Origin of the sequence: Paenibacillus sp. CFBP 13594, assembly GCF_014842675.1 — a bacterium.
GTDB lineage: Bacteria > Bacillota > Bacilli > Paenibacillales > Paenibacillaceae > Paenibacillus > Paenibacillus amylolyticus_B.
Map to the genome: position 1 here is coordinate 221,948 of NZ_JACYVQ010000005.1, position 230,686 is coordinate 452,633.

Annotated in this window: 214 protein-coding genes, 4 tRNA genes and 1 other annotated feature (2 of these 219 cut by a window edge); of the genes, 42 read left to right on the plus strand and 176 right to left on the minus strand. The window is 45.8% G+C overall.

Going from position 1 to position 230,686, the window contains the following annotated elements; genetic code table 11:
* From IFU39_RS17615 to IFU39_RS17625, 3 genes are all read right to left on the minus strand, one after another.
* Positions 1 to 1,077 carry the 5' portion of an MFS transporter gene (locus IFU39_RS17615; RefSeq protein ID WP_192134038.1) on the minus strand. The gene continues 159 nt to the left of window position 1, outside the view, so only the first 1,077 of its 1,236 coding nucleotides appear in the window; it begins with the start codon at positions 1,075 to 1,077; its stop codon lies beyond the left edge, outside the window.
* Between the two features lie 81 nt (positions 1,078 to 1,158).
* Positions 1,159 to 1,767, minus strand: coding sequence for a TetR/AcrR family transcriptional regulator (locus IFU39_RS17620; RefSeq protein WP_192134040.1), 609 nt, complete (start codon positions 1,765 to 1,767; stop codon positions 1,159 to 1,161).
* A 137-nt stretch (positions 1,768 to 1,904) separates the two neighbouring features.
* On the minus strand, positions 1,905 to 2,705 hold the full coding sequence (locus IFU39_RS17625) for a lipid II flippase Amj family protein (RefSeq protein WP_036614460.1): 801 nt from the start codon (positions 2,703 to 2,705) through the stop codon (positions 1,905 to 1,907).
* A 390-nt stretch (positions 2,706 to 3,095) separates the two neighbouring features.
* On the opposite strand from IFU39_RS17625, the gene IFU39_RS17630 reads away from it, so the two are divergent.
* A complete protein-coding gene (locus tag IFU39_RS17630; protein WP_192134042.1) occupies positions 3,096 to 3,566 on the plus strand; it encodes a DUF2188 domain-containing protein in 471 nt (156 codons plus the stop codon).
* Between the two features lie 122 nt (positions 3,567 to 3,688).
* Here IFU39_RS17630 and IFU39_RS17635 read toward each other — a convergent pair whose 3' ends face one another.
* Entirely contained in the window at positions 3,689 to 4,423 is a 735-nt protein-coding gene (locus tag IFU39_RS17635) for a YitT family protein (protein ID WP_192134044.1), read from the minus strand.
* 286 nt (positions 4,424 to 4,709) lie between these two features.
* A complete protein-coding gene (locus tag IFU39_RS17640) occupies positions 4,710 to 4,859 on the minus strand; it encodes a hypothetical protein (RefSeq protein WP_192134046.1) in 150 nt (49 codons plus the stop codon).
* Positions 4,860 to 5,366: 507 nt separating this feature from the next.
* On the opposite strand from IFU39_RS17640, the gene IFU39_RS17645 reads away from it, so the two are divergent.
* Positions 5,367 to 6,404: a nucleotide-binding protein gene (locus IFU39_RS17645; protein ID WP_083677397.1), complete on the plus strand. Its 1,038-nt coding sequence runs from the start codon at positions 5,367 to 5,369 to the stop codon at positions 6,402 to 6,404.
* Positions 6,401 to 6,634, plus strand: a complete 234-nt coding sequence (locus IFU39_RS17650) for a hypothetical protein (protein ID WP_017687536.1) — start codon at positions 6,401 to 6,403, stop codon at positions 6,632 to 6,634. The genes IFU39_RS17645 and IFU39_RS17650 overlap by 4 nt, the downstream gene beginning before the upstream one ends.
* A 549-nt stretch (positions 6,635 to 7,183) precedes the next feature.
* Here the strand turns inward: IFU39_RS17650 and IFU39_RS17655 are convergent.
* Positions 7,184 to 10,750 (minus strand): S-layer homology domain-containing protein, encoded by a 3,567-nt coding sequence (locus tag IFU39_RS17655; RefSeq protein WP_192134048.1) that lies wholly within the window; start codon positions 10,748 to 10,750, stop codon positions 7,184 to 7,186.
* A 452-nt stretch (positions 10,751 to 11,202) separates the two neighbouring features.
* Here IFU39_RS17655 and IFU39_RS17660 point away from each other — a divergent pair, with 452 nt between their 5' ends.
* Together IFU39_RS17660 and cysK are read left to right on the plus strand one after the other, a co-directional pair.
* Positions 11,203 to 11,592, plus strand: coding sequence for a hypothetical protein (locus tag IFU39_RS17660; RefSeq protein ID WP_192134050.1), 390 nt, complete (start codon positions 11,203 to 11,205; stop codon positions 11,590 to 11,592).
* Positions 11,593 to 11,725: 133 nt separating this feature from the next.
* Entirely contained in the window at positions 11,726 to 12,682 is a 957-nt protein-coding gene (cysK, locus tag IFU39_RS17665) for a cysteine synthase A (protein WP_192134052.1), read from the plus strand.
* Between the two features lie 491 nt (positions 12,683 to 13,173).
* On the opposite strand, the gene IFU39_RS17670 is transcribed toward cysK, so the two are convergent.
* On the minus strand, positions 13,174 to 15,138 hold the full coding sequence (locus IFU39_RS17670) for an ATP-dependent DNA helicase (RefSeq protein ID WP_244661020.1): 1,965 nt from the start codon (positions 15,136 to 15,138) through the stop codon (positions 13,174 to 13,176).
* 205 nt (positions 15,139 to 15,343) lie between these two features.
* Between IFU39_RS17670 and IFU39_RS17675 the strand changes: the two genes are divergently transcribed.
* Together IFU39_RS17675 and IFU39_RS17680 are read left to right on the plus strand one after the other, a co-directional pair.
* Complete coding sequence (locus IFU39_RS17675; protein WP_192134056.1) at positions 15,344 to 16,936, plus strand: catalase; 1,593 nt, start codon at positions 15,344 to 15,346, stop codon at positions 16,934 to 16,936.
* Between the two features lie 553 nt (positions 16,937 to 17,489).
* Positions 17,490 to 18,866 carry a right-handed parallel beta-helix repeat-containing protein gene (locus IFU39_RS17680; RefSeq protein WP_192134058.1) on the plus strand — a complete coding sequence of 459 codons (1,377 nt, stop codon included), beginning with the start codon at positions 17,490 to 17,492 and terminating at the stop codon, positions 18,864 to 18,866.
* A 135-nt stretch (positions 18,867 to 19,001) separates the two neighbouring features.
* Here the strand turns inward: IFU39_RS17680 and IFU39_RS17685 are convergent, their stop codons facing one another.
* From IFU39_RS17685 to IFU39_RS17700, 4 genes are all read right to left on the minus strand, one after another.
* A complete protein-coding gene (locus IFU39_RS17685) occupies positions 19,002 to 19,283 on the minus strand; it encodes a DUF6809 family protein (protein WP_192134060.1) in 282 nt (93 codons plus the stop codon).
* A gap of 268 nt (positions 19,284 to 19,551) precedes the next feature.
* On the minus strand, positions 19,552 to 20,268 hold the full coding sequence (locus IFU39_RS17690; RefSeq protein WP_192134062.1) for a hypothetical protein: 717 nt from the start codon (positions 20,266 to 20,268) through the stop codon (positions 19,552 to 19,554).
* 17 nt (positions 20,269 to 20,285) lie between these two features.
* The gene (locus IFU39_RS17695) at positions 20,286 to 20,711 is read right to left on the minus strand and encodes a hypothetical protein (RefSeq protein ID WP_192134064.1); all 426 of its coding nucleotides are present in this window, start codon (positions 20,709 to 20,711) and stop codon (positions 20,286 to 20,288) included.
* The gene (locus IFU39_RS17700; protein WP_076333288.1) at positions 20,695 to 21,738 is read right to left on the minus strand and encodes a ParA family protein; all 1,044 of its coding nucleotides are present in this window, start codon (positions 21,736 to 21,738) and stop codon (positions 20,695 to 20,697) included. Before IFU39_RS17700 ends, IFU39_RS17695 begins: the two co-directional genes overlap by 17 nt.
* A 253-nt stretch (positions 21,739 to 21,991) precedes the next feature.
* Between IFU39_RS17700 and IFU39_RS17705 the strand changes: the two genes are divergently transcribed.
* Positions 21,992 to 22,585, plus strand: coding sequence for a hypothetical protein (locus IFU39_RS17705; protein WP_076333289.1), 594 nt, complete (start codon positions 21,992 to 21,994; stop codon positions 22,583 to 22,585).
* A gap of 894 nt (positions 22,586 to 23,479) precedes the next feature.
* Positions 23,480 to 23,998 (plus strand): GNAT family N-acetyltransferase, encoded by a 519-nt coding sequence (locus IFU39_RS17710; protein ID WP_192134066.1) that lies wholly within the window; start codon positions 23,480 to 23,482, stop codon positions 23,996 to 23,998.
* A gap of 333 nt (positions 23,999 to 24,331) precedes the next feature.
* Here IFU39_RS17710 and IFU39_RS17715 read toward each other — a convergent pair whose 3' ends face one another.
* The 3 genes from IFU39_RS17715 to IFU39_RS17725 all read right to left on the minus strand — a co-directional run bounded on the left by IFU39_RS17715 (position 24,332) and on the right by IFU39_RS17725 (position 26,868).
* A complete protein-coding gene (locus tag IFU39_RS17715) occupies positions 24,332 to 24,817 on the minus strand; it encodes a hypothetical protein (protein ID WP_192134068.1) in 486 nt (161 codons plus the stop codon).
* 331 nt (positions 24,818 to 25,148) lie between these two features.
* The gene (gene cdiI / locus IFU39_RS17720) at positions 25,149 to 25,523 is read right to left on the minus strand and encodes a ribonuclease toxin immunity protein CdiI (protein ID WP_164783154.1); all 375 of its coding nucleotides are present in this window, start codon (positions 25,521 to 25,523) and stop codon (positions 25,149 to 25,151) included.
* A 22-nt stretch (positions 25,524 to 25,545) separates the two neighbouring features.
* Positions 25,546 to 26,868, minus strand: coding sequence for a WXG100 family type VII secretion target (locus tag IFU39_RS17725; protein ID WP_192134070.1), 1,323 nt, complete (start codon positions 26,866 to 26,868; stop codon positions 25,546 to 25,548).
* A 644-nt stretch (positions 26,869 to 27,512) separates the two neighbouring features.
* Between IFU39_RS17725 and IFU39_RS17730 the strand changes: the two genes are divergently transcribed.
* Positions 27,513 to 28,076, plus strand: a complete 564-nt coding sequence (locus IFU39_RS17730; RefSeq protein ID WP_036614488.1) for a DUF4879 domain-containing protein — start codon at positions 27,513 to 27,515, stop codon at positions 28,074 to 28,076.
* A gap of 203 nt (positions 28,077 to 28,279) precedes the next feature.
* Here the strand turns inward: IFU39_RS17730 and yaaA are convergent, their stop codons facing one another.
* From yaaA to IFU39_RS17775, 9 genes are all read right to left on the minus strand, one after another.
* Positions 28,280 to 29,032 (minus strand): peroxide stress protein YaaA, encoded by a 753-nt coding sequence (yaaA, locus tag IFU39_RS17735; protein WP_192134072.1) that lies wholly within the window; start codon positions 29,030 to 29,032, stop codon positions 28,280 to 28,282.
* Positions 29,033 to 29,245: 213 nt separating this feature from the next.
* Positions 29,246 to 30,124: a prohibitin family protein gene (locus tag IFU39_RS17740; RefSeq protein WP_081746030.1), complete on the minus strand. Its 879-nt coding sequence runs from the start codon at positions 30,122 to 30,124 to the stop codon at positions 29,246 to 29,248.
* Entirely contained in the window at positions 30,102 to 30,260 is a 159-nt protein-coding gene (locus tag IFU39_RS17745) for a hypothetical protein (RefSeq protein WP_165789856.1), read from the minus strand. The genes IFU39_RS17740 and IFU39_RS17745 overlap by 23 nt, the downstream gene beginning before the upstream one ends.
* 395 nt (positions 30,261 to 30,655) lie before the next feature.
* Entirely contained in the window at positions 30,656 to 31,096 is a 441-nt protein-coding gene (locus IFU39_RS17750; protein ID WP_192134073.1) for a hypothetical protein, read from the minus strand.
* A gap of 54 nt (positions 31,097 to 31,150) precedes the next feature.
* Complete coding sequence (locus IFU39_RS17755) at positions 31,151 to 31,552, minus strand: DUF4279 domain-containing protein (protein WP_244661021.1); 402 nt, start codon at positions 31,550 to 31,552, stop codon at positions 31,151 to 31,153.
* Between the two features lie 217 nt (positions 31,553 to 31,769).
* Positions 31,770 to 32,225, minus strand: a complete 456-nt coding sequence (locus tag IFU39_RS17760; protein ID WP_192134075.1) for a hypothetical protein — start codon at positions 32,223 to 32,225, stop codon at positions 31,770 to 31,772.
* 235 nt (positions 32,226 to 32,460) lie between these two features.
* Positions 32,461 to 32,742: a DUF3139 domain-containing protein gene (locus IFU39_RS17765; RefSeq protein ID WP_192134077.1), complete on the minus strand. Its 282-nt coding sequence runs from the start codon at positions 32,740 to 32,742 to the stop codon at positions 32,461 to 32,463.
* Between the two features lie 63 nt (positions 32,743 to 32,805).
* A complete protein-coding gene (locus IFU39_RS17770; protein ID WP_127545522.1) occupies positions 32,806 to 33,165 on the minus strand; it encodes a hypothetical protein in 360 nt (119 codons plus the stop codon).
* A gap of 256 nt (positions 33,166 to 33,421) precedes the next feature.
* Positions 33,422 to 34,096: a hypothetical protein gene (locus tag IFU39_RS17775; RefSeq protein ID WP_192134079.1), complete on the minus strand. Its 675-nt coding sequence runs from the start codon at positions 34,094 to 34,096 to the stop codon at positions 33,422 to 33,424.
* A gap of 399 nt (positions 34,097 to 34,495) precedes the next feature.
* Between IFU39_RS17775 and IFU39_RS17780 the strand changes: the two genes are divergently transcribed.
* The 4 genes from IFU39_RS17780 (at position 34,496) to IFU39_RS17795 (ending at position 38,216) form a co-directional block, all read left to right on the plus strand.
* Entirely contained in the window at positions 34,496 to 35,266 is a 771-nt protein-coding gene (locus tag IFU39_RS17780) for a hypothetical protein (RefSeq protein WP_076328009.1), read from the plus strand.
* Positions 35,267 to 35,589: 323 nt separating this feature from the next.
* Positions 35,590 to 36,525: a LytTR family transcriptional regulator DNA-binding domain-containing protein gene (locus tag IFU39_RS17785; protein WP_192134081.1), complete on the plus strand. Its 936-nt coding sequence runs from the start codon at positions 35,590 to 35,592 to the stop codon at positions 36,523 to 36,525.
* A gap of 138 nt (positions 36,526 to 36,663) precedes the next feature.
* Positions 36,664 to 37,509, plus strand: coding sequence for an ABC transporter ATP-binding protein (locus tag IFU39_RS17790; protein WP_192134083.1), 846 nt, complete (start codon positions 36,664 to 36,666; stop codon positions 37,507 to 37,509).
* Entirely contained in the window at positions 37,506 to 38,216 is a 711-nt protein-coding gene (locus IFU39_RS17795; RefSeq protein WP_192134085.1) for an ABC transporter permease, read from the plus strand. The genes IFU39_RS17790 and IFU39_RS17795 overlap by 4 nt, the downstream gene beginning before the upstream one ends.
* A gap of 121 nt (positions 38,217 to 38,337) precedes the next feature.
* Here IFU39_RS17795 and IFU39_RS17800 read toward each other — a convergent pair whose 3' ends face one another.
* From IFU39_RS17800 to IFU39_RS17825, 6 genes are all read right to left on the minus strand, one after another.
* Positions 38,338 to 39,225 carry a cell wall hydrolase gene (locus tag IFU39_RS17800; protein ID WP_235431594.1) on the minus strand — a complete coding sequence of 296 codons (888 nt, stop codon included), beginning with the start codon at positions 39,223 to 39,225 and terminating at the stop codon, positions 38,338 to 38,340.
* Positions 39,226 to 39,503: 278 nt separating this feature from the next.
* A complete protein-coding gene (locus IFU39_RS17805; RefSeq protein ID WP_124116114.1) occupies positions 39,504 to 40,721 on the minus strand; it encodes an MFS transporter in 1,218 nt (405 codons plus the stop codon).
* A gap of 113 nt (positions 40,722 to 40,834) precedes the next feature.
* A complete protein-coding gene (locus IFU39_RS17810; protein WP_192134087.1) occupies positions 40,835 to 41,650 on the minus strand; it encodes a carbohydrate ABC transporter permease in 816 nt (271 codons plus the stop codon).
* Between the two features lie 143 nt (positions 41,651 to 41,793).
* Positions 41,794 to 42,666: a carbohydrate ABC transporter permease gene (locus IFU39_RS17815; protein ID WP_192134089.1), complete on the minus strand. Its 873-nt coding sequence runs from the start codon at positions 42,664 to 42,666 to the stop codon at positions 41,794 to 41,796.
* Between the two features lie 3 nt (positions 42,667 to 42,669).
* Positions 42,670 to 43,944 carry an ABC transporter substrate-binding protein gene (locus IFU39_RS17820; protein WP_192134091.1) on the minus strand — a complete coding sequence of 425 codons (1,275 nt, stop codon included), beginning with the start codon at positions 43,942 to 43,944 and terminating at the stop codon, positions 42,670 to 42,672.
* 216 nt (positions 43,945 to 44,160) lie between these two features.
* The gene (locus IFU39_RS17825) at positions 44,161 to 45,345 is read right to left on the minus strand and encodes an LLM class flavin-dependent oxidoreductase (RefSeq protein ID WP_105600004.1); all 1,185 of its coding nucleotides are present in this window, start codon (positions 45,343 to 45,345) and stop codon (positions 44,161 to 44,163) included.
* 464 nt (positions 45,346 to 45,809) lie between these two features.
* Here IFU39_RS17825 and IFU39_RS17830 point away from each other — a divergent pair, with 464 nt between their 5' ends.
* Complete coding sequence (locus IFU39_RS17830) at positions 45,810 to 46,682, plus strand: AraC family transcriptional regulator (RefSeq protein ID WP_105600006.1); 873 nt, start codon at positions 45,810 to 45,812, stop codon at positions 46,680 to 46,682.
* A 257-nt stretch (positions 46,683 to 46,939) separates the two neighbouring features.
* On the opposite strand, the gene IFU39_RS17835 is transcribed toward IFU39_RS17830, so the two are convergent.
* From IFU39_RS17835 to IFU39_RS17860, 6 genes are all read right to left on the minus strand, one after another.
* On the minus strand, positions 46,940 to 47,863 hold the full coding sequence (locus IFU39_RS17835) for a hypothetical protein (RefSeq protein ID WP_105599596.1): 924 nt from the start codon (positions 47,861 to 47,863) through the stop codon (positions 46,940 to 46,942).
* A gap of 8 nt (positions 47,864 to 47,871) precedes the next feature.
* Positions 47,872 to 49,239: a nucleotide sugar dehydrogenase gene (locus IFU39_RS17840; protein WP_091018247.1), complete on the minus strand. Its 1,368-nt coding sequence runs from the start codon at positions 49,237 to 49,239 to the stop codon at positions 47,872 to 47,874.
* Positions 49,240 to 49,392: 153 nt separating this feature from the next.
* Positions 49,393 to 50,196, minus strand: coding sequence for a response regulator transcription factor (locus IFU39_RS17845; protein ID WP_105599597.1), 804 nt, complete (start codon positions 50,194 to 50,196; stop codon positions 49,393 to 49,395).
* 289 nt (positions 50,197 to 50,485) lie between these two features.
* Entirely contained in the window at positions 50,486 to 51,886 is a 1,401-nt protein-coding gene (locus tag IFU39_RS17850; RefSeq protein ID WP_179198584.1) for a glycosyltransferase family 2 protein, read from the minus strand.
* Positions 51,887 to 51,908: 22 nt separating this feature from the next.
* Complete coding sequence (locus IFU39_RS17855; RefSeq protein WP_091018251.1) at positions 51,909 to 53,117, minus strand: HEAT repeat domain-containing protein; 1,209 nt, start codon at positions 53,115 to 53,117, stop codon at positions 51,909 to 51,911.
* A 26-nt stretch (positions 53,118 to 53,143) separates the two neighbouring features.
* Entirely contained in the window at positions 53,144 to 55,372 is a 2,229-nt protein-coding gene (locus IFU39_RS17860; RefSeq protein WP_105599599.1) for a hypothetical protein, read from the minus strand.
* A gap of 857 nt (positions 55,373 to 56,229) precedes the next feature.
* Here IFU39_RS17860 and IFU39_RS17865 point away from each other — a divergent pair.
* Together IFU39_RS17865 and IFU39_RS17870 are read left to right on the plus strand one after the other, a co-directional pair.
* Positions 56,230 to 57,474 (plus strand): DNA polymerase IV, encoded by a 1,245-nt coding sequence (locus IFU39_RS17865; protein ID WP_192134093.1) that lies wholly within the window; start codon positions 56,230 to 56,232, stop codon positions 57,472 to 57,474.
* Positions 57,471 to 57,752 carry a YolD-like family protein gene (locus tag IFU39_RS17870; protein WP_192134096.1) on the plus strand — a complete coding sequence of 94 codons (282 nt, stop codon included), beginning with the start codon at positions 57,471 to 57,473 and terminating at the stop codon, positions 57,750 to 57,752. The genes IFU39_RS17865 and IFU39_RS17870 overlap by 4 nt, the downstream gene beginning before the upstream one ends.
* Before the next feature lie 275 nt (positions 57,753 to 58,027).
* Here the strand turns inward: IFU39_RS17870 and glsA are convergent, their stop codons facing one another.
* The 10 genes from glsA to IFU39_RS17920 all read right to left on the minus strand — a co-directional run bounded on the left by glsA (position 58,028) and on the right by IFU39_RS17920 (position 70,193).
* Positions 58,028 to 58,969: a glutaminase A gene (gene glsA / locus IFU39_RS17875; RefSeq protein WP_091018260.1), complete on the minus strand. Its 942-nt coding sequence runs from the start codon at positions 58,967 to 58,969 to the stop codon at positions 58,028 to 58,030.
* Positions 58,970 to 59,113: 144 nt separating this feature from the next.
* Complete coding sequence (locus tag IFU39_RS17880; RefSeq protein ID WP_091018262.1) at positions 59,114 to 59,596, minus strand: GNAT family N-acetyltransferase; 483 nt, start codon at positions 59,594 to 59,596, stop codon at positions 59,114 to 59,116.
* Positions 59,597 to 59,854: 258 nt separating this feature from the next.
* A complete protein-coding gene (locus IFU39_RS17885; protein ID WP_091018296.1) occupies positions 59,855 to 61,090 on the minus strand; it encodes an L-lactate MFS transporter in 1,236 nt (411 codons plus the stop codon).
* Between the two features lie 180 nt (positions 61,091 to 61,270).
* The gene (locus IFU39_RS17890; RefSeq protein WP_091018264.1) at positions 61,271 to 62,071 is read right to left on the minus strand and encodes a LytR/AlgR family response regulator transcription factor; all 801 of its coding nucleotides are present in this window, start codon (positions 62,069 to 62,071) and stop codon (positions 61,271 to 61,273) included.
* A gap of 10 nt (positions 62,072 to 62,081) precedes the next feature.
* The gene (locus IFU39_RS17895) at positions 62,082 to 63,734 is read right to left on the minus strand and encodes a sensor histidine kinase (RefSeq protein ID WP_192134237.1); all 1,653 of its coding nucleotides are present in this window, start codon (positions 63,732 to 63,734) and stop codon (positions 62,082 to 62,084) included.
* Between the two features lie 1,012 nt (positions 63,735 to 64,746).
* Positions 64,747 to 65,034 (minus strand): stage VI sporulation protein F, encoded by a 288-nt coding sequence (locus IFU39_RS17900; RefSeq protein ID WP_036614589.1) that lies wholly within the window; start codon positions 65,032 to 65,034, stop codon positions 64,747 to 64,749.
* 115 nt (positions 65,035 to 65,149) lie between these two features.
* Positions 65,150 to 67,195, minus strand: a complete 2,046-nt coding sequence (gene recG, locus IFU39_RS17905; protein ID WP_105599606.1) for an ATP-dependent DNA helicase RecG — start codon at positions 67,193 to 67,195, stop codon at positions 65,150 to 65,152.
* Between the two features lie 10 nt (positions 67,196 to 67,205).
* Positions 67,206 to 68,069: a DegV family protein gene (locus IFU39_RS17910; RefSeq protein WP_091014328.1), complete on the minus strand. Its 864-nt coding sequence runs from the start codon at positions 68,067 to 68,069 to the stop codon at positions 67,206 to 67,208.
* Positions 68,070 to 68,145: 76 nt separating this feature from the next.
* The gene (locus IFU39_RS17915; RefSeq protein WP_105599607.1) at positions 68,146 to 69,957 is read right to left on the minus strand and encodes a DAK2 domain-containing protein; all 1,812 of its coding nucleotides are present in this window, start codon (positions 69,955 to 69,957) and stop codon (positions 68,146 to 68,148) included.
* A gap of 62 nt (positions 69,958 to 70,019) precedes the next feature.
* On the minus strand, positions 70,020 to 70,193 hold the full coding sequence (locus IFU39_RS17920) for a hypothetical protein (RefSeq protein WP_188310489.1): 174 nt from the start codon (positions 70,191 to 70,193) through the stop codon (positions 70,020 to 70,022).
* A 400-nt stretch (positions 70,194 to 70,593) separates the two neighbouring features.
* On the opposite strand from IFU39_RS17920, the gene rpmB reads away from it, so the two are divergent.
* Positions 70,594 to 70,782, plus strand: coding sequence for a 50S ribosomal protein L28 (rpmB, locus tag IFU39_RS17925; protein ID WP_017687459.1), 189 nt, complete (start codon positions 70,594 to 70,596; stop codon positions 70,780 to 70,782).
* A 194-nt stretch (positions 70,783 to 70,976) separates the two neighbouring features.
* On the opposite strand, the gene spoVM is transcribed toward rpmB, so the two are convergent.
* The 19 genes from spoVM to IFU39_RS18020 all read right to left on the minus strand — a co-directional run bounded on the left by spoVM (position 70,977) and on the right by IFU39_RS18020 (position 92,533).
* Complete coding sequence (spoVM, locus tag IFU39_RS17930; RefSeq protein ID WP_019424875.1) at positions 70,977 to 71,057, minus strand: stage V sporulation protein SpoVM; 81 nt, start codon at positions 71,055 to 71,057, stop codon at positions 70,977 to 70,979.
* A 167-nt stretch (positions 71,058 to 71,224) separates the two neighbouring features.
* Positions 71,225 to 71,476, minus strand: a complete 252-nt coding sequence (locus IFU39_RS17935) for a hypothetical protein (RefSeq protein ID WP_091014322.1) — start codon at positions 71,474 to 71,476, stop codon at positions 71,225 to 71,227.
* Between the two features lie 3 nt (positions 71,477 to 71,479).
* Positions 71,480 to 72,139: a ribulose-phosphate 3-epimerase gene (rpe, locus tag IFU39_RS17940; RefSeq protein ID WP_105599609.1), complete on the minus strand. Its 660-nt coding sequence runs from the start codon at positions 72,137 to 72,139 to the stop codon at positions 71,480 to 71,482.
* Position 72,140: 1 nt separating this feature from the next.
* Positions 72,141 to 73,049 carry a ribosome small subunit-dependent GTPase A gene (gene rsgA / locus IFU39_RS17945; protein ID WP_017687455.1) on the minus strand — a complete coding sequence of 303 codons (909 nt, stop codon included), beginning with the start codon at positions 73,047 to 73,049 and terminating at the stop codon, positions 72,141 to 72,143.
* A 61-nt stretch (positions 73,050 to 73,110) separates the two neighbouring features.
* Positions 73,111 to 75,321, minus strand: a complete 2,211-nt coding sequence (gene pknB, locus IFU39_RS17950; RefSeq protein WP_192134098.1) for a Stk1 family PASTA domain-containing Ser/Thr kinase — start codon at positions 75,319 to 75,321, stop codon at positions 73,111 to 73,113.
* Positions 75,318 to 76,094: a Stp1/IreP family PP2C-type Ser/Thr phosphatase gene (locus tag IFU39_RS17955; protein ID WP_192134100.1), complete on the minus strand. Its 777-nt coding sequence runs from the start codon at positions 76,092 to 76,094 to the stop codon at positions 75,318 to 75,320. The genes pknB and IFU39_RS17955 overlap by 4 nt, the downstream gene beginning before the upstream one ends.
* A 7-nt stretch (positions 76,095 to 76,101) precedes the next feature.
* On the minus strand, positions 76,102 to 77,142 hold the full coding sequence (gene rlmN / locus IFU39_RS17960; RefSeq protein WP_036614609.1) for a 23S rRNA (adenine(2503)-C(2))-methyltransferase RlmN: 1,041 nt from the start codon (positions 77,140 to 77,142) through the stop codon (positions 76,102 to 76,104).
* A 252-nt stretch (positions 77,143 to 77,394) separates the two neighbouring features.
* Positions 77,395 to 78,873: a 16S rRNA (cytosine(967)-C(5))-methyltransferase RsmB gene (gene rsmB, locus IFU39_RS17965; protein WP_192134103.1), complete on the minus strand. Its 1,479-nt coding sequence runs from the start codon at positions 78,871 to 78,873 to the stop codon at positions 77,395 to 77,397.
* Complete coding sequence (fmt, locus tag IFU39_RS17970) at positions 78,870 to 79,823, minus strand: methionyl-tRNA formyltransferase (RefSeq protein WP_105599616.1); 954 nt, start codon at positions 79,821 to 79,823, stop codon at positions 78,870 to 78,872. Before fmt ends, rsmB begins: the two co-directional genes overlap by 4 nt.
* 12 nt (positions 79,824 to 79,835) lie before the next feature.
* Positions 79,836 to 80,324, minus strand: coding sequence for a peptide deformylase (gene def / locus IFU39_RS17975; protein WP_017687449.1), 489 nt, complete (start codon positions 80,322 to 80,324; stop codon positions 79,836 to 79,838).
* Between the two features lie 116 nt (positions 80,325 to 80,440).
* Entirely contained in the window at positions 80,441 to 82,990 is a 2,550-nt protein-coding gene (priA, locus tag IFU39_RS17980) for a primosomal protein N' (protein WP_105599619.1), read from the minus strand.
* Between the two features lie 3 nt (positions 82,991 to 82,993).
* Positions 82,994 to 84,229: a bifunctional phosphopantothenoylcysteine decarboxylase/phosphopantothenate--cysteine ligase CoaBC gene (coaBC, locus tag IFU39_RS17985; RefSeq protein WP_192134105.1), complete on the minus strand. Its 1,236-nt coding sequence runs from the start codon at positions 84,227 to 84,229 to the stop codon at positions 82,994 to 82,996.
* A gap of 138 nt (positions 84,230 to 84,367) precedes the next feature.
* Positions 84,368 to 84,580, minus strand: coding sequence for a DNA-directed RNA polymerase subunit omega (rpoZ, locus tag IFU39_RS17990; protein ID WP_036614619.1), 213 nt, complete (start codon positions 84,578 to 84,580; stop codon positions 84,368 to 84,370).
* A gap of 157 nt (positions 84,581 to 84,737) precedes the next feature.
* Positions 84,738 to 85,310: a guanylate kinase gene (gene gmk / locus IFU39_RS17995; protein WP_017687445.1), complete on the minus strand. Its 573-nt coding sequence runs from the start codon at positions 85,308 to 85,310 to the stop codon at positions 84,738 to 84,740.
* A 13-nt stretch (positions 85,311 to 85,323) separates the two neighbouring features.
* Positions 85,324 to 85,584: an extracellular matrix/biofilm regulator RemA gene (gene remA / locus IFU39_RS18000; protein WP_006209218.1), complete on the minus strand. Its 261-nt coding sequence runs from the start codon at positions 85,582 to 85,584 to the stop codon at positions 85,324 to 85,326.
* Positions 85,585 to 85,635: 51 nt separating this feature from the next.
* Positions 85,636 to 86,535 carry a YicC/YloC family endoribonuclease gene (locus tag IFU39_RS18005; protein ID WP_091014305.1) on the minus strand — a complete coding sequence of 300 codons (900 nt, stop codon included), beginning with the start codon at positions 86,533 to 86,535 and terminating at the stop codon, positions 85,636 to 85,638.
* Positions 86,536 to 86,554: 19 nt separating this feature from the next.
* The gene (locus IFU39_RS18010; protein ID WP_150364286.1) at positions 86,555 to 88,444 is read right to left on the minus strand and encodes a bifunctional homocysteine S-methyltransferase/methylenetetrahydrofolate reductase; all 1,890 of its coding nucleotides are present in this window, start codon (positions 88,442 to 88,444) and stop codon (positions 86,555 to 86,557) included.
* Positions 88,445 to 88,658: 214 nt separating this feature from the next.
* Positions 88,659 to 89,492, minus strand: coding sequence for a diaminopimelate epimerase (dapF, locus tag IFU39_RS18015; RefSeq protein ID WP_036614947.1), 834 nt, complete (start codon positions 89,490 to 89,492; stop codon positions 88,659 to 88,661).
* A gap of 182 nt (positions 89,493 to 89,674) precedes the next feature.
* The gene (locus IFU39_RS18020) at positions 89,675 to 92,533 is read right to left on the minus strand and encodes a calcium-translocating P-type ATPase, SERCA-type (protein WP_192134107.1); all 2,859 of its coding nucleotides are present in this window, start codon (positions 92,531 to 92,533) and stop codon (positions 89,675 to 89,677) included.
* Between the two features lie 357 nt (positions 92,534 to 92,890).
* Here IFU39_RS18020 and IFU39_RS18025 point away from each other — a divergent pair, with 357 nt between their 5' ends.
* The gene (locus IFU39_RS18025) at positions 92,891 to 94,663 is read left to right on the plus strand and encodes an Rqc2 family fibronectin-binding protein (protein ID WP_192134109.1); all 1,773 of its coding nucleotides are present in this window, start codon (positions 92,891 to 92,893) and stop codon (positions 94,661 to 94,663) included.
* A 383-nt stretch (positions 94,664 to 95,046) separates the two neighbouring features.
* Positions 95,047 to 95,493 (plus strand): GNAT family N-acetyltransferase, encoded by a 447-nt coding sequence (locus IFU39_RS18030; RefSeq protein ID WP_192134111.1) that lies wholly within the window; start codon positions 95,047 to 95,049, stop codon positions 95,491 to 95,493.
* 143 nt (positions 95,494 to 95,636) lie between these two features.
* Here IFU39_RS18030 and IFU39_RS18035 read toward each other — a convergent pair whose 3' ends face one another.
* The 8 genes from IFU39_RS18035 to IFU39_RS18070 form a co-directional block, all read right to left on the minus strand.
* Positions 95,637 to 96,506, minus strand: coding sequence for a PHP domain-containing protein (locus IFU39_RS18035; protein ID WP_192134113.1), 870 nt, complete (start codon positions 96,504 to 96,506; stop codon positions 95,637 to 95,639).
* 67 nt (positions 96,507 to 96,573) lie between these two features.
* Complete coding sequence (locus IFU39_RS18040) at positions 96,574 to 97,497, minus strand: selenium metabolism-associated LysR family transcriptional regulator (RefSeq protein ID WP_036614641.1); 924 nt, start codon at positions 97,495 to 97,497, stop codon at positions 96,574 to 96,576.
* A gap of 132 nt (positions 97,498 to 97,629) precedes the next feature.
* Positions 97,630 to 98,067 (minus strand): hypothetical protein, encoded by a 438-nt coding sequence (locus tag IFU39_RS18045; protein WP_017687436.1) that lies wholly within the window; start codon positions 98,065 to 98,067, stop codon positions 97,630 to 97,632.
* A 165-nt stretch (positions 98,068 to 98,232) separates the two neighbouring features.
* Positions 98,233 to 98,496, minus strand: a complete 264-nt coding sequence (locus tag IFU39_RS18050; protein ID WP_026080981.1) for a YlbG family protein — start codon at positions 98,494 to 98,496, stop codon at positions 98,233 to 98,235.
* 30 nt (positions 98,497 to 98,526) lie between these two features.
* On the minus strand, positions 98,527 to 98,964 hold the full coding sequence (locus tag IFU39_RS18055) for a YlbF family regulator (protein ID WP_036614642.1): 438 nt from the start codon (positions 98,962 to 98,964) through the stop codon (positions 98,527 to 98,529).
* 152 nt (positions 98,965 to 99,116) lie between these two features.
* On the minus strand, positions 99,117 to 100,835 hold the full coding sequence (locus IFU39_RS18060; protein WP_192134115.1) for a helicase-associated domain-containing protein: 1,719 nt from the start codon (positions 100,833 to 100,835) through the stop codon (positions 99,117 to 99,119).
* Positions 100,836 to 100,871: 36 nt separating this feature from the next.
* Positions 100,872 to 102,566, minus strand: a complete 1,695-nt coding sequence (locus IFU39_RS18065; RefSeq protein WP_192134117.1) for a DNA repair helicase XPB — start codon at positions 102,564 to 102,566, stop codon at positions 100,872 to 100,874.
* Between the two features lie 193 nt (positions 102,567 to 102,759).
* Positions 102,760 to 103,929, minus strand: coding sequence for a M20 family metallopeptidase (locus IFU39_RS18070; RefSeq protein ID WP_076318910.1), 1,170 nt, complete (start codon positions 103,927 to 103,929; stop codon positions 102,760 to 102,762).
* Between the two features lie 211 nt (positions 103,930 to 104,140).
* On the opposite strand from IFU39_RS18070, the gene IFU39_RS18075 reads away from it, so the two are divergent.
* Together IFU39_RS18075 and ftsW are read left to right on the plus strand one after the other, a co-directional pair.
* Positions 104,141 to 104,488, plus strand: coding sequence for a YugN family protein (locus tag IFU39_RS18075; protein ID WP_017687430.1), 348 nt, complete (start codon positions 104,141 to 104,143; stop codon positions 104,486 to 104,488).
* A 13-nt stretch (positions 104,489 to 104,501) separates the two neighbouring features.
* A complete protein-coding gene (ftsW, locus tag IFU39_RS18080) occupies positions 104,502 to 105,791 on the plus strand; it encodes a putative lipid II flippase FtsW (protein ID WP_192134118.1) in 1,290 nt (429 codons plus the stop codon).
* 129 nt (positions 105,792 to 105,920) lie between these two features.
* Here ftsW and IFU39_RS18085 read toward each other — a convergent pair whose 3' ends face one another.
* On the minus strand, positions 105,921 to 106,283 hold the full coding sequence (locus IFU39_RS18085; protein ID WP_017687428.1) for an Asp23/Gls24 family envelope stress response protein: 363 nt from the start codon (positions 106,281 to 106,283) through the stop codon (positions 105,921 to 105,923).
* A gap of 183 nt (positions 106,284 to 106,466) precedes the next feature.
* Here IFU39_RS18085 and cax point away from each other — a divergent pair, with 183 nt between their 5' ends.
* Positions 106,467 to 107,537, plus strand: coding sequence for a calcium/proton exchanger (gene cax, locus IFU39_RS18090; RefSeq protein WP_074095776.1), 1,071 nt, complete (start codon positions 106,467 to 106,469; stop codon positions 107,535 to 107,537).
* A 190-nt stretch (positions 107,538 to 107,727) separates the two neighbouring features.
* Here cax and IFU39_RS18095 read toward each other — a convergent pair whose 3' ends face one another.
* The 5 genes from IFU39_RS18095 to IFU39_RS18115 all read right to left on the minus strand — a co-directional run bounded on the left by IFU39_RS18095 (position 107,728) and on the right by IFU39_RS18115 (position 112,801).
* Complete coding sequence (locus IFU39_RS18095; protein ID WP_017687426.1) at positions 107,728 to 108,021, minus strand: YlaN family protein; 294 nt, start codon at positions 108,019 to 108,021, stop codon at positions 107,728 to 107,730.
* Between the two features lie 225 nt (positions 108,022 to 108,246).
* A complete protein-coding gene (locus IFU39_RS18100) occupies positions 108,247 to 108,492 on the minus strand; it encodes an HPr family phosphocarrier protein (protein WP_036614658.1) in 246 nt (81 codons plus the stop codon).
* Between the two features lie 96 nt (positions 108,493 to 108,588).
* Positions 108,589 to 109,704 (minus strand): aminopeptidase, encoded by a 1,116-nt coding sequence (locus tag IFU39_RS18105; protein WP_076328038.1) that lies wholly within the window; start codon positions 109,702 to 109,704, stop codon positions 108,589 to 108,591.
* 111 nt (positions 109,705 to 109,815) lie between these two features.
* Positions 109,816 to 110,706 carry a hypothetical protein gene (locus IFU39_RS18110; protein ID WP_206759571.1) on the minus strand — a complete coding sequence of 297 codons (891 nt, stop codon included), beginning with the start codon at positions 110,704 to 110,706 and terminating at the stop codon, positions 109,816 to 109,818.
* Between the two features lie 103 nt (positions 110,707 to 110,809).
* Complete coding sequence (locus IFU39_RS18115; protein WP_192134120.1) at positions 110,810 to 112,801, minus strand: sensor domain-containing diguanylate cyclase; 1,992 nt, start codon at positions 112,799 to 112,801, stop codon at positions 110,810 to 110,812.
* 465 nt (positions 112,802 to 113,266) lie between these two features.
* Between IFU39_RS18115 and rpsD the strand changes: the two genes are divergently transcribed.
* From rpsD to IFU39_RS18130, 3 genes are all read left to right on the plus strand, one after another.
* Positions 113,267 to 113,866, plus strand: coding sequence for a 30S ribosomal protein S4 (gene rpsD / locus IFU39_RS18120; protein ID WP_076211410.1), 600 nt, complete (start codon positions 113,267 to 113,269; stop codon positions 113,864 to 113,866).
* A 187-nt stretch (positions 113,867 to 114,053) separates the two neighbouring features.
* Positions 114,054 to 116,159 (plus strand): methyl-accepting chemotaxis protein, encoded by a 2,106-nt coding sequence (locus tag IFU39_RS18125; protein ID WP_091014268.1) that lies wholly within the window; start codon positions 114,054 to 114,056, stop codon positions 116,157 to 116,159.
* Between the two features lie 229 nt (positions 116,160 to 116,388).
* Entirely contained in the window at positions 116,389 to 119,484 is a 3,096-nt protein-coding gene (locus IFU39_RS18130; protein ID WP_192134121.1) for a transglycosylase domain-containing protein, read from the plus strand.
* A 239-nt stretch (positions 119,485 to 119,723) separates the two neighbouring features.
* Here the strand turns inward: IFU39_RS18130 and acsA are convergent, their stop codons facing one another.
* Positions 119,724 to 121,448: an acetate--CoA ligase gene (gene acsA, locus IFU39_RS18135; protein WP_192134122.1), complete on the minus strand. Its 1,725-nt coding sequence runs from the start codon at positions 121,446 to 121,448 to the stop codon at positions 119,724 to 119,726.
* A gap of 295 nt (positions 121,449 to 121,743) precedes the next feature.
* Between acsA and IFU39_RS18140 the strand changes: the two genes are divergently transcribed.
* A complete protein-coding gene (locus tag IFU39_RS18140) occupies positions 121,744 to 122,376 on the plus strand; it encodes a GNAT family N-acetyltransferase (protein ID WP_091014259.1) in 633 nt (210 codons plus the stop codon).
* A 110-nt stretch (positions 122,377 to 122,486) separates the two neighbouring features.
* On the opposite strand, the gene IFU39_RS18145 is transcribed toward IFU39_RS18140, so the two are convergent.
* The 4 genes from IFU39_RS18145 to IFU39_RS18160 form a co-directional block, all read right to left on the minus strand.
* Complete coding sequence (locus tag IFU39_RS18145; protein WP_091014256.1) at positions 122,487 to 123,182, minus strand: 5'-methylthioadenosine/adenosylhomocysteine nucleosidase; 696 nt, start codon at positions 123,180 to 123,182, stop codon at positions 122,487 to 122,489.
* A 119-nt stretch (positions 123,183 to 123,301) separates the two neighbouring features.
* Positions 123,302 to 124,315, minus strand: a complete 1,014-nt coding sequence (ccpA, locus tag IFU39_RS18150; RefSeq protein ID WP_036614690.1) for a catabolite control protein A — start codon at positions 124,313 to 124,315, stop codon at positions 123,302 to 123,304.
* A 92-nt stretch (positions 124,316 to 124,407) separates the two neighbouring features.
* A complete protein-coding gene (ytxJ, locus tag IFU39_RS18155; protein ID WP_192134123.1) occupies positions 124,408 to 124,755 on the minus strand; it encodes a bacillithiol system redox-active protein YtxJ in 348 nt (115 codons plus the stop codon).
* A 122-nt stretch (positions 124,756 to 124,877) separates the two neighbouring features.
* Positions 124,878 to 125,291: a hypothetical protein gene (locus IFU39_RS18160; RefSeq protein WP_091014249.1), complete on the minus strand. Its 414-nt coding sequence runs from the start codon at positions 125,289 to 125,291 to the stop codon at positions 124,878 to 124,880.
* A 276-nt stretch (positions 125,292 to 125,567) separates the two neighbouring features.
* Here IFU39_RS18160 and IFU39_RS18165 point away from each other — a divergent pair, with 276 nt between their 5' ends.
* On the plus strand, positions 125,568 to 126,092 hold the full coding sequence (locus tag IFU39_RS18165) for a type 1 glutamine amidotransferase domain-containing protein (protein WP_036674874.1): 525 nt from the start codon (positions 125,568 to 125,570) through the stop codon (positions 126,090 to 126,092).
* Positions 126,093 to 126,212: 120 nt separating this feature from the next.
* Here IFU39_RS18165 and ptsP read toward each other — a convergent pair whose 3' ends face one another.
* The 4 genes from ptsP to aroA form a co-directional block, all read right to left on the minus strand.
* Positions 126,213 to 127,973, minus strand: coding sequence for a phosphoenolpyruvate--protein phosphotransferase (gene ptsP / locus IFU39_RS18170; protein ID WP_091014243.1), 1,761 nt, complete (start codon positions 127,971 to 127,973; stop codon positions 126,213 to 126,215).
* Complete coding sequence (locus IFU39_RS18175; protein WP_036674872.1) at positions 127,970 to 129,850, minus strand: glucose PTS transporter subunit IIA; 1,881 nt, start codon at positions 129,848 to 129,850, stop codon at positions 127,970 to 127,972. The genes ptsP and IFU39_RS18175 overlap by 4 nt, the downstream gene beginning before the upstream one ends.
* Before the next feature lie 196 nt (positions 129,851 to 130,046).
* Positions 130,047 to 130,481, minus strand: coding sequence for a CoA-binding protein (locus IFU39_RS18180; protein WP_091014241.1), 435 nt, complete (start codon positions 130,479 to 130,481; stop codon positions 130,047 to 130,049).
* 58 nt (positions 130,482 to 130,539) lie between these two features.
* Complete coding sequence (aroA, locus tag IFU39_RS18185; RefSeq protein WP_192134124.1) at positions 130,540 to 131,835, minus strand: 3-phosphoshikimate 1-carboxyvinyltransferase; 1,296 nt, start codon at positions 131,833 to 131,835, stop codon at positions 130,540 to 130,542.
* A 106-nt stretch (positions 131,836 to 131,941) separates the two neighbouring features.
* On the opposite strand from aroA, the gene IFU39_RS18190 reads away from it, so the two are divergent.
* Positions 131,942 to 132,247 (plus strand): rhodanese-like domain-containing protein, encoded by a 306-nt coding sequence (locus IFU39_RS18190; RefSeq protein WP_017687407.1) that lies wholly within the window; start codon positions 131,942 to 131,944, stop codon positions 132,245 to 132,247.
* A 136-nt stretch (positions 132,248 to 132,383) separates the two neighbouring features.
* Here the strand turns inward: IFU39_RS18190 and IFU39_RS18195 are convergent, their stop codons facing one another.
* Together IFU39_RS18195 and gndA are read right to left on the minus strand one after the other, a co-directional pair.
* Complete coding sequence (locus tag IFU39_RS18195; protein ID WP_244661022.1) at positions 132,384 to 132,893, minus strand: shikimate kinase; 510 nt, start codon at positions 132,891 to 132,893, stop codon at positions 132,384 to 132,386.
* Positions 132,894 to 133,287: 394 nt separating this feature from the next.
* Positions 133,288 to 134,697 carry an NADP-dependent phosphogluconate dehydrogenase gene (gene gndA / locus IFU39_RS18200; RefSeq protein WP_124116071.1) on the minus strand — a complete coding sequence of 470 codons (1,410 nt, stop codon included), beginning with the start codon at positions 134,695 to 134,697 and terminating at the stop codon, positions 133,288 to 133,290.
* A 264-nt stretch (positions 134,698 to 134,961) separates the two neighbouring features.
* Here gndA and IFU39_RS18205 point away from each other — a divergent pair, with 264 nt between their 5' ends.
* Positions 134,962 to 135,567, plus strand: coding sequence for a suppressor of fused domain protein (locus tag IFU39_RS18205; RefSeq protein ID WP_091014233.1), 606 nt, complete (start codon positions 134,962 to 134,964; stop codon positions 135,565 to 135,567).
* A gap of 112 nt (positions 135,568 to 135,679) precedes the next feature.
* Here the strand turns inward: IFU39_RS18205 and IFU39_RS18210 are convergent, their stop codons facing one another.
* Together IFU39_RS18210 and IFU39_RS18215 are read right to left on the minus strand one after the other, a co-directional pair.
* Positions 135,680 to 136,279, minus strand: coding sequence for a hypothetical protein (locus IFU39_RS18210; protein ID WP_091014231.1), 600 nt, complete (start codon positions 136,277 to 136,279; stop codon positions 135,680 to 135,682).
* A gap of 253 nt (positions 136,280 to 136,532) precedes the next feature.
* Complete coding sequence (locus tag IFU39_RS18215) at positions 136,533 to 137,825, minus strand: MFS transporter (RefSeq protein ID WP_192134125.1); 1,293 nt, start codon at positions 137,823 to 137,825, stop codon at positions 136,533 to 136,535.
* Between the two features lie 177 nt (positions 137,826 to 138,002).
* Here IFU39_RS18215 and IFU39_RS18220 point away from each other — a divergent pair, with 177 nt between their 5' ends.
* Complete coding sequence (locus tag IFU39_RS18220) at positions 138,003 to 139,478, plus strand: aminotransferase class I/II-fold pyridoxal phosphate-dependent enzyme (RefSeq protein ID WP_047844430.1); 1,476 nt, start codon at positions 138,003 to 138,005, stop codon at positions 139,476 to 139,478.
* A gap of 206 nt (positions 139,479 to 139,684) precedes the next feature.
* Here the strand turns inward: IFU39_RS18220 and IFU39_RS18225 are convergent, their stop codons facing one another.
* The 7 genes from IFU39_RS18225 to IFU39_RS18255 form a co-directional block, all read right to left on the minus strand.
* Complete coding sequence (locus IFU39_RS18225; RefSeq protein WP_036614722.1) at positions 139,685 to 140,002, minus strand: DUF1292 domain-containing protein; 318 nt, start codon at positions 140,000 to 140,002, stop codon at positions 139,685 to 139,687.
* Between the two features lie 97 nt (positions 140,003 to 140,099).
* Complete coding sequence (locus IFU39_RS18230; RefSeq protein ID WP_192134126.1) at positions 140,100 to 140,654, minus strand: copper amine oxidase; 555 nt, start codon at positions 140,652 to 140,654, stop codon at positions 140,100 to 140,102.
* 199 nt (positions 140,655 to 140,853) lie between these two features.
* Complete coding sequence (locus IFU39_RS18235; protein ID WP_091014226.1) at positions 140,854 to 141,054, minus strand: hypothetical protein; 201 nt, start codon at positions 141,052 to 141,054, stop codon at positions 140,854 to 140,856.
* A gap of 106 nt (positions 141,055 to 141,160) precedes the next feature.
* The gene (locus IFU39_RS18240) at positions 141,161 to 141,901 is read right to left on the minus strand and encodes an SDR family oxidoreductase (protein ID WP_105599646.1); all 741 of its coding nucleotides are present in this window, start codon (positions 141,899 to 141,901) and stop codon (positions 141,161 to 141,163) included.
* 17 nt (positions 141,902 to 141,918) lie between these two features.
* On the minus strand, positions 141,919 to 142,521 hold the full coding sequence (locus IFU39_RS18245; protein WP_105600011.1) for a TetR/AcrR family transcriptional regulator: 603 nt from the start codon (positions 142,519 to 142,521) through the stop codon (positions 141,919 to 141,921).
* 524 nt (positions 142,522 to 143,045) lie between these two features.
* Entirely contained in the window at positions 143,046 to 143,612 is a 567-nt protein-coding gene (locus tag IFU39_RS18250; RefSeq protein WP_192134127.1) for a YdhK family protein, read from the minus strand.
* A 172-nt stretch (positions 143,613 to 143,784) separates the two neighbouring features.
* Entirely contained in the window at positions 143,785 to 144,204 is a 420-nt protein-coding gene (locus tag IFU39_RS18255) for an organic hydroperoxide resistance protein (RefSeq protein WP_017687397.1), read from the minus strand.
* A 255-nt stretch (positions 144,205 to 144,459) separates the two neighbouring features.
* On the opposite strand from IFU39_RS18255, the gene IFU39_RS18260 reads away from it, so the two are divergent.
* Positions 144,460 to 145,671 carry a chromate transporter gene (locus IFU39_RS18260; RefSeq protein WP_192134128.1) on the plus strand — a complete coding sequence of 404 codons (1,212 nt, stop codon included), beginning with the start codon at positions 144,460 to 144,462 and terminating at the stop codon, positions 145,669 to 145,671.
* 102 nt (positions 145,672 to 145,773) lie between these two features.
* Here the strand turns inward: IFU39_RS18260 and IFU39_RS18265 are convergent, their stop codons facing one another.
* From IFU39_RS18265 to IFU39_RS18290, 6 genes are all read right to left on the minus strand, one after another.
* On the minus strand, positions 145,774 to 146,181 hold the full coding sequence (locus tag IFU39_RS18265; RefSeq protein ID WP_192134129.1) for a GNAT family N-acetyltransferase: 408 nt from the start codon (positions 146,179 to 146,181) through the stop codon (positions 145,774 to 145,776).
* A gap of 31 nt (positions 146,182 to 146,212) precedes the next feature.
* Positions 146,213 to 146,899 carry a hypothetical protein gene (locus IFU39_RS18270; RefSeq protein WP_091028587.1) on the minus strand — a complete coding sequence of 229 codons (687 nt, stop codon included), beginning with the start codon at positions 146,897 to 146,899 and terminating at the stop codon, positions 146,213 to 146,215.
* Between the two features lie 2 nt (positions 146,900 to 146,901).
* On the minus strand, positions 146,902 to 147,900 hold the full coding sequence (locus IFU39_RS18275) for a hypothetical protein (protein WP_105599651.1): 999 nt from the start codon (positions 147,898 to 147,900) through the stop codon (positions 146,902 to 146,904).
* Entirely contained in the window at positions 147,887 to 148,159 is a 273-nt protein-coding gene (locus tag IFU39_RS18280; protein ID WP_192134130.1) for a hypothetical protein, read from the minus strand. The genes IFU39_RS18275 and IFU39_RS18280 overlap by 14 nt, the downstream gene beginning before the upstream one ends.
* A gap of 179 nt (positions 148,160 to 148,338) precedes the next feature.
* Positions 148,339 to 150,549: a M1 family metallopeptidase gene (locus IFU39_RS18285; protein ID WP_105599654.1), complete on the minus strand. Its 2,211-nt coding sequence runs from the start codon at positions 150,547 to 150,549 to the stop codon at positions 148,339 to 148,341.
* Positions 150,550 to 150,736: 187 nt separating this feature from the next.
* Positions 150,737 to 150,809: transfer RNA gene (locus tag IFU39_RS18290), tRNA-Val, on the minus strand.
* A gap of 640 nt (positions 150,810 to 151,449) precedes the next feature.
* Here IFU39_RS18290 and IFU39_RS18295 point away from each other — a divergent pair.
* Both IFU39_RS18295 and IFU39_RS18300 read left to right on the plus strand, forming a co-directional pair.
* Positions 151,450 to 151,893, plus strand: coding sequence for a GNAT family N-acetyltransferase (locus IFU39_RS18295; RefSeq protein WP_105600013.1), 444 nt, complete (start codon positions 151,450 to 151,452; stop codon positions 151,891 to 151,893).
* Between the two features lie 112 nt (positions 151,894 to 152,005).
* The gene (locus IFU39_RS18300; protein ID WP_017687389.1) at positions 152,006 to 152,242 is read left to right on the plus strand and encodes a DUF3892 domain-containing protein; all 237 of its coding nucleotides are present in this window, start codon (positions 152,006 to 152,008) and stop codon (positions 152,240 to 152,242) included.
* Positions 152,243 to 152,317: 75 nt separating this feature from the next.
* On the opposite strand, the gene IFU39_RS18305 is transcribed toward IFU39_RS18300, so the two are convergent.
* From IFU39_RS18305 to IFU39_RS18320, 4 genes are all read right to left on the minus strand, one after another.
* Positions 152,318 to 152,599, minus strand: a complete 282-nt coding sequence (locus IFU39_RS18305) for a hypothetical protein (protein WP_181155477.1) — start codon at positions 152,597 to 152,599, stop codon at positions 152,318 to 152,320.
* The gene (locus tag IFU39_RS18310) at positions 152,583 to 152,804 is read right to left on the minus strand and encodes a hypothetical protein (RefSeq protein ID WP_017687387.1); all 222 of its coding nucleotides are present in this window, start codon (positions 152,802 to 152,804) and stop codon (positions 152,583 to 152,585) included. The genes IFU39_RS18305 and IFU39_RS18310 overlap by 17 nt, the downstream gene beginning before the upstream one ends.
* Positions 152,805 to 152,997: 193 nt before the next feature.
* On the minus strand, positions 152,998 to 153,324 hold the full coding sequence (locus tag IFU39_RS18315) for a DUF3889 domain-containing protein (protein ID WP_105599657.1): 327 nt from the start codon (positions 153,322 to 153,324) through the stop codon (positions 152,998 to 153,000).
* 56 nt (positions 153,325 to 153,380) lie between these two features.
* Positions 153,381 to 153,689, minus strand: coding sequence for a hypothetical protein (locus IFU39_RS18320; RefSeq protein ID WP_105599658.1), 309 nt, complete (start codon positions 153,687 to 153,689; stop codon positions 153,381 to 153,383).
* A 256-nt stretch (positions 153,690 to 153,945) separates the two neighbouring features.
* Here IFU39_RS18320 and IFU39_RS18325 point away from each other — a divergent pair, with 256 nt between their 5' ends.
* Complete coding sequence (locus IFU39_RS18325; protein WP_091014199.1) at positions 153,946 to 154,848, plus strand: manganese catalase family protein; 903 nt, start codon at positions 153,946 to 153,948, stop codon at positions 154,846 to 154,848.
* 224 nt (positions 154,849 to 155,072) lie between these two features.
* Here IFU39_RS18325 and IFU39_RS18330 read toward each other — a convergent pair whose 3' ends face one another.
* The 9 genes from IFU39_RS18330 to IFU39_RS18370 form a co-directional block, all read right to left on the minus strand.
* Positions 155,073 to 155,366: a DUF6809 family protein gene (locus IFU39_RS18330; protein ID WP_105599660.1), complete on the minus strand. Its 294-nt coding sequence runs from the start codon at positions 155,364 to 155,366 to the stop codon at positions 155,073 to 155,075.
* A gap of 142 nt (positions 155,367 to 155,508) precedes the next feature.
* A complete protein-coding gene (locus IFU39_RS18335) occupies positions 155,509 to 155,688 on the minus strand; it encodes a ribbon-helix-helix domain-containing protein (RefSeq protein ID WP_017687382.1) in 180 nt (59 codons plus the stop codon).
* 297 nt (positions 155,689 to 155,985) lie between these two features.
* Entirely contained in the window at positions 155,986 to 157,071 is a 1,086-nt protein-coding gene (locus IFU39_RS18340; RefSeq protein ID WP_149846929.1) for a DUF3626 domain-containing protein, read from the minus strand.
* 180 nt (positions 157,072 to 157,251) lie between these two features.
* On the minus strand, positions 157,252 to 157,833 hold the full coding sequence (locus IFU39_RS18345) for a DUF3221 domain-containing protein (RefSeq protein ID WP_149846727.1): 582 nt from the start codon (positions 157,831 to 157,833) through the stop codon (positions 157,252 to 157,254).
* A gap of 66 nt (positions 157,834 to 157,899) precedes the next feature.
* On the minus strand, positions 157,900 to 158,229 hold the full coding sequence (locus IFU39_RS18350; protein WP_192134131.1) for a hypothetical protein: 330 nt from the start codon (positions 158,227 to 158,229) through the stop codon (positions 157,900 to 157,902).
* A gap of 231 nt (positions 158,230 to 158,460) precedes the next feature.
* Complete coding sequence (locus tag IFU39_RS18355) at positions 158,461 to 160,176, minus strand: ABC transporter ATP-binding protein (RefSeq protein ID WP_149846729.1); 1,716 nt, start codon at positions 160,174 to 160,176, stop codon at positions 158,461 to 158,463.
* Positions 160,177 to 160,220: 44 nt separating this feature from the next.
* Positions 160,221 to 161,252 (minus strand): FecCD family ABC transporter permease, encoded by a 1,032-nt coding sequence (locus IFU39_RS18360; RefSeq protein ID WP_074095819.1) that lies wholly within the window; start codon positions 161,250 to 161,252, stop codon positions 160,221 to 160,223.
* 2 nt (positions 161,253 to 161,254) lie between these two features.
* A complete protein-coding gene (locus IFU39_RS18365; RefSeq protein WP_192134133.1) occupies positions 161,255 to 162,310 on the minus strand; it encodes a FecCD family ABC transporter permease in 1,056 nt (351 codons plus the stop codon).
* 272 nt (positions 162,311 to 162,582) lie between these two features.
* The gene (locus IFU39_RS18370; RefSeq protein WP_149846730.1) at positions 162,583 to 163,320 is read right to left on the minus strand and encodes a glycerophosphodiester phosphodiesterase; all 738 of its coding nucleotides are present in this window, start codon (positions 163,318 to 163,320) and stop codon (positions 162,583 to 162,585) included.
* 231 nt (positions 163,321 to 163,551) lie between these two features.
* On the opposite strand from IFU39_RS18370, the gene IFU39_RS18375 reads away from it, so the two are divergent.
* The gene (locus tag IFU39_RS18375) at positions 163,552 to 163,818 is read left to right on the plus strand and encodes a hypothetical protein (protein ID WP_091014158.1); all 267 of its coding nucleotides are present in this window, start codon (positions 163,552 to 163,554) and stop codon (positions 163,816 to 163,818) included.
* A gap of 217 nt (positions 163,819 to 164,035) precedes the next feature.
* On the opposite strand, the gene IFU39_RS33260 is transcribed toward IFU39_RS18375, so the two are convergent.
* The 5 genes from IFU39_RS33260 to IFU39_RS18395 form a co-directional block, all read right to left on the minus strand.
* Positions 164,036 to 164,164, minus strand: coding sequence for a hypothetical protein (locus IFU39_RS33260; RefSeq protein ID WP_255319930.1), 129 nt, complete (start codon positions 164,162 to 164,164; stop codon positions 164,036 to 164,038).
* 120 nt (positions 164,165 to 164,284) lie between these two features.
* Entirely contained in the window at positions 164,285 to 164,869 is a 585-nt protein-coding gene (locus tag IFU39_RS18380) for an LOG family protein (protein ID WP_091014155.1), read from the minus strand.
* Positions 164,870 to 165,293: 424 nt separating this feature from the next.
* Entirely contained in the window at positions 165,294 to 165,713 is a 420-nt protein-coding gene (locus tag IFU39_RS18385; RefSeq protein WP_017687369.1) for a hypothetical protein, read from the minus strand.
* Positions 165,714 to 165,732: 19 nt separating this feature from the next.
* On the minus strand, positions 165,733 to 166,401 hold the full coding sequence (gene ung / locus IFU39_RS18390) for a uracil-DNA glycosylase (RefSeq protein WP_017687368.1): 669 nt from the start codon (positions 166,399 to 166,401) through the stop codon (positions 165,733 to 165,735).
* Between the two features lie 246 nt (positions 166,402 to 166,647).
* A complete protein-coding gene (locus IFU39_RS18395; RefSeq protein ID WP_192134136.1) occupies positions 166,648 to 167,862 on the minus strand; it encodes a MalY/PatB family protein in 1,215 nt (404 codons plus the stop codon).
* Positions 167,863 to 168,114: 252 nt separating this feature from the next.
* On the opposite strand from IFU39_RS18395, the gene IFU39_RS18400 reads away from it, so the two are divergent.
* Positions 168,115 to 168,822, plus strand: a complete 708-nt coding sequence (locus tag IFU39_RS18400) for a helix-turn-helix domain-containing protein (protein WP_017687366.1) — start codon at positions 168,115 to 168,117, stop codon at positions 168,820 to 168,822.
* A 157-nt stretch (positions 168,823 to 168,979) separates the two neighbouring features.
* Here IFU39_RS18400 and IFU39_RS18405 read toward each other — a convergent pair whose 3' ends face one another.
* From IFU39_RS18405 to IFU39_RS18415, 3 genes are all read right to left on the minus strand, one after another.
* Positions 168,980 to 171,901, minus strand: a complete 2,922-nt coding sequence (locus IFU39_RS18405; protein ID WP_192134138.1) for an insulinase family protein — start codon at positions 171,899 to 171,901, stop codon at positions 168,980 to 168,982.
* A 463-nt stretch (positions 171,902 to 172,364) separates the two neighbouring features.
* Positions 172,365 to 172,450: transfer RNA gene (locus IFU39_RS18410), tRNA-Leu, on the minus strand.
* 235 nt (positions 172,451 to 172,685) lie between these two features.
* Positions 172,686 to 173,135, minus strand: coding sequence for a general stress protein (locus IFU39_RS18415; protein WP_047843724.1), 450 nt, complete (start codon positions 173,133 to 173,135; stop codon positions 172,686 to 172,688).
* Between the two features lie 207 nt (positions 173,136 to 173,342).
* Here IFU39_RS18415 and IFU39_RS18420 point away from each other — a divergent pair, with 207 nt between their 5' ends.
* A complete protein-coding gene (locus IFU39_RS18420; RefSeq protein WP_017687353.1) occupies positions 173,343 to 173,567 on the plus strand; it encodes a hypothetical protein in 225 nt (74 codons plus the stop codon).
* Between the two features lie 199 nt (positions 173,568 to 173,766).
* On the opposite strand, the gene IFU39_RS18425 is transcribed toward IFU39_RS18420, so the two are convergent.
* Positions 173,767 to 174,249, minus strand: a complete 483-nt coding sequence (locus tag IFU39_RS18425) for a NucA/NucB deoxyribonuclease domain-containing protein (RefSeq protein WP_091014144.1) — start codon at positions 174,247 to 174,249, stop codon at positions 173,767 to 173,769.
* 108 nt (positions 174,250 to 174,357) lie between these two features.
* Positions 174,358 to 175,506, minus strand: a complete 1,149-nt coding sequence (locus tag IFU39_RS18430; RefSeq protein ID WP_179198433.1) for a sensor histidine kinase — start codon at positions 175,504 to 175,506, stop codon at positions 174,358 to 174,360.
* A 313-nt stretch (positions 175,507 to 175,819) separates the two neighbouring features.
* On the opposite strand from IFU39_RS18430, the gene IFU39_RS33430 reads away from it, so the two are divergent.
* Entirely contained in the window at positions 175,820 to 176,008 is a 189-nt protein-coding gene (locus IFU39_RS33430; RefSeq protein WP_053061624.1) for a DUF6199 family natural product biosynthesis protein, read from the plus strand.
* A gap of 140 nt (positions 176,009 to 176,148) precedes the next feature.
* Complete coding sequence (locus IFU39_RS18435; protein ID WP_192134140.1) at positions 176,149 to 177,372, plus strand: MFS transporter; 1,224 nt, start codon at positions 176,149 to 176,151, stop codon at positions 177,370 to 177,372.
* A 57-nt stretch (positions 177,373 to 177,429) separates the two neighbouring features.
* Here IFU39_RS18435 and IFU39_RS18440 read toward each other — a convergent pair whose 3' ends face one another.
* From IFU39_RS18440 to pyrR, 21 genes are all read right to left on the minus strand, one after another.
* Complete coding sequence (locus IFU39_RS18440; RefSeq protein WP_036614785.1) at positions 177,430 to 177,759, minus strand: DUF1904 family protein; 330 nt, start codon at positions 177,757 to 177,759, stop codon at positions 177,430 to 177,432.
* A gap of 159 nt (positions 177,760 to 177,918) precedes the next feature.
* Positions 177,919 to 178,041 (minus strand): sporulation protein YjcZ, encoded by a 123-nt coding sequence (locus tag IFU39_RS18445; protein WP_083679583.1) that lies wholly within the window; start codon positions 178,039 to 178,041, stop codon positions 177,919 to 177,921.
* Between the two features lie 116 nt (positions 178,042 to 178,157).
* Entirely contained in the window at positions 178,158 to 178,832 is a 675-nt protein-coding gene (locus IFU39_RS18450; protein ID WP_192134142.1) for a hypothetical protein, read from the minus strand.
* A 171-nt stretch (positions 178,833 to 179,003) separates the two neighbouring features.
* Positions 179,004 to 179,171: a hypothetical protein gene (locus IFU39_RS18455; RefSeq protein ID WP_192134144.1), complete on the minus strand. Its 168-nt coding sequence runs from the start codon at positions 179,169 to 179,171 to the stop codon at positions 179,004 to 179,006.
* Positions 179,172 to 179,309: 138 nt separating this feature from the next.
* Positions 179,310 to 180,866 carry a tetratricopeptide repeat protein gene (locus tag IFU39_RS18460; protein ID WP_192134146.1) on the minus strand — a complete coding sequence of 519 codons (1,557 nt, stop codon included), beginning with the start codon at positions 180,864 to 180,866 and terminating at the stop codon, positions 179,310 to 179,312.
* 239 nt (positions 180,867 to 181,105) lie between these two features.
* On the minus strand, positions 181,106 to 181,531 hold the full coding sequence (locus IFU39_RS18465) for a hypothetical protein (RefSeq protein ID WP_091014129.1): 426 nt from the start codon (positions 181,529 to 181,531) through the stop codon (positions 181,106 to 181,108).
* A 170-nt stretch (positions 181,532 to 181,701) separates the two neighbouring features.
* Positions 181,702 to 181,775 (minus strand) — tRNA-Ile (locus IFU39_RS18470).
* A gap of 56 nt (positions 181,776 to 181,831) precedes the next feature.
* Positions 181,832 to 181,905 (minus strand) — tRNA-Met (locus tag IFU39_RS18475).
* 71 nt (positions 181,906 to 181,976) lie between these two features.
* Positions 181,977 to 182,168 (minus strand): hypothetical protein, encoded by a 192-nt coding sequence (locus IFU39_RS18480; RefSeq protein ID WP_047843730.1) that lies wholly within the window; start codon positions 182,166 to 182,168, stop codon positions 181,977 to 181,979.
* Between the two features lie 108 nt (positions 182,169 to 182,276).
* Entirely contained in the window at positions 182,277 to 183,728 is a 1,452-nt protein-coding gene (locus IFU39_RS18485; RefSeq protein ID WP_091014127.1) for an ABC transporter substrate-binding protein, read from the minus strand.
* Positions 183,729 to 183,749: 21 nt separating this feature from the next.
* Positions 183,750 to 184,613 (minus strand): ATP-binding cassette domain-containing protein, encoded by an 864-nt coding sequence (locus tag IFU39_RS18490; protein WP_192134148.1) that lies wholly within the window; start codon positions 184,611 to 184,613, stop codon positions 183,750 to 183,752.
* A gap of 2 nt (positions 184,614 to 184,615) precedes the next feature.
* Positions 184,616 to 187,534 carry an ABC transporter permease gene (locus IFU39_RS18495; RefSeq protein WP_149846737.1) on the minus strand — a complete coding sequence of 973 codons (2,919 nt, stop codon included), beginning with the start codon at positions 187,532 to 187,534 and terminating at the stop codon, positions 184,616 to 184,618.
* On the minus strand, positions 187,534 to 188,643 hold the full coding sequence (locus tag IFU39_RS18500; RefSeq protein WP_192134151.1) for an efflux RND transporter periplasmic adaptor subunit: 1,110 nt from the start codon (positions 188,641 to 188,643) through the stop codon (positions 187,534 to 187,536). Before IFU39_RS18500 ends, IFU39_RS18495 begins: the two co-directional genes overlap by 1 nt.
* Positions 188,606 to 189,535: an ABC transporter ATP-binding protein gene (locus IFU39_RS18505; RefSeq protein WP_244661023.1), complete on the minus strand. Its 930-nt coding sequence runs from the start codon at positions 189,533 to 189,535 to the stop codon at positions 188,606 to 188,608. Before IFU39_RS18505 ends, IFU39_RS18500 begins: the two co-directional genes overlap by 38 nt.
* 290 nt (positions 189,536 to 189,825) lie before the next feature.
* The gene (gene pyrE, locus IFU39_RS18510; protein WP_192134155.1) at positions 189,826 to 190,467 is read right to left on the minus strand and encodes an orotate phosphoribosyltransferase; all 642 of its coding nucleotides are present in this window, start codon (positions 190,465 to 190,467) and stop codon (positions 189,826 to 189,828) included.
* Positions 190,464 to 191,204: an orotidine-5'-phosphate decarboxylase gene (pyrF, locus tag IFU39_RS18515; RefSeq protein WP_274599281.1), complete on the minus strand. Its 741-nt coding sequence runs from the start codon at positions 191,202 to 191,204 to the stop codon at positions 190,464 to 190,466. The genes pyrE and pyrF overlap by 4 nt, the downstream gene beginning before the upstream one ends.
* Before the next feature lie 102 nt (positions 191,205 to 191,306).
* Entirely contained in the window at positions 191,307 to 194,525 is a 3,219-nt protein-coding gene (gene carB / locus IFU39_RS18520; RefSeq protein WP_149846739.1) for a carbamoyl-phosphate synthase large subunit, read from the minus strand.
* A 1-nt stretch (position 194,526) separates the two neighbouring features.
* Entirely contained in the window at positions 194,527 to 195,669 is a 1,143-nt protein-coding gene (carA, locus tag IFU39_RS18525) for a glutamine-hydrolyzing carbamoyl-phosphate synthase small subunit (RefSeq protein ID WP_192134156.1), read from the minus strand.
* A 428-nt stretch (positions 195,670 to 196,097) separates the two neighbouring features.
* Complete coding sequence (locus IFU39_RS18530; RefSeq protein ID WP_192134157.1) at positions 196,098 to 197,402, minus strand: dihydroorotase; 1,305 nt, start codon at positions 197,400 to 197,402, stop codon at positions 196,098 to 196,100.
* Between the two features lie 126 nt (positions 197,403 to 197,528).
* Positions 197,529 to 198,440 carry an aspartate carbamoyltransferase catalytic subunit gene (locus tag IFU39_RS18535; protein ID WP_036614815.1) on the minus strand — a complete coding sequence of 304 codons (912 nt, stop codon included), beginning with the start codon at positions 198,438 to 198,440 and terminating at the stop codon, positions 197,529 to 197,531.
* Complete coding sequence (pyrR, locus tag IFU39_RS18540; protein WP_192134158.1) at positions 198,440 to 199,003, minus strand: bifunctional pyr operon transcriptional regulator/uracil phosphoribosyltransferase PyrR; 564 nt, start codon at positions 199,001 to 199,003, stop codon at positions 198,440 to 198,442. Before pyrR ends, IFU39_RS18535 begins: the two co-directional genes overlap by 1 nt.
* A 711-nt stretch (positions 199,004 to 199,714) precedes the next feature.
* Here pyrR and IFU39_RS18545 point away from each other — a divergent pair.
* Entirely contained in the window at positions 199,715 to 202,390 is a 2,676-nt protein-coding gene (locus tag IFU39_RS18545) for a YhgE/Pip domain-containing protein (RefSeq protein WP_192134159.1), read from the plus strand.
* Positions 202,391 to 202,486: 96 nt separating this feature from the next.
* Here the strand turns inward: IFU39_RS18545 and IFU39_RS18550 are convergent, their stop codons facing one another.
* From IFU39_RS18550 to lspA, 8 genes are all read right to left on the minus strand, one after another.
* Entirely contained in the window at positions 202,487 to 203,791 is a 1,305-nt protein-coding gene (locus IFU39_RS18550; RefSeq protein ID WP_192134160.1) for a DUF6080 domain-containing protein, read from the minus strand.
* 31 nt (positions 203,792 to 203,822) lie between these two features.
* Positions 203,823 to 204,140 (minus strand): EamA family transporter, encoded by a 318-nt coding sequence (locus tag IFU39_RS18555; RefSeq protein WP_149846931.1) that lies wholly within the window; start codon positions 204,138 to 204,140, stop codon positions 203,823 to 203,825.
* Positions 204,130 to 204,420 carry an EamA family transporter gene (locus IFU39_RS18560; RefSeq protein ID WP_197997836.1) on the minus strand — a complete coding sequence of 97 codons (291 nt, stop codon included), beginning with the start codon at positions 204,418 to 204,420 and terminating at the stop codon, positions 204,130 to 204,132. Before IFU39_RS18560 ends, IFU39_RS18555 begins: the two co-directional genes overlap by 11 nt.
* Positions 204,421 to 204,446: 26 nt before the next feature.
* Complete coding sequence (locus IFU39_RS18565; protein WP_082762814.1) at positions 204,447 to 205,079, minus strand: HAD family hydrolase; 633 nt, start codon at positions 205,077 to 205,079, stop codon at positions 204,447 to 204,449.
* Between the two features lie 18 nt (positions 205,080 to 205,097).
* Positions 205,098 to 205,988: a decaprenyl-phosphate phosphoribosyltransferase gene (locus IFU39_RS18570; RefSeq protein ID WP_192134240.1), complete on the minus strand. Its 891-nt coding sequence runs from the start codon at positions 205,986 to 205,988 to the stop codon at positions 205,098 to 205,100.
* A gap of 203 nt (positions 205,989 to 206,191) precedes the next feature.
* Entirely contained in the window at positions 206,192 to 207,445 is a 1,254-nt protein-coding gene (locus IFU39_RS18575; RefSeq protein WP_036674844.1) for an LL-diaminopimelate aminotransferase, read from the minus strand.
* Positions 207,446 to 207,555: 110 nt separating this feature from the next.
* Positions 207,556 to 208,518, minus strand: coding sequence for an RluA family pseudouridine synthase (locus IFU39_RS18580; protein WP_397376315.1), 963 nt, complete (start codon positions 208,516 to 208,518; stop codon positions 207,556 to 207,558).
* Positions 208,511 to 209,005, minus strand: coding sequence for a signal peptidase II (gene lspA, locus IFU39_RS18585; RefSeq protein WP_091028497.1), 495 nt, complete (start codon positions 209,003 to 209,005; stop codon positions 208,511 to 208,513). Before lspA ends, IFU39_RS18580 begins: the two co-directional genes overlap by 8 nt.
* 222 nt (positions 209,006 to 209,227) lie before the next feature.
* Here lspA and IFU39_RS18590 point away from each other — a divergent pair, with 222 nt between their 5' ends.
* A complete protein-coding gene (locus tag IFU39_RS18590; RefSeq protein ID WP_192134164.1) occupies positions 209,228 to 209,965 on the plus strand; it encodes a TraR/DksA C4-type zinc finger protein in 738 nt (245 codons plus the stop codon).
* 31 nt (positions 209,966 to 209,996) lie between these two features.
* Here IFU39_RS18590 and IFU39_RS18595 read toward each other — a convergent pair whose 3' ends face one another.
* The 20 genes from IFU39_RS18595 to murD form a co-directional block, all read right to left on the minus strand.
* Positions 209,997 to 210,356, minus strand: a complete 360-nt coding sequence (locus tag IFU39_RS18595) for a DUF5665 domain-containing protein (protein ID WP_192134166.1) — start codon at positions 210,354 to 210,356, stop codon at positions 209,997 to 209,999.
* Positions 210,357 to 210,521: 165 nt separating this feature from the next.
* Positions 210,522 to 213,620 carry an isoleucine--tRNA ligase gene (gene ileS, locus IFU39_RS18600; protein WP_192134168.1) on the minus strand — a complete coding sequence of 1,033 codons (3,099 nt, stop codon included), beginning with the start codon at positions 213,618 to 213,620 and terminating at the stop codon, positions 210,522 to 210,524.
* Between the two features lie 519 nt (positions 213,621 to 214,139).
* Positions 214,140 to 214,432, minus strand: a binding site (T-box leader).
* Between the two features lie 57 nt (positions 214,433 to 214,489).
* Positions 214,490 to 214,999 carry a DivIVA domain-containing protein gene (locus IFU39_RS18605; protein ID WP_017687316.1) on the minus strand — a complete coding sequence of 170 codons (510 nt, stop codon included), beginning with the start codon at positions 214,997 to 214,999 and terminating at the stop codon, positions 214,490 to 214,492.
* Between the two features lie 147 nt (positions 215,000 to 215,146).
* Entirely contained in the window at positions 215,147 to 215,929 is a 783-nt protein-coding gene (locus IFU39_RS18610) for a YlmH family RNA-binding protein (RefSeq protein WP_091014083.1), read from the minus strand.
* Positions 215,930 to 215,944: 15 nt separating this feature from the next.
* A complete protein-coding gene (locus tag IFU39_RS18615; RefSeq protein ID WP_036674839.1) occupies positions 215,945 to 216,214 on the minus strand; it encodes a YggT family protein in 270 nt (89 codons plus the stop codon).
* Between the two features lie 7 nt (positions 216,215 to 216,221).
* Positions 216,222 to 216,689, minus strand: a complete 468-nt coding sequence (locus tag IFU39_RS18620; RefSeq protein WP_017687313.1) for a cell division protein SepF — start codon at positions 216,687 to 216,689, stop codon at positions 216,222 to 216,224.
* Complete coding sequence (locus IFU39_RS18625; protein ID WP_017687312.1) at positions 216,680 to 217,381, minus strand: YggS family pyridoxal phosphate-dependent enzyme; 702 nt, start codon at positions 217,379 to 217,381, stop codon at positions 216,680 to 216,682. The genes IFU39_RS18620 and IFU39_RS18625 overlap by 10 nt, the downstream gene beginning before the upstream one ends.
* A gap of 6 nt (positions 217,382 to 217,387) precedes the next feature.
* Positions 217,388 to 218,287, minus strand: a complete 900-nt coding sequence (gene pgeF, locus IFU39_RS18630) for a peptidoglycan editing factor PgeF (protein WP_192134170.1) — start codon at positions 218,285 to 218,287, stop codon at positions 217,388 to 217,390.
* A 51-nt stretch (positions 218,288 to 218,338) separates the two neighbouring features.
* Complete coding sequence (locus IFU39_RS18635) at positions 218,339 to 218,731, minus strand: YlmC/YmxH family sporulation protein (RefSeq protein ID WP_017687310.1); 393 nt, start codon at positions 218,729 to 218,731, stop codon at positions 218,339 to 218,341.
* Between the two features lie 174 nt (positions 218,732 to 218,905).
* Positions 218,906 to 219,688: an RNA polymerase sporulation sigma factor SigG gene (sigG, locus tag IFU39_RS18640; RefSeq protein ID WP_017687309.1), complete on the minus strand. Its 783-nt coding sequence runs from the start codon at positions 219,686 to 219,688 to the stop codon at positions 218,906 to 218,908.
* Between the two features lie 111 nt (positions 219,689 to 219,799).
* The gene (gene sigE, locus IFU39_RS18645; RefSeq protein ID WP_017687308.1) at positions 219,800 to 220,522 is read right to left on the minus strand and encodes an RNA polymerase sporulation sigma factor SigE; all 723 of its coding nucleotides are present in this window, start codon (positions 220,520 to 220,522) and stop codon (positions 219,800 to 219,802) included.
* Between the two features lie 11 nt (positions 220,523 to 220,533).
* Positions 220,534 to 221,514, minus strand: coding sequence for a sigma-E processing peptidase SpoIIGA (spoIIGA, locus tag IFU39_RS18650; RefSeq protein ID WP_091014080.1), 981 nt, complete (start codon positions 221,512 to 221,514; stop codon positions 220,534 to 220,536).
* 261 nt (positions 221,515 to 221,775) lie between these two features.
* Complete coding sequence (gene ftsZ / locus IFU39_RS18655) at positions 221,776 to 222,891, minus strand: cell division protein FtsZ (protein ID WP_192134172.1); 1,116 nt, start codon at positions 222,889 to 222,891, stop codon at positions 221,776 to 221,778.
* A 150-nt stretch (positions 222,892 to 223,041) separates the two neighbouring features.
* The gene (gene ftsA / locus IFU39_RS18660) at positions 223,042 to 224,325 is read right to left on the minus strand and encodes a cell division protein FtsA (RefSeq protein WP_036614863.1); all 1,284 of its coding nucleotides are present in this window, start codon (positions 224,323 to 224,325) and stop codon (positions 223,042 to 223,044) included.
* Between the two features lie 293 nt (positions 224,326 to 224,618).
* Positions 224,619 to 225,386, minus strand: coding sequence for a cell division protein FtsQ/DivIB (locus tag IFU39_RS18665; protein ID WP_149846753.1), 768 nt, complete (start codon positions 225,384 to 225,386; stop codon positions 224,619 to 224,621).
* Positions 225,387 to 225,444: 58 nt separating this feature from the next.
* On the minus strand, positions 225,445 to 226,728 hold the full coding sequence (gene murA / locus IFU39_RS18670) for a UDP-N-acetylglucosamine 1-carboxyvinyltransferase (RefSeq protein WP_091014075.1): 1,284 nt from the start codon (positions 226,726 to 226,728) through the stop codon (positions 225,445 to 225,447).
* Positions 226,729 to 226,745: 17 nt separating this feature from the next.
* Entirely contained in the window at positions 226,746 to 227,651 is a 906-nt protein-coding gene (murB, locus tag IFU39_RS18675) for a UDP-N-acetylmuramate dehydrogenase (protein WP_091014073.1), read from the minus strand.
* 149 nt (positions 227,652 to 227,800) lie between these two features.
* Positions 227,801 to 228,910 (minus strand): undecaprenyldiphospho-muramoylpentapeptide beta-N-acetylglucosaminyltransferase, encoded by a 1,110-nt coding sequence (murG, locus tag IFU39_RS18680; protein ID WP_192134174.1) that lies wholly within the window; start codon positions 228,908 to 228,910, stop codon positions 227,801 to 227,803.
* A 7-nt stretch (positions 228,911 to 228,917) separates the two neighbouring features.
* Positions 228,918 to 230,015, minus strand: coding sequence for a stage V sporulation protein E (gene spoVE, locus IFU39_RS18685; RefSeq protein ID WP_074095851.1), 1,098 nt, complete (start codon positions 230,013 to 230,015; stop codon positions 228,918 to 228,920).
* Between the two features lie 48 nt (positions 230,016 to 230,063).
* A protein-coding gene (gene murD, locus IFU39_RS18690) for a UDP-N-acetylmuramoyl-L-alanine--D-glutamate ligase (protein ID WP_192134176.1) crosses the window boundary here: on the minus strand, positions 230,064 to 230,686 show its 3' end. The gene runs 799 nt beyond the window's last position; the window shows 623 of its 1,422 coding nt (coding positions 800-1,422); the start codon falls outside the window, past its right edge — the gene reads right to left on this strand; the stop codon is at positions 230,064 to 230,066.

Sequence of the window (230,686 nt, forward strand, 5' to 3'; positions counted from 1 at the left end):
TGCCATGGAAGATCCAAGAAGCATACTTCCTATGAATAAAGGTGTGATGGTGCCATTCACTCTCCCGATCAAATGCTCATCTATCCGAGTGACCAAGTATGTGGAGATGATGACGTTGATGAATGCCATACTGATTGAGCTTAAGAAGCTGATCAAAAGGGTCAGCCAGAACCAACTGGATAACACTTCCCCCATCGTGGCTACAGCCAGACACAGCACACCTACAAGCAGAGTTAAGGTCTGGTTCAGCTTAGCACTTACAGCAGCCGCAATACCTCCTCCAATCAATAAACCTATTCCGGACGCACCAGACAAAAACTGTAACGACGTTGCTTCAAGTCCCAGACGTTCAGTGATCAGAAATATTCCAAGTGGACTGATGAGACCCGCTGAAAGCCCTATACAGATGAATACCAGACTAAGCATTTTTAACGAGCGAGATCGAGCAACATATTGCCAGCCCTCTTTGATATCCGCTAATAATGAGGTATTTGTTTCCCGTTGAGTGGCGTCTTTAGGCAGCAATGTGAGTAGAAGCGCAGAGATGAGGAATAAAGTGAGTAATGCGTACATGGATGCCTGAATGCCCATTGCAGTGTATATAAACGTTCCGACGATTGGTCCGAGAATTAAAAACAACGATTGACCACTCTGTGTAATAGCAATTGCAGACTGCAAATGTTCTCCCTTTACATTTCGCCTCACAATCTTTAGAGAGGATGGTTGAGAAAACTGGCTAACGATAGAGGATACAAACGTGGCTACGTATAGAATCTGCCAATACCCAGAAGATAAAACGCCAATAATCATGACAATAGACAACGCACTCAGAATATCCCCCAGTATCATCGTACGTTTGGGATTCCAGCGATCAGCAAGTGCACCGCCTATGATGGAGAAAACAAAAATCGGGGCATATTCAAGTACGGTAATCAGCGAGACAGCTATTGGACTTCCTTGAGTTCGATCCATTACATAATAGAGGATTGCCATATTCCGGATCCATATCGCCAGATTTTGCAGCAGATCAGACCCTGTCACGATTAAAAAAGCTTTGTTTCTGAACAATGTGTTCATTTTCCATCTCCTCTTTTAAACCGACTGTCCGGTTTATTAATCTTTAAAAAGAAAAACTGACGTTACATCAGCTTTTCATGGTTAACGTTGTTGAATGCCTGCCAGCAGACCGGCCATGCCTTTGTGGTAAATACGACGAATATCCGTCAGGTCCTTCTCATAATAGAGTGTAGTCAATCCGCTAAACAGACCGTAGATAATGTGCATTACATCCTGTGGGTCATCCGGTTTTAACTCCCCATCTTCCATCCCTTTAGTAATAATGAACTCGTATGTCGCATACGGAATTCGGATCAGGGAAAGCATCTCATCAAGCATCTCCTGACTGACGACCTGACCCGAGACAAACTCGTTAATGGCGTGATTCAGCGGGTTAGCCAAATCATCCACGTAATGGTCAGCAAGTCCGTACAATTTGTCTATGGCAGTCTTATACCCGGATTCTTTGTCCAGCCAAGCATCCATCCAATCTTCATTGTTAAGCTTGATTAGATACATGAATAACTCTTCTTTGCTTTTGAAATGATAATAGATGCTGCCTTTACTCCGATTGTTAATCGTACATATGTCTTCCATGGAAGTTGCACTATATCCCTTTTGGGCAAACAGTTCCTTGGTATTACGTGCAATGTCTTTCTTTATCTGTGTAACATCTTTTCTTCGTTTAACTTCGATTGGAAAAACCTCCATAAATTAAACCGACTATTCGGTCTAATAGTATCACAGCACAAATACTCCGTCAATTCATTTTGCACAGGCACCCTCTCATTTGCTGTTTCAAAAGGATGTACAAGAGAGTGCCTGGCTACAATTCAGGAAAGAAGAAGTCACATCATACTTACAATCCAACCGATCCAATACGCAAATGGAATTAATAACAACTGTGCCAACAGTGTACCGAATAAACGGGATACGAGCATGCAACCATAAATCTGATTCATGCGATCCAAACGGATCTCGCCACGTAATGATTTGTCACTGAGCAGGGAAATCCGCGGATCAATCAGGATGGTTAACAAAATAGTCGCTATTCCGTTAATTAACCCGGTTGATTGGGATGCAGCTACAGCCTGCCCTGGGTAAAGGTACGCTGCGTATAAGCTGGACAGGACACCTGTGGTATAGATTGCGGTTACCGCTACATTAAGCAGCATTAACCGTCTTGGCATCCCATGTTGTACCAATCGTTTGGCCATCTTCCAGGATGGCGGGGTGATGTAATACGTTGCATTTCTAATCTTGCTTCGCTTCAGCATACCGCGAACCATCGCAGGGATGGAACCGGCTGCTTCAAAATGTACAACCATTCTTGATGAGAGCTTCACCATGGTTGGAAAACACAATATGGCTAATGCCGTTCCAATTGTTGCCGCACCCATTAACCAGTGCAGCTGCGCCGCAAAGTGTGGATTGGTTCCACGTGTTGCAGTATCCACTAGATTACCTACCATCGGACCCTGGGCCATATTCGAGGTTCGAGAAACCAACAACAAGATACCTGCCAATGAAATGGCCAACGCGATTCTGCGGGTGCGTAATCCACCGAGGCGGAGCGCGTATGACAAGCTGTCTGCGGCATGAATCAGCATGGTGAACAGCATAGGGATTGCCAGGCTAAGACTAAACATATGTATGTACTCCTTTATATTCCTGTTATTGAACTTATTTCTTTCATGGACAGCATTATACTCCTCTGGCTTGCAAAAGTATAGGAACGAGATCCTTCTATATAAGTTGAACTAAAGAATATTTACACTGGACACTCCGATGACAGAACAACCTTCCGATCGCTGTTATCCCCAGATTTTTTGATTCCTTTTAGAAAGGGGTAAATCCGGGGATAAAGGCGAACACTTCGTTTCTTCAGGTTTTTTCTGTCCTCTCCGTTTCGTGTAAATGTTTATTTCAATTTATATAGATCATCGGTAAATGCACTTACGACCTCGGCTGTTCATCGTTTATCCCTCCCCTCACAGGGTAATATACAACTAATCCATTACTGTATAGGAGGGGTTCATATGCCTTGGAACAAACAGGATTATCCGGTATCCATGAAGAACCTGGAACCACGTGTTAGACATAAAGCAATTGAGATTGCCAATGCTCTGCTCGATGACGGGTATGAGGAAGGACGCTCGATTGCCATAGCGACAGCTAAGGCGGAAGAATGGAATGAGAATCATCCCGCACCGGAAAGTTCAAAATCGGACTCCACAACTTCTTCCGATAATTCCAACCCTAAAAAGTCGTCTTCCACGGATCGTCGTCATTCCGAGCCCGTTTCTTCGTCCAAAAGTCATGATAACATCCATGTCGTGCCTACCGACTCCGGTTGGGCGATCAAGGAAGAAGGAAAGTCTACCTATCTGTCCACATTTGATACTAAAGCAGAAGCTGTAGATAAGGCCAAAGAACTGAGTAGCAAACAAAATATTCGAGCGATTATCCATAATCAGGATGGTCAGATTGCTTCTTCGATCAAACCCTGAATGAATCGGAAAACAACAAAATCCCTTTTGCTGCTGAAGAGCAGTCAAAAGGGATTTTGTATGAACTTTAACTATCAAGACCTGAATGTGCATACAGGTTATGGTTGTTCTGAAACGTATGGTTAATTGGATACCCCTCTAGCCACCGTAGTCCGTTGTGAAATAGCAGCAGCGTTAACTGCCTTGGCTGTAGCCGATGGCATCGGCAATTTCACAGCCGAAGTTGTAACCACGGTTCCGCGAGCCGGAACACTAACGACGTACGTGATGACTTTGCTGGCAATCCATACGGCCAGAATCGTATATAAAGTTTCTTTTACCGGAAGAAAGAAAAGCGACAATCCCAATACAAAAGCATCGCTGACAAAGAAAACTGTTCCCAGCTTCCATCCCTTCCAGCGGCTAACCAGCACGGCGAGAATATCGTCTCCACCTGTCGCTCCACCGAATCGAAGCACGATCCCAGCGCCTACCCCTGTCAAAATACCGGATAGAACTGCCGGAATCCACAGATTTCCGTTAAACGACAATACCAGTGTGGAGTATCGTTCAAAGCCGTCATAGAATAGGGAAAATGCACCGACGCCAAGCAATGCCTGAATCATGAATTTCCAGCCTTTGAGGAACCAAGCCAGGATCATGACCGGAATGTCCAATAACAACATACCGATAGCAGGTGATAAGCCTGTTGCGTATTTTCCGAGCAGGGCCAGACCAACAAATCCGCCCTCCGATAAATGATTCTGAAAGTTAATGTGATAATAAGCAAAAGCTAAAATAAATGTACCGAGTAGCATAATGACGAATTTGATCGCCTCTGTTTTAACGTGTTGTAAGGTTAACGATGTTCTCTTCATTCAGGTTCCCTCGCAGTTTGTAGGTTGGTTTTTTATACCGACCGTACCCTGCAAAAGGTAAGCCTGGAAGAAATCATCGTGTACGTCCTTCGAATATTCATTCCAATCCCCTCTTTCGCAGAGTCAGCCGTTTTTTTGAACCGGTTGGTGTACTCTACAAGGGGCGCTATGTGTATGAGAGATCGTAACGTTTCCAGATCGTCCTTGGGGAGATTGTCCTTCGGGAACTCATGGTATCCTGATCCTTTCTGTTCTGTTGTGGTTAGCTGTGTAAACTGAAAAATAACTACAATGCATAAGCTTGAACATTTAATTGTACACTTACACTTGGATTACAGTACCCTCTTTTGATCGCGGTTATCCCCGGATTTTTGGAATTCCATTTTCCCTCTGGGGAAAATCCGGTGATCGCTTGTGCTTCCGAAGCTGCTTTCATTCAAAAAGCTTTCAGGCGAACGCTTCGCTTCTACAGATGGGTTCTGCACTCTTCGTTCCTGTGTAAATTGTAAATCCAACTTACAGCAGTTGCAAGTTCATTCAGTTTAAACACCAAAGCTAACTTGCTTGTTCTTCTATTATATAACACCAACGTGACCGGGTCTAAACAGTAGACCCCTCAAAAACAGGCATAAAGCAGCCTTTGGACTGCTCCAGCAGTCATACGGCAACACCAGGATAAGCAATGCTTGCTAATGGTGCAACCTGCTCCTTTATTCTATGACCAAAGCTTCCAAAAATAACTGTCAGTCACCCAACTGTGACAAATTGGGGCCTTTTTTTATTTTCTTGCGCTTTTTAAAGGAATCATTTTCCTTTCACACATACACTATAGCAAACGTAATCGGCTTATTCTTTGTCCAGTTCAGACGTTTCCAGACTTACTCTGCTGTTTATGGTATAATATAACAATTGAATCCCACTACCGTTTAAGCGAGGCGGATTGATGAAAACGTTAAAGCCAAGAGTCTTTATTGGCTGCTCGCTGGAAGCGAAGCCGATTGCAGCCGCAGTACACGAAAACTTACGTTTTTCAGCCGAAGTTACCCCTTGGTATTCCGGGGTTTTTAATCCAAGCAGCTATACCATGGACGATCTGGAAGTAGAGGTCCGTACGACTGACTTTGCCATTTTTATTTTTCATCCGGATGATATATCCAAAATTCGCGGGAAGTACTACGCGTCGGTCCGGGATAATACAATGCTGGAAATGGGTCTGTTTATGGGTCGTCTGGGACGAAAACGTATTTTTTTCATTCTTCCTGAGGATATTACAGACATCAAGGACACAACCAAGGTCGAAGGATTGCGTATGCCCACAGATCTGCTGGGGTTAAATCCACTCGTATATGAAATCCGTTCTGACGGAAAGTGGGCACCAGCCGTGTCCGTGGCATGTTCCAAAATCGCAGACAGTATTGAGGAACAAGGACGCTGGAGTGATCCAGAATTGGAGAACATCATTGAGGAGCATAAACGCACTGAGGGAGAAGCAAGGTTACAACTGCTTAAGTTGCTGCGGTTCTTTAGGGAATTACTGCGTACCCGCAAAGCAGATGCCAAGATGCTGGAGCGAATGAGCGATGCCTTGCGTACTGCCTTTGTCTCTCATCCTCCATTCGCTGTACGTGGCACAGCCATATACCGTACAGATGACAGTGGTTACATTGAGCAATTATGTGGTAATGTTGGAGAACCGGGGAGAAAGTATGACTTGTCCGCTAACGACGACAAACAACCGGATGATCCCAAGCGCATTCTGGTGATTGATTCTTACCGGGAGAATAAAATCAAGATTAACCTGTATGATGATTACCTTGAGAAAGAGTATCTGCTATGCTATCCTGTAGCCAAGAGGTATGTAATCACCGTTCACATTATTGGACATATTGAAGCGGATGAGGCGGTATTTCAGCAGATTGACCTACAGAATCGTCAACTGTTCAACGCCATCAACGATTTGTTAGGAGGCGAACCGGAATGAAACCGGAAACGAAAAAAATAAGCAAGCGCTGGGGCAGCGAAAAAAAGGTACGCCTCAGTTCTGCGCCCGAATCATCACGACCGGTTCCGGAACCCAAGGAAGAAGATCGTTTCCACAAGCCGGCCGTACCGCTAACTACCATTGGGCCCTCCCTGAAGGGCAAGGAAAGACCTTATAAGGTCATCCTTGAAAAAGAGGCGTTCTACGAAAAGCCTCAATATCTTGCTTAATTTCTGAACACATCATCAAACCTGCCGCTGAATCGGCAGTATTCCATAGGCCCCGCCGCCCAAGGCAGGGGCTTTTTTGTTGCTCATTTTCGCTAAAATAAAGCTACTTCTACTCGTTGACCTGGTGCCATTGTGTTGCGGCAAGTCATTCTGAAATCCTTATTGTAATTCACTGCTTTAATTTATTGCTTGTAATCACTTCTGTAGCAGAATGCGGTGCAAGGCTTATTTGGTTTATGGCCTTAGGTTTCCTGCAAAACCCATAAATTATACCTTATTTTGGAGCAGGCTTGTCCTGTTTGTTGCTTTCAGCAAAATAAAGAAAGACGAGGAATGATCTTAATAGTTCACGTCTTTCCTGCTACTTGCTATTTCCAATTATAATATAAGAACATATGTTCTGTAAATAAAAAAAATATATTTTGATCTAAAATAATTTCAATAAAAGTTGAGTAGACTCTAATTTCATCCACAAAAAAACAGGCAACGCATAACCTCACGCTGCCTGTTTCATTAGTCATTAATTTCGTACATATAAGTTGGGGCTCTCTAAATCAGACCAGACTGTTGAAGCAATCTACGTATAATTGCAGCTGTTTCGGCACGCGTAATCGATTGATTCGGAGCAATGGTATCTTTTCCACGTCCAGATACCAGTCCGGTGGAGATGCTGGATGCTACTGCATCCTTCGCCCAACTTGCTACTTGCTCAGCGTCTGCGTAATCAGACCATTGCTGAACGTTCCCGGCAGACGTAGCTGTTTCCATTCCAGTCACTGTCATAGCGCGTGCAATGAGCGCCATCGCTTCCTGACGAGTAATCTGTGCCTGTGGACGGAATGTTCCATCTTCATATCCATCGATTAGGCCATAGCTAGCCGCCGTGGTCACAGCATCCGCGTACCATTCGTTTCCATTCACATCTTTGAAAGAGTTAACCCGTACTCCAGGTTTTAATCCTAATCCACGTACCAGAATGGCAGCGAACTCTGCACGTGTAACTCCACGGTTTGGTTCAAATGTGGTGTCCGTGATTCCCTCGATAACCATACGTGAACCCATATCATTCACTTCTGTCTTGGCCCAGTGTTGGGCTACATCAGTGAAGGTATGCGGGTGCCAGATAACGGCATACACACTGTTGGTCAAGCTGTTAATCTGTGCATGGTACATCCCATTGACCTGTGTAATTTTTGTGGGTACATGGCGCACAGTTCCTTCTGTATCCACTACAACACCTGTAGTGATCTGATTTGGATCAACGTTCGCTGGTAATACAATCGTACGCGATACATAACTATTGAACTTATCCACACTCACGGATTTGCCATTCAAGGTGGCTGTTACTTTGAAATCAACTGGTGATCCCAGAAGAGTATATCCTTTTTGCTGAGCTGCTGATTGTGCTGTCTGCATGACTGCTTCTGTCGGCTGTGAAATTTCAATTTGCAGTTTGATGTTCTCCAAGGAATTGTCAGAATTCACACCCAGTTGCTGCGCGAGCTTCTCAATATTAATCTGCTGTGCAGGTAACGTGTAAGAGGCCATATCCGTTTGAAGCACCAATACGGCTTGTTTGTCAGCCATGAGTTTGACTGTCTGGCCCGTCAGTTCACCAATAACCAGATCTCCTTGGCCATTACCTGTCACAGGGATCGTCACAATAGCGTTGTTCCCCTCGGTTTGAAGTTTCTGTGCAATGAGAGCTGCGTCCACTGTAAGGGTTACAACTTTTCGCCCGTTCACTTCAGTAGTGGCTAAGCTTCCAGCGTTCTCGGCTTTACCGTTCACGAGCACCTTAGCACCTGTGGATGGCGGAGTTACGACGGGATTAGTCACTGGTGTACTTACACTATTTCCACCAGAACTGGAACCACCTGAGTTTCCATTGCCACCCGATCCACCTGAACTATCACTATTGCGCTTGATGTTCAGCGTATATGTTTTCTTGCTTATTCCGTCCAATGCAGTTACTTCGATCGTAATTGTGTTCATACCACTGACTAATTGCACGACTGTACTGTTACCGCTGATACCATTAATTTTCACTGTGGCTCCCGTTTGATCGGGTTTAACGCTAATTTCAGTCGTGCTTACAGAACTGCTGACTGTCGCTTCATATATCTCTTCTTCCGGGCTGAATATCGGAGATAATATGATCGAAGGTAGAGCTATTTCACTCAATTTGGCATTGGTGATGTCAATTCGATTGATATTAAGTTTATAGTCGTTACTAGTGCCGTCCTCCGCCTGAACATTAATGTTTACAAGGTTTGAGCCGTATACTAGATCCGTAACTGTGTATGTGTATATACCATCTGTGACGGTTTCATCTGTAACACCTGTTACCTGTACGACTTGTCCTTCATTTGCTTTACCCAAGGACACGTTTAGACTTGTCACGTCAGATTCAACATCAACGCGATAATCGAGTTCATCTGCAGAAAAATCAGGTGTCAACTGACCCGAACTCACTACCAGGCTGGAAAGTGTTGCTGTCGATGATTTCCATTTCGCGTGTAGTGTAATATTTTGCGTAAGATTCGTCGTAAAATCAAAAACCTGCTGCAACTGGCTGTCCCGATACCAGCCAGAGAACGTGTAACCTGCTTTCTGCGGAGCATCAGGAACAACTGCTGGGCTGTTATAGCTCACCTTTTGAGCAGTTACCTCCGAACCACCATTAGATTCAAAACCAATATTCACATAAAGTGGTTGCCACTGTGCATATAACGTAACGTCACTATCGTTCATGGAGAATGTATCTGCTACGCTGTAGCTAGTTCCGCTACCATCTGCCGCTGTATTCCATCCCGTGAACTGATGATCTTCCCATACCAGTTCTCCAGTGTTGTCAAACACGGTTACTGTTGCATCTTTTTGATATTTGTTGTTGTCTACGGGAACACTTCCAGTAATTGCACCATTAGCATTATAGGTCACTGAATGATCTGTAGAGAGTGTCTTAATTGTCAATTTGTTACTTTTCGTAGCGTCTGCATATGCAACATATGGCATTCCGTTCGGGCCGAATGCGAGTGAAGATTCGTTTATCGAACCTGTGAAGTATGGCTCTCCTCCAACGACAGTCCACTGATCCCCGTCTAATTTCATCATTACACCTTGTTGCATCATCATGCCATTACTCGGTAGATTTTTAAAAGCGGTGTACGGAATACCTTGAGGATCAAAAGCAAGTGACATACTATTTAGCATTCCAGATGAGAATCCCTCATTCCCTACCACTTCCCACTGGCTGCCGTTAAGTTTCATTACAGTTGCTTTATTACTGTTGAAACCGTCTTGAAATGCAACATAAGGTACATTGTTCGGACCAAACGCTAGGGACGGATAAGATGCTGCATCTTTTGTGAATGCTGCATTCCCTACATTTTTCCATGAACCATCTGCAAACTTCATTACAGTTGCTTTTCTATTCGTTGAATCTGTGTAAGCAAGATGGAGAATTCCCGCAGCATCAAACACTATTGGAGATAATCCAGAAGCATTATTTGTTGTAAATCCGACTGAGCCCACAGTCTCCCACAGATTCGTATTCAATCTCTTAACCGTTATTTTATCGTTCACAGAACGATCCCGATATCCGACATATGGAACATCACCTGGGCCAAATGCAATGGAAACAAATACAGCTTCCGCAGCTGTGAAGCCAGAGTTCCCCACAATCTCCCATTGTTCTCCGTTAAATTTCATAACTGTTGCTTTACTTCCATTATTACCGTCCTGATAAGCTACGTATGGAGTATTATGAGAATCAAATGCGAGCGATGAGGTGTTATGTATCACCCCAGTAGAGAAACCGGCAGGCCCCACGTATTGCCATGATCCAGAAACGTATTTTAGAACCGTTGCTTTCCCGCCTTTGGTTCCATCCTTAAATACGGTGTACGGTGTACCTTCCCGATCAAAGACCAACGTAATATTCTCCGCCTGTGTTGATGTATTTCCGGTTCCACCCACATCTACCCATGTTCCACTCGCCGCATAGGCTCGTTCAACGCCCAACGCCCGAAACCCTGGATATCCTCCAAATATTAAAGCAACCACAATTAACATCGTTATCACTTTTTTAGGCTGCAGTAAGCGCTTATTCATCACTATCATCCTTCCGTTCGTCCTTTTTTAGTACGATACTCTGTTTCATCCAGTTCGATCCCCTTCTAAACAACCTACATATCTATTTGAGAGCTAATCTACTACTTTGGTCTTGTTTTCATCAGACGTACATTCCATTGGAATATGTATTCTTGAATATTAGAACTCCTTTCGATGTGGTTTCAAATTTTACAGATATTATAACGAGCTACTATAAACAAACTCTAAACACGGTGAGTAACGTCTCCTCCATGTTTTTCATTTCGATAATGTGAAATTGCCTATGTGCCTTATCTCATAAAGGTTTTCAAATGATTCAAACTGCCTTGAAGAGAGAATGTAAATATTTTCAGGTTGAAACCTGCATGGTTCAGGAATATGCTGACTATACTACAAACAGGAACATTTGTTCTTAATTAGAACGATATATTTATGGCTAAGGAAGTGACTATATGGCCTCCTCTTCCACTTCAGCCCCAACTCCTGCGGATGAAGATCATCGTCTGATCAAAGGGATGGTTGTGCGTACACTTTTGCTGGATGTACTAGAACGGGATATTCGAACGCTGGATACGCTGCTTCTGAAAATGCCCGAGGTCTATATCCTGTCGCTCACCCGCCTTCAGAATGAAGTACTTAAGGAGATGCTGGGACTGCGCAAACAGATGAGAACCCGTGGAGTAAAAGTTCTGGAGGAAACGCGGGGAAAGGATGGCATTGAAACCGTTTATATGTGCAGGGGATACACGCAACGGTTCTATATGCTCTGGACATTTGCACGCAATGAGGTCAAAAAAGAGCTGAGTCGCCATCTGCAGATGGATCCGACACAACAGGTTTGACAATTGAACGGGTTGACCACCGCTAGCTGTGTTCATTAAGATGGAATAGAGATATCCAACCATTCCAATAAGGCATGATATAGTTTCAACCGGATATACTCTCAACGTCTTATCAATCAAGGAGCTGTACTTCATGGATTTGAATACACATTCGATTAAACAAACACCCGCACATACAGGCATTGCCGCAGATGTAACCGAACTGATCGGCCAGACACCTGCCGTTAAACTGAACAGACTCACAGGCAGCGACTCCGCTGATGTATACGTGAAACTGGAATACTTCAACCCAAGTGGCAGCGTCAAAGACCGTGCCGCCTATAACCTGATCGTTCAGGCTGAACTTGCGGGACACTTGCTTCCCGGCGCAACCATTATCGAACCGACCAGCGGCAATACCGGGATTGGTCTTGCGATGAATGCCGCCGCCAAAGGATATAAAGCCATTCTGATTATGCCGGACAATATGTCCAAGGAGCGCATCAACATTCTGAAAGCCTATGGCGCAGATGTGGTGCTCACCCCTGCTGCAGAGCGGATGCCTGGTGCGATTCGCAAAGCGAAAGAACTTCAAGCAGACATTCCGGGAAGTTTCATTCCGCAGCAGTTCGAAAATCAGGCAAACCCGGATATTCACCGGATTACGACTGCTCCCGAGATTATGCAACAGATGGAAGGCAGGCTGGACGCCTTTATCGCTACGGCGGGGACCGGCGGAACCATTACTGGCACCGGGGAAGAACTGCGTAAGCAGTTACCCGATATCCGTATCTATGCGGTGGAGCCCAAAGGTTCTCCGGTGTTGTCCGGTGGCGAGCCCGGACCACACAAGCTCGTCGGTACAAGTCCGGGGTTCATTCCGGACATCCTGAATACCGACGTGTGGGATGCCATCATCCAGGTGTCCGATGAGGACGCACTGGATACGATGCGGCAGCTTGCTGCCCGGGAAGGGCTGTTGCTCGGCCCTTCCTCCGGGGCTTCGGTGTGGGCCTCCCTTCGCATTGCGAAGGAACTGGGGCCGGGGCACCGCGTGCTCTGCATTGCGCCGGATACCGGGGAACGGTATCTGAGCATGGGTATTTTTTAACACAGCATAAATCTGTACACATCAAAAAGGGGCTTCCATCTCCCATAAGTCATGAGCATGACAGAGGCCCTCCCTTATTAGCGCTCATTGGTCATTGGTTCTAATGAACCTGACACACGCTATTCGCTCCTATTTGCGCAGGTCTGACGTGTAACGAATCACAGCGACGTTATTTCTCCAAATTCGGTCGATTTACAGGCTTAAGAGCTATTTTCGGCGGGATAACGTTACTGAGATTCGTTAGAATTTACATCTCTTCATTATCACCCTAATAAGGTGCGGTAGGTTCGTTAGAATGTTGGAGCGATTGGTAGCGAGGAGCGAGGGAAAACCCCTCGAAAAAAAGGGAAGAGAAGTACATTGAAGGAACCATCAAAACAAAAAATAAGCTCTTGCTCACATACGGATGGTGAATCCGCAGAGAACAAGAACTTATTTTGGCAAGAAACCTTATCATCGAAAATAAATCAAGAACATTTAACGTAAGCTGGTTAGTGTGTCAGGGTTGTCCATTCCACACCTTCAGGAAGCAGGGCCGCAATGCGGTCTTTGGCTTCCTTTTTGGTATACAGCGATTCATCGAGAATGACCGCGGAACCGGAATCCGTGCTTGTCCGAATCAGACGTCCGAGACCTTGCTTCACACGCAAGAGCATATACGGAAGATCGATCTCTTCGTATGGCGCTGCCGACGCACTGCGTTTTGCATTGAAGACAGGGTCCTGTGGTGGATACGGAAGCGACCAGATCATGACATTGGATAATGACGGACCTGGAACGTCCAGTCCTTCCCACAGATTAACGGAGCATAGCACACTCTCCTCATCCTGCTGGAACGCCGCAATCAAATCACTAATCTCCCGGTCGCCCTCATACATAAAGCGCAAACCTTCTGCTTCAGGTACATGAACGATGTCCTGCTTGAACGCGCGTAGTTCTTCCATCGTACGGAACAGAATCAGCGCACGTCCCCCACTCTCCTGAAGCAACGACACCGCATCACGCAAGCGATTTTCGTTCTCCGGGTGACCCGGTATAGCTTCATCGGTAATCTTCATCTTCATTTTGTCCGCATAATCATACGGGGAAGCCACCGAGAATGATACAAAATCATCAATGCCCAGGCTGTCCGCCACATAACGGAATGAACTGTCCACAGATAACGTGGCAGAGGAGAACACGATTGGAATACCTGTGTTGAACACACGCTCGTTCAGCATTTCCTTCACGGTGCGCGGCATGATCGATAAGGTCGTCTCATCCTCGCTCTCTTCCGCCCAACAGATGTAACCATCTTCCTTGCGGAACAAGGCAAGCGCAGACTGAATCATATCGAGATGTTCTTCCACGACACGCATCTGGTAACCATCCAGCGAGAACAATCCGCTCTCAAATACCAGTTCCTCACCGATTGCATCCAGCACACTCGTCAGACGTTCAATCTCACGTAGCAGTGGCGGCTCTACCCGAACTTCTTTCCGTTCCGAACCAGGGATCGCGACCGTATACGTATCCAGCAACGCAAACAGTCGCTCACTGCTCTCAATCGCTTCATCCACACACTCCGCGAGGGATTCACGAATCTCTCCTTCTAACAGGCGAGTGACGAGTTCCTCGAAAATGCGGTGTTTCAGCTTGTAGCTCAGTGCGTTCAGGGCTGCTTCTTCCAGCAAATGTCCTTCATCAAATACAACTGAACTGTGATCAGGCAGGAGTGGCAGTTGGCCCTCGCGTTTGCGCGCATCATAGGTCCACACATGCTCCATGTAATAATCATGGGAACAGATGATGATGTCTTTGGAACGACGGTAATGGTCACGCGACAGCGTCAGGCCGCAACGTTGACGTTTTGGACAAACAAAACAATCCTGGAACGGGTCCCAGTTGATTTTGTTCCACTGACGATCATTCAGATGTGGATACTGTTTGCGGTCACCATACGGATGGAAGGCCTGAAGTGTACCCGGCGTATTCACAAAATCCGGCAGACTCTCATGTACTTCTTCAATAACAGGCGCATCTTCATCCGCAAATCGCATCGCACTTAGTTTGTTCAGACAGACGTATTGATCCGGTGACTTGCCCAGACGTGCGTCCACTTCCAAGTCCAGATGTGCAGCCAGCTTCGCAATATCTCCACCGGGCTTCACAAGCTGTTCAATCAAGGACTCATCGGCACAGGCGATCACCGCCGGTTTGCCCGTATAACGTGCATAACAGACCGCGTAGAGCAGATAGACTAACGTCTTGCCTGTTCCGACACCGGCCTCAGCCATAATGGTCTTTTTATCTCCATAGGCCCGTTCGAGCTGGTACGCCATAAAAATCTGTTCATCCCGTACCTCGAAGCCGAACTCTGGCAAAATATCGTAAAAAACATCGGCAACCCATTCCCCGAGACGGGATACAAAAGGTTCAGCCGGATCATATGCAAAAGGATAACGTTGTGTAGACAATCCTAGGTCAGCCTCCATTCTTAGACGCGGTCCTCTTTCATTTTCCGTTCAAAAAAGGCCGCAGGGCAAAAGTTAATTATCTCACGCGATGAAGCGGGTGACAAGCTTTTTTTACGAGATTATTTGCGAGGTTTAATGTATAGAACCAATTTTCAGGGAAAATATATACAGGAATCCACTTTAAGGAAAGGCGGTGCTCCACTCCATGAATCATCAGTCTTCACAATCAGAGCATTCCTCAGACAAAGACCCTGAGACATTAACGGATCGACAAGGTCATCCCATTACGGACAATCAGAATGTACGAACTGTTGGCAGCCGGGGACCGACTACGCTGGAGAACTATCATTTTCTCGAAAAGATTACTCACTTCGACCGCGAACGTATTCCGGAACGTGTGGTCCATGCCCGCGGTGCTGGCGCTCATGGCATATTTGAAGCGTATGGAACAGCCGGGAGTGAACCAGTATCGAAGTACACACGTGCACGTCTATTTCAGGAAAAAGGCAAACTAACGCCCGTGTTCGTTCGCTTCTCTACCGTTATACATGGCGGACATTCACCGGAGACACTGCGGGACCCGCGCGGATTTGCTGTAAAATTCTATACTGAAGACGGCAACTGGGATCTGGTGGGTAACAATCTGAAAATCTTTTTCATTCGCGATCCGCTTAAATTCCCGGATATGGTACACGCCTTCAAGCCAGACCCGTTGACCAATGCACAGGATATGGAGCGGTTTTTCGATTTTGTATCGCTAAGTCCTGAAGCTACCCATATGGTGACATTCCTCTTCTCTCCATGGGGCATTCCAGCGAATTATCGGCAGATGCAAGGGTCGGGTGTTAATACATATAAATGGGTCAATCAGGAAGGCACGGGCGTGCTCATCAAATATCACTGGGAACCGCTCAATCAAGGGATACGCAACCTGCTGCAAAAAGACGCGAGCGAGATTCAGGGGCAGAACTTCAACCATGCGACATTGGATCTGTATCACGCTATTGAAAAAGGGGACTATCCCGAATGGGAGCTGTGCGTTCAAGTGATGGATGACGGCGAGCATCCGGAGTTGGATTTCGACCCGCTGGACCCGACCAAGTTGTGGCCGCAGGAGCAGTTTCCTTTTCTACCTGTGGGTAAAATGACATTGAATCGCAATCCCGAGGATTATTTCAATGAAGTGGAGCAAGCGGCGTTCGGGACAGGTGTCTTGGTGGACGGGTTGGATTTCTCAGATGACAAACTGCTGCAAGGACGGACCTTCTCCTATTCGGATACCCAGCGTCACCGGGTTGGTGCGAACTATCTGCAACTGCCTGTGAATGCACCGAAAAATCGGGTAGCCACGAATCAGAGCGGAGGACAGATGCAGTATCAAGTGGATCGTGCGCCGGGTCAGAATCCGCATGTGAACTATGAACCCTCCTCCCTTGGTGGGTTAAAAGAAGCGGCTCCACGTGGCAAGGAACATGAACCACTGGTGGAAGGCCGACTTGTTCGTGAGAAGATTGAGCGTACAAATGACTTTGGTCAGGCAGGAGATACGTACCGGGCATTCGAGGATTGGGAGAGGGATGAGCTAATCAGCAACATGGTCGGCGCGTTGGCACAATGCAAACCGGATATCCGGGAGCGCATGATCTCTTATTTCACCCAAGCCGATGCAGATTATGGTCGTCGCGTCTCTGAAGGGTTGGCCTCTGTGCCAACCGATGATAGTGCAACGGTCCAACCGAAACATGAACCAAGCGTGGAGCAAGCGAAGAAACAGAGTCGTGAGACGGACGGATATTAAAGCAGCTGGACAGCGTTTAGACTGATAAATCTGACACTGTTAGTACATTTGAGTATTTTGAGTAAGCAGATTCCGTTCTGAATTAAACATAGCCCTGATCGTCAAGTTGCCAGTTGCAGCTGCTATCAGGGCTTTTTCATGACTAGTTTGAGTATAATCTCCACTTCAGGATGTAGGCTGCTATTTATTTTAGGTTGAATGAAGTTCATAGGAGTGGATCATAAGTAAAACTGGTACTTTGAGGATGGAAAAGCGTACTTCTCTACGTTCATTTCAGATGATTCTTCGTTAAATGAGAGCTATCACCCAATGGAAAGATTACATAATTCACGTGATATTACAGGCATTGGAAGCTTGCAGGCCTGACCTGCCTGCATGTACCTCCATCTGATCAGATGATTATTGATGATAACGCTTACAACATTTACCATAAAGCTGTGTCCTAGAGATTACATCTAACCAGCCGGCATGACCTATCTCATAGGTAACGGTCTGGTACACGGCTACCACATGCTCTTCATTCTATTCCCAATTAACCAAGGAGGCTTACGTAATGAAATTATTCCCATCCACATCCACTCATGTATCTGCACGATCTGCACGTTCTCTGAAGGAACGCTCCCTCAAATCCAAAATGGCCCATATCTGTCTGAGTGCCGCGTTCCCTCTATTATTAATTGGTGGTGGATCGGCCGGTGCTGAGGAACTGATCGAGAGCAGCTTGCAAAATCCCTCTGAATCGGTGGCGACTTCGAATATCGCACTTGCTGCGGGTGATCTGTATGTGTCTCCTGGCGGCTCAGCCAGCAATCCGGGAACACTGAACAGTCCAACGTCACTGGCTAACGCATTGACCCAGATCGCACCAGGCAAAACGATCTATCTACGCGGCGGTACCTATAACTTCTCCCAGACCATTACCATTGAACGTGGCAACAGCGGCACATCGAGCCAACGTAAAAACCTGGTGGCGTATGGATCGGAAAAACCGGTCTTTGATTTCTCCGCTCAAGCCTTCGCTTCCACCAACCGCGGGCTGCAAATGTTCGGAGACTACTGGTTCGTCAAAGGGCTTGAGGTGAAGGGTGCAGGCGATAACGGTATCTTCATCGGAGGCAGTTACAACCGTCTGGAGCAGATCGAAGCTCATCACAATCGGGATACGGGTATTCAAATGGGACGTTATGCTTCCACAGCCGCCAAGAGTGAATGGCCTGCATATAATGAAGTGATTCGTTCCTACTCCCACAATAACTATGACCCGGATGACGGCGAGGATGCAGACGGTTTTGCAGCCAAATTGACCGTTGGCCCGGGCAATGTCTTCGACGGTTGTATTGCCGCCTATAACGTGGACGATGGCTGGGATCTCTATAGCAAAACGGACACAGGCGCCATCGGCGCGGTAACGATCCGCAACAGCATCGCCTACGCCAATGGCGCAACCGCAGACGGCACTTCTACCTCCAACAGTGATGGTAACGGCTTCAAGCTGGGCGGCGAGAAGATTGCAGTGAATCATATCGTTGAGAACAGCATTGCGTTTAATAATAAAAAGCACGGCTTCACCTACAACAGCAATCCCGGTTCGATCCAGATGAAAAATAACACCTCCTGGAACAATGGGCAAAGCAACTTTGCCTTTGATGTAGGCACCCATATCTTCACCAACAACCTGTCCTTCCAAGGCGGCGCCAGTGACAAAACAAGCGGAACCGACGTCAGCAGCACCAACGTCTGGTGGAAGAACAAAAAAAGCGAGAACGCCAAAGGCCTGCTCGCCAGCGCAGCCGACTTTGTCTCCCTCGTGCCTTCGGTAACACGTAGCGCGGACGGCACGCCTGTCCTGGGCAATTTCCTCAAGCTTGCGGGTGGCAGTGATTTGATTGGTTCGGGTACGCCAGCGGGTAAGAATATTGGTGCGCTGTAAGTGGTAGGTAATAAAATAAAAGAATAATTTAAAAGCAAAATCCCCTCCCCCATGCCAGCCTGATCGGTGGTTATGGAGAAGGGGATTTTTTGAATTGCTTTGTATTGTCTGCTGACTTATAAGGTAGATAGATATTCACGGTTTGGCTAAAACCTCAATCATCAGTTTACCGCCTGTGCGAAAACCTTGTTCAAACGCCGCTTCCACATACATGGACGTGGATTGTCCGATCAAGTCTATCAGTTGCTCCAAAGCATCGTATTCATTCTCGGTAAGATGTGTTTTGTAGGCCTGCATGAGGTCTGATATTTGACGATTGATCTCCTGATATTCGGAGTGCTCAGGATGAATCGACTCGTCCAACCGCAGGTTCCCGTGAAACAAATCCTCGATCAGGTTTGACATGTTATCCTTCATGGTAAGGTCACCTCAGGAAGATTGTACATCAAGGGATGAGGTGAGATGGGGATTTAGCGGGAAATGCGCTAAATTTCTTAGTCTACTGTGGATAGAACTAAAAGCTTATAACTATAATTTTTTAATAACTAAAAATTCATCTCTCAACTTAAGTTGAAAATTATTGCCAGCCGTCTATTGCGGTCAATGTTAAGGAGACACTTGCTAAGTTTCTTTCTTTACACACAAATTCCCAGTACATACTTACTAACCTGGAGATTTGAATAAACTAATTATGCTTCACAATCGAAATTAAAGTTTTAGTCCTTTTATCCCCATGTAAAAGATTTAATAAGTTGTAAAGAGAATAGTAATCCCATTTTTGCAGACTCTCACGTAACATAAAATAATTTAATATAAAAATATTATTCATAACAGAAATAAATAACTCAAAAAACTTAGCACTGTCTATAATTGTTTCTTCATGTAGATGGGAAAAATATTCAACACTAATTACAGGTAAGGATTTAGTGCCTGAATGAACAATAGCGCTTAATTCTTTGTATAAAGTTAACCCTCTATCTAGTGAAGTAAAGTACTCTTTAAATTTATTGTCATCTAAACAACGATGTAAATCTTCGGCAAATTTCCTTTTTGTTTCTCCAAATCTGTAATCTAAAGATTCAAATAAGATAGTCGGATCTTTATCTAACATTAACTGCCTTTCTCTTTCCAGTACGAACTTATAATTTGCTTCTTGTGCTGATCTGAGTAAAAGTAGCGCCGCTCGACATTGTCCAGATAAAAGCGCATAGATTGATTCCAATAATAATGAAAATGTCATATGAAACTCAATATTAAAATATCTTTTTGTCTCAGCTTTATTCTTCAGATAATTTAGCACAAAAATATATCCAAAAATCTTCCTCATGAGAACCTTATTTTTTTCAATGAACTCAATCTTCATCCCATCCATTTGTTGTAACTTTTCAAACTCTTGTTCCATTGTACTAATTAAACTACTCAATTTTCATTACTTCCTTTACTAACTGAATTAAACCACCCTACCACATCGTCTTCTATGTTGTTTATAGATTTTTTTCCTCTTAAATCCGAATTATTTTCTGTTTTTTCTTGCTGCAAGTATAATATTACAAGTTTTATAGAAGCTGAAATCATTAACGAGTCATACTGTTCAAACACATGCTTCAGCAACCTAGATGCTAAATATGGCCTAGCTTTAAATAAATACTCGTTAAACTCCGTTTTAAATACTTCTTTTATAAAAGAAGTCAAATCTTTGTTTCTAGGAAAAATCTCTTTGTTTAATATAAGTTCATATAAGATGCCTAAATACAAACTTTGGGTTTGTTGAAGAGAGAACTTGTTTTTGTTAATTACACTCAATTCTCCAATAAAGTCTCTCTTTTTCTCATTTTTCTTCTCCATCTTCTTCCTCCAACTGCAATATCTTTGCTTTTATTTCAACAATTGCTCTTGACACAGAATTTTTCAAAGCCTCGTGTTTACTACCACTTTCATCATATAATGAGAACTTCAAAGGTACTGACGATTGATATGGTATTTCAGTCTCGAAAAAAATTTGAGGTATTGTTCTCTGCAACCTTTCTTTCAGTTTACTGGCTATTGGCATATCATGTGTTAATGTAAACAATACTCCTAACGATCTAATAGTCGTACGATTTAAATCTCTTCTATACATACTGTACATCCTTAAGATGGCTGATTTTTTCTCGTGATTTTCATAAAAAGTTGATTTCACTAAATTTTCTAATAGGCCGATACCTACACTTGAAAATAAGTCTACCTTACTTGGAATTATGTAATAGTCTGAAGCAAACAAACTAGCTTGGGTAAGTATTGTCCAGTTAGGGGGGCAATCAATGATGATATAATCATATACTTCTCTAAGTTTGAAGGCTTGAATGTGATCTTCTAGAACATTGTGTTTTCCACTAGTGTCACCATATAAGGATTCGAACAAATCAAGGTCACCAGGAATTAAATCTAAATTGTTTTTTATACTATAAATTAAAGATGGATTCTGTAGTGGATCAACTATGCCTTCATGAGTAAACAGTGTTCTTACTGTAACTCTTTTTTCCTTTAATCTATTGTATATTAGTTGTGATGATATTTCTTTTTTATAATTCTCATCTTGACTAAGTTGATCATCTGTAGATTCTTCATATGTAGTGTTTGAGATTTCTTCATATTTCTCTTTTAACTCTTCAAGAGTGTCATTTAGTAAACCAGCCTCAATTTCTTTTCTATGATGCCTGAATTGATGATTCAACAAAGCTTGAGTTGCATTAAACTGTGGGTCCATGTCAATAACTAAAACTTTGCTTCCATCTCTCGAAAAAACATCTGCAATATTAATGGCGGTTGAAGTTTTTCCTACGCCACCTTTTAGGTTAATAAATGAAATTATCTGATTCTTACCTGTATTCATTGGTACACTCCTCACTATAATAGTAAATTAAGTTCCTTCAGACATTAAATTCGACAGAATTATGAATGTTCCTCCTAAGTGAGATAAATCATATTTTGCTTACAGTTACTAATTTACCGCTTTAGAACGTTTTAACAATATCAAAGATTGGAAGTCAATTAAAACGTCCTAAAATCTTAATTGGAGTTTAAGTTCTTTGAAGTCAAATCCGATATATCTTTTAACAAGAAAAATTGAAACGTGGTGAATTATATTGTTCGAACCTTTAAAAGATAACTGGTTGTCCATTTTAATTTTTCTTCTTTCTCCAGTAGGTGTTACTTCTTTAATATTATTATTATCATCAAATAAACATGAAAGAATTTTATTTACACCTAAGAAAAATCTTTACCGATTGATAACTAAGATTGTAACCTTGTCAGCAATTGGAACTTTATTGGCTACGTTAATTACTTCATTTCTTACTTATCTATTGAATAATAATATCTTCGAGTTTTCAACTTTATATTTTATTATTGTCTTTATTACATATTTTATTTTTATGAGTTCAATTCTTAGTTTTACGGAAAGGAAACACAAAACCTACCATTGGATCTACCTTGAAAAGTATCAATATGAGCCTTTATTGATTCTTAAAATAACTTTTAATAATAAATTACTTGTGTCATCAATTCCAACAATAGGAGATAAATTTAACCAAGGTTACATTATTCTCGAAGATATTTCGATTTTAGAGAATCAAGAAATTTTCTTTATTGGTCCTAAAAATATCAACTGGTTTAAAACTAATCAACCTGGTTTTAATGATTTGTTGATTGCAGTTAATAAATTCAAACCTAGGAGTTAAGAAAGTCCCTATTGTCAGCAACTTTGGAATGCTATTACTTCACACCCGATTAGGAATTTCTAATAACACAGTACTCATTGCGATTGTTTTTGATTACCAATCAAAGCTTTTCTGTCTATCCGGATAAGAAGTTGCAGTAGGCTTCTCCATGGATCAGCTTCACTTACTTACGCAGTGTGTCACCTTCATCTTTGGGCTTTCTTATTCAGTTCGTTTAGTCTTACCAAGCCTACAAAGTCTCATTTAGAGAGTCGGCCCCCTATTTCCGCCAAGATCTTTTAGGGCAGTTGCAGCTCCATTTCTTACTAGAGGTTTCTTAATTTCGTATAAGGGATTAGTAAAGATTTCCTGATTCGTTATGTTTCTTTGCGGACGTGTCAAGTGTCTCCTTACAGTATGTACATCCAACCCATAATTGTACATATTGTAAGGAGGCTATTTTACTTCTTTTTGTATGAAAACATAAGTACTCCCATCCGATAACTCTTCTCAAAAACCAAAGTTTAACCGATCAAAGCTTCTGACAACCCTCACATCTGTAATCTTATGCTCTTCCATATATTGAGAAACTATTTTCCTGTAAAGTTGGGTTAAAACATTTTCCTCTTCCTGCCAATCGGGGCCATACTGTAAAAGCTACTTCCTTTTCTGAGATGTTTCGTGCTAAAAAACAAGCCTTCGTCACAGGGAATACAGTCGATTCAAGGGGCGATGTTGAATAACGAAATAGGATGTTATACTTGATGTACAAAAACTTAATTGCAATAATTTCAATGTTTTTTCGACATATACAAAATGCGGAATTAGAACAAACACATATCGTAGTGCAGATTATAGTTTATAGAAGCGGATTCTTAGTATTTAGCCTTTAAAGTTGATTGGAGGAAAAGATTCATGAATATAGTAATAGAGAAGTTAAAAGACACAGATATTGAAAGCTTGTATGAATTCGAAATTGAAAACAGAATTTTTTTCGAGGAAATGGTACCGTCTCGAGGAGATGATTATTACATACCTGAGGTTTTTAAAGTAAGGAATGAATCTCTGCTTGATGAACAAGTCAAAGGACTCTCCTTTTTTTATTTAATAAAAGATGAAAATAACTCTATTCTTGGAAGAATAAATTTAGTTGATATTGATTCCGATAAAATAGGATTTCTCGGCTATAGAGTGGGACAAATCCACACTGGAAAAGGTGTTGCTAAAAAAGCATTAAAATTATTACTCAATACAATAGTTGATTTAGATATAAAAGAAGTTAAGGCAAAAACAACCACCAACAATATAGCATCTCAAAAAGTTTTAGAGCAAAACGGATTCGAGCATACAGAAACTAGTGATAAAGAATTTGAAATGAATGGGCAAATGTTAAAATTCATTAATTATACATGGATAAATAAATCATTATTTTAATCACCCATCGGACGCGACTGTTTAAGCTGAAGACCATAAGCCAAATTCCTCGTTCAAGATACTGAGGGGTTAGGCTTTTTTGTCTTTTAATATTCCTTATATTGTGAATTTCGCGTTCTTGATGTTATTCCATTGGGAAACTCATTGAGTATTGCAGATGAATTGGTTCTTACGCGCATTTAGTGAAACAAACTAGGTATATGTAATGGATCTATTAATTACTTACTTGATATAGTATTAACCGTTGACTCGCACACGTTTTTCCGTAACTTTTGAGCAATGAAAATTTTCACTTTTCTCCGCAAAATATTACGGATCTATTGTTCATACAATTCATTCAATCAATTTCAAATTGATACGCTCGATCTTTTGACCCAAAACTAAAACCTCAATATATTTTTCGTTTAACCACTCTAATGCTACTTGCCCTTCTTCTTTCAAGATAACGCCTCGCTGGCTTTTATACTGAAAGTTCTCTTTTGCCCATAACAATAGTATCTTTACATATTCTAACGTCTCAATTTCACATATACTGTCCTCTTCATCTTCTTCTGCAAAGATATCTTCAAAAGTTGTAAAAGACTGGTCAGATCTTATTAAGTTCACATTCCCTCCACCTTCGTATAACGTTATTTCCCCTTTCAGTAATTCGATTAAGTTTCCGATCTCTTCCTGGATCGTGGCGAAGTCTCCAAATATATCCGATCCCAAAGAATTACTAATCAGATAACCATTCTTTAATGATGAATCGATGCCTAGGTCCACGATAACTTCGTTGAAATCTTCTTTATATTCGATTGTATACCTGTATTTAATCATGTTCGTATCTCCAATCTTTTTAATACAACGGATAGGCGGATGTAATCATATCAATATAGCCTACAATAATTTATTCAGCACCTCTATTTGCTGTCCTCTCACCTTCTTTGGTTTATTTTCTGCATACAAAAAAGCTCGTTCCTCACAATATTCAGGTGGGAAGAGCTTTCGGATTTTTATAACATCAATCGGGGTCATACGGCAACGTTTTTAGTGCTTTCATATCTTCCCAACTGTACACCCAATACTTGGACTATGAATACTATGGACGTATAAGATAAACGAACTTTCGTTGTTCCTCGCAAATGATTTATGATTCACAATCAGTGAGTTAAGAATGTAAATCCAATCTTTTTTTTACCATATCTAATAAATTATAAATCTCCTGTTTAGCTTCTGGGTGCTCCTCCACGTACTTCTCACTGTAAATCATCAAATAGTTATAAAATTCATCATGCTCCATCACTGCCATTACATCTTCATCGTATGCTGGAGGCTCTCCAATAAAACACACTTTCTGATCACCAATATACTCTTCCTCTTCTGGCATATGATAGGATGAAAATTGTACCTCCAGTGGACCTGAACCATAACCATATCTCTCATGATCTCCGAAGTATGTTAAAGCTCTCGGAAAATCAATAATCCAGAAATAAGATTCGACTAATCTATCTATTTCAGCTTTTGTTGTCAAAATTTTGTACATCATATCTCTCCTCCGATATTAATTAAAAAGCAGGATAAAAGTTCTTTATGTTCCCTTTTTCATCTACGAACCCCACAAATTTCAGCCCATTTAGTTCTCCTTTAACTATCCCGTTTTTCACGTTTCCAGCCTGTATCTGTGGCTCTAATGCTGCTTTTCCCCAATTATACATTTTTTCATTAGAAATTATATTGGGATCGTATACTGTTTTGGGATCATTCACTCTCTTCCCAACCACATTTCCATTTGTGTCCGTTATCGGTTCAAAGATACTTTTATCTGATTCACTTCGCTTCAAGGACGGAATTTGATATTCCACCTCGTAGATTCCCTCAATGTTGTGCTTATTGGGTTCCCCTATAAAATAATCCTTTTTAACACTCAGCCCATACTTATTTGCGTCTTCTTGTAAGGTCTCATTAAATTTGTCCATATTATGACCACCTGATACTCCAGGTCTACTACCTCTCTTAAATCCATCAACGTTTACTAAATGATCATATGGTCTTTGCAATTTCTCTGCATCACTTACATGTTCACTTATTACACTCTTAGATACTTGCCCCGTAACCTCAGAACCCTTCTTCTGCTCATTCGCTTTCCTCGCTTCCAGATTCTTTTTAATCTTCGCCACAGCTGGATGAGAAGAAGGCAAACGAAACGGCCCTTTGCCACCCGGCATACTCCCGCGAACCATCTGAAATGCCATAAATAGCTGGCTGAACTTCAGAGAAGTCAACATGATTTGAGCATATTTATCGGATACAGGCTCGCCTGTGAAGGGATGAATTCCATTTTCAAAGGCTTTGATCTGCATCGCATAAATATCTTCTCCTGGCGCTTCAGCATCCGTAGCTTGCATCCGATTGATATCCAAATGCCCCTGATCCTTCTTATATGCCTGAAGGGCTGCCTGATCCGTAACACCATTCTCGTTCACAGGCATCCACATCAGCTTCCCATACACATTGACTTGCGCCATCCGGTAGCCTTTATCCTCCGTACTCGCATCATTACCCAAGGTCTTCATCATTACTCCCGCACCCACAGCGCCAACAGCACTTCCAAGACTCACCTTTTCAGCATCGACATTCTCAAATCGCGTAGCGATCTCCTTGAGTTCCTTGGAGATGCCCACCATACTCTCCAGTGCTTTATCCAATATAGGGCGCGACTGTTCAAACTCATAGTAGAATCGCTCCTGCGTCGCCCCCATCCACATCATCTGAACGAACATGATCTGTCTCGTCAGTTCACTGCGAATATGCTCCAACTGTTGTCTGGCCTGATCCACCTGATTGGATACATGATGTAGTTGCTCAGGAGTCACCTTAATTGTACTCATCCGTTTTCACCGCTCATCTAAGATATGATAGGACTATGTTAGCAGAATTTTAATGGCAATTACATCCGGCTAACCTCCTGATTTCACTGCATGAATCCGCTCAGAATGATTTATATCCGTCCCTCAGCCCCATACGATCTCTATGTAGGTGTATACATGTTCCAGAGGGTTTTCCTTTTACGACTACAGGATACTGTGGCATTTTACTACGACAAGCAGAAAACTTTAACAAATAATAGAATTAAAGAATGAACTTGACTTGTGCCGTTGATAGGGGTACTATATGTTTGTATAAATGGAATATATTACAATTTAAATATTTATTTTGGAATCTTATATTAACAAGATGGGTATCAGAGCCTAACATAACTAAGATATCAATGCGTATAAATGAGTTTTACATTTTGTCTGCAACACATAATCATTGGCAGGCATTCATTTTACATATACATTCCTACTTCATAGAGTTTTCTAGCCTGTAGAGTTCTACCTCCTTAATTTCTTTTTTAGTAAAGAAAAAAGGAGAAGAATCATCTTTAAAAGAGAGGAGGGCAAGAGGCTTTAAGTTGCAAGCAGGTCTATTTGTCGTAACCGCATGTTCTTGTAAAAGAATACCCATAACAAGAAAGGTGGAATTTATTGCTATGAGAAAATTGATTAGTTTAGCTCTTATTCTTGTTCTAATGCTTTCATTTAATGTAGCTGCCTATGCAGACGGTGATGTGACTCAAGCCAAACCTATGACAAAGGAAGAAATTATTAATTCCAAAGAATTCCGTGAAGCTGTGAAAGCGGCTAAGGCTGAATTTGAATCGCAGAAGGCAGATAATGCGGGTGGTCCAGTTCTGTTTGCGCCTGCTCCGAAAGTATCTCACATTAATGTATATGGTGTCGTATCTCCGAATGGCGGCCAAGAAATTTACGGCTTCAATAACAACCCGCTCTCCACGACCAATGATCATGGTGGGGCTTGGATTCAGTGTATTACTTTCCAGATCGGTTATGACAGCAGTCACTACGGCACACTCGCCGGCAATACAATGACTAACAACTGGTCTGAAGCTATTGATCTGGACGGTGATCGTGTCGTAGACGCTTGGGCCTATTCTTGGGTTTATGAAGCGCCTACTACAGGGGGACAATTTGTAGGAACGGTCTATTCCATTAATATTCCAACACAGTGGACCGCTTGGATTAATGTTCGTTAACAGGAAGGATGTAATATGAATATTGGAGGAATTGGCTATCCTGGTTCTATCATGAGGAATACGGGAAATAAGCCCAAAAGCTCATCAGCTTTGAACATGGATTTGATTCTTGATCAGGCGCAGGGATATACATCCCCTGCGTCTTTTCTCATTGTGATATTAAAGGGCCGACTTTGTATAGGAACCCACCGTTGCATAGCAGGCTACTTGCCCTCTGCTTGTATGAATACATACGTACTCTCGTCGGATCGTTCTTCTGAAAAAGCGAAGTTCAACCGATCAAAGTTTCTTACGTCCTTCACATCTGTAATCTTGTGCTCTGCCATATAACGTACCATTTCACCTCTGGCCATCTTGGCCCAGGTTGCCTTTTCAACAAGCTTCCCATTGACCATTTGTCCGAATACACAAGTAATGAACCGGGTTTCCTCACTCAGAAAAGGTAAAATATTTTTGCTATACTCTTTGGAAGCCAGATTTAGGATGTAGTTGCTTTCTGATTGAAGCTGATCTGCGAGTTTGCTACCCCAGAATTGATAGAGCGATTTGAAGCCTGGACCTTGCAACTTGCCCTGCATCTCCAACCGATAAGGGGTAACCCCATCCAAAGGCCGTAACATGCCATAAAAACCGGATAATATGCGTAAATGCTGCTGAAGATACGCCAGTTCCTCATTTTGAAAAACACCCGGAGCCATATATTGATACTGAATGCCCTCATAGGCATAGATGGCTGGCGTAAGATTTGCTTTTATATTCATATTCTGAATCCGTTCCACGTTCTGTTCGGCGATTGCATCGTTACACTTCCACATCGCTTTGAGTTCGTCATAGGACAACTCTTGAAGCAGACTCAATAGCTGTTCTGACTCGTTTATAAACTGCGGCATCTGCGCGATAGCCATAAGATCGGTATCAATCTTCATCTTTTTAGCTGGTGATATGATAATTCTCATCGTGCTAATCCATCCTTAATCTACCGTTGTTTTGTCGTTATCCATTGTACAGGATTGGACAGGTGAATCCAATGCCATGGCTTAACTAAATCCCTCATAGTACCTTTGAAAAGACTCAAAATGAACAAGTCAGCCCACGTTTGGACCGGCTTGTTCATTAGAATTCAACACATTCAATTGGTGAGAAAGCAAGGCGTGCATTTCAAACTGCTATTAGGGAGATACGCTCCCCGCGCCGCTATTTTGCTCTGTTTTTGTAGTTGGCAATTGAATCATTGGCGTATTTGACCCACTTACATATGGAAGTGCTCCATCCCATTTCTTGATAGTTTCATATTCAACGAGTTGACTCGATAATGATTGTTGAAGTTCTTTATTTGCTTTAGCTTGACCTTCTGCTTCTATCAATAGTTTGTCTGCATTACCCTGCGCTTCCACGCGCTTACGATCTGCTTCTTTCTTGGCGATCTCCAGTTCAGTCGTTTTACGTTCCAGTTCTTGAGAAGCTTCAACACGCTTATCGATTGCTTCCTGCGTCTTGGCATCAGGTTGAGGAACACCTACAGTAACGTTGGATACAATAAAGCCTAGTTCTTTAACGTCATCAGAAAAACGTTGTTGCACGTCTACTCCTGCTTCGGATGACTTTTCACCATACACATCAATGACTGTAAACTTGGAGATACCTTTACGAGCTGCGTCACGGAAACGTGTTTTGAGATATGTATCCTCAATTTCTTGAATGCTAATTGGCCCAAATGTATTGAATATAGAAGATACTTTACTTGGTTCTACTTGGTAGTTGTAGGCAAAATCGATTGTGATGTTTTTCCCGTCAGAAGTAGCAATCTGAATATCTCTGTATTCAACCGTTTGAATTCGGATCGGATATTTCGTCACTTTATCAAACGCTCCAACGAGTTTCCACCCTTGACTCAGTGTGCTATCTTTTACGCCTCCATTTGGTGAATAAACGACCCCAACATATCCATTAGGAATTCGTGTTAAAAAGAAGGTCACCATTAGCACGCCCACAATAATAACTAATGCAACCGCAATTGCCCCTACCCTAAACGTCTTTGAATTTTTCATCACCATTCTCCTCTTGTTTGAATTTATTGTATTTCTTCAAAATTCTACTACCTATTTTATTGAATAGCGGGAACATTAATGACCATAGAATAAATGCTAGGATAAAAATTAAAATGATTCCCCCAATAAATGGCATATCCGTCCTCCCCTCTATGGATGTAACCGAGTACAAATTTATAAATGGTAACTAATTATATCCTTCTTTATATATACTTTGTAAATTCGTATTAGGTTTCAAGGATATTCCGCGCTTGAACTACTATTAGGTAAAGTAGAGAAAAGAAAGGTGGATGAATGGGCGTCCAGTACCCAGTTATTCCTATCAAGAAAGTGATCATCAATTCATCTGGGTATTATGGATCAGGAGTTGTATCCATTGCTCTTCTCTGTAGGTGTACACATATTCTAAATAAACTGCCCTACTGTCACAAAAAAAGAGCCATCAAAATGTTTAATGACATCTTCGAATGAGTAATGATACGAACCAGAATTAAAACTATAAATTTATATCACAGGTTACCATCTTATGAGCTAAAACTCACTTTTAGATGATTTAAACCTTTCTAAGTCATAATATGGATTTGAAATATGATCTCCAACCTCCATAATCGTCTCTTTAATCTCGTTTAAAATTATCAAATCTATATTATCTTCTTTACTTATAGACTCTTTAATTTTAATAAAACAATTCTTCAAACCAAGGTTAACAACAATAGAGAGTATGATATCTACATCTTCGTAGTAATTAGTATTCCATAACTTCCTCATTAAGACATCTATCTCATTTCTAGTTTTATCCTCTAAAAGCTCATAAGTCATGATTTGTCGATCTGTTAATTCGGATAGGATTAACAAAAAAACTTTTTTATCAAGAATCTTATTTTCAAAATCTTTTAAAGCATTCCTGAACAAAGACGGTAAAACTTCTGTAGGTAACCTATCCGCTAATTTCTCAATATCTCCAATATTCATTTAATCATTTCCCTTGTCCTCTGTATGTATTTTCAGAATGACTTGTTTCCATTGCTACAGAATATACAAATCAAAATCAAACTCTGCGTTCAAATCATAGGCTATACCAATTGCCTTTTTCTCAATAGTAATCGCAGGGGTCTCATTATGCATAATCCTAATCGAGAAGCTAAACCGAAAATTCAAATTATTCTTCATTCTCAAGGTTTTCAACTTTTCTATATGTGGCTCCAAAAGATTGAGTATGTGATTCAATTGCTGATTGATATCAAAAGATTCCTGATAGTCCGTCTCCAAAAACCAACAGGTTTCCTTTCGATACAAATCTCTATCATCAATCTTTTCTCCTTTTATATAGGTTCCAGATGGTTCAATTCCAATCTGTTCTGTGATTAACTTCGGTTCGAAATGATCTCCTGTAATGATAAATTCAGCCATAATATTCGTTTTGTCCATATATGATCCTCCTAACTTTATTCATATATCAAAAACCTGAACTGCAAGAGTACTACCTTCTTTATTGATACATTTTATTATCATATTTGAACATCTTACTTATCTTTAAATTTAAATTAGCGAATTTTAAATGACCACATTTTGTCCCTCGACATATTCCCCCATGTAGTAAAAGCAACTGGTGAGTCTTCAGATATGTATTGGTTGAACAATAGACTTAAATTAAATGAATAGGAAGTCCCCAAGTATCCAAGTAAAAAGTAATGTCCGATTTATCTATTAAGAAGATTTCTTCCCCTACACCAGGTAATTCAACGGAGATATACATATTTCCACCCTCCTCAAACTTCTTAGTTATTGAGCCTGACAGAGGATCTCTTGTTAGTTCTTTATTAATTGAAACGATGTGTAGATACTTACCTTGATTTAGAGATTGGTAGCTTATTGCATCTCCTTCTTTTAAATTTGTGCATGACTGACTTTCGAACTGTTCTGTTTGAGTACTCTCTGTAGACTTTTGAGGGTTATTGACGGTAACTAAGCACACATTACCTTTTAGTTCAACAGATTTTAGATGCCTGCTAGTTTCTACGGGAACCGGATCTTTCATCATAAAAAACACCAGAATGATTACTGTAATCAATAATAAACCTATAAATAATCCTTTTCTCAAATATGACCCTCCTTCTATTTAACAACGTACCATTTACCCTCTTTCCATCTTGGCCCCGGATGCAGTTGCTTTCAGATTAAAGATGATCTGAGAGTTTGCTACCCCAAAATTGATAAAGCGAGCTAAAAACCGGACCTTGCAACTTATCCTTGCATATCCAACAGATAAGGCCTAACCCATCCAAAAGACGTAATATTCCATAAAACCGAATAATATCGGACATACAATTGAAGAATTATGGATCAGGCCATAGTTGTACCCATTTCGTTTCTCTGTAGGTGTATACAACTTCCTGTGGATTGTCCTTTAATTTGACGACTACAGGATACTGTGGCATTTTACTGCGACGAGCAGTGATGCTAATGATATCATGTTCATCCATACCCTTTTCAACGATTAAATACGTTCTTAAACCATCTTCAAGATCCTTCATATCATTCTTATAGGAGCCATACCATGTGACTGAAGCTACAACTATTAGTGCAATTACAATCAATACTCCCTTTAGAAATTTCATTTTATTCACCTCACTTTAGCCTGTAGTTTGTAATTCTATTAATATTTCCGCTTATTATCACCATCATTTGGTAACCACTATCTTTTCCGATTTTCCTTCCCAATCCATCTGAACTATAAATTCATCCTCATCCAAAAATGGGGACATCCCTTCAGCTTTTCCTCTGATTACAGTATTAAAAGGAACTTCTCCTGTAGAATGAATATTTTTGCTCATAAATTTGGTTTTAACTTTTTTAATTAATGAAGGATTATCTCCTAAGTACCTAATTTCATATTCATAACTTGCTACAGAGCTATTACTTTGAACGGTACATGAGACACTCCAATTCTCACTCTCTCCTGTATATGAAGTGACTTTGTTTGAACAAGCGGATGCTGTCAATAGAAGAAGAAAAAGCAAAAAAAACGATACTCTCTTCATAATAAATCCTCCTTTATAGTCAAGCTATAGCAAATACTAAATTAGCAAAATAAGAGATCATAATAAATTACATCTAGAGAAAATGAAGAATTATTTTGAATTTCAAGAAGATTATGGTCACCATTTTTGCAGTAGCTCTCATCTTTTCAAATATTAATCCTGTTATGGCAACACAGGACGAACCAGACTTTGAAACAAGCAAATATACTATTGTAAAAAAGACTGTCGCATTTGTATGACAATCTGCCAAAGTGATCTATAACACTCCGTTCAAGCCACCGAATAACCGCCCTAGAACATCAAAATATATGATGATGAAAGACATTATTATAGATATTGGTAGTATAATCAAAAATTTAAGTCTTTTCGTAGGAACAATAAATAATAAAATAATGACCATGATTAGATATATTCCCATAAGTATTGGGATCAAATAGTAATGAGTATGCTCGGGCAAGTAAGCATCGCGCAATTGATACCCTTCGGACAGTAGAGCTGTGATTGGAAGGGATAACACTAGATTAGGTACAGTTCCATTGCCTCGTGCATACCACATCACATAAGCACACATCGGAGATACTACTGCACACATCCCCCAAAAAATAATTTCTTTCATTGGAACGAAATGTAGAAAAAACACGGTGTATAGATAATAAACAGTTAGCAGCGACACAAAAAAGAAGAATACCTTAACTGCTGCTAGTTTAGGAGAATAACTAATAACCGATATGAGTGTGGCAACAAAAATCCAAATACCTAGACGCCCACCAATATCGTCAAATATGGGGTTAATCCCCTGAGCATCCACAAGCTTTGCCGCTAAACCTAAAATCACTCCGATCGTTATCGCACTTACAATTGAAAGGACATTTTGTTTTGTAGTTGATTGGTTTTCAGCTCTAATTTGACTTAACTCTTTATGTATTCCCACTTCAACCCTCCAACTTCCATAATTCCTATATTCTAACACAACCGATCCAGCCTGTAGAATCTGTTCGATCTGTTCCTCCGATAAATTTCATTGTTATTCTTCTAAAATGGTTCTATGTATCCACTCATAACCGACCCTGGTCCTTACCGAACAGAAATCCCCACTTTGTCGCATGGGTCCTTATATCTAAATCACTATATCCACTCGTCAATCCTCTATTACCTGAATTTAGGTCGTTATTCTCATTATCTCAATGCGCCATTTTGCTATGATTATTATTACTTTGACCGTAAATCTATTCCACCAATATCATATCAGGCCATATTATTTTCAGATAACAACTAGGTGGGTTGATGATCTTATTTAATTTTATTTTAGAGAGAAAGGGTGTCTCATCCTATGTTTATTGTTCAATTACTGCTCGCTATCGCACTTCTGGGTAGCTCAGGTAGCTCAAATCATGCCACTTCTACACAACTAGAAATCAATCAAATACAGCCTATGGATGCTTCTCCTGGACAAGTCATGGAAACCGGTTTAGAGCCTTTCCGGTCCGAACGCAATTATAATGGATGGGAGCCAGAACTAGATCAATTCGAGCAGGCCGCCAGCAGTCTTCAGAACAGGCTATTTGAAAGTGTTGTGTCACCGATCCTATCCAAACCTGGCGATACAGGAATATTTGATTATGGCGGGAATCTGAAATTACTAAAGTCTGTGCCTCTGAATACACGTTTTGAACGTGGCCCACTAACCATTCATATTGTTCATGCCCAATTATTAGAGGCTAGTGACATTCCTGAGGATTCACAGAAAAACATTTCCATTCTAAATCGAGAAGATATCGGTTCCAAGATCACTTATATTAATATTCTCTATACTGTTGAAAATACTACGGATCAGAATATCGGTTTTTACGGCTTAAACTCCGTTCATCCAAACACGGGAAAGCCGATCTCCGCAGATCGCAATTTCATGAGAAAATCATATGTCTATAATCAGTATGATGGCGTAGTTATTGATAATACGAATTACGGTTTGGTATATACCGATGACCCTGATAAGTTGGAATCCATTGAACTTGTATTCAACAAAGTCTATGACTACGATACTGGAAAAACCATTGTAGAGCCCACTTTGTTGAAAATTCCTTTTGCTGTTCAAGAGTAGTGTAAACACAGCTCCATCGCACATTATGACAAAACTATCACTCTAAAAAACCACCCTAATTCATTGAACTGCACCTCCAATTGGTAGTTGTGTCTAACAATTGGAGTGCAGTTCATTCATTTGGAGTGGTTTTTTGTTTATATATCCATGGTATCCAATCGCTTTTCGTATGCAATGCTGCTACGTCCAACCGATTTCTGGAGGCTCATTATTCATATGCCTGATCGAGGATCTAAATTATCTCAATTGAAGCTGACAAAAAATTACTTCAACATTATAATTGTTACATATTATCCAAAAGCAGTGATGACCAGGAGGACAAGATGCAATTTCAACCAGTGTATCATGATGGGGAACTATTTTTACCCAAAATCGAATTAAATATGGCATGTAACCAATCGATTGGCATTATAACAGACTTGAAGCGAAAACAGATTTTAATGAATCAACTGCAGGATCGTTCCCAATATTACATACTTCGAGCTCAACAAAACGAGTATACACAATTAACGGTGGAAGAATTAATCACATTTTTAATCAACATAACAGAGCGGAATGATCGTGCCACTATGTTATTGGATTATTTCGCTTTGAAAGAAGAACGGAAGGTAAAAATCAAGAATCTACGCCCATCAAAAAGAATGTATGTGACGTTGCTGCGCGTTTATTTTGCACATCAGCCTACACTGGTACTGGAGGAGCCCTATTTTTATTTGGAAGAACAAGATCGTCGCCAGTTTAAACGGATTTTAGATGATCTTTCGAAACAAATACAGATTTTAATTGTAACTTCTAATTTAGAGGATGCTATGATTTCCTGTGATTCAATTTATCGTCTGAATGAATCCGGATTTCATCTGTTGGATATTCGTGATTCAGAAGAGGACAAGCAAACAGTGCAGGAACAAGATCGAGCCAATATAACCCTGCAGAAGATTTATACGAAAAAAAATGACAAAGTGATTTTATTTAATCCGCCTGAAATTGATTACATAGAAAGTATGGATGGTTCAGTTCTTGTCCATGTAGGTGGAGAAAGTTTTATCTGTGCGCTGACGCTGACCGAGCTCGAGCAGAAATTGTTTAACTTCGGATTTTTTAGATGTCATCGATCCTATATTGTTAATCTACAGAAGGTAAGAGAGATTATTACATGGACGAAAAATAGCTACAGCTTGCGATTAAATACAGGACAAGATGCAATTGTTCCGTTATCTCGTTCAAAATTACAAGAATTAAAAACACATCTTAACATTTGATTTCCAGGGAAATATCGATTCAATCCAGCAACTAATGGTACCGTTCAGCCGTTGACAGCTACATTTCGGCGGATTTCGATGGTTGGAGGCATGTAATCTTTATATGCTTAAGTCATCAACTCCAAGGAAGTGATATGCATGGATGTTATCCGAGTAGAACGTATTCGAAAGAGATTTGAAAATAAGAATGCATTATCAGAAGTATCTTTTTCAATTCCAAAAGGTGAAATTTTAGGTTTTCTAGGTCCAAGTGGTTCTGGAAAAACAACTTTAATTAAGATTTTAACTGCGCAATTAAATCCGACAAGTGGACAGGCAACTGTACTTAACCAGCCAGTGGAGATGATGCATCAGTCTGCACAGAAGATGCGCTTTGGTATTTTGTCAGATAACAGTGGTCTATATGAAAGATTATCGATAGATGAAAATCTGGAGTTGTATCGCCAATTATATGACCTTCCTAAAACTTCGATCGATACAGTATTGCAGTTTGTAAACTTAAGCGAAGAACGCAAAAAGAAAGTCATCCACTTATCGAAAGGGATGCGTCAGCGTGTTATGCTGGCATGCGCAATTATCCATGAGCCGGAATTATTATTTTTAGATGAACCTACTTCAGCTTTGGATCCGGTAAACTCCACACATATTTATAAAGGGCTACGCTACTTAAATGAGAAAGGGACAACAATTTTTCTAACGACACACGATATGTCAGAAGCAGAATTGTTATGTGACCGTGTAGCGATTTTGTATCAAGGTGAAATCCAAGCTATTGGCTCGCCTAAGGCGCTTAGAAAACAGCATCGGGAAAACGTCGTTTGTGTAGAATTGGTAAACGGGGAAACCTACGAGCTCCCGATGAATGAAGGAACGGCTGAGCAAATTGCCGATTGGATGAAGCGAGGCTTAATCGAGCGATTGGAATCGAAAGAGCCAAGTTTAGGCGATATCTTTATTAAAGTGACAGGAGGTGAACTGTTATGAGTATCTCGTTAAAACGTGCGCGAGCAATATTTGTAAAGGACTACAAAGAGTTTTCACGCAATTATGGCATTTCCATCATGTTGCTTGTTCCGATTCTATTCGCATTTCTTTTTCGCACTGCAGGCCCTTCTTTCCCTGGGGCAATAGGTTTTCTTCTAAATATTTCGTTTGTGCTCTTAACCTCTTTCGCACAAGCATGTTTGATCGCGGAAGAAAAGGAACGTAACACCTTACGATCATTAATGATGACTCCAGCCACAACGATGGATGTATTAGTTGGTAAAAGCACCTTAGTCTTTTTCATGTCTGCTATTGTTCTGGCTATTGCTACGTATATATTAGGCTATGAGCCACCTAGTATATGGGCATTTGCAATTGCAATCATTCTTTCAATAATTCTATACACAGCAGTAGGAACGATATGTGGTTTATTCTCTAAAACGGTCCTTGAAGCTTCATTAGCAATCATTCCTGCAGCAATGGTATTTTCTGCTCCTCCTGTTGCAACAATCTTGTTTGGAGATTTCCCGATTTTTAAAATGCTGGATTATACACCAAGCATTCAACTTGTGACTTTGCTAAATATACCCCATACAGGCTTTACAATTGGAGACCTCTTAAAACCTCTCCTCATTATTTTGATATGGACGGTTGTATTAACGATTGTGTCTGTTATTTTGTATCAACGGCGGTTAAAGGATGAGTAGCCACTCCTCGCCTACACAACCAAAATATAAAACAAACCCCGGTACACGTCTGCATTCAGCAGCGTACAGCCGAGGTTCACCATTACCATTTCAAATGTTACACTACCTATCTCAACTTAACTCATCTCGTAAAATCATGCTGCCCAATAGTCAGCAGCGTTGGCCTGCTCTTACTCCACACCGAAGTGGCGATCTTCGGATTGTAATAATAGAGCGCTCCGTTTGTCGGATCAGCGCCATTCAATGCCTTACGAGCAGCCCTGTAAGAAGTCTGGGTTGGCTTGGTATTAAACTGCCCATCATCTATAGCCGTGAATTGCCCTTTCTGGAAAATAACCTTCGAAATAGACGACGGGAATTCACTCGAATGTACCCGATTCAACACAACCGCTCCTACAGCGACTTGCCCTTCAAAAGATTCTCCGCGCGCTTCACCATGGATCAGCTTCGCCAACTGGCGTAACGTCTCGCCTTCGGCTTTGGCCTTTTTGTTCAGCCTATTCAGCGTTGCTGGACCTGCAACGCCGTCTGCACTCAGTCCCTGCGCCTGCTGGAACTTGCGGACAGCACCTTTGGTGATGGTACCGTAATATCCAGTCATTCCAGCATCGAAGTAGCCCAGATCGCTTAATTGCTCCTGCAATTGCAGCACATGCTCGCTACGAACGCCCTGTTCCAACTTCTGTGCTCCCGCAGAAGGAGCTGCCACGGTCAAGCCCAGAGTCAATGCGCAGGCACCGAGAAGCATACTGACCCGCCCTGCTCTTTTGCCAGCCATGTTACCCTTCCCATGAGTGACTTTCCGACTGACAGTGATAGGTTCCATGTTGTCAGCAAACGTTAATGGATTCAGCCCCTCATTCGTGCTATCAACTGTAGTCCGTTCATTACTGTTCATATGGCTTCCCCCCTTCATCTCTGTCATCTCACTTACGCTATCTAATTCACTTATCATATTCTTTTCATTGATTTCATTCGGTTGATCCATTCCAATATTATTCTTCATCATTCCATTAACCTCCACTTTTCTGAATCCAGATCCCACATCTTCCTCCTGAATCCTCACGGTTGGACATCCCGAGTGTCATTATAGGATATAGAAAAAATGAAGTCTATCGGACCGATGACGCAGTGAAAAAACGACACCGAACATAACAAAAAGAGGCATGAGCCCATGGTCACACCATGGTCATACCCCTTCTTCTATCAACCTTACAACGCTTGTCCAACCCGTTATTTCCGTAGGCTGGCAGACCTGTACAAAAGTTGCGTTGTATTTATTGACAATTACTCAGCAAGTTCCTGACCCTTCGTTTCCCGGCCCCAGAACAGTACAGCCGCTGCGCCAATGAGGATGGTCACGAAGAAAATGGTGAAAATCAGGCTGATTGCCACTTCACGCTGAACCAGCATACCGACCATCAGTGGAGCAAGTACGCCACCGATCCGGCCTACCGATGTGGCAAGACCCACACCTGTCGAACGAACAGAAGTTGGATACAATTCCGGGCTGTAGGCGTACAGACCACCCCAGGCTCCCAGGTTAAAGAAGGACAGACAGATTCCTGCGGCCAGGATCGTCGCTTCCGTTGTTGCCAGTCCGAACGCAATCGCACTGCATGCAGTCAACGTAAGATAAACAACAAGTACGAACTTGCGACCGTAACGTTCAATGAAGTACGCTGCGGTGAAGTAACCTGGCAATTGTGCGATCGTCATGATCAGCACGTATTGGAAGCTTTTAACCAACGTAAATCCTTTTGCCATCACAACCGATGGCAGCCATAGGAACATGCCATAATAAGAGAAAATGACGGTAAACCACAAAATCCAGAGCATCAACGTTGTACGGCGATGTGGTGCTGACCAGACGGTAGCCACTTTTTCGCGGAACGTGATTTTACGAAGCTTGGCATGATTCTTATATCGCGGCGGGTCCTGAATGGCACGACGCAGATATAATGCATAGAACGCCGGAAGTGCACCGATGGCAAAGGCAATTCTCCATCCGTACTCCGGGATGACAAAGTTGGCAATAAGCGCGGATACAATCCAGCCCCCTGCCCAGAAACTTTCCAATAATACAACGGCACGTCCACGTTCCGCTGTAGGCATCGACTCGGATACCAGTGTAGATGCCACAGGCAACTCTCCGCCAAGTCCAATACCCGCAACCAGACGTAGTGCACACAATACGGCGAATCCAGTCGCCAATGCAGATAGACCGCTTGCAATCGTGAAGATTAACAAGGTCCACATTAGAATGGCCTTCCGTCCAAAACGGTCCGCAAGTGCACCTGCAAGCAAAGCACCTAATGCCATACCGATGGAGTTAATACTCGTCAGCACACCGACTTGTCCGGGACTGAGACTCCATTCCTTAGCGAGTGCAGCCACGATAAAGGAGATCATTCCGACTTCCATCGCATCAAACAGCCAGCTCATGCCGGCACTGAACAGCAGCTTACGCTGCTTGGGATTCCGCAATACTTCCAGTTTGCTCATCACTTATAGCTCCCTTGATCTCTATGTAGTCACTCTGACACTAAATCATTATTATGCAGAATGCTCCAGAAATCAATGCAAAATAAGCTTTTCCTTCCGATTTCTACGATACCTCACCCCTTGAGTGAACCCGCTGTCAGACCTGCAACGAAGTAACGCTGGAGTAACAGGAACAGCACAATCATCGGAATAGCAGTGACAAGTACACCCGTGAGCATCATCGGATAGTTGGTTACGTACTCCCCACGGAATTGCATCAGTGCTAGTGGTAAAGTCAGCTTGGATTTACTGCTGAGCATCAGCATCGGAATAAGCAAGTCATTCCATACCATGACGAGTAGGAACGTAGCCGTTGCCGCCAGCGAAGGTGCAGCAAGTGGCAGTGCAATCCGGGTGTAGAGCCTCCATTCGCTTGCTCCATCCATACTGCCCGCTTCCAGAATCTCCGAATTGAGCATGCGCATGAAACCTGTCAGCATAAATACTGAGACAGGCATGAGCATCGCGGCGGATACAACAATCAGGCCCGTCAGACTGTCTGACCACCCAAGCGTACGCGTGAGGGAATAGATTGGCAGCATGCTCACCTGGGAAGGAACAATTAGGCCTGCCACGAACAGCGCAAATACGATTTTGCCTACGCTGCCGCCCCAGCGGACAATGGCGTAAGCAATCATACTGCTCAGCAGCAGCTCAATCGCAACCGTTCCCAGCGTTACGACCATACTGTTCCCGAAGTATTGCCACATCGGCTGATTGCGGAACATGCCTATGACGTTATCCCACGTGAACGGGTCAGGCCAGCTGAATGGGCTGGTGAAGAAGTTGCTGCTTGTTTTGAACGAAGATACAAATACAAAATACAGCGGAACAAGAATCAGCAGCGCGTACACCAACAGGATCAGTCGATTGAACCATTTTAAAACCATGTAAACTCCCTCCCTTCTTTTTTAAGTCTATTAGGTCATCTTCGATGCCGTTCAGGTTCGCCGTTCGGATGGAACGGAAACGACAAATACTTTTACATATCATCCACTCACGACTCTCATACTCACGAACATGCGTCCAATCTTCAATAGCTTACCCGGTCGGCACGCAGTGCCTTGAACTGCAACAGTGTCAAGAGCGCGAGCAACACCAGGAAGATCATGGAACCGGCAGAAGCCAGACCAAATGAATAGCTGCCAAAGGCGGTATGATAGATATATGTTGTCAAAATTTCAGTTGCGTAGTTCGGGCCTCCGTCCGTCATGGTGAAAATGAGGTCAAATGCCTTGAACGACTGAATGGTCGTATAGGCCACAACAATCGTTGCCGAAGGTGCCAGGAGTGGCCAGGTCACCTTACGGAATACCTGCCATTTGCTGCCGCCGTCCATACGAGCCGCTTCATACAGTTCTGCCGGGATACCTTGCAGACCTGCGATGAATACGATCATCATCTGTCCGGCATGGGCCCAGACTTGGACCGCAGCGATGGAATAGATGGCGATCTTGGGATCACCAATCCAGTTGCGGGCGATGCTGCTCATCCCGGCTTCATTCAGTCCATAGTTGATCAACCCAATGGATGGATCATACATGAACGCCCAGATCAGCCCGACCGATACGGAGGACAGAATCGCAGGCAGGAAATACAATGCCCGAAGCACAATGCGTGTCTTGGTATTGCGTACCAGGAGCAGGGCCAGGACAAGTGAAATAAAGGTTTGTGCTATAACTACCGTTAACATGAACTCCACGTTATTGCCAAAGGCTTTGCGAAATACGATGCTGCTGAGACTGTCCTTGTAATTATCCAGCCCTACAAATGCATACGACGGGGATACCCCGTCCCAATCCGTAAAGGAGTAGAACAGCCCCGTCAATGTAGGAAATACGAACAGTGCCACGTACAGCAGCAACCCGGGGATCAAAAACAGGGATAGCTGAATACGATTCTTCATCGTTTATTTCCCGATATGCTGATCAATGATCGCTTGTGCCTGCTGTGCTGCTTCTTCTGGAGAAGTGCCGCTCAGCACAGCCTGAATGGAGTTGGTTACGGCTTTTTGATTATCTCCGTTCAGGATGGTGAACCGTGGCTGGAACACGGTCTTTTTGCTTGCCCATTCTCCGGCTACCTGAAGCTCAGGCGTATCGTACTTCACATCATTCACCGTTACATTCTGTCCCGTCTGGTTGGCGTAGTCACTCGCTACATCGGGATTGCTCAAAAATTCAAGGAACTTCTTCGCTTCTTCCGGATGTTTCGATTTGCTATTCACCGCGAGCATGAATGTAGTGGTATGCACCCCTTCATATTTCGCCTGATCGGCACTTACTGTAATTGGTCCAAGCAGTTTTTGCTCCAGATTCGGGTTTTGCTGTTTGTTCTGAGCGAGTTGATATGATCCACTGGCCAGCATCGCTGCTTTTTCTTGAATAAACAGTGCGCCAGCCGCAGGGTCCTTCGTACCCAATGCATCCTGCTGGAAGTAACCTTTATCGTTCAGTTCCTTGATTTGAGTCAATGTTTTCACCCAAAACTCATCCGTCAGTTTGGCTTCGCCCGCTTCCACTTTGGTAAAAATGTCGTCACTTGGTGCGTTGTTCATCACCATCGTATTCATGAATTGGCCTGGGCCAATGTCCGCTCCGGCAAAGGCAATCGGAATGATGCCATTGTCTTTCAGCTTCTGGCAAAGAGCCAGGAAACCTTCCCAATCGGTTGGTGGCGTCAAGCCGTATTGTTCAAACAATTTCACATTATAGATGGGATCGTTATATACGAGTTGATACGGGATCGCATATTGCTTGCCATCGTGCTGTCCTGCTTCAATCAGCTTCGGATTGTAAGCTGACAGGAACGAGGATCCGCTCAGGTCCGTGAACAATCCCGCTTTGGTGAAGGCTTCGAATTGTGCACCCGGGAAAGATGCAAATACATCTCCTACCGAACCGTCACTGATTTTGGATTGAACAGTGGACTGATATTGATCGGAGGGCAGTGTCTGCATCTCCACGTTGATGTTCGGGTTTTCTTTTTCAAATGCGTCAATGGTCTTGTTGAGTGCTTCGGAATCTTCTCCGCGCCAGTGCATGAAGCTGATCGTAACCTTGCCTGAACCTGAGGAGCCGTTATCTCCAGAGGACGCGTTATCCCCACCGCCGCAAGCTGACAACAGGATGGACATCACCAGCATACTGACAAGCGGCAGGATCAATTTTTTATTTTTTTTCATGAAAGACGACCTCCTGAGGATGATTGATATGTTAACTAAAGAATGTTTATACTGAACGCACTCCGATGACAGAATAACCTTCCGATCGCTGTTATCCCCAGATTTATTTGATTCCCTTTTATAAAAGGAAAAATCCGGGGATAAAGGCGAACGCTTCGCTTCTTCACGTTATTTCTGTCCTCTCCGTTTTCGTATAAAAAGATTAGTTGAACCTATTTAGTTAGTAGTAACTTGATGCTGCTTCTGTCTTGTTTTCCATTTTTCTCGAATGATTGGCATCACGGCACGTCCGAAGATTTCTGCCTCTTCCAGATGAGGGTAACCTGACAGAATGAAGGTCGTAACGCCGAGATCTCCATATTCCATCAAGCGTTCTGCGACTTGTTCGGCTGTACCTACAATGAGGATTGCACCGCCGGATCGCACAACGGACAAGCCTGTCCACAGGTTGGGACCTACGACAAACTGCTGCTTCTCGGACAGTTCCCGTAACTCGTTCTGTCTGCGTTGGTTGGTTGCATCCGTCTCGGCAAAAGCGGCTTTGGCTTTCTCGATCGCTTCTGGTGGTACTTTACTAATAATCTCCCAAGCTGCTGCCCATGCTTCTTCTTCGGTATCCCGAATGAGAACCTGAGCACGCATACCGTAACGGAGCTGACGATCTTGTCCCGTTTCCTCTTTTACTTGCTGACGAATGACCTCAATCTCTTCGATTTGCTCCTGAATCCAGTCATGAGGCTCGCCCCACATCAGGAACGTATCTGCATGCTCAACGGCCACCTTCTTGGCAATCGGTGAACTTCCTCCCAGATAGAATGGTGGATGTGGATTTTGAACCGTCTCCGGCATGCCTACCGGCCCTTTGAAATTATAATACTGCCCGTTGAATTCAGGATTGAGATCGCTGGATGCATCAGCTCCTGATTGTGTGCCACTTCCGGCAAACTCCGTCAGATTCAGTCCCGTCGATTGCGTCCACGAACGCTTCATCACTTCCATATACTCACTCGCGCGAACATACCGTTCATCATGCGCATGTGCGAGTGGATCTCCCAGTTCCTCCAGATCCCGAACGGAACTGCCTGTCACTACATTGATCATGGCACGACCACCAGAGAGCTGATCCAGTGCCGCTCCCATGCGTGCAGCAAGTACGGGTGTAACCAAACCCGGGCGAATGGCAACAAGGGGACGCAATGTTTTCGTATGACTCATTACTGCCGAGCCAACCACCCATGCGTCCAGACACGCTCCCCCTGTCGGAATTAGTACAAATTCGAATCCTGCCTTCTCCGCCGTCTGTGCCACATCGATCAGATAATCCAGACTCGGCTCCCGCTCCGGGGCAACCCCTACATACTTCCCATCCCCTGCTGTAGGCAAAAACCATCCAAACTTCATTTCTTCCTGTTCGCTCACAAGAGTCAATCCCTTCTATGATAAATTGCTCTAAAAATGTTTCACTCAAGCACTTCGGTTACAAAAAACCTTTCGAGCACTCTTGTCCCCAGATTTCTTTTCATTCCCCTTTAATGGGAAAATCCGGTGACAAAGGTGCACGCTTCGCTTCTTCAGGTCCTTTCTGTCCCCTCCGTTGTCGTGTCATTCTTTAAATTGATTTATTAGACATATTCAGAATCAAATGCCGATTAATTAACTTGGTTTAATAGGTATGGACATCATATCAATTGATTTGTCTGTGAGCAATGTCATTTCGCGGCAATTTCATTTTGTCATTTTGTGGTCTTTTCTCAGATTTAGGTCTTCCTGATCTTGAATATGTATAAAACCCACCTGTATAATAGGTTATAAGAGAAACTTTTAGAATGTACAAACGATACTTATACAATAAAGAGGTGTTCCTGATGACCGAGAGCATGAAGGAGGACCACCATGAGTTTTTGGAACTTATTTTCTTCACTCCATCTGAATTCGAGAAAGCTGGTGGCGCCTGGCCGATTCGCATTGGCCGTAATATAGCCAAAACCAACTATCATATTGGCCCGCGCACTACGCCTTATTATTATTTGCTGTTTGTACTGGAGGGGGAAGGTACATTCATACAGAATGGACAGCGTCACGCCCTTCGTGCCAGGGATGCGTTCTGTCTGTTTCCACAAGTTACGCATGAATACTGGACGGACCCGGAGGACACGTTGCAGAAAATATTTATTGCCTTTGACGGCGCACATGCAGCCGAGCTACTGTCTCGGATTGGACTTACACCCGACTCACCGTATCGTTCAGGTGTACTGACGCCGGAGACTGCAAGCGCCATGCGTTCGTTCATGGAGGATGTTCGCAAACCGCAGGACGGAGCGAGTGATCTGGGACGACTCACCCGATTTCTAAACCTCTTCGACCGAATTGCCCGGTCCCCCGCAACCAAAGGATTGCAACCGGATTCAGCCACACCTTGGCTCCAGAAAGGCAAGGAATACATGGATATTCATTTTGCAGGCGGCATCTCCGTGGAAGGCGTGTCCGCTCATGCGGGTGTGGATCGAACCCATTTTGCCAAACAGTTCCGCAAAGCCTATGGTCTGTCCCCTGTGCAATATATCCAACAATTGAAAATGAATCAGGCCAAACGCCTGCTGGTACAGACGCCGCTAAGCTTAACTGAAGTGGCTCACTCCGTGGGTTATCCCGACTTGTTCTCCTTCTCCAAAGCGTTCAAAAAACAAGTCGGTTTGCCGCCCAATCGTTATCGTACAGCGGAGAGTACTAAAGAATGAGGGAGCGACCTTTCGCTCCCCAGCCTATAATCCATTCCTTATGCACCACGCCTGTATACGTTGTGTAAGATGTCACCTCTACCAAATTACAATGGACTCCTGAGTTTCATATCCTGCACAGCATAGTGCTGCAAAACCCATTACGAAATCCGTCACCAAAGAAGGCAAGCCCCATCTACCCGGGACTTGCCTTCTTTCTATACTATAGTCTTGACTACACGTACTCGAAACCAGGAACTTTTTACGTTGACATAAAACTATTCCTTCTTTTCATCCTTGCGCGCAAGTGGAATACCGTTCTTCTTGGCATACCATGCTTCATAATGATGCACAGCTACACCTGCAAATGAAGAATGAGAGGAACCGAGATCAAACACCTTCGCCATCTCTTCATTCATATTGCTAACCGGTTTACGGAAAAAGGTCAGGTGATCCCCCTCGTGTGTATCCGCGAGTTCCGCTCCGATCCAGACTTTCTTGCCGAGATCATCCGCTTCGTCCAGTTCTTCCTTGGACAGATCATACATCTGCTGTCCACTGTCCCGATAAGCCATAATGGCCACCGCATCGAAGTGGGAGATCACCCAGCGACTGAATGTACCCTCACCTTCAGCCGACTGACGGGCATCAAGCCAGAACGGGATGGCAGCGCTCATGTACAGTCCGGCATCCTCGCCGGCTTTTGTCCAGGCCTTCATGTTGTTCTGCCACTCTCCAATGACACTGTTCTCCTCTTTCTCCCAGCGCTTCAGCTGATACGGCTCCACATCCAGTTGAATGCCTTCGAAGCGTTCATTCTTGGCGGAAGTTTCATTGTATGCTCGTACTCGCTCGATAAAAGCAAGTCCTTCATCCCGCTTTTCCTCATAAGCCCAGTCTGCATGACCGTTAAGTCCATGCACTTCAATCTCAGCCTGCCGGGCAGCCGCAATGAATTTGCGATATGTTGCATCAGGCACCTCATCCTGGATTTGCAGGAAGATGGTATCCACGCCCTGTTCTTTGGAAAAAGCAATAATTTGAGGCGTTTGTTCTGCAATAATGGACGCGTCCCACAGCCAGGTCGCTTTATGTTCCTCCGTCGTGAACCATTTGAACATCCAGGACAGAAGCAGCAGGCATAACACCGCAGCCAGAATAGCCCATTTCGCCATACCCACCAGCTTGCCCCGTTGCCTCATATATTTCCTCAGACGAGCAACGCTTCACTTGGTTCAAACACAGGATGCTGAACCGAGTGACCAATTTTGTAGATGTGCGGATGTGTGTACGAACGGAATGCATTTCGTGTATCCAGAATCGGCACACCCATCTCGGCAATATCAAAGTAAGGCAAATCGCTGTGGTTGGTGATCAGCACGATGCAATCGTACTTTTTGAACTGTTCCAGATTGAACACTTCGCTGTGTACGGTCTCCCCATGCTTGTCCTGGAAGGAATCCGCATGTGGATCGTAGTAGCTAACGTTAGCTCCACTTTCCTTGAACAGTTCATATACTTCCAGTCCTGGTGATTCACGCAGATCGGCAATATTCGGTTTGTACGACATGCCGAGGAGCAGAATATTTGATTTACGTACGGATTTCGCGTATTCGTTCAGAATCGTTGACGTTTTGTTCAATACATAATATGGCATGTTGTCATTGGTAGATTGCGCCAGCTCAATGAATTTGCTATAGAAACGGAAGCCTTTGGCCTTCCATGACAGGTACATCGGATCAAGCGGAATGCAGTGTCCACCGATGCCTGGGCCTGGATAAAATGGCATGAAACCAAATGGTTTCGTCGCCGCCGCGTCAATAACTTCCCAGATATCAATGCCCATACGGTCGCACATCATCGCCATTTCATTTACAAAGGCAATGTTCACGCTGCGGAATGTGTTCTCCAGCAGTTTGGACATCTCAGCCACTTTCGGCGAAGATACCGGTACTACGGTTTCTACATATTTGCTATATAACGCTGTTCCCAGTTTCAGGCAAGCTTCGGTTGTACCCCCGATGACTTTCGGTGTATTAAATGTTGTGAAACGTCCGTTGGACGGGTCCACACGTTCAGGCGAGAAGCAGAGGAAGTAGTCTTTACCTGCTTCTTGTCCGATCTTGTCCAGCTGCTGCTGGATCAATTCTTCCGTCGTACCTGGATAAGTAGTGCTTTCCAGCGTAATGAGCATACCTGGTTTCATATGCAGTTTGATCTGATCCACAACGGTCTCGATGTAAGACGTATCCGGGTCCTGATTCTCACTAAGCGGTGTTGGTACGCAGATACTGAGTGCGTCGATCACGCGCAGCATACTGTAATCTGTCGTTGGCTGGAAACGACCGCTTTGCATTACTTTTTTCAACTCATCGGACGAAATATCGTGAATATAGGAATCTCCTTGATAGATACTGTCTACTTTGGACGCATCCAGATCAATTCCGATTACCGTGAAACCTTGATTGACCATTTCCACGGCAAGTGGAAGTCCTACGTAACCGAGCCCGACGACGCCGAGTACAGCTTCTTTATTTTCAATCGCATTCAGTAATGTGTGGAATTGTTGATTCTCCATGATATTCCCTCCGGGCAGTGTATTTGGTAGTGCTTAAAATCCATATAAATAGATGAGTGTCTGTGCTCTAAATGTTGCTCTAATCTATCTGATTCATAGTGTAAAAAAACTCTTACTTTGCACTTCACACAATCAGTTGTTCCAAGCCGTCTTCTAATGCAGGCAGCGTCTGATTCGTGCATCCAGCTCTACAGGTGAGAACGGTTTGGTCATGTAATCATCCACGCCGCTGCGGAAACATTGACTAATCGTCTGCTCGACACGTTGTTCGGTCAACACGACAATTTTGGGTGGCTGCTCCATCTCCAGGTTCTGAATATGATGGATGAACGGCAGACCGTCGATGCCATACAGATTCAGTTCGGTGAGCACCAGGTCTGGTGTGACTTTCTCGATCAACTCCAGTGCAGCCAGTCCATCGACGGCTTCATAGGTTTCGTATCCCTGCATCTTCAACCGCAACTGCAGGAATTCGCGTACCGTAGGGTCGTTGTCCACAATCAAAATTCGTTCCGGCTCGTCCGCCGTATTGTCTAGCGTGTAGATATGAATCTCCGACGAATCTACGAGCTTTGAGGACTCAGCCATATGCTGAATAGTTGCCTTCGAAGGGCGCTCCCCTTCCGGGAAACTGGCCAGTGTAATCTGTGGATCGGCACCGGGCACGGTCTCTTGCAACTCATGTTTGATCCGAAGTCCTTCATAATGAACTTCATCCAGTGACAACCCTGGCAGCAGGACGGCAATTGCCTGGGTAGCCCCATCCTTCCACACCTGGAAGGATGTCTCACTCGTTTGCTCCAGATGTGTCCTGACCTGCTGCTCAGGTTGAGAGTTTCCTGCACAATGGATGAACATTAAGCCGCATGTTTCGGCACCCGTATCCTTCAATCCCTGTTCTACACTTCGGTACACATTAACGGCAGCCTCACGCTGCAATGTCGCCGTATTTGGCATGTTCTTTTCCACCCTTCTCCTCGATTATCTATACATGTCCAAAAAATGTTATTTACACTGACACTCCGATGACAGAACGACCTTTTGATCGCTGTTATCCCCAGACTTTTTTGATTCCTTTTAACAAGGGGAAATCCGGGGATAGCGTATGCTTTCGATGTAGCTTTCTTTCAGAAAGCTTTTAGGCGCACGCTTCGCTTCATCAGGTTATTTCTGTCCTCTCCGTTATCGTGTAAATATTTAGTTGAACATCTATATTGCTGTTACTGTATTTCCATGATCTCTGTACTTAAGCGGCTTCGCTTGTTTTCTTCTCATCCTCGGACCAGCTTTGGCGTGTCATGGTACCCCATGAGTTGTTGTTTTGCATGAACTGCACATGTCCCTGCAATCTCCACAGTACGCCGAGCTGGTGGTAACCCACGAATTTCAGCGCGGAGTAGACCAGCATTTTGACCAGATCGGAGAGCTTGTTATAACGCTTGAAAGCAATCTCCTCCAGGACAAGTGCGCCTACACTCAGCAGATAACCACTCACGAAGTTCAGCAGTCCGAACAGAACCAGAATCGGCCATTGCGTCATATCCAGAAGCACATATCCAGCGAGAGCCAGAAGGCCGGTAATCCGGAAATACGGGTTCAGCGCTTCAAAAAGGACGTTATAAGGCATGGTTACCATACCCATGACTTTATATTTCGGATTGAACAACATGCCGCGATTCTCAATCATGTTCTTCAGGTTCCCACGGCCCCAGCGCTTGCGCTGACTGGACAAGATCCGGTAGGAATCCGGCGCCTGCGTCCAGCATACGGCCTCAGGGCAGAAGGCAACGCGATACTTCAATTTGTTCTCCAGCATATAACGGTGAAGTTTAATGATGATGTTCATGTCTTCCCCAGGATAACCATCCCGGTAACCACCTACGGCGATAACAGCGTCCTTACGGAACATACCGAAGGCACCGGAGACAATGATCAGACCGTTCATGTGACTCCAGCCAATCCGTCCGCCCAGGAAGGCTTTGAGATATTCAATGGACTGGAACATGGGCCAGATTTTGCGTGGCAGCGATACATCTTGCACTGCCCCGTTTTCAATTTTGCAACCATTGGCGATCCTTACATCTCCACCGATGGCTACCGTCTCTTCCGGATTCTCCATATACATGCGTGCCATGCGGATCAGGGCATCCTTTTCCAGCAACGAGTCAGCATCGATCGAAGAGATCAACGGATAGTGGGACAGGTTGATCCCGGCATTGAGGGAATCGGCCTTACCGCCGTTTTCCTTGTCAATGACATACAGATCCGGGAACTCCGGGTTATGATAGATCCCACGAATTTTCTGACAGGCGATCTTGCCCCGAATCTTCGTATTGGGTACTGGCTTCAGCCGATATTCATCCAATAAAATCTTCAGTGTGGCATCACTGGAGCCGTCATTTACGACGATCACTTCATAGGTTGGATAATTCAGCGTCATCAGGCAGTTCACATTTTCAATAATCGTCAGTTCCTCGTTGTATGCCGGTACCAGCAGAGAAACCGAAGGCACTAGTTCCGAGCCTGACAATGTATTGTATTTGGAATAATGCGACCGCCGGAAGATCGTCCAGATGTTACGGAACGATAAGGCCAGAATGGAAAAATAGAGCGTATTTACAAAAACAACATAGTAGATTGCGACCATGCCGTAGATTAATAGTAGATCCCTAAGCAGTGTAATCCCCTCCTACCGTAGCGACACCTGTGCGTTTCTTGCTGGTTCTGTTCTCTCGGACAGGGCCAAAATAGCGATCGTACAGCAGTCTTTTTTTGTTATGTGCAATCATCTGCTCTACAGCTCTGTCATCGGTTCTCGTGTGCTGCATGGTACTCTCAATCTGCTGCATCGCAATCTCGCGCTCAGCAACTGTACCTTGCACCGCAGCCTGACACAGCGCTTCGAATCCCGGTTCACCGAGCTTGCTCAGACTCTCCGCACTGTTATATCGAACTCTCCAGTCCTCATCCCGCAGCGCTTTGCGCAGCAATGGAATACTGCCAGATGCATGTTTCGAACCAAGCGCTTGTACCACTTCAGCGCGAACTTCCGGATCGGGGTCCTGGATCAGCTTCAGAATGGTCTCATCCCGGAGTGCTGGACTTGCGCTAAGATACAGCTTCACCGCTTCGGCACGTACATCCTGATGTTCTGCGCCTACCAGTCTGTCGAGTGCAGGCATCACTTCAGGTACAGCCTGTCCCCACATGGCAACCAGTCCGACTTTTACAAAATCAGGATTCCGATCTTCCAGCAATTCAATTAGAATTCTGCTCGTATCCAGACTCGTTTCGAGCAGAATATCTGCTGCCAGATGGTGAATGGACTTACCTTTGGTTAACAGCAACGCGAGCATGTCTTTCAGTTCACCTTGCCGAGTCGTACATCTGGAGATGGATCGACCAATCATAATGGCCATCGGGCCCGGTTTCTCATCCTTCAGCAATTCCATCAAACCCGGAACGGCTTCAGGACAACGCATGCCACCCAAGCGATAAGCTGCATCAATCTGGCGACCATAACGCAGACGGCCCAGTTCCTTCAGATCATGCTCTACGAATCCTGCTTCACGGCACAGTGCGATTAATTTGTCGCGATACTCACCCTTGAACTGGTCGATCCATTCAATCAATCTGTCCTGAATGACTCTGCGTTCCAGCGGAGCCAGTTTGCCTGGTGGCAATTTGAGTGGACTATTCTCAGTCAAGGCTGTTTGCAGATAGGTGAAGTAGTCACGCTGCTTCAATTCATAAAACGCCGTCTTGCGTCGTTTGCCATTGTGGGACATTTTCATGGCAAACAATACGATGACGCCTACAACAACAAGTGCGATACAGATGTACAAAAACAGATAGGCCAAAGCCAAACTTGGAAACATGTGAAAAGGTCCTCCTTTATACTCATTTATTCGATCTGAAAACTAGGAATTTTTTCATAGCTCTTCTTCATTTTTTCGTAGCTTAGCTTCAGGCGTTCACTATACTGCACCTGCTCCCAAGGCTGCCAGCTATATACCGGCAAAGTCTTCAGGTCCAGGGTCGTCTGTTCACCCCCAGGCCAAGATACTTTCTTCGTGGCGCGGTCCGTTAACCACGGAATGAGAGTAACGCCTTCCACAGCAACTGTAGAGAACTCACGTCCATTCTTGAGCGGTCCATAGTCGATCGCTTGCAGCGAACTCGGATCACCGAACCCAAGCAGCATCCAGGGAATTCGCATCTCCACTTGATTGCCGTTATACTGCCATGCCGTTAATGAATCCGTATCAGGCTGGCCGGGAGCCGTCGTTCCTCGCTTCAATGGTCCGACCTTTTCATTCATGAACGGTTGAGCAGATCGGGTATCCGGCGGTGTCATCCTCAGGCTGACTGCCAGATTCCATGGGTGGAACGGATTATCTGCGGAATCTGACTGCTGATCTGGCAGCATATCGTATCCTTCTTTGCCGTACAGACGCTGATTAAAGTCATAATCCTTGGCAATCTCCACCTGTGATTCTTCATCCTGCCCCAGTGTAATCACTGTCTCAAGACCATCACTAAGTGTCCGCCCCGGGAGTAACTTATCAGGCTGACTGCCTCCAGCAAGTGTATCTGTACCAATTCGCAGCACTGTCTTCTCCGGGTCAAACGGTTGATCCAAGGTCAGCCCAATATACAGATAGGCTTCATCATGGGTCATCTTCATTTCCTGAATGCCGTCCACTTGGCCCTGCCAGGTCGTGACCTCTTCATCCTTCAGATCATTCCAGTCATCCAGTGTTCCATCGATGGTCAACTGTTCCTGTTTGCCCGGGTCCATGGCAAGCAGACCAAACATTTTCTCGTTTGTCAGCACGTTCAGCCAATATGCACGGCGATCAGCCGGAATTTCCAGTGGCATCGTGTTCCATGTTTTTTTGAACCATTCATCCTGCCACATGAACACAATCGCTCCCGAGTATCCTTCATCATAGATATCCTGCGTCAGTGACGCGTCAATATCTCCCTGCTCTACTTCGTTATGTCCACCCTGATTCCGGCCTCCCATACCCAGATGGGAAATACCAAGAGAAGAAGGTACGCCATACTCTGTAATCATTACAGGCATATCGGAAAACTCGGCTTTAAGTTTGCGCAGATAACTTTTGTACGTGTTGTACTCACCGTTCTCATCCTTGATGGTTTGGAGCGTTTTATCAATATGGAACAGATCCGGGTAATACGGGTATACATGGTAGGCTGCAAAATAACCTCCCTGCCACGCCTCCGGCTGAATATGTCGGGCATCCACACTGACGAGATCCTCTTCATACAACGGCTCGCCGGGATGATCCAGCACATCGGTCGTTACCCAGTTGGTGAAGGTCATCGGATGTTCCCACCCATACTTCTTCTCCAGGACCGCCGTATGATCCAACAGCTCTGCGAGCCAGTTCTCGAACGGTGACGCTTCTGGAGTAGCCGAGAAATGAACTCCCTTGTACTGCGGTACGTCCGCATGTTTTGCGTTTGTGTTGTCTACCATCGCCGGGTCCCATTCCGTCCCCACATGCCAGGCCATCAGGTATTTTCCTGCATTGGTTTTGTATTTGCCGCTGGACTCTCCCTGCTTGGCCGGAATGTCCGCATCGCCATAGACAGCAGATACGGCTTTCTCAATCTCCTGCTTGAACGTCTGCTCAATATGGGCGGCGTAGGCATCCTGCTTCTCAATCAGCTCTTCCTCAGGTGACCATATCCCTTGTATAAAATATAACGGTTGCTCCCGTCCGCGGTTATATTCGACCAATGCGGAGTAGAAAATCGGTTCGTGAACCGTGTATACCCGGATTACATTGGCTCCCAGATCCTCGATCTGCTGGAACCACCGCAAGTAATCCTCTTTGGTCAGCGGGAATTCTCCCGGGTAATGCCCCGGTGAAGTTGCGCCCAGGTTGACACCTTTGACGAACATCTCCCTCCACGTTCCATCTGGCCCGTATTCCATGAACCGGTCTCCATCGGTCTTGAATTTCATCTCCGTGCCGTTCTCCGCTGTGTACGTAACGAGCTTGGGTTGCATATAGTGCCATCCGGCAAATATTCCACCGGTCACCACCACTGCTCCTGTCAACACCGTTAATAGCCAGCGTCTTCGTCTTTGTCTGCTCATGTCTTTAGATTGCTCACCTCTCTAATATGCATCCTGCTTCAACATCGAATGGTCCAACATGAAGTTTACGAATCAATCCGCTTCGGATGTCCGCTTGGTAGAGATGTCAGCGGTGTAGTTCTCACTATAGCGCTAAGACTCTGCATTTGTAACTAGGCTGATGGAAGCAAACATGAAATGGAACATTCTGCCCATAATTCGTAAAAAGCGCCATCAACTAGCATCCGAAAGCCTCCAGGATACATCTGATTACCAAACACTAATATTTGCTGGAATCGCATGGATTAGATGCCCTGCTGATCTTGCACTTCTGGAACCTTTATTGTTATGTGCAACGCGGGAACAGGCAACGTTTGCCGTTTGAACACATACCCCATTAAACGCGAGTTATATTTTAAAGTTGCGGACCTTTTTACAGTATTAACCATAAAGATTACAAAATTGATACTATAGTCCGATAACGCATCAGCGATATTCCGCGTCACATCAAGGTTTTCTGAAAAGTGCAGAAAATCAAAAAAGGACATCAGTCCCCCTCTATAGGACTGTACCCATTTATAACCCTTTTACAAAAAGCGAAATGAACGCCCGGTCATCACCCTCAAGTCACGGATCTCTCACATTAAATGTAAAAAAGCACATCTTATTTCCTAATTTCTGACTCTAATATGGCCTTAGGGCAATTGTGTCCAATTTGCAAAATAATTCCGGTTGCCGCATTTCGAATTGTCGGATATGCTTATAAAACAAGAACACTTGTTCCATACTGTAAATAAACTGTTAATTATAGATATTCAAATGAAGATAATCGACACTTTAAAGTAGAGTACAGCATCACGGATAAGGAGAGAAGTCTTATGCCCCGCCAAGACAGACGTGTCATCATGCTGGCCGACTGCCAGTCATTCTATGCCAGCGTGGAGAAGTCTGCACATCCCGAATACAAGGACCGCCCCCTCGTTGTTGCGGGAGATCCGGCGCGCCGTTCGGGTATTATTCTTGCGGCTTGTCCACTCGCCAAGTCCTATGGAATTACAACAGCAGAACGATTGGGCGAAGCGCTCGCCAAATGTCCGGATGTTGTTGTTGTTCGCCCGCGGATGGCCGAGTACATTCGGGTGTCCCTTCATATTACGCGTATCCTTCAGTCTTACACCGATCTGGTGGAACCCTATAGTATTGACGAACAGTTTCTCGATGTCACCGGAAGCCTGGATCTGTTCGGTAGTCCCGAGACGATTGCCCGCAGCATTCAATCCAGGGTGATGGATGAGACGGGTGTATACATTCGGATCGGCATCAGTGATACCAAGGTCGTTAGCAAGATGGCCTGTGATCTGTATGCCAAGAAAGTCCCGGGAGGCATCTGCACGCTACCTCGCAAAGATCTGCCTTCAACCATCTGGAAAAAACCTGTGCGAGACATGTTCATGGTCGGTTCCCGCATGGCGCAGCATCTCTATAAGATGGGGGTCCATACGATCGGTGATCTGGCCCAGACTCCACTGTCCCGGCTGAGAGAACGTTGGGGTGTGAATGGCGAGGTATTGTGGCGTATCGCCCGCGGTATTGATGATTCCCCGGTCAAACCCGGGACATATGCTCATCAGCAGCAGGGAATCGGACATCAGATGACACTGCCCCGGGACTATGACTCCTGGGAAGATATCAAGGTGGTACTACTTGAACTGGCGGAACTCGTCAGTCGACGTTGCCGGGACAAATCACTCATGGGCCACGTGGTCTCGGTTGGATGTCGCGGACAGGATTATGATCGGCCAACCGGTTTCTCCCGCCAGATGAAGGTGAATGAACCCACCAACATTACGGATGAAGTATACGATGCGGCAGCAGCTCTGTTTCTGCGCCATTGGGACGGATTACCCATCCGCCGCATCAGCGTGTCATTGACCGGACTTGTACCCGATTCTGAAGTGCAGCTGTCCTGGTTTGATGACCGCGAACGTAAAAGAGAATTGGAACGTGCCACGGATGATATCAAGCGCAGGTACGGAGATACCGCCATTATGCGGGCATCCTCCCTCTGCTCGTCCGCGCAAGCCCATGAACGTTCTCATAAAATTGGAGGTCATTATAAATGAGTAAAAAATTGCAGCAAAACGGTATCTTCGAGTCCTCACGCATGATGCTCCCCGAACACCGGGAAGCCTACATTCTTCATCAGGAACAACTTGCTCCTCGTACCCGCCCATCCCTGGATGCCCAGGCCGCGGAAGAAATGTCCCGTTTGCTCAGCAACTCGATGATGCTTGGAGATAGGGTCACTATTACGTTGTTTCACGAACATGACGATATCCGTTACACGGGACAGGTGCTTCGGCTGGACCGTCCTGCCCGTACCCTCAGACTACTGATGTAAGATGGGTCCCGGGATATTCAGATGAACCTCATTACAAATGTGGCCCTAGCCGATGAATGAAGGGAGATATACCCACCCCGATGTTGTGGATATTCCATGATAGATGCAGCATAGCCGTTGCCATGCAGGACTGTCTTCCTACACTTCCAGGTGAATACCAAAAGCAGCCGACGAGACATATCCTGACCATTCACTTCGTTCTAAAGAAGCAAAATATCAGATATGTGATTCATCGGCTACATATAAGGGTAAGCTTCTTTTTTCTGAAAAACTTCTTAGAAAAAACTCCAGTCGAATTCCTTGGACAGACGCTCCAGCAGATGCACGCCGGCAATACTGTTGCCTTTGCGATTCAGAGCCGGGCCAACAAGACCAATGCCGAATTGTCCCGGTACAAGGGTCAATATCCCTCCGGATACTCCACTTTTGGCGGGCAAACCGACCTCGATGGCAAATTCGCCTGATGCATTATACATACCACAGGTGGTCATGAAGGTCTTCGCAATCTGAACATAGCGACGAGGGATGAGTTCTTCTCCCGTAATTGGATCTGTTCCATTATAGGCCAGAACAAGTGACATTCGAGACAGATCTGCACACGTCACTTCAATGGAGCAATGACGGAAATACACGGCAAGCACGTCTTCAACGTCATCCTTAATAACCCCGTTGTGCTTCAAAAAGTAGCCAAGTGAACGATTCATATGACCACTCTCCGATTCGGACTGGAATACCTCTTCGTTATAGCCCAGGCGATCATTATTCGCCAGTTTGCGGAAAAACTCCAGAATGCGGCGTGATTTTTCTTCCTTACAGTCTCCTCCAACAAGCGAGGACACCGTAATCGCACCCGCATTGATTAGTGGATTAAACGGGATTCCGGGTTCGACTAGTTCAAGCTTGATCATCGAATCGTAATCGTCGCCTGTCGGTTCTTTTCCTACATTAAAGAAAACCGCTTCTTCCCCATGATCCATCAGGGCCAGAATAAGGGTAAATACTTTGGAGATACTTTGCATCGTAAATGGGACACCGCAATCCCCCGCTGACACATGGTTCCCTTCGGCGTCCATGATATGTATACCAAGCTCATCCTGAGAGGCTTTGACAAGCTCCGGGATATAAGAAGCCACCTTACCTTGCCCGGTGTGCAAACGACTGGTCTCCAGCCACTCCGGCAGTAATGCATTCAGACGTTCCATGGTTGAATTGCTCATATGTCATCTCCTCCACATCTCTATATAAGCAAGCATCTTGCATGAAAAGTGCATGGTGAACGCCCATATAATTAATGAGTAATGAGTTCCAGCCCTCTCATGCAAGATGCCCTGTATTATCTGATTACCCTCAGAACAGTCCCTTTACCGCTTCATTTGAAGATTTAACTCCAAAATCTCGCCAGGAAGACCCTCGTAATCGCCTGTCCAGGTGGATACAAAGTTCTGTCTGGTCAAGATCCGGCGGGAAGCAGCGTTACCCGGATCGATAACTGCGTAGAGGGATCCAATCCCTGCGGCTTGTGCCTGAATAATCAACCGTGAAGCTATGGATGTGCCTTGACCTTTGCCCCAATGTTCAGGCAGGATCATGTAACCTATCTCAGCCTTGGTCGGGTCCTCCTGATCCGGAATCAATTTGGCATACGCCACACCGGCACCATCTTCACTATATACTCGGTAATGTCCACAAGTGGAACGCTCATTAAACTCCAGCATAGACTCGAATTGCGTTCTCGCCTCTTGCTCAGGTACTGCACGTTCTGTAATCTGTTTCATTACTTCCATATTGGAAACCAATGCATAATAATCATCAAAATCAGGTTGTGTGTATTTAATGAACTTCATGATATGCCTCCTCTGGGGTACATAACTTATCTTGGACTTGTTGAATTCACCTAGAGTATAACAGATGCGAATGACGGAATGCACACTAGGCACCATGCTTGCAGGCAGCCAGATGGTCCGATAGGCCAACAAGTCAGCAATCTGACCACTGTAGATACCAAAAAGCGGCCTCAACTGGAGACCGCTTTGTTTACTTTGTTTTTAATTTGCTTTTTAAGATGAAGAAATATTCTCTGTTCCGTACTTCCAGTGCATGTGTTAGCTTGCCCGTGATGAAGGGTTAAGGTTCATCTGTTTTTCACGTTGACGTGCACGACGACCTTGACCCGGAGGTGTAATGATCAGTGCGAGCAACAGCGAGACAGCGCAGAGTACAGCAATCACGATGAAGGTTAGATGGAATCCACCCAGCAGGGCGCTGATGAATGAGCCAGCCAAAGCACCAAATCCAAATCCCTGATAGATCACACCATAGTTTTTGCTCTGATTTTTCAATCCGAAGTAATCGGCCACAATCGCCGGGAATACCGTAATGTTACCGCCGAAGCAGAAGGCAACGGCCGCCACACAAGCGAAGAAGATCCCGAAGGTCAGTGGAACCAGACTAAGTGTCATGACAGCTACGGCTGTAACCAGCAGCGCACCAGCGATGACTTTCATTCGTCCTACTTTATCCGACAGCGCACCGAGAATAATACGTCCTGCCGTGTTAAAGATTGCAACCATGGCCACTGCGTTCGCAGCGGTAGCTACATCAAGACCTGCAAGCTGTACACCGATATCTTTGACAATACCGATCAGATACAAACCGCTCATACAAGCCGTGAAGAAAATAACAAACAGCATGTATGCTTCTTTTGTACGTAGCATCTCTTTCACCGTGTAGTCATGACGTGCTACGACTTGTTTGGATCCTTCCTTGCTTGCCGGAGCCTGTTCACGAACAACCGCTTCACGGATCAGGAATGATCCCGCAACCACCAGAACCAGAACGATAATGCCCCAGTACATAAATGCCTGAGCAGGACCAACGGCACCAATCAATGCCGTGTTAACATATTTGAACAATAAACTACCGGTACCGAATGCGCCGACCGAGATTCCCGAGATCAGACCTTTACGCTCCGGGAACCACTTGATCAGATTAGACAACGATGTAATGTACGCCGTACCATCTGCAAAACCAACGACAAATCCAGCCAAAATGTACAGCAATGTTAGCGAAGTGACTTGGGAACTCAGAATAAGACCCAGTCCAAGCACAACCCCGGCTACACGGATCAGGCGCTGAAGACCCCAACGTTCCTGCAACCGGCCTGCAAACAATGTGGCAAACGCCAAAGCAAAACTGGTAATTGAAAAAGTTATCGCGACCGAGCTGACGTCCCATCCGAAACGATCAGACAACGGTTGATTAAATAAACTCCAAGTATAGATAGTTCCAAGACCCATTTGTACAATGATGGTCCCCAAAACAATAAGCCAGCGATTCATTTTTGTAGGTGCAGATGTTGATTCAGGTGTTGATGAAACGGATGAAATTGTTGCTTTCATCGTGATCTCCCCTTTGCCGATGTCATATACATGAATGCGTTCACAAGCTAATCATACATGAAAGGGGATTCATCACACCGTTTTGAGCATGAGTTGCATCAGATGCGGAATGAAATGCTTCTAGATGCGCATGAGTTGCCTGAATTCTTTGACCTTCCCACGACTCACGGGCACTTCAGCTTCCAAATCGCGCAGACGGAGCAGATACGTATTGTTAAACCAAGGTACAATTTCACGGATTTGCGACAGATTTACGACGTAAGAACGGTGGCAGCGAAAGAACGTATCCTGTGGCAGACGGCTGTGAAAATCCGATATGCTCACTGGCATGGTGAACTCCCCATTTTTGGTATATACCTTCGTCACTTTCTCTTGCGCTTCCGCATAGTAGATATCTGCCGTATCCGTAACAATAATATTGTCATTCCGCAGCAGATTAATTCTTCTGTCTGTATGGGAATTCGTATCTCGTTCTCGTAACAGATCTCCCTGTGCAGCAGATCCGTCCACCAGAGTAGCTGGTCCATCCTCAACATGTTGCTCCACCGGCGTATGATCACGCTTGAAAGCCATCTCCAGTTTATGGAGCATCGCAGCGATTCGTTTCTCATCATAAGGCTTGAGAATATAATCGAACGCCTCCAACTCAAAGGCTTCCGCTGCATGTTCCTTATACGCCGTAGTAAATACAATGTAGGGTTTCGTTGCAAATTTCCCAATATGATGAGCCAGCATCATACCGTCCAGCGAGGGAATATTGATATCGAGAAAAATAACATCTACTTCTTGTTCCTGCAAAAACTTCAGTACATCCAGCCCATCTTCAAGGCGATCCACCACTTCAATCTGACTATGTTCCTGGATTAAATAATTCAGTTCCTCACTTGCCAGAATCTCGTCTTCCACAATAAGAGCTCTCATTGATCCATCATCACCTTGTTACGACATCTCCTTTGGGCACATCAAATAAAATATTTGTTCCTTGTTCCAGCCGTGTAATGGTTACACCTTGTCCGTAGATAAGCTTGACCCGGCGATACACATTATATAGCCCGATCTGGTTACCAGGCATACGGTCGTGATAGACCCGTTCAATAATATCTGCACTGATTCCTGCTCCTGTATCGCTGACACTGATTCGCACAAACTCCGGATAATCCTGAACCCGAATTCGAACAGTCCCGGGTCCTTTGACCTTGAGAATGCCATGAATAATTGCATTTTCGACGAGCGGTTGGATAACAAGACTCGGAATATGCACCGCGACTTCATCAATGTCATAGATCACGTTAAGTCGGCTACCAAAGCGAGCTTTCTCAATCTCTACATAATTCCGGACCTGCTCCAGTTCCTTATGAATATCGATCAACTCATCCGACAGCTCCAGATTGTAACGCATGTACCCGGATAGATTCACAATCAGCTCCCGGGCACGATCCGGTTTGGTTCGGATGGACGAAGCAATCGCATTTAGCGCATTAAACAGAAAATGAGGGTGAATGGTTGTCTGTAACGCACGCAGTTCTGCTTTGTTGGCAGCAGCCTTGATCTCTTCTACCCGAGATACTTCCATCTGGGTTGAGATGATCTGCGATAAACCTACAGCCATCGTTTGTAATGGATACGTAATTTTGTACGCTTTGCGATAATAGATTTTGAGCGCACCTGTAATGTCTCCTCGTTCTTTGAGCGGAATGATTAACAGCGAGTGGATATCCGGTGTTTTTTCATCAATGACATCATTACTGATCGTAATCTCCCCGCTGGATATTGTCTTCTTGGTCATCTCACTTATAATTTCATTACCAATATGATATCGTTCCTCACCAAATCCTACATATGCTAGCACATTTCGGGTATCCGTAATCGCAACGGCATCAGCCTGAATATCCTCCTGAATAATCCGGCAGATTTTGCGCAGAGAATCCTCGTCAATGGAACGGAAGTACGGCAAGGTCTTGTTGGCAATCTCCAGCGCCAGCTTCGCCTGACGAGCTGCAATCATTTCCTTTTCCCCTTCGACACTCTGTACCAAGAGCACAATCAGCCCAATGTTGACTTCACCCAGAATCATAGGCAGCGCAATCTGCGAGACAATATCGGCACCCAGTGGATCGGGATAGGAAAATAGCAGGATTAGTAACATCGTGAGCGCTTCGCAGATCATTCCGGCACCAATACCGATGATCCATCGCTTAGGCTTGGGCGTGTACTTATGTATATATCCGGATACCAGACCCGCCAGGATACTCGTGATTAGACAAGGTATAGCTGTGACACCATCCATATCGATCAAATACCGATGCACACCGGACACAATCCCCGTAATAATACCCACAGGCGCCCCGAACAAAATACCACCCGATAGCACCGCTATAATGCGGACATTCACCAGTGAACCTTCAACATTAATGCCCGTATATGTCCCAAAAATGGCAAAAGCACAGAATAACAAGGTAACTGCAATAGACTCTTGCCACCTTAATTTCCCCTTTTGCAGAATCTGCCTAAATCTCGGCACCCTCGACAGAAAGAATAAAAATATAATCAACAGCGCCGCCCGTTCAAATAAACCCAGCAGCATCGTAAACATTTCCAATCGTACTTCCTCCACATCTGTCTGAAAATAAAATGCATACCGACGCAGCCACGCCTTTTTGACATAAAATCCAGGACATTGATCGCTGCTGCTCGTATGCTCGTATGCTCGTATGCTCGTATGCTCGTATGCTCGTATGCTCGTATGCTCGTATGCTCGTATGCTCGTATGCTCGTATGCTCGTATGCAACAGTTTACCGCTCCCCCCGGAGGAAAGCAAAGTCCATCCTGTGAAAATACATCAACTATGTTACACCATTCACACTATAGTTCATCCCTTAACTTCTATGAAATATCCGACTCCAAAAAAAACTATGTTATAATTAGTTGTCATGTTATTCCAATTATTAAGCGAGAATTAATACAGAAAGGTGTTCATGCATGCTTGCCATTATACTCCTAGGTTCATTTCTGCTTTTTAGCCTAATATGTCTTACCCTATATTGTGTCTCCAGACGATCCAACAATCCTGATCGCTCAACAAGACTTGTCCTGCAAATGATTTTATTTATATCAATCCTGACTTTAATTGTACAGGACTACATTCTAAAAGAATTCCCTTCCAATAGCATTATCATTGTAGTTTTAATCATAACTTTAATCATCATCAGCTCTTCTCCTGATCAAAGTAAGAGGGCAGCAAATAAAACTACATAATCATTCCATTTGAAGCCCAACTAAAACCTCCATCATCGTGAGCTCAAAAAAGGGGTGTTCCATTAGTCAGATGACTTAATGGAACACCCCTTCCTAAATTACCAAACAATCATTCATGTAATTTGGTTTTATAAAATGAACTCCAGCTACACAGTAACGGAGAGTGCAGAACCAATCTGAAGAAGCGAAGCGTGCGCCTTTATCCCCGGATTTTACCCTTTAGAAAAGGGAATCAAAAAAATCCGGGGATAACAGCGATCGGAAGATGGTACTGCACTCGTAGTGGTCACGTGTAACACCCTGTAGTTCATTTTAGTTCACCCAACGTTACATCGAATCCCTACCTAAACATCCCCCACAGCTTAATCAAATGAAACGTATTGTTCGGATCAATCTTCTGCGCGAGTACAAACGCAACAAACTGCTCCTCCTGCGCCGGAGAGAAATTCTCATTCATAATGACAGCTGAAGACTTGACCAACCTTCTGACCTTGGCCTTATCTTGCAGATCAGACTTGGTCACGCCATCAATCAACTTTTTGATACGCTCTTTGACAGCGGGATTTTTCATCTTTAATTTGATCCGCTCCACCAGCTGCGGACTAATTCCATATTGTTGATAACCCAAAACGTATAGCACCTCCCAAAGAATGAACTCACTTCTTATTCATATGTCGGGAGGGCTTGTACACTTGTCTTTTTTTTACAAAGGTAATACGAAAAACCCGCTATTATGGCAAACATTAGTCAATCAGATCACCCTTGAATACTTGCTGTTGCTGTAGGAAATCACGCAAAGGTGCGTAGTCCATAGACGTCCAGAAGGTCGCATCCTCAATCAAGTGGGTTACGTCATCTCTGGCTTGTTCCAGCACAGCAAAATCGGCAACCATGTCGGCAAGACGGAATTCAGGCAATCCGCTCTGTTTGGTACCGAAGAAATCACCCGGACCCCGGAGATCCAGGTCACGCCGGGATACCTCGAATCCATCCTCCGTTTCCGTCATGACCTTCATGCGCTCCTGTCCAACCTCCGTCTTGGGATCAGCAATGAGTACACAATAGGACGCATGGGCACCACGACCAACCCGCCCACGAAGCTGATGCAGCTGGGAGAGACCGAAGCGGTCCGCGTCCATAATGACCATCAACGTGGCATTTGGCACATCGACCCCAACCTCGACAACGGTGGTGGAGACAAGCAACTGAATATCATTGCTATAGAAGTCACGCATCATCTCTTCTTTCTCCGCAGCCGTCATTCGGCCATGCAACAGACCTACACGATATTTTGGAAAGTTCTGCTGCATCTGCACATGCAAATCAATGGCATTCTGCACATCCAGCTTCTCCGACTCTTCAATGAGTGGACAGATCAGATAGGCCTGACGCCCCTGATCCACTTCTCTGGAAATAAACCCGAGCACCCGCTCCATCATATCGTGCTTAACCCAATACGTAGAGATCGGAATCCGTCCTTTCGGACGTTCCGAGATCGTGGATACTTCAATATCCCCAAAAGCCGTAATCGCCAGTGTCCGTGGAATTGGCGTAGCCGTCATGGTTAACACATCCGGGTTATATCCTTTACGTCTTAAAACGCTGCGCTGATTCACCCCGAAGCGATGCTGCTCGTCCGTCACCACAAGGCCCAGATCACGGAAGAAAACATCTTCCTGAATCAGGGCGTGTGTACCCACCACAATATCAATCATGCCCATTTGCAACGAGGCGATCAGATCTTTACGTTTGCGTCCATTTACACTGCCCGTTAACAGCCCTACGGTTACCCCAAACGGTTCAAACAGCTTTTGCAGTGAGCGCATATGCTGTTCCGCCAGAATCTCAGTAGGCACCATCAGAGCCCCTTGGAACCCAGATCGAACAGTCGTGTATAGTGCAATTGCCGCAATAACCGTTTTACCCGATCCTACATCACCCTGCAATAACCGATTCATTGCATAGGGCGAACGCATATCATGCAGAATTTCAAGCTCCACCTTTTTCTGAGCATCTGTTAATTCAAAAGGTAAACTGCGTACAAACTCACGAATCGTCGTATTGTCCGTGGTATGCACTACACCATCCATACGATTCCGGTTGAGCGCGCGATACGCCTGCATTTTCAACTGGAACAGAAACAGCTCCTCATACACCATCCGCTGTCTGGCCTGCTGACCTTCCCGGTTGTCCTGTGGACGATGAATCCCCGCAATCGCCTGCTTACGTGGCATCAAGCTGTATTTCTTCATCAAGGAATGAGGCAGAATCTCAGGAATCATATCTCCGAATTGGATTAACCCTTGATTGATTGTTTTCCGCATCCATTGTTGCGTCAGCTTGCCAGTTACAGAATATACAGGTTGCAATGTACCTGAACGCCCATCGCCTTTATCAGGGAACTCCGAGTCAGTCACTGTCATCTGCATGCGTTTTTGTTCCCATTTTCCCGTAATCACAATCTCACGATTGGGGGTAAGTTGTTCTTTGAGAAAATGGCGATTGAACCAGGTGGCTGTAATCATCCACTCTTCCGTCATGATCTTACAGGTAAGACGGGACTTTTTACCGTATCGTTGTAATACAGGAATACCCATTACCTGTCCCTGGACCGTAATCTTGTCCCCATCCTTCACTTCACTGAGCGAACGAAGACGATAATCCTCATAACGGAACGGATAATATTCAAGCAGGTCTTTAACAGTAGAGATGCCAAAGGCGTGAAGCTCTCCCTCTTTGAGAGCACTCACGCCGTTAATTTGCTTAACTGATATTTCTTCCAATTTCATGTCTAATCCCTCATTCCGGAACAGGCCACATAAAGATCGCAATGACACCAGGTCCAACATGACTGCCTATTACGGCTCCAATATTGGTATAGATCACTTCATTCAGTGTAAAATGACCCCGTAGCTGTTCTGCACAAGCGATCGCTGATCCCGGGTCAGCGGTATGACCTACCGCCAAATTAACCCGTTTGCCTGCAAGATCCTTCTGGAACAGCTCAATAATGCGTGCCATTGCTTTTTTATGACCTCTGACTTTCTCAACTGCGTAGATAACGCCTTCTTCATCAATAGACAGGATCGGCTTAATGTTAAGCAACGTTCCCAAGATGGCTGAAGCTTTGCCAATCCGACCGCCCTTTTGCAGATACTCCAAAGTATCTACAAGAAAGAACAACTTGCGAGATTGTTGCATCCCTTCAATAGCAGCAGCGATTTCGACTGCCGACTTGCCCTGTTCGGCAAGTTCAGCAGCCTGTACCACCATTAGACCGTATCCATACGAAGCTGACTTCGAATCCAGCACGGTGATGTCACCCTCACGCTCCAGCAAAGACTTGCCAAGCATGGCCGATTGGTAGGTACCACTCATGCCGGATGACAGGTGGATCGATACAATCGGGCGTTCCGGGTTCTCATCAAGAAGTGATTGGTACACATTCATGAAATCGGTTGGAGATGGCTGTGAAGTTGTAGGCAACACAGAACCCTTCTTCAACTTTTCGTAGAACTGTTCCGAAGTCAGATCAACGCCATCTGCATAGGTCTCTTCACCGAACAGAACACGTAGCGGAACAATATGAATCCCGTATTTGCGAATGAGTTCTTCGGGAATATCTGCCGTACTGTCTGTTACTATCGTAACCTTGTGGCTCATGACTCTCCTCCTCTTCGCCAGAGTGCTATTGGTACCTGTTCAAAAACTCAACAAGAGACGTTTTGAACAACCTTTATTAGGACTCTACGGAGAACAAATAATAATACACAGGCTGTCCTCCACGATGTACCTCTACCTCAGCATCAGGATACTGTTCTTCAAGCCATGCAGCGAGGGCAGCAGTAACCTCAGGGTCCGCTTCGTCCCCTTCAAGGATCGTCACCACTTCATCTCCACTCTCCATCATCTGTTTGAGCAGACCTTCACATGCTTGAAGCATGGTTTCATCCGTCGCTACAATTTTGGAGTTATGAATACCGATATAGTGCCCCGCCTTAATATCTAATTCATCATATTGCGTATCACGAACCGCATGAGTCACTTGACCGGACTGTACCCGGCTGATGGCCTCCAACATTTGATCACGGTTTGTTTCCGCAGACTCATCTTCCTGGAAAGCAAAGGCAGCAGCCATCCCCTGTGGAATGGTCTTGCTTGGAATAACCGTAATCCGGCGCTCATCTTCAAGCAGTTCACGAGCCTGCTCCGCAGCCAGTACAATATTCGAGTTATTCGGGAGTATAAATACCTGCTCCGCAGCAATGGAACGAACGGCTTTTACAAAATCCTCAGTACTCGGATTCATCGTCTGTCCACCAGACAGAACAACATCAACGCCAAGACTTTGGAAAATCTCTGCAATACCGTCACCGGAGGATACCGCAATAAAACCATACGGTGCCATCTCATCTGCAGGAAGCACAGCCTCTTCCATACTGCGCGCTGCCTCAGGTGGAATCTCTGCAAACAATTCAGGTGATGGAGCAATGTCCATGCCTGCTGTCAGGAGATCCCGATGCTGTTCACGCATATTGAGAATATGAATCTGTGTAATCTCACCATAATGCAGCGCCAGGTTTAATACATCGCCTGGTGTCTTGGAATGGACATGAACTTTGATGACTTCATCGTCGGCAATGATAATGATCGAATCCCCATTAACTGACAACGCTTTCCGGAATGCTTCGTCATCAAATGCCACTCCTGCGTTCTCTCCAAGCTCACGATTAATGAAGAATTCCATATCATACAGGAATTCAATGTCTTCCGTTTCCAGTCTCGCCTGAGCAGACAATGGCATCTCCGGTGCAATCACCTGCTGCTGTGCAGGCTTCTTGATATCCACTTCTGTCGGTGCAGCCGGTTTCAAAGCAGATGCTGCCACGGATGGGGTTACTTCTTTGTTCAGTGAAGTACGACTCCCTCCGTCACCTTGCAGCAATACTTCCATAAAGCCCTCGTAGATATATACAAGCCCCTGACCACCTGAATCCACAACACCAACCTGTTTCAGTACAGGCAGTAATTCCGGAGTCATTGCCAGTGCTTCTTTTGCTTTTAACAAAACTTCATTCATTAATTCAGTAATATCATTCGTCCGTCTTGCATAGTAGTTGGCATGTTTCGCCGCTTCCTTGGCTACGGTAAGAATGGTCCCTTCAACGGGCTTTACGACTGCTTTGTAAGCTGCGTCAACACCGTTCTGCAGGGCTGCTGCAAATTGGAGCGTATTCAGTTCCTCATAGGGAGCAGCTGAACGACTAAAACCACGGAACAATTGCGACAGAATAACTCCTGAATTCCCCCGTGCGCCCATAAGCAGGCCTTTCGATAGAATACCGGCAGCTTCGCCGATGGAGGCAGAACTTTTTCTTTTAATCTCTGCAACTCCTGCACTCATTGTCAAATTCATGTTCGTTCCCGTGTCACCATCCGGCACAGGGAAAACATTCAGGGAATTGACGTGCTCTGCATGCTGTCCAAGTTGTTCCGCTCCGGCAAGTACCATTGCGGTGAAATCTGTTCCATTTAAAGAACGTATACTCAAGTGAGAATTCCCCTTCCTAGCTTGATACACGAACACCTTGCACCAAGATGTGTCTGGTCTGTTCATGCGCTAACGCGGACTGCGTTATTCTTCGTCCATACCTTGTCCGGCACAGGCATACAATACAACATGTCAGCCGGATTAACGGTCTGGGCGGCCGGGCTACCAATATCCTGCACTCTCTGCACCCCTAACTTCGGGGCATACGGATATGCACCGGTATCAAGAGCCGACATGAATGCCGCATGGAGACTGGTGCCAATGATGGAATGCCGCAGCTCACAGCGTTGCCAAAAAGCAGACCACCGACCTCTAAGTACGGTTTATTCTCCGACTTCCTCGCGGCAACAGCCTGTTCACCACTGTATTATGGACTACTCAACATTGTACTATATTAGACAGGAGAAATAAATAAAGTTTTTGGATCAGTTGACGAAGCTTTTTTAATTATGATATTATATTCAAGTATTGTTTTATGCAGGTTAAGTAATGGAAATGATCCGGTTATGCCGGCTTAAACAACGCCATTAGCTACTGAAACCTGATCTTTATGATCAGGAAGAACAATTTAGTCCTTATGGAATGACTTTTCGTTTCTGAAGGCAACTGGTTATTTTAGGATAGGAGGTGTAATCTATGTCTCGCAAATGTTATGTGACAGGTAAGAAACCGGGCACCGGTAACCACGTATCCCACGCTAACAACCGTAACCGTCGTACTTGGGGCGTAAACGTTCAGAAGGTCCGCATTCTCGTTGACGGCAAACCAAAACGTGTATACGTAAGCACCCGTGCACTGAAAGCCGGTAAAGTGACTCGCGTATAATCACGCAAAGCTACTATAAATCGGGTAAGCAAAAAGCACCTTGTTCCTTGCAGGTGCTTTTTTGGTATTCAAAAAAGGGAATCTTGAATACGCTCATTAACATGTGAATAGCCGCCGCATGACGCTTCGCAGGTACGAATTCCAGATAAGACTGAGCCAAGGCGGCGGTATTCCCTATTACCTTATCAATCGGATTAGTTCTTTTGAAACGTATTAAGAATCGCCTTTACAAACCCTCCCAAAAACTTCGGCAGTTTGAATGTGTAAAATTTCATAATTCACCCTCCCCATCATGCTCATGCGTCCGCCGTATCCTATGCTTCAGGCCTTCTTTACCTCAAACACGACAAAAAAGGCTACATGAGAAACCTGCTCATGTAACCATATTTATGCGGAACCTTCGATCCCTATTCCACAATGACAAGCCCGAAGATCAGGTCATTTACGTTTGGGCAGGAATATATTGATAGACAGCGATCATGAAAACACTCAGTACATAATACAGTATGCTGAATATGACAAAAGTAACCCGATGCCCGGTACGATCAAATTTGCGGAAATACATAATAACAACGCCTACCCCGATTAATGACGTAATCGCATTAAACGGGGATTGAATAACCGCAAACAAAGCAAGCACAAGTCCCGTCACGAGACTCGCAGCCATCGTCCACAGTGTCTCCTTGAGGGTCATGGATCAGCCTCCGTAGCTACGGCGAATTTCAGTAATCGCGGCAGCGCGATCCTCACGGCCAAATACGGCACTCCCGGCAACGAGCACATCTGCTCCAGCTTCCACCACAAGCGAGGCTGTATCGGCAGCAATTCCGCCATCTACTTCGATATGTACATCATGGCGTCCCTTTTCGTTCAACCAGGTACGAATCTGCTTGATTTTGTTCATGGTACCCGAGATAAATGCCTGTCCGCCAAATCCAGGATTGACCGTCATGACAAGAACCATGTCCACATCATCCAGAACTTCGAGAATGGCAGACGCTGGCGTTCCCGGATTTAGGGCAACTCCTGCCTTCACTCCTTGCTCCTTAATCAGATGAATAACGCGGTGCAAATGCACACAAGCCTCAGCATGAACGGTAATTACCGCTGCACCCGCTTTGGCAAATTCCTCAACATAACGCTCCGGATTCTCAATCATCAAATGCACATCGAGCGGCAAGCTTGTATGTGGAGCGATTGCCTTCACAATCGCAGGTCCAAGCGTAATATTAGGGACGAAATGACCGTCCATAACGTCAACATGAATCCAGTCTCCTCCTGCAGCTTGAGCTTCTGCAACTTCCGCACCAAGGCGGGCAAAATCAGCTGATAATATCGATGGGGCAATTTTAATCATGTTAATACCTCCGCTTCTTATCTTTCATTTCGGTCAGGAACAGCACATAGTGCTGATATCGGCTTTCGGAGATCAGACCTTCCTCCTTGGCCGCAAGCACACGACAGCCTGGTTCATGTGTATGAGTACAACCTCGGAATTTGCATTGATCTGCAAACTGGGCGAATTCCCGGAAACAAGTGGAGAGTTCCTCCACACCGATCTCCAGAAAGTCCAGTTGGCTGAATCCTGGCGTATCTGCAACAAATCCACCATTATCCAACGGAATAAGCTCCACATGCCTGGTGGTGTGTTTCCCTCGTCCTAGACGCATGCTGATCGCATTGGTCTCCAGCGTCAGGCCCGGCATCAATGCATTTAACATTGAAGACTTGCCTACACCGGATTGTCCGGAGAATACGCTGATCTTACCAGCCAGACGGTCTCTGAGCAATTCACTGCCTTCACCGGTACGTGAACTTGTGGAGATCACTTCATAACCAACCTGTTCATACAATGCTTTCACTTCAGCAACAGTGTCTTTGGCTGGATCAGCCAAATCCAGTTTGGTCAACACTATGAGTGCATCCAGCCCCGCCTGCTCGATGTGAACAAGGAACTTGTCCAACAGGTTCAGGTTCATATCCGGTTCCTTCACAGAGAATACGAGAACAGCCAAACTTACATTGGCTACAGGAGGGCGGATAAGTTCCGTTTCACGCTTCCGAATTTCATCAACCGTTCCTTCTCCGTTCTCAGTCAACATGTAGCTGACGCGGTCACCTACAAGCGGTGAAGTTCCCCGCTTTCTGAAGATACCTCTGGCTCGACATTGAACGGCGGAACCTTCAACCGAAGGAACCCCGTTGTCTTCCACTGGCATGACATAATAGTAACCGCTTAGCGCTTTAACGATGATACCTTCTGGCATAGCTCCGACGCCCTCCTTTAGATGGTGGTACATTTACTCCAGACGCCAGCATAAGCCGCCCTTATGGACGGCTTGATGCGTTAATGACTTCCTTTTTCTTCTCTTTTTCCTTGCCGTGCCCCTTACCATTATTCATGGCAGAAGTGTCCTCATCTACGCTGTCACCCTCACCGTCTGCCGGTGTGGACTCAGGTTCACCTTCCTGATTGGGATCAACACTGCCTTCATCAACGCTACCTTCACCTGGATCAGGCTCATTTTCTGGCGGCGTCTCAGTGCTTTGTTCCGGGTCAATGGAAGGTACATTTACTGTTCCGTTTTTGGCTTCACTGTAAGAGACAAGATACGTATCCAGGAACTGCCCATCACGATATACGGACACAGCCCCATTTTCATTTGGAGCCAGCACAAGCGGAATGGTCAAGGTCTGGGTTGAGTTCACGGTGCGTGTTCCCCATTCCTGATTCTTGCCGCGTGCGTCTTCATATGTGATACGGATTTTACTGTTTTTGCCCTCTTCTTTGGGTGAAACATTGATATTAAAAGGATATTCCAGCGCTTCGGGCGGATACCCTGTACTGATAAAGATTGTAATCTTATCGCCAGGACTAACCTCTGTGCCCGCTTCCACAGGCCACTGCTGCGTCACTTTCCCCTGGTCCACCGTATAACTTGATTCTTCCTGCACCTGAGCAAGCACAAGTCCAGCAGATTTCAGTTTTTCTTCGGCTTCACTGCGGGTAAGGTTCTTCAGGTCAGGCATTTTGACCGTCTCAGTACCTTTACTTACGATTAACTCAATCTGAACTAAAACAGGATCAAATTCCTCATTCACACCCGGTGTCTGGGAAATAACAGAACCTGAAGCCACATCATTGGAGAACTCTTCTTTCCGCTGAATCTGATCTTCCTTAATGCCAAGCGCAGTCAACTTCTTGACAGCCTCATCATAAGTTACTTGTTTGACATCAATCATCTTCAACAGTTCTTTTTCTGCCCCAACACTGATCTGGACCTCAGAACCTTCTTTGACAACATCGCCTTCTTTTCTGCTCTGGTCATAGACAATACCCGGTTCGACACCTTCTTGGTACAGACGGATGACCTCATCACTGACGACGAGTCCTTTCTCCTCAAGCATTTCCCGAGCCTTTTCTTCTGTCTGGGTGATCACGTTAGGCACGGTTACTTCAGGTACAACCAGCATACCCTTGACATACCATACAACGCCCACCATGGCGATTAGAATAAGAACGGTTAATGAAATGAGTAGAGCTGGCTTCTTCCAGCTCTTGGATTTTGCCTTACCCTTGCCAGTTTCTTCGTCAGACTCCATCACAGGCACTGCACCCGTCGATGTAACTCCGCGAGGTTCAGGTTTGATCGCTGGCATCACACGAGTCTGGTCTATATCATCCTCATCCGGAAAATCAATCTTCGTTTCATTACGTCTCTCCGGCATCAGGCAAGTTTCCAGATCGGTCTGCATTTCTTTGGCCGACTGATAACGTTCCTGCGGATTCTTACGCATGGATTTTAAGATGACATTTTCCACACTTTGCGGAATCAATGGATTGAATTTGCGTGGTTCATCGAACTCTTCCTGCAAATGCTTCAATGCCACACTGATAGGACTTTCACCCAGAAACGGAAGTTGCCCGGTAAGCATTTGGTAAAGTACGATCCCAAGAGAATATAAGTCCGATTTTTCACCAGTAACGATGCCTTTGGCATGCTCTGGTGAGAAGTAATGTACAGAACCAACTACGGAACCGGTCTGCGTAATCGTTGTAGATGTAACGGCACGGGCAATCCCGAAATCCGTGACTTTCACACGGCCATTCCGACCAATTAATATATTGTGGGGTTTGATATCCCGATGAATGATTTGATTATGATGTGCATGATCAAGAGCATCTGCAATCTGGGAAGCGATTCGCACCGATTCGTCCACCTGCAGAGGGGCACGTTCTTTGATAATTTCATTCAGGTTTTTGCCTTCCACGTACTCCATCACAATATAATGAACGTCATCTTCCTGCCCCACGTCATAAATGCTAACTACATTCGGATGAGACAGCGATGCTGCCGACTGTGCTTCCCTGCGGAAACGGCGAATAAACTCTTCGTCATGAACAAACTGTTGTCTAAGGACTTTGATCGCTACATTCCGGTTCAACAGAAGATCCTGGGCTTTGTACACAAGAGCCATGCCGCCACCGCCGACACGCTCAATCACTTCATAGCGTCCGCCTAGCTGGTGCCCAATCATGACTCACACCCCGTTTCCGTATCCACGGAACCTTCCCTCTGCAACTCGAACAAAGCAACCGTGATGTTGTCGTCTCCCCCAGCAAGTAAAGCCAACTGAAGCAGTCGGTCTGCACGATCTTCCAATGCCAGTTCCAGATTGCCGGCAACCTGAATAATCTGCTCATTGCTGACCAGGTTACTGAGACCATCACTGCACAGGAGAAGAACTTCGCCTTCCTCCAGCTTGACGGTATCCAGATCTACCTTCACCTCGACATCTGTTCCAAGCGCACGAGTTAGTACGTTGCGACGTGGATGATGGGACACATCCTCTTTGCTAATCTGACCATTTTTGAACAATTCATTCACCAGTGTATGGTCCTCGGTTAGCTGAATCACAGCTTTGTTCGCAACTTTGTAGGCTCTGCTATCACCGATGTGTCCAATAACACCTTCCGTATCGTTCAATAAAGCCGCAACCACCGTTGTTCCCATGTTGTGATACTTGTCATCTGTTGATGCCGTGCGGAAGATAACTTCGTTGGCATGCAAAATAGCATCGCTGAGAGCCGCAGACAGAGACGCATGTGACAGACCTGGTTCCAGTGTTCCCAGATCTTTCACCAACGTCTCTACTGCCAAGCGGCTTGCCGTATCCCCTGCAAGATGTCCACCCATGCCATCGGCAACTATACCCAGAATATATCCTGTATCGAGATTACGAATCCAGGCTGAATCTTCATTCACCGAACGCACTCGTCCGATATGGCTCACATGAACTGTTTTGATCAAAACGTTCTCACCTCAACTCCATATGCTTTGCACGAAGCTGACCGCAAGCGGCAGCAATATCATGTCCCTGTTCACGACGAATGGTTACATTAACACCCTGTTCCGAGAGAATCTTCTGAAAATTGAAAATGTCGCTTCTCGATGTTCTTACGTATTTGCGTTCAGGTACATGGTTAACCGGAATCAGATTCACGTGGCATAACATGTTCTTAAGCACACTTGCCAGTTCTGCTGCATGCTCTGGCTGATCGTTTACCCCACCAATAAGTGCATACTCGAACGTAATTCTCCGACCTGTTTTGGCCAGATAATAACGAAGGGACTCCATCACGTCTTCAAAAGGAAAACGACGGTTAACCGGCATCAATTTCGAACGCAGTGCATCATTTGGTGCATGGATCGAAATGGCGAGGTTAATCTGTGTATCTTCATCCGCAAACTTGTAGATGTTCGGAACGATACCGCTCGTGGATACCGTGATGTGACGCTGACCGATGTTCAGCCCTTTTTCATGAATCATAATGCGCAGGAAAGTCATCGTAGCTTCATAGTTTTCGAAAGGTTCACCCGAACCCATGATCACGATGCTGCTGACACGCTCGCCCCGTTCATCCAAAATTTTCTGAGCCTGCACAACCTGGGCAACAATCTCCCCAGCCGTAAGGTTACGCTTGAGACCACCCAATGTGGATGCACAGAACGTACAACCAATACGACAACCAACCTGTGTGGTTACACAGATGCTGTTCCCGTAGTTATGCTTCATGATTACTGTCTCAATGGCATGGTCATCATGCAGACCAAAGAGGAATTTAACCGTTCCATCCTTGGATTCAAACTTGGTAATTTCCTTAAGCGTTACAAATTCAAATTGCTCTGTCAGTTTTTCACGCAATGGCTTGGACAGATTGGTCATTTCACTGAAATCATTCACGCGTTTTACATAAATCCAGTCAAAGATTTGGCCACCGCGAAACGCCGGCTCCCCATTCTCCACAGCCCATTGCTGCAGTTGTTCCAGAGAATAATCATATATAAAAGGTTTCATTTTGTTGTCAACACCTATTCCTTCTTTTCTTTTCGTTGGCTTCCTTCTTTTCGTTCCATTCGTCCTATTCTATCACAAAGACCACGTTACATCCATGTATACCCTTGATATCTGTACTTCATGCATTATAACATCTCAATGCCGCCATCGCACCCTGTCATCACATTCTCTGACAATTATATCGAAGTCTCATCACAAAGAAATCCGCCGAAGTTCCCCTCGGCGGTCATACTTCCGTGCTCTATTAAACTGTTATTCCACTGTTTTTGTCAACCGTGCGATGAAAAATCCGTCACTGTGAGCGTATTGTGGCAAAATCTGAATACCACCGTTCACAACCTTCAAGTTCGCTGTCTCCGATTCAGACCAGACGGATGTTTCTGCTGGACTATATTCCGGATGTCGATTCAAGAAGTCTGCAACCATATCCTCATTCTCAGCAGGCTCAATCGTACACGTGCTATACACCAGAATACCACCTGGTTTTAACAACGGCGCAACCTGATCAAGCAATTCACGTTGCAAGCCTGCGATATCTCCGATATCTTTTACGGTTTTGGTCCATTTCACATCAGGCTTGCGGCGAATAACACCCAGACCTGAACATGGTGCATCCAGCAAAATGCGGTCAAACGACGCTTCCGGATACCGCTCGTTCAGATCAAGAGCATCTCCAGTTACAGCATCGATGCAGCTCAGACCGAGACGCTCCGCCTGATCCAGGATCAACTGGCGCTTATGAGCATGTACATCATTCGCGACAATACGACCGCGATCCTGCATTTTCTCCGCCATGTGAGCTGTTTTACCACCTGGAGCTGCGCAGCAATCCAATACAAGTTGGTCTACTTCTGGCGCAACTGCTTCAGCGACGAGCATGGAACTTTCGTCCTGTACAGAGAACAACCCGTCCCGATACCAGGACGTTAGAGCCATGTTTCCGCCACTACGTACAAGAATTCCATCGGAACTCAGCTGAGAAGCTTCAACGATTGCACCTGTACTAGTCATCTCATGCATCAGTTTCTCCCGTGTGGTCATTGTTGTGTTGACCCGGACACTCACCGCTGGCGGCTCATTATTCGCACAACAGATCGCTTCCGCCGTCTCTTCGCCGTACTGGGCAATCCAGCGTTCAACCATCCATAACGGGTGGGAATGCTCCAGTGAAATACGTTCGGCAACGGGCAGATGTTCTGGAATACGAAGTTCATCCCGATTGCGGATCATATTGCGGAGCACTCCATTCACCATACCCGAGATTCCCTGATGGCCCAGTTTCTTCGCCAGATTAACCGCTTCGCTCACCACGGCATGCTCCGGAATACGATCCAGGTATATCATCTGATATACGCTGATTCGCAGCAGGCTACGAACCCATGGTTGCAGTTTGGATACTCCTTTGGCGACGTAACGTTCCAGAAAATAATCAAGTGTATTTAATCTGGCGATTGTTCCATACACCAATTCGGTAGCTAGTCCAGCATCTGCAGGGCTTAAATCCGCCTCTTTCAGACGGCGGTTCAACTCTAGATTACTGTATGCTCCATCTTGCTCAACAGCACTCAGAACCTTGACTGCCAATGTACGAGCAGATGTTTTGGGTTGCTGGGAGCGAGATGCACCACCCGATTTACCCGAATTCGGACGACGGTTTCCTTCACGTCCGGATGAATTTCCATTAGCTTTCTGGCCTTTTCCTGACGAACGACCTGGTATGTTACCGCTCATCGCAGCACCGTTCCAGGTTTCAGTGTACCCCCGCGAGCAAAGTCAGCGGCCTGCATCACCTTTTTGCCTGCAGGCTGCACTTCAGTCAACCAGAGAGACCCATTTCCTGTGCGGACTTCAATCCCTGCCTTGTTTAATTGCAGCACCGTTCCCGGCTCTGCTTGTCCAGCATCCGAAGAAGTCGCCAGGTCCACCTGATTGGGATTAGCCGCAGCCCAAATTTTAAAGACCTGATCATCCCACATCGTAAATGCACCGGAGAACGGCACAAGACCACGAATCTGATTGAACAGTTCACGTGAAGTACGACTCCAGTCCATTTTCTCGTCATCCCGAGTCAGATTACGAGCATACGAAGCCTCAGCATCATCCTGGGGGACCCCCGTTGTCTCGCCTGCAATCAATCGTGGCATTTCTGCCTGAAGCAGTTTGGAACCAGCCTCACTTAATTTATCAAACATCGATCCTGATGTATCTTCATCCGTAATTGGCAGTTCCACACGCGAGATCATATCTCCGGTGTCCAGGCCTTCAGCCATATACATCAATGTGACTCCTGTCACGGATTCCCCGTTAATAATGGAACGTTGGATCGGGGCTCCTCCGCGATATTTCGGCAAAAGAGATCCATGCACGTTCACACAACCACGAACAGGCATATCCAGCACGGCTTTGGGCAGAATCTGTCCAAAAGCCGCGGTCACGATCAGATCCGGCTTCCATTCAGCCAAGCGGGCTACAGCTTCCGGATCACGCAATTTAACAGGTTGAAACACCGGCAGACCATGGCGTTCTGCCGCGGCCTTAACCGGTGTTGGCGTAAGTACTTTTTTGCGTCCCTGTGGTTTATCAGGCTGAGTCACCACACCCACCACATTGTACCCCTCTGCAATCAGCATATCGAGAGAAGGAACTGCAAATTCAGGTGTTCCCATAAAAACAATATTCAAATCGATCACTCCTTAATTACGACGCGGTCCCGTTTGATCGGCTGCAATTTCATACACTTTCTCGGCGACATCCGTAAAGAGTACGCCATCCAGATGATCAATCTCATGCTGGAATGCACGGGACAGCAAGCCACTACCCGTAATGATCAGCTCTTTGCCTTCACGATCCAGACCTTTAACCGTAACGGTCTCGAAACGGCGAACATCACCATTAATTCCAGGGATACTCAGACAACCTTCAGGTCCGAATTGCTCTCCCTCACTTGCAATGATTTCCGGGTTAATCATCTTGATCAGCCCTTGCTCATCACCTGCGTCGATAACAATCAGACGTTTCAAAATACCAACCTGCGGCGCAGCAAGACCTACACCTTCCGCATCGTACATGGTATCAGCCATATCATCGAGCAATTTTTGTACGTTTGGTGTAATTTTGGTTACTTCTTTGGCTCTCTTGTGGAGCACTTCATCTGGCTCTTGCACGATAATGCGAATCGACATGTTGTAAGCACCTTCCTAATCCTCATCATAATTTCAGGACGATATCTGTATTTTTGGGGTATTCATTTTAATCTATGTTTATACCGCTTGTTTACATCCGCATTGCTGCAAAATGCTTACATTAACATCTGCGGGTCTACATCCAGACTAATAAGCAATTTCTGCGCCTGAACATCATCATCCATGCGCCGGGCCGTTGCCAGAGCGAGTCCTATGGCGTCTACATCCCCCCGCCATTTTATCATACATTGGAATCTGTATCTATTCTTGATCCGAGGAATCGGAGACGCTACCGGCCCTAGTACATCAAAGGCATCATTGCTGAATCGATCCAGACTGCCGAGCCATCCGGCTGCATTAGCCTTCTCTTTTAGTATTCGCGTGTAGTTCTCGGCAAGACGAATCAATACCGGAAGCTGCTCATGCGAAAAGGTCACCAGAATCAGGCGACAGTAAGGCGGATATTGCAAATTGCGACGGTGCAGCAATTCCTCACGTACAAACGACACGTAGTCATGCTGACTCGCATGGCCAATGGAGTAGTGTTCCGGCGTATAGGACTGAACAAACACTTCACCAGGCAATTGGTGCCGACCAGCTCGGCCAGCTACCTGTGTTAATAACTGAAACGTTTTTTCCGCAGCACGGAAATCAGGTAAATTCAACGCTGAATCCGCTGTTATTACGCCAACCAGGGTTACATCCGGGAAATCAAGTCCCTTCGCAACCATCTGGGTGCCCAGCAATACATCCGCCTTTTTCTCACGAAACTGTTTCAGCAGCTTCTCGTGCGCCCCTTTTTCCGTTGTTGTATCCACATCCATCCGAATGACCCGAATACCCGGAAAGAGCTTGGCAAGCTCTTCCTCGACTCGCTGTGTACCTGTACCAAAGTATCGAATGTGCTCGCTTCCACAATCGGGACACACTTCCGGAGCCGCTTCCGCATACCCGCAGTAATGACAACGGAGATTATTCGAGCGCTGATGATACGTTAATGAAATATCACATTCGGGACAACCTGCCACATATCCACAACTTCGGCACATAACAAAGGTCGAATATCCACGGCGATTCAGCAGAAGCACCGTCTGTTCACCACGCTCCAAGCGCTCCTCCAACCCTTTGTGTAAAGCCCTGCTGAACATGGAGCGATTGCCATCCTTCAACTCTTCACGCATATCAACGATCCGCACTTCAGGTAACTTGTTACCCAGTGCCCGTGTTGGCATCTCCAGTAAGAGTGGTGCAAAATCATCATTACTCTGCGAGCGTGCCGCGTAATAACTTTCCAGCGAAGGTGTCGCTGAACCCAGAACAACCACGGCCTGGTGCTGCTGTGCTCTTTTTACGGCTACATCACGGGCATGATATTTCGGAGTTTCCTCCTGTTTGTAGGAAGTCTCGTGCTCCTCATCCATAATGATCAACCCAAGCCGACTGAATGGAGCAAATACGGCTGAACGCGCCCCAATCGCAACCTTCACCTGACCCTCACGAATCTTGCGCCATTCATCATAACGTTCACCGCCAGACAGACGACTGTGCATGACCGCAACCTGGTCGCCAAATCGCCCTTTAAAACGTTCTACCATCTGTGGTGTGAGTGCAATCTCGGGCACCAGAACGATAGCTTGCCGATCCTGCTCGATGCATTGTTGAATGGTTTGAAGATAGACTTCCGTCTTGCCACTTCCTGTAACACCATGTAACAAAAACACCCCATGGCGTTGTTCCTGCAATCGGCCATTGATATTGTCGTAGACAAGTTTTTGTTCATCGGTCAGAACCAGCGGTTCAGTCGCTTTGAACGTCCTGCCCTGATAAGGGTCTCGGAAGACCTCAACGTCCTCGGTGACGATTAGTCCCTTTTCTTCAAGCCCTTTAATGGTTGCGGCCGATACCTGAAGTGTAGATAACACTTCTTTCATCGGCATGGGCAGCAGTTCTTTCATTTCCAGCAAAAAAGCCAGAATCTCCTTCTGCCGCTGTGCTTTCGCCGGGAATGAAGCAAGTGCTTCCTGAGCAGCAGCAATATCTACAGCCAGATCAACGGACTTCATCGTTTTTTTATTTAACTTGTCCTTGATGGCCTGACTTTCCAGCAGCACGCCACCAAGCAATAATTTCTTAATTAGTGCAGCATGATTGGGATATTTTCGACTCAGTTGTTGTAGCGGTACCTGCCCCCGACTTTTGACAAAACGGATGATATCCTGCTGTACTTTCTCGGTTGTAGACTCTTCTCCCCAAACAAATAACACCTCATCATCCGGTTGTGCACCCGCCATCTGTCCATCAAGTGCATCTCCCAACGAGATGTATCTCTCTGCTTTCCCTTTCAATGCCGTCGGCACCATGACCTGCAATGACAAAATCCGGTTACTGGCATAACGTCCACTCATCCATTCGGCCAACTCAACCAAATCCTTTGACAATGGGGGAACAATGTCCAGCAACTCCTGAATCTGCTTAAGCTTGAATGTTTCCTCTCCGGTACGCGGCACAAGATCAATCACGAATCCCTGTACCGTCCGATGACCAAAAGGTACACCCACCCGGCTGCCAATCTCGATCCATTCCCTCATCGATTCAGGTACCAGGTAATCAAACGGCCGGTCTGTTTCCTTCACGGGAACATCGACTATGACCTTGGCAATCTCCATATCCTAATTCCTCCCGGCAATGCGCTCCGCCGCAATCCGGAGCAACCGATGAGCCACATCGTCCTTGGCCATCACTTGAAGCTCCTCCACCAAACCTTCCCGGTCATAGATATGTACCGCGTTGGTGTCTGTTCCAAATCCTGCACCCGTGCGGGTTACATCATTGGCTACGATCAGATCACAGTTTTTCCGTTCCAATTTCTCACGTGCATACATCTCAACGGACTGAGTCTCCGCAGCAAAACCAATCAAAAACTGATGGGTTTTCTGTTGGCCCAGCGTTTCAAGAATATCTATATTTTTAACAAGTTCTAGCGACAGCGTGTCGCCTTTCTTCTTGATCTTCTCGGTGTAAACTTCCTTTGGACGATAATCGGCAACTGCCGCCGCCTTAACCACGATATCAGCATCGTCCCATTCGCGTGTTACGGCTTCATACATATCCTGTGCAGACTGTACAGGGATCAACTCAACGTTCTCCGGTGGCTTGGCTTGGGTACTGCCCATAACCAATTTCACATCTGCCCCCAGATCACGCGCAGCTGCGGCTATGGCAAATCCCATTTTGCCAGATGAATCATTCGTAATGTATCGTACCGGGTCAATGCGCTCAATCGTACCTCCAGCCGTAACAACAACCTTCTTGCCATGTAACAATGGAGCTTGTCCCTGCCGGCTAATGTCTGCAGACTCGCGCTGTTCAAAGAAACGTTCCACCACATCCACAATGCTCTCCGGTTCTTCCAGACGTCCCTTGCCCACATATCCACACGCAAGCAGGCCTTCACCTGGTTCGATCATCATGGCGCCTCGTTCAACAAGAAGGTTCATATTATGCTTTACAGCTGGATGATCATACATATGTACATTCATCGCTGGAGCAATCATGACAGGGGCTGTCGTGGCAAGAAGAGTTGTTGAGAGCATATCATCTGCCATGCCATGTGCCATCTTGGCAATCACATTGGCTGTTGCCGGAGCAACCAGAACAAGATCCGCCAGATCGGCCAGATGAATATGAGATACGACTGCTGGTTCACGCTCATCAAATGTATCGGTATATACGGTGTTTCGGGTTAACGTTTGCAGCGTTAATTCGGTAATAAACTGTGTAGCGGAAGCTGTCATAATGACATGAACATCCGCTCCCTTTTGCACCAGTCTGCTGCATAATGTTGCTGCTTTGTAAGCGGCTATGCCGCCTGTCACACCAAGCACGATTTTTTTACCGTTCAACATGTTTATTTCCCCCGATATTTATACGACGTCTAAGTAAGATTCCGTTAAAATATGCTTATTCGTAAAAAAATAACAACCTCGCGGTTGTCAATTAATCCGGCTTGCGCCGTATGCAGTTGAAGAGCAGCCGCAGGCGGCTTACTCTTCTTCTTCGTCCTGTCCTTTGATGACAACGAGCAGGTCTCCATAGATTTCTTCCAGTGCAACGCCAACTTGTTTATGGGATCTCGCACCTCTTAAATCCGTTTTTTCACCTTCACGTAGCTGTCTAGCCCGGCGGGAAGCAGCAACAACAAGGGAATACTTGCTGTCGACTTTGTTCATCATTTCATCAATAGAAGGATACAGCATATTAACAAACACCTCTTCGCATTAGTATAATCGCAAGTTGCCGCCTGACAGAACTGATGTGGCATGTCTTCACACCCGGGCATTCCGAGAAGGAGTGCTTCAGTATATGATATGACAACTGCCCCACTTATATCGCATTCTGCAGCGGCAAAAGGGATTATTTATTGATCTTACAATGTTCGGCGATTATGATGCTTTCTATTCTCTTGCACGCCAAATCAATTTCATCATTCACAACAGCGTAATCATACTGCTCCAGCAGACTGATCTCATCAACCGCCACGGACATCCGGTGATCAATGGTCGCTTGGCTTTCGGTACCACGGCCCTGAATGCGATCTTTCAGCTCGTCCAATGAAGGAGGAAGCAGGAAAACAAAGATCCCTTCCGGGAATTTCTCTTTCACTTTTAACGCGCCTTGAACCTCAATCTCCAGAATGATGTCGCGGCCTTCGTTAATCGTTTTCTCTACAAAATCACGCGGTGTTCCGTAATAATTACCAACATACTCCGCATGTTCCAACAATTGATCTTCAGCAATCATGTTCTGGAACTCTTCATGACTTCTGAAGAAATAGTTCACACCATGTTCTTCACCAAGACGAGGCTGACGGGTTGTCGCCGATACGGAATAGATCAATTCCGGCACCCGTTTGCGCAAAGCGCTGCATACAGTACCCTTCCCGACCCCAGATGGGCCGGACAACACTACCAGTAATCCCTTAGACATATTACACTCCATTTTATTCGTCGTTATCATCATCTTTCGAAGAAAGACGATGGGCGACCGTCTCAGGCTGAACTGCAGACAAAATGACATGATCGCTATCCGTAATAATTACGGCACGAGTACGTCTTCCGTACGTTGCATCTATCAGCATGTGACGATCTCTTGCCTCTTGTATAATTCTCTTGATCGGCGCCGATTCCGGACTCACGATGGATATAATCCGGTTCGCCGATACGATGTTACCGAATCCAATGTTAATGAGTTTGATTGCCATAATCAGGTTCTTCCCCCTATACATGCGACTCTTTTGCCGAAATGTGGCCGTTCATTCGATATTCGCAGCTTGCTCACGAATCTTCTCCAGCTCTGCCTTCATCTCGACAACACGATTCACCAGAGCCAAATGGTTGGCTTTTGATCCAATCGTATTGACTTCCCGATTCATCTCTTGAATTAGAAAGTCCAACTTACGACCTACGGGCTCATCACTCTTCAGCAGTTCCCTGCTCTGTCCAAAGTGACTCTGTAGACGCGTAAGCTCCTCTTCTATGTTAGAACGATCGGCAAACATTGCAATTTCCATACCCAATTTATGCTCATCAAAAGGGAAAGAGCCTTCTTCCTGCATTTCCGTAAGCCTCTGTCTTAGCTTGTTGCGGTAATCACTTACCACAGTCGGTGCAAGATCAAGCATCTCGGTATGCAGTGACTCCAGACGGGTAATCCGCCGTTCCAGATCACTGGCCAGATGAAGACCCTCGCGAGCGCGCATCTGTTCAAGGCTGGACAGAGCCTCTTTCAATCCTTCCTGCAGAACTCGCTCCCATTCGTCCTTCTGCTCTTCGGAAATGGAACTTGTCCCATCCGAATGAACCATGACGTCCGGCAGCCCAAGCATATCCACAATACTTGGTTTGCCTTGCATTCCATATTGGGTCTCCAGTTGCTCTGCAGCCTGCAGATAGGCCCTGACCGTCTGTTCATTCAGAACAGCGGGAAGAGCCTGGTCTTCCTCTTTTTCTTTCATTACATAAACATCAATCCGCCCACGTTTCAAACGACTCTGTACGATCTTCCTCAAACCGTCTTCATAATATGTCCACTCTCTTGGCAGACGCATCATCACTTCGCAATAACGATGATTAACAGATTTGATCTCTAATTGTACCTTATAGCCGCCAAAATGAAAGGCGGATTGACCGTATCCGGTCATACTGAATGACATCGGCATCACATCCGTTTTACTATTGTAATTGATTATTAGGGTTGAAACAAGTAGGACATTGATGCTCCGACTTCTCCCATACGTATTGAGTCAGTTCGGCCGTCATGCCGTAGAACATAAACGGTGTCATAAGATAGATCCCTTTGAAATGCGCTGTTGCTACGTCCAGCAATTCTTTGGCAATTTTTACCCCCATCGCACGGCCCTCTTCGCCTTCCAGACCTGCCATACGGGAACGCACTTCATCCGAAAGCTGAATTCCGGGAACCTCGTTGTGCAGATACTCTGCATTCCGTCCACTCGCCAGCGGCATTACACCTATAAAAATGGGTACATCCAGATGTTTGGTCGCTTCGTGCATTGCTACAATCAACTCAGGATCATAGATCGGTTGTGTCATGATGTAATCAGCGCCAGAGGCAATTTTCTTCTCCAGACGTTGTACAGCTTTCTCCAAATATTTCACATTAGGATTAAATGCTGCTCCGATGACAAAGCCAGCTTTTTGCTTCAGCGGTTTACCTGAGAAAGCCACACCATCGTTCAGCTGTTTGATCATGCGGATGATTTCAAAAGAAGTCAGATCGTACACCGAGCTTGAACCCGGCAGATCTCCAAACCTTGCTGGATCTCCTGTTACAGCCAGTACATGATTAATCCCCAGAGCATCAAACCCCATCATGTGTGACTGCGTTCCAATCAGATTCCGGTCACGGCAGGCAATATGCACCAATGGACGGAGACCCGTGCGATCCTGCACGAGGTGACCCAGCGCCATGTTGCTCATCCGTGTAACCGCGAGTGAATTATCGGCCAGTGTCAGGGCATCTGCTCCTGCTGCTTTCAGAGTCTCGGCACCTTTCATGAACTTGGCAATGTCCAAGTCACGCGGCGGGTCAAGTTCAACAATGACCGTATGACGCTGCTTGACCAGATCGACAATCGTAGGCTGACCTCCACGTCCGGAACGCTCATCCACATGTTCATGCAGCACAATACGCGGTTTGGATTCTGACGGATCAGGCTCCAAAATAGGCGAAGGTATATAGTCAGCAAGCGCCTCTTTCATAGCGGTAATATGATCAGGTGTCGTACCACAGCAACCGCCGATAATACGAGCGCCCAGTTCGGCAAATTGCACTGCCGTCTGACCAAAGTACTCCGGAGTTGCACCATAACGGAACTGACCATCTACATAATCTGCTGCACCCGCATTTGGATAAACAGACATTGGAATACCAATACGTCCGGAGACGGTTTCCATGGCACGCATAATCCCGTTTGGACCTGAGCGACAGTTAAAACCAATGACGTCCGCGCCCTGCTCCCGCATAATCCGGAAGGCTTCAGGCATCGTATATCCGTCCAGTGTATGTCCTACATCCTCTACAGCGAACTGTCCAATTACAGGCAAATCACTCAGCTTGCGCGCTTGCAAAAGGGCAATATCCATCTCTTCTATATCATAGAAGGTCTCAAGCAAAATGCCATCCACGCCTTCATCTAGCAGTGCAGAGATCTGTTGTTGATAAAAGCGTTTCAGTTCACTCGTCGACACGTTCGTCCGCTTGCCACCTCGAATGGAACCAACTGCACCAAGCACATAACCGGTATCTCCAGCTACCTCTTTGGCAATGCGTACGCCGGCACGGTTCACGTCCTCCACCTTGGACTCCAGACCGAACTTGGATAACTTGTCGTAATTGGCAGAATACGTATTTGTTTCAAATATTTCTGTACCTGCATCCCGATAACGGCGATGTACATCCGCCACCACTTCAGGTGAAATCAAGTTTAATTCTTCATATGAAATTCCCACCGGGAACCCCATTTGGTACAGAAATGTTCCCATGGCCCCATCTCCAACGAGAACCCGTTCCTGCATAACTTTGCGCAAATCCGCCTTCATCCCATTTCCCCCCGCCTAGCTGTGATCATTTACATACTAATGTAACACAAAAAACGCTAAAAAACGAAGAAAAACACAGGTTTTTGATGAGTATCCAGCTCATATGGACTTTCTTGCCATACAGCCCCCAATATGTCTCTGTACAGGAGACACGACCTGTCCTTTTTGACAAAAAAAGAGGCCCGCAGGCCCCTTTGGTTAAACCTTCCACTTTTTATGAAGTGATTCCCTTAAAAACAACTTCAGCAGGTCCAGTCATGTACACATGATTGTCAGCTTCATTCCACTCAATGTGGAGATCCCCACCCTTGAGGCTGATGACTGCTGTACGATCTGTATGTCCATTCAGGACAGAGGATACCAGTGTCGCACAAGCTCCGGTTCCACAAGCAAGTGTTGGACCCGCTCCGCGTTCCCATACACGCATGTCCACATATCCACGGTCACGAACTGTGGCGAATTCCACATTGATTTTTTTTGGAAACATCGGATGCACTTCAAGAAGTGGGCCCCAAGTTGTGAGATCAAAATTAACAGCATCATCTACATAGATAACCGCATGCGGGTTACCCATGGATACGGCAGTGAATTTAAACGCATGTCCATTCGCTTCAATGTAGTGATCAACCACTGGGTTGGCATCCACCGTTGTAGGCACTTGAAGACCGTTCAGGATCGGCTCACCCATGTCGACACGTACCGTTTCCACTTTACCATCACGAATGTTGAGGCTCACAGGTTGTACCCCAGCACCAATCGTTTCAATGGTGATCTGCTCCTGGTTCACGTGACCATGATCGTATACATATTTGGATACACAGCGAATGGCATTACCGCACTGCTCTGCTTCCGAACCGTCCGAATTCATGATGCGCATCTGAAAGTCCGCCTTCTCCGAAGGCAGTATATAAACCAGGCCGTCCGCACCGATGCCGAAGAAACGGTTGCACCATTTTACAGCCAATTCTGCTGCATCTGCCGGAAGCTCCTTTTCACCAAATACAACGATAAAATCGTTACCAAGTCCATGCATTTTCGTAAATTCCATAATCTTGCCCACTCCTTTTGGCAGTCTGCTGCCAAAGCTATATTCTTGCTCTTCTACAGGATTACCATAGAAATTCATATTCAGCATTTACACAAAAAAGCTATCCAGCAAAATGCCAAAGCTGCCGCTTTGAATCATTTTGAGGATAGCATAACGAAATAGGCCAGGAAAAGGTATTGATTTTATGCCGAAAACTTTGTACTTTTCGGTACGAAGCGGCCAGAACCACCCATACGACGGCGGTTACGACGGCCACCCCACACGCTGCCTGCGCCCATAAGGAACGTTGGAATGCCCGCAGCCACGATACAAATCGCCCATTCACGCAATCCCAGAGGTACAGTTTTGAAGATCGGCTGCAACGGTTCAACGTACATGACAACCAGCATCAGTACAACCGATGAAATCACTGCAAGAACCAGATATTTGTTCTGTAAAGGATTCCGATGGAAAATGGACCGCGAACTACGGCAATCAAAGACATGAATGAGCTGCGCCAAAACGAGTGTCGCGAATGCCACAGACTGTGCCTTGATCAGTTGCCCTGGATTATCCGGTGCAGCCTGAAGGGTAAGCCAGAACGCTCCGAGTGTACATAATCCAATCAATACACCCCGGCTGACGATTTTCCAACCCAGTCTGCGGGCAAAAATGTTTTCCTTGGCGCCACGGGGTTTGTGTTCCATCAAATCTTTCTCAGGCTGATCTACCCCGAGCGCCATTGCAGGCAAACCATCTGTTACGAGGTTAACCCACAGAATCTGAATAGGTACAAGTGGTAGCGGCAAGCCCATCATCATCGCAAAGAACATTGTCAAAATCTCACCCACGTTTGATGCCAGCAAATAACGAATAAACTTGCGAATGTTCTCATAAATATTACGGCCTTCTTCAATGGCAGCCACGATCGTTGAGAAGTTATCATCACTCAGAATCAGCGCCGAAGCTTCCTTCGTGACATCTGTACCCGTAATGCCCATCGCGATCCCGATGTCTGCTGCTTTAATGGCTGGAGCATCATTGACTCCATCACCCGTCATGGCAACGACATGCCCTTTGCGCTGCAATGACTTCACGATGCGAAGCTTATGTTCAGGAGATACCCTGGAGAACACGTATATGCCCTCTACCTGTTTATCCAGTTGCTCGTCTGTCATGCCTGCCAGTTGTTGACCACTTAAGGAGGCACCTCCACGTGGAAGAATCCCGAGTTGATGAGCAATGGCTTCTGCCGTTGTTCCATGGTCACCTGTGATCATGACCGTTCGTATCCCCGCCTTGCGGCATGTGGCAATCGCATCTCGCACTTCACGACGCGGCGGATCAATCATACCTGCAAGTCCTACGAAGACAAGCTGACTCTCGGCGGCGTGTTCGTCAGCCACTTTTTCTTCCGGCCGAACTTCACGGTAGGCCATTCCGAGGACACGCAGTGCTGCTCCAGCCATGCTCTCGTTGGCTGCCATCACTTTCTGCCGCAGCGTTCCAGTGAAAGGTACAACCTTGCCTTCCCACAAAATATAACTGCAGTGTCCAATCAACACATCCGGTGCACCTTTGGTATAAATCATGCGGCCCCCCTGATGATGAACCAGAACCGACATGCGTTTTCGCTCCGAATCAAACGGGAATTCCTGCTGGCGGGCATACAACTCTTTGAGTCCGGCAGGAGTAAGCCCCATTTTGGAGGCCAGTGTGACCAGTGCCCCTTCCGTCGGATCACCTTTCAGCTCCCAGAATACATTGTCTCGTTGAACGGTTTCTTCTTGGAGATCACCTTTATTTGTGTTTTTCTTGCCGTCCTTTTTGGTATCCTTGCCCTTTTTCTTGCTCCCCACCTCGCTTGCAACACTCTCGACAATACTGGCATTGTTGCAAAGCGCGCTGATCTGGAGCATTCTGCGTAGCGACTGGTCACTCTTCAGTTCTACCGTTCGACCGTTCTCCAGCATCTGTCCTTCAGGTGCATAACCATCCCCGGTAACCTTGATGCTGCGTCCCTCCAGCCATACATCCGTTACCGTCATCTTGTTCTGAGTGAGCGTGCCTGTCTTATCCGAACAGATTACGGATGCACAGCCCAGAGTTTCGACGGAAGGCAGTTTGCGTACAATGGCTTTACGTTTGATCATACGCTGCACGCCTAGTGCGAGTGCAATGGTTACAATAGCCGGCAGACCCTCCGGTATGGCCGCCACCGCAAGGCTGACCCCCGCCAGAAACATGCCAACGGCTGGTTGTCCGTGCAATATCCCTGCGACGACAACCATAATGGTTAATCCCAATGCGACAAAAATCAGAATTTTGCCCAATTGTTCCAGCCTGTGCTGTAACGGTGTTTCTTGCTCCTCCGTATTTTGGATCAGATCGGCGATTTTGCCCATCTCCGTCTCCATCCCCGTACGAATGACCACACCTTTAGCTGTGCCACGAGTGACCATGGTACCCATAAAACCAATATTCTTCTGATCACCCAGCGGAACGTCCTCGTCCGCAATCGGAAGGCAATGTTTACTTACGGGAACCGATTCCCCGGTAAGGGCCGACTCCTCAACATCCAGACTGTTTGTTTGCAGCCAGCGAACATCAGCGGGTATGCGGTCCCCACTCTCCACCATGACAATATCTCCGGGTACAAGTTGTTTGGCGGCAAGGTGTACTTCCTGGCCTGAACGAAGCACTTTGGCAAGAGGTGCAGACAACTGTTTCAATGCACGAAGAGATCGTTCAGCCCGGAATTCCTGTACAAACCCCAGAATCGCATTCAGTACGATAATAGCCACAATCGTTACCGCATCCAGATACTCACCCAGCAATCCGGATACCAACGTTGCTCCCATCAACACCAGCACCATAAAATCCTTGAACTGATTCAAGAGCAATGTAATTGGAGAAATACGTTTTCCCTCGCTCAGCTCATTTGAACCGACCACTTTCCTCTTCTCTGCTACAGCTTCATCCGTCAATCCTTCCTGCGGGCTGACGCCAAGAGTGTTACGAAGCTCTTCATCACTAAGTTGATGCCACTTGGTATGTTCCATGCTTCAAGTTTCCCTCCCAGTCTGTATTTCATCTGCAAAATAAGCTCACATGACTCACCGGCGCGCTGGTCGACAGGCTGTACACTATGCCGGACAAACTACCTGCTCTATATGTATTCGGACAGGTCTGTGATTAGCACCGGGAAGGTGAATCCTTTCCCTGATGGACAGAATAGGCTAAAATAAAAGTCTGCGATGTTCTGCGCAGTACCAATTCCAGCGTTCAACAGACAAGCAACGAAGAATCTGTAGCCAGTCCTTGTTTTTTTTACATACCTGGTTGCACGTTTCAGTTATATAGATGAAGCATTTGGCATGATAAATGCAGGTGCTCGATAGAGAGAGGAAGTGGAAAAAATGGCATTGGACGGCATCGTAACACGGGCCATTGTTCATGAACTGCAAGGCTGCATTGGTGGACGTATCAGCAAAATCCATCAGCCGAATGGTCATGACGTAGTTCTCACACTACGTGCTCAGCGCGGTAATAGTAAATTGCTTGTTTCGGCAAGCCCAACCTATCCCCGTGTGCATTATACGGAAAAGACATTCCTTAACCCTACGGAAGCACCCATGTTCTGCATGCTGCTCCGCAAGCACTGTGAAGGTGCCATCATTGAGGAGATCCGTCAGATTGGCATGGAACGTATTATCCACATCAATGTGCGCCAGCGTGACGAATTGGGGGATGTTTCGGTTAAACGGATCATCATTGAATTGATGGGGCGTCACAGTAATATTATTTTGCTTGATCCTGTTACAGAAACGATTCTGGATGGCATTCATCATGTGACTCCTTCCATCAGTAGCTACCGGGTAATCATGCCTGGATTCGCTTATACTGCCCCACCCGAGCAACATAAAAGTAATCCGCTCGAAGTGAGTCGTACAGCATTCGAGGACAGCTATCATGCCGCTGAGGAAGAGGCATCACGCTGGCTCGTGAACTCCTTTAGCGGTCTTAGCCCGTTAATTGCGGGAGAGATTGCTGCCCGTGGAATTGCAGCTGAAGGTACAGTGAGCACTCAGGCTGTGGTGGAGGGTGAGAGCCGAGTTGAGGCTGGTGCACTGTGGAACGCTTTTGAAGCCGTGATGGGACCTGTCAGAGATCATATCTACACGCCTGTAACCGGAACAAACGCCAAAGGCAAAATGATTTTCTCGGCCGTTCATCTTCAGAGCATTCAGGAGTTGGAGAAAACCTATGACACGATGAGCAAGTGCATGGAGGATTACTACGGAGACAAGGCTGAACGGGACACGGTAAAACAGAGAGTAAGTGATCTGCTCCGTTTTCTGCAGAATGAGCGAAGCAAAAACATCAAAAAGCTGGACAACCTGAACAAGGACCTGCTGGAAGCAGACGATGCGGACAAGTTCAGACTATGGGGCGAGTTGCTGTTTGCCTCCCTGCATCAGGTCCACAAAGGGGACAAGAGCGTGGAGCTTGTGAACTTCTACGATGAAGACCAAGCCAACATTACCATTCAGCTTGATCCACTGCTCACACCGTCTGACAACGCACAACGTTATTTCAAGCGCTATAACAAATACAAGAACAGTCTGGCTGTGATTCATGAGCAGCTTGGCAAAACCAAAGACGAGATTGACTATCTCGATAACCTGTTGCAGCAGCTGTCCATTGCATCCATGAACGATATTGAGGAAATACGGGATGAGCTTGTGCAACAGGGATACCTTCGTGACCGTAACAAGAAGGGTAAAAAGAAGAAGAAAAGCGACCGTCCGACCGTACACCAGTTCACCTCCTCCGAGGGGATTGATATTCTTGTGGGCAAAAACAACCTGCAGAATGAATACGTGACCAACCGTCTCGCTTCTTCCAACGACACCTGGTTGCATACCAAAGACATTCCTGGTTCACATGTCGTTATTCGCAGTACGGACTTTGGTGAAGCTACATTGGAAGAAGCAGCACAGCTTGCTGCCTATTTCAGCCAAGCCAAGGAGTCAAGCAGTGTACCTGTGGATTACACGTTTATCCGTCATGTGCGCAAACCAAGTGGTGCGAAGCCAGGTTTTGTGATCTATGATCATCAGAAGACCTTGTTTGTCACGCCAAATGATGAATTGATCAAAAGTCTGCCGTCCACGATTAAAAATGGATAAGGCTATATAAGTTGAACTAAAGATTATTTACACTAACACTACGATGACAGAACAACCTTCCAATCGCTGTTATCCCCAGATTTTTCGATTCCCTTTTTCAAAGGGGAAAATCCGGGGATAAAGGCGAACGCTTCGCTTTTTCAGGTTTTTCTGTCCTCTCCGTTATCGTGTAAATGATTAGTTCCACTTATATAGAGATGTAACAGTAAAAAAAACAGAATCCCCTGACCATAACGGTTCAGGGGATTTTTGTGGATGCATCAAAATTGTTTCAATACTAATGTGAATTTCATCTTTATCTATCGTTTTTGTTGAATATTAATTCTTTAAAATGTATAATAATTCAATTCTCACGAATAAAACTACTGTTAAGGAAGTGTACCATGACCATACATATTCGAGAAACTCAACCTGATGATCTGAAACCCTTGATGGCATTAATGCATGACTATGTGGTGGGATTCTACAATAACCCCTGGCCTGGTGATCAATCCATCCAGCTTTTGATTAATAACCTGCTTAATCAGCAGATCGGTGCTCAATTCGTGGCAGAAGAGAACGGGAAGCTTATCGGATTTTCCACCCTCTTCTTTACTTACAGCACGATGAAAGCAGAACGTGTCGCCATCATGAATGACCTATTTGTTACGGAAACATTCAGAGAAGGCGAAGCAGAAGCCAAATTATTTGCATACTGTCAGCAATATACACGTGACCATGGATGTGCATATATGTCTTGGATCACAGCAGTGACCAATGAGCGAGCACAGCAATTATTCGAACGTCTCGGGGCTACACGTGGCGCTTGGGTAAACTATTCCATTACATAGACTCTTTTTAACACGAAAAAGGACATGGAAACATGGTAAGGCTAACCCTACCATGTTTCCATGTCCTTTACTTCTACAATATTAAAATGTACTCAATAAGCAGAAAAACCCTCAAAGCCAGATAAAGTGTTAACCTGTCTAAATTATACTCCCCTTTGCCGGGAAGCAGCTGCCTTCAGCCTTTCCAACACATCAACCGTTACGGTCTTGCTACCCAGATCCCCGTGGAAAACGACACCTTGCCGTTCCCCATGATAATCTGATCCGCCAGTCTCGATTAACCCATAACCCTTAGCCATCTCGGCGTATCTGCGCTCATCTTCCGGTTCATGGTCCGAATGAAATACTTCGAGTCCATCTGGACGGCAGTCCTCAATGATACGTCGCACCAATTCATCATCGTTATAGAGACCCGGATGGGCAATTACAGCGGCTCCACCTGCGGCTCTGATCCATTCGCAAGCATCCTCTGGTGCAACGCGAGGTACAGATACAAAGCCTGGCTTGCCTTCAGCAAGATACCGATCAAATGCATCCCGCATGTCAACAGCGTATCCCTTCTTCACCAGCACATCAGCCATGTGAGGTCTGCCAATACTCTCATCCGGCTCTAACGGTCGCCCCAGCTCATCCAGTACCTCCTGCCAGCTTATATCAAGCCCGAGTTCTTGCAACTTGGCGATAATCAGATGATTCCGCTCATCTCGAGCTTCTCGTAATCCGCGCAACCGTTGCAGGAACTGCTCATCCTCTGTATTCACATAATACCCGAGCACATGAATATCTTTCCCACCAGCCCGAGTGCTGATCTCCACTCCGGCAACAACATCAATATCGTACTCTTTTCCCGCTTGTTGTGCTTCCGCTACACCAGCTACTGTATCATGGTCCGTTAGGGCAACCGCAGATAGCCCTTTTTGTTTGGCAAGCTTCACATTATCAGCAGGTGGCTGCATTCCATCGGAAGCCTGACTATGTGTATGAAGATCACAGCGTCCTTGGCGCTGATCCATGATCAACAGCTCCTTTGTTTAAAATTGATTATGATTCAATCTTATCTACCATTGATGTTGCCAACTATTATGCCTTCCCCGTCTTATGTACCGACTTAGGCTGCTCCTGCTGACGCAGATAATTCAGGAAAGCGACTGCTGACAGGGGCAACAAGGACGATTTTAGATGGATGGCATAGAACTGCCTTTTGAATTCGAGTCCGCGGATATCCACAATATGAACAAGTCCCAGAGCCAGTTCATGCTGCACCGAAGAAGGAGATAACATCGTAATACCTACCCCTGCCTCCACGGCCGATTTTACCGCTCCTGTACTGCCAAGTTCCATCACAACATTCATATCCTGTGGATCAATCTTTTTCTTTTGCAGTTGGTCTTCCATCACCTGACGAGTACCCGAGCCCTTCTCACGCAGCACAAAAGGATAATTCATTACATCCTCAATATTCACTTTGCTACGCTTAGCCAAATCATGTCCGGCAGGTACAATCAGTTTCAGCTCGTCCTGCATGACAGGCTCCACAATCATGTCCGGGTGGTGTACTGGCGCTTCAATCAGACCAAAATTAAGCTGGTGCTTCAATATATCATCCATAATTTGCGTTGTATTCATCACTTTCATGACAATTGAAATGTCCGGATATTGAAGTGCAAATGGTCCGAGCATGCGTGGAAGCACATATTCCCCAATCGTTAAGCTGGCTCCCAGCTGGAGTCTGCCCTGTAACATCTGAGTAAACGCCGACATCGCTTCGTCCGTCTGTCTGACCAGCTCTACACTCCGTTTCGCATGAGGTAATAAAGTCCGGCCAGCCTCGGATAATTCTATTTTTTTGGTGGAACGATGCAGTAACTTTGTCCCAAAATAGTCCTCCAATGATTGAATCTGCATCGTTACTGCCGGTTGAGTCATATGTAATGCTTGTGCAGCAGCCGAGAAACTCCCCTTCTCTGCTACCGTATAAAAAATATGCAATTGGTGAAAATTCATATCTTCGCCCCTCTTCGATTACACTCTCTACATTGTAGCCGATTTCCCGCTTGGCAACAAAAAAAGCATGCAGCTTGTCTGCATGCGATAATACTTGAATCTATGATTTCAACATATTGAATCTACTCAGGCTTACTTATGCTTGCGGCTATTTTTGACCAACGTCATTCTTCTTGAATGTCTTAACCATGAATAATATGATTTCAGGTCCCTCAACTCAATGGTCTCCGACATACGTCCCAGAAACGTAACTACAATCATTTTGTGCAGCGGGTTGCCCGCAATATCATATTCTCCTTCGAGTTCGGAAAATTCGGCGACCACCACCAGATCCTCATCAATCAGGTAGACGTCCTGTTCATTACGGTAGTATGGTGTTATACGGTCCTGCTTCAGACACTCCCATAACCACGCCGCAATATGGTCATCATCACTACGTGCAGGCTCAATACGGTCTGCATACCGCATCTTGGCATGATGGGTAATGACGATGTCGGCCACTTTCTTGTCTCCAAGAGCCACGAAAAACGGCTCGTAGGTGCTCCAACGTTGCATCACCTTATCACGCATGGGAATCACTCTCCACCAGATAGGACTTTCTATCTATTTATTACCAAATATATTACAACATTAGTCCCGCAACCTCAAGGCGTAAGTTTAACTTTTTTTCACAATAGCCAATTTGTGTATAATTCAAGAAAAGAGCGACCCCAAAGGGTCCCTCCAGTTTCTCGTCTATATTCCGTAAAAGCTCGTTTTGTCCATCGTTTTGCTGGCATACTCGGTTTTGATCTCATTACGATACGAGCGTTCGATCTTGCGCACATAGGAAAGTCGCTTCACATTTTTCATCGTATCATCTGCCCGTTCTGCATTAACATACATGACTACATAATGCATACGGCGGGAGATATAATGCACGGTGCCATATTTTTCGAGATTACGGGCAGCTTTCAAATCACTGACCCAAATAATGAATCCTGTCCTTTCCGCAAACATCATCGTTCCCCGCCCTTCTATAATGATTACTTAACTGCAACCACACTTGCCGCCACTACCGCAGCCGCCCTTCGGATTCGGGTCATTGCTCGGTACCTTAATGGTCGTTGACACTGCAAATGCAATGGTCTCTGACATCTGGAATAACATATCATCCAGGGACTTCTCTGCCTGTTTGAAGCGGATTACCGCCTCAAAATTTTCCAACTCCTGTTCCAGAGCCTTCACCTGGTCTTTTGCTGCATGATAATCCGGGTGAAAATGACCGAAACGCTGTGTTTCTTCAAACAATTCCTTCTTGGCATTCAGCTTCCGAATCCCCATCTGAATCTCAGGGGTAGTCTCGACTTGCTGCTTCCAATATAAATAATCCGATACTTCGGCAGATTGGTTAATCATGTCGCCCAGTTCATATGCGCCCGTTAACACTTGGGCCATATCGACCGTGTTCATTTCCGCTACGCTCATGAAATATTCATCCTATCTATATATAAAGTTCTACTTAATGTAGACTATCTCATCATAGCATATCCATGAATAGTTAAGAAGAGTTTTTCCTGCAATTAGAAATAGGGGGAACTTGAAAATTCGCCTTTCAACCTGATATTCATGTGAAATAGTCAGGTTATGACATCATCTGGCAGGATAAGACGCATTGTATCCCACTCTGACGGGGAGAATGTACGCCATTCTGTCTCTGATGTATTTTCACTTGAATCCAGCATGCACCAACCGCTTAAAGTCCAGTGTTCATGACCCTCTACCTGATGTGGAATGAGGTATTGCGTACGATTTTCCTGTTGTATACCCAGCTTGGTCTGCCACTCAATGGCTTTGGCAGCAATCTGTCGGGCGGTTGAACTATGATATCGACGCCACTCCTTGTACCAGGTCTCCGGTATCTCCTCAAACCCCAACAGAGAGAACTTCTTCTCAATGACAGAATGATCACGCTCCAACCCACGCAGAGAAGCAGGGACATCAACCAGACCTAGATTATTGGGAGTGTAGAAAGAAGAATATACACCACTCAACATATCTTTTTCTAATAACTTCGGATCATCTGCAGAGCCTGTATTTGCCTCCATTACCTTCATACTCCGAATTACTGTCAACGGTGCAGCATCGGTCTCCTTTCTCCAATCTGCTAATGCAATACGCACATTCTCTGGTATGCCTGTCAGCGCATATTGTTCCAGAAACTCTATCACTTCATGTAAATCAAACCCTCTGGCTAAGGCCGAAATGAATCGTTCTCTTGTCATACGGTATATGGACATTCGATCACGCGTCACCCTCTCTGCGCATTGCTCCAGAATCCAGATCACATCAGGCCCTGCTTCGGGAGGCACCAACATTTCGAAATCAGGCTGCATGTAAAATCCACACGGCTCCGCTTCACTTACCATCTCTTGTTCTCGATATAACAGGCTCTGCGGTTCGATCAGCCAGCGGAATGCCAGATCTCCCGACTGATCTTCACCTACTTCACCATACCCCCAGCCAGCTAGTGCGTAGAGCCAGCCCCTGACTCGTGGTTTCAATTCCGAATTCTCTATACGGCACCATATATTTTTTTCTGGAGCAAACACTGCCAATTGATAACGGAAATGCTGCAAAGCGGGTTCAGCTTCTCCGTATCTTTCCATACACGCTTGATATATTTCCCGATGCATCTGTCTCCACGAGAGCTGCAACCATGTTTGTAATCGATGATCTACAATCTGAATTTGGCCATCTGACTTCTGAACGAGATTCAGACTGAGCAGTAGATCGAGAAGGATTGCTACGTGGGTCGGATACAAATCCGAATGTCCATATTTGATGCTCAAACCTTCAAAGTCTGTCGAAGATAATACCGTGATCACACTTAATTTTTGAACACTTTTCTTATGTATAGTGCCCTTCCCTGTCAAAGGAAGTCCTTCTCTTTCGATCCACGCGATCAGATGAAGCAGCTCCGCAGCAATATCCGGCTTTCCTTCCTGTAATACATGAGCATGCTGTGCCATCTGTTTAACCGTTATACCCACTCTTTGTGCGTAAGCAATCGTCAATGTGTCCATCAACGAAGCAGGAATATAAAATAATCGCTCTCCCCAACTCTTATATACAGACTCAATCCATCTTTGCTGCCTAAGGTTGGCAAATGAAGATTTGGCTTCTGCGACACTTAGTCCTTCGATGGCCCACTGTTCTCGCGGCAGGAGGGAGGAAAAAGGCTGACCGGCATGTTTGTGAAAAATTGCACCAAGCACTTTTTGTTCCACCACAGTCAGCTTTGACCATGAATCAAGGTTCAGTACCACCGGCTCATCTATTGGTTCAAATGAAGACATATCCCAATCCCTCCTCTTTTCGCGAGTATAAATGGACTATTCGTTCTCATGAACGATAGCATATTCATATCCCTGCTCCACCAAGAACATCTGACGGTTTAATGCAAACTCCTGTTCCTTGCTATCCTCTGATACCAACGCATAGAAATATGCTTTGTTTTCTCCAGCTTTTGGTCTCAGAATTCTTCCCAAACGCTGTGCCTCTTCCTGCCTTGACCCGAAACTCCCGGATATTTCAAGCGCAACAGCGGCATCGGGCAAATCCACAGCAAAATTGGCAACCTTGGATACAACAATCGTTTTAATCTCTCCTCGTCGAAATGCAGCAAACCATTTGATTCGCTCTTGCTGTGACATGGCTCCCGAGATTAGAGGTGCTTCAATTTCCCGGGCAATCAACTCAAGTTGATCCAGATATTGTCCAATCACTAGCGCAGGCAAATCCCGATGACGTTCCAGCAAACGCTTGACTACACGTACTTTCGCCGGATTCTCGGCAGCCAATCGAAATTGATGCTTAACCTCGGTTTGCAGATAATTTGATCTTAATTCGGGAGAAAATGGGATACGTATCTCCTGACATTGTACATCAGCAATCCACCCTTGCTGCTCCAGTTGTTTCCACGGCATATCATAGAGCTTCGGACCAATCAGTGAGAAAACATCCTGTTCACAGCCATCCTCTCGGACCAATGTAGCCGTTAATCCCAGTCTTCGTGTAGCTTGAATATCCGCAGTTGCACGAAACACTGGTGCTGGCAGCAAATGTACTTCATCATATATGATCAGCCCCCATTGCCGCTCACTGAGCAGTTTGATGTGGGTAAAATCAGCATCCTTTGATTTCCGGTGTGTAAGAATCTGATATGTAGCTACAGTCACAGGTTTCACCTGTTTTTTCTGACCTGAATACTCACCAATCTGTTCGCTGGTAATCGTGGTTTTGTCTTGAATTTCCTGAATCCACTGTCGTACAGACGTAGTATTGGACGTCAAAATAAGGCATTCACATTGAAGCCGCTCCAGCACGGCCATGCCAATGACCGTTTTGCCTGCCCCGCAAGGAAGTACGAGTAAACCACTTCCTCCCATGCCCTCACTGCCTTCGAATGCATCCACAGCCTCTCTCTGGTAAGAACGCAGCGCAAATCGCTCAGAGTGGTCCCCTGGATCATTGGTTCGCCATTGGAATGAAAGCTTGGTTCCCTCCCGATACCCCACGTAATCAAGTACGGGGTAACCCAATCGTGTTAATTCTCTTTTCAATAACCCTCGCTGTTCTCCTGGGAGCAAAAGTTCATGAGCGTCCTTGCGTTCCATACGAAAGGCAGCTATCGTTTTCAATCCACTTAATTCATCCAGCAACCGCTCATCCTCACTGTAAAGACGCATTCTGGTGTGATCTGCTTCAGAATGCAACTTTAATTTTCCATACTGAGCCATGATTCTCCGAACATCCTGAATGAGTGCAGCAGGCACGTTCCAGCGGGATATCAGCTCCAGACTTGCGATGACCTGATCTGCATTCCATCCCAGCGCAGCAGCATTCCAGAGCGATAACGGAGTGATTCGGTAGGTATGAAACGCTGCTGGTGTCTTAACCAGTTCTGAATACATCCCAAGCTGCTCTCTTGCTCTTTCGAATCCGGGGTGGCCAACTTCCAGCAAAACTGTAAAATCTCGCTGAACGATACAAGCATCTGTCCTTACCATATGTTCTGTTCCTTCCATTTGGAACCTTCCTCCTATCACAAAAAAGTCCAGTTCCGGCAGCTTCCGAAAATGAACCTGTATAATTGCGAGTTCAAAAAGTCTGGTTTTCAGTACCGAGAAGATGGACTTTTTGAACAACATCTATAAAAATCCACAAAAAAACATCCTGCCCATACCTCGGTATGAACAGGATGCCCAACTAGCTATAAAGTCATTCGGCTGTGTAACCCTTGGCCATGGCGATAAATAATCTCACGGCAGTCTGCATTGCGTCTTCATCAAAATCAAACATCGGATGATGATGCGGATAGATCGCATTTTTATCCGGGTTGCCTGCTCCAACAAACATAAAGCACCCTGGCACCTTCTGCAGATAATACGCAAAATCTTCCGCTGGCATCAGCATGGGGGATGCTTGCACTCGTTCTGCCCCAAATAATTCTGTAGCTTCTCTGAAGAAACGTGCTGTCTCCTGTTCATCGTTCACCACAGGCGGATATCCCATAATATATTTCACTTGCGTCTCTGCCCCATAAGCTGCCCCTGTCTGGGCTACCATGGTAAGCACGCGCTCTTTCATCCCGTTTCGGGTCTCTTCATCAAACGTTCTTACCGTACCGCTCATTTTGCATTGCTCTGCAATTACATTCTGAGCCGAGCCCGCCTGCATTGTACCAATGGTCAGCACCGCCGGTTGCAATGGATCAACCGAACGACTGACAACGGTCTGAAGCTGCATCACAAGCGCAGAACCCGCGATGAGACTATCTATCGTGGATTGTGGCATCCCGCCATGTCCACCTTTGCCTTTGATCTCAATGTAAAAATCGTCCGCCGCAGCCATCATCGGTCCTGCTTTGCTGGCAACAACACCTACAGGCAGCGGGGTCCACAGATGAATGCCATATATGACATCCACGCCTTCAAGCGCACCATCCGCAATGACCTGGACTGCACCGCCCGGAAGCAGCTCTTCTGCTGGCTGGAACAAAAAGCGAATCTCGCCTTGGATCTCCTGCTTGTGACGGCTGAAATACAATGCCGTACCGAGCAAGATGGAGATATGACCATCGTGGCCACATGCATGCATCGCTCCTGCTTGTTGTGATGCATACTCGATATTCTTCTCATCTTGAATGGGCAGTGCATCCATATCGGCTCGCAGCATGACGACAGGACCCGGCTTGTCCCCACGGATTGTACCAATGACCCCGTGACCACCAACATGACGCCTCACTTCAACGCCAAAACTCTCCAACATATCCGCTACAAAAGAGGATGTCTTCTCCTCATGAAAGGAAACCTCTGGATTGCGATGAAGGTGACGCCGCCATTCCACCATGTGGATCTGTAGATCTTCCCACCATATATTATTAGTCATGTCTCTCCACCCTTTCAATCTTGAAACGGGACTTATATCAAGCCCGAGCCTTCCTCTTCAAACCTATTGCTATATATTGTAGCAGAATTGGAAGAAAACCGATACGAAACGCCTTGGGAAAGCTTGCACGGGAAGGGGAAACATACTATCATGAACTAGAGAAATACTCGAGAAATTATACTCGGAAGCTTATGAGGAGGATCAAACGCTTATGATTTTTGAGAATACAGGCTTGGATGGCTTGAAGAGCGACTTGGCATACCTGGATGAGAGCGCCGAGAAAGTCGGATTTGTCCGGTGGCAATGGGAATATTACCGTGCTACATATGACTACAAAATTGAAGATGAACAAACCAACTCAGAATACTTTGTACGGATTAATACCCGCGCTGTGGAAGGCAAATTGGAAAAACCGGATACCGTTCTTGCTGTGGAAGCAGTATACCTCGGCAAAGCCACTTTCCCTCACGGCCTGGATTATGACTCTTCCGTTCCGCAACCAGTCGTGAAGCTGGCAGCCCAAAAATTACAGCAGCTTAAAGAACTGCTGGAAGCATAGGCTGGGCCAAACGATGAAACAACAAACGGCCCAAACGAAAACGAAGAGAGGCACGCCGGATTTTCAACTGCTAATCCTCACTTTATTGTTGGTGGGCTTTGGACTGGTGATGGTATTCAGCTCCAGTTCCAGCATTGCAATCGCAAGCGAAAGATTTAACAATGATGCCCTTTACTTCACGAAAAAACAACTTATGTGGGCGATTATCGGTCTATTTGGCATGTTTTTTGCCATGAATATCCGCTTCAACAAGTACAAAAAGCTCTATGCACCATTTTTTCTGTTCACTACGGTACTGCTTCTCATTGTGTTGGTCGCAGGTAAGAAGGTAAACGGTGCCCGAAGCTGGATTGAAATTGTCGGCTTCAGTCTTCAGCCTGCCGAGTTTGCCAAAATTGCTATTATTCTGTACCTCTCTGCTCTGATTACCAAAAAAGGCGAGAAATTTAGAGTTTTCAAGACAGGGTATTTTCCCGTCCTGTTCATCGTTGGATTCATCGCAGGACTGATCATGCTGCAACCAGACTTTGGTACCACCTTCATTCTGGTGTCCACTTGTGGTCTCTTGATTTATGCCGGTGGAGCTAGTATGAAACATATCCTGGGTTCAATTCTCTTGGTTGTACTCGGTGGGGCACTGGCGTTTGGAGTTAATTCCCTGTTTTCTTCCGCTTCGCCTTCCGACGCAACGAACACTACAACAGCGGTCACTGCGGAGCAGAACTACAAGATCGGACGTATTCAAGCTTTCCTGGATCCATTATCCGATATTAATGGCGGAAGTCTTAACCTCTACCGTTCCCTTGTTGCCATTGGTGATGGCGGCATGACAGGTTCCGGGATTGGACAAGGTACGATGAAGCTGCACTATTTGCCAAACGCGTATAATGACTTTATTTTCTCCGTAATTGGTGAGGAGCTTGGATTCATCGGAAGTGCATTATTCCTGCTTGTTTACCTGTACTTCATCTGGCGCGGAATTATTGTCTCTCTCCGCTGTCCCGATCCATTCGGAACATTGGTCGGCATAGGTATCATGGGACTAATCGCGATTCAGGCATTTATCAACATCGGTGGTGTTACTCAGACCATTCCGGTGACGGGTGTTACGCTTCCGTTTATCAGCTATGGGGGTACCTCACTCTTTGTAATGATGGTTGCCATGGGCATTCTGCTCAGTATCTCACGTACTAACAATCTGGACGTGATCAAGGAAGAGAAAACGAAGTCCGTAACTGTACAGACACAGACTCGTACCTCTCCTGCTCTTCGTTCACGGGAGTCCATCCGTCGGATTCGATAAAAAAGCAACACACAGAAAAGGCTGTGCACCCAATGGATGCGCAGCCTTTTCTGTGTACTGAATAAACTCTGTCTATCAAGATGAAGAACAGGTCAATATCGCTCTGTTCTCCATTGCGGATTGCGATTTCTACAGATCGTCGCCTTTGAAAGATACACCTTCTACCTTTACATTGACTTCAACCACGCGTAATCCGGTCATGGTCTCTACCGCTTCTCTTACATTCTGCTGAAGCATACGGGAAACTTCATGAATCGGGGTTTCGTACAGGACGATGATGCGCAGGTCAATGGCTGCTTCCAGCTGGCCGACCTCAACGCTCACGCCTTTCTGTACGTTTTTACCGCTGAGTCGCTTCGCCCAGCCCTCTGACAATCCTCCAGACATTGCGGCAATTCCGGGTGTTTCCATTGCAGCCATTCCGGCAATTTTTGCAACCACGTCATCGGCAATCCGGATGTTTCCGCTCTCCAGTTGAAGTTGTTCTGCCATGCCACATCCTCCTTCACTTCGTTACTCGTATTTTAAATCCTTTCCACCCCAAAAAGCAAATTAAACTCAAAAAGATGCGTTTACAACCTACCACCATTTGGTTATATTGAAATATGAAAATAATCTCATAAGCGATTTACAGTGTAATTCAAAACAAAATAATTTATAACCGAGGTGTTTGTTGTGAGAAACCGGATTTCATCCATTTTGCTGATTGCGTTCTTTGCACTCAGTGCCATCGCCCACTACATGAAATGGGATTCGATTCTACAGTTCGTGATATCAGCCATTTCGGTTATTTTTGTGGCCGGTTTTTTAGGCAAAGCCACCGAAAATGTGGCCCACTACGCCGGACAGCGGCTAGGTGGATTCTTGAATGCCACCTTCGGCAATGCCGCCGAATTGATCATCGCCATTTTCCTCGTCAAAGAGGGACTGTTCGACATGGTCAAAGCAAGTCTGACAGGTTCCATCATCGGAAATCTGCTGTTAGTGCTCGGGTTAAGTATTTTTGCCGGGGGACTCAAGTTCAAAATTCAGAATTATAATGTTTCACTCGCAGGTCTGAATGGTTCCCTGATGATTGTTGCCATCATTGCCCTGTTTATTCCGGCAGTCTTTCTCAATACACATTCCATTACACAGAAAGACACCAATACACTTAGTCTCATCGTGGCCGGATTGCTCATTCTCGCGTATATTGCGTGGTTGCTATTCTCCATGGTGACACATAAGAACTACCTTGCAGACGTCACTGAGGATCGCGATGAAGAGCTACCTCATGAGCATGCTCCGGCGTGGTCCAAGAAAAAATCTATTCTCTACCTGGTGCTCGCAACAGTCATGGTTGCTTTCGTCAGTGAATGGCTGGTGGGCACGCTTGAAGTCTTCACTTCGGAATTTGGACTTAGCGAACTGTTTGTCGGTGCATTCCTTGTGGCCATCATCGGTAATGCGGCCGAACACAGTGCAGCCATCATGCTTGCCATGAAAAATAAAATAGGAGCCGCGGTTGAAATTGCGGTTGGCAGCAGCTTGCAGATCGCACTCTTCGTTGCTCCTGTACTGATTTTTGTCAGCTACTTCACAGGCAGAACCATGGATATCGTATTCACAACGATTGAACTGGTCGCCATCGGCGTATCCGTATTTATTGCAAAGTCCATTACCCAAGATGGTTCAACGAATTGGTACGAAGGTTTACTCCTGCTCGTGGTATATATCATACTCGGTGTTTCCTTCTTCTTGGTGTAACAACCAGACCCTCACGTAGCCATCATTAAAATAAACAAGCCACAAGAGGCAGTCCGAATTTACATTCGGTGCTGTCTCTTTGTTTGTATACGCCTTCGGGCTGGGCTTGCATTCCAGTCCCGTTCAGACGCACAAAAAAAGCATGCATAAACGCCTGCATGCCTTCTATTCTGACCCGCGCATTTGCAGGCTATTGCTCATTCTTCTTGTTCAAGGCTTCATATAAAATTGCCAAATTCCGCTCAAGCGCGCTAACCAGCTGCTTACCTGCACCTTCTGGAAGGAGCCCTGCACGAACAGCAAAATCAACTTCTTTGGAGAACCCATACATCTGTGTATCCAATACTTCCTCATAGAGAGGGCAGTAGCGGGTAGCCAGATTCTCCATCTGTACTTCAATAAGCTTCTGTATTTTATCTGCATCTTCTTGAAGAAGACTGATCGCTTTCAAATTCAGCTGGTCCTGCAGATCAGATGAAGTCATGCATTTTTCCCCCCTATGTCCCAAAAATCGCGTAAAGACGTTCTACCTCTAATATTAGACGAAATGAAGAGCTAATACAAGAACCTGACCAAAATAAGCCCGCAAAGTTAAGCCTTTTGTTGAAGCTTAATCCACCTGTTCCAGCCACGTCCAGACGAGTATTCAGATCATTCCATGCCAAAAAACACCCCTGCCAAAAAAGGCAAAGGTGCTTCTTGAGAGCTATTACTCAGATGCGATGCTTACATTCAGTCCATGCTTGGCAAATACTTCTGACATGGCTGCTTTCGCTTCAACTGCATCTGGACCATGAACATGCAGTTCATAGCTGTGCGTGCTGATCAGCGTTGTAAACAATCCGAGAATACTTTTCACATCGATATACTTGTTCTCCGAATGAAGCACGATTGAAGAAGTAAACTTGCCTGCTGTTTGAGCAATTTCTACTACAGCCGCATTATTACTCGACATAGGAATCCCTCCGTCTTTTTACGATTGGTATCATCTATTAATTACCACTACATGATACCGTGAATCCGCTTTCCTAGCAACAGCAAAATCCTGTTCTTACTTCAAACGGTCCGGATTCAAGCATTCCAGTTCAGGAATAACAAAGATACCGTCTTTACGAATCAGCACATCGTCAAAATAAATCTCCCCGCCGCCATAATCCGGACGCTGGATTAACACCAGATCCCAGTGGATAGACGAGCGGTTGCCATTGTCCGTTTCTTCGTATGCCTGACCTGGCGTAAAGTGCAAGCTGCCTGCGATTTTTTCATCGAACAGGATATCTTTCATCGGATGCAGAATATGCGGGTTAAATCCAATCGCGAATTCACCAATATGACGAGCACCCTCATCCGAATTCAAAATTTCATTCAAACGCTCTGTGTCGTTGCTTGTTGCTTCAACAATTTTGCCATCCTTGAACGTGAACTTGATATTTTCAAAAGTCACTCCATTGTACAGGGTTGGCGAGTTATAACTAATTGTTCCGTTCACGGAATTACGCACAGGGGCACTGTACACTTCGCCATCCGGGATATTCTTTTGGCCAGAACATTTCTCTGCACCGATATCTTTAATGGAGAAGCTCAGCTCTGTTCCAGGTCCGGTGATACGAACTTTGTCTGTCCGCTTCATCAGGTTAGCGAGCGAGTCCTGCGCTTTATCCATTTTGGCGTAATCCAGATTACATACGTCGAAGTAGAAATCTTCGAACGCTTCTGTACTAGTATTGGCGAGTTGCGCCATACTTGCGTTAGGGTAACGAAGTACAACCCATTTCGTATGTTTGACACGTTGTTCGCTATGTACCGGGTGGGAGTATAATGAATTGTACATTTTCATTTTTTCTTCCGGCACATCGGACAGATCATTCACATTTTCTCCCGCACGAATACCGATATAACAATCCATCTGTTTCATCCGGTTCAGATCAATCTCTGCCCATGTTTTCATCATTTCTTCTGTGGCATTTTTCAGCATCGCACGCTGTACGGTTTTATCAGTCAACTGTACAAAGACGTTACCACCTTTTTTTCCTACCTCTTCAATAATGGCGTTAATCAGATCACGTTCCGATCCAATCATTTCAACCAATACATTTTCACCAGGCTGAACATCTACTGAATAGCCTACCAGGTTTGCTGCAAGCTTTTGAATTCTTGGGTCTTTCATCTTGGTAAAATCCTCCTGTCATCTGCCATACTTAAATTGAACAACGGTAAATTACGATACTATTGTAGCACGCGAACAGTCATCCCGTCAGCAGGCAGTCCCTCACTTCGTTTATTGATATGACTTGAAGTTTACATCGGTGACAAGGGCTTCTTTGTTACTTTTACGGTTGTTGTCCGTGTAACTCATCTGACTTTCAGAGGATAAACGAAGAGGCAGACTGCTCTTCCGATCTACCGTGAGATGATATACCGTCTGCACGCTCGCTTGTTTCATCATCTGTTGCATCGTTGTTTCACCCTGTTTCCAAACTTTCTCCAGATCCTTCTCAAGCTTCTCCTTACGCGCCCCTTTCACCGAAGCTGCCTTATGCATATATTCTGCCCGAATGGCGTTCATCTCGTCGTTTAGCTGGGTTACAGCCCATGATTTAGCGTCTTCCGGTGCAAGTTCAATCCGTAATGTTCTGGTTCGACGACCAGCGCCATACTCCGATTGGATGGTTTTGTGCATCCCATCGATCTTCTCCAATTGGGCAATTGGGTTAAAACGAGAAAGAGACCCACGCAGCGGCTCATGCTGCGCTGACAATGCCATCCATTGCCCTTGTTTCCGCTCGAAAGAGGCGCTAAACCCACTGGGCTGTCCATTATTTTTTACGGCAGTTGTTTGAATGCCTGTCCCCACAGCAGTTACTTCTCCAGGTAATCGGGTCTGAAGGGTCAGACGATCATGATTCTCCAGCTTGCCTTCAAACTTGAACTGATTCTCGAACAGCCCACTGTTCTCCCGTCGAAGTCCTGCCTCTCCTTCAAAACTCAACGTTTCTTTTCCCGCTATCCCCGATAAAGCCAAGGAAAAAACCTCTTCAGGCGTTTGATCTCGCTGGATTAATCCACAACCCGGAACACCAATAATCACGATGCTCACAAATAACCATAATGTACGTACCGAATGGCGGTTAAACATGTCTATCTTCATCCTTCCGTGAACTTTCTCCATAGATTGCCCCGCCCGTATACGCTTATACTTCCTTCTACACACAACTTGATTCTCCCATGCACAAAAAAAAAGAGAACGACTCCGCAATTGGAATTGTTCTCTCTTAACGTGTTACATTCTGTTCCTCTACAACGATTCTGTTCCGACCACCATTCTTGGCGCTGTACAAAGCCATATCAGCCCGATAAAACAAGGACTCTACACTGACCTTTTCATCCATCCAATTCCACTCTGCGATGCCACTGGATACCGTAACGGGCGGTCTGGTCTCTTCTGCGACTCTCTTTCGAATCACTTCCGCATAATCTAACGCCTGCCTTACACTCACCTGTGGCATATAGATCGCCAGTTCTTCTCCACCCCATCTGGCACAGACATCCTCCGAGCGAACAGAGCTCGTGACGATCTCACTCACTTGCTTCAATACTTGATCCCCCGTCTGGTGTCCGAATGTGTCATTCACCTGTTTGAACTGATCAATATCCACCACTATGAGGGAGCCACAGAATTCATGAGCCTGTCGCTCGTGAATTACACTATCCAGATAATGCCTCACATACAGACCTGTCAACATATCCAGATTAGCCAAGCGCCGAACCTCGGCATGCAGCGTGGCATTTGACAGGGCAAGCCCGATATGAATGGATAACATCTGCAAGAGCCGATAGTTATCATATGAAAAGTAATGCTCTCTACTATGTCCCAACAAAATGGCACCCTTCACTTCACCATTAACTCTGATCGGTGATGCAATAAGTGACATGGACCCCGTATCTTCCATGAAAAAGGAGGACACTTTATCATATTGCGCATAATTGACTATAATAAGCGGTTCCTCTGTTCGATAGATCAAGCCTGCGATACCGTAGTCTACAGAAAAGGATTGGTGAAAAACATCTTTCACGTTAGATGACATCACTTCAAAGTCATTGGTACTGTCATTGAGTTGAAGAATGCAACACGTTTCAGCCTGGAATATTTCCTTTAACTCTTGCTCGGATAATTGATAAATCTCCGAAAGATGGAGGCTCTTGTTCAACCGCTGTGTAAGATCATTAATTAAACGGAGTTCCTGAATTAACATATTGGATTGTTCATGCAACTTGGCGTTCTCAAAGGCCGTTCCGGCAGTGTCTACCATCATCGTAATCAATTGCAAGTCCGATTCTTCCATAATCTCTTCATTCATTTCGATATGGAACACACCGTATATGCCTTGTTTACCTTTCAGCGGAATCCCTACATCTACAATGCGGTTCTCTGCATCATGTGAGCGAGCAACAATCAGCTTACCTTCCATAAAAGAACGCACACAAATATCTTCTCCTCGCTCGTGGACAAGCAACGGTTTAATCCGTGGATCAGAGTTGCTCTGATCCTGAGACATATACAATTCGATATAAGTGGCCGGGTACAAGTAATCCATACTGTCAAATACCTCATCCAATATGGCCTCGACATCCATTTTGTCATGCATTCTCTGAACAATCTGAAAGAGGATGGACCTCCGGTGTTCCTCACGGGCTGTTTGTTCATGAGCATGTAACAGGTCCGTCATAAATATGTATTCGAATCTTCGGTAAAAGCAGGTGTGATAATGCAATGCCTCAGATTGAACCACAGCTTCAGACGTTTCATATCCATTGGATTCATAGATCACAGCAGTGAATACGGCAAACATATCCTTGTTAGTTCTGGAGAATAAGGGATGTGTTATTATAAGATATTCTCCGTGTTCGCTTGTCCCTTTAAGGGACAGGACCTGTCTCTTATCCAAACATTCCAATACCAGCCTGCGTGCATTTACGCCCGGATCAGCTTCATGATCGCTATCGTATCCTATGCAATCACCTTCTGTGTTCCACACGCTGTAAAAGGTTGATGGTCTAGCCAGCCTTGAACCCACTCTGGAGTTCCAGTCACTGTATGCCTGCTCTAGCAAGCCGCCCAAATATGAAAAATCAAAAGGTGTGATATCCATTTTTTGCATCCACAACACATGCTCATCATGAGAACGAGGAGCGGCAAAAGATGCGGAATCGCCCGAACTTCTTGAATTCAAGCTGGCAGGTAAACTTCTTAGATGTTCTAACATGTCAGGCGCTCCTTTGCACCGTTTTTGCATCCACCAGGATGCATTAATCTGCAGACGTTATCGCAAACCTGCAAATCCGTTGCGATAACCTTGTTACATAAAGATGATTTAAAGTTAAGATACAATCTATTTTACTCTGTTTAAACCTTTTTTGCATCCATATTTCAGAAAATTGTCCCATTATTTTAGGCCCAATGACCTATCGACAAATTTAGACGTTTTTTTGCTTTTATTCTGCGCTTGACTTTGTTTCTCTTAAACTGTAATATAAATTGTTGATGAAGACTACTAATGGGTCTTTAAATTTGGGCATTACCGGTTGTGTCACCCTCATTCTTTTTGTTGCTTTCAGGACAGCGGCTGAACTTTCCTGATCGTTCTATGCGAGGCCAAGCCCGCATCAACAAATTGGAGCGCAAACAGAGCCCTAATATGAACTTTAACTAAAAAGGAGCTACTTTAAACATGGCACGTTACACTGGTCCTAAATTTAAATTGAGCCGTCGCCTCGGCATTTCCCTTAGCGGAACAGGCAAAGAATTGAAACGCCCTTTCCCTCCAGGTCAGCACGGAGCTAACCAACGCAGAAAAATGAGCAACTACGGTATGCAATTGCAAGAAAAACAAAAATTGCGCCACATGTACGGTTTAGGCGAGAAGCAATTCCGCACACTGTTCTCTAAAGCTCAAAAAATGCAAGGTATTGCCGGTGAGAACTTCATGTTCTTGCTTGAGTGCCGCCTTGACAACCTCGTTTACCGCCTTGGGTTTGCTAACTCCCGCGCTGGAGCGCGTCAGTTGGTAGCACACGGTCACGTAACTGTAAACGGCAAAAAAGTCGATATCGCTTCTTACCAAGTAAGCACTGGTGATGTAATCGGCTTGCGTGAGAAGAGCCGCGCTCTTTCTTCCATTAAAGAAGCTTTGGAAGGCCGTTCGCATCTTCCAGCATACGTTGAATACAACGAAGCAGCTGTAGAAGGTAAATTCATCCGCTTGCCTGAGCGTGCTGAATTGTCCCAAGACATCGATGAAAAACAAATCGTCGAGTTCTACAACCGTTAATCGTTGCAATCACATTAAAGTTTCAATCCAAACAGCTGTCGAGATTTTCTCGGCAGCTGTTTTTCTATGCTTTTTTTTAATTATCTTCATTATAGGAACGTAAATAACGATATAAAATATAGACTCCCTTCAGGAGAAGCACACATCCATATATACATCACAAGAATGACATCGAGGGGGATTAAACATGCATTTTTTTCGCAATCGCAAGCTCGCTGTTAAGCTTGGACTTTTACTCGGGATCGTATTACTCTGTTGTATTGGAGCCCTGATTGCATTTAATACCAAATCCATTTACGACAAAAGCCTCCAGTACGGCGAAACCGTTGCTGGACAGGCAGCAAACCGGGCTACGAATGAGTTTATGACTGACATTAATCAGGTTAAAAACACGTTGGACACCATGAGTACCACGTTATTGGATGCTGCTCAGAACGGATCACTCAACCGTGAAGAGGTCGTCAGACTCCTTGAACAATATCTGAAGAAGGACGAGAAAGTTTTTGGCTTTTATACGGGCTGGGAACCAAATGCCTTTGATGGAAACGATGCGGAGCACATCAACAAAAAAGAATATGATGATGGTACGGGTCGATTCGTTCCATACGTTATACGTGATGGCAACTCCCTGCATTTTGAGCCTATGCCTACTTATGAGGGAAGCGGTGAAACCAGTACTTACTATCAGCAGCCAAAGAAAACCAAATCCATCTATTGGTCCGAGCCTGTTACCTATACGGTTGGTGGTAAAGAAACACTGCTCGTTTCGATTGTCCTCCCTCTATTAGATGAAAACAAAAATTTTCTGGGCATTGTTGGGGCCGACTTTACCATTGATCGTTTTCAGCAAAATATAGCATCACTTAATCCGGATCAGGGTTATGCCATGCTTATTACTAGTGAAGGACAGATTGCTGCACACGGCTCCAAACCGGAACTGGCTAATGAAGGTGCCGTAATTCCATCTGAAATGAAGACAGTCATTCAGCGTATACAGTCTGGCGAATCTCAGTTTTACGCTACGGACCCTGAATTAGGTGAAGAACTGTTTATTGCCGAGCCCGCCAGGTTACAAGGAACGGATTCAAACTGGTACCTTGTATCGGCGCTGCCAAAGAGCCATATCCTTCAACCTTTCTATGACAGCTTGAACTGGTCCATACTGATTGCGGCACTGGCAGTGCTTATGCTTGCAGGTGTGGTTACCTACACTATCGTCTCCATTGTAAGGCAGTTGAATCAAGTTAATATCGTCGCTGGACAGCTGGCTGGTGGAGATTTGACACAAAAGTTACCTGTACGATCCAAAGATGAATTTGGCATCATGGCGGGTCATATGAATCAGATGATGGATACATTGCGACATACCATATCGGTTATATCCGAACATGCTTTATCTGTCGGCTCCACCTCTCAACAGTTGACCGCAGGTGCCGAAGAAACAGGTAAAGCAGCCGAACTGATTGCATTAACAGGAGTCGAACTTGCAGATAAAGCAGGTAAACAGGTGCAGGAGCTGCAAGAGTCCTCCCGCTCCATGAATGAAATATCTGCAGGGATCGGAAGAATTGCAAAGGCCGCCTCCGATGTATCCGATTCATCACGAACTGTGGCCGAACGAACAACCATCGGAACGGATAAGATTCAGTCCGCTATGCGTATGGTCGATAGTGCCACTTCTTCTGTGCAGACGTCGATGACCGCACTGGAGAATTTCCGCCAACGTTCGGAAGAGATTGGCCATATTACAGGCATGATCACAGAAGTTAGCCGTCAAACCAACCTACTTGCACTTAATGCTTCCATTGAAGCATCGCGAGCAGGTGAACACGGGCGCGGGTTTGGTGTTGTTGCTTCCGAGATTCGTAATCTGGCTGAACAATCCAGAGTATCAGCAGCGCAGATTGCAGCGTTAATTCATAGCGTTCAGCAAGAGGTCCTTTCTCTCGTTGAAAATATGGGACATGGGAATGCCGAGGTGAGCCATATAGCGGAAGTGATTAATGAAAGTGGTGAACTATTCCTCTCCATTTCATCACAGATTACAGATGTTAATGAGCAGATTGAACATGTCTCAGCTATTGCACAGCAGATGTCAGCTGGATCACAGCAGGTTGATGCCACGTTAGTGCAACTCAAAACCATTGGTCATGAGACAGCAGATCATGCAACTCGTGTTGCCTCTGCCTCTGAAGAACAACTCGCATCCATGGAAGAGATTACGGCGGCATCTGCCTCACTGGCTAATCTTACGCAGGAGCTATTAGAACTGATTCAACGCTTCAAAACCTAATGTAGAAGACCTCCAAAACGACAAGTCATTCAGGCCACCCTATGCACCTCAGCATGGAGGTGGCCTGCTTATTTTGGCTTACAACTCATGAAATGTGCTTCAATATCGCATGATATATAGCATAATGCATGGCAGAATGGCAAATTTCGACCATTACTTGTATTTCTCAGGCATGCAAACCCGCCTTTTTATGCTATAATAAGTGCTGTTAAAAGGAGGAAGACACTGAATGGTTGATGTTAATAAGAAAAAGCCCGATGAACAGCCTGTACGCAAACGCAGTTTTGCCCGCAGACTGGGAAGTTTCGTCAAATGGATGGTTGTCCTTGGATTTATGGGGGCACTATTTGTAGGCGGTGCTTTGATGGGATACGTCAGTTCCATTGTGAAAGACGAGCCTGTCCGTTCAAGGGCCCTGATTGAACAAAAAGTCAGCGAAAACTCCATCACAGGCTTTGCTTACTTTGCCGACGGCAGTCCGATCGGTCAATTACGTACGGAAGAAGACAGGCGTCCGGTCACTACAGACCAGATCCCACAAAAGGTTATTGATGCTGTCATTTCGATTGAAGACAATCATTTTTACGAACATAAAGGTGTAGACATGAGCGGAACTCTACGTGCCGTGAAACAGAAAGTGCTGAAAGAATCAGTACAAACCGGCGGTAGTACACTGACTCAGCAATTGGCGCGTCGTGTGTTTTTGAATCTGGATCGCACGGAAGATCGGAAAGTGAAAGAAATTTTGCTCTCACTCCGACTCGAACGTTTCCTGACCAAAGACGAGATCATGACAGCCTATCTGAACAAAGTTCCTTTTGGTAATGGTTCCAGCGGATACAACGTTTACGGAATCAAGGCGGCCGCCAAAGGATTGTTCAATATTAACGATCTGGAAAAAATCAACATTGCTCAAGCTGCTTATCTTGCTGGATTGCCACAACTCCCCTCCTCTTACTCCGCTTTTAACGGTAAAGGTGATTTTGTAGAGGAGAATTTTGACCGCGCAATCAACCGTCAGCATCTGGTACTGCGCCGTATGCTTGAACTGGGCAAGATCAATCAGTCCGAGTATGACAAAGCTCTTGCTTTTGATATCAAAAGCTCACTTGCTCCGAAGACCATCAAGGCTTACAACACTTATCCATATCTTATGATGGAAACGGAACGACAAGCTGCACAGATTTTGATGAAACAGTTGAATTCCGACACAGCTGAATCTACTGACAAAGATACGGATGCAGACACACCTCAGAAGGAAAGCAGTGCATTATTAGAGGAAGCTCAGACGCAACTGCGGACAGGTGGATATCGTATATACACGACCATCAACAAAAGTATCTACAAAACGATGCGTACCATTGCGGAAGATGACAGCAATTTCTCAGCAGATGATCCTGTCAAAGGAAAAGAACAAACTGCTGCCATGCTGATTAATCACAAAACCGGTGCTATTCTGGGCATGATTGAGGGACGGGATTTCCAGGATGAACAGATGAACTACGCAACGCAGATGATACGTCAGCCAGGTTCAACGATGAAACCTATTGCAGCTTATCTGCCAGCTCTGGATGAAGGTCTTGTCCAACCTGCTTCTATTATTGATGACTCACCGATCATTCTCAAAAATGGTCCGAGCGGCTACCACATTGCCAAGAATGCCAACAACCGGTATCAGGGACTGGTCACTGCCCGCAGAGCACTGAACTATTCTCTTAATATACCGGCTCTGAAGTTGTTTAATGAAGAAGTAGGGATCGAGAAGGCTTGGACCTTCTCCAAGAAACTGGGGATTACCACCATTCAGAAGGAAGACTATCAGGCTCAGACAGGTGTTCTCGGAGGTCTCCAATACGGTGTAACCGTTGAAGAATTAACCAGTGCCTATGGTGCTATCGCCAATAATGGTGTATACAACGATTCTTACATGATTAGCAAAATTGTAGATTCCAAAGGAAACATCGTTTATAAACACGATACTGAACCTGTCCAAGCCTTCTCGGAGCAGACAGCATACCTGATGACCGATATGCTGCGGACCGTTATTACAGAAGGAACGGCAGATAAAGTACGTGAGAATTACAAATATTCGAAGAGTGTGCCGATTGTAGGTAAAACGGGTTCCACTCAAAACTACGCAGATGTCTGGTTTGAAGGTTATACACCAGATGTCACACTTGGCGTGTGGGTTGGATACAAACAGCCAGTGAACACGCTGGAAAGTAAATCACAGAGAAAACGTGCGCAGCAACTGTGGTCGAAAATACTGAACGAAGTGATCGATACGCAAAAAGATCTGTTTGTCACGGATTCGTTCAAAAAACCATCTGGCATCGAAACGCGCACGGTGTCGGCATACAGTGGCAAGTTACCAACATCCATGACTGACAAATTTGTTACGGATATTTTCAACAGCAAGTTTGTTCCGAAGGATAGCGATGACGGTGTAGCCAAAGCCAAGTACATTACTTACAATGGTGTAAACTATATTCCACGTGACGGAACACCTTCGGACATGTTGAAGGAAAAAACAGTAATCAAGCGTAAAAAACCAATCTCGGATCTCATCAAAGAATTGCAAAATGCATTCTCACGTATGAGTCGACATGAGTCACTTGCTTATTATCTTCCTGAAGATGCTGGTGCAGACATGCCAACACAGATTGATCCAAGGACAGATAATGGCAAAGCTCCTGATGCACCAGGTAACGTACGCATCTCAACCTCAGGTGACAGAGCTGTCATTACATTTAATTCCACACCTGAAAATGATGTCGTGGGTTATCGTCTGTACCGTTCTGTAAACGGTGGAGGATTCCAGAACCAGGGTCAGGTTGTCTTGGCCGGTGAATCCAGATCATTCTCTGCATATGCAGCGCAAGGCGGCAACTTCGCCTTCTATGTAACGGCAGTGGATGTTGCCGGCAGGGAGTCTGCTCCTAGCGCTACAGTAAATAGTGCTGGTGTAGCTCCTCCTGTGGAAGAAGAGATTGATGAACCGATTGAAGTTCCAGGTACAGTCATTACCCCGGGAGAAACGCAGACCGATAATACAACAACGACAGCTCCAGGCACACCTGGTCAAGTCAGCGTATCCGCCCTCACTCAAGGACTGCGTATTCAATGGGCATCCAGTCCAAACGCAGATAGTTATACTGTATATTACAGTGAAACAGGCTCGGCTCCTTACACCAAAATTGGAACAACAGCGGGAAATACCATGGATTATGGAGTACCCGCATCGACCAGTGGATGGTTTAAGGTATCTGCCAGCAACAGTGCGGGTGAATCCGAACCTTCTGCAGCCATACATTTTCAACCCTGATTCAGACATAGCGTTCCAAAACAAGCCGCATCCTCAGACTGTATCTGAGTGTGCGGCTTTTTATTTGTATTTACAGCAGCCAAAAAGCCTGCTTCATGCCATTGGCATAAAACAGGCTTTTACAATCCATTTTAATGGGTAGAGTCACCGGATTGACTTCTCGTAGAGTATTAATCTCTCCCCACAGCCAGTTGTATTACCATCGATACCGACACATTGATGATCCTTGCACTGTCGTGTTAGTCTTCAATGGTGGATAGATCTCCTGTTGGCAGATCAAGCTCCCAGGCCTTCAGCACACGGCGCATGATCTTGCCGGAACGTGTCTTGGGCAGTTTATCCTTAAACTCAATCTCACGCGGAGCAGCGTGGGCAGACAGGCCCTCTTTGACAAAACGATAGATCTCTTCTTTCAGCTCCGGTGTCGCCTCATATCCTTCACGAAGCGCCACAAAGGCCTTGATGATCTCCCCACGTGTCACATCCGGCTTACCGATTACACCCGCCTCTGCTACCGCAGGATGCTCCACGAGCTTGCTCTCCACCTCAAAGGGGCCGATACGCTCGCCTGACGAATTAATCACATCATCAATCCGTCCCTGGAACCAGAAATATCCTTCTTCATCCATATAAGCGGAGTCACCGGATACATACCAGCCCGTAAGCCTGAAATACTCCTCGTATTTCACAGGGTTATTCCAGATCTTCGCCATCATGGATGGCCATGGTGCCCGTATGGCCAGATTACCCATACTGTACGGCGGCAATTCCTGCCCGCGATCATCAATAATCGCTGCTTCGATTCCAGGTAACGGACGTCCCATGGAGCCAGGCTTGATCGGCATTCCGGGATAGTTACAGATCAGCTGTGCACCTGTTTCCGTCATCCACCATGTATCATGAATTCGCTGACCATAGGCTTTCCACCCCCAACGAACAACCTCCGGATTGAGCGGTTCACCGACAGACATGACATGACGCAGACTTCTCAGATCATGCTGGGCAATGGTCTCTTCTCCCGCTCCCATCAGCATACGGAAGGCCGTTGGTGCACTGTACCAGATCGTGACTTTGTTCTTCTGGATGGTGCTGTACCAATCTTGAGGACTGAAACGACCACCCCGTATCACATTGGTCACTCCGTTGAGCCATGGAGCAAAGATACCGTAAGAAGTGCCTGTCACCCAGCCAGGGTCAGCAGTGCACCAGTACACATCATCCTCACGTAAATCCAGAACAACCTTACCTGTATAATAGTGCTGAATCATGGCATTTTGAACATGGTATACCCCTTTGGGTTTCCCCGTAGAGCCTGAGGTATAATGAATAAGCAAACCATCCTCACGATTTAGCCACTCTACCTCCATCTCATCCGAAGCGGCAGACATCTCTGCATCAAAATCGATGAGTCCTTCTTCAGTCTGCGCGCCCCCACCCACAATAAATATATGTTTGAGTTCGGGCAATTCGGAACGTTTGATCCGTTTCAGTAATTCCGGAGTGGTGACGAGTGCTACTGCTCCGCTATCCTCCAGCCGATCCTTCACAGCCGTTTCCATAAAAGCTTCGAACAAAGGGCCCGCGATGGCTCCAGCTTTCAATATGCCCAGAAGACTAAAATACAGCTCAGGGCTTCGAGGCATAAAAATAAACACCCGTTCCCCTTTGGCTATACCATATTTGCGGAGAACGTTCCCGAACCGACTCGACTGTTCACTCAGATCAGCGAAAGTATAGGACTCTTCACGTGAAGCATCGCTATACAATAAAGCGGTTTTTCCGCCCCTTCCTTCCAGTACATGACGATCAATCGCTTCATGCGCCATGTTAACTTTTCCGCTGGCGTGCCACGTAAAGTGCCTTTCCACCGATTCCCAATCGAACCGGCTTCTCGCCTCCGTGTAATCGCCCAGATTAGATTCAGACACAACCGTTTGCAGCATCTCACCATGTGCTTGACTCATGCTTGCCAGCCTCCTTCAACTCGACATTTCGATTCCCGTCAGGGGTCAATTCTCATTGCCTTTGTGTTGACTGAACTTCCAGTTAGCGCTTACATTAGTAGAGAGAACTTCTCATCATGTACTTGCTCGGCCAAACAGATGTTAACCATACTGTACTGAATTGTGAACATTTTTTGTCTACGCAATTATAGCAAATCTTTTCAATTGTCGTCTATGGCTTTTCAATTTTTTGGATTTTTGCTATAACGGACCTTTTGAACAACCTCTATAAGTAGGAGAGAGAGGAGCATGAACCATGGAACATATCAAAGAACATCATATGCGTTCCATCTTCAAGTCCGGCCACCGAATTACTGTTGAAGGCCCCGTGCAGGCCGAGGAGATAACACGTCTTGCCTTCCATCCGGATCTGGATGCCTTTCGGCGACCAACGGAGCAGCAGGAAGCTCTGGCCGAGATCGCAGCATTACCTGAAGGGCGGATTATCATTGCACATGAAAATGAAACGATTATCGGTTATGTAACCTTTCACTATGCGGATGATTGTGAACGATGGTCCGAGGGCAACATGACTGATCTGATTGAGCTTGGAGCAATCGAGGTTGCGGACGACTATCGCTCGCTTGGCATTGGACGTGAAATGTTGCTTACGGCTCTGGAAGATAAATACATGGAGAATTACATTATTTTCACCACAGAATATTATTGGCATTGGGATCTGAAGGGCAGCGGACTAAACGTATGGGATTATCGTAAAATGATGGAGAGGCTTATGGAAACGATCGACATGACCTGGTATGCAACAGACGACCCCGAAATCTGTTCACATCCTGCGAACTGTTTGATGGTGCGAATCGGAAGTCAGGTGCCGATCACATCAGAAGAACAGTTTGATCGTGTACGCTTTCGCTATCGGTTCATGTACTAATTCAATGATCTGTTCGAAAAACGATATACATAACAAAAACCGCCTCTCGCAGCGTTGCTCCATACTTCATGGAACAGCTAATCGAAAGGCGGTTTTTCAAGTTACTCCCATTACATATTTTCTAACATATGCTCCACAATACGGTGTGAACGCTGGGAAGATTCCACGGTAAATTCAGCAAAATTGACATGCGCCGAACCATCCGCTTTATCTGACATCCCACGCAGGACAACAAATGGTACTCGATTCATGTAACAGACCTGAGCAACTGCTGCCCCTTCCATCTCGGCACATGCACCGTCCATTTCGGTATATAACATATTAACCGTATCTTTATTTGCAATAAATTGGTCTCCAGATAACACTTTACCGATCAGATAATTGGCTCCCTGAGCTTTACATGCTTCTTCAGCCAGTGTAATAAGCGAAGCCTCGGCAGGGAATGCAGATGTTTCCTGGTAAGGGATAACCCCGCGTGCGAACCCCAGTGGCGTTACATCCATGTCGTGCTGAACACATACAGACGATATAACCATATCTCCGATGTTCAGATCGGGGTTAACTGCACCCGCAACACCTGTGAAGATAATCCGATTAACCTGAAAACGATCAATCAAGATCTGCGTCGTAACCGCTGCATTTACTTTACCTACGCCTGATTTGCACACGACAATGTGCTTGCCCAGCCACTCGCCTGCAACGTATGTAATGCCGGTTTGTTTAACCGTCTCAAGCTGCTTCATACCTGCCAGCAAAAGCTCGACTTCCTCATCCATCGCTCCGATAATCCCAATCGTTTCACGCATCTTCCGATACCTCCTGTTTTCACTTTTAACCTCATTCAGCACAAAAGCTCCGTCTCCGGAGCTTTCGCATATCCACTATGTAGAGAGAATGACTTCTCCCTTACTGTATATAATCCCGATTAAACTACATCTGCGTGACTTACAGACAGACGAAGAATCGTTTCATGCGGCAAAATAACCCGTGGGTTCTCTACATTTTCTTTCTTCATCAACTTGGTCAGCAAACGCATCGCTACTGCGCCAAGGTCGTACATTGGCTGAGCCACTGTTGTCAACTGAGGACGCACCATGGAAGCCATACGGATGTTATCCACACTAATAATGGAGAAGTCATCCGGTACTTTCAGACCGTCATCCTGAATGCTGTGAATGGCACCAATTGCCATTTCATCTGTAGCAGCAAAGATAGCTGATGGTTTTTTCTTGAGTCCAAGGAAATATTTCATTGCTTCCACACCGGATTCATATCGATAGTTACCAATTCGAACAAGATCCTCCTGGTATTCAATCCCCGCTGCTTCCAGTGCTTTTTTGTATCCTTGGAAACGGGCATATCCATTCGCCGGATCTTGCAGTGTACCACTAATCATCGCAATTTCCTTGTGTCCATGACGAATCAGGGTGTTTACCGCGTCAAACGCAGCCGCCTCATGGTCAATATCCACCGAAGGGAATGTGCCCTTCTCATCACTCGTTGCACAAAGTACGATCGGCACAGCCGCAGACTGGAACGCCTGAATGTGTTCGTCCGTTACTGTTCCACCCATGAAGAGCAGTCCGTCTACTTGCTTTTCGAGCAACGTGTTAATAACACGAATTTCTTTTTCTTTCTTCTTATCTGCATTACACAAAATAATATTGTAGTGATACATATTCGCAATATCTTCAATTCCGCGGGCAATCTCCGCGAAGGTTGAGTTCGAAATATCTGGAATAACGACCCCGACCGTGGTTGTCTTCTTGCTTGCCAGACCTCTGGCTACCGCATTCGGACGATATCCCAACCGTTCGATCGCTTCATATACTTTTTTCCGCGTTTGCGGTTTGACATTAGGGTTATTATTAACTACCCGTGATACCGTTGCCATAGACACTCCAGCTTCACGTGCCACATCATAAATGGTTACCGTCACAGTACTTCTCTCCATTACCAGTAAATTTTCATACCATTTTCATTAAGATTTATATTACGACAAATTTTTGCATTAATCAATTAAAATAGGCTTTAGGACTCACTCAAAACATTCGTAAGTGTGGTTCTAGTAATATCTGAATGGGAAGTATGCCATACAGGAATTCCCTTTTTAATCAGGATCGCCTGTGGAGATTCATGCTTAACACCCAGCTTATCTGCTGCTTCATTGGATACTGGGCGATCTTCCACAACATAGATGATGCCGTATTTCACATTTTCATTGGCATTGTTATGCAAATAATCGTTCATCTCCTGATAAGCGTTTGAGCTGATCGGACAGCGCGTGCTATGCTTAAACAGAAGCAAAGGTTGATCCTTGGTAGCCTCCACCGCGGAGTTTAGCTGTTCAATACTTGTCATTTTAGTCATGTCAGCCATTAGATATACATCCCCCTTTACCAGGAATACCGCTATGTTGAGCGTTTTCACTCTTCGATATCTTAACAAAAAGTACGCGAAAAAGCCAATTTTCATGAAAACAAGCATTTTACACGTCAAAATTAGACAGCATTTGAGAAGTACTCCTGCCACACAAATCCGGATAATTGACTTAATCTGCGCTCCGTGGTCTCAATCCACGCTGTATCACCAGACTTCGTTGCGTAGCCCATAATGTCCAGCAACAAATTGATACGCTCCTCCACTGCTTGCTGCATTCGATATTCCATCTCCCGATCAGTCGCATCCGGCCAGGCTAGCAGTAACTCATGAAACAGGTCTGCCAGTTCATTACGTTCACCAAAAGATACATCTTGTTTCACGGGCTGTTCACCCAATGTGTTAATGCATTCTGTTAAGTCCGGCTTGACCGGCGGAAGCACTTCATATGATACACAGTCTGTACACGCAAATACGGGTACGTTTCGAATCTCCACTTTTTTGGCGTATACCACTGTTCTTAATTCCAACTCCATTACATGTCCACATCTGCACGACTTGCGCACCACCATCACCTCATTCGTTCTATACTCTATATAAGTACCATTCGACCTATTTCGGCTCAAATCCTGCTATAAACGAAAGGTTGCACAAATTACCACTCCCTCCAGATGAAGGTTGTCGAATGCAGGCAGTTACTGACTTGTAATCGCTTCCTCCAAACTGAATATGCACTTCCATGAAGTCCCTTGGAGAATCTGTTACAATTAAAGACGCAACAGACCTAATCACCGCAAAAAGGAGAGATGGACATGAGATTAACTGGTAAAAAAGTCATCGCTCTGGTCGATGAAGAATTCGAGGATTTGGAATTGTGGTACCCTGTGCATCGTGTTCGTGAAGAAGGTGCAGAAGTGCATCTTGCTGGAGAGAAAAAAGGAAAAACCTATATTGGCAAATATGGTGTGCCTGCTGAAGCCGAATACAGTTTCGATGAACTCGATAGTTCAGATTACGATGGCATTCTCGTGCCAGGCGGCTGGGCGCCAGACAAGCTGCGTCGTTATCCCAAAGTACTCGAGCTTGTGAAGGAAATGAATGCAGATCGGAAACCGATTGGGCAGATCTGTCATGCGGGCTGGGTGCTGATTTCTGCCAAAATTCTGGACGGGGTTACAGTAACCTCTACACCAGGCATTCGGGATGACATGGAAAATGCAGGTGCCATCTGGAAAGATGAAGCCGTTGTTGTTGATGGACATATCATCTCAGCTCGTCGCCCGCCTGACCTTCCACCTTATGGCAAAGCATTCTGTGATGCACTCGCTGACAAGTAAAAATAACCCCACTGTGCTCTCATGCACAGTGGGGTTATTTTATATAACAAGGTTTCCAATAAATAATTATCACAAATGTAAATATATTAACTTAAAGGTATTTATATCCATTTTTCCCGATCAGGATGCATTCGAACCACTTTGTTCGTCTGGACTTCCTGTGGAGTCATTAAAAACTTGCAATCGCTCCTCAATATCTCCGCTGGTCCGCAGGGCGAAGCACTTTCGCGCTTCTTCTTTGGCGTCCGATGCTGTTGTGTTCAACACTCTGTGCTTCACACGTAACAGGGATTGCGGAGACATACTCAAGTGGCGAATGCCAAGCTCCAGCCAAAGTGGAATGGCACGCTCGTCCCCTGCCATCTCACCGCACACACTGACATCAATTCCGGCCGTATGCGCCGCATCCGCTGTGGCACGAAGCATCCGCAGAACAGCCGGATGATAAGGGTGATACATATGAGCGATCTGCTCATTCATTCGATCTACTGCCAGTACATATTGAACCAGATCGTTCGTACCAATACTGAAGAAATCAGCTTCCTCTGCGAGCAGATCAGCAATCATCACCGCTGCAGGAACTTCAATCATGATCCCCACCTGAATGTGAGGGTCGTATGATAATCCCCGCTCGTCCAGATCGGACATCGCCTCACGGAGAATCTCATTGGCCTGTTGAAGTTCTTCCACCGAAGAAATCATCGGGTACATGATTTTGACATTTCCGGCAGCGCTGGCACGCAGAATGGCTGTAAGCTGTGTTTTGAACAAATCCTTGCGGTCCAGACTAATCCGAATGGCACGGTATCCCAGAAACGGATTGTCTTCCTCCGGCAGTTCAAAGTAATCGAGTTGCTTGTCACCACCGATATCCAGTGTACGAATAACAACGGATTGTCCTGCTGTTTTCTCTGCCACAAGGCGGTACACCTCATACTGTTCTTGCTCACCCGGGAACGTAGCACGGTCCATATACAAAAACTCTGTTCGGAACAAGCCTACCCCTTTGGCTCCTTGTTTCAAAGCAAGGTCCAATTCCTTCACCGAACTGATATTGGAAGCCAAGTGCAAAACGGCCCCATCTTTGGTTACAGCATCCACGGTAGCAAGAACTTGAAGTTGTTCCTTTTTCTTCAGTTGTTTGCTGCGAAGCATGGTATACCGTTCAATTGTCTTGCGATCCGGGTCCGTAAATACCAAGCCATTGTCACCATCCACCACAAGCATATCCCCTGTCTCTACTGGCATGCCAAGACTCGCTTCCAGACCGGAAACGAGAGGAATGCCAAGGGCACGAGCCATAATCGCAGAATGTGATGTTTTCCCGCCAATCAAGGTCACAATGCCTAGTACATGGGTGGGATTCAGATGCGCCAGTTGAGATGGCGACAGTTCTTTGGCGACGAGTACATACGGCTGGGTATCCGAAGGAAGTGTAATCTCCGGTGCACCGAGCAAATGCTTGAGCAGACGGTTCCCTACATCCTTGATGTCAATGGCCCGCTCCTTCATATACTCGTCTTCCAGCAAGTCAAACATCGTGACAAAATGGTCTATGGCTTCTTTGACCGCCACTTCTGCTGCCTTATATTGACGCTCAATAATACCGCGAATTTCGTTCATGAATACCGGATCTTCCAGGATTGCCAGATGTGCATCAAAGATACTGGATTCCTCTGGACCAACAACTTCCTTGAACTCATTTTTGATATATTCGATCTCATCCTTTGATGTCCGTATGCCCTCATACAACCGTTCGAACTCTTGGGCGAGATCCACCGAATCCATCTTCTGATCCGGCAAATCCCATTCCCAACTGGGCAGGACAAATGCTTTGCCGATGGCTATGCCTGCAGCTCCGTTGATGCCTTGTATCTTCATTCTACCCCTCCAACGTTCCTGTCATAGAGCACCACGGACATAACGGATGCCTGACCTTTCTTAACTTGCTTAAATGGAGCAAAACTCCATGATTTTACACGATCCGGATTCGTAATTACCATTGGTGTTGTCAGTGACGCCGCTTGCTCACGGAGTACTGCCAGATCAAACTTGATCAACAACTGCCCTGGCTCCACCGTATCGCCCTCCTGAACAAAAGCTTCAAAATGTCCTTTCAACTGAGAGGTATCGATGCCGATATGCAGTAACACCTCAAGCCCCTCACGGGTAGAAATACCCAAGGCATGCATGGTCGGGTACAGGTGCATAATCGTTCCGTACACGGGTGAGACCAGCTCTCCCTTTTCCGGAACAAAGGCTACACCATCACCGACAAGCTTGGCTGCAAAGATCTGATCCGGCACCTCTTCAATTGGGAGCATTTTGCCCTGAACGGGGGCACAGAACAGAACCTGTTGCAGATCTCTTTCCAGCAGCTTCGCGATTTCTTCCCGAATCAATTCCGAGTAGGTCCCGAATACCACCTGTACATTACCGCCACCCAGCTTGATCAGTCCAGCGGACCCCATACTCTTCATGGCACCCGTGTCGATCAGGCGGTCATCATGCACAGTCAGGCGAAGACGTGTAATACAAGCTTCAACCTGTACAATGTTACTCTTCCCACCCAATGCTTCGAGGATTAAAGGTGCCTGATAAGGAATGTTACCTACCCAATCTTCCAGCATGGAGCCCTCTTCACGTCCTGGTGTTGGAATCTTGAACGTACGAATCGCCCATCTGAACAGGAAGTAATAAACCAGCCCATATAGTATGCCAATCGGAATGAGTTTCCAAGCATTCTCCGATAGATGGAAATTGAGTATGTAATCAATAATACCTGCGGAGTAAGAAAATCCATGCCGGATATCAAGCCAGTAACTAATCCACATGGCAACGCCGGACATCACTGCATGCACGATGAACAGATAAGGTGCCGCGAACAAAAAAGCAAACTCAATCTGTTCCGATACCCCGGTTAGAAAACAAACGAGTGCCGATGTCAGAAAAGTTTTCTTGATTTTTGGTTTCAGATCTTCTCTGGCTTCCTGAATAATAGCAAAGGCTATTGCCGGAATGGCAAACATCATGATGGGAAACAAACCCGCCATAAAGAATCCTGCCGTTGGATCACCTGCAAAAAATCGGGGCAAATCCCCTTGCACAATGTTACCATCAGGCGTTTCAAACGTCCCTAACTGGAACCAAAACACATTGTTAAGCAGGTGATGAAGCCCAAAAGCGACCAGCACCCTGTATAACACTCCGTAGATGAACAGACCAAAACCCCCGAGACTGTATTCCCAAGTAGCAATGCCATTCAATCCATGCTGTAGGATCGGAGCGAGCCATAACATAAAACAGGAGAACAATGCCGAACAAAGTCCGACGATGAGTAAAACAAACCTTGAACCTCCAAAAAATTGTAAAATTTCAGGCAGTTTAATGCTTTTAAACCGATTATGCATCCCACCGGCAAGCGCGCCGAGTATGATTCCGATTAAGGAAGCGGGCTGAACAGTGCCATCCCCAAAGTTCCGAGTCACCTGATCATATATCACGATACCAGCCAGAGCAGCAAGTCCCGCTTGTCCGGCCTGGTTGGAGAGTCCCAGTGCTACACCGACAGCGAACAGATACGGTAAGAAATAAAAAATACCGTGTCCGGCCACGGTAGACACTTCACCGACAATATCCAATCCCCAGGCGTCCCAAGGCAGACTGCCAACACTGAGCAAAATTGCGGCGGCGGGCAGGACCATTGTAGGCAGCATTACCGCTCGTCCGAGCTGCTGCAAGGATCCGAGCCAATTCATGGCGACCTCTCCTTTCTATCCTAGATGGTAAGCTTTACGCAACGTTTTGTCAAAGCAAAACAGTAACCAATTGGTAATTAATACGGCAAAAATAGAACAGAAAAAATCCCGTCAACTTCAAGTTAACGGGATTCAACCTATGTTCATTCAATTGGTTCAGATCAGGAGATCATTCGATCACAGGTGAACGAACCTCTCAGCCACGTCCAGCGCCGCGCAGAACGATGGAATCCTCTACCTTGATACAACGATTCGTTACCGCTGTCATGCCGTTCTCAGCAGCAATCTGGACCGCTTCATCACTATGGATGCCAAGCTGTAGCCACAGGACATTCGCTTTGATGGCAGCGGCGTCACGTGCTACATCCGCGCAGAACTCATCGCGACGAAACACATTGACAATGTCTACCGGCTCTGGAATATCCGCGAGGGTGGCATATACCGTCTCACCAAGGATTTCACCTTGCACCTGTGGGTTAACCGGGATGATGCGGTAGCCTCTGCTCTGCATGGCTTCAGCCACCATATAGGAAGTGCGATCCGATTTGTCTGATAAACCAACGACTGCGATGTTGCCTGCCTTGCGCAAAAGTTGTCCGATTTCTTCACGAGTAGGGTTGTTAAATTCCATGTTCAAGCACCATCCTTTTCTGATTAAAGTGCGTGTTCAAAAGACTGATTTTCAGTTATTACTCTTTTACCCATTGAACCGAGGCGCCAAGCGCCTGCAAATGATCGAAATATTGCGGATAAGACTTGGCTACATGGTGTGCATCCCGAATACGAAGCGGCTCCTTGGAACGCAGACCAACGACTGTAAGCGCCATAATTACGCGATGGTCGAAGTGAGCGTTAATCTCAACGCCGCCTTCTACGCCTTCCGGACGTCCGTGTACGATAATCTCAGCTTGACGCTCTTCGACGTTCGCTCCTGCTTTCCGCAGCTCGTTCAAGTAATCGGTGATTCGGTCACATTCCTTGTAACGCAGGTTCTCTACATTATAGAACCGTGACGTGCCTTCCGCAAACACAGCTGCGGCTACCATCGCCAAAACAGCGTCTGTTGCGGCATCCCCGTCGAATTCGATCGCTTTCAGTCTGCCATTTCCTTGAACGTGTACGACATCGTTCTCATGTGTCAACGGCACTTCCATCATGCGCAGCACGTCAACGATGGCACGTTCGCCCTGTTTGCTCTGCTCCATCAGGCGCAGAATTTTCACATCAGACTGTGTAACCGCTGCTGCTGCAAGAACCGCTGCTGATCCAGGATAATCGCCTTGAACTGTGTAGATCGTTGGCTGGTAAGCCTGTCCACCTGGTACACGGAAGGACATGTAATCATCACTTGCATGGATAACGATACCGGCCTGCTCCAGCACTTCCAGCGTCTGTCCGATAACGACCTTGGACTTCAGGTCATTCAGCACTTCAATGGTGCTGTCTTCTGCAAGCAAAGGCGTAACAAACAACAATGCGCTCAGATATTGGGAGCTGACGGAGCCGGATACACGAATGTGTCCACCCTTGGCATTGCCACCTTTGATTGTAATCGGCAGGCGTCCTTGTTCGTGTTGTACTTCTACACCCAGTTGACCAAGCGCATCAATCAGGTCATCATGCGGACGTTTACCCAGCGAATCCGGGTACGTATTCACAAAAGTAACTTCAGGGCAGAGCGCTGTAACACCCATCAGGAAACGAAGTACAGCACCTGCATTCCCTACATTTAATTCACGCACATCACGTGGATGACTGCCAAAGCCCTCGATCACAATCTTGCTGTCGTCTTCTTCCAGCACTGCCCCCAGATCGCGAATACATCTGCGCATGGCGTCACTGTCTTCACTGTGTGCCGGGAAATGGATGGTACTTGTGCCTTCTGCCAGCGCAGCAGCCAGCAAATAGCGAGTCGTGTAGTTTTTGGAGGACAGAGCCCCGATTTCCCCGTTCAGAGTGGGGGTTGGTTTAACAATAACGTCCATGGATGAAATTCTCCTTCATTGATTATATTGTGGCCAAATTGACATTCCATGCATCGCTTGGGTATCATTATAGGCGTTAAGTCCATACAGAAAAGAGGACCTGAATATGACACAAATAGCTGAAATTGAAACGTCTGAGCTGCGCCGCCGTTTACAGGCGGGAGAGAAGCTGCAGATGATAGACGTCCGCGAGGACGATGAAGTCGCGCAAGGCATGATCGAAGGAGCCAAGCATATCCCGCTTGGTCAGATTCCGGACCGACTGTCTGAGATTGAAAAGTCAGGCGAGATCGTGATCATCTGTCGTAGCGGTTACCGCAGTGAGCGTGCATGCGAATATCTGCAGCAACTGGGATATGAAGGCTGTACGAACATGGTCGGCGGTATGCTTCAGTGGCAACAGGAAGACTAGAGTAGCCCGGAGAGAAGCGAAGTCATTTGTAACCTTGTGACCTCAGCTCTGCTCCACTCCCAGAAACGGGCCTACACGGCCCGTTTTGTTATATCTGCCACCACCTATCAACCATCAAACTTCGATGATAACAAGCTTAGACGCGGTAATGCGCTAAAATTAAACGAGTCACTTCAGCAGCGGATAACTCGGTTGTATCCACCGTATAATGTGCGAACCGATATGCGTCTTTCCGTTCTTCCATAATGGCCTTGATGCGTTCCTCTGCATTGCCTGCAAGAAGGGGACGATTGTCACAGCCGCTAACACGTTCCACAATCACTGCCGGATCGGCAGTCAGTGCAACAACCCAACCATTTTTTAACATCACGTCACAATTATCAGAACGCAACACCACGCCACCTCCGGTCGCTATGACCTGTGACTTCTTCTCCAGCACCGAGCATAACATGCGGCTCTCGGCATCACGGAAATACGTCTCTCCCTTGCCGGTGAACAGTTCCGGAATCGTACAGCCTTCCTCTTTTTCCACCGCGGCGTCCACATCAATCAATCGATAACCAAGCTCACGTGCAAGCATGTCAGCGACGGTTGATTTGCCGGTTCCCATCATGCCAATGAGAATAATATTGTTAGACTTGCTCAAGGTGTACACTCCTTTAATTCAAGCAATTCGTGAGCACTTTTGTCCTATCATAACACAGCCCTGCGGACGGGGAAAGACCATCTCCTAACCGACTTGCTTTCGACCATCCGCAAGTACATTCAAGACAGATCAATTAACTCCCGGCATCTCAGCATACGTCAGATTACCCTCAAGCAGTTATGAGCCCCCAAACGTCTCAATCAGTAACCATCCCAGCAAACTAACAAACTCCAATGAACTTATTTACAGTAAAAAAGAGGCCTAGCGTTGACCGGCTATCACCGGAACGCCAAACCTCTTTTGAGCCCCTTAGCAGGCCAAAGTGCCCCTTAGCAGGCCAAAGCTCCTGCTTAAGGGCACTTTGGCCAAATCTAATAGACTTGTATAGGTGGTACTACTCCATCCAGTTGTGGTGGAAGCTGCCTTCTTTGTCCACACGTTTGAACGTGTGAGCACCGAAGTAGTCACGTTGAGCTTGCAGCAAGTTTGCTGGCAGACGCTCTGTACGGTAGCTGTCGTAGTAAGAAAGAGCGCTGGAGAAGCCAGGTACCGGAACACCTTGTTTTACAGCAGCCGCTACAACTTCACGCCATGCCCCTTGATAAGACTCAACGATGTTTTGGAAGTAAGGATCCAAGAGCAAGTTTTTCAGAGCTGCATCTTTATCATAAGCTTCCTTGATGTTTTGCAGGAACTGCGAACGGATGATACAGCCGCCACGGAAGATCATGGCAATGTTGCCGTATTTCAGATCCCAGCCATACTCGTCGGAAGCTGCACGCATTTGTGCAAATCCTTGTGCGTAGGATACGATCTTACTTGCAAAGAGGGCTTTACGCACGCTCTCAATGAACGCTTTTTTGTCACCGGAGAACGCTTCAGTCGCTGGTCCACTCAGGATTTTGCTAGCTGCTACACGCTCGTCTTTCATAGCAGACAGGAAACGGGAGAATACGGATTCCGTAATCATGGACAATGGTACGCCGAGATCCAGCGCACTTTGGCTTGTCCATTTACCTGTTCCTTTTTGTCCAGCAGCGTCCAGAATGACGTCAACCATAGGTTTGCCCGTTTCTGGATCGTATTTGGAGAAGATATCTGCTGTGATTTCGATCAGGTAGCTATCCAGCTCTCCTTGATTCCATTCCGTAAAGATCGCATGAAGCTCTTCAACGGAAACGTTCAATACGGATTTGAGCAAGTGGTACGCTTCACCAATCAACTGCATGTCTCCGTACTCGATACCGTTATGCACCATTTTCACATAGTGTCCGGCACCGTCAGGTCCAATATATGTACAACATGGATCGTCACCGACTTTGGCCGAGATCGCCGTCAGAATCGGTTCAACCAGTTTATAAGCACTTTCCTGTCCACCCGGCATAATGGAAGGGCCTTTCAGTGCGCCTTCTTCACCACCGGATACACCTGTACCGATGAAGCGAATGCCTTTGTCTTCCAACTCTTTGCTGCGACGTTGCGTGTCAGGGAAGTATGCGTTCCCTCCGTCAATGATGATATCACCCTCATCCAGGTGAGGAAGCAGTTGTTCAATGGTAGCGTCGGTCGCTTTGCCGGCTTGTACCATGATCAAAATTTTGCGCGGGGATTCCAGGGATGCTACGAACTCTTCAATGGAGAATGAGCCTGTCAGGTTTTTACCTTCAGCTTCTTTCAGAAGATCATTGGTTTTCTCCGGGGAACGGTTATATACCGATACTGAGAAACCTTTGCTTTCAATGTTAAGGGCCAAATTTTTGCCCATGACAGCCAGGCCAATTACGCCAATTTGTTGTTTTGTCATCTGGTCCTCCATCCTTTGCTCCAATTAATTTTATTGAAATAAATTCTCAACAATACTCCTATTTTAACGGTTTTATGTATAGAAGTGAACCCCGTGGCACCGTGGCACAATAAGAAAACACCCCAATCAGCCGAGGTGTTCATCGTATTTTCATAAATACAACCGTAAAGACAATACAACATAACAAGATAATCCAATTATTGTATATGTACAATGTTATAATCATATCCATGAACTCTGATCAAAAAAGGAGGAGCGTACATAATGGCGTTTGAACAGCTTTCGAACGAAGAACGGTTTTCCCTGGATATTCGAAGAACATTTCTTCTGGGGGCATATATGAATGAATGGGGGATGCCGGAGCACAGGATCGTTCTTTCCAAGCCGGACAGAAACATTCATGTAGAAATCTATTACTTTCCTGCCACGGTTCATTCAGGCATCGCAAGATTTGTGACAGTAGGCTTGTCCCAGGCATGTCGTCCTTCAGGGGAGAAGGTCGCTTCCGAGTGGATGCTCGCGCTGCAATCCAATCTCGGTGGTGAGAATGTGGAGCGTGTGAATAGCTATATGGCCGATCTGATCTCCCATCACATCGAAAATGTACATGATTCAGCGGTTCCACGTGTGATGAAATCAAGCGAATTAGCGCCAGCCCGATGGAATGCAACCGCCTTTCTTCTCGATGAACTGCGGGGAGAAAAAGAATCCCTCGAACAGCTCCATGTAGGTGATGAAACAATAGAGCTATTGTGGGCGGTACCCCTCACTTCTTTTGAAGCTGACCTGCTACTCAACAAAGGGGTGAACGAATTCGATCTTTGGATTGAGAACTCTGATTACTCTATTCTTGATCCTTGTCGCCCCTAAATGACAAAATGGTTTAACGACGATTGTACGTGCAAATGGCTTGTTACATAACCACAAAGCCCTGGCATGCACCAGGGCTCTTAACTCAGATTATGATCAGAAGCTTTATCCTTCATCCTTCCAGCATCAACAGATGCCCAGACAACCGTTTCAGTACTTCACGGCAGGCATTGGCTTTATCCACATTATCTACCTGAATGGCCGTATGCAGGCGCTCCAGTTCATCGTCCAATTCCATGCGCAACAACATGAGCCTTTCCTCACCTTCGCGTGAGAGGAACATTTCTTCCATCTCTTCCGCCGTCGGCGCAGGTTCTTTTTGAAAAATGACACGCTGTTTGAACCCAGACACTTCCACGAGCCGAATGACTTCACCGAATAAAATATTCTCCACGGTCATCTGCTGATCCTTGAACCGCTTCACAACCGCATGCCCGCGTGTATCTCCAATCAGCTTCTCCAGCCACTCTGCAAGCTTTGCATCCTTAATGATATAATCCCCAGTCATCTTGTAGTTCCCCGTGCGTGTCTGTTGAAAGCGGAGCTTTACCAGCTTGCGGCCGGTCCGGACTGACAGGATAAAAAAGGATTCGTCCTCGCTCCAATATAGTGAATATCCCTCACGAATAAGGTCTCTGATCAAATTTTGGATATGCCGACGGTTGAACCGCAGCTCCAGATTGCAATATTCAACTTCATAACTCTTATTCACGGCACTCCCTCCATCTGTACCGGATCAACTCCGGCCCTCGTCTTCAATCGCTTCTACTCAATCGGCTTACCCTATTTTATACTTCATTTTATGTAAGGGTACTTGGTTATTTGACTATTTTTCACCGAAAGAGCCGCCGGATTGCAGCTTTCCGCAGGAGCACAGGGGCAAGCTCCCGATTTTGATGATATAATGGACGCGAAAAAGGGAGCTCCACAACCAAGACGGTTGGTGGAACTCCCTTTTCTTTTGTTTATTTGGCCGGAGCGGTACGAAACGGATTGCGGGATAACACAAAGTGCACAACGGCAAGTCCTGCCATGACGATGGCACTGCCAATGAATGGAGCCGGATGACTCACGTGGTCCCACAACAGTCCGGAAACAATGGGGCCTACAACCATGCCTGATCCCTGCAATGTAAGGAAGAATCCCCAGATCGCGCCCCGCTCCCCTTTGGGAATCAGCGTGGCTACAAAAGCATTCCAGGCGGGCAAAATCATGGCATAACTGATGCCCACCAGCATGACAACACCAAACACCACCGGAATGGATGTTATGGAGGAGAATGCGAACAGACTCGCCGCCGCCATCAAAAAACCAATGTTCAGGAACGGCTTAGTGCCAAACCTGTCAACCATTTTACCAACAGGCAGCAAGGCAATAACGGTTATTCCACCACCCGCAATCAGCAACAAGCTGTATAGATTCGGTGAGATGTGCAGGTCTGTGCGTGTATATAGCGTGATTACTGGACTGAGCAGCCCTATGACAAACGACTGCATAAACAGTGCAGGATACACCAATGGATTAACATTTAGCGTGCTGCGTACCCGTTGCAGTGTGTCCTTCACACTCTTTTGCAGCCGGATGAACGGCGTGAGCAGATTCGGTTTGGCTGGATATTTTACATCACTATTCTTCACTGCTTGCTCGGCATGCTCTCCTTCAACAATGACGCGTCCAGGAAGAATCATAGCCACCAGAATAACGAGAATCGCACAACCCATCAGCACGAGGAATATAGTTCGATAATCATGATGCGTGCGCTCCAGCAGCCAGTTCATGCCTATAGGTCCAAGCCCCGTGCCGCCGAGAGCAGCCATCTCCAGTGCCCCCATTGCTGTACCATTCTTGTTCTGTGGGCCTGACATCGCCGTCACGCCTGTCATGGCGCAAGGCCAGAGTGGTGACGTACCAATGCCAAGAATCAGACAGGCCATGGCCAGTCCAACGGCACTTTTGAGAAAAAGGATCATAATAACAGCGATTAAGGTACAGATTAATGCTGTAACCATCGTTGCGCGGAACCCGATCCGTTCTGCAGCCCAGCCGGAAGGCGCCCTGAACAGATTATCTCCCAGATATTGAAGAGCAAATGCCACACCAATGACGCCTGCAGACAGACCCAGTATATTGTCCATATAGACGGGCAAAACAGCTACCAACAGGGCTCCTTTGATAATTTCAACTAGAAAAAGTGTTAGCCACATCGCGATAAAAAATGGTGATCGCAAAATTTTGGCTGGTTTTGTATCGGTTTGCATTCTTTTTCCCCTTTCGGCGTTCATTTGCCTATTCCCTATCCTTAGTGTAACCGTGGGGAATGTGCCCAAATCTCAGCAATTTAAAAAATTGTCGATTTATACTGTTGCATTCGGTTCTTAATTTGCTATACTCATCTTTGTTTACCAATTTTATTAGGAAGGGTTGTGACAGCACTGATGAATCACCACCGTACGCCGCTGTTTACCGCTTTAAAAAATCATGCGGCACTCAATCCGGTACAGTTTCATATTCCGGGCCATAAAAAAGGATTGGGAGCGGATACCGAATTCCGTGAATTTATTGGCGATAATGCCTTCTCCATAGATTTGATTAACATCGCACCGTTGGATGACCTGCATCAGCCAACCGGTGTCATTCAGGAAGCACAGATTTTGGCAGCAGATGCCTTCGGAGCCGATTATACCTATTTTAGTGTACAAGGCACAAGCAGTGCCATTATGACCATGATTCTGTCTGTATGTTCACCGGGTGACAAAATTATTGTGCCCCGTAATGTGCATAAATCGGTTCTGTCCGCCATTATTTTCTCAGGCGCCAAACCCGTATTTGTTTCTCCTTCACAAGATGCCAACCTTGGTATTGACCATGGAGTGACTACACAGTCTATCCGTCGTGCACTTGAGCGTCATCCGGATGCCAAGGCATTGCTTGTAATTAACCCGACCTATTACGGTGTGGTTACCGATCTGAAAGAGATTGTTGAGCTGGCACACAGCTATCAAGTCCCTGTCCTTGTTGATGAAGCACACGGTGTACTCATTCATTTCCATGAGGATCTGCCGTTGTCTGCGATGGCAGCAGGTGCAGATATGGCTGCAACCAGTGTTCACAAGCTTGGTGGCTCCATGACACAGAGTTCCGTACTCAACCTGAACACGAAGAATGGGTTCGTGAATCCACAGCGTGTACAGACGATCCTGAGTCTGCTGACCTCAACATCAACTTCATACATTTTGCTTGCTTCACTCGATACATCCAGACGTAACCTGGCACTTCACGGTCGTGAGATTGCACAGAAGGCGATTGAACTAGCTGAGTTTGCCAGACGTTCGATTAACGATATGGATGGCCTGTATTGCTTCGGTAGAGAGCTTCTGGGTACAGAAGCGACCTTCAACTATGATCCAACCAAAGTAACGATCCATGTTCGCCATCTGGGCATTACAGGGTATGAGACAGAGAACTGGCTGCGTGAACATTACAACATCGAGGTTGAACTTAGTGATATGTACAATATTCTGTGTCTCATCACGCCAGGAGATACGGATGACAGTGTCGATATCTTGCTGAACGCTTTGCAGGATCTCTCCCGTACCTATTATCAAGTGAACCCAGCCCATGAACTGGTCGTAAAAGTTCCGGATATTCCCCAGTTGATGCTGACTCCACGTGATGCTTTCTACGGTGATACCGAAGTGATTCCGTTTAAGGAATCCGCAGGACGTATTATCTCGGAATTCATCTATGTCTATCCGCCAGGAATTCCAATCCTGTTACCGGGTGAGGTTATCACCCAGGAAAATATCGACTACATCATCGATCATGTCGAAGTTGGATTACCCGTCAAAGGACCCGAAGATCGCAGTGTAACCAACGTTAAAGTGATCGTGGAAGCCGATGCCATTTTCTAAAACAACTCCCTTGCGCTGTGCAGGGTATAAACTTTAAGGACCAAGCCCTAGCTTGGTCCTTTTTTATTTTATGGAGCAAGCGAGTTTGCATTTTCCCGTCTATTTCGTCGTTCAAACCGGTGGTGTACATGCTCGTATACCTCTTGAAAACAAACAAAAGGCCCCCTGAAATCAAGGAGCCTTCATGTTATGTTCCAAAAGAATGACTATTCTTGTGATGCAACGAGTTCGTTGTAAGCCGCTTCAACGCGGTTCCACTCTTCTTCGTCTTCAATATTGTAGAGCACCATTTCCTCGTCTTCTTCTTCCATACGCAGGATGATGCCGTCAGCTTCAGGATTGTTACGTTCCAGCAGGAGCGCATAAACATGCTTCTCCACGTCAAACGTCTCCACCAAAACCATCTCCACGTCTTGGCCGTTCTCGTCTGTTAATGTGAGAAGGACTTCTTCATGCTCGTGGTCGTGGTCGTGGTCTTGCCCGCATCCGCAGCCATCGCCGTGTTCATGTGTGTGATCGCTCATTGAAATACCTCGCTTTATAAATAGAAATTGTGTAACCTTGCATATCGTAACATGTTCAATGACCCAGGTCAATTTAACTCACAGGGTTATTTCCGCTTCAATCGTTCAGCGCTGTAATGATTTTCTCCGCTACCAGGACGTAGCTGCTGTTTGCATTTTCTTTAATATGAAAGCCGACTTGATACTTGCCGGCACGATTGAAATCGTACGTAAAATCGTAAGTGCGGAACCAGAAGTTATCCTTCTGGGTCGTAAGCTCCTGTGACTGGATATCCTTCACCTGACCGCTTGGATTGGTAATCGTTACTTTCACCGCAGCTACATCTGCTGTCAGACTGTCCACTTGTGAAAATACATTGAATTTCAGCTTACCTACGTTAACGTTGCCAAATACAGTGTCTCCCTTGAAGAGAAAAATATGTACATTCGGTTTGATCACCGTTACTCTCTTGTTACTGCTGTCCCATTTGACGACGCCTCCAGCTTCTCTTACAGGTACATAGGTCGTTCCATCAATGAGATAACCTCCATCAGCTGCTTCCTTGCCGTTAATGAGAACACGAATCTTCTCGTTCACCGAATCTGCAAACAATAAAGACCCGCCGAGCAAGGAGAATACCGTGACACAAAGCAATATTCGTTTCCATTTCATCCCGTCAATATTCCCTCCCCTGCTGCTAGCTGTTGTACATTTATACTGCAGATTCATCCACAAAGTTGCGCTGTTTTTCATCATTTTTCATTTTTTATCCAGAATTTTTTCCACCCCTTGGAATGCACAAAAAGAGGCGATCCTCATTATAGGATGCCCCTGATCTATAATTGTTATATATACGGGATTATACGAAGAGTTATGAAGAAGTATGGCGGGTCAATATACAGGGAACGCCCTTGCCTAAAGCCCCTTCAATTCTCATACGTGCAGCATAATCCATGCCTCGCGTACATGGTGTCTTACATCTCTCACATACATCCGAAGTGACCAACTTCATGGATACACGAATTTTGTCACTCTTTAATGCGGGAGTTTTCTTGCCCTTTGCTTTTGCCATCCCGGATTCCCCATTTCCCCAAGTGCTTACTGATGTAATGCATCATATGGGGATTCGCCCGGTTGTGTGTCAAACGTAATGATCAAACTTCCTGATTTCGGTTATGTTAAATAAAGCCACCATTTACCCGGATCGTCTGACCTGTAACCCATTGTGAATCCGTTCCAACCAGAAATGAAATGACACTCGCGATGTCTTCCGGCTCACCCAGACGACCAAATGCATTCATTTTACGGATTCCTTCTAGCTGTTGCTCTGTCTTGCCAACCGAGAACAACTCCGTGTTAACCGGACCTGGTGCGACTGCATTAATCGTAATTTGTTTAGAACCAAACTCCTTCGCTAGTTGACGGGTAATTTGCTCTACCGCCCCCTTGGTTCCTGCATACACGCTGTAGTTGGGAAACATCTGTCCTGTTACAGAGGTAGAAAAATTCACAATACGTCCTCTATCTTCCATATGTTTAAGCGCTTGTTGACAAGCAAAGAAAGTACCCTTCACGTTAATGGCAAACTGCTGATCAAATTCTTCTTCTGTCACTTCCGCTAAAGGGGTTGTCTTCATAATACCTGCATTATTGATTAGAATATCCACTTTGCCAAGCTCGCTAATCGTTTGGGAAAACAGACGTTCCACATCTTCCTTCCGCGCCAAATCTGCTTGCACGGTAATGGCACGAACTCCTTTTTGCCGAACAATCTCTGCTGTCTCTTCTGCTTTGTCCGGACGACTCGCATAATTAATCACCACATCGGCTCCAAGCTCCGCGAGTTGCTCCGCAATTGCACGTCCAATACCTCGCGACGATCCTGTTACCAAAGCGACCTTACCTGATAATTTGTTCATTCGATCTCCCATCCTCTTCACTCATATTTGGATAAACCGTGTTCGACTAATAACCATACCTGTGCAAATTCATTATCTATCGTATCACTACGCCATTCATAGGCATGTGCCGGGTGATGGAAACGAGCCGTTGCATGAAGAATAGCCGCTGCTATTACCTGAGGATCACTGAACTTAAACCGTTGATTCCGGCGAATAATTTCGCTCAAATGGTGAATGAGATGCTCTACATGTTTGCGGATTAGATCAGCTGATTCTTGGGTAACCCGCGCATACATTTCAAATAATTCCGGATCTGACTCAGCATAATGACATTTAAGATGTATTAATGTTTCTATATATACTTTCAGATGATGTGCACCTTCACTTGCGTTTTTCTCATCCTGGGTTACCAGAGTTAAAGGTGTGATTATTTCTTCTTCAAGCCATTGTTCAGTGACACCTTCAAGCAATGCCTTCTTGCTGACATAATGCCTGTATATCGTTCCATGACTGACTCCGAGCAATTTGGCGACATCGGTGACGGATGTTTTGGCAGCACCGAAGCGTCTTATCGTTTCCTGTGTAGCTGCAATAATCTGCTCTTTAGTGAGAAATTCAGAAGTTTTGTCTTTTACCATATTAACGAGATGGTTAACACCATCCACTTGCCACCTCCATTGAGGTTAGTTTAACACACTTGATAACAAATGACGAATATTGATTTTTGTCATTTGCATCATTTATCATTTTAACGTCCAATGAAGTCATAACAAAAAAAGAGCCCATTAAAACTGGGCTCTCTTGCCTTACTTATCATGTATATTAAGACGCTCTACAATTGACAATAGTTAGTATAGTCACCATTGGTGCATTTAAAAAACGTATTTAAATAATAAAAATATGACAAGGAGGATGCCTCCGAGAATGAGCCAGTTGCTGATTTCATACCAAATGCTCTTGCCTCCGGAAAGGTATTTCTGTTCATTCTCCTGATGTCGCTGACGGTGGGTATCGGTCTCCGAGCCATGGGGTGGTTTGCTAAAATCCATCATGAGTACATTCCCCTTTCAACAGTTTTGTGTAAACTTAATACCATTATAACCCATAATTGAGTACTAGATTGATTTTTCTGCATAAAAAGGGCTGTTTCATACAAATGGTTCTATTGGATAGCAGTTAATTCTTCTTCTGTGACCCATTTGTGATTCTTAACCAAATCTCCCCCTATTGTCGGGGTATAATCAACCATATATACCGTTGTCTCTTCAGCAGAATCAATTGTGGCCTTCGCACCCTTCATCCCTTTCATGTGATCAGCGCTCAACACTACCTTAGAACCTGCCGCATACGGTTGTTCCTTATGGTCCTGTATTTCCTCATGGATAACCCATTTATGATTTTGCACGGGATCTCCGCCTGTTGTTGGTGTATACGTAACTGCATATACCGTAGTTTCATATGCTCCAACGATCTGTGCTCTCGCACCCTTCATGCCTGACATGTGGTCGGCATTCATCAGCGCCTGGCTTCCTACTGGGAAGGTGGGGTTGTTTTTTTCCCGCAGTCCTTCCGGTAGCTCTCCCGATTCAGAATGGTGCATCTCACCTGCGGCAGCTGTATGACTGCCATCGTTACTTTTAATAGTCTGTCGAGTCTCCTTGCCACATCCACTCAAAACCAAACTGCTTGTAATCAATATAGTCGATATGGTCAATACGTACTTTTTCATGTTCTGCACTCCTTTAATTCTATTTATACCATTCATTATACCCCCTATAGGTATGATGCAATCATTAATATTGCTTTTTCCGACCAAAGCACATCTTAAAACGGAGCAAAATAATACAAAAAAACCTCCGATTTCTCGGAGGCTTCTTATCAATAACAAATAGTATCAGTGATTACGCGAGTTCCACGTTAACATTCACGTTCCCTTTGATTCCTTTGGAATATGGGCAGTAGTCATGGGCAAGTTTCACAAACTTTTGTGCTGTCTCCTCATCCAGACCAAGAATTTTAACTTCCAAATCGACTTGAAGCTTCACGCCGTTGTCCTCAGAGTCTGTCACCAACATTACGGTTGCAGCTACAGTACTTCTTTCAATTTCAACTTTGTGTTTCTTCAATTGAAACTCCAGTGCGGAGTTAAAACAAGCACTATACCCTGCTGCAAACAACTGCTCCGGATTGGTAGCTGTCGTCACTTGTCCTCCCAGTTCAGGCGGTGCCGCAACATCCAACATAAACACGTTATCTGGGGATTGTACGATTCCTTGACGTCCACCTGTATTGATGACTGTTGTTTCATATAATGTTTTCATTTGTGAAAACTCCTTTAGTTGATTGGATTTATGTTGATTAAAATTCGACTTCTCTTGTATCGCTAACAATTACATTGTACACAATTTAATTGTTCATGTAAATAGTTAATGAAAAAAAATAATACAGTTTAATGCTGCGTTTAAACGAATAGCGATGATAAGGATTATAATTGTAGTCATCAGTAGAGGAAATTTGTCCTTTCTTAACTGTCACCATCGGATAACCTAAGTAAAACTTAAGGAGGGATAACACGTTTGGAGAATAATTCATTTCTAACCCCGGACAAGCCCAAACATAAATCCAGGGCTCTCTATGAGGTGCTGGCTGTATCAACCAAACTCGGCCTTACTTCATTTGGAGGACCGATCGCTCATCTTGGTTACTTTCATGAAGAATATGTTCGCCGTAGGAAATGGATGGATGAACGAAGCTATGCAGATTTAGTTGCGCTATGTCAATTTTTGCCCGGGCCTGCCAGCAGTCAAGTCGGGATTGGAATTGGCATCATCCGCGGAGGTTTGCTGGGGGGACTGATGGCTTGGCTTGGTTTCACACTTCCTTCTGTCATTGCTTTAGTTTTGTTCGCTTTCCTTCTTCAAGGATTTGATATCAGCAGTAATGGCTGGATTCACGGCCTTAAGATTGTTGCTGTAGCTATTGTCGCTCAAGCGATATTGGGCATGGGGCAAAAACTAACTCCTGACCGTTACAGGGCAACCATCGCTATCTTTACTGCTGCGGCGACTCTTATATGGCAGACTGCGTTCACTCCAATCCTTTTTATTGTTATTGCAGGCATAGTAGGCATGATCCATTTTAGAAAAATGACAGGTAATAAGACAGCAGACTTGTCTGTTCCGGTGAATCGTAACTTGGCAATAGTCTGTTTGGCTACGTTCTTTGGAATCCTGATTCTGCTCCCGTTACTCACACCCTTTGATCGTTCGGGATGGCTGTTATTCTTTGATAGCTTCTACCGTTCAGGCTCACTTGTATTTGGTGGAGGGCATGTTGTACTTCCGTTACTGGAACGTGAATTCGTCCCTACGGGCCTGATCAACAAGTCCGACTTTTTGGCGGGATATGGAGCAGCACAAGCTGTACCAGGGCCATTGTTCACCTTTGCCGGCTATTTAGGAGCGATGATGCGTGGGGTTCCAGGTGCTTTGGTTGCAACGATTGCTATCTTTTTGCCAGCGTTCCTTCTAATCGTAGGAGCATTGCCCTTTTGGAATTCTTTATGTAAAAGTTCAAAAACTCAAGGAGCATTACTCGGAATTAATGCAGCCGTTGTAGGTATTTTGTTGGCGTCGTTGTACGATCCACTTTGGACAACTGCGATCCTGACTCCTGTTGATTTTGCACTGGTATGCATGTTGTTTCTAATGCTCGTTTTTTGGAAAGTACCACCGTGGATCGTTGTCGTTGCTGGTGCAGCAGGCGGTACAATCATCAACCTTCTCTAAATAAAAAAGGTACCCGTACACTTGAACACTTTTTTTTCAAAATGTTCAAGTGTACGGGTACCCGATTATTCTAAGCATACCTTTTTTACCGCTTCATGCAGATTATCGATTTATCCTCTTCGTCATTCCAATCGTAAACTTCTCAAATCCCAGTTTTGCGTAGTAGGTTTCCAAACCTTCCGTGCACATCAGTTGTGGAATGACCTTATTTTTCTCGCAATGCTCAACGATTCGTTTCATTAATTCTGTACCTATTCCTTGAGATTGATAGTCAGGCAGAACGCCTACCCCGCATATTATACCTGTTATCACTCCATCTGATATTACACGCCCCATGCCCACTAAGCGCTGCTGATCATAAGCATACATTGCATACCAACTTTGTTTGCACATACGTTCCAATTCATGTTGAGATAAATTCAGCGAATTCCATCCCAAAGATTCATATAGCGTTAATAATTGGTCGAAGCTCTCAGGTGGTTCTATTGAATAATGTATCGATTCTCTCATCAGATACCTCCTCTATCTACTCCATTTTAGTTCAGTTGCTCCAAATATCCACTTTCATCTGTGCACATTTGAAATACTTGGCCTCTGCCTTGCTTGTAGTCAGTTTCAAAAGACATTGCAGTTCTCCATGTTGGAACAAACCACCGCTAAGGTCAGCAGCAACACCACCATACTGATCATCCGCACCAAGCCATACGGACGGTCTCTCGAGTCCAGCTGAGAACTGTAATCCGGTACAGAGCAGCACAGTGAGATTCTTACGGTTCTGTGCCTCATCTCCTGCTACGCCATGTGTGGTGAAGAACACCATGTTTTGATTAAAATCCGTGTACGTTCCATCTGCTTTATAGGCACGGACCATACCATACTTCTGATTTACGTTTTGAAAAAAGGTGATTCCGGCTTTGCTATCCTTTGATTTAATGCCAACCTGAACTGAAATTCCAATGTTCCCGTTTAATTGTAGCGCTTCCAAAGTGATTGCAATTGCTGTTACTTTCGAGCTGTCAATCAGATGTTTCATTTTTAACTCTGCCGTGGCTCCTGCCGTTGTCGGTGTTGTAACGGTTATGGTCCCTCTGTCGGGCAAAGGCTCAAACGTAGGGGTCCCCACCACCTCCACCCAATCCGGTAACGTTCCGTAAAGAAAATCGGCCACAAGCTGTTTGTGAACCTTTCCAAATGGCACGATCTGACCGGCTGCATCACGTATAACCATCTCTACACCCCCACCGAATAGGCTACACCGATATTATGATCGGTATTGTAATACACGTACACTACCCCGTCCATAACGGACACCATCAAGGATTGCATATTGGTCGTTTCCCAATTTAATGCCGGAAAATATATATCTGAAGGTTTGTCCAGCAGTTGACGAAAGTCTGCGCTGATCTTGGCAATGGCAGGCCGAGCTACAGTCGTGACCCCACCGGAAGCATAAGCCGATAACATGCCCAACCACCACATGCTCCCTTTGTACATAAATACACCAGCATTGGGTCTCGAAATGTTTTCATCCGCCGATAAAGTCGCATCATTACCACCCATTAATGGTCTCGGATCAGCTAACCAGCTACGTCCGTCATGTGAATGCCAGATACATTTGCGGCCAAAGTCGCCGCCGCCCATCACCGAAAAACCGATCCATTTGCCGCCATTTCTGAAGCATGAGAAGTAACCGGTATGACCATCACCCGGGAAGCCGGGAGGTTTGTCCAAAATCAAACCCACTCTTGTCCAGTTAATCATGTCTACAGAGGTCGCAAGTGCCGTTGATTGATTGATTCCCAGTCCGTTTTGTTGATAATACATAAAGAACAATTGTTCTTCATCGTTCCAGATCACAAATGGCGTTTCCGTCGAATTCCCAACCACAGTATCGAGATACACCTGTCCGTGTTTGGTCCATGGTCCTGTCGGGCTGTTCGAGTAGGCTAGTCCAATTCCTCCGATATGATTATGGTTGGTAGAATACGTAGCATAATAATCTGCTTTTGCATCAGGGATAAGTCCCTTTACCTTGATCGCCCGAAACCAATAGATTGATTGAAGACCCGCCATTGCAGCGGTATACATAGGATTGTCCATTTTTTTATCAAATTGAGGCGTGTACATCCGTCTGGTTTCTGCATCGCAATAATCATAAGGCGCAACGGCCCTGCTTGCCTTCATCGCTGCGTCGAGTGCTGTCTGAGCAATATTTTCAGTCGTAGACATGGGAACTCAACTCCTTCATGAGCAGGCTATTACCATTTACCGGTCGCGAATATAAAACATCCGAAGTGTCCTTTAATAGGATTGAAAAATCAACAACATTACCCTCATTTGCAGCCGGCTCCTGAGTAATACAAATGATAGGACAAATTCTAGCATTATATGAATACGCTTTCATTTTGTTCATTCCTTTATTTCCTTTACAGTTGTTATCAGCAACTGTCCCTTTCATTGGTACGCCCGGATAATGTTGATCCTTCATATTAATCCCTCCTATTGTTTTCTCCCGATAAGTATATTCATGAAGTTACCTTTCTGTTAAAGCATTATGCCCATCTTGCAGCCTATTATTCTCAGTCTGGTTTTCATATAAAACATAAACAGGTTAACCAATACAAATTGGCTAACCTGTTTGAACGAAGAAACTGCACAACCAACTACTTATTCCTCCGCAAAAAGTGAAGATATGGGATTGGCTACTTTTTTATTGGATTTCTCCTTGCCTTGGTTATCCAATACATAGTACTGGTAAAAGTCGTTCGTGAATCCAATAGACTCCTGTGTTTTCAGCTTAAAAGCTTCAAATGCCGCATCACTCAGATGATCCTCATTCCAGAAATAATGAAGCATCAATCGATTCTGGTTATAGGGATGTTTGATAACGTATGCACCCGCGGCGAGAGGTTGGTTCATGGTATTTTTCCAAGGAAAACCCGTCTGTTTCGTTCGATCAATAATGTTAAATTTTAAAGCCTGCACCAATCCGTTTGACTTGGCATTGCCAATGACAATAAGGTTACTGTTGCCAATCTCTTTTTTCATCTTTTGCTTCAGTTTCTTGCGATCCCGTATAATGTCGTATCTCATACCGGTCATATCAAGGAATCCGGTCAACTGATTAACCATATCTTCCTGCTGTTTAGTTGCAAGCTTACTGACCTGATCGCTGAGCACAATGGTTAATTCCTCGCCTTGAAGGACTTTGTCCATCAATCGATTCATCACTTCATAAGGCAGATTAGGGATCATGCCCATGACAGCCTGATACTGTTGTTGTAACATGTCATGTACATAGGCGGCGGTCTCTTCCTGTGATAATTGGTATTCCGGCTTTAAGACAAAGTTAGGCTGATATAGGGCCATCTGCATTTCTGAACGTACTTCCTTACCAAGCACATCTTCAATGGTGTGAAGCAGCCCCTCTAAAGTTGCATTCTGGTACACGTAGCGTTTGAAATATGTTCTCATGAACTCGTCAAATTTCTCTTCGCCGACGGTACGGTAAAGCTGATAGATCGCTTGTCTTCCCTTCTGATAATATACCAAACCTGCTAAATCCCCAGCTTCATCGTTTGTTGACGCAATCGCCATCTCTACGGGCGCCGTATCAAACTGTACGGATCTGAACCCATTTAACTTATCTCCCTGTTTCTCTGCAAAATACACCATGGAGAAATCGGCAAAGCCTTCATCCAGGAAGGATTCGGTCTCCGAGTTATTACCGATCAATGCATGGAACCACTGATGCGCTATTTCATGAACAAAGGTTGTGTCTTCTTCTGGAATAGCACCATTTTGAATCTGTCCCATCTGGATGAGCCTCGCATACTCCACGGCAACGCCTTGTACATACGTCTCGACAATTCGGAACTCTGGATAGGGATACTTGCCATATTTCTCACTATAAAAATCGATGACCTTGAATGCCTGATTAATGTACCGGTCAACTATCTTTTTCTTGGATGGATCATCGTTGTAATAATAGTATTCCACCGTCAGACCGTTACGGGTAGCGCGCTCCACTTGAAGATTAGGACTGGCAAAGAAAACAAACTCTCTCGTATTCTCGGCTACGGCAGAAACAATTTTACGTCCATGTTCTGTACTGTCTTGAGTGGTGATAGAGCCAAGCATGGCTACCTGATACTCCTCAGGCACATTAAATTGAACTTCAAAGTCCGATGAGGTGTAATAATCGCTCTCAAAAGTTCGACTATACGGTGCCTTGTTCCATTGATGCTTAACCTCGTCGTAAACAGACATCACCGGGAACCAGTGCGCACCATTGATCATGTCCTTGTAGTAGGAAACTCGCTGTGAGCCATAGGGTATATTCAACTGAAACTCCAGTTGGAATGATACAGATTCGCCTGGTTGAACGGGCTCTTTCAACTGCACGGTCAACGCTTGGTTTTCCTTATGGAAATCGAGAGATTGGCTATCTGCTGTTACAGCCTGAATATCGATGCCACCCAGAAAGTCCTCCGCTGTCTTCTCCGGGTGATCTTCACTAATCTTTTCATTATGCTGTTGGTACATGCTCGCCTGTGTAGACTTGGAGAGGTTTGCGTCAGCATATGTATGAAGGACCAACTGCTGGAGGGTATCCTTGCTTGTGTTGCGATACGTTACCTTCTCGCTCCCCTGGATCGTCATGTCCTTCTCATTTAATCGAGCATGGATCTGGTATTGAATCGGGGCCTGCTCTAAAGAGTCTTTCTGTGTGTTATGTATCTTCGTAGATACAGGTGGGACTGCTTCCGCTGCCACAACCCCCATGCTGGCAAGTGGGCTTGTTGCCAGTATTAAAGCCAGTGTACCCGCAATCCCTACTCTGGCTAACTTTGATGTAAATGGGTTTGAATAATTCATTAGTTCTCTCCTTCTCCTGTTCTATGATGACCTCAGAACCAAGTATAGAAGAGGAACCTTACGTTGAATTTATGTTTTATTTAAGTTTTGTTTAAAAAAAGGAAAAGAACATGAAGCTTTCTCAAATCTCATTCATGTTTGTATGTAAAAAAAGAAAAGAAGCCTACATCGTAAGGCTTCTCGTGTATGATCTGTAGTGGGCTCGAACCACTGACCCCTACCCTGTCAAGATAGTGCTCTCCCAGCTGAGCTAACAGATCATGATATATAAATGTTTCCCAATCAAGTAACAGTATCATATCAAGTAACCGTGTTCATTGTCAATGATTTATTTGGTTATAATTCACCCGAAATGGTGCACAATAAAGGAAAGATTACCATTTCTACAACGAGGTGAATTCCCTATGAGAAACTTAACAAAACGGTCAACATCCAATAAATATACATTTACCAAATGCTTCTTTCTCTTTGCTGGGCTTGTGATTCTCAGTACAACCGTTACTGGTTGCAGCTTAGAGAGGGATGAACATACAGTTCAATTCCAACAGTTAAAACAGCCCAATGAAAATGGTGAATCTCTTCCCGTTTGGCTGGACGTATACTCCAAATCTGTAATTCAAGATGTATATTCTCCGCGAGGAAGCAGTGAAGTCTTGCCGTGAAGGTTAACAGATGAATTACTCATCTTCATCCCACTTGCGTGAGTATGCTTTCTTCGTAACGTAATACAACAGAGTAATCATTCCCGCCGACATTAACAAGGTAATGACCATGATGCCTGTCATGCCCATCACTATCCCCTCCTCTCCCAATATGTTCCAGACTTCACTATACAGGAAAAACATTTTTTTGTATAATTCAGTCTGATATGTCGCGCAAGAGCAGAAAGAAGGAATGGAATTGGCAGCTGAGATTAGTTATGTATCGACAGAAGAACAACTGGAGCAAGCCCTGGGAATTCGCCATCACGTTTTTGTGATCGAGCAACAGGTGCCTGCCGAGATTGAGATTGATCAATTTGATGTCATCAGTCCAGATGTGCATCATGTATTGTTAAGTACGGATGGCCAAGCTGTAGCCACAGGACGTCTGATCTATTACAGCAAGGATACGGCCAAAATGCAGCGAATCGCAGTGCTTAAATCTCATCGTTCATTTGGTTATGGACGTGTGCTTCTGCTCGCGATGGAGGAGCGAGCACGTGAACTCGGCTTATCCTATTCTGTACTGGATGCTCAATGTCAGGCACAGAAATTCTATGAAAAACTGGGTTATGAAGTGATTTCGGAAGAACCTTTTTATGATGCAGATATTCTGCATGTTCGTATGAGAAAGAGCTTGTAAAACTTCGGCATTGGCAAGTCTGATCAGCATATGATGCATACTTCCCATGAATTCGGATAGGCTAATCAGGTAAACAGATTCCTATCTCGTCATATAAGGAGAGTGTGACATCATGGATCAAACGACACGCGAGAGTTTCACAGCAGTACAGAAAAATGGTGACGGTGACCTGACAGCTTTTCAGACTTCAGCAGGACGTGTACTGGATTATCAGCAAGCACTTGCAGAAGTAAAAGCTGGTGCTATTGCCGGTGTGAATGTATTTAAAGGCAAGGATGGCGAAATGTACATTCGCGGCGATGCCGACGGTGATCCAACCAACAACCTGGACCAACTTCCCCATTTCTAAAATAGATGCACATGTCGTACATGTGACACAGTAAGCGCCGATCCGGATATCCGGGTTGGCGTTTTCTTATTATGATTAGTAGTCCGTAAAATATTTTACGGAATCACCGGAAGGTTGGCTTTTGCGAATCGGCTGTTGTACCTGTTCCCATGCCTGTAAAATCTGTATACCTTCGAGAGTAGACCGATTCTCCCACGCGATGTGCCCGGTTCGTTCAAGCTCCAGCAAAGACTCATGAATGTAAGCTCTGCTTCGTCCCGTCTTGTTCTCCAGTTCATCCATACGCGGCAGCCTGCGCCGTTGTCCTGTATAGTTCACCAAAATACGTAAAATCTTGCGTTCAAAGTCGTTCAGCATACTTTACCTCCCCATTCAGATCCGTAACAGGACGCCATGCCAGAATACCTTGCTCCAGAAATGTTCGGGGTGAGCCTTCTTTTCCCGCTGATGCTCTAATCATCCCGCCACGTACACTGTTAATTCGAATCTGTCGCTGCGTAATCTGCCCTGCACGATCCATGTAGACAAGCTCCACCATCTGGCCAATATATTTCCCTAGCATAATCATCCCTCCGATAAGAACATTTGTTTGTATTTCATATTATATGCGAACATAAGTTCTTTATTCAATAGTAAAAAAAGGATTTTGTAAAATAAAAAACCAGACCTTCACCTTAATGATCAAGGCAGTCTGGTTCAACCCATAGTATAGCTAATATGAAACATGGCTTGTAATGACCAAGTTCAGTAGCGGATCAGTGTCGATCCGATTCCGAAAATTGCACTTTCTTTAACTGTTGTGTAGATGGATTAAAATCAACATTTACATAGACTGCGAATTGCTTGCCGTCTTTAGCACGAACCCACAGCTTGAACTGTTCCCGTGATTGATCCGCTGTTAGGGAGGTACGACCGATATGCTTATAGTCCAAAATATCCACATTATACTTGGTCTGTGTTTCTTTGACCGCAATAATTCCCCACTTCGCATAATCCGGGATGGCTCCACCCGTAGCCGAGGCAGGTGTGAATCCCGTTAAACTAAGCATAACCGTAAGTATTGTAACGATGAGCATTCTCATTTCACTCACTCCTTGGGACAATATGTTTCTGTTATATTGCCCGTCCGGCTTTCATTTTACACGAATAAACGAAAGATCCAGGCCAGTGGCCGTAGGGAAAAAGGAACCACATGAACAAGCCGGTCAAACGAATCAGGAGGCTCCGTCCGAAAGCTCATTCCCCAGTCACCTGAGAAAACGTGTTGTTGTGTCTTCGGCTCCTCAGGACGTTCCAACCCGTATTTCTTCTCAAGTAACTGCCGTGTTTCTTCATCCACCTGAACCTCGTTTGTAACGTCATATGCTGTGACAGGCTCGCTGCTTATGTACATCTGAATCATTAGAAACATCGGAATCCACGCTATTTTTACCCAACGTTTGTTCATCTTAAACTCCTTTATGTACTTTAATTCTCTTGTATCTGGAAGCTCCATTTAGAGGTTAGATTATACATAAAATTCACCGAATTGGAAATAACAACAGGGAGAAGATATGCAGCATTTGATATGCAATACTTAAGTCCCATTTGGTTGGTTTTTTGTTTAAAAAACCCAACAAACGTGTAATAGGCCATGACAGAGTGACTCCACGATCTGAAACCCTACACGATCTGCAATACCAATCTGAGGAGGTTACACCCGAATGTTCAAACGCTTGGATGAAATCCTAATTGAGATTCCCAATGTCGAGAAGCCAGATCCGAATGCTGCGGCAGCTATACAAGAATTGCTCGGCGGCAAATTCGGAGAAATGTCAACGTTGAACAACTACCTCTATCAATCGTTTAATTTTCGATCCAAAGAAAAGCTAAAGCCCTTCTATGACCTCGTCATGAGCATTACGGCTGAAGAATTGGGTCATGTTGAACTCGTGTCTCATGGGATTAACAAGTGCCTCAGAGGCTCAACCGAGTACAAAGAACCCGACGATACGCCGCTAGGTTCGGTGAAAGATGCTCGTCTGTCGTATCACTATCTGGCAGGTGCACAAGGCGCAATGCCTTTCGACTCTATGGGTAATCCATGGACGGGAGCAAACGTCTTCAACAGTGGCAACCTGGTCGAGGATCTGCTGCATAACTTCTTCTTAGAATGTGGCGCTCGTACCCATAAAATGAAAGTATATGAGATGACGGATCACCCGGCAGCCCGGGAAGTAGTTGGTTTCCTGCTGGTACGTGGCGGCGTTCATGTTGTCGCATATGCGAAAGCACTTGAGATTGCAACTGGCGTAAATGTGACCAAGCTGGTTCCTATTCCTTCACTGAACAACAAAGCCTTCAACGAGGCTCGTAAATATGAAGAAAAAGGGGTACACACCAAGCTGTACACCTATAGTGATAAAGACTTCAATGCGATCGGCCAGATCTGGAAAGGGACTCACCCCGAAGATGGACAACCTCTTGAAGTCATCCAAGGGATACCTGAAGGATTCCCGATTCCAGAAGCCCCTGCGGTGGAAGAAGAATTCGCCCCAGGCATTTCGCAAGAAGACTTTAAGGAAATTGCTCGCCGTCTGAAGATGGCAGGAAATATTGCCGATTAAGGAACAAATTGTTTAACAGGTTCTTTCCCTATATATAAATTGTTAACTCTATGTTTAAGTGAAGCCCTCGAACCCTGCTGCTGAATGCAGAGAGGATTTGAGGGCTTTGTTATAATCAATTTATGATACCATTTTATGGTGCAAACATGAGTCTGTTGTATGCACGTCATTCCCTGAGAATTTAGCTGTAAAAGTAAACCGGATCTCTGCTCACATCGTTAAACTTAATTAAACTCCAGCACTGATTCCTCACGCTGACTCATGACTTCAATTAGCATGTTGGCACCCAGACGAAAACCTTGTGCAAACGCTGCTTCCGTATGCATGCCCTCACATCTGCCACACAAGTCAAATAACTGTTCAAGCTCACGGAATTCGTTCTCGCTCAATCGATTCTTCCACTGCTCTGTCAGAGCTGCAATCTGCCGCCCTAACGCTTGGTATTCAGGATGTGTCGGCATCATCATCTCATCCGGTCGAAGTCGTCCATTATATAATGCTTCTAATATCGAATTCATGTGCATCCTCCTGTATATCAATACGCACCTCACTTGAATGAACGTTCTGCACATGGTAGGATATTTATGCAGTCGCTCATTCAAGTGATTGTGGGTTAGGAAGTAGCGCTGTTCTTCGAGGGACGAACGCTGCTTCCTTTTTCTATTTTTGGAGCTCGTCGTAAATCTTCTCAATCCCTTTGCGAACGATGTCTGATCGATTCGTATTCAGCTTCTCAGCCGAAATATCGAGCTTGTTCATAATTTCCTCGTCAACACGTATCTCAATCGTTCTGCTTTTGGGTTTGTCAGACTTAGGCCGCCCCATCTTTTTGGCGGACATTTGCTTCACCTCTTTTTTTGTCCTGACAACAATATATTATTGCCAGGACAAAAAGTCAATGTAATTATAAAACATACGTTCGTTTTTGTGACAGCAGATTCATAGATAAATGTATAGTCAGTAATCCGTTTGAATGATAAAAAACAACCTTGAACGGCTAGGCGCTCAAGGTCGTTAGAGTACTATTATTGAGTAACAAATTAAAATTCAAGAGATACGCAGACAGGTAGGGAAAAGAAGTTGGTATTTTAGCATTGTTATCACTACATATTCAATATTTTTATCTCGAAAACCGTTTTACTTGTTCATTGGTTTTCCATATCTCACTAAGACATGCCAAAGTAATTTTAATTCTTGTAGAACTTCTTTGTAGGTTCCTCTATCACTCCAATGACTTGGATTTCGTTTCAGGTCCATAGCTGCAGAACCAATGATATTTGCATCAATCAAATCACTTTTTGCAATTCTCTTGGCTAGTGAAGGCATCGAAGGACCTCGAAAATCCATAGGAACGTCATCTACCAATAGTGTAAAGCCCATGTGCCAGTGGAGATCAATGGAATACTTTAAACATATCTGCTCTAAGATTCGTCCTGTATGTGTGCCTTTAAATGATGGGTCGGCAACAAGAATCTTTACATCTTTTTCAAGGGAAATATCACCATGAACCTGAGCTTCGATATAATGGTCCAGATTTCGGTGTGGCTCTTGGTTTGATGGATTTCGGAATGATTTCTCAAGATTGATGAGCATATGGTCAATTAACTTTTGAACTGTTAGATTTCTTTCACCAATGGCAAAATTATTATAAAATACATCCCTCATAAGAGCAGCCAAAACGAGGTCAAACTCCTCATACGTTCCCTTTTCCTCAGGGTCTTGGTGAGAATCCAAATATGTATACGTGCAACGCTGAGAGACCTCAGTGGATAAAAGGAAATAACATGATCCAAAACGCGGAGCAGGTCCATCGGGATGTAACATGACATTGAGCGCCCCATACTTGGGACGTTCGCTATTGGTTGAGCCATTAATTTGGTACGCTCCGCCAAACATTTTATTCTCCCAAACGTCACGTTCACCGCCTGAAAATGCGGATACACTTCCATTCGATAAGAAAGTCTCAAACTGACTTTTATAAACCCCCTGCTCAAGTAGTGCCTCAGCCACGCTTTTCATATTCGGATCTAATCGATCTGGGTGAAAGTGTAGCGCGATACTTGCATGAGATTTTAGTTTAGTGATAGCATCTTCAAATGTCTTCAGCTCGATGTTGGACATACGAAGGATTTCCCTAATGGTTTGCTCCGCCTCATTTTTGCGGCTTCTTGCATAATTGGTTACATGCTCTTGAGCTAATTGCTGAGACCTTGATAATTCCATGAGCAGAAGATTCCTTTCCATTTTTATAAAATCATAATACATGATGGACAGTAAGGGAACTTACAGGCGGTTCAAAAATCATGATAGCTTGCAATGAATCTAATCCACATCATTTCTTTCAATTTGAATCATATTCATGTGCAACGCGCGTTCCTCCACCATCATAAAGCTATGAGCCCCTTATTCTCCGCCTTGTGTCTTAACTTTCTCCTCATCCTTCACGGTCACATGAACTACTTGCCCTTCATTCGCTGTATTCGCATCTCGCATCTGAATGGTCCATGTCCCTCTATCTGCATCAAACCGTGTGTCCTCTATGACGGGAATATGCATGTTCTCTGTATCAAGTGAATGCAGTCCGCTACGAATCGCATCCGCAGCCGTCATGTGCGCACCATCTGGTGCCACTGGACAAGATACGGCTATCTTTTCTGCTCTGGCCTGCCCAGGATAGGGTTGATTTTCCGGGCCTCCATCCGTCCAGACTTCAACATAGGAGCCGATCTGCGGATCAGGCGCATTGGAGAACCATTTTGCCGGATAATACCGACTCTTTCCTCCATTGGAACTGAAATCCTCATATGCCGGATCAACAACAAGAATGGAATTGTCTTTGCGTTCAACCACATAACCAGTGAATCCATCTTCACTTGGTGCATTGGCTTGAGCCTGCACAGAGTTGCACTCGATATGTCCTGAACATCCCGTAAGGCATACGATTAGAATTGAGAGCAATATGAGGACTCGACGAAGATGGATCACATGTAAATCCCCCTTTAATAACACCTCTTTCTAAATTTAACGTACCCGGTCAGATTATTGTTGCATTCACTTCCTCATATCCCTTTTATACACGTACCTTCCCCAGATCACCAATGTTGCGCATAACAAGACAGCACAGTAGGCCCAGACAAATAACATGGCGAGTCCTAACCCGATGTTGGCATCCAGGCGTTCATCAAAGATCTCTGTGAATAGCGAAAAACCAAGTGGCACGGCGCCAACAATGAAAAGTCCAATGGACCATCCACCCCAGCGTCGAAAACCAGACCCCTCACGAGTACTTGAAAGTTTGCGAATCCCTTGACTCAGAAGCCACCAAATCAGAATAAATAATAGACAGGTTAGAAGAATTTTCAGCATATCGTTCAACTGCATATCGCGCACCTCCTACATCTTGCAAGATGATGAACATATCTTACACGTTAAGTGTTCTCTTTACTATATTACCCGTTTCCATATCCATGATCACATGCAGATCAGAGCACAGTACCCCTGGCTCACACTTGATCATGAAAAAGAAAAAAACGCCACCGTCCTGACTCCTTCCAAGTCAAGAACGATGGCGTTACTTCTCAGATTTACATTGTTACATTCACATAGGATAGGTTACGCACCAAACTGCGCATAGTGAAGGCGGCTGTACACCCCACCTGCTGCGAGTAATTCTTCATGACGTCCCTGCTCCGTAATACCTTGTTCAGCAACGACAATAATACGGTCTGCATTTTTGATCGTTGCCAGCCTGTGAGCGATGACCAGTGTAGTCCGGCCTTCGGACAGCTCAGCAAGGGATTGCTGTATGGCTGCTTCCGTTTCTGTATCCAACGCGGATGTCGCTTCGTCCAGAATCAGAATTGGCGGGTTTTTCAGGAACATACGTGCAATGGACAGACGCTGTTTCTGTCCACCGGACAACTTCACGCCACGTTCACCAATTAACGTATCCAATCCTTCCGGCATCGATTGAATCAAAGGTTCCATCTGTGCACGTCTGGCAGCCATCCAGATTTCTTCTTCGGAGGCATCCAGCTTGCCGTAGGCAATGTTCTCCCGAATGGTTCCATCGAAGAGGAATACGTCCTGTTGTACAATTCCGATATGACTTCGCAAGGAATCCAGCGTCATATTCTGAATCTCCTGCCCATCGATCGTGATGCGACCTTCCAGCACATCATAGAACCGCGGCAACAGACTGCACAGCGTTGTTTTACCTGCCCCCGATGGACCTACAAGCGCTACGGTTTCACCTGCACGCACGTTTAGATCGATACCTTTGAGAACAGGCTCCTGATCCGAATATCCAAAGGTCACTTGCTCATAACGAATATCTCCACGCAAATGGGATACCGCAACGGCCCCTGGACGATCTTCCACATCCGGTTCCATATCAAGCAGCTCCGTATAACGTTTGAAACCTGCAATCCCTTTGGGATACGTCTCGATAACCGAGTTGATCTTCTGGATCGGTGTCAAGAACACATTGGACAACATAATAAATGCAATGAACTGACCGTAGGTCATACTGCCTTGAATGACAAACCATGTTCCGCATACCAGGACAAAGAGGGATACCAACTTCATCAGCATATAACTGACAGAAGAGTTCCAGGCCATGATTTTGTATGCAATTAACTTGGTTTGACGGAAACGACCGTTGTTCACAGCGAATTGTGCTTTTTCATGCTCTTCATTAGCAAAAGCCTGAACAACACGGATACCTGTAATATTGTTCTCTACACGAGCGTTGAAGTCCGCAATATCACCGAACATTCGACTGAATGCCTTGGACATTTTGCTACCAAAGTAGAGCGACAGATAAATAATCAGCGGTACAATAATAAAGGTTAATACCGCCAGATTCCCGTTAATGCTCATCATGATGCTGAATGCACCAATCAGTGTCATCACCGCGATAAATACATCCTCTGGACCATGATGGGCAATCTCACCGATATCCATCAGATCGTTAGTCATACGGGACACGAGGTGTCCTGTTTTTGTATTATCGAAGAAACGGAACGATAACTTCTGCACATGATTAAACAGACTTTTACGCATATCCGTCTCAATGTTAATACCGAGCTTGTGTCCCCAATAGGTAACCACGAAATTCAAAAATGAATTCAATAAGTAGATGCCGAGCAATGCCAGACATGCCCATAGAATCCAGTCCCAGCGACCGCCTGGCAGCAGATCGTCGACTACGCGGTTGACCGCCAGTGGAAAGGCAAGCTCCAGCAAGGCGACTAAAATCGCACAACTGAAGTCAAGAATAAAGAGCTTTTTGTAAGGCCTATAATAGGCAAAGAAACGGCGAAGCATGGACTGAAGTCCTCCTTATGCAACCACACAATGATGATTACGTTCTATTTCGTCTTGCTTAAGAGGTACAGGAAGTATGGCGCACCAATAATGGCAACCAGGATCCCCGCAGGAATCTCCGAAGGCTGTAGGATGACACGACCCAGCGTATCTGCAACCAGTACAAGCAATGAACCGATCAGTGCAGATGCGGGTAACAGGAATTGATGTTTTGGACCCACCAGACGACGCGCCAAATGCGGTCCGATCAGACCTACAAAACCGATCCCCCCACTCACAGATACACATGAGCCGGCAAGTCCTACAGCAGCCGCAAGCAAAATCAGTCGCTCACGCTCAACCGGAGTCCCGAGTCCGCTGGCAGTCTGGTCCCCCAGATTCAGTACGTTCAACACACGTGCCTTATACAGAACAAGCGGGACAAGAATAATAAGAAACGGTAGCAATGCCGTTACAAATTTCCAGTTCGAACCCCAGATGCTGCCTGCCATCCAGGTAGCTACAAATTGATACTTTTCCGGACTAAGTCTTAACGTAAGCACGATCATGGCAGAACTAATTCCCGCCGCTACCCCGATCCCAGTAAGCAACATACGTGTAGGCAGGATGCCCTCTCCTTTTTTGTAAGAGAGAATGTAGATCAGAAATGCAGCAAAACCGGAACCGATCAGGGCCAGAATTGGCAAAAGAAATACCGGCGCTGCTGTCGTTGTCGGGAAAAAGGAAACAAATAACATGACGACCAGACCAGCACCTGCATTAATCCCGAGGATCCCCGGATCGGCCAACGCATTCCGAGATACTCCCTGCAAAATACAACCAGATAACGCAAGTCCAGCCCCGACCAACACCGAAATCACAATCCGTGGCAGACGGAATTCAAACAGGATCAATTCCTGTTTCGCCGTGCCTCCACCAAACAGGGTTCGCATCACCTCAAGCGGCGAAAGCTTGGTAAAACCTGTGTTCATGCTCACCACAAAAGCCGTAATAATTAATAGGGCAAGCACAATGAGGACAATCGTACTCTTGGTTCTCTTCTTGCGCTCTGCTCCAACTATTGTTGAGGATTCCATCGTTACAGAGTCCTCCTTTCTTTACGCGCCAGATACAGGAAGAATGGTACCCCGATGAGGGCAACCAATGCGCCAATTGGCGTCTCGTACGGCGGGTTAATCATACGTGCAGCCAAATCCGCAAATACAAGCAAGAGACTGCCCATCACAGCGGAACATGGAATAATCCAGCGATAATCGACCCCAACCAGCTTCCGCGTGAGATGGGGAATAATGAGTCCAACAAAACCGACCGCACCCACCACGGACACAGCCGTACCCGCGAGAATCAGTACAACAATCAGGCCTATGAGCTTGATCAGCCCAGTACGTTGCCCCAAGCCCACCGCAATATCTTCTCCGAGACTAAGCAGAGTAATGGAACGGGAGATGAGAAGACCTGCGATTAGTGCAGCGAGTACCCATGGGAACATGACCTCAAGTTGAGACCACTTCGTTCCGGCTACACCACCCGCTGTCCAGAAAGCTAGATCTTGTCCAATCCTGAAATATAATGCAATCCCTTCACTGAGTGCCGACAACATCGCTGATACAGCCGCACCTGCAAGCACAAGGCGTAGTGGTGTAAGACCCGATTTGGAAGCTGCACCAAAACCATACACCAACAGGACACCAAGCCCTGCTCCAAGGAAGGAATACATGATGATATACATAAATGGCAAGCCAGGGAAGAAGGCAAAACAAACTGCAAGCGCAAATCCAGCTCCCGCATTTAACCCAAGCAGACCTGAATCGGCCAGCGGGTTACGAGTCATGCCCTGCATGATCGCACCAGCTACAGCGAAACATGCACCTACCATTGCTCCTCCAAGGATACGTGGTAATCGAATCTCCCATATGATCTGATGTGGAGTCAGCTCAGGATTGAAATCAAAGATAGCCTTCCAGACTACACTAAGCTTAATATCAGCAGCGCCAAATGAAATGGACAACGCCATACCCAGAGCGAGTAGCAAAACTCCCCCTGTAAGAATAAGTGTGGCTGCCCACGGACGAGTGTGTATCTTCGCTGTGGGTGAATTCGGATTATGTTTTTCTGGTGAAGCTTGTGAACTCATACGCGCCCACCCTCGTTATGAGTGGAGCTGCCCAAACCTATGTACATAACAATCACCTCTCTATAAATACCGAACTTTAATGATATTGATTCTCATTCCCATAGACCATTGTAAGTGAATCCACGGGCTCTGGCAATGGACAAATAGGACATGTTTATTGCATATATGAAGATTTTCACACAATTTCACACGCAAAAAGGCCGTGTAGGAGCCAAAAAGCTCGAACACAGCCTTATCATTGCCTATGTAGAACATATATCATACAGACTCATTTAACGAGCATGTACCGTGATCAAAGATGCCAGGACATCCGGAACATCGGTAATGATTCCTTGCACACCCATGTCAATCATGGCCTGCATCTCGGCAGGATCATTCACCGTAAATGGATAGGTAACAATGCCATGTGCCAGTGCAGCAGCAATATCTTCTTGTGTGACTGCCATCTTGTAGGGATGAAGGCCGGAAGCTTCGAGTTTGGCGGCATAATCATAGGGACGGTACAACTTTTCCATATATAGAAGTGCTGTACGGATCTCCGGGGCAAGACGTTTACATCTCACGAGCGAAGCATGATTGAAGCTGGACAGCACGACCTGTTGCTCCAGGTTCCACTCCCGGATCGCCTGTATAACCTTCTCTTCCATCCCCTTATAACTCACAATACCATTTTTCAATTCCAGATTAAGCAGCGTTCCTTTCCCCTGTACCAGCTTGAATAACTCCTCCAGAGAAGGAATACGTTCCCCGGCGAAATCAGCATGGAACCAGGACCCGGCATCCCGTGTGCGCAATTGATCGTAAGTCGTATCCTTAACCCAACCTTCTGCGCCGCCAGTTCGACTTAACGTCTCATCATGAATCAGTACCAGTCTGCCATCATTCGTCATCTGCACATCGGTTTCAATACCTGTTGCTCCAAGCTCCAGACTCCGTTCAAAAGCACTCATCGTGTTCTCCGGGCATACGGCAGATGCACCGCGATGGGCAATGATCTCCACGTTCCTCATTCCAGCACCTCCTGTGTTCAAGCTTCACTCTATGATTAACACTATAAACACGGTTTGTTAGACTTGTATTAACGGGGCGTATAATGGGTTGCCTGCTTCGCTAATACTAGCGGCCAGGCCCAACATCTAACGGGCTGGGGATTCACTCATTTTTGCGAACTCAATCTGAAAATCGACATAACATAGTATGAACGATGGAAGCACTGAACTCCGTTATAAGGAGGTTGACTATTGAATCCCTCAAAGAAAAAATCGATACCTACGCGTGCTCACACCTCCCAGTTACAGTCGGCTTCCAGGCTTTCCAGATCATCTGTCCATATCAAAAATAAATCCGGCAAGACGGCTAATCAGCGTTCTTTTAACTCCACTTCATCCAGCACACTGGATCAGCTGGCTATTGTTGCAGCAATACTCTCCTTAATTGCAGCCGCCATCGGGCTATATATCGCCTGGAAATCGTTAAGTGTTCCGGATCAAACTGCTGTTGTGGTGTAAGCTGCTTGTTGTGCAGCTAATGGCTCAGGAGGCTCTCTCCTGCTTCTGACCTTATTCAGGGGCAGGTTTTTGCTTTTTCAATTACTTAACGTATGCTGGAAACGTCAAATAACCGTTCCCCTGAAACGCCGGGATATACCGGCGTCTCTTTGGAAAGGTCATTTTTTATTCGGGCGCTGCCTCTGCAGCATGATCCCCGTCCCCGGATTTGACCGAATTACAGAATGAATGTGCGAGAGATAATAACCAACAGAATGAACAATACCAGAATTGCACCTGTTGATGTCCATGCTCCACCACCGAAGCCTCCGCAATATCCGTAACCTGTACCTTTGAGTTCGCTCATCAGTGACACTCCCCTCTTCATCGAAGTACACTATAGACTATGTCCGATAGCGCAACTTGCTTGGGCAGATCGAAAATTCTCCCGAGGAACGAGTGGGTTCAGGCCCGTCTTCTTATGCACTCATTTCCCGTTGAGTTGTGACCACTTCTGAGTCAGCTCTGCAGGAATGTAGGATGACATTTGTTTGATCAGTTCAGCCGGATCAGATTCCAGACTCCACAGACTGAGATGCGAGGTGTTAGAGAATCCCTCCTGTACACTATGTTCTACCATCTTCATCAGCGGTCCATAATATCCGTTGACATTCAATAAGCCAACAGGCTTACGATGAATGCCGATCTGTGCCCAGCACAGTACCTCAAATAGTTCTTCAAATGTACCCATGCCTCCGGGAAGCGCAATGAACCCATCGGATAATTCAGCCATCGTAGCCTTGCGTTCATGCATGGTTCCCACTTCAATCAGTTGTGTAAGCCCTCCATGAACAACCTCACCCCGGAATAATCCCGTAGGCATAACCCCGATTACTTCTCCCCCTTGCTCAAGAGCAGCATCGGCTACTGCACCCATCAAGCCCATGCAAGAACCACCATAAACCAGTGCATACCCACTATCGGCAATCTGTTTGCCCAGTTGGACAGCCTTCTCTGTATAATCGGGGTGATTTCCCGGATTGGAGCCTGCAAAAACAGCTATACGTTTCATTGGGTTTCACTCCTTCTCATGATCTTTTTAGATTGAACTAAAGAATATTTACACTTGCCACTTCGATGACAGAACAACCTTCCGATCGCTGTTATCCCCAGATTTTTTGATTCAATTTTACAAAGGTGAATATCTTGGGATAAAGGCGAACGCTCCACTTCTTCAGGTTATTTCTGGCCTCTACGTTTCTCGTGTAAATGTTTAGTTCAATTTATCTATTTTAATAATATATATCATGAATGTAATGGGTATGTACAACAGGTTAACAGAACCCATGGACAAAAAAATACCCGACCGTTTGCAGCCGGCCGGGCTCCCGTTTTATTACACATCAATTTAGAAGGGGTTGTTACTACCTAATATACAGACCAAACATTAAATCCATATGATCTTTGCATGAAATGAATATTAAATCTTCGTGGTACTAACGTATCCCGCGGCGTGAACGTACGACAAACATATGCTTGTCTTTACGAAGAACCCGACCATCTGCAAGTTCAACCTGATCCTCGTCATGACGCAGAATCGTCGTGGATAACGCTACAATTTTGGCCCGGCGCCAGATCATAACCTGTGACTTGAAATAGATCGCATTTTCGAACTGAATTGCCTTTTTCATCACATATCCAACCTTGTGCACCTCAGAACGTGCTTTCTTTAAGGGAAGACTCTCTTCGGGAAGAGGTCTAATCATTGCGATATTGTCAAACGATACCTTGATCCGTTTCGGTCCGATCCGTACACATTCCGCTTCTTCATCCCACTCGACCAGCGTTCCCTTCAATGGCTCCCGTATGCCTGTTGCACGATATACCGCTACTTTTCGCCCTATCCAATGTCGCAATGTTCTCACCTCCATCTGTCTAGTTTTCAGGTATCTTCCAATCGATCGGTTCAATACCTTTGGAGGTCAAGAAATCATTGGCTTTGGAAAAGGGACGACTGCCGAGGAATCCACGATGCGCTGCCAGCGGACTGGGATGTGTAGACTCCAGTACCAGGTGCTTGTCCCTGTTTATAAAAGCACCTTTCTTCTGGGCATGACTGCCCCATAGCATATATACCATTGGCTCTGAACGTTCATTCAGCGCACGAATGACAGCATCCGTAAATGTCTGCCACCCTAGTGCCTGATGCGAGTTAGGCTGACCTTCACGAACCGTCAGAACAGCATTTAATAGCAGGACTCCCTGCTGTGCCCAATGAACCAGAGATCCATGATTCGGAATAGGCAGGTCCAGATCGGCGTGAAGTTCCTTGTATATATTTTTCAGAGAAGGCGGTACGCGTACCCCCGGTCTAACCGAAAAGCTTAATCCATGAGCCTGTCCCGCACCGTGATAAGGGTCCTGACCAATAATAACGGCCTTAACCTGATGATATGGCGTCAGCTTCAGTGCGGAGAACAGGTCTTCTTTGGGCGGAAAGACCGTCTGTGTTTTGTACTCGGCGGCTAGGGTGTAACGAATCTTGTTGAAATACTCAGCTTCCGTCTCTTCCTGAAGCACCTTGTCCCAATCGTTTCCAAACATATGTATAGGCTCCTTTCCCTGATGAATGCAGTTACGTACAGCCCATCTACTGGACTCTTCCTTCTGAGAGCCGCATGTCATGCAACTCATAGACTATCCACCATTTTAACATAACCGGGGACAGCAGACCAGAATTGCGCATCAGGGTATACATTCACTTCGAAATAAACCTTGTTCTAGCTGCACTCCGTATACTCATCCGAAAAAGTCACCACGCTGTTGCGTGATGACTTGATGACTTTATATTTAAACCGGTACCTCTTCGATTTCTTTCACAAGCACACTACTGATTCTCCGTAATCCTTCCTGAAGGACAGAACGCGGACAAGCCAGATTCAACCGAATACAACCCTCACCATTCGCGACAAACATATGACCATCTTCCAGAAGCACACCTGCTTGCTCAGCGAAAAATAACGGTAAACTTACATGCTCGGGAGCATATGCCGAGATATCAATCCAGGCAAGATATGTGGCTTCCGGAATATGAAAGACAGCCAGCGGCAGATGTTGCTTCACATATTGTTCTACACAGGCAAAATTGGCGTCGAGATAAGCTTTTAATTGTTTCAGCCATTCATCACCCGTTTCATAAGCTGCTTGAGTGGCAGCAATGCTCAGTGGGTTTTTGAAACCATAATGGCGTGCCTGCCAGATGTCTCGAAGTTCCTTATTCGGAATGATGACATTGGAGAACATCAGTCCAGCCATATTGAATGTTTTGCTCGGGGACATGCATGTAATGATTCGATCCGTATCCGGGAACAGCTTCGCAAGTGGCGTATGTCTTTTGCCAGTCCGCAGCAGATCACAATGAATTTCATCCGAAATGACCCATACATTGTTCCTCAGGCAGATCTCACCCACACGCTGTAACTCTTCCGTTGTCCAGACGCGTCCAGACGGATTATGGGGGTTGCAGAAAATACATACCCTTACCTTCTCATCCTTGGCCTTGGCTTCAAAATCCTCAAAATCAATCGAGTAACGCCCCTGCTTGTTGATCATATCCGAACATACCAGATCAAGATCATTATGCTCTGCAGCTGACTTGAAGAAACCATAAGACGGGGTCACGATCAGTACTTTCTCATCCGATTGACAAATATACTCCACCAGTTCATATAAAGCAGGGATGATTCCGTTTGAGGTCTCCAAATGCTCCTTCGGAAAGGACCAATCATAGTACCTTTTCATCCAATTCGAGACAGCTTCATAGTATGCCGGATCAAACACCTGGGAGTAACCCATAATTCTGCGGTCCAAACGTTCCTTCACTGCATCCAGAATCTCGGGAGGTGTAGCGAACTCCATATCTGCAATCCACATGCGAATGAATTCTTCGTCCTTAAATGGAAATGTCATATCTTCTGAGGCGTTAAAAATATATTGACGGAATCCATCCGTATTCATGGCATTTGTACCTGTGCGATCTATAATCTCATCAAAGTTATATTTCATAGTAGCTTCTGCTCCTCTGTCTGCTCAACTTTTCATTGTCGGTTCATGTCGTATAAGATCTATTATTCCATGACGTAGAAATTGCATCAAATGCAATACAATCTATCCTGACGAAACAAATAAAGTTTATTGTTTCCCCAGAATAGGTTTTTCGGTGAGAAAGTGATATATTTCTCATATAACATCATTTTTATGAATGACTTTCACCATTTTCACGTACTCTCAAGAAACATTGCATAAGGAGAACCAGTTATGAACAATATCAATCAGGAAGTTGGCAAGAAAATACGAAACTTTCGGAAGTGGCGGGGACTGACCATTCAACAGCTGGCGGATCAGATCTTCAAGAGCAAGGGCACCCTGTCCAAATATGAGAGCGGAGATATTACACTTGATCTGGTCACGTTACATCATATTGCGAACGCGCTCAACATTCAGGTGGAACAACTCTTGTACCAAGAACCCAGACACGCTTCCCCCCTGATGAATGCGGTCCCGTCCAGCTTTTTCAAGAATTCTACACGTTTCTATTCCTACTTCTATGATGGGCGTAACAACAGTCTCATTCGATGTGTCATTGACATGATGGCTCAATCGGATGCCAACCGTTATCGCACCGTGATGTATATGAATGTGAAGGATTTTGAGAACTACCAGGAATGCGAGAATATGTACTGGGGCCACACCGAGCATTATGATACACTCACCACGCTGATTTTGAAAAATCAGGCCACTCCGCTGGAGAATCTATATATTAATATTCTGGCATCTTTTCAGGAATCGGAGAAAAAGTGGGGACTGATGGCTGGTGTCTCCTTCAGACCTTTCATGCCGATCGCGCTCAAAATGTTATTCTCCAGAACCCCGCTGCCCGAGAATCAGGAGTTGTATAATGAATTGAAAATATCAAAGGAAGATCTGCGGACACTGAAAATATACAACATGCTCGCTGTCACTTGAACAACGCAGCGTATCACCCATTCTCATTATGGGTCGGCGACAGTTGCTCCACATTCCTCCTCATTAAATAAGGCACTTCTATAAGCTGTTGAAACCAGCTCATAAAAGTGCCTTTCACTTTGATGCCTATCGGTTCGGGGATAAACGAGACAAACGTTTAGTTTTTGATTAAATCCAGCGTTTCGTCAAACATTTGCTTCTGTTCCTCAATCTTGTTCTCATTACCGATCACGCAGCGCTGTTGTTGTTCAAGAATGGCCGATAAGAGCTCAGCAAAACCGATAATGTCGCTTTCCTTCGTGCTTAACACTTCGTCACGTTCCTGTTGCAGATCTGCTTCAGTCACATTCGACAGATAACACTCCAGAGAGAATGCACCTTCGCCATAAGGTGTTCTCGGCGTATCGAGATCCTGAATCGCACCAATGATATAACGCGTCATCTCACGCTCGTCTGCCCGGAAATCGGTCAAATATTGCGGAATCTCTTCATATACTTTGTACGTTTTATCCAGGTTCGGATCACGATACGATGCAACATAGCTGTCTCCGTTCCGTCTGAAGCCTGACATACAGCCATAAGCTCCGCCTTTGGCGCGGATATTGGTCCACAAGTAATCCAGAGACAGGATACCCTGCAAGACCCGTAGGGAACCGGTGTATTGATATCCTTTGTTGATATAATTGCCCGTTTGCACCACGTACTGCACCTCTGAAGGAGAACGGAATCCTTCCTTATGCGTAGCCGGTGTGAACGTAAACTCTTCCTTGGCAACCTCATGTGTGAACAGCTTCGCTTTCAGATCGGATACCTGTTGCTCCAGTCCTTCATATCCCTGCTCATCGGCAGTGTAACTAACAAGCAAGTTCTCCGGTCTGAAAATATACCCCGTTAACTCTTGCAGGCTGGAAGATAACTCTTCTTTTCTGGCCTCAAAATTCGCCTGAAGATCCTCAAGCCACTGGTAAAAGGTAATGCCACTCACAGCTTCTCTGAAATCCGCAACCGCTGAATGTTTGGACGATGACCGACCAATTCCCGCAGAGTGTCCGCTATTGATCAGATTACGTTGCAGATTACCTTTCATCTGAGAGATGATCTCATATAACCGCTTCGAATTATCGAATTGGGATGTGAACACAATTTCTTTGATCATATCAAAGGCAAATCCAAGCTTGTCATATAACACTTTTGCGTTGAACTCATAGGTCGCTTTGAATTCATTGTGCTTATGCGCGTTAGCATAAGATCCAATCCCGCTATGAATACCTCCTGAATGGATATGGATTTCATTGGACAATTCATTGAACGAATAGTTTTGAGTATCCACGTAACCCAATACATTTTTCAACAATCCTGCATACGGCAGGAGATGACGTGGCACTTCTTTGATATCGAACAGCAGTCTCAGATAACCAATCCCGTTTGTGTAGAGGTTATGGTGGAGAATGGTTGTGCCATCGACCTGGTTCACCGTTTGATGCAACGTAGAGGCTTTTGGTTCAATATCTTCAATCGACAACGTCGGAATGACCTGCTGCTGCTCTTTGGTTGAAGGTGTATTCTGATATTCGGCGAGTGCTTCCGTTTTCTGAATCAGCGTCTGAACTTCTTCCTCGCTAAGTCCGGCCTGAATGGTTTTCAGCCGTGCTTTCAGCGCTTCTTCTTTACGTGAATTCAACCCTTTGTCCGGTGTCAGGGCTACGAAGGAAGTATGTGTGTTTTGCAGTAAATACTTCTCAATCAGCTGCTCAAAGTAACCTTCGTTCATTTTTGTCCGCAGTTCAGCAAATACGTCATTGGCTTCCAAATGAGTGAAAGGTGCTTCTTCATCGTACAACCAGCTTTGCAGGGAGGAGAATCCGTAGATCAGACCCTTCGGCATTCTGCCATAGTCCGCTTCTCTGTGATTGAACTCATACGAGTTAATTCCAGCAAGCAGCGCTTTAGGATCAAATCCTTCTTTTACCACACGCTCAAGCACTTCTTGGACCGTTCCCAAGAAATCCTCTTTGCTCGCCAGATTGCTCTTCTTCAGTCCCACAGTGAATACAGGTTGATACAGGCTGTCATCATAGGAACCGTAGACGTCCTTGGCAATGCCCTTATCCAACAACGCCTGCTTTAGTACCGCTCCCGGAGCGTTCAGCAAGGCGTATAACAAAATCTGGAACGAAATGTTCAGTTCCTTATCCAGACTTGTGCCAATCACCGCATTATAGGTCAAGAAGCTGTTATCCACTTCGGATTCCGTACTTCCCGCAGAGTAAGTCTTAACTGTGTCTACCCGTTGTGCAAAGGCAGGTTGAAGTTGAATGGCCGAATCAATCTCGATTCGATCATATGCACTCAGGTAGTTCTCATCTAGCCATTGCAGCTTCTCTTCCATATCCATATCTCCGTAGAGATAGATGTAACTGTTGGAAGGATGATAGTATCTCGTGTGGAAATCCAGCAACCCCTGATATGTCAGATCCAGAATAGCTTCCGGGAATCCGCCAGACTCGGAGGAGTATGTGGTATCCGGGAAAAGGGAGTTTAGTACTTCTCTGCGCACCATTCGTTCCGGTGAAGAAAAGGCACCTTTCATCTCGTTATATACAACTCCGTTGTAGGTTAACTCATCATCGGCCGAGGCCAGGTTGTAGTTCCAGCCCTCTTGCAAAAATATCTTTTCATTCTCATAAATATTCGTATTTAATACCGCATCCAGGTAAATATCCATCAGGTTATGGAAGTCATGATCATTACGACTCGCGATCGGGTAGATCGTCTTATCCGGATACGTCATGGCGTTAAGGAATGTATTCAATGAACCTTTCAGCAACTCAACAAAAGAATCCTTGGCCGGAAATTTCTTGGACCCACAGAGCACGGAATGTTCGAGGATATGGGCTACCCCTGTGTCATCTTCCGGAGGTGTTCGGAAACCGATACTGAATACTTTGTTGTCGTCCTGATTGGACAAAAGTACGATTTTGGCTCCGGATTTCTGGTGCTCCAATAGATACGCATCCGATTTCAGTTCTTCAATTCTGCGCTCCTGTAACACCTTGTATGGCTTAAGCTGTTTCAACATAAACTTGAGTCCTCCGTCCATAAGATTGTTTTATTGGTTTTGTGACTCTACATAAGTTCACATATGGTTATTTACACGGGCACTCCGATGACAGAACAACCTTCCGATCGCTGTTATCCCCAGATTTTTTTGATTCCCTTTTGAAAGGGAAAATCCGGGGATAAAGGCGCACGCTTCGCTTCTTCAGGTTTTTTCTGTCCCCTCCGTTATCATGTAAATGTATGTTTGAACTTATATCGTTCAGCAAGGTAAAGGTAATATATGCCTACGGATAGTATACACCATTGTTCCGTCTCTTCATAAAAGTGAGGCAAATGTACCTTCTGATATGTATTATGTAGGGTTTAGGTTTATGAACTGCATGGTAAAGTGGTCAGCTATGACATCATATAGATAGTAAGTAACACAAAAAAAGATCGCATGCAGCTTGGTTAACAAGCGTCATACGATCTTTTCTTTAAGATGCCGAGGACCGGGATCGAACCGGTACGGTAGTCACCTACCGCAGGATTTTAAGTCCTGTGCGTCTGCCAATTCCGCCACCCCGGCAGGATTATGTATTTCTTGGCGACAAGAAATATCTTACCATGAAATAATTAACTTTGCAACACCTTTTATTAAAAATAATAAAAAATGAAACAGGCACTGCAAGCGTCAGCTCACAGTGCCTAGAAAGTCCGAGTTGCGGTCCCGGACTTCCGGTAAACCAATCTATATTAAGGGAGGTGTAAGATAAGAATACCTCCCCAACATTAAAGAAACCTAAAATCAGCCTTAAATTAAACTAAAAAAGTAAAATAGGTCGAACACGAGCCGCTTCTTCCTCACTACACTCCACGATAACCAAGATATGGTCCTTTAATAGCCAATCTTCGTAATACCGCGCATCCTCCTCCGAGATCCCCGCTTCAGTCAGTGTAAGCACCAAATCATCAGTCTCACTCCCAATCTCATTACCAGCGAGCCTACGTACTGCATTTCCGATCGACATCGTCTGATCCATCCGCTTCCCCAGACCAGCCAATATGCCTTTCAGAGCTCCAAAAGCACCGTCAGTTCCTGCACCTTTTAATGGTTTGGGCAGCCCCGTCTTTTCGCTCACCAGCTCCAGATTAAGCTGCTCCTTCGCCACTGCTCCCAAATATTTATCCTTGATGCCTTCCTCTTTCACCTTATTCAGCATAATTATAGCCTCGTTCTCGGTACGGGCCAGCCCAATAATCAATTGTGTCATTCCGTTCCCCTCCTTTTACCCTAATATAACCCCGTAATCCCCATTCAAAAACGGATCATCCACAGCTAAGACAAATCACCTAGAAGATTGTTGATTTCTCTTCTGGAAATCTATACCTAGTTCTGATAGACTAGATAAAGAAGACAAATTAACCATTGAAAACATTGACATATGGATTTAACATCTCATAATCAGGAGCAATGACTTATGAAAAAAGAGGTAGAAATTGCCATCCGGCGTAAACAACAGATCATGGTTCGTAATACAAGCGGTCAGACGGTAACCGGATTTCCCGAGCGTACCGCTGATACATCCATTCTCTCCTTACGTACCGTTCACGGAAGTCTGTGGATACCGTTTGATGAGGTTGAACATGTTACGCGTCTGTTAAGCATCCGGTCTCATCATTTAAGCGGAATGCAACTCGTATAGTCGGATCTGTAATCCTAGAAACTCAGTTCCCTTATAGAAAAAATACCTTAACTAGATCTATTTATGCCAGCACTTTACACAAAAAAAACCAGACGCATGCACGTCTGGTTTTTCTCTTCTACTTATCCTGTACCATGCTGCTATTGACCTCACAACAAAGACCCTACAATCCTTATTTCTGCCCAACCATATCCTGTTGTTACTTCACTACAAACTTCACTCGTGTTCCATCCGGATATGTACTTAACTGATTCCCTACCCATGAACCTGCACCACGATTATCTTTCGGGGTAATGTACTGGATATCTGCACCTGTTCCTCCTTCAGCACACATCGCCATAGGCCACTCGTCACGATCCTTACCTTTTTTGACCGGAACACCTTTAAGGGATAAATCCCGATTGCCTTCCGCTCCATTACGATCAATGGTGCATACATCCGAATGCCCTGCCTTGATAGCAGCTTTAATATGTTTGGCTGTTTCGGGATAACGCTCTGAAGGGAACGTAATGGTGTGGTCCACACTCTTATTAGCCCCTCCGAATGGATTAGGTATCTCCTCCGGCCATTCTCCCCCTGCCCAGGCGTAGAGGGCTACCAGCAGCATCGCTACCAGTGTCAGTACCTGCTTTTTGAAGCCTTGTTTACCTTTTCGTTTTCGTCCTGTGCGTCTCTTACTCATGCTGTGTCTCCCCCATTCAACATTAGCATTATAACAGAACGTCCGTTCGTAAAACAATAAAACAAATAAAAAAACAGCCGAGGCCAGCCGGCTGTCCTGCTTGTTTGATTATCCTACATTGGGAATGGCCAGCTGGCGCAGCAAGGGCAGTGTCACCTCAAACTGTGTGCCTTTCCCTTCTGTACTCTCCACCGAAATCTGACCATTCATCAGTTCCAACAGTTCTTTGCAGATGGTCAGACCAAGACCGCTTCCGCCAAATCGGCGCGCATGGGAGATGTCGGTCTGAGTAAATGCATCAAACAATTGTTCGATCTGATGCGGAGGAATGCCAATTCCCGTATCACGTACAGAGAATACCAATACAACGGTATCCATCAGTTGTTGCCTCACATCCACCTGTAACTGCACTTCACCTTGTTCTGTGAACTTGATCGCATTACTCAGCAAATTATCCAGTACCTGCCGAAGTCTTAGCGGATCACCGATAAGCACATCAGGAACATTCAGATCAGCATGACAGAGCAAACGTATGTGTTTATTCTGTGCCGCAGGTTCATGTGTCTTCACAATCTGTTGAATCAGCTTCAGAGGTTGAAACTCAATGTTTTCAACATCCATTTTGCCTCTGCCCAGCTTCGCCATATCCAGGCTATTGTTAATGATGTTCAGCAGCGCCTCACCTGATTGACGTGCAAGCTCCAGATATTCTTTCTGCTCATCCGTAGTTTCACCCATACTAGCAAGTTCGATCATGCCCATAATGCCGTTAAGCGGGGTACGAAGCTCGTGATTCAACTTGCCGATGAATTCCAATTGCCCTCTGCTGTTCATCTCAGCCATGGAAGTTGCAAACTTCAACTGCTGTTCGGCATACTTCCGTTCTGAAATATCGTATTGAATGCCTACAAAATATAAACACTCTCCGGATTCATTAAAGATCGGATCAATATTCAGTTCGTTCCAGAACTTCTGACCACTTTTTGTATAATTTAAAATATCAATCTTAATGGATTGTTGTTTCTTTAATGCATCACGAATCTGCATTACCGTTTCGGGGTCTGTATCCTGCCCTTGCAAAAATCGGCAATTGTGTCCGACAGACTCTTCATACGTGTATCCTGTCAGTTGGGTAAAGTGTTCGTTTACATACATGAGCGGAAGCTCAGGCAAGGTAGCATCGACCACGGTCACGGAGGATTTCACTTTCGAGATGATAAATTCCCATTGTAATGAGAGTTGATTATGTTGGCTCATGCCTTCCTCCTTCATCTCACACACATTAATGTTTATATATTCTGCAATCGTACATTATAAGGAGAGAAAACTAACCAAACGGAATGTGTTGATATTAAATCAATATATTTTAATTGTAACACAGTTATTCAAGTCATGTGGTTCTTGGGTAATAGTTGATAACTAACATTACACAATAACCTAACTATTCATCAGGAGGAACATACATGAAATTTCTGTTAATTATCATCATTATCATTTTGATTGTAGTCTTTTTTACCAGACGCAAACGTTAAGATGAGATCCGTTATGTAAGTGAGAAAGGAAGATGGGTATGAGAACCCTCTTTTTTATATTCATGGTACTCTGTATCATCAATCTCTGTTTCCCAAAATTCGGCTGGTATCTACGTTATGGCTGGATTTCCCAGGGTGAAGCCGAACCCAGCAGGCCTTATATGACTATGGTCAGAACGACCAGCCTGCTGATGTTGCTTATCGCCTTCACACTCGCTATGGCATGAACTATAGGCATTAGAAGATGACTGCCCTGTTGGGCAGTTTTTTTGTGGTGAAATGACGGGAAAATGATAACTTTGTTTGTGGTGCAATGATGACAATGCCCGTAATATAGATATATCGTTTCGGAAAGGACATCATTGGCATGAACATCGCATTTTATCCGTACTGGGCCGCTAAAACGCTGCTCTCACTTATTAATGTCATATATATCATGGTCATTACTACGTTTATATACGGTCTCACTGGATCGGTACTCTCTGCTGCAATGTTTCCACTGATTCAGATCACTGCACGCATAATAGCAGGTTTCACTTTGCCATTACTTGTGAACCGTTTCCCATTCTCCAAACTATTGATCAGCATTTCCATAGCCAAAACATTAATCATGACCTGTATAGCCATTTCGTTAAATCACTTGATTTCACAACTGCCACTCCTATTGATCGGAGTGGTCATACTATCCTTATTGGACGGATGGGAAACTCCGTTACTGAAGACTTTAACGCCACGATTGGTTCAAGGTGAAGACCTTATAAAAGCAAATAGCCTTCTATCTTTCTCCAATCAGACTGTAACCATTGTCGGTTATGCCATGACGGGATTCGCCGTGATGAACTGGGGGGCGTCACAGACCTTCTGGGCAGCTACAAGCCTGTCCTGGGCCGTTCTGATTTTCATGATTGCCATGGGTTCGCTCACACAGAATGTAGAAAAACTCCAGAAATCTGCTGTATCCCGAAATGTATTGAGGGAAGGCTGGAGTATACTTTGGAACAATCCATCGTTACGACTGATCACGCTTATGGACATTGCCCAGGCTCTTGCGGGTTCCATCTGGATCGGAGCTGTTACGCTAGCCTTTGCAAAAGAAGCTCTGGGACGAGGAGAAGGTTGGTGGGGACTCATGAACTCGAGTTACGCTGCCGGAACCATGCTTGGAGGTATTCTGGCTCTTGCACTGGCCAAACGTATTCAGAAGCATCTAATCGCTAGTATGACCATGGGTTCCCTTCTCTTCAGCCTGCTGACCGTCGTTTATGGTCTAAACAACCTGCCATGGCTCGCTTTGGTGTTATGCATACTCATGGGTCCAGTTCATCAGATTCGTGATGTGGCTCAGCAGACAGCGCTTCAGAACAGTGTACCTGTCGAATCCCTAACCAAGGTATACGCCACCCATGGCGTCCTGATATCCACGGTGATGAGTGTATCCATAGTCATCTTTGGTCTAGTCGCCGATCAACTGGGCGTTCGGTGGGTATACCTTATCGGTGGAGCCTTGTTTATTATGTCTGCGATATGCTCATTATCGTTGAACAGGGCTCACAGGAACCATCCCATTGCTAAACATACGAAAAATATGTAAATCAAAGAGACGAGCAACCTCTGCTCGTCCCTCACAATCTTAATCTTAATCTTAATCTCAATCCAATCGATAATCTGTCAGCGGCTTGCCTTTTTTATAATACAAAGTGGGTGACAATATATTGAAGAAAATATGCACATCTGGCATGTATGCTTCTTCCAAAATAGCTTGCACCGACGATGCAATCCGATTATGAATCTCCTGGTCACGTTGAAACATCAGAATCTCTATAGAAGCCGGAGAAGGTGTTAGCGCTTGTACATCATGACGCTCTGCCTTCATTCTCTCCCTTGGAATATGAGTAATTAGGGCCATCTGCTCTGTAATTTGGGGTACAACTTCCTCTAGCTGAGGACCTGTGAATCCTTTAAAGCGAATAAACGGCATTGCTATCCCTTCAATCTCTGTTAATAGTCTCTTATGTGATTTTAAGCACATTGTTTTCAGTTGTCAAATGTCATGGATGGCATATGTTGCTTCTTATAAACAGGAAAAGCCCCGCTGAAGTCTCAGCGGAGCCACTGTTTGCACGTTTCTATACGTGACTTACAGCCAGAAAGATTTTGTGATGATCACGAGCAGGATGAAAAGCACAAGAATTGCACTTGTAGAAGTCCATCCGCCGCCGAATCCACCAACATTGCCACAACCGTATCCAACTTGACTCATTTGATTGGCCTCCTTTGAATTTCAAGGTATGCCATAACATATGCGTATTCTGCGCAAGTGATCGGGCTATTCGACAAGTTCATCAGCCCATTCATCTGGGATTCATGCCCGGTAACTTAACCAGATGGGTCGATGGAGATTTTCAGTGGTTTTTCTTGTGACTCCTGAGGTGAAGGGTCTGTATTTCCTCTGTCCAGAAGGATTGTACGAGTACGTGTATCACTTCGGGATGCCAGAACAACCTCTCCATCAGGTGTTATACAATAGGCGATCGGAATGGAGATCTCGCTATCACGGTACGAACCATCCGCATGGCTTGTCCCCATGACAATACATTGATGCTTCATGGCGATCTGCCGAGCCTCTTCGACCCACTCACTGTACTGCTTTTCACTGAACATGCCCACACCAATGGAATGCATCACAATGTCCACATTCCCTATATTCTCATTTCCAAATCCTTGCAGGACCAGCTCATCACACAACAAAGTGCTTATTAACCACCCCTGTTCCTCAACCGTCTCAGCAGGTGTATATTTAGCTTTCTCCAACACAATCTCTCCAGCCTTACTGATGATAATCGCTCGGTCCTTTGGACGTTCGTCCAGTCTGCGATGACCTGATACAATCATGGTCCCATATTCAGCCGCCAACCTGCAAGTTTCCTCAACATTCTGGTTCAGATAACCTTCAGGAAAAAATAATATATCCGCATCAGAGTGTTGCTTGAGTTCGGCTTCAAGCTGCAGCAGGTGCTGTTCCAACCTCGGTTGTCCAATGATAACCTTCATCTGGTATCCCCCATTCATAAATAAAAGCCGGTTCATACCTGAATAAGGTACGAAACCGGCTTAAAGGTTGTACGGACAGAACTCCTGCTCACCGTACTTTGCTTTAAGAGTAATTGGTTCTCATGTTATTGCTAGACGACACAATTACCTTTACAGTTGAATGATATGTAGTTAGGCATTTCTACGTTCAATACTATCATAGATAGCCTGCCCATCATAGCTTCGATCTGTAGCGATATCTTTCACCAATAGGACGCTGTTTTCATTTCCAGATAAGATGCTCAGTGCCCCCAGCACCCAAGCAAGTGGATATAATGCAACGGATAACATTCTCTTCATAACTCTGTCTCCTTTTCTGCTTAAACAGATACTTGGTTGAATATCCCATTAATACGATTACAATCCAATTAGGTTTCAATTTTATATACAACCATCACTATTTCTAGACATATAGGAGACAAACTAAAATTGTTCCGTTCAGATCAACTCGAAACTCTTGAGCAACGCTGCTGCCTCTTCATGATCAGGTTCCAGAGCCAATACTTTATGGGTATATGACAGGGTTTCTTCTTCCAGTTCAAGTTCATAACAGCACACAGACAAATCGTACAAGACGGCTGGATTATGGTTACTTGGATCTGCAACCAATGATATCTCCAGAAACCGTTTCGCATCCTCATACATATACATCTCATATAATAGCTGCCCTGCCAGAAATGCGAGGCCCCCTTGCTGCTCCATCACATAGTAGGACGACCACATCGTATGAATACCAGACTGAATATCGAGCATTTCCTCATCACTTGCATCAGGAAGAAGACTTGAAATGTGCGTTGCACTGTGGATCAAGAACTCCGCATCATACCCGCCCAGACGCCAAAACGGTAAAATATGCTTCAACTCCATACTTTCTATTCGAGAGTCTACCCATTGTTTCATGCTGAAAAAGTCATCCGGGCCAAAACGTTCGACAAATCGATGGTAGGCCAAACGTGTGTTCACATAACTGATGGGTTCGTCCAACATCAACATGCACCCAACATTCAGGTCTTTATAATGATGTGTTGTGAATCGTGTATGGGCACCCTGTTGTTCCAAGACATATTGAATGGCATGGTAGTTAGCGGTTAGCGAAAAACTCCCGTGAAGAACAAATTCAGGTGGCTCTGCGAACTTCCAGTTATCCAGCCGATGATCCCCTTTATCAGCGGTAATCAGCACATAACCTGACTGTGACAGCTTGTTCAACCGTTCGAGACAAGACAACCCGATTGCTGGGAACAAAATGTGAGAATCCTCCAGTTCCTCTTTGTACAATGTGATAAGCTCCTGATAAGGATAGTTATCCTCACTGTATTCCGGTGCTCGGCGATACTCATAACTCAGCGTCATGTTCTTCAGCATCTCAGCAGGCTCAAGATCGAGACGACGATCCGGAGACTGTACAAGCAGATCGCACTCATAGATCTCGCCATCCCCAATGTAGATTAATTCCTGTGGGATGCTGTCAAAAAAGTAATTAGCAATCAACAACAACGGTTGTTTCAGATCACCGGGCCGAATAACCGTGCCTGCAACGACCAGATTCAATTCCGTATCCACTACAGCGTCAAAACGTGCAAAATCCACTATACCTTGTTGAATAAAGGATTGCATGGATGGATGCTCCTGCCAACCCAGCACATTCTCCGCTACCAGATCCGTCATCACATATCTGAAAGGCGGTAACTGTATTGCGGCAAATCCCTTTAACTCAAGCAGTTTCAGGAGAATTTGGTGTGCCAACCGCCCTACCCCCGCTCCAAGTTCCAGAATGGTTACGGTCTCGCTGATCTTTCCCTTGTTCGAGAGGTCCTGAAGAAAGCCAAAGATCATCTCTGCATACGCCGTGGCAATCATCGGATTACTCGTAATATATTGAGGGACTTGGTTCTCTGTCCAAGCTTGTAACCCCTTCTGTTCATAATAAGCTCTCTGCCAATCCCAGACCGGAGCTTCACTGTAACGAAAACGTTGACTTTCATTTTGCGTCATTAAAGGTAAACCTGCTTTCTATCACTAATTTCGTAAGATTCTCAAAAATTCATGTTTTACTTTATTCGTAAATACCGTTCCAATCTCTGTAATGCATTATATCATAGAACCCTACCTACTCGATGAAGTTCAGTTTTCCCCTTCAACAGGTAAAAAACCTGCTTTTGAGGGCAGGTCTGTTATTACCTTCATTTAAAAAGAATATTAATCTAGTTTCACTTAGGCATGAGCGCTCAATATTAGTCGGAATACAACACTCCGTCAAAGTTCTCAGGACCTACACGGATCGTACCGAGCAAGTTGGAACTGACAAATGCAGTGTACGTCAATTGAGGCGTGATAGGCGGATTGAAGTCATCTGCAGAGAACGTAATAATCTGAGGGGCAAGTATACTCAAGCTGAACGTAGACGTTGCGGAATAAATCACAGGATCCGTAGCCAAAGTTCCCCTAACAATTGTGATGGTTATACCAACAAGTGCCAAAGGAAGTTGCACAGACACCGTTCCTTTGAATTGTACCCGTGGGTTAGCTCCAATGCTGCCACCTGTGACTAGACCAATCTGGCCAAATAATTGTGGTGTGTTAATTACAAGGATTGGAATGGCGATAGAGTTAGCCAAACTCGCATTCTGCGAGGTTCTTGCATCAATAAATTGACTCATGAAATCTACCTCCTATGGGTTGGGATAAGGTAGTATATGCGAGATTTGAGATATGGCATGGACATACATCGTGATTCGAAAAAAAGGGCATACTAGAAAGACACCATTAACAAGATACCTTTTATATGCAGACAGAAAAAAACCCTTGCTAGGCAAGGGTTTTAAGAGTATGGGCCCTACAGGACTCGAACCTGTGACCAATCGGTTATGAGCCGACCGCTCTAACCAACTGAGCTAAGGGCCCTAAACATAATGTATAACGTGCAGATGATGGCTGTAAATCATCCAAGTGAAACTAAATTGCGGGGGCAGGATTTGAACCTGCGGCCTTCGGGTTATGAGCCCGACGAGCTACCGGGCTGCTCCACCCCGCGTCAGTAAAAAATATTAAAACAGCGACTTAATTAATATACACTATCGTCACCCTATAAGTCAAGGGGTAATGTCAGGGAATAAAACGCACACCGTAACGTCCTTTACGTGATCGATAAACTTCCACTTCCGCTGGTTCATTATGACCGTAAATCCACCCATCCTGCTCCATACGTTTGGCCAGACATCCTGCCTGAAATTTGGTTGCATACAACTTGCTGAAATATACCCAGTGCATACCGCTCGTCCTTTCCGGAGTCGTCATTTATTCCTGCTTTTTGTAGAATACCCCATTTTCATAAAAATAGCCGCCAAAGATTAAAATCTTCAGCGACTATATCCTTAACTTATGATATGACTACTTCATCAAATCTCATTGAAACGTAGCTTTAGGATCTTTTTTCAATTTCTGCAGCATCTCGTTTCCTTTCGCTGCCCACTCACCAAGCGCTTCTTTTGGTGTCTTTTTGTTCTCAAGTACCTGATTGAAATATTCCATGCCTTTTTCATTGACTTGCCATAAGCCTGGGGATTTTTGATACATTTTATCCAGATTGGTATTGGTTGGCGGAATCGGCTTCAAAGAATAGAATGCTTGAATGTTGTAATCCAGGCCGTCTTTGGGCTTAATGAAGCTCTTCCGGGATACCATCTCATAGCTGCTACGTGCTTTGATCTTAGCCCAGTCCTCACTGTTCATGTACTTGATCAGTTCCCACGCATCATCCGGGTTCTGAGCCGCACTATTGATCGCCATGAGATTGCTCAGGTAGATACTGCCTCCAATTTCAGGAGCTTCCGGGTGAACTGGAGGTGTTACCACATCCCAATCCACTTTCGTAAAGTCTTTCATTTTATCCGCATTTTTATTGGCATCAATTAATTGATTAATATAGCTGTAATCACCAATAGCCATGGCTGCCTTGCCACTCAGGAACAGGTCACCCTGTACTGGATCATAACGTCCACTCGGATTCTGATCCTGTGGTTCGTCGCCTTTAGGGATGACTTTGTCAATGGCAAGTTTGCTGATGGTGCTCCACACTTTCTCCCATTGAGGAGAATCTACGGTCATCTTCTCTGCTTTGTCATCAAACGTCTTCAGCTGCAACGCGCTGTAGTACTGCTGCATGGAGTAGTAAGGCGAACCACCCTGATATGTCGTGAAGGCGAAACCAAATACGTGATCTTTACCCTCACCTTTTGTAAGTCGGGTACCCAGATTGAAGATATCGTCCCAAGTCATATTGTCCGTTGGCGGTTCCACGCCTGCTTTTTCAAACATGCCCTTGTTATAGAACAAAGCGGAAGATGAAAACGTTGGTGTCAATGCATAGATGCTCTGATCCCCCAGATCTTTGATACCCTCCAGCACACTAGGAACAATGTCAGTGGTATCAAACTTGTCTTCTTGCATTAATGGGTCCAGCTGTTTCACCAGATTCTCCTGAATTAATGATTTGACAGTAGCGGTATCCGCCACGATGACGTCAACCGGGTTATCGCCAGTCATAATCTTCTTCAGACTTTCCATCGTATCCGGAACTTCCGGCTGTTCTTCGGTGTTGCCATACCCGTACATGCTGCTCTGATCAACAGCAGCTACAATCTCAATGGTTACATTGGGATGGGTCAGCTCAAAAGCATCAGTAAACTGTTGACGGAAATAACTGTCGTCTTGTCCTCCCCACATTGTAGCCACACGTAATACACGTTGCTCTGTATCTTTCGCCTCACTTGCCGTACAGCCAGCAATCAGCGGCAATGCTAGCGTCGCAGTAGCCATGACAGCCAGCACACGTTTTCCCCACAACCTGTTCTTCATTTCCCAATTCCCCCTCATTAATTATCTTGGCGGTGTAATAACAATACGTTCACCGTCAAATTCCAATGTCGCCCGGTTATCAATGGATAAGGCCTCCAGATACTCTTTTGGCACCTGAAGTCGTCCTGCACGGTCTATAATGACAAATGCTTCATGGATGTCCGGCATACCCGCCTCGGACAAGTTATGCTCATCATCCAGATTCGGGTTGCGCTTCACAAACTCAGTACTGGTCAAGCCGTCCCGAATCGCAACGATCCGGTCTACCTTGCCAGCAAGCGTCAAGTCATGGGTAACGATGACAATCGTAACGCCGAGCTCCTTGTTCATTCTTCGGAAAATGCCCATGATTGTATCACATGTCTCGGAATCGACCGAACCGGTAGGTTCATCTGCAAGCAGAATTTTGGGACGATTGGATAAGGAGATCGCAATTGCTACCCGTTGTTGCTCTCCTCCTGACAATTGATGCAATTTGTTATGCATCCGATCCTTAAGGCCTACCCATTCAAGCAACTGTTTTGCATAAGCACGATCTCGCTTGCCTCCCAGAATCATGGGAGTCTCCACATTTTCCAGTGCCGTGAGATAAGGCAGCAAGTTACGACCGTTATTTTGCCAGATAAAACCTACCGTATGACGTTTGTATTCGACCAATTGGGCATCTGTCATCTTGAGCAAATTCCAGTCTCCCACAACGGCCGTACCAGCCGTAGGACGATCAAGCCCGCCCAGAATATTCAGCAGTGTGGATTTACCGCTACCGCTGTTACCGATGATGGCCATCATTTCACCTTGATTGACAGTCAGGTTGAGACCCTGAAGGGCAACGACTTCCACATCGCTGGATTTAAAAATTTTGACAAGTCCTTCGCATTGGATCACGCTTACCTCTCCTCTCCCATTTTGACTGCCTGGTGAACACGCAATCTGCGAATCTGCCAGAGCAACATCGTTGCACCAATAACCAGCATCACTACGGTGACCCCATACAGTTGCAACATATCTTGCTGTTCAAACACAATCCGAAACGGAGGTACCTGAGCAGATACATTATCCGTCGTTTGCAGGAATGGCAGGAATAAACGACTGGATACCTGACCAATTCCAATACCTAGCAGGATCGATAGCCCCGCTGTGAACACCTGCTCCAGCAGCAGCATACCGCTCAGTTGTGCCCGGGATAAACCCATGGCCCGTAATACACCAAACTGCACAACACGTCCGGACAGGTTGAAGAACCAGTACAGCACGTATCCGATCAACGAGATGATAACCGATACCAGGAATCCAAGGCTCAGTATCCCGAATACGCCACCTCTTGACGGATGTTTACCCTGAGATACCAATTCGGTACGTACGTCACGCACAGAAGATAACTCAATGCCTTCTGCTGCGAGTTTCTCCATTAATGGAGCCACTTTGGCATCCGGTTCCATTTTCAGCCATACCTCATAAGGAATCAAAGGCACCTGATCATAGATATAATCCAGATTCGCCACGAAGAATGGCATCTGATCCGGATATTGGGCTGGCCAGTAAGGAATGATCCCAAACACGACGAATTCAATCGCCTGTCCCTGTACACCCATGGAGACGAGGTCTCCAGTTTTCAACTTAAATTTGTCAGCAAATTTGGAAGAGATCAATACAGCCCCTTCATATTTACCAAGCAAGTCAAGGTACTTGTAGGGATGTGCCGGGAACAGATCATTGCGGAACCATGCCACTTGAGCAAAATCCACATTATCAATTCCGACCAGCATCCCCTGTCCGCCCGATTTACCAGAGACGATAATATTACCTTTGGTCTGCAGCACTCGTGCTGCATGTTCAACCCCGTCTAATCTGCGGAACACTTCGAATGGAGGTTCGGAGTAGATGACTTTGGATGGCTGCGAAGAACCGCCACCACCTGGAGCACCTCCACCGCCATTGCCTCCGCCGGAACCACCACCAGCAGAACCTCCTCCTCCATTGCCACCACCTTGTTGACCTCCACCAGTACCGCCATTCTGTCCAGAACCACCGGGTTTAACCTCAGGTGTTCCTTCCCACACCGTCTGCATAATCACATCAGAACCATAACGGTACAAGGTACGCTCAGTGGAATTCAGATCAATCGTCCGAGCAGCAGCCGAGTTGTACACCCCAAGTCCCAGTGTCAGTACAAGAAGGATCATCAACGGATAATAAGAAGATGATGAACGTGATAACTGCGTTAAAGTCAGATACAACGGGACCGGGAGAAATTTGCGACCGATCAGCTGGATGAGCTTTAAAATCCACGGGAACAAGCGCAGGAAGAATAGTCCGAGCGCAAAAATCGCGAGTGCGGGTACAAAGAACAGAAACGGCTGTACCTGCAGCTGATCGGTTGTCATTCCGGTCTGGAAGGTCAACATCTGACGTTCATAGAACAGGTAGTATCCATATCCAGCCAGACCCAGTAACACAACGTCCAGGAACCAGCGTTGCCATACTGGAGCACGGTCTGTCCGTGCTTGCCGCCGTTTGGCAGATACAATGGTTGCCCGTGCATAGGTTATCGCAGGGATAAGTGATGCGATGATCGCAACAAGGACCGCTGCTACGCCCAGGAGAATAGCTTCTTTTGATACACCGATCGGAATAGACTTCCGATCTACGAACGAGAGAAAGCCACTTGCTGAACCGATACTCTTGGCCATAAACCAACCAAGCAACGGCCCAATAACCAGCGCAATAGCGCCCAGAAATATGCCTTCAAGCAGGTAGAGAGAGAAGATCTGCCGAGCTGAAGCTCCACGGCTGCGCAATACCGCAATATCACTCTCTTGCTTCTGTAATGACTGTCTGGCATTCATCGCAATAAAATAAAAGACCATCGCAATCATCGGTGCTGCCAAGGTAAACAACATCGTCTGCAGTTGCAGACTCTGACTGCGGAACTGCTTGAGCAGATCACCAAAGGTGATGTCCACTTTTGTATCTTTCAGCCGCTGGTACAGATCGATATCCAGCCTTTCCAGCATGGAAGTCAGACCTGATAACTGGCTGGTTTGAATTTCTTTCAGATCAAAGGCATAATACCAACGTGAATTTTGAAGTGGAATCCCTTTTTCCTTCAGTAAAACATCATTAAAAACCGATTCATCCACATAAAGTCCATTCATCATGCCGTCAAATCCTTGTACCCAGTAAGGGCTGTTCGGATCATCTGCCTTGAAGGAACCCGTAATCTTCACACGTAACGTGATATCAAGACCGCTATACACCGGATATTCCAGAATGTCACCGATATGCAGGTCGTTACGGTACATGCCCTCTTCCAACATGACTGCCTCGATCGTGTCATCTTTGACCTGGTTTCCAGGTTTCACCCCGGCAGAGTAATTCACCTGTGCATCCAGCCCACTCATCGTACCCAGACTCATACTGCGCGCCCTGCTGGCATCCACTTTGGTTGGATCTTCCGGGCTCACCTCTGTGCTGCGAATAGATCTCGAATTCACATACGTATGAAAAGGAAAACCAATATCGCGAGGGACATCCTCTCGAATATAACGATCTACTTCATCCAGACCCCGTGTGTCTGTCTTCACGCCACCGGGTGCCTGATAACTCATAAGCAACGAACCGGCTGGCAACCCTTCACTGTTATCCTGCAGCGTTTGCGCGACGACCCGTTTCAACGCACCATCGGCATACATTGGAATACTGACGGTGAACGCTACCGCCACAATCAATCCGATCAGTGTGCTGAAGGTCATCCAGCGCGTGTTCCACATTTTGCGGAACAGCAGCCGAAGCAATGGCAGCCCCATTAGCGTCCCACTACTTTCTGGCCTACGGTCAGACCTTTCAGAATCTCGACATCTGTCGATGTCTGCTGACCAACTTCAACGTCCACTTCACGCTTGCTGCCATCACTCTCCACCACTTGCACATACGTTCTTGAACCGATGGAGCGTAAAGCGGATACAGGAATCACAATTGCGTTCTCGGTACGCTGTGTTACAATCGAGACCGATAGTGGTGTACCACGTTCGACGCCTTTTGGCATTTTCGCAAGTGTAACGATAACATACTTATCCAGCGTTTCCTTGGTTGGAGGCGTACCGCCTTCACCCGTCCCTTCGCCACTGCCGCTTCCCGATGCTTCCGCGATAGGCATAACTTTAATTTTGCCAGAGACTTTACCAGCTCCATTAATATCTACTTCTGCCTTCATACCCGCGGAGAACTTCTCCAGATCTTCCTTGGCAAAGGTAGCTGCCACAACCAGATTGGATGTATCCGCAATCGTAGCAATCGGATCATACGCTTTCACGGCTGCACCCTTCTCTACCTGCACAGCAATAACGGTACCGCCAAACGGAGCTGTCAACGTGGCTTTGCCCAGTTGTTCCTCCAGATCAGCGAGTTCCTGGCGCAGTTCTTCAAACGCAATCGTTGATTCTTCGAACTCTACCGGGTCCATCTCATCCTTCTTGCGGAGTGTTTCCTTCATTTGAACTTCGGATTTGCGAATAGCCAGTTTCTTGCCACGGATCTCCTTCTCCACACTCTCCACATCGAGGACAGCAAGAAGTTGACCCTTTTTCACTTTATCCCCTGGTTTAACATTTAACTCTTTGATATGCATGCCATCAAGCGTGAAGTACACCTTCTCTTCCCGCTGACTCATCATCTTGCCACTACCACTTACTTTTTTCTCCAACGTTTCCGTCCGGACTTCATATTCCGGTTTCTTGGAGATCGTTGGTGGTGTAATAGGCGGAAGTACTTCTTCCTCTGTTTCTGACGGCAGCAATGAGCAGCCGGACATCGTTGCAAGCATTATCGCACCAAGTACAATAAGTGCTGCGCGTTTCCCCCTCTTCGGAGCGGCCCCTTTACTTGATAAATCTGCCGTCCGCCATTTCATAAACATGGTCCGCAACCTCCAAAATTGTAGGATCGTGTGTAGTCATACATATCGTTACTTGTTCTACTTCAATAATATTGCGGAATACGGCCATGACCTGAGCGCCCATCTTGGAATCCAGTTCCGCTGTAGGTTCATCCGCAAGCAATAATCTGGGTCTATGGGCAATCGCCTTGGCTATAGCCACCCGCTGTTGTTCTCCCCCGGACATCTCGAATGGCCGGTGCTTCACCCGTTTGGATAGTCCAACCAGATCCAGACAGTGACCAACCCTGTCCTTCCACTCCGCTCGCGGAACGTCCGCCATTCGCAGCGACAGTTCTACATTTTCCCAAGCAGATAATAAGGGCATGAGTGCATATGCCTGAAAAATGAAACCGATCTCTTTGCGCCGCAAAGCGGTTCGCCGCCGGTCTCCCCAATCCTGAAGAGGCTGGCCAGAGAACAGAATGTCTCCACTTGAAGGCTGATCCAGTCCACCGAGCATATTCAGCAGTGTTGTTTTGCCTGAGCCCGATCGCCCCTTCAGCATGACTAGTTGTTGCGGATTCACTTCCATATCAATGCCTTTGAGCACATGGACAATGCGACTGCCTGTCTGGAAACTGCGATGCACGTTACGCACCTCCAGTACAGGTCCATCATATGGAGGCAACATATCCTTCTTTGGTTTGATCTTCTTCTGGGGTTCATCAACGGTGGTGACAGCCGTTGCAGCCACTTCATCCGAACCAATTCCACTTTCAGATAAAGATGCTTCACTTGTCGGGTGCGCTGGGTCACTTATGTATGTATTTTCCCCCGACTCCGTCGATGCTTCCAACGGTGTTTCCTCTTGTTGATGTTCATCGCCTGACTGGCTCTTGGCAGGTCTTTTTCTGAGAAATAAATTCTTCATGCCAGCAATCACGCTCATCCTTTCTTGATATCCCGATCATTTCTTCAAAAAACCTAAAATTAGAAATCTGTTCCAACCTACACTGAATTATAAACGACCGATCCCAACTAAAAGTTACAAGCTTTTTACAACGGTAGAGAGAAAAAGTTAATATTTTGATGAACAAACGAAAAAAGCACCCCAAAGTGCGGGATGCCTCTTGCATATTCGATGCTTTTGCCGCTATGACGGCAATCATTACAATTTTGATACCGTTCATTCATGAACATTTTTTCGAGGTATCAATGATATTATTTACCAAATGAAGAAGGATCTTCACGCCAGGATTTTAGCAATTCAAAATCGCTTTCCTGAATCGTTCCCTGAGCCAAAGCCACATCCATCAGCGCGGTGTAATTAGATAGCGTCTGAAGTGGAATTCCAGCATCTTCAAATGCTTTAACACCTTTATCAAGCTGGTAGCTGAAAATGGCAAGCACAGCCAACGGTGTTGCACCTGCAACGCGTACAGCTTCGGCTGCTTTGATCGAACTTCCACCTGTAGAGATCAGATCTTCGATGACAACCACTTTCTGTCCTTCGGTAATCAGACCTTCAATCAAGTTCTCCTTGCCGTGTCCTTTCGCTTTATCACGAATGTAGGCCATCGGCAGATCCAGCTTCTGAGCCACCCAGGCAGCATGCGGGATACCCGCAGTTGCCGTACCTGCAATGACTGCTGCATCCGGGTATTGGTTACGAATGATCGTTGCAAAGGCTTCAGCGATATCGTTGCGAATCTCGGGATAGGACATCGTTAAGCGGTTATCGCAGTATATTGGTGATTTGATGCCGGATGTCCATGTAAATGGCTGCTGCGGACGTAACGCCACGGCTTTAATTTTCAACAGTTGGGAAGCAATATGATTCGGAATCTCATTCAGTTCGATCATGCGTTCAACATCTCCTTCAAAATGGTTTCTGCCGCTTCACGAGGATTGGGAGCGCCTGTAATGGGTCTGCCTACAACAATGTAATGACTTCCTCTGGCGATGGCTTCACCCGGCGTCAAGACTCGTGTCTGATCTCCCAGACCACTACCCGCTGGACGAATTCCTGGTGTAACGGTGTGAAAAGCACTGCCACACGCTGCCCGAATTGCAGGCACTTCCAGTGGAGAAGCAACAACCCCATCCAGTCCGGCCTCTTGGGCCAATCCTGCATAACGGACCACAGCAGCTTCCACACTTCCCGGGATGCCAATCTCGTTATTCATCGTTTCCAGACTTGTACTGGTGAGTTGGGTGACTGCAATGATCTCGGGCTTGCTAAGGGAAGGATCGGCAGCGATTGCTGCCTCAGCACCTTCACGTGCAGCACGCATCATGATCGTTCCACCCGCGGCATGCACATTAAACATGTCTACCCCAAGACGTGTGATACTCTCAGCACCGCCACGAACGGTGTTGGGAATGTCATGCATTTTCACATCCAGAAAAACGGAATAACCTTTGGATTTCAGCTCCCGAATGAAGTCCGGTCCTGCTGCGTAGAACAGCTGCATACCCACTTTCAGATAACAGGGAATGCCTTCAAGAGCTTGTACCAATGCTTTCGCTTCTTCCGCTCCAGGATAATCGAGTGCCACCATCAGACGGCCAGCCATTTCATTGAAACTCGCTTGATTCATCACCAGCGCTCCCCTCCACTTGCTCATTTTTTCCGTTTTTGCCCGATATAAAGGACATCCCGCCAGCCCGCAGGCTGACTGATGTCCTTCATCAGTGAATATTTATTTTATAAAGGCAGGCATTGCTTCAGAAGAGAAGTTGATCGTTTGCAGCATGATCAGCAGCGCACGAATCGTATCCAATGAAGTCATACATACAATGCCGTTTTCTACCGCTTCACGACGGATACGGAATCCATCACGTTGCGGTGTTTTGCCTTTGGTGAGTGTGTTGAAGACAAAGTTTGCTTCGCCGCTACGGATCATATCCAGAATGTTCGGCGAACCTTCACTTAATTTGTTCACAGTCGTTACCGGAATGTTCGCTGCTTCAAGCGCAGCTGCTGTTCCGCCGGTAGCCATGATTTTGTAACCCAGTCTGTAGAAACCTTCGAGCAAAGGAACCGCTTCGTCCTTGTCTTTGTCTGCTACAGTCACAACAATCGCTCCGGTTGCCGGAATTTTCATTCCTGCGCCGATGAGACCTTTGAACAACGCTTTAGCGTAATTCGGGTCACGGCCCATAACCTCACCTGTAGACTTCATCTCAGGTCCGAGGGTTGGCTCTACACGACGCAGCTTCGCGAAGGAGAAGACCGGAACTTTAACAGATACATGATCCGATTCAGGCCACAGCCCGTCAACATAACCAAGATCTTTTAGTTTCACACCCAGAATGGCTTGAGTTGCCAAGTTTGCCATCGGAATGTTGGTTACTTTGCTCAGGAATGGTACGGTACGGGATGAACGCGGGTTCACCTCGATAATGTACACTTGGCCATCATGGATAACAAACTGGATGTTGACCAAACCTACCGTTTTCAGTTCTTTCGCAATTTTGATTGTAATCTCTACAATTTTCTCTTTCAAATCCTGGGACAGGTGTTGAGGAGGATATACCGCGATGGAGTCACCCGAGTGAACCCCTGCACGCTCGATATGTTCCATGATTCCCGGGATCAATACCGTTTCACCATCACAGATGGCGTCAACCTCAACTTCTTTACCCATCATGTAACGGTCGATCAGGACCGGATGCTCCGGATTGATTTTAACTGCCTGTTCCATGTATGTCAGCAATTCAGCATCGGAGTATACAATCTCCATCGCACGACCGCCGAGTACATAGGAAGGACGAACCAGTACCGGGTAGCCCAGACTTTGAGCCGTTTCTACCGCATCATCAACGGAAATGACCGTTTTACCTTTTGGCTGTGCAATCTCCAGACGGGAGAGCAGACGTTCGAATTTCTTGCGATCCTCCGCCTCATCGATGCTTTCCAGATCCGTTCCGAGAATGGTTACACCTGCATTACGCAGTGGCGCTGCCAGGTTGATGGCCGTTTGACCACCGAACTGTACGATAACCCCTACTGGTTTCTCCTGTTCAATCACGTTCATGACATCTTCGAAGAAGAGCGGTTCAAAGTACAGGCGATCCGATGTATTAAAGTCCGTAGACACCGTCTCCGGGTTATTGTTGATAATGACTGCTTCATAGCCTGCTTTTTGCAAAGCCCATACTGCGTGTACAGTAGAGTAGTCAAACTCGATCCCTTGACCGATCCGGATTGGTCCTGAACCCAGTACCACAACTTTTTTCTTGTCGGAAGGGATCACTTCGTTCTCTGTCTCGTATGTTGAGTAGTAATATGGCGTTGTTGCTTCAAACTCAGCTGCACATGTATCTACCATTTTGTACACCGGGCGCAGGTTCTCTGCTTCCCGACGAGTTCTAACTTCCGCTTCAGTTGTTAATGTGCCTCCTGGTTGACCTTGCGCACGCAGTTCAGCAATGGCACGGTCTGTGAATCCAAGGCGTTTCGCTTGATACAGAATATCGGAAGACAATTCGGATTCTTCGCGAATGCGATCTTCGAATGCGATCAGACCTTCGATTTTGTCCAGGAACCACCAGTCAATCTTGGTCAGATCCTGCAGTTGTTGCAACGTATACCCTCTGCGGAATGCTTCGGCAATCAGGAAGATACGCTCATCATCTGCTTTGATCAGACGCTCGTTCAGCGTAGCTTCATCCAGCGTTTCGGCATCCTTCAGGTAGAGGCGGTGTACGCCAATCTCCAGGGAACGCACTGCTTTGTGAATCGACTCTTCAAATGTCCGGCCAATAGCCATCACTTCGCCTGTTGCTTTCATCTGAGTTCCCAGTTTACGGTTCGCCGAGATGAACTTGTCGAACGGCCAGCGTGGGATTTTGCTCACAATATAATCCAGTGTAGGCTCGAAGCAAGCATACGTTTGGCCTGTTACCGGGTTCACGATTTCGTCCAGTGTGTAACCCATGGCAATTTTGGCAGCCATTTTCGCAATCGGATAACCCGTTGCTTTGGAAGCCAGAGCCGATGAACGGCTTACCCGTGGGTTAACTTCGATAACATAGTATTGGAAGCTGTGTGGGTCCAGTGCAAACTGTACGTTACATCCACCCTCGATGTTCAGGGCACGGATGATTTTCAGTGAAGCTGAACGCAGCATTTGATATTCACGGTCCGACAAAGTTTGGCTTGGTGCTACAACGATACTGTCGCCTGTATGAACACCTACCGGGTCAAAGTTTTCCATGTTGCAGACAACGATACAGTTATCGTTTTTGTCCCGCATAACTTCATACTCGACTTCTTTCATGCCTGCAATGCTCTTCTCGACCAGACATTGCCCAATTGGGCTATAACGAATTCCCGCTGCCACAGTTTCGCGCAGCTCTTCTTCGTTCGCACAGATTCCGCCACCTGTTCCGCCCAGTGTATAGGCTGGACGCACGATGATTGGATAACCAATCTCATTTGCAAATTCAAGTGATTCTTCAAGTGTCGTTACAATCACACTCTCAGGTACAGGCTGTTCAAGTTCACGCATCAGGTCACGGAACAGATCACGATCTTCCGCTTTCTCGATGGATGTCAGCTGCGTTCCGAGCAATTTTACATTTTCACGTTCCAACACGCCTGCACGTGCCAGTTCCACAGCCATGTTCAGACCTGTCTGACCACCCAGTGTTGGCAACAAGCCGTCTGGACGCTCCTGACGAATGATTTGGGTTACAAAATCCAGTGTGATTGGCTCAATGTAGACTTTGTCAGCCATGTTGGTATCCGTCATAATGGTCGCCGGGTTGCTGTTGATAAGTACAACTTCCACGCCTTCTTCTTTCAGAGCCTGGCAAGCTTGTGTACCGGCATAGTCGAACTCGGCCGCTTGACCGATGACGATTGGACCGGAACCAATCACCAGGATTTTTTTGAGATCTTTGTTAATCGGCATGTTATTGTGCTCCTTTCACTGCGGCTGCCAATACGGCTTGACGCGGCTTTTGCGGGTTAGTGATCTTGTGCTCGCGAATCATCTCGATGAAGCGGTCGAACAGATAGCTGTTGTCGTAAGGACCCGGGGCTGCTTCAGGGTGATATTGAACCGAGAATGCCGGGAATGATTTATGTTTCAGACCTTCAATGGTCTTATCGTTATTGTTGATATGTGTAACTTCCAGATCTGTGTTCTTCACAGACTCTTCGTTTACGGTAAATCCGTGATTCTGGGATGTGATGAAGCAACGTCCGCTCTCCAGTTCTTTCACCGGGTGGTTTCCTCCGCGATGTCCAAACTTAAGTTTTTCGGTGTCTGCTCCTGCCGCAAGTGCGAACAACTGGTGACCCAGGCAGATACCGAAGATCGGGTATTCGCCAAGCAGTTCACTGATCATCTTAACTGCATGAGGTACGTCTTTCGGGTCCCCAGGGCCGTTGGACAGTTGAATGCCGTCCGGGTTCAAGCGACGAATCTCGTCTGCTGTTACATCGTGTGGAACAACAACAACGTCACAGTTACGTTTGCTGAGTTCGCGCAAGATTCCTGTTTTAGCACCATAATCCACGAGCACAATACGCTCAGCCGTTCCCGGGCTGTTGTAGACATGCTCTGTAGAAGTCAATGGCACTTGGTTACGCAGCTCGGCAATGGTAGTGTCTCCCATCATCTCCAGCAGTTCTTCCACAGGCTTCGATCCTGTTGTGAGAATTCCCTTCATTGTGCCGTGGTGACGAATCCGGCGAGTCAACATGCGTGTATCAATTTCGCTGATTCCTACGATACCGTATTCCTTAAGCAGATTGTCTACGCTATATTCCGCACGCCAGTTGCTTGGCGTTGGCTCATGACGACGTACAACGAAACCGTGCACGTATGGACGAATCGACTCAAAGTCATCACGCGTAATGCCGTAGTTTCCGATCAGCGGATACGTCATGGTTACGATTTGACCGCAATAGGAAGGATCCGAAAGCACCTCTTGATAGCCTGTAATTCCCGTATTAAAAACGACCTCACCTGTCGTTTCACCTTCAGCACCAAATGCTTTCCCGGTGAACAGTGTGCCGTCTTCCAACAATAATCTTGCCTGTGCCTGCATCCCATTTCACTCCTCTGTGTTTATCAACGTTGAATGGCATTTGGGTTGAACTTTGGGAGCGTTACGATTGTGCGGCTCCGCGTACAGAAAACCCTTTGATCGCTGTTATCCCCGGATTACTTTTTATCATTTTTCAAATGATGTAATCCGGTGATAAAGGCGAACGCTTTGCTTCTTCGGGTCTTTTCTGTCCGCTCCGCAGTTACGTTGGTATCCAAGTTCAAAATCATGACATTCAACTTTGCTTGTTTCGTATGTTAGACTCTCGGCATGATTTGCCTCGAGTTAGTTGAAAAGATGTTACTGGTGTAAAAGTTGTAGATTAAGTTTTAGAATTAGAAAGATGTGTTGTTTTAAAAAGTTAAGAATTACTGTTACTGTTTTAAAGATATAGAGTTAGTAATTTATAAATTTACTAAATTACCGTTTTACTGTTGTACCGTGTTATCCCACACGCTTTTGCCATCCACCCAAGTTTGTACGGCCCAGCCTTTAAGCTTCCAGCCTGTGAATGGTGTGTTTCTTCCTTTGGTTGCAAACGTTGCAGGATCAACTGCTTTTTCCTCGTTCAGGTCAATCATTGTGATATCGGCTGGTGCTCCCTCTTCCAGTTTGCCTGTATCCAGTCGGAATACACGTGCCGGATCAGCTGTCATACGTTTCACCAGGAAGTCCAAGCTCCACAGTCCTGTTTCCACAAACTTGGTGTACAGCAGTGGGAAGGCTGTTTCGAATCCTACGATTCCGAAAGGTGCCAGCTCCATGCCTTTGGCTTTTTCTTCTTCACTGTGTGGCGCGTGATCAGTTACGATCATATCCAGCGTGCCGTCCAGCAAACCTTCGATACAAGCCTGCACATCGCGTGGTGAACGCAGCGGCGGGTTCATTTTCCAGTTGGCGTCCATGCCTGGGATATCTTCATCCGACAACACCAGATGGTGCGGACATACCTCAGCAGTTACTTTAATGCCGATGGACTTCGCCAGACGAATCAGACGAACCGATTGCTCTGTACTTACGTGGCAGACGTGGTAATGAACTCCCGTTGCTTCTGCGAGCAAGATATCACGGCCAACGTGGATGGCTTCGGATTCATTTGGAATCCCTTTGATTCCGTGACGCTTCGAAAACTCACCTTCCGTCACATATCCACCAACAACCAGTGAGTCATCTTCACAGTGAGCGATCACTGGCATATCCATGCTTGCCGCGAGGCTCATGGCATCTTTCATCATTTGAGCGTTTTGTACGCCTACACCGTCATCCGTGAATCCAATAGCGCCTGCTTCTTTTAATGCGGCAAAATCGGTAAGTTCACGACCCAGTTCATTTTTTGTAATGGCTGCATAAGGCAACACTTTAACCAGATCGGCTTCTTTGGCCTTATCCAGTACCAGCTTCACAACTTCCGCTGTATCTGTTACTGGTCTTGTGTTCGGCATGCAAGCGATTGTTGTAAAACCACCTTGTGCTGCTGAACGGGCACCTGTCTCGATCGTCTCTTTGTGTTCGAATCCAGGTTCACGCAGATGTACGTGCATATCGATCAATCCCGGAATAACCAGTTTGCCTGATGCGTCTGTCACACTTTGCGCTGACTTTTCGGCATCCAGAACGGCTTGGTCTTCCAGACCAGCGATCTTTTTAATTTTACCTTCATCTATAATGATGGTTTTCCGTTCAAGTTCCCCTTTTTGGTTCAAGACGTTCGCGTTTTTTATAATCTGTAGCATAATTGCCCTCCGCTTCGGTTCTGTCCGGCTTACCAGGCAAACCGGATGATTTTCTTTATCGTGTACTCTCTTATTGCTCTATAAGAACTACCGTACCGTCAGCCTATGACCCACAGCCAGACCCTGTTACAGTTTCATCGCACGTTCCATAACCGCCATGCGGATTGGAACGCCGTTTGCCATCTGTGGGAAGATCCGCGATGCTTCACTCTCCACAACCGCGTCATCTACCTCGACATTGCGATTCACAGGAGCAGGGTGCATGATAATGGTGCTTGGTTTTAGGCGTGATGCCCGTTCTTCCGTCAATCCGTAGTGTTCGCGATAATCCTCAGCTGAAGTAATTAAGCCATGTTGATGACGTTCCAGTTGAACACGGAGCATCATGACCACATCTGCATCAAGCGCTTCTTCAAGACCGACATAAGGAGCATGCTCTGCGAGTTCCGGTGCCTGCATCGTTTGCGGAGCACAGAAGCGTACATCTGCACCAAACTTTTGCAGTGCCCACAGATTGGAACGAGCTACACGGCTATGCAGAATGTCACCAATGATGGAAACACGCAAGCCTTTCAGTTCGCCAAATGCTTTCCTCATCGTGTAGAGATCCAGCAACGCCTGTGTGGGATGCTCATTGTTGCCGTCTCCGGCGTTCACGAGTGGTACATTCACTTTCTGAGCCAGTTGTTGCAGAACGCCTGCCGGTTTCAACCGGATCACGCCTGCATCAATGCCCATCGACTCAAGTGTTCGTACCGTATCGTAGATGGACTCTCCTTTTTCCACACTGGATGCGGCTGCCGTAAAGTTCAGCACTTGTGCACCCAGGCGTTTCTCTGCCATTTCGAAGGAGAAGCGGGTACGTGTGCTGTTCTCGAAGAACATGTTCGCAACAAAGCGTGATTCCAGTACAGGAGCCAGTTTCTCTTTCTGCGCTTCCCAGTGAGCCGCTCTGTTCAGAATGGACTCGATTTCTCCTCGACTAAGTTCCTTCAGTCCAAGCAAGCTTCGGTCTCTCAATGCTGTCTGTGTAATCATTATGCTTGCTCCCCCCGGTTCTGAGTGATTTTGACTTCGTCCTGTCCGTCCGTTTCCATGAGTGCAACTTCGATCTCCTCTGATTTGGAAGTCGGCACATTCTTGCCGATAAAATCAGGTCGAATTGGAAGTTCCCGGTGTCCGCGGTCTGCGAGTACAGCCAGCTGAATGTTCTGCGGTCTTCCACAGTCCATCAGGGCATCCATCGCTGCGCGAATCGTCCGTCCGGTATAGAGCACATCATCGAACAAAATCACTTTTTTGTTATGGATCGAAAGTGATTCAGGTGTCATAATCAACATTCCCTTGCGATTCGCTTTATTTTCGTCCAAGCGGTCATCGCGGTAAGGAGTCACATCCAGTTCTCCCCAGGGGACTTTGGCGCCTTCGATTTCTTCAATCTTGGCGGCAATCCGTTCCGCGAGGTAAACCCCGCGTGTGCGGATACCGACCAGCACACAATCGTCGATTCCTTTGTTTTTCTCCAATATCTCATGGGCAATCCGTGTTAGTGCGCGGCGGATCGCCGTCTCATCCATAATGACATGTGTCTCTGTGCTCATGCGTTCAGCCTCCTCAGGATTTCCCTTCAGCATCATGGCCCCGTGACGAGGAGAAAAAAAAAGACTCCTTGCCGTGTTTATTGGCAAGGAGTCTCCGAACTTCAGACCGCTCTGAAGAAAGTTTACTCTCGGGGATGCATCGCTTCATTTGCCGCAGCAAAAAAAACGATGTATCGTTCACGTTACCTTGCCAGTCTCACGGGACTGATTTAAAGGTGCTATTCATGTCGTTCATATTGCAGGACCTCACAGGGTTCTGTAATCAACATGTCCGTTTGTCTTCATGAATTATGACAGAAAGACAACCCCCTGTCAACACCTCACCATCGCAGGTGAAAACCCTCTGCTACGTTCTTCTTAGAATCAGCAGTTAGGCTGAAAAACATCCATGCACAATACATCTCATTGGTTATTCATAATTATACAACATTTCTGCATATTTATCCATAGGCAAATGAGAAATTTGATATAACCAAAATAAACCTCTGACTATACTTAAGTAGAGACAAAACACTTCTTTTGAGAACAAACGGTGAGTTTCGTTTTACGCGATATATGAAGGCTGTGAATTAGTACATAGTGAAATGGGTACAGTTTATAAACATGAACCCATTCATAGATGCTGCAATAATGCCGATATACATAAGATTCACAATTATGCGACATAGAAATAAGATACGCCCTACATTTATGTACATTTAGGAGGAAGTCATGCGTCACATTTGGCACGTTTACAAAACAGACTGGTTACATATTCTGAAGGTTCCCACAGGTATATTTCTAATTGTGGCTATTATTCTACTCCCCGGGGTGTATGACTGGGTCAACGTGAAGTCCGTATGGGACCCGTACAGTAATACCCAGGGGATCAAAATTGCTGTGACAAGCGAGGACGCGGGTGCGACTGTTGAAGGAACCAGTATTAATATCGGAAACGAACTGGTATCCAGCCTCAAAAACAACGAAAAGTTGGGCTGGACTTTTGTAGATCGAGCTGAGGCTAGTCGGGGGGTACAAACAGGACAATATTATGCCAGCCTGCTCATTCCCGGAGACTTTTCGTCCAAAATTACAGGTATCGTTGACGGAAAGCTGGAACGCCCAGAGGTAATCTATACCGTTAATGAAAAGGTGAATGCCATTGCTCCTAAAATCACTGGCTCTGGTGTATCTGCCATAACAACACAAATCAATGAAAATTTCACTGAAGCCGTCAGTGAGGCCGTTCTAACCAAGTTGAATGAAGCCGGGGTTGAGATTAATTCCCAGCTTCCAACATTACGCAAAATGGAGAATGGCATTTTTACACTGGAGAAAAATCTTCCGGCTATTCAAGCCGCAGGTCAAAAGGTTCTGGGAGTAGAAAAAGCCATGCCCGAGATTGTAAAAGATGCTCAAAAGATCGTTGACATCGAGAAAAAACTGCCTGAAATCAATGAAGCAGCACAGTATGTGCTCAAGGTGCAGGAGTATTGGCCACAAATTAATGATGCGGCTTCCGAGGTGTTGGCTATTCAAGGGCGGATACCGGATATACAAAAAGCGGTAGAACGCATTCGAGAAGTGGATGAAAACTTTGGTCAGGTATCAGCTGTCATCCAAACGGCGCTGGATAAAACCAACAAAGCTCTGTCTATCGTAACGGCCGCAGAACAAGATCTGGACAAAGTATCACAAATCGCTGGCAACGGGATTGAGCTTGCAGAGGGATTAAATCAGTTCGTGGATTCCAGTGAAGAAGCGTTTCAGACAATTAGCCCGGCGATCCACCAAAATCTGCTGCTGGTGCAGCAGATTACTAACGCTGCAGGAGACGTATTTACACAATTGCAAAATTCGGATCTTAATAACCTGCCTATAGCAGAAGATCTCGACCGGATTGCTTCACGTTTAGGGATTGCGGTAAAACTCGTCGACAGTATGGCAGAACTACTGGGCAAAATAGACAACTTGCTTCCAAGCCATCCACTTGCCGATAAAATTACACAACTGAACTCCATTTCAGATAAACTTCAGTTGCAAATCCGCTTGGCTGGCATCATCAGTGATGCCATGCGTCGTAATACAACTCCACCGACAGACGTCATCGCTCAGTTAAATGCTCTCTCGAAGGACATTAGCAGCGGGATTGGCAATATCTTAAACACCTATGAAAGTGAAATATCGCCTGCACTTGCAGCTGGTGCGGATAAACTCAGGTCTATCCTCTCCACTTCATCAGAAACTCTACAAGGAGCAAAGGATCGTATTCCGGATATTGCGGACATTCTGGCATCAGCCAAAGAAGGGATTATGTTCGGGCAGACCGAGTTGACAAAAATCCAGAGCGAACTGCCTCAAGTACAATCGAAGATCCATGAGGTATCAGAGACACTCGCGAACAAAAGTGAAGGTTTTATCCAAGCTTTGAACACCGTGTCTTCATTAATTCGAAACGATCTGCCCAAGCTGGGAAACAAACTGAACGAAGCCGCTGATTTTGTTCGTAATGATCTGCCTAATGCCGAGAAACAGATAGGCAAGGCATCCGATTTTGTCCAGAACCAGCTTCCGGAGGTCGAAAAAGGAGTACATCGTGTTGCCACGCTGGTACGTGATGATCTGCCAGCATTAGAACGTGCCATCAGTAAGGCTGCTGACAAACTTCGGGAAGTCGAAGGTAATAACCAATTTGCCGAACTTGCCAAACTTTTGCGTGGCGATATCGAAGAAGAAAGTGCTTTCCTTGCAAGTCCGGTGCAAATTAAGGAACAACAGCTTTACCCAATTCCGAATTATGGATCGGCTATGTCACCATTTTATGGCGTGCTGTCCTTGTGGGTTGGCTCAACACTGCTGATATCTCTGCTTCGTGCCGAAGCCGAAAATCCAGAGGGCAAGTTCCGGGGATATGAGTTGTATCTTGGACGTCTTGCTACTTTTCTGACCATTGGGTTACTTCAGGCGTTATGCGTCACCCTCGGAGATATCTTAATCCTGGGTACCTATGTTGCAGATAAACTGTGGTTTGTCCTGTTTGCCATGCTGGTGAGTGCCGTATTTGTCACCATCACGTACACCCTGCTGTCCGTTTTTGGGAATATCGGAAAAGGGATCGCCATTATCTTCATGGTGTTCCAGTTCTCCAGCTCCGGCGGTACGTTCCCAATCAGCATGACATCACCCTTTTTCCAGGCATTGAATCCGTTCATGCCCTTCACGTATGCAATCAGTCTGCTGCGTGAGTCGGTAGGCGGCATATTGTGGTCTACTGCCATCAAGGATATTCTGTGGTTGTGTATGTTCATCGCGCTGAGTCTCATTGTTGCTCTCACTTTGAAACGTCCACTCAGCAGTCTCACCAAACGTTCAGCCGAGAATGCCAAGAAGACCAAAATTATTGCTTAACTCATTTGCTCAACACTAAATAAGATAAGGCCATTGGACTTTCCATCCCATGGCCTTATCTTATTTCATTTCATTATATGAATCGATACATTTTGATTATTTCACTGAGCGTTCCTGTTCCAACTGATTATAGGATTGTTTGATTGTTATTAATGTTTCTACATGGCGATAGATGTTGTTACTTGCCGTAACGATAACACATAACATGATCAAGCCTATAACCACTTTTTTCCCCAATCCCGGACGAAGGCTGATGACAAAACCTCCACCCAACAGGAAGAACGCAAACAGATAATGCCCCGCATACAGGTACATATCATATTGAAATACAGCCAAACCAAAGCCCACGACTACGTGAAGCAAAAAGGCAAACAGAATATATGGCACAAGGGTCCACACTTCTCGTTCACGAATTCCTTTAATGAAGCCCATGAATGCCAGTAGTAAAATAAAGATACCTGTCATCTGCACAACGATTGGATTGGAACGGGATAGATCCGTAACAAAGGCTGCCATGCCCGGGTCCAGTAAATGCATCTTCGGTGTCAACATCGGATTAATAGTTAGCATGTTCAATGCTTTCCAGTGAACAGCGAACTGGAATGGTGTTGCATAGCTTGTTCCACCATTTTGAATGCCCAACAGCCAGTTACTTACCCAACTGCGACCTCCAAAGGCAACATACTGAATACCAGTTAATACGACGATGATCAGAACCGCCAATGCCATGATACCGATGTATTTTTTCAAATTCGTCTTATTTCGCCATGCATGCATATTGAAGAATGTGGCAGCAGCAAATGGTACGATATTGGTCGAGGTTAGTCCAAAGTTAATCGATGCAAGCAATGCATTGGGTACATAACGTACGTCCTGACGCTCACGAGTATACTGCATGTAAACTACAGAGAGAAGGATAACGAACTGTACGTACGGATACGAGTCCGGAATCAACGCAGTATACATCAGGTAGGAACTGAAACCAAACAGTAAGGCCAACAGCAACGGTACGATGGTCGGTTTATCTTCTTTTTGACTCAGGAACAGATAGGCCAGCACCACCGAACCGGCATTTATCATCGATTGCAAGATTAGAAAGAACCAGTTGCCTCCCAGCAGTTTCGCTACAGCCGCAAGAGCGACTGCGAGAAAGGAAATCAGCGGATGGATCACGGAAGAACTGTTGTCCCCATAATACATTGAAGGATCAAAGTTGAATAAATTAATTGGAAACAGCGTTGTATTAAATGGGCTATACGCCCCCAGCATCTCTGCATTACTTTCAATGTACAGAACATACGAGCCGTTCATTAAACCATAGAACAAAGCAAATCCTGCAAACAGGTAAAAGGCTGTCCAGTTGGCTCTGCGATTATAAAATAAGTAATCTAAAAAGTTCATGCTTTCATTTCACATCCTGATTAATTAAGTTCTAGAACACCAATAAACATAGCCCGCCCATAATACATGCCACACCTATCCAGCGTAAAGGGCCCACTGTCTCTTTAAATACCAACATCGCAATGATGAGAGTCCACACATATGTTAATGCGTTCGCAGGCAACACTACGGTTAAGGGAAGAAACTTCAACAACACAATATTCAGCAACGCTCCGGTTCCGTAAAATCCGAGTCCCATGAGTACATGCAGGCGATTGCGACTGGATGCATAAGCTTTCAGTCCGGCCCCGCCCAGTGCACCACACAACGTCATGACAATTAATACGGCAACCATCCAGCTATCGATCAACACTGGTTAATGTCACCCCGATTCCAAGCAACACAACTGCTGCCAACTTCTGCACCGTAATTTCTTCCCCAAGCAAAAAATATCCATAGATTAAGGCAAATACGTAGCTGGCACACATCAGAGGATAAGCAACAGAGAGTTTTTCCAGAGCAAAAGCTTTAATCATCAAAATCGCTCCAAGTCCATAACAAAGAAAACCAACACCCAGGTAGATCCACTCGGTTAGTCCCCATTTCCAAAACAATTGACCCGTTGCTGTCAGAAAAGCGGAAACGAGCATCAACCATTTACCGGTATGACGCGATTTTATTTCCCCCACGTTAATGCCTCCATGTCCGGAACACGCTTGTTAATAAAGTATCGTTGACTCACTAGCTGCATGACTGGAAGATCGGATAAGGAGTCCGAGTAGGAACATGACTGGTCATAATCAATGACCATATTTTTCTCACTCAGATAAGCCTGAATTCGGCGTACCTTCTCTTCCCCTTTGCAATTGCTGCCATCAATTCTGCATGTGTAACCATTCTCATGTCGGACAAGTTCAGTTCCAATGACATGATCCACCCAGGGAAAGTTTTTAAAGTATTTCATATAGGCATGCGGAGATGCGGTTACCAGCAAGACATGATAGCCTGCTTCTTTACGATGTTGCATCTCTACACTGGCCTCGGCAAAAATGGATGTACGCAAGCGGGTATCAAAGAAATGTTCGAGATCTTTTTCAGACATACGCTCAATTTCTTGAAAGTAGGATCGTTTGACTTGTTCAACCGTCATGAAGCCTGCCTTGAATAACACGGTATGTAATGCAATGACAGGCAATCTCCATACCTGCCACGGGTAACGGCGAACACCGTAATGCACAAATTGAAACATGGAATCACTGCGTATGATCGTTTTATCAATATCGAAAATTGCGACTTTCGTGCTTTTCACCCTGATCCCCCTCAGCCTTTATTCAAAGATTGCAAAGATTGTAACAACACTTATCACATACAACATAACCGTAATTAATATGGGCTTGTCCTCAAACAGCACACGATCGGGCGAACCTCCCTGGTTCTTCATGTGGATCAGATACAGGTAACGGAACATGCCGTAAATGACTAATGGAATCGTCCACATGAGATGAATGGTTCGATCTGAAGTGAATGTGAACAGGGAATAACTGATAATCGTAGCTGTCGTCACAATCGTATTGAATTGATCCAGTAACGTAATGGAGTAGTTATCCAAAACCTTACGATGTGATCCCGTATTTCCCTCAAGCAACGTAAGTTCATTTCTGCGTTTGCCAATGGCCAGAAATAACGACAACAGCATAGTACAGATCAAAAACCACGGTGTGAACGGCACATGGATCAACACACCACCTGCAATGGCACGAAGTACAAACCCGGCTGCAATGGTCATCATATCTAGAATAACGAGATGTTTCAGCACAAATGAATACGATACATTCAACAGGAAATAGACGATACATAACACCCCGAATAGAGGGTTCATCATGAAAGCCGTTCCTACGGAAAGGATTAATAGAATAATGCCAAACAACAAAGCATGACTCGGATTCACTTGCCCAGAAGCCATAGGACGATACTTTTTCACCGGATGCTGTCGATCCCTGTCCCGGTCTACAAAGTCATTTAAAATATACACACAGCCTGCAACAAGGCTAAATAGAATAAAACCGAGCAACGTCGCAAGAATGGTTTCAGCCCGAATCTCCTCAAAAGAGAATAATAACGCAGCAAATAACAGCAGATTTTTAGTCCACTGTTTGGGTCTTAACAATCTGAATAATCCTGACACTGTACTGCCTGTTCCTGTAGTCGGTGAAGACACCGTACTTGTTCGTGATGATAACAATTGTAATAACTCCCTTCAAAAACAACTTCTGTATATAACAAATAACGTAAAGATCTAATCATATGTTGCTTGTATAATTTTGTAAAGGGAGTAAATGAAAAAAATCTAATATGGGCATAAAAAAAGAGACCGTTTCCGGTCTCTTCGTTAATACGTGATTTAACTAATGGGTAATGCGATTAAAATTCAAATTGTACGTCGCTCAGTCGACGTTTGATTTCAGCAATAACACGTTTCTCTTCTTCTTCACCCTTCGCTTCAAAGGTTACGGAGAAACGAACAAAGTTACCAGCATCATCCCAAGGTACGGATGAGATCAGTTTCTCACGGATCAGGAATTGGGAGAAATCTTCGCCAGATTCGAAGCGACGTCCGCCAACCACTCCTTTTGGTGCTTCTACATACAGGAAGAATGAACCTTTGGGTTTTTCAGCCTGGAAGCCCAGTTCGTTCAATGCGGCAACGAGCATATCGTGACGACGGGAATATTTCTCTGCAATTTTTTCCGTAATTTCAGGGTGATTCAATCCATAAGCAGCAGCCTTTTGAATCGCGATGAACTGACCGGAGTCATTGTTGTCCTTCACGTCACTGAATGCTTTGACTACAAGCGGGTTACCCGCTACGAATCCGATTCTCCAACCTGTCATGTTGTAGGACTTGGATAAAGAGTGCAGCTCTACGCCGACATCCTTCGCACCAGGTACCGATAGGAAGCTGAACGGTTTTTTGCCATCATACGTCAATGCTGCGTATGGAGCATCATGTACAACCACAACGTTGTATTTCTTAGCCCACTCAACGACTTCAGTGAAGAACTCCACCGTTGCACTTGCGCCTGTTGGGTTGTTCGGGTAGTTCAGGTAGAGCAACTTCGCACGTTTTGCGATGTCTTCCGGAATAGCCGTCAGATCAGGCAAGAAGTTGTTCTCTTTCGTCAATTGGATGTTGAACACTTCTCCACCCAGATACTTTGTATGTGTACCCATAACCGGGTACCCCGGAACGGTCATGATGGTCACATCACCTGGATTGATGAAGCATGAAGGCATCATCGCCAAAGCCGGTTTGGAACCAATAGAGTGCACGATTTCAGTATCTGCATCGATACCTTCTACGTTAAACACGTTTTTCAAGTAGGAAGCAGCAGCAGCTTTGAATTCAGGAATACCATTGTCGGCATAACCACGGTTCTCGGGTCTGGAAGCTTCTTCTGCAAGTGCAGCTACAATGCCTGCATCCGCCATTTCGTCCGGTTCACCTACACCAAGGTCAATCAGTTCCACATCGGGAAAATCTTTTTTGGCCGAAGCTTTGGCACGTTTGATTTTCTCGAATTTATAAATGTTCGTGTCTTTACCATAGTTGGAGCCACCGATACGGTCGGCAAAATTAGTCTGAATGTAAGTTTCTTGATATTTATCGATACTCATAACGTTGTTCATCTCCTCATTTGACGCAAATTTCTACACTTTAATATGAAGCATTTGCGTAATCAAAGCCATGGACAAAGTATCCGAACATTTGTACTTTCTTGGAGCTGTTAACGGCTGCGTAGCGAGGCAAGCACGTCTTCCATATCTTGCGGAATCGGAGCTGAAAATTCAAGGTATTCTCCCGTTGTTGGATGCACAAATCCAAGAATGGCCGCATGAAGAGCCTGTCCTTGCATTTTGATGCCTTTATTCCGTCCATAAGTTGGATCTCCTACAAGCGGATGACCAATAAATTTCATGTGAACCCGAATCTGGTGAGTACGTCCTGTCTCCAGTTTCAATTCCAACAAGGTGTAATCATTAATCCGCTCTGTAACGGTAAAATGCGTAACGGCATGTTTACTGTTACGTTCTGTGACCGTATACATTTTGCGGTCATTGGTATCTCGTCCAATGGGTGCATCAACGGTCCCTTGATCATGGTTAAGATGACCATGTACAAGCGCGATATAACGTCTGTTCACCGTATGGTCTTTCAACTGGGCAGCCAGTGATGCATGCGCACGATCGTTCTTGGCAGCCATGATCAAACCTGATGTATCTTTATCAATGCGATGCACAATACCAGGACGCAACTCCCCATTAATACCCGAGAGGTCTTTGCAGTGATGCATAAGTGCATTAACGAGGGTACCCGACGTATGTCCTGGTGCCGGATGCACCACAAGACCACGCTGTTTGTTAATCACGATCAGGTCGCTGTCTTCATATACCACTTCCAGCGGAATATCTTCAGCAACGATCTCCACAGCAGCTGGTTCCGGGATCTGTAACTCAACCAGATCCCCTTCGGATAACTTGGCGTTGGCTTTGACTACAGCACCATTTACCGTAACCATTCCGTCTCCGATCCACAATTGAACCTGGGAGCGAGATACGTTATCCACAGCTTCCGTAATATATTTGTCAATTCGTTCTTTTTTATGTTCAGCGGCAACGGTCCATTCCATACGTTCATTGCCATTCATTAGTTCTTCGTCGTTAATCTGTTCCTTATTCGGATTACTCATGATGTTCATTCCCTTCAATCTTCGCGGCTGCTTTTTCGCGCCGTCCTTCAAGCAACGTCTCCACAATGATCAACGCTACACCGATGCAGATTGCCGAATCGGCGATGTTAAAAATGGGAAACGTATAACTCCCAAAATTAAGTTGTACAAAATCTACAACTTCTCCGGTCAATGCCCGGTCAAGGAAGTTGCCAATTGCTCCACCAAGCACCAAACTAAGCGCCACAGGCAGCAATTTGTGCGGGGTATCTTTTACCTTTTGCAAATACCAAATCAAAGCAACGACCACAATCAACGTAACCACGATAAAGAACCAACGCTGGTCTTGCAGAATGCCAAATGCTGCTCCTGAGTTACGATGTGATGTGATGACAAAGAAATTGCCAATGACCGGAATTTCTTCTCTGAGTTCCATCCGGGTTGCAATCAGATACTTGGTTCCCTGATCCAATAAAAATACGATAAAAGCGAGGATATAATACACCACGTTTGTTTGTCACTCCGTTCTTGTCTTTTCCAAACGATACCAGGCTTACGCCAGACTTGTTTATTGTAGCACAGCTGTTTGGAAATCGTCCACGACGCACTATATCAGCAATGCTTATGGCAAAAACGATAACATTTCCCTTCTGTAATCTTGCCCTAAATGGCACATCCTACAATAGAGTCAAAATCCGGATTCCAGCATGAAAGCAGAAAGGGGAAAATCATGTCACATTTTACTAACGAACAACTACAATTTTTACGTTCCCAACTGATGTCCGATAAGCGCGATATTGAACATAGACTTTCGGAAACCGAGCATTATGGCCTTGGAGACTCCCTTAAACTACAGACAGGTGAATTATCACCGATTGATAACCATCCTGGCGACTTAGCCACGGAAGTGTATGAGCGCGAAAAGGATATTTCCCTGCTGGAACATGATGAATTCCAATTGGAGCGAATCGATTCGGCACTGCACTCCATCGAAGAAGGACATTATGGTACATGTGCGGTCTGCCAGCAACCCATTCCTTATGAACGCATGGAAGCTGTTCCCTACACCAAATACTGCAAAAAACATCAACCGGAAACCGTTGTCTCCGAAAACCGTCCTGTAGAGGAAGAGTTCCTTGCCCCGGCATTTGGTCGAACCAGTCTGGACGAGCGTGATGACCAAAACGGCTTCGATGGTGAGGACACCTGGCAGATTGTTGAAAGCTGGGGCACTTCGAATTCGCCAGCCATGGCTGAAGGACGCGATATCGACAGCTATGATGTTATGGCCATTGAAGCCACCGATGAAGTGGAGGGCTGCGTTGAAGCGTACGAAAGCTTCGTTGCAACAGACATCTATGGTCATGACGTCTCCATCGTGCGCAATCGGCAATATCGCCAGTACCTGGAGAACCGTGAGGGCGAGGGTCTGTTAGAACCGGACATGGAGACGGATGACATGTACTAAATGCACTCTGATATCCTTCACCTTTAATCGCTTAGTAGGTGTTCATATCAAGCTGACGCTGGACAATGCGCACAATATCAGCGATGTAGTCTCCAACAATGGGAAGATTGAGCGCCCCAAGTAGCTGTAAAACGTAAATGATCGTTGCTGCGAAAAAGGTAAACCCAATCGCGATCCCCACACCTCGTGCGGCTCCAGACAACAAGTTAAGTCCGATTAATTTCCATGGTCTGTTCAGCAATTCTGTGTATTGCGCAATGCGTGAACGTTCCAGTTCATTCGCCAGACGGTTCGTCAGGGTATGTAGCTCTTCAATTTTGTCATGGGAACTCGGATTATCTGATGTTGATTGTTGTGAAGTGGATACGGTTTGCTTATCATGTTCGCTCATGTTTTGGTCAGTTCCTTTGATCAATATAGATTGACTGCATTATAGAATCATTGCCTTTTTGCTTAAAAAACAAACGAGCCCAGAACCAGGGAATATGTCCCTGCCTCTGCGGCTCGTTTGTTTATACTCTATATTCTATCCCTGTTGAATGGGACATGCTCCGAATTACGCTTCGATGTAAATACCGATCGATTTGCCTCCAGCTTCAACACGTTCCATCGACTCATTCGTACCAAATGTCACTTCGGTTACGAGAACATTTTCACGCAATACATCATCAAACGCCTGAATTGCTTCCTGTAGGGATGCATCTACATCCAGTGTCAAACGTACTCTTTTTTCAATCGGCAAGTCGAGTCGTTTCCGGGTATCCTGCACAGCACGAACCACTTCACGGACCCAGCCTTCCTGTTCCAGTGATGCTGTGATTTCGGTATTGAGCGCAACCGTCAGACCGTAACCTGATGCAGAAGCAAAACCTGATTTAGCCTGCTTATCAACCAATAATTCTTCGCTCGTCACTTGCAGCTCTTCGCCTTCCGGAGAAACAATGTTCAGCACGCCTTCCGAAACCACTTTACGCGTCTCATCGGCCGACATTCCCTTGAAGAAGTTTTGCAAAAATCCTACGTTTTTACCGTATTTCTTACCTGCAACTTTCAGATTCAGCTTCAATGTAAAGTCAACGAATTCCGCATCATTATGCTCCGTACGGATTCCTTTTACATTGATCTCTTCCTTGATGATCTCTTCATAACTTGCCAGGTCAAATCCTTTATCCAGAGAAACGATCAATTCGGACAGCGGCTGACGTGTCTTGATGCCTGTTTCGTTACGAACGTTACGGGCAAGTTCAACCACACGGCGAGCCGTCTCCATATCCTGTTCCAGACCTGCATCAATCAGCGATTCATTAGCTACCGGATAGTCTTCCATGTGCACACTCTCACCTGTTGCAAGGTTCAGATAGATGTCTTCTGCCAGCATCGGTGTGAACGGAGCAACCAATTTCGCAGTAGTCACCAGTACCTCAGTCAATGTGCGGTAAGCGTCGAGTTTATCCTCTGTCAGGCCACTTCCCCAGAACCGGTCACGGGAACGACGGATATACCAGTTACTCAACTCATCAACAAATGCTTCAATCGCTTTGGAAGAGTTCAGATAGTCGTTAACCAGCAACGCTTTTTCTACAACCAGGATCAGGCTGTTCAGTCTCGACAGAATCCAGCGATCCAGCTTGTGTGCGGACAGTTGGAACGGGTGCTCCTGTGGATCAAATCCATCAATGGTAGCATAAAGCGTCAGGAATGCATGGGTGTTGACCAGCGTATCCACCATTTTGGATTTGGCTTCGCCTACGATACCTTTGGAGAAACGTTTGCTGTTCCACGGTGCACTGTCAGACAACAAAGCCCAGCGGAATGCATCTGTACCATATTCTTCAATCACTTCCCAAGGATCGATAACGTTACCTTTGGATTTGGACATCTTCTGTCCGTTCTCGTCCAGAACGTGTCCTGTAGCCATAACCGCTTTGTAAGGCGCTTTGCCTGTCAAAAGGGTGGAAACCGCCAGCAAGCTGTAGAACCAGCCACGTGTCTGGTCAATTCCCTCACAGATCATATCAGCAGGATACTGCTGTTCGAATACTTCTTTATTTTCAAATGGATAGTGCTGCTGAGCAAACGGCATGGAGCCGCTGTCGAACCAGACATCGATCACTTCCGGTGTACGTTTCATCTCATATTTGCCACAAGAGCTCATGACTTTAACGTCATCCACATATGGTTTATGCAATTCAAGATTCTCAGGCACATCACCTACCGCACGGGCACGCAATTCTGCAATGCTGTGTGGAGCAAATTGTTCGCCAGTCTCCTCGCACACCCAGATGTTCAGCGGAGTCCCCCAATAGCGATCACGGCTGATATTCCAATCCACCAGATCCTCAAGGAATTTCCCGAATCGACCTTCACGAACATGACCTGGATACCAATCCACTTCACTATTGTTTGCAATCAGTTGGTCCTTGATGGCTGTTGTTTGGATAAACCAGCTGTCCATTGCATAGTACAGAAGTGGTGTATCACAACGCCAGCAGAATGGATAGCTGTGCTCATATTTTTCTTTGCTGAACAAACGTCCATTCTCGGACAAGTATCGCACGATATCAATATCACAATCCTTAACGAAACGTCCGGCAAAGTCAGTAACCTCAGCGACAAATTTACCTTCCAGGTCCACCATGTTCACAAAGCTGATCCCATTCTCACGGCATACACGGTAGTCATCTTCACCATGGGCAGGAGCCATGTGTACGATACCCGTACCACTTGCATCCGTTACAAAGCCTGCGCCCAGAATGATGTTTGCTTTCTCAGCCTGTACATAGTTAAACGGAGGATCATACGTTTTGCCAACCAGATCGGCACCTTTCAGTGCACCGATGATCTCATACTCCCCCTTGGTATCTTTCATCACTTTTTCAACCAGATTGGTTGCCATGATGTACACTTCATCACCTTGACGAACACGGGAGTAGTCCATATCCGGATTCACGGCAAGTGCAACATGTGAAGGCAGCGTCCAAGGTGTTGTTGTCCAAGCCAGTACAAATTCTCCGCTGTCATTCAGTTTAAATTTCGCTGTAGCGCTCAGGTCCTTGACGTCTTTGTACCCTTGTGCAACTTCATGGGAACTCAGTGTCGTCTGGCAAGATGGGCAATACGGACTCACACGGTGACCACGATACAACAGGCCTTTCTCATGGATTGTCGCCAGGATGTTCCATACACTCTCAATATAGTTGTTATCTAGAGTGATATATGGGTTATCCATATCCGTCCAATATCCGATGCCTTCTGTCAGATCACGCCATTGTTGCTCATACTCGAATACGCTCGCTTTACATTCGTTAATGAATTTCTCCACGCCGTAATCTTCGATTTCCCACTTGTGGGAGATACCAAGCTTCTTCTGTACACCCAGTTCTACTGGCAGACCGTGTGTATCCCAACCCGCTTTACGAACAACACGGTAACCCTTCATCGTGTTATAACGACCAACGAAATCCTTGATTACGCGTCCCAGAACGTGACCGATATGCGGTTTTCCGTTCGCTGTAGGTGGCCCTTCATAAAATACGAAGTTTGGTTTGCCCTCCCGGTTTTCGATAGATCTTTTGAATGTATTCTCCGTTTTCCATTTATCTAACACGCGTAATTCTCTGGCACGTGCCTTCTCTTTGACGTCAACTCGTTGCATGATGATTATCTTCCCTTTCTTTGGTTAGATTGTGGACCGTCCACAAAAAGCGTTTCAATCCCCCTAAATCCCCCTTGCCAAGGGGGACCCCATAGGCGCTCCGCCCTCTGGACACCCGGAATCGGTTGTCGATTGGGGAACAGTTGCGCCGCTTGTGGGCGAGGGTTTATGTGCGTAGTGGCGGCCATTTTGAGGCTGTTCCCTGCGTGAACGCCGCATGGCCTTACCGCGAGGCGGGTGTTGCCGGGTGCTTCGCTCACCCGTCGGGTGGCTCTCTCCTTGAGGTCCCTTCGGGCCTCATGGACGTTCGCCTTGGCGAAACCCCGGCTGCAGGGTGCTTCGCTCACCCGGCGAGTGGCTCTCTCCATGAGGTCCCTTCGGGCCTCATGGGCGTTCGCCTTGTCGAAACCCCGACTGCAGGGTGCTTCGCTTTCCCGGCGGTTGGCTCTCTCCTTGAGGTCCCTTTGGGCCTCATGGGCGTTCGCCCTTTTTTTGAAAACAAAAAAAGCCCCATCCCTGGAAAGGGACGAGGCTATACTCGCGTTACCACCCTAATTCTGTTCATCACAAACCACATCCAGGCAAGCCTGGGTATGCTCTGTCATCAACAGCGCTTATGCCCCGCTATACTACCGCAGGGTGCCGTTATAACGTACGGCTTACGGTTCGGCTTACACACGGCATTCAAGATCACCGCTTCAGCGTCACTTCTCCGGGGAGATATTCGGCTATAACTCATCCATTGGTTTGCACCAACCACCAACTCTCTGAGGGATGAGATCATAACGTACTGAACCCGTCATGGAATCACTATTCATTATGAATATAGTTATAGCCTCTTTGCAGACAAAAGTCAACCAGGCGACAGACTAGTAAATTTCTTTCATCTCCCGCTCACGGTCACGCACTTCCTGCTCCCGGCTCTCCAGCACTTCCCAACCATCCTGAGTCAACAGTTCAAGCTGCGCTTCAACAAGCGTGCGGAAACGGGCACGATAAATCGAGGCCTGCTTTTTCAGTTCTTCCACTTCCAAAGCAATTTTACGCGATTTTCCCAATGATTCGTTCACGATCCGGTCTGCATTTTTCTCTGCTTCCTTCACGATCAACTGCGCTTCTTTCTTCGCATTACCCTTCACATCATCAGCAGCTTCCTGCGCAATGATGATCGTTTTGCTAAGCGTCTCTTCAATTGTAGAAAAATGATCCAGCTTTTCCTGAACGGACAGCAACTGATTGCTCAGCTCTTTGTTCTCGCGAATGACGCCTTCGTAATCTTTGATGACTTGATCCAGGAATTCATTGACTTCATCCTCGTCATACCCGCGCAAACGTCGGGAAAATTCCTTGTTGTGTATGTCCAGCGGCGTTAATGGCATGCTGTCCACCTCCTGTTAAAGTTCCTTCTCGTCCAGAGAAGGTTTGCAGCATAAATCTTTGACTTAATGTATATCGGATACACCGCGTATTTTCTACACCTTTATGATAAACATTTCGACAAGAAAGCGGATTTTCCTGCAACAGACTCAGGCAAATTTGCCGATTTTCACTCGGCAGCGCCCTTTTTTAGTCATCCCATCCTGTTCCATAACCTTGAAACGGCCAAATCCCTGAATGGATACGACATCACCCGCTTTTAGCGATTTGGAGGGATCTTCCTCAACTTTCCAGTTCACACGGCAGCGACCAGCTTTGATCGGCACCAGCACTTTACTGCGGCTAAGCCGATACACATCTGCGCAGATTCCATCCAAACGAAGAGAAGCGACCGTAATGTCCATCGTCTCCAGTTTGCTCTCTGACCATCGCATCTGATCCAAAGGAAGTAACTCTGTGAACACATGTAACCGATGCACCTGATTCAGTTGAAGCGATAAAAAAGCGCCGGTTTCCGCCGCCACCACTGTATGGCAACCGTCCTCCAGCACTTGGATATCCCCGATCTTTCCACGTTTCATCCCAAGCCCGAGCAGGGAACCCATATAGTCCCCATGTTCCAGCTCCGAGATTTTCTGATCATCAGACGTGATACTGAGCACCTGCATTCCCATATCCTCATCATCCAGATACATATAATCAGGTGCAACCAGCGCACGCTTGCGTTCAGCAGCTTCGTAACCACCATCCAGACGAATCTGAACGTCGTTACGACGATTGGCAAGAGTCTGTAAGATAAAAACCTGTCTTGGATCAAGGAAGTCAGTTAGCTTCATGTCATGATACTTGCCTGCCCGCTCAACCCAATCCGAAGCCTTATCTACAAAATCTCGCTCATCATGGCTAAAATGTTCGTAAATTTCACCGCTCATCTATATCACCCTACCCTAATATGCAAAATACCGGAGTATGGAAATCAGCCCATTAAGCGCGAGTTGGAGAACGATCAGCGCCACAATTGGGGAAATATCCAGCACACCGAACAAAGGGGGGATAAATCGACGGAATGGTCTTAGATATGGCTCCACTAATTTGCCCAGCCATTCACCGATGAAGCTTTCCCGCGCATTGGGAAGCCAAGACATCAATATGTAGACAATAACCATGTAAAAGTAAATCTGGTATAACGTGTACAACACGCTTTCGATCTGATACAAAAGTGGCTCACCTCATTCTGTTATAATCTTGCTCGCTGTCAGCCAGTATTTCCGTAATTGAGCCCTGAATTTCAACCGTATCTGGCGTACAGAGAAAAATGTTTCCGCCGATTTTGGAAATACCGCCACCCAATGCATATACCGTGCCACTCAAAAAATCAATAACGCGCAGCGCTTGGTCCTGGCGAATTCGTTGCAAGTTCACCACAACAGTACGATGCGAACGCAGATGGTCGGCAATTTCCTGAGCCTCGTCATAAGAACGCGGTTCATACAGGACAACTTTAACATTTTTCTGGGAATGAATGCTCACCACATTATTCCCCCTTTGGTTTCTACGTTTATCGAGACTGGAGGTTTCAGCTTCCTGATGTTCAGACTCATTTTCCTCCTGCGCAGCCATTCGTTCACGTTCCACAATCTCTTCCTCTTCCTGAAGTCCGAGGAAATTCATAAATTTATTCATTACGCCCATCGTGAACCCTCCTCTTTTCCTACGAGAATCGATCCTAGCCGTACCCAGGTTGCACCTTCTTCAATGGCCACTTCAAAATCATTGGACATCCCCATTGACAGCTCAGTCAATGGCTCTGCTGTAAGGGCTTGTCCATTCAATTGATCTCTCAGCTCACGCAATCCACGAAATACGGGACGCGTCAGCTCCGGATCTTCCTCATGAGGTGCCATAGTCATCAGGCCAACGACCTTGAGATTGTTGAACGAACGAATATCACGCAAAAAAGAACTTGCCTGTTCAGGCTGTAATCCATACTTGCTCTCTTCACCCGAAATATTCACCTGCAAAAACGTTTCCACCTGGATGCCAAGTGAAGCTGCTTTTTTATCCAACTCCTTCGCCAATGACAAACGATCCAGTGAATGGATGTAACGAAACTTGCCAATCACGTCTTTCACCTTGTTTGTCTGCAAATGACCGATAAAGTGCCAGGTACCCTGCTGACCAAAAGCTTCCCATTTGGCCTGTGCATCCTGCCACCGGTTTTCTCCAATATGCTCAAGACCATGATTCAGCACCGATCCCGTTGTTTCAAGTGAGACATATTTCGTGACCGCAATCACATTCACATCATCACGATGACGGTTACTGCGCCGACATGCGTCCTCGATCTTCTGATTTACCTGTTGAATACGCTCCTCCAATGACACAGAGGGTCACCTCTCTTCCAGCCCAATCCAGCTCGCCATCCGCCCTGTAACACCATTTTCCTTCCGATAGGAGAAAAATAGTTCGGGATGACAACTTGTACACCATGTTGTACATTCGATATGATCCGGCATTATTCCTGCTTTCATCATAATGTGTCGATTACATTCTTTCAAGTTTAACATCGTTTTACCGTTATTCACGGCTCGATATGCTTGTTTGGAAGCAGAATCCTTGTATTCATCATTAACCTGGGAATCATCAAACCAAACCCGTACATGCTGCATGACCGCCTCATCCACTTCATAACAGCAATCCCCAATCGACGGACCGATTGCAGCTCGAATGTCCTGCCTACGGCTGCCATACTCCCGTTCCATCGTCTCCACCATGGATACAGCGATACCCGCGACTGTACCTTTCCAGCCGGCATGAGCAAGACCTACCGCCTGCTGTACAGGGTCATAGAAATAAAGCGGCACACAGTCTGCGTAGAAAGAAGTCAGCAGCACACCAGGCACATTCGTGACCAATCCATCCGTATCCTGCAACGCAGATTGACGATCAAGTAATCCTCTGCTCCGATCTTCAGCGGTAATTACTGCGACATGTTTGCCATGCACCTGCTCTCCACAGGTCCAAGCTTCTGCTGCAAAACCAAGCTTCTCGGTTACAAGCCTGCGGTTGTTAAGTACAATTTCAGGGTCATCCCCCACATGATAAGCACAATTGAGCGTAGCATACGGAACTTTTCCAACTCCACCATGCCTCGTCGTAAACCCGACTGACAACTGTTCAAATTGCTGTGTCCAGGGCTCAACATATAATAATAACGGATCAGGACCGAAATCTGAATTTGGGTTCTTGGTCCGTTCAAGTAATTCTTTATCCAATACAAAGGGTTCCATTATCTCACCTCACCACTTCCAGTGTACCAAATGAGCCACATTCTGTCTCCTTTATATCGTTCGACGCTGATTACGTTCCGACCGTTCAATGCGTTCCACTCGCTCTGTGCGGTTATGCTGCTGTTCATCATACAGGCGCGCTTCGCGATCACGCTCGTCATACGTATTTTCCTTCACCTCATCCATCTTCACCAGTATCACATCTGAACCAATCTTCACAATGTTTCTCCAAGGAATGACCAGGTCAGTTCCCCCGCCAAAGAGACCCATAAAACGGCTGTACCCTGGCACAACAATCGCTTCAATTCGTCCCTGCTTCAGATCCAGTTCCAAATCACTGATCTGACCGAGGCGTTTACCATCCGTAATGTTAATGACATCCTTTGTCTGAAAGTCCGAGATTTTCATGCCTCGTGCCGCTACTTCGCTCGTATTTACTTTCATTCATTCCCGCCCCCTGTTATTCCTCTTCTGCCCGTTCTTCACGCTTCTATACAATATATGTTTCAAGGGCGAAAAATGTCCTGTTTTTCATCGAATGTGGAAACGGTCCATAACAAAAAGACGACCAACGGTATACACTGCCCCGATTGATCGTCCCTCTGCCTTTGCATCGTGTTATGACTTTACATGTTTTTGCATCTGCTGTATCGCTGATTTCTCCAGACGTGATACCTGAGCCTGGGAAATGCCAATTTCATCAGCCACTTCCATCTGGGTTTTCCCTTCGAAAAACCGCATCGACAGAATCATTTTTTCCCGCTGACCAAGACGATGCATCGCTTCACGAAGTGCAATTTCCTCGATCCATGACACATCCTTGTTTCTGTCATCGCTGATCTGATCCATAACATAGATCGGATCACCACCATCATGATAAATCGGTTCGAAGAGCGAGACCGGGTCCTGAATGGCGTCCAATGCAAAAACAACATCTTCCTTCGGCACATTCAGTACTTCCGCAATTTCGAATATCGTCGGTTCCCGAGAGTTTTTATTCGTCAGGCTGTCACGGACCTGAAGTGCTTTGTAAGCAATATCCCTCAAGGAGCGAGATACCCGAATCGGGTTATTGTCACGCAGGTATCGACGGATTTCACCGATAATCATCGGCACCGCGTAGGTTGAAAATTTGACATTCTGGGATAAATCAAAATTATCAATGGCTTTCATCAGGCCGATGCAACCAACCTGGAACAGATCATCGACAAACTCCCCCCGATTGTTAAAACGCTGAATGACACTGAGCACAAGACGCAGGTTGCCATTCACTAATTTCTCTCTTGCTGAGCGATCATGGTGTTGCTGAAGGGAATGAAACAATTCCCGCATTTCAGTGTTGGTGAGGACAGGCAATTTTGCGGTGTCCACGCCACAAATCTCGACTTTGTTTCGGGTCATCGTGATTTACCTCCCAAGGAGAAACATTAATGTACATTATCTCCGGGGCAGGCTTTTTTATTCGTACTTGGCACCCTTGCCAGTAATACCCATTCTGACCAATGATGTATTTCAGACCATTTTATTGAACTCTTTGCGGAGTCTTTTAATGATTCTTTTTTCGAGACGAGAGATGTAGGATTGGGAGATTCCGAGGAGATCTGCTACATCTTTTTGTGTCTTTTCTTCCCCATCCGTCAGGCCAAAACGAAGCTCCATAATCATTCGCTCGCGCTCCGTTAATTTTTCCAGTGCCTTGTGCAGAAGTTTTCGGTCTACCTGCTCTTCAATATTCCGATAGATTGTATCGTTTTCTGTACCCAATACATCGGATAATAATAGTTCATTTCCATCCCAATCAATGTTGAGCGGTTCATCAAAAGAAACTTCAGTTCGGATCTTACTATTACGTCTTAGGTACATCAAAATTTCATTTTCGATACAACGTGAAGCATAGGTTGCCAGTTTGATTTTCTTTTCCGGGTCAAATGTATTCACTGCCTTAATCAATCCGATGGCTCCAATGGAGACCAAATCCTCAATATTGATTCCTGTGTTTTCAAATTTGCGTGCAATGTACACCACCAGACGCAGGTTGCGCTCAATGAGCATCGCGCGAATGGCCGAGTCTCCCGAGGATAATTTTTGCAGCAAAAATTCTTCCTCTTCCCGGGTCAATGGCGGCGGAAGTGCCTCACTTCCCCCAATATAATAGATCTCTTCGCTTTTGAGTCCCAATAAAAATAACAGACGGTAATATTGCAGCTGCGCCACCAGTTTCCATTTCACAAGCATGTACGTTCCTCCTATACCACATTCAGCGGCTTTTCTGTTGCTCCCGCAGAGAGAGCCGTAGACTGCGCAGAAGCAGCGTCTTGCACAAGTTCAGGATGAATCACGGCCTGGTATTTCCCATCCGACGACAAAACACCTCCATCCAGCCCAATAAGTACCCTTGTCGTCTCATAACATGTTTCCTCCATCGTCACCTTCACCCGGTCCGGCTTCATTGCCAGCATAAACGCAGTCCCTTTGTTAATGCCCCGATAAGGCACTAGCCGCAGTCGATCCTGCCACTGAAAACTTTCCTGATCAAGCTCCAGAATAAGGTTGTCCGGCGCCTCGTCCTTGAGTCTACCCTTCCATGAAGCAGGTAACATGTCTTGCCATAACGAAACCTCCATCACCATGACCGGCATGCGCGATAAGGGATCTGTAAGTTGATTGCCCGTATCCAGAAGGCCTGTACAAGAAATGACTACCTCATCGATGCAGACCTCAACTTTGCCCAAATAGGTCGTCATGCGATCCGTTTTCCGTTTTGAACTCTGCACAGCTTTAAATAAAAACAGGACAGCAAAAAATACGATAAACGTGAACCAGAAAGCAATTTTCAGATCAAATGACATACCGCCAGAAGCCGTGAACCAAATGCCGTTAAACAACTCACCGGAGCTCTGAAGCATGTAATGCACACCCAGAATACCTCCAGCAGCGACAAAATTAATCACATAGAAGGTACCCAGCGTCCTCGCAAAAGCCTGTAGACCTTTAAACCCAAAAGCAATCGTAAGCATGACCAGCGAGAACCCGAACTTGATCAAAAAGGTGAACATAAAATCAAACTCCGGTACAAACATCATGACCACGTATAATGCACCGACAATGGCTGACAGCAACCATCGCCACCAAACCAGCTTTGTCTTGCGCATCCAGGCGGTCATTCCGATGAGTGCACCGTCAATACACAGGTTTGTCAAAAAAATTAGATCCACATAAACAACCAAAGTCTTCACCTGCCTGCGCGCAACATATCGAAATATCGGTACCCGATATCCTGATATTCATGAGCATATTCACAAGTATACGGAGCCCCCTGTTCAAAGTCTGTCTAATCATGGGGGTGTGGTTCCAACTTTTTTTGTCGGAATTGCTCAGGCCCTTTGTTCAGAATTTGTTCATTGCTGTATGCTATGATATCTAAATAAACAGAAAAAACCCGGTCGCTCCATAAGGAGTACCGGGTTTCCAATACATTGATTTGCGTATTAATCGTTGTTATTATTGCGTGAACGATTGCGTAAAAATGTCGGAATGTCCAGCTGATCATTGCTCGGCTGATTTCCGAAAGGACGCAGGTTCGGAGAACGCGTATCCGTCGTCTCCGTTGTTGCTGGAGCTGGCTTACGTCCTGGTGGTGGTGGAGCAGGTTTATCTTCAAAACCGGTTGCAATAACCGTAACCTTAATCTCCTCTTTCAGGTCTTCGTCAATGATGGCACCAAAGATCATGTTCACTTCCGGGTCGGAAGCAGACGTTACGATCTCTGCCGCTTCATTCACTTCATACAGGGACAGATTAACGCCACCCGTAATGTTCATGATTACCCCGCGAGCACCTTCAATAGAAGTTTCAAGCAAAGGACTCATAATGGCTTTCCGTGCTGCTTCTGCGGCACGATTCTCACCAGTTGATTCACCAATCCCCATAAGGGCTGAACCACGTTCGTGCATAATCGTTTTGACGTCAGCAAAGTCAAGGTTGATCAGACCCGGTACAGCGATCAAATCAGAGATACCTTGTACCGCTTGACGAAGTACGTTATCCGCTTGACGGAATGCTTCAAGCATAGGAGTCTTTTTGTCTACGATCTCGAGCAAACGATCATTAGGAATCACGATCAGTGTGTCGACTTTTTCCTTGAGAGCTTCAATACCTTGCTCTGCATGGCTGGAACGCTTGCGTCCTTCAAATGTAAATGGACGAGTTACGACACCCACGGTAAGTGCACCACACTCTTTAGCGATTTCGGCAATAACCGGAGCCGCACCTGTACCTGTACCGCCGCCCATACCGGCTGTAACAAATACCATGTCTGCACCTTTCAACGTGTTCATGATCAGATCGCGGGACTCTTCCGCTGCTTTTTTACCTACATCCGGGTTGGCGCCAGCACCAAGACCACGAGTCAATTTATCACCGATTTGCAATTTATGCTCGGATTTCGCCAGGTGTAACGCCTGAGCATCCGTATTCACCGTAATAAATTCAACACCTTGTACACCATTTTCAATCATACGGTTGACTGCATTGCTTCCGCCGCCGCCTACACCGATGACTTTAATTTGAGCCAAGCTCTCCATCTCGAAATCAAATTCCAACATATTATTCCATCTCCCCCTCAATGTGCATGGATGGCCCGTCCAATTTTTGATTTGAACCGAATCAATTTCATATATCGACGAACGAAAGCGTTTATTTTAGTACCGGCGCATTCAGACGGCTTCAAGAATGTATGAAATGGATCCAACCTGTTATATAAATTCGCTGAACATATTCTTCAGCCGCTCGAACAGACCGGGTTTTTGCTCCGATTCCTGTGCCGTATTTGGCTTCGGACGGTTGGTCGGTTTCTTGTTGTTATTATTGTTGTTGTTATTTCCACCGCCGTTATTGATCGAGGGACGAATGCGCAAACTGCGAATTACACTGTGCAATATGCCAACTCCGCTTGTAAACCCGGGGTCACGCACACCAATATAATCCGGAACTGCAACTCGTACCGAAGCAGCAAGCTCATGCTGAGCGACCTGCAGAACCCCCGGCATAGAGACCGTACCTCCCGTTAGTATATAACCTCCAGGAAGCTCGTTGTAACCAAGACGCTTCACTTCTTGGGATATCATCTGGAATATTTCTTGAACCCTAGGTTCAATAATTGCTGCCAGATCCTCCTGTGAAAACTCCTTGTCTACATTACTGCCAATTCGGGTGACTTTGAACATCACATCCGCAGCAGCATCATCCAACCAGGCGCAGCCATATTTCAGTTTCACTTTCTCTGCCTGATCCGTTAACGTGCGTAAGCCATAGGCGATATCATTTGTTACGAATTCCCCACCTATAGGCAATGTTGATGTTGCAACAAGACTGTCTTCTTCAAAAATGGCGATGGTTGTTGCACCTGCTCCAATATCAACAAGCACTGAACCCATCGTTTTTTCATCTTTGGACAAAGCCAGTTGACCCGCTCCAAGCGACATGAGAACCAGATCGCTTACTTTCAGACCCGCTTTTTCCACGCAGCGCAAAAGATTATGTATCGCGGTTTTTGCACCCGTAATGATCGTTGCTTCAACTTCCAGACGAACACCAATCATACCACGGGGGTCCTGTATGCCCTCCAAGCCATCTACAACATATTGCTTGGCGACAACATCAATAATTTCCCGTTCCGGCGGAACTGCAATGACTTCGGCTGCTTTCAACACCCGTTCCATGTCTTCTTCTCCGATTTCACGATCCTCGTTAGACACAGCCACGACGCCGTGACTGCTCATCAGTCCGATATGATTTCCCGAGATTCCAACATACACTTCGGATATTTGAATACCTACCATACGTTCTGCATGATCCACTGCGTTGCGAATCGACTGCACCGTCTGATCGATATCTACGATTACACCTTTGCGAATTCCCTCCGAGTCGGCAGATCCAACTCCTATAATATTAAAGGTTCCATTATTCATTTCCCCAATAATAGCGCGAATTTTGGATGTACCGATGTCCAAACTAACAATGATGTCATTGTTGCTCAAGTCTGTGGCACCTCCTGACTCCAATAGTAAATTACGTTCGAATTTAAACACTCTTAAAACATATTCAACACACTTCAGGCTTTCCCTCTTTTTTCTACAATGTTTTTGGGTGTCAAAATCTGGTTGCCAGACATAAAACATTGAAGAAAAAAGAAGGAGGCAACTCATGTGCCATAAGTTCAAGTGTATCATTTTTTCTTCATCTCAGAAAGAACAAGTTTCATTGCTCTGACGGGGTCAAACCCCGACCTGCCTAGGCTTTCATATTCAGTCCAGCCTCATCATGGCAAAGATCAGGGGGTTGCTCCTAGTTCAGCATCATCTTCCGGGTCATCCGGGATGAAAGGGACATAGGTATCTGCCTCAAGCATGGTGATTTTCCCAGGCCGTTCGGTCTCAATCACCTGATTCAGATACTCCACTTTATCCGATAAAAGAGAGACGGTTGTAATCACTTCAAACTGTGATTTGGTATACATCCGAATCTGATCCGGAAATGAAGGCGTTGGATTGGGAATAATTTCCGAAATATCCGTCGTCAATTCATTCGGAATTTTAGCCAGTGTCTGGCTCAGTTTGGCTTTGAGTGGATCATCAGCCTTCCATTGGGTCAATATGGGCTTCTCCACAGCAACACCAATTGTTGCCGGAACCGTCAAGCTTGTCCCACTGGCTAATATCGCTTTTAACGTACCGTCAGAACCAAGCTCATAAGCAACCGTGGCATATTCCTGAACCTTGATATGGATGATACCCGGGAATTGCTTGTCCACGGTAACGGTGGAAATCGCCTTGATGGTCTTGAGACGCTCAATAACCTCGGCAGTACTTGTCCCAAAAAATTGTTCGCCTTCTTTCAGCCCGCTTTTCTCCAGCAGTTCTGAAGTTGCTGTATATACATTACCCGTAATTTCAATTGCCGAAATCCGACTCATGGAAGAACGAAAGAATAATACAGCAAGCAATACAATAAATAATAATAAGAGAATAATTACAATTTTTCGGCTTGTGTTTCCTTTTGGCCGATTCTTCTTCAGAACCGGAATTTGACTTTTAGGCATAAGTAGCGCTCCACAAAGCCTCAGGTCCCCTCCCTTCAAGAAGGGGACGCCAAGGACGTTAATTGGCAAAATCCAACTGTTTCGAAACGGACGACTGTCGCTCAACCGATGCTCCAAGACTTTGGAATAACTTCTCGATCTGATCGTAGCCCCGGTCAATATGATGCACTTGCTCCACAACCGTTTTGCCTTGAGCAGCCAGACCAGCAATGACCAGAGCTGCACCTGCACGAAGATCGGTTGCTTCTACTGTAGCCCCGTACAGACGGGGAACACCACGGATAAATGCTGCGTTCAGATCGACTGAAATATCAGCCCCCATCACATTCAGTTCATCCACATGTTTGAACCGGCCCTCGAATACCGTTTCCTTCATCACACTGAATCCGTCTGCCAGACTGAGCAGCACCATGATTTGCGATTGCAAATCTGTCGGAAACGAAGGATACGGAGAAGTCACAATACGGTCTACTGATTTGGGACGGCTCATACAGCTCACCGTCATTATATCATTGCAGACTGTGATTTGAACACCAGTGCGCTTCAATACATGTATAAGTGAAGTAAGATGAGCAGGATTGCAGTGTGTAAGGGTAACATTGCCTCGTGTTGCTGCTGCTGCAATCATCACAGTTCCGGCAACGATTCGATCCGGTATAATCTCATAGGAACAAGGCTTCAGTTTCTCAACGCCATTGATCGTGATTGTATCCGTTCCTGCACCAATAATGCTTGCACCCATAGCATTCAAAAAGTGTTGCAGGTCCTGTATTTCAGGTTCTCTTGCCGCGTTGCAGATGGTTGTCGTCCCTTTAGCCATAACGGCTGCCATCATGATATTCTCGGTCGCACCCACACTCGGGAAATCCAAAAGAATATCTGTACCCACCAGATTACGTCCATGACAGATAATCTGTTGGTCCTGCTCTTCAATCAAAGCTCCGAGCGCTTCCAGGCCCCGGAGGTGAAGATCAATTTTGCGTTCTCCGATGGCACAGCCTCCTGGCTGATACACTGACACTTGCCCAAACTTAGCCAGCAATGGTCCCATCAAAAAAATGGAAGAGCGCATCTGCTTCATTAGATCTTCTGGCACATCATATGACCGGATAGACGAGGTATTAATCGTCACTGTTCCCTGTTCATGCCGACACGTGCATCCAAGCCGTTCCAGGATATACAGCATCACTTCAATGTCCAGCAAGTGTGGAACGTTATGCAGTGTAACTTCTCCATCTGCCAACAAACTTGCGGCCATAATCGGTAAAGCGGCATTTTTTGCTCCATGGATGCGTATGGATCCTGAGAGGGGTTTCCCGCCTTCAATCACCAATTTGTCCAATGTATCACCTCCGGGGTTTACCGCTCACCCACTACGAAGACTTCCGGTACCAGGTTAATACCGTTTTGAGATGATATAGTGCTCTGTATCTGCTGCATTAGGGTGATAACGTCCTCTGCTGTTGCTTGGCCTGTATTGACAATGAAATTGGCATGCATGGTGGATACCTGTGCGCCTCCCTGGGTCATTCCTTTCAGCCCTGCTGCTTCAATCAGGCGGGCTGCATGATCACCCGGTGGATTTCGGAATACACTACCTGCACATGCCATCTGCAGTGGCTGTGTGCGGCGCCGGCGATCTTTGTAAGCCGCCATGGTTTCCGAAATGACGTTACGCTCTCCATGCTGGAGTTCAAATGCAGCTTCCAGCACAATGCCTCTCCGATCATGCAGAACAGAGTGGCGGTAGGCAAAATCCATGTCCTCCTTGCTGTAACGTACCAATTCCCCTGTCTCCAGTACAATCTCAGCGAATTTGAATATCCGTGACACATCCGATCCATGCGCGCCTGCATTCATGTACACAGCTCCACCGACAGTGCCGGGGATACCGCTGGCGAATTCCAGACCGACCCATTCCTTTTTGGCAGCAACCACACTGAGTTTAACAAAAGAATGCGCCGCTCCGGCGGTTACACCACCTTCGTGAAATTCGGCATAATCAAAGCCCTCGCCTGGTTTCACCACAACACCACGTATTCCTTTGTCTGACACCAGCATGTTTGAGCCCCGTCCAAGTTGCATCCACGGAATCTGATACGTGTGAAGCAATTGAACGAGATTCATCATCTGCTCTTTATTCTCGGGAATGACCAGTGCATCCGCAGGACCGCCGATCTTCCATGTGGTGTATTTGGCTAGTGATTCGTTTTCAAGAACTCTGCCAACATTATTCTGGGATAGTAACGATATCCACTGATGCATGTTTGCTTCCTCCTTTGCTTCAAAACCGATGAGCACGGTATGTTCTGTTGTTACAGACCGTGTTCTGGCGCCATGGAACGATGGTCACGATTTATACGGTATCTTATGTCAGCCCCGTCTTGTGTGTGACAATCGCCCACAAACACACTTTATCGGCGTGCAGCAAGACGCTGAATTTCATGAACAAGCACTTCAGCTGCATCAGGTTTCCCCAGTTTCCTAGAGGCTTCAGCCATCCGTTTGCGTCCCGATTCATCATTCATAATCTTGGCGATGGCTTCATACAGGACTTTGCCTGTAAGATCCTTCTCCAGCATCGTGAGTGACGCACCTCCACCTTCAAGCGTGCGTGCATTGGCTTCCTGATGATTATTAGTCACGTTAGGTGAAGGAATCAGGATCGAAGGAATACCCAGTGATGTGATCTCCGCAAGGAATGATGCACCTGCACGGTTTACAATCAAGGATGTGCAGGCAAGCACCTCAGGCATATTATGCATGTAAGGCAGGACATGCAGGTGGTTTGGCATCGTACCCAATGAGCTGCGAATGGCTTCACGCGTTTCATCAAAATAGGTATCCCCTGTCACGTAAACTACATGTACATCGTCCAGTTGTTCCAGCATTGGAGCCATGTCCACCATGGCCTGATTGATTGCTTTTGCCCCGCGACTGCCCCCAACCACAAGAACAACACGGCTATTCATCGGTACACCTAATGTGGCAAAACCACGATCACGGCTAGCCTGGGCTACCGTAGTCGCTCGCGGATTACCGGTATAGATCACCTTTTTTGCGCCGGAAAACGATGTTTCAGAACCTTCAAAGCTAACGGCAACCGTGTCCACATAACGCATCAAAAATTTGTTCGTCAGACCAGGAATGGCGTTCTGTTCATGAATTATACTCGGAATTCCCAGTTTTGTTGCTGCATATACCACAGGTCCACACACATATCCACCTGTACCAATCACAACATCCGGTTTGAATTCCTTCAGCATTTTTTTGGACTTGCGTACACCTTGAATGAAACGCATGACCGTTTTCAGGTTGTCGATGGACAATTTCCGCCGAAAGCCCGTAATATCAATGGATTTAAAAGGAATATTTTCTTGGGGAACCAGCTTGCTTTCCAGCCCTCTGGTTCCTCCGATGTACAGAAATGTCGAGTCCGGGTTCTCCGCCTCGCATTGTCTTGCTATGGCAACGGCCGGATAGATATGTCCACCCGTACCGCCACCGCTTAGAACGACTCGCATCGCATAGTCACCTCGCATAACGGGATAAATTCACTAAAATGCCCAGTGCTGTGAGCATGAGGGTTAATGATGATCCACCGTAACTGATCAGAGGCAATGTAATGCCCGTAACAGGCATCATGCCAATGACAACACCAATGTTAATAATGACCTGTACGGCGACCATACCCACGATACCAACACCAAGCAGACTGCCAAAGGCATCCGGAACGGTCATGGCTACACGCATACCTCTCCACACCAGCACCAGAAACAACAATAATACAATCATTCCACCTATAAAGCCGAGTTCTTCGGCCAAAATACTAAAAATAAAGTCCGTTTGAGGTTCAGGTACATAACTGTACTTCTGCCGACTCATACCCAGTCCCAATCCCGCCAGTCCACCAGGACCAATCGCGTATAAGGATTGAATGATCTGATATCCGGCACCCAGCGGATCGGACCACGGGTCCAAAAACGCTGTGATACGCTGCAACCGATAGGGTGCTGCTGCAATCAAAGCTGCAAACCCCGCTACGCCGCCAAGAGCAAGCAAGCTCAGATGTTTCATTCGCGCTCCGGCTGTGAAAATAATAAGCATCGATGCGCCCATCATCACGGTGCCAGTCCCCAAATCAGGTTGCAGCATAATAATCCCAAAAGCCAACCCGATCAATCCCAGCGGTGGTAGAAGCCCCGATGTGAAGGTTTTGATTTTGCCCGGTTCCTTGCTCAACCAGTGAGCGAGAAACAGAATCATGCCCAGCTTCATGAATTCCGAGGGCTGAATACCGAACGAACCAATGCCCAACCAACTTCGTGCACCACCGCGAACCACACCGATTCCAGGAATGAGCACCGCAATGAGCATAATAAAACAGGCAATCAATATAGGCTTGGCGTATTTCCTCCACACCCGGTAGTCTACATTAGCAGTTACGAACATGGCCACAAGCCCAAGCACCGCAAACAGGGCCTGTCTTTTTACAAAATAAAATGAATCGCCATAGTCATGAAAGGCAAGCACCGAGCCCGCACTATATACCATAATAATGCCGATGGCAAGCAATGCCAAAATACAAATCAGCAACCAAATATCTGGTGCCGGTCGCGTCTGTTTCATCAGGAGGCCACCCCTTGCATGGAAGTAGGGGCTTTTCCACCCCCCTACTTACAAGTTATGCGCCGCCTCTTTAAAAATGCGTCCCCGCTCTTCATAGGAAGCAAACATGTCCCAACTTGCACATGCCGGGGATAACAAAACGACATCACCGGCACTGGCAAGCTTCGATGCTTCCTGCACAGCAACGGTTAACGTCAGGGCAGCGTCCTCCTCATTATCGACGACCTTAATTTGCTTTAATCCGGCAAGTTCCGCGACCTTGGCAATTTTTGTCCGTGTCTCTCCAATTGCAACAACAGCTTTTACCCGTTCCTGGAACAAGGGTAACAACTCCATCATGTCTGACCCGCGATCCAACCCTCCAGCAATTAATACAACTGGCTCCTTGAACGAGTTCAGAGCCATGACCGTAGCCTTCGAATTGGTCGCTTTGGAGTTGTTGTAATACGCAGCGCCATTATGATCTAGTACATATTCAAGGCGGTGCTCAACTGCCTTGAAGTCTGCGAGCGGCGCTGCCAGTACCGCTGGATCAGCTCCTGCAGCCACGGCAATAGCCACAGCCGCCATTGCATTTTCCACATTAAATCGTCCAGCTATGCCAATGTCCTCAATATCGATGATCATCTGCTGATCTCCGTTTTCATCCGCGTAGATAATCTGGCGCTTCA

Coding starts and splice junctions, on each gene's coding strand:
- cysK (WP_192134052.1), top strand. CDS start 11,726: ATGGATTTGAATACACATTCGATTAAACAAACACCCGCACATACAGGC.
- IFU39_RS17660 (WP_192134050.1), top strand. CDS start 11,203: ATGGCCTCCTCTTCCACTTCAGCCCCAACTCCTGCGGATGAAGATCAT.
- IFU39_RS17855 (WP_091018251.1), bottom strand. CDS start 53,117: ATGTTTCCAAGTTTGGCTTTGGCCTATCTGTTTTTGTACATCTGTATC.
- pknB (WP_192134098.1), bottom strand. CDS start 75,321: ATGATTGGGCACCAGCTAGGCGGACGCTATGAAGTGATTGAGCGTGTC.
- IFU39_RS18485 (WP_091014127.1), bottom strand. CDS start 183,728: ATGAAGAACAGGTTGTGGGGAAAACGTGTGCTGGCTGTCATGGCTACT.
- rsgA (WP_017687455.1), bottom strand. CDS start 73,049: ATGCCAGAAGGTATCATCGTTAAAGCGCTAAGCGGTTACTATTATGTC.
- IFU39_RS17700 (WP_076333288.1), bottom strand. CDS start 21,738: ATGAATACAGGTAAGAATCAGATAATTTCATTTATTAACCTAAAAGGT.
- IFU39_RS18665 (WP_149846753.1), bottom strand. CDS start 225,386: ATGCCTAAAAGTCAAATTCCGGTTCTGAAGAAGAATCGGCCAAAAGGA.
- IFU39_RS18495 (WP_149846737.1), bottom strand. CDS start 187,534: ATGGGGCTGCCATTGCTTCGGCTGCTGTTCCGCAAAATGTGGAACACG.
- IFU39_RS17650 (WP_017687536.1), top strand. CDS start 6,401: ATGAAACCGGAAACGAAAAAAATAAGCAAGCGCTGGGGCAGCGAAAAA.
- IFU39_RS18310 (WP_017687387.1), bottom strand. CDS start 152,804: ATGCTAGGGAAATATATTGGCCAGATGGTGGAGCTTGTCTACATGGAT.
- ftsZ (WP_192134172.1), bottom strand. CDS start 222,891: ATGTTGGAATTTGATTTCGAGATGGAGAGCTTGGCTCAAATTAAAGTC.
- ileS (WP_192134168.1), bottom strand. CDS start 213,620: ATGCAACGAGTTGACGTCAAAGAGAAGGCACGTGCCAGAGAATTACGC.
- IFU39_RS18445 (WP_083679583.1), bottom strand. CDS start 178,041: ATGAGTCAAGTTGGATACGGTTGTGGCAATGTTGGTGGATTCGGCGGC.
- aroA (WP_192134124.1), bottom strand. CDS start 131,835: ATGGACGTTATTGTTAAACCAACCCCCACTCTGAACGGGGAAATCGGG.
- IFU39_RS18405 (WP_192134138.1), bottom strand. CDS start 171,901: ATGTTGAAACAGCTTAAGCCATACAAGGTGTTACAGGAGCGCAGAATT.
- IFU39_RS17780 (WP_076328009.1), top strand. CDS start 34,496: ATGTTTATTGTTCAATTACTGCTCGCTATCGCACTTCTGGGTAGCTCA.
- rpsD (WP_076211410.1), top strand. CDS start 113,267: ATGGCACGTTACACTGGTCCTAAATTTAAATTGAGCCGTCGCCTCGGC.
- IFU39_RS17865 (WP_192134093.1), top strand. CDS start 56,230: ATGCCCCGCCAAGACAGACGTGTCATCATGCTGGCCGACTGCCAGTCA.
- IFU39_RS17745 (WP_165789856.1), bottom strand. CDS start 30,260: ATGCCATTTATTGGGGGAATCATTTTAATTTTTATCCTAGCATTTATT.
- IFU39_RS18360 (WP_074095819.1), bottom strand. CDS start 161,252: ATGGAATCCTCAACAATAGTTGGAGCAGAGCGCAAGAAGAGAACCAAG.
- IFU39_RS18330 (WP_105599660.1), bottom strand. CDS start 155,366: ATGAATTCGATATTAGAAGCATTATATAATGGACGACTTCGACCGGAT.
- IFU39_RS18560 (WP_197997836.1), bottom strand. CDS start 204,420: ATGCTCGTTTCCGCTTTTCTGACAGCAACGGGTCAATTGTTTTGGAAA.
- IFU39_RS18440 (WP_036614785.1), bottom strand. CDS start 177,759: ATGCCGTTTATTCGCTTTAAAGGATTCACAGGTCCTCAGCTAGAGGAA.
- IFU39_RS17810 (WP_192134087.1), bottom strand. CDS start 41,650: ATGGTTTTAAAATGGTTCAATCGACTGATCCTGTTGGTGTACGCGCTG.
- IFU39_RS17685 (WP_192134060.1), bottom strand. CDS start 19,283: ATGAAGGATAACATGTCAAACCTGATCGAGGATTTGTTTCACGGGAAC.
- recG (WP_105599606.1), bottom strand. CDS start 67,195: ATGAAATTGGAAGAAATATCAGTTAAGCAAATTAACGGCGTGAGTGCT.
- IFU39_RS18430 (WP_179198433.1), bottom strand. CDS start 175,506: ATGAGCCAACATAATCAACTCTCATTACAATGGGAATTTATCATCTCG.
- ung (WP_017687368.1), bottom strand. CDS start 166,401: ATGTTTGGAAACGATTGGGACAAGGTGCTTCAGGAAGAGACGGAAGCT.
- IFU39_RS18220 (WP_047844430.1), top strand. CDS start 138,003: ATGAATCACCACCGTACGCCGCTGTTTACCGCTTTAAAAAATCATGCG.
- IFU39_RS18435 (WP_192134140.1), top strand. CDS start 176,149: ATGAACATCGCATTTTATCCGTACTGGGCCGCTAAAACGCTGCTCTCA.
- ptsP (WP_091014243.1), bottom strand. CDS start 127,973: ATGAAGATACAAGGCATCAACGGAGCTGCAGGCATAGCCATCGGCAAA.
- IFU39_RS18500 (WP_192134151.1), bottom strand. CDS start 188,643: ATGTTTATGAAATGGCGGACGGCAGATTTATCAAGTAAAGGGGCCGCT.
- murB (WP_091014073.1), bottom strand. CDS start 227,651: ATGCATCAGTGGATATCGTTACTATCCCAGAATAATGTTGGCAGAGTT.
- IFU39_RS18230 (WP_192134126.1), bottom strand. CDS start 140,654: ATGAAATGGAAACGAATATTGCTTTGTGTCACGGTATTCTCCTTGCTC.
- IFU39_RS18595 (WP_192134166.1), bottom strand. CDS start 210,356: ATGAGCGAACATGATAAGCAAACCGTATCCACTTCACAACAATCAACA.
- carA (WP_192134156.1), bottom strand. CDS start 195,669: ATGCAGGCACAGGCAAGATTATTGTTGGAAGACGGCACACTGTTCACC.
- IFU39_RS18205 (WP_091014233.1), top strand. CDS start 134,962: ATGGCGTTTGAACAGCTTTCGAACGAAGAACGGTTTTCCCTGGATATT.
- IFU39_RS18085 (WP_017687428.1), bottom strand. CDS start 106,283: ATGGCAGAACAACTTCAACTGGAGAGCGGAAACATCCGGATTGCCGAT.
- IFU39_RS17880 (WP_091018262.1), bottom strand. CDS start 59,596: ATGAAGTTCATTAAATACACACAACCTGATTTTGATGATTATTATGCA.
- IFU39_RS18255 (WP_017687397.1), bottom strand. CDS start 144,204: ATGAAAACATTATATGAAACAACAGTCATCAATACAGGTGGACGTCAA.
- IFU39_RS18305 (WP_181155477.1), bottom strand. CDS start 152,599: ATGCTGAACGACTTTGAACGCAAGATTTTACGTATTTTGGTGAACTAT.
- IFU39_RS18365 (WP_192134133.1), bottom strand. CDS start 162,310: ATGAGTTCACAAGCTTCACCAGAAAAACATAATCCGAATTCACCCACA.
- IFU39_RS18450 (WP_192134142.1), bottom strand. CDS start 178,832: ATGAAGGTTATCATTGGACAACCGAGGTTGGAACAGCACCTGCTGCAG.
- IFU39_RS18240 (WP_105599646.1), bottom strand. CDS start 141,901: ATGAACAAATTATCAGGTAAGGTCGCTTTGGTAACAGGATCGTCGCGA.
- IFU39_RS18270 (WP_091028587.1), bottom strand. CDS start 146,899: ATGGTTATACGTGATGCAGCCGGTCAGATCGTGCCATTTGGAAAGGTT.
- IFU39_RS18050 (WP_026080981.1), bottom strand. CDS start 98,496: ATGTTTGCGGAAAGGACAGGATTCATTATTTGGGTCAGTGATTTGAAA.
- pyrE (WP_192134155.1), bottom strand. CDS start 190,467: ATGATCGAACTGAATGAGATTCCGAATCATATTGCTTCCCAACTGTTG.
- IFU39_RS17635 (WP_192134044.1), bottom strand. CDS start 4,423: ATGAAGAGAACATCGTTAACCTTACAACACGTTAAAACAGAGGCGATC.
- IFU39_RS17825 (WP_105600004.1), bottom strand. CDS start 45,345: ATGAAGTTTGGATGGTTTTTGCCTACAGCAGGGGATGGGAAGTATGTA.
- IFU39_RS17655 (WP_192134048.1), bottom strand. CDS start 10,750: ATGAATAAGCGCTTACTGCAGCCTAAAAAAGTGATAACGATGTTAATT.
- IFU39_RS18065 (WP_192134117.1), bottom strand. CDS start 102,566: ATGGAAGGAACAGAACATATGGTAAGGACAGATGCTTGTATCGTTCAG.
- IFU39_RS17820 (WP_192134091.1), bottom strand. CDS start 43,944: ATGAAAAAAAATAAAAAATTGATCCTGCCGCTTGTCAGTATGCTGGTG.
- rlmN (WP_036614609.1), bottom strand. CDS start 77,142: ATGAAACCTTTTATATATGATTATTCTCTGGAACAACTGCAGCAATGG.
- IFU39_RS18175 (WP_036674872.1), bottom strand. CDS start 129,850: ATGAATTGGCTCGGATCCTTGCAGCAGCTCGGACGAGCGGTAATGCTG.
- cdiI (WP_164783154.1), bottom strand. CDS start 25,523: ATGTACAAAATTTTGACAACAAAAGCTGAAATAGATAGATTAGTCGAA.
- glsA (WP_091018260.1), bottom strand. CDS start 58,969: ATGAGCAATTCAACCATGGAACGTCTGAATGCATTACTGCCGGAGTGG.
- rsmB (WP_192134103.1), bottom strand. CDS start 78,873: ATGAGCGGTAACATACCAGGTCGTTCGTCAGGAAAAGGCCAGAAAGCT.
- IFU39_RS18025 (WP_192134109.1), top strand. CDS start 92,891: ATGGCATTGGACGGCATCGTAACACGGGCCATTGTTCATGAACTGCAA.
- priA (WP_105599619.1), bottom strand. CDS start 82,990: ATGGAGATTGCCAAGGTCATAGTCGATGTTCCCGTGAAGGAAACAGAC.
- pyrF (WP_274599281.1), bottom strand. CDS start 191,204: ATGAATCAAGCGAGTTTCAATGAAATGGCTGGCCGTCTGATGGTGGCA.
- IFU39_RS17910 (WP_091014328.1), bottom strand. CDS start 68,069: ATGAGCCACAAGGTTACGATAGTAACAGACAGTACGGCAGATATTCCC.
- IFU39_RS18055 (WP_036614642.1), bottom strand. CDS start 98,964: ATGAGCGTAGCGGAAATGAACACGGTCGATATGGCCCAAGTGTTAACG.
- IFU39_RS17795 (WP_192134085.1), top strand. CDS start 37,506: ATGAGTATCTCGTTAAAACGTGCGCGAGCAATATTTGTAAAGGACTAC.
- IFU39_RS17800 (WP_235431594.1), bottom strand. CDS start 39,225: ATGATGAAGAATAATATTGGAATGGATCAACCGAATGAAATCAATGAA.
- IFU39_RS17935 (WP_091014322.1), bottom strand. CDS start 71,476: ATGACCCTCAAGGAGACACTGTGGACGATGGCTGCGAGTCTCGTGACG.
- IFU39_RS18325 (WP_091014199.1), top strand. CDS start 153,946: ATGTTCAAACGCTTGGATGAAATCCTAATTGAGATTCCCAATGTCGAG.
- remA (WP_006209218.1), bottom strand. CDS start 85,584: ATGGCAATCAAACTCATTAACATTGGATTCGGTAACATCGTATCGGCG.
- IFU39_RS17790 (WP_192134083.1), top strand. CDS start 36,664: ATGGATGTTATCCGAGTAGAACGTATTCGAAAGAGATTTGAAAATAAG.
- IFU39_RS18505 (WP_244661023.1), bottom strand. CDS start 189,535: ATGAAGAATTTATTTCTCAGAAAAAGACCTGCCAAGAGCCAGTCAGGC.
- IFU39_RS17770 (WP_127545522.1), bottom strand. CDS start 33,165: ATGAAGAGAGTATCGTTTTTTTTGCTTTTTCTTCTTCTATTGACAGCA.
- IFU39_RS17645 (WP_083677397.1), top strand. CDS start 5,367: ATGAAAACGTTAAAGCCAAGAGTCTTTATTGGCTGCTCGCTGGAAGCG.
- spoVE (WP_074095851.1), bottom strand. CDS start 230,015: ATGAAACAGACGCGACCGGCACCAGATATTTGGTTGCTGATTTGTATT.
- pyrR (WP_192134158.1), bottom strand. CDS start 199,003: ATGAGCACAGAGACACATGTCATTATGGATGAGACGGCGATCCGCCGC.
- rpoZ (WP_036614619.1), bottom strand. CDS start 84,580: ATGCTGTATCCTTCTATTGATGAAATGATGAACAAAGTCGACAGCAAG.
- IFU39_RS18190 (WP_017687407.1), top strand. CDS start 131,942: ATGACACAAATAGCTGAAATTGAAACGTCTGAGCTGCGCCGCCGTTTA.
- IFU39_RS17870 (WP_192134096.1), top strand. CDS start 57,471: ATGAGTAAAAAATTGCAGCAAAACGGTATCTTCGAGTCCTCACGCATG.
- IFU39_RS18040 (WP_036614641.1), bottom strand. CDS start 97,497: ATGAATTTTCACCAATTGCATATTTTTTATACGGTAGCAGAGAAGGGG.
- IFU39_RS18380 (WP_091014155.1), bottom strand. CDS start 164,869: ATGAAACGTATAGCTGTTTTTGCAGGCTCCAATCCGGGAAATCACCCC.
- IFU39_RS18070 (WP_076318910.1), bottom strand. CDS start 103,929: ATGACTAATAATATATGGTGGGAAGATCTACAGATCCACATGGTGGAA.
- IFU39_RS17695 (WP_192134064.1), bottom strand. CDS start 20,711: ATGGAGAAGAAAAATGAGAAAAAGAGAGACTTTATTGGAGAATTGAGT.
- IFU39_RS18455 (WP_192134144.1), bottom strand. CDS start 179,171: ATGAAGAGAATGTTATCCGTTGCATTATATCCACTTGCTTGGGTGCTG.
- IFU39_RS18075 (WP_017687430.1), top strand. CDS start 104,141: ATGATTTTTGAGAATACAGGCTTGGATGGCTTGAAGAGCGACTTGGCA.
- IFU39_RS18245 (WP_105600011.1), bottom strand. CDS start 142,521: ATGGTAAAAGACAAAACTTCTGAATTTCTCACTAAAGAGCAGATTATT.
- IFU39_RS18125 (WP_091014268.1), top strand. CDS start 114,054: ATGCATTTTTTTCGCAATCGCAAGCTCGCTGTTAAGCTTGGACTTTTA.
- IFU39_RS18005 (WP_091014305.1), bottom strand. CDS start 86,535: ATGTCATTCAGTATGACCGGATACGGTCAATCCGCCTTTCATTTTGGC.
- IFU39_RS18535 (WP_036614815.1), bottom strand. CDS start 198,440: ATGATTACACAGACAGCATTGAGAGACCGAAGCTTGCTTGGACTGAAG.
- dapF (WP_036614947.1), bottom strand. CDS start 89,492: ATGGAATTTACGAAAATGCATGGACTTGGTAACGATTTTATCGTTGTA.
- IFU39_RS18575 (WP_036674844.1), bottom strand. CDS start 207,445: ATGAGTATCGATAAATATCAAGAAACTTACATTCAGACTAATTTTGCC.
- sigG (WP_017687309.1), bottom strand. CDS start 219,688: ATGACCCGAAACAAAGTCGAGATTTGTGGCGTGGACACCGCAAAATTG.
- IFU39_RS18605 (WP_017687316.1), bottom strand. CDS start 214,999: ATGCCATTAACGCCGCTGGACATACACAACAAGGAATTTTCCCGACGT.
- IFU39_RS17675 (WP_192134056.1), top strand. CDS start 15,344: ATGAATCATCAGTCTTCACAATCAGAGCATTCCTCAGACAAAGACCCT.
- IFU39_RS18480 (WP_047843730.1), bottom strand. CDS start 182,168: ATGACGACTCCGGAAAGGACGAGCGGTATGCACTGGGTATATTTCAGC.
- IFU39_RS18105 (WP_076328038.1), bottom strand. CDS start 109,704: ATGAAAGACCCAAGAATTCAAAAGCTTGCAGCAAACCTGGTAGGCTAT.
- IFU39_RS18335 (WP_017687382.1), bottom strand. CDS start 155,688: ATGTCCGCCAAAAAGATGGGGCGGCCTAAGTCTGACAAACCCAAAAGC.
- def (WP_017687449.1), bottom strand. CDS start 80,324: ATGTCGATTCGCATTATCGTGCAAGAGCCAGATGAAGTGCTCCACAAG.
- IFU39_RS33430 (WP_053061624.1), top strand. CDS start 175,820: ATGAGAACCCTCTTTTTTATATTCATGGTACTCTGTATCATCAATCTC.
- IFU39_RS18145 (WP_091014256.1), bottom strand. CDS start 123,182: ATGCGTGAAACGATTGGGATTATCGGAGCGATGGATGAGGAAGTCGAG.
- IFU39_RS18035 (WP_192134113.1), bottom strand. CDS start 96,506: ATGGATCAGCGCCAAGGACGCTGTGATCTTCATACACATAGTCAGGCT.
- ftsW (WP_192134118.1), top strand. CDS start 104,502: ATGAAACAACAAACGGCCCAAACGAAAACGAAGAGAGGCACGCCGGAT.
- IFU39_RS17765 (WP_192134077.1), bottom strand. CDS start 32,742: ATGAAATTTCTAAAGGGAGTATTGATTGTAATTGCACTAATAGTTGTA.
- IFU39_RS18340 (WP_149846929.1), bottom strand. CDS start 157,071: ATGGAATTATCAAGGTCTCAGCAATTAGCTCAAGAGCATGTAACCAAT.
- rpmB (WP_017687459.1), top strand. CDS start 70,594: ATGTCTCGCAAATGTTATGTGACAGGTAAGAAACCGGGCACCGGTAAC.
- IFU39_RS18250 (WP_192134127.1), bottom strand. CDS start 143,612: ATGAAAAAGTACGTATTGACCATATCGACTATATTGATTACAAGCAGT.
- IFU39_RS18030 (WP_192134111.1), top strand. CDS start 95,047: ATGACCATACATATTCGAGAAACTCAACCTGATGATCTGAAACCCTTG.
- IFU39_RS17715 (WP_192134068.1), bottom strand. CDS start 24,817: ATGATTAAATACAGGTATACAATCGAATATAAAGAAGATTTCAACGAA.
- IFU39_RS18590 (WP_192134164.1), top strand. CDS start 209,228: ATGTCACATTTTACTAACGAACAACTACAATTTTTACGTTCCCAACTG.
- acsA (WP_192134122.1), bottom strand. CDS start 121,448: ATGAGTCAAGCACATGGTGAGATGCTGCAAACGGTTGTGTCTGAATCT.
- IFU39_RS17850 (WP_179198584.1), bottom strand. CDS start 51,886: ATGGTCGCAATCTACTATGTTGTTTTTGTAAATACGCTCTATTTTTCC.
- IFU39_RS17885 (WP_091018296.1), bottom strand. CDS start 61,090: ATGAATCGCTGGCTTATTGTTTTGGGGACCATCATTGTACAAATGGGT.
- IFU39_RS17690 (WP_192134062.1), bottom strand. CDS start 20,268: ATGGAACAAGAGTTTGAAAAGTTACAACAAATGGATGGGATGAAGATT.
- IFU39_RS18160 (WP_091014249.1), bottom strand. CDS start 125,291: ATGGAGTTGGAATTAAGAACAGTGGTATACGCCAAAAAAGTGGAGATT.
- IFU39_RS18215 (WP_192134125.1), bottom strand. CDS start 137,825: ATGCAAACCGATACAAAACCAGCCAAAATTTTGCGATCACCATTTTTT.
- gndA (WP_124116071.1), bottom strand. CDS start 134,697: ATGACAAAACAACAAATTGGCGTAATTGGCCTGGCTGTCATGGGCAAA.
- IFU39_RS17750 (WP_192134073.1), bottom strand. CDS start 31,096: ATGAATATTGGAGATATTGAGAAATTAGCGGATAGGTTACCTACAGAA.
- sigE (WP_017687308.1), bottom strand. CDS start 220,522: ATGCTTGTGAAATGGAAACTGGTGGCGCAGCTGCAATATTACCGTCTG.
- IFU39_RS18425 (WP_091014144.1), bottom strand. CDS start 174,249: ATGAGTAAGAGACGCACAGGACGAAAACGAAAAGGTAAACAAGGCTTC.
- IFU39_RS18550 (WP_192134160.1), bottom strand. CDS start 203,791: ATGAACTTTTTAGATTACTTATTTTATAATCGCAGAGCCAACTGGACA.
- IFU39_RS18100 (WP_036614658.1), bottom strand. CDS start 108,492: ATGTCGAGTAATAATGCGGCTGTAGTAGAAATTGCTCAAACAGCAGGC.
- pgeF (WP_192134170.1), bottom strand. CDS start 218,287: ATGGAACCCTTTGTATTGGATAAAGAATTACTTGAACGGACCAAGAAC.
- IFU39_RS18415 (WP_047843724.1), bottom strand. CDS start 173,135: ATGACACAATTGATTATTGGGCTGGCCCGTACCGAGAACGAGGCTATA.
- IFU39_RS18395 (WP_192134136.1), bottom strand. CDS start 167,862: ATGAAATATAACTTTGATGAGATTATAGATCGCACAGGTACAAATGCC.
- IFU39_RS17640 (WP_192134046.1), bottom strand. CDS start 4,859: ATGAAAGCAGCTTCGGAAGCACAAGCGATCACCGGATTTTCCCCAGAG.
- IFU39_RS18165 (WP_036674874.1), top strand. CDS start 125,568: ATGAGATTAACTGGTAAAAAAGTCATCGCTCTGGTCGATGAAGAATTC.
- IFU39_RS18140 (WP_091014259.1), top strand. CDS start 121,744: ATGGAACATATCAAAGAACATCATATGCGTTCCATCTTCAAGTCCGGC.
- IFU39_RS18095 (WP_017687426.1), bottom strand. CDS start 108,021: ATGACTTCATCTGATCTGCAGGACCAGCTGAATTTGAAAGCGATCAGT.
- IFU39_RS18275 (WP_105599651.1), bottom strand. CDS start 147,900: ATGTCTACGACTGAAAATATTGCTCAGACAGCACTCGACGCAGCGATG.
- IFU39_RS18320 (WP_105599658.1), bottom strand. CDS start 153,689: ATGAACAAACGTTGGGTAAAAATAGCGTGGATTCCGATGTTTCTAATG.
- IFU39_RS18355 (WP_149846729.1), bottom strand. CDS start 160,176: ATGCTTCGCCGTTTCTTTGCCTATTATAGGCCTTACAAAAAGCTCTTT.
- IFU39_RS18300 (WP_017687389.1), top strand. CDS start 152,006: ATGGATCAAACGACACGCGAGAGTTTCACAGCAGTACAGAAAAATGGT.
- IFU39_RS18265 (WP_192134129.1), bottom strand. CDS start 146,181: ATGAGAGAATCGATACATTATTCAATAGAACCACCTGAGAGCTTCGAC.
- IFU39_RS18635 (WP_017687310.1), bottom strand. CDS start 218,731: ATGAAAGTAAATACGAGCGAAGTAGCGGCACGAGGCATGAAAATCTCG.
- IFU39_RS18580 (WP_397376315.1), bottom strand. CDS start 208,518: ATGAGTAATCCGAATAAGGAACAGATTAACGACGAAGAACTAATGAAT.
- IFU39_RS18225 (WP_036614722.1), bottom strand. CDS start 140,002: ATGAGCGATCACACACATGAACACGGCGATGGCTGCGGATGCGGGCAA.
- IFU39_RS18180 (WP_091014241.1), bottom strand. CDS start 130,481: ATGGAATTTAACAACCCTACTCGTGAAGAAATCGGACAACTTTTGCGC.
- IFU39_RS18465 (WP_091014129.1), bottom strand. CDS start 181,531: ATGAGTCAATTTATTGATGCAAGAACCTCGCAGAATGCGAGTTTGGCT.
- IFU39_RS33260 (WP_255319930.1), bottom strand. CDS start 164,164: ATGAGCGAACTCAAAGGTACAGGTTACGGATATTGCGGAGGCTTCGGT.
- IFU39_RS17725 (WP_192134070.1), bottom strand. CDS start 26,868: ATGAGTACAATTAAGGTGACTCCTGAGCAACTACATCATGTATCCAAT.
- IFU39_RS18420 (WP_017687353.1), top strand. CDS start 173,343: ATGAAAAAAGAGGTAGAAATTGCCATCCGGCGTAAACAACAGATCATG.
- IFU39_RS17730 (WP_036614488.1), top strand. CDS start 27,513: ATGAGAAAATTGATTAGTTTAGCTCTTATTCTTGTTCTAATGCTTTCA.
- murG (WP_192134174.1), bottom strand. CDS start 228,910: ATGCGAGTCGTTCTAAGCGGTGGCGGTACGGGTGGACATATCTATCCG.
- IFU39_RS17895 (WP_192134237.1), bottom strand. CDS start 63,734: ATGCTGCTGGGTTTATTTGAACGGGCGGCGCTGTTGATTATATTTTTA.
- IFU39_RS17740 (WP_081746030.1), bottom strand. CDS start 30,124: ATGAAAAATTCAAAGACGTTTAGGGTAGGGGCAATTGCGGTTGCATTA.
- IFU39_RS17835 (WP_105599596.1), bottom strand. CDS start 47,863: ATGAGGCAACGGGGCAAGCTGGTGGGTATGGCGAAATGGGCTATTCTG.
- coaBC (WP_192134105.1), bottom strand. CDS start 84,229: ATGTTGAACGGTAAAAAAATCGTGCTTGGTGTGACAGGCGGCATAGCC.
- IFU39_RS18315 (WP_105599657.1), bottom strand. CDS start 153,324: ATGAGAATGCTCATCGTTACAATACTTACGGTTATGCTTAGTTTAACG.
- IFU39_RS18285 (WP_105599654.1), bottom strand. CDS start 150,549: ATGAATTATTCAAACCCATTTACATCAAAGTTAGCCAGAGTAGGGATT.
- IFU39_RS17815 (WP_192134089.1), bottom strand. CDS start 42,666: ATGAAGAATCGTATTCAGCTATCCCTGTTTTTGATCCCCGGGTTGCTG.
- IFU39_RS18370 (WP_149846730.1), bottom strand. CDS start 163,320: ATGAGGAACGTGGAGATCATTGCCCATCGCGGTGCATCTGCCGTATGC.
- IFU39_RS18060 (WP_192134115.1), bottom strand. CDS start 100,835: ATGTCTTCATTTGAACCAATAGATGAGCCGGTGGTACTGAACCTTGAT.
- IFU39_RS18020 (WP_192134107.1), bottom strand. CDS start 92,533: ATGGAACATACCAAGTGGCATCAACTTAGTGATGAAGAGCTTCGTAAC.
- IFU39_RS18620 (WP_017687313.1), bottom strand. CDS start 216,689: ATGGGCGTAATGAATAAATTTATGAATTTCCTCGGACTTCAGGAAGAG.
- gmk (WP_017687445.1), bottom strand. CDS start 85,310: ATGTCTAAGGGATTACTGGTAGTGTTGTCCGGCCCATCTGGGGTCGGG.
- rpe (WP_105599609.1), bottom strand. CDS start 72,139: ATGATTAAAATTGCCCCATCGATATTATCAGCTGATTTTGCCCGCCTT.
- IFU39_RS17755 (WP_244661021.1), bottom strand. CDS start 31,552: ATGGACAAAACGAATATTATGGCTGAATTTATCATTACAGGAGATCAT.
- spoVM (WP_019424875.1), bottom strand. CDS start 71,057: ATGAAATTTTACACATTCAAACTGCCGAAGTTTTTGGGAGGGTTTGTA.
- IFU39_RS17680 (WP_192134058.1), top strand. CDS start 17,490: ATGAAATTATTCCCATCCACATCCACTCATGTATCTGCACGATCTGCA.
- IFU39_RS17830 (WP_105600006.1), top strand. CDS start 45,810: ATGACCGAGAGCATGAAGGAGGACCACCATGAGTTTTTGGAACTTATT.
- IFU39_RS17845 (WP_105599597.1), bottom strand. CDS start 50,196: ATGCCAAATACGGCGACATTGCAGCGTGAGGCTGCCGTTAATGTGTAC.
- IFU39_RS18115 (WP_192134120.1), bottom strand. CDS start 112,801: ATGTTAGAACATCTAAGAAGTTTACCTGCCAGCTTGAATTCAAGAAGT.
- ytxJ (WP_192134123.1), bottom strand. CDS start 124,755: ATGGCTGACATGACTAAAATGACAAGTATTGAACAGCTAAACTCCGCG.
- IFU39_RS18010 (WP_150364286.1), bottom strand. CDS start 88,444: ATGAAGGCGGATTTGCGCAAAGTTATGCAGGAACGGGTTCTCGTTGGA.
- IFU39_RS17860 (WP_105599599.1), bottom strand. CDS start 55,372: ATGAGCAGACAAAGACGAAGACGCTGGCTATTAACGGTGTTGACAGGA.
- IFU39_RS17920 (WP_188310489.1), bottom strand. CDS start 70,193: ATGTCGGCTCTTGATACCGGTGCATATCCGTATGCCCCGAAGTTAGGG.
- IFU39_RS17890 (WP_091018264.1), bottom strand. CDS start 62,071: ATGAGAGCTCTTATTGTGGAAGACGAGATTCTGGCAAGTGAGGAACTG.
- IFU39_RS17625 (WP_036614460.1), bottom strand. CDS start 2,705: ATGTTTAGTCTTAGCCTGGCAATCCCTATGCTGTTCACCATGCTGATT.
- IFU39_RS17805 (WP_124116114.1), bottom strand. CDS start 40,721: ATGAGCAAACTGGAAGTATTGCGGAATCCCAAGCAGCGTAAGCTGCTG.
- IFU39_RS17630 (WP_192134042.1), top strand. CDS start 3,096: ATGCCTTGGAACAAACAGGATTATCCGGTATCCATGAAGAACCTGGAA.
- IFU39_RS18610 (WP_091014083.1), bottom strand. CDS start 215,929: ATGAGCGGTGAAATTTACGAACATTTTAGCCATGATGAGCGAGATTTT.
- IFU39_RS18350 (WP_192134131.1), bottom strand. CDS start 158,229: ATGCAGTTGAACGATATGCTGAAAATTCTTCTAACCTGTCTATTATTT.
- IFU39_RS18545 (WP_192134159.1), top strand. CDS start 199,715: ATGCGTCACATTTGGCACGTTTACAAAACAGACTGGTTACATATTCTG.
- IFU39_RS18130 (WP_192134121.1), top strand. CDS start 116,389: ATGGTTGATGTTAATAAGAAAAAGCCCGATGAACAGCCTGTACGCAAA.
- IFU39_RS17710 (WP_192134066.1), top strand. CDS start 23,480: ATGAATATAGTAATAGAGAAGTTAAAAGACACAGATATTGAAAGCTTG.
- IFU39_RS18045 (WP_017687436.1), bottom strand. CDS start 98,067: ATGCGTGATAAGGTGATGCAACGTTGGAGCACCTACGAGCCGTTTTTC.
- IFU39_RS18460 (WP_192134146.1), bottom strand. CDS start 180,866: ATGACGCAAAATGAAAGTCAACGTTTTCGTTACAGTGAAGCTCCGGTC.
- IFU39_RS18400 (WP_017687366.1), top strand. CDS start 168,115: ATGAACAATATCAATCAGGAAGTTGGCAAGAAAATACGAAACTTTCGG.
- IFU39_RS18235 (WP_091014226.1), bottom strand. CDS start 141,054: ATGGCAAAAGCAAAGGGCAAGAAAACTCCCGCATTAAAGAGTGACAAA.
- IFU39_RS18110 (WP_206759571.1), bottom strand. CDS start 110,706: ATGGAGAAAGTTCACGGAAGGATGAAGATAGACATGTTTAACCGCCAT.
- carB (WP_149846739.1), bottom strand. CDS start 194,525: ATGCCGATTAACAAAGATCTCAAAAAAATCCTGGTGATTGGTTCCGGT.
- IFU39_RS17785 (WP_192134081.1), top strand. CDS start 35,590: ATGCAATTTCAACCAGTGTATCATGATGGGGAACTATTTTTACCCAAA.
- IFU39_RS18280 (WP_192134130.1), bottom strand. CDS start 148,159: ATGAAGGATCAACATTATCCGGGCGTACCAATGAAAGGGACAGTTGCT.
- yaaA (WP_192134072.1), bottom strand. CDS start 29,032: ATGAGAATTATCATATCACCAGCTAAAAAGATGAAGATTGATACCGAT.
- IFU39_RS17840 (WP_091018247.1), bottom strand. CDS start 49,239: ATGGAGAATCAACAATTCCACACATTACTGAATGCGATTGAAAATAAA.
- IFU39_RS18530 (WP_192134157.1), bottom strand. CDS start 197,402: ATGCTACAGATTATAAAAAACGCGAACGTCTTGAACCAAAAAGGGGAA.
- IFU39_RS17620 (WP_192134040.1), bottom strand. CDS start 1,767: ATGGAGGTTTTTCCAATCGAAGTTAAACGAAGAAAAGATGTTACACAG.